The sequence below is a fragment of the Pseudomonas canadensis genome (genome assembly GCF_030980095.1).
In the GTDB taxonomy this organism is placed as follows: domain Bacteria; phylum Pseudomonadota; class Gammaproteobacteria; order Pseudomonadales; family Pseudomonadaceae; genus Aquipseudomonas; species Aquipseudomonas canadensis.
Window position 1 is genome coordinate 4,670,725 of record NZ_CP133298.1, and the last position, 228,485, is coordinate 4,899,209.

General features: G+C 59.2%; 224 protein-coding genes, 5 tRNA genes and 1 riboswitch (1 of these 230 running past the window's edge). Of the genes, 82 read left to right on the top strand and 147 right to left on the bottom strand.

The window, feature by feature from the left end; genetic code table 11:
* The 3 genes in view from xdhB to guaD are tightly spaced (at most 21 nt apart) and all read left to right on the top strand, a layout consistent with a single transcriptional unit that may run on beyond the window.
* A protein-coding gene (xdhB, locus tag RB216_RS21555) for a xanthine dehydrogenase molybdopterin binding subunit (protein WP_122554753.1) crosses the window boundary here: on the top strand, positions 1–1,046 show its 3' end. The gene continues 1,357 nt to the left of window position 1, outside the view; only the last 1,046 of its 2,403 coding nucleotides appear in the window; its start codon lies beyond the left edge, outside the window; it ends in the stop codon at positions 1,044–1,046.
* A 21-nt stretch (positions 1,047–1,067) separates the two neighbouring features.
* On the top strand, positions 1,068–1,907 hold the full coding sequence (gene xdhC, locus RB216_RS21560) for a xanthine dehydrogenase accessory protein XdhC (protein WP_122687266.1): 840 nt from the start codon (positions 1,068–1,070) through the stop codon (positions 1,905–1,907).
* A gap of 12 nt (positions 1,908–1,919) precedes the next feature.
* Positions 1,920–3,224: a guanine deaminase gene (gene guaD, locus RB216_RS21565; RefSeq protein WP_308907855.1), complete on the top strand. Its 1,305-nt coding sequence runs from the start codon at positions 1,920–1,922 to the stop codon at positions 3,222–3,224.
* A 147-nt stretch (positions 3,225–3,371) separates the two neighbouring features.
* On the opposite strand, the gene RB216_RS21570 is transcribed toward guaD, so the two are convergent.
* Positions 3,372–4,136 carry a GntR family transcriptional regulator gene (locus RB216_RS21570; RefSeq protein ID WP_015885332.1) on the bottom strand — a complete coding sequence of 255 codons (765 nt, stop codon included), beginning with the start codon at positions 4,134–4,136 and terminating at the stop codon, positions 3,372–3,374.
* A gap of 226 nt (positions 4,137–4,362) precedes the next feature.
* On the opposite strand from RB216_RS21570, the gene RB216_RS21575 reads away from it, so the two are divergent.
* Positions 4,363–5,553, top strand: a complete 1,191-nt coding sequence (locus tag RB216_RS21575; RefSeq protein ID WP_028617498.1) for a benzoate/H(+) symporter BenE family transporter — start codon at positions 4,363–4,365, stop codon at positions 5,551–5,553.
* Positions 5,554–5,589: 36 nt separating this feature from the next.
* Here the strand turns inward: RB216_RS21575 and RB216_RS21580 are convergent, their stop codons facing one another.
* The gene (locus tag RB216_RS21580) at positions 5,590–5,934 is read right to left on the bottom strand and encodes a YggL family protein (RefSeq protein ID WP_028617499.1); all 345 of its coding nucleotides are present in this window, start codon (positions 5,932–5,934) and stop codon (positions 5,590–5,592) included.
* A 237-nt stretch (positions 5,935–6,171) separates the two neighbouring features.
* On the opposite strand from RB216_RS21580, the gene dacB reads away from it, so the two are divergent.
* On the top strand, positions 6,172–7,632 hold the full coding sequence (gene dacB, locus RB216_RS21585) for a D-alanyl-D-alanine carboxypeptidase/D-alanyl-D-alanine endopeptidase (RefSeq protein WP_028617500.1): 1,461 nt from the start codon (positions 6,172–6,174) through the stop codon (positions 7,630–7,632).
* 1 nt (position 7,633) lies between these two features.
* On the opposite strand, the gene RB216_RS21590 is transcribed toward dacB, so the two are convergent.
* Complete coding sequence (locus RB216_RS21590; RefSeq protein WP_122687265.1) at positions 7,634–10,066, bottom strand: sensor domain-containing diguanylate cyclase; 2,433 nt, start codon at positions 10,064–10,066, stop codon at positions 7,634–7,636.
* Positions 10,067–10,206: 140 nt separating this feature from the next.
* A complete protein-coding gene (gene rlmKL, locus RB216_RS21595; RefSeq protein WP_236320262.1) occupies positions 10,207–12,471 on the bottom strand; it encodes a bifunctional 23S rRNA (guanine(2069)-N(7))-methyltransferase RlmK/23S rRNA (guanine(2445)-N(2))-methyltransferase RlmL in 2,265 nt (754 codons plus the stop codon).
* A 532-nt stretch (positions 12,472–13,003) separates the two neighbouring features.
* On the opposite strand from rlmKL, the gene rmf reads away from it, so the two are divergent.
* Entirely contained in the window at positions 13,004–13,219 is a 216-nt protein-coding gene (rmf, locus tag RB216_RS21600; protein WP_002553055.1) for a ribosome modulation factor, read from the top strand.
* 202 nt (positions 13,220–13,421) lie between these two features.
* Here the strand turns inward: rmf and RB216_RS21605 are convergent, their stop codons facing one another.
* The 5 genes from RB216_RS21605 to sctC all read right to left on the bottom strand — a co-directional run bounded on the left by RB216_RS21605 (position 13,422) and on the right by sctC (position 17,205).
* Positions 13,422–14,447, bottom strand: a complete 1,026-nt coding sequence (locus RB216_RS21605) for a quinone-dependent dihydroorotate dehydrogenase (RefSeq protein WP_028617503.1) — start codon at positions 14,445–14,447, stop codon at positions 13,422–13,424.
* Between the two features lie 85 nt (positions 14,448–14,532).
* Positions 14,533–14,955 carry a transglycosylase SLT domain-containing protein gene (locus RB216_RS21610; protein ID WP_308907856.1) on the bottom strand — a complete coding sequence of 141 codons (423 nt, stop codon included), beginning with the start codon at positions 14,953–14,955 and terminating at the stop codon, positions 14,533–14,535.
* Positions 14,956–14,986: 31 nt separating this feature from the next.
* Complete coding sequence (locus RB216_RS21615) at positions 14,987–15,382, bottom strand: winged helix-turn-helix domain-containing protein (RefSeq protein WP_028617505.1); 396 nt, start codon at positions 15,380–15,382, stop codon at positions 14,987–14,989.
* A 155-nt stretch (positions 15,383–15,537) separates the two neighbouring features.
* On the bottom strand, positions 15,538–15,762 hold the full coding sequence (locus tag RB216_RS21620) for a FliM/FliN family flagellar motor switch protein (protein WP_028617506.1): 225 nt from the start codon (positions 15,760–15,762) through the stop codon (positions 15,538–15,540).
* A gap of 15 nt (positions 15,763–15,777) precedes the next feature.
* A complete protein-coding gene (sctC, locus tag RB216_RS21625; RefSeq protein ID WP_028617507.1) occupies positions 15,778–17,205 on the bottom strand; it encodes a type III secretion system outer membrane ring subunit SctC in 1,428 nt (475 codons plus the stop codon).
* Positions 17,206–17,479: 274 nt separating this feature from the next.
* On the opposite strand from sctC, the gene RB216_RS21630 reads away from it, so the two are divergent.
* The 5 genes from RB216_RS21630 (at position 17,480) to cobA (ending at position 23,101) form a co-directional block, all read left to right on the top strand.
* Positions 17,480–18,706, top strand: a complete 1,227-nt coding sequence (locus RB216_RS21630) for a CmpA/NrtA family ABC transporter substrate-binding protein (RefSeq protein WP_028617508.1) — start codon at positions 17,480–17,482, stop codon at positions 18,704–18,706.
* A 13-nt stretch (positions 18,707–18,719) separates the two neighbouring features.
* The gene (locus RB216_RS21635) at positions 18,720–19,295 is read left to right on the top strand and encodes an ANTAR domain-containing response regulator (RefSeq protein ID WP_028617509.1); all 576 of its coding nucleotides are present in this window, start codon (positions 18,720–18,722) and stop codon (positions 19,293–19,295) included.
* 157 nt (positions 19,296–19,452) lie between these two features.
* Entirely contained in the window at positions 19,453–20,664 is a 1,212-nt protein-coding gene (locus RB216_RS21640; protein ID WP_016979267.1) for a nitrate/nitrite transporter, read from the top strand.
* Entirely contained in the window at positions 20,664–22,334 is a 1,671-nt protein-coding gene (locus tag RB216_RS21645; RefSeq protein WP_068935025.1) for a bifunctional protein-serine/threonine kinase/phosphatase, read from the top strand. Before RB216_RS21640 ends, RB216_RS21645 begins: the two co-directional genes overlap by 1 nt.
* 26 nt (positions 22,335–22,360) lie before the next feature.
* Complete coding sequence (cobA, locus tag RB216_RS21650; RefSeq protein ID WP_028617511.1) at positions 22,361–23,101, top strand: uroporphyrinogen-III C-methyltransferase; 741 nt, start codon at positions 22,361–22,363, stop codon at positions 23,099–23,101.
* Positions 23,102–23,161: 60 nt separating this feature from the next.
* Here the strand turns inward: cobA and RB216_RS21655 are convergent, their stop codons facing one another.
* The 8 genes from RB216_RS21655 to ppsA form a co-directional block, all read right to left on the bottom strand.
* The gene (locus RB216_RS21655; RefSeq protein ID WP_010208496.1) at positions 23,162–24,142 is read right to left on the bottom strand and encodes an OmpA family protein; all 981 of its coding nucleotides are present in this window, start codon (positions 24,140–24,142) and stop codon (positions 23,162–23,164) included.
* Between the two features lie 107 nt (positions 24,143–24,249).
* Complete coding sequence (gene sigX / locus RB216_RS21660; RefSeq protein ID WP_003175518.1) at positions 24,250–24,840, bottom strand: RNA polymerase sigma factor SigX; 591 nt, start codon at positions 24,838–24,840, stop codon at positions 24,250–24,252.
* 87 nt (positions 24,841–24,927) lie between these two features.
* The gene (locus RB216_RS21665) at positions 24,928–25,752 is read right to left on the bottom strand and encodes a mechanosensitive ion channel family protein (RefSeq protein ID WP_003175519.1); all 825 of its coding nucleotides are present in this window, start codon (positions 25,750–25,752) and stop codon (positions 24,928–24,930) included.
* A 2-nt stretch (positions 25,753–25,754) separates the two neighbouring features.
* Positions 25,755–26,000 (bottom strand): hypothetical protein, encoded by a 246-nt coding sequence (locus RB216_RS21670; RefSeq protein WP_005790375.1) that lies wholly within the window; start codon positions 25,998–26,000, stop codon positions 25,755–25,757.
* An 86-nt stretch (positions 26,001–26,086) separates the two neighbouring features.
* Positions 26,087–27,082 (bottom strand): divalent cation transporter CmaX, encoded by a 996-nt coding sequence (gene cmaX / locus RB216_RS21675; protein WP_308907857.1) that lies wholly within the window; start codon positions 27,080–27,082, stop codon positions 26,087–26,089.
* A 13-nt stretch (positions 27,083–27,095) separates the two neighbouring features.
* Entirely contained in the window at positions 27,096–27,587 is a 492-nt protein-coding gene (rraA, locus tag RB216_RS21680) for a ribonuclease E activity regulator RraA (protein ID WP_308907858.1), read from the bottom strand.
* Positions 27,588–27,775: 188 nt separating this feature from the next.
* The gene (locus tag RB216_RS21685; RefSeq protein ID WP_068935367.1) at positions 27,776–28,765 is read right to left on the bottom strand and encodes an alpha/beta fold hydrolase; all 990 of its coding nucleotides are present in this window, start codon (positions 28,763–28,765) and stop codon (positions 27,776–27,778) included.
* Positions 28,766–28,871: 106 nt separating this feature from the next.
* Entirely contained in the window at positions 28,872–31,247 is a 2,376-nt protein-coding gene (gene ppsA / locus RB216_RS21690; protein ID WP_028617515.1) for a phosphoenolpyruvate synthase, read from the bottom strand.
* Between the two features lie 178 nt (positions 31,248–31,425).
* Here ppsA and ppsR point away from each other — a divergent pair, with 178 nt between their 5' ends.
* A complete protein-coding gene (ppsR, locus tag RB216_RS21695) occupies positions 31,426–32,244 on the top strand; it encodes a posphoenolpyruvate synthetase regulatory kinase/phosphorylase PpsR (protein WP_003193298.1) in 819 nt (272 codons plus the stop codon).
* Positions 32,245–32,320: 76 nt separating this feature from the next.
* Here the strand turns inward: ppsR and RB216_RS21700 are convergent, their stop codons facing one another.
* Positions 32,321–33,745, bottom strand: a complete 1,425-nt coding sequence (locus RB216_RS21700) for an aminotransferase-like domain-containing protein (protein ID WP_016979259.1) — start codon at positions 33,743–33,745, stop codon at positions 32,321–32,323.
* A gap of 160 nt (positions 33,746–33,905) precedes the next feature.
* Here RB216_RS21700 and RB216_RS21705 point away from each other — a divergent pair, with 160 nt between their 5' ends.
* The 5 genes from RB216_RS21705 to RB216_RS21725 are packed head-to-tail and all read left to right on the top strand — an operon-like array spanning position 33,906 to position 39,379.
* Positions 33,906–34,799, top strand: a complete 894-nt coding sequence (locus RB216_RS21705; RefSeq protein WP_164673174.1) for a DMT family transporter — start codon at positions 33,906–33,908, stop codon at positions 34,797–34,799.
* A 26-nt stretch (positions 34,800–34,825) separates the two neighbouring features.
* On the top strand, positions 34,826–36,688 hold the full coding sequence (gene moeB, locus RB216_RS21710) for a molybdopterin-synthase adenylyltransferase MoeB (protein ID WP_068935371.1): 1,863 nt from the start codon (positions 34,826–34,828) through the stop codon (positions 36,686–36,688).
* Positions 36,689–36,703: 15 nt separating this feature from the next.
* On the top strand, positions 36,704–37,618 hold the full coding sequence (locus RB216_RS21715; RefSeq protein ID WP_308907859.1) for a PLP-dependent cysteine synthase family protein: 915 nt from the start codon (positions 36,704–36,706) through the stop codon (positions 37,616–37,618).
* Positions 37,619–37,655: 37 nt separating this feature from the next.
* Positions 37,656–38,648, top strand: a complete 993-nt coding sequence (locus RB216_RS21720) for a serine O-acetyltransferase (protein WP_028617518.1) — start codon at positions 37,656–37,658, stop codon at positions 38,646–38,648.
* Positions 38,649–38,650: 2 nt separating this feature from the next.
* On the top strand, positions 38,651–39,379 hold the full coding sequence (locus RB216_RS21725; RefSeq protein WP_308907860.1) for an alanyl-tRNA editing protein: 729 nt from the start codon (positions 38,651–38,653) through the stop codon (positions 39,377–39,379).
* Positions 39,380–39,481: 102 nt separating this feature from the next.
* Here the strand turns inward: RB216_RS21725 and prpD are convergent, their stop codons facing one another.
* From prpD to RB216_RS21755, 6 genes are all read right to left on the bottom strand, one after another.
* Positions 39,482–40,966 (bottom strand): 2-methylcitrate dehydratase, encoded by a 1,485-nt coding sequence (gene prpD / locus RB216_RS21730; RefSeq protein WP_308907861.1) that lies wholly within the window; start codon positions 40,964–40,966, stop codon positions 39,482–39,484.
* Between the two features lie 199 nt (positions 40,967–41,165).
* On the bottom strand, positions 41,166–42,356 hold the full coding sequence (gene prpF, locus RB216_RS21735; RefSeq protein WP_308907862.1) for a 2-methylaconitate cis-trans isomerase PrpF: 1,191 nt from the start codon (positions 42,354–42,356) through the stop codon (positions 41,166–41,168).
* 9 nt (positions 42,357–42,365) lie between these two features.
* Positions 42,366–44,960 (bottom strand): Fe/S-dependent 2-methylisocitrate dehydratase AcnD, encoded by a 2,595-nt coding sequence (acnD, locus tag RB216_RS21740; RefSeq protein WP_028617522.1) that lies wholly within the window; start codon positions 44,958–44,960, stop codon positions 42,366–42,368.
* A gap of 130 nt (positions 44,961–45,090) precedes the next feature.
* Entirely contained in the window at positions 45,091–46,218 is a 1,128-nt protein-coding gene (prpC, locus tag RB216_RS21745) for a bifunctional 2-methylcitrate synthase/citrate synthase (protein WP_068935377.1), read from the bottom strand.
* Between the two features lie 150 nt (positions 46,219–46,368).
* Entirely contained in the window at positions 46,369–47,262 is an 894-nt protein-coding gene (prpB, locus tag RB216_RS21750; protein WP_028617524.1) for a methylisocitrate lyase, read from the bottom strand.
* The gene (locus RB216_RS21755; RefSeq protein ID WP_016979247.1) at positions 47,262–47,972 is read right to left on the bottom strand and encodes a GntR family transcriptional regulator; all 711 of its coding nucleotides are present in this window, start codon (positions 47,970–47,972) and stop codon (positions 47,262–47,264) included. The genes prpB and RB216_RS21755 overlap by 1 nt, the downstream gene beginning before the upstream one ends.
* Positions 47,973–48,244: 272 nt before the next feature.
* On the opposite strand from RB216_RS21755, the gene rloA reads away from it, so the two are divergent.
* From rloA to RB216_RS21785, 6 genes are all read left to right on the top strand, one after another.
* A complete protein-coding gene (gene rloA, locus RB216_RS21760; RefSeq protein ID WP_028617525.1) occupies positions 48,245–48,781 on the top strand; it encodes a retropepsin-like aspartic peptidase RloA in 537 nt (178 codons plus the stop codon).
* A gap of 5 nt (positions 48,782–48,786) precedes the next feature.
* Positions 48,787–50,319 (top strand): osmotic stress tolerance membrane protein RloB, encoded by a 1,533-nt coding sequence (gene rloB, locus RB216_RS21765; RefSeq protein ID WP_122687258.1) that lies wholly within the window; start codon positions 48,787–48,789, stop codon positions 50,317–50,319.
* The gene (locus RB216_RS21770) at positions 50,319–51,305 is read left to right on the top strand and encodes an alpha-L-glutamate ligase-like protein (protein WP_016979244.1); all 987 of its coding nucleotides are present in this window, start codon (positions 50,319–50,321) and stop codon (positions 51,303–51,305) included. The genes rloB and RB216_RS21770 overlap by 1 nt, the downstream gene beginning before the upstream one ends.
* Before the next feature lie 85 nt (positions 51,306–51,390).
* Entirely contained in the window at positions 51,391–52,734 is a 1,344-nt protein-coding gene (pabB, locus tag RB216_RS21775; protein WP_305382355.1) for an aminodeoxychorismate synthase component I, read from the top strand.
* A gap of 229 nt (positions 52,735–52,963) precedes the next feature.
* Positions 52,964–53,266, top strand: a complete 303-nt coding sequence (locus tag RB216_RS21780) for a type II toxin-antitoxin system HigB family toxin (RefSeq protein WP_028617528.1) — start codon at positions 52,964–52,966, stop codon at positions 53,264–53,266.
* The gene (locus RB216_RS21785; RefSeq protein WP_028617529.1) at positions 53,266–53,622 is read left to right on the top strand and encodes a helix-turn-helix domain-containing protein; all 357 of its coding nucleotides are present in this window, start codon (positions 53,266–53,268) and stop codon (positions 53,620–53,622) included. Before RB216_RS21780 ends, RB216_RS21785 begins: the two co-directional genes overlap by 1 nt.
* A gap of 124 nt (positions 53,623–53,746) precedes the next feature.
* Here the strand turns inward: RB216_RS21785 and thrH are convergent, their stop codons facing one another.
* Positions 53,747–54,364, bottom strand: coding sequence for a bifunctional phosphoserine phosphatase/homoserine phosphotransferase ThrH (gene thrH / locus RB216_RS21790; RefSeq protein WP_308907863.1), 618 nt, complete (start codon positions 54,362–54,364; stop codon positions 53,747–53,749).
* Positions 54,365–54,517: 153 nt separating this feature from the next.
* Between thrH and RB216_RS21795 the strand changes: the two genes are divergently transcribed.
* The 3 genes from RB216_RS21795 (at position 54,518) to RB216_RS21805 (ending at position 57,865) form a co-directional block, all read left to right on the top strand.
* Complete coding sequence (locus RB216_RS21795; protein ID WP_003214958.1) at positions 54,518–55,252, top strand: phosphoadenylyl-sulfate reductase; 735 nt, start codon at positions 54,518–54,520, stop codon at positions 55,250–55,252.
* Between the two features lie 344 nt (positions 55,253–55,596).
* Positions 55,597–57,123 (top strand): NCS1 family nucleobase:cation symporter-1, encoded by a 1,527-nt coding sequence (locus RB216_RS21800; protein WP_308907864.1) that lies wholly within the window; start codon positions 55,597–55,599, stop codon positions 57,121–57,123.
* A gap of 13 nt (positions 57,124–57,136) precedes the next feature.
* Positions 57,137–57,865 carry an aspartate/glutamate racemase family protein gene (locus RB216_RS21805; RefSeq protein WP_305382362.1) on the top strand — a complete coding sequence of 243 codons (729 nt, stop codon included), beginning with the start codon at positions 57,137–57,139 and terminating at the stop codon, positions 57,863–57,865.
* A 104-nt stretch (positions 57,866–57,969) separates the two neighbouring features.
* Here RB216_RS21805 and RB216_RS21810 read toward each other — a convergent pair whose 3' ends face one another.
* A complete protein-coding gene (locus tag RB216_RS21810) occupies positions 57,970–58,893 on the bottom strand; it encodes a LysR family transcriptional regulator (protein WP_028617534.1) in 924 nt (307 codons plus the stop codon).
* A gap of 126 nt (positions 58,894–59,019) precedes the next feature.
* Here RB216_RS21810 and RB216_RS21815 point away from each other — a divergent pair, with 126 nt between their 5' ends.
* The gene (locus tag RB216_RS21815; protein ID WP_033901224.1) at positions 59,020–59,766 is read left to right on the top strand and encodes a 3-oxoacyl-ACP reductase family protein; all 747 of its coding nucleotides are present in this window, start codon (positions 59,020–59,022) and stop codon (positions 59,764–59,766) included.
* A gap of 132 nt (positions 59,767–59,898) precedes the next feature.
* Here RB216_RS21815 and RB216_RS21820 read toward each other — a convergent pair whose 3' ends face one another.
* Positions 59,899–60,585 (bottom strand): HAD-IA family hydrolase, encoded by a 687-nt coding sequence (locus RB216_RS21820; protein WP_028617536.1) that lies wholly within the window; start codon positions 60,583–60,585, stop codon positions 59,899–59,901.
* A gap of 109 nt (positions 60,586–60,694) precedes the next feature.
* On the opposite strand from RB216_RS21820, the gene RB216_RS21825 reads away from it, so the two are divergent.
* Together RB216_RS21825 and RB216_RS21830 are read left to right on the top strand one after the other, a co-directional pair.
* Entirely contained in the window at positions 60,695–61,060 is a 366-nt protein-coding gene (locus RB216_RS21825) for a DUF2784 domain-containing protein (RefSeq protein ID WP_308907865.1), read from the top strand.
* A gap of 54 nt (positions 61,061–61,114) precedes the next feature.
* Positions 61,115–61,693 (top strand): DUF4337 domain-containing protein, encoded by a 579-nt coding sequence (locus RB216_RS21830; RefSeq protein ID WP_308907866.1) that lies wholly within the window; start codon positions 61,115–61,117, stop codon positions 61,691–61,693.
* Between the two features lie 153 nt (positions 61,694–61,846).
* On the opposite strand, the gene RB216_RS21835 is transcribed toward RB216_RS21830, so the two are convergent.
* Entirely contained in the window at positions 61,847–62,215 is a 369-nt protein-coding gene (locus tag RB216_RS21835) for a hypothetical protein (RefSeq protein WP_028617538.1), read from the bottom strand.
* 268 nt (positions 62,216–62,483) lie between these two features.
* On the opposite strand from RB216_RS21835, the gene RB216_RS21840 reads away from it, so the two are divergent.
* Complete coding sequence (locus tag RB216_RS21840) at positions 62,484–63,116, top strand: hypothetical protein (protein ID WP_308907867.1); 633 nt, start codon at positions 62,484–62,486, stop codon at positions 63,114–63,116.
* Positions 63,117–63,383: 267 nt separating this feature from the next.
* Here RB216_RS21840 and RB216_RS21845 read toward each other — a convergent pair whose 3' ends face one another.
* Positions 63,384–63,581 carry a hypothetical protein gene (locus RB216_RS21845; RefSeq protein WP_028617540.1) on the bottom strand — a complete coding sequence of 66 codons (198 nt, stop codon included), beginning with the start codon at positions 63,579–63,581 and terminating at the stop codon, positions 63,384–63,386.
* A 1,402-nt stretch (positions 63,582–64,983) separates the two neighbouring features.
* Here RB216_RS21845 and RB216_RS21850 point away from each other — a divergent pair.
* Complete coding sequence (locus RB216_RS21850) at positions 64,984–66,015, top strand: hypothetical protein (RefSeq protein ID WP_308907868.1); 1,032 nt, start codon at positions 64,984–64,986, stop codon at positions 66,013–66,015.
* A gap of 335 nt (positions 66,016–66,350) precedes the next feature.
* Complete coding sequence (locus RB216_RS21855) at positions 66,351–67,229, top strand: alpha/beta fold hydrolase (protein WP_308907869.1); 879 nt, start codon at positions 66,351–66,353, stop codon at positions 67,227–67,229.
* An 8-nt stretch (positions 67,230–67,237) separates the two neighbouring features.
* On the opposite strand, the gene RB216_RS21860 is transcribed toward RB216_RS21855, so the two are convergent.
* The 24 genes from RB216_RS21860 to RB216_RS21975 form a co-directional block, all read right to left on the bottom strand.
* Entirely contained in the window at positions 67,238–68,212 is a 975-nt protein-coding gene (locus RB216_RS21860; RefSeq protein WP_308907870.1) for a hypothetical protein, read from the bottom strand.
* On the bottom strand, positions 68,185–68,889 hold the full coding sequence (locus RB216_RS21865; protein WP_308907871.1) for a hypothetical protein: 705 nt from the start codon (positions 68,887–68,889) through the stop codon (positions 68,185–68,187). Before RB216_RS21865 ends, RB216_RS21860 begins: the two co-directional genes overlap by 28 nt.
* The gene (locus RB216_RS21870; RefSeq protein WP_308907872.1) at positions 68,886–69,428 is read right to left on the bottom strand and encodes a baseplate complex protein; all 543 of its coding nucleotides are present in this window, start codon (positions 69,426–69,428) and stop codon (positions 68,886–68,888) included. The genes RB216_RS21865 and RB216_RS21870 overlap by 4 nt, the downstream gene beginning before the upstream one ends.
* Positions 69,425–70,348 carry a hypothetical protein gene (locus tag RB216_RS21875; RefSeq protein ID WP_308907873.1) on the bottom strand — a complete coding sequence of 308 codons (924 nt, stop codon included), beginning with the start codon at positions 70,346–70,348 and terminating at the stop codon, positions 69,425–69,427. Before RB216_RS21875 ends, RB216_RS21870 begins: the two co-directional genes overlap by 4 nt.
* Positions 70,345–70,764: a phage tail assembly chaperone gene (locus RB216_RS21880; protein WP_308907874.1), complete on the bottom strand. Its 420-nt coding sequence runs from the start codon at positions 70,762–70,764 to the stop codon at positions 70,345–70,347. Before RB216_RS21880 ends, RB216_RS21875 begins: the two co-directional genes overlap by 4 nt.
* A gap of 12 nt (positions 70,765–70,776) precedes the next feature.
* Entirely contained in the window at positions 70,777–72,561 is a 1,785-nt protein-coding gene (locus RB216_RS21885) for a phage tail protein (protein WP_308907875.1), read from the bottom strand.
* Positions 72,562–72,569: 8 nt separating this feature from the next.
* The gene (locus RB216_RS21890; RefSeq protein ID WP_308907876.1) at positions 72,570–73,094 is read right to left on the bottom strand and encodes a phage tail protein; all 525 of its coding nucleotides are present in this window, start codon (positions 73,092–73,094) and stop codon (positions 72,570–72,572) included.
* Complete coding sequence (locus tag RB216_RS21895; protein ID WP_308907877.1) at positions 73,087–74,262, bottom strand: baseplate J/gp47 family protein; 1,176 nt, start codon at positions 74,260–74,262, stop codon at positions 73,087–73,089. The genes RB216_RS21890 and RB216_RS21895 overlap by 8 nt, the downstream gene beginning before the upstream one ends.
* The gene (locus RB216_RS21900) at positions 74,259–74,576 is read right to left on the bottom strand and encodes a DUF2590 family protein (RefSeq protein ID WP_021491335.1); all 318 of its coding nucleotides are present in this window, start codon (positions 74,574–74,576) and stop codon (positions 74,259–74,261) included. Before RB216_RS21900 ends, RB216_RS21895 begins: the two co-directional genes overlap by 4 nt.
* Positions 74,573–76,555 carry a phage tail tape measure protein gene (locus RB216_RS21905; RefSeq protein ID WP_308907878.1) on the bottom strand — a complete coding sequence of 661 codons (1,983 nt, stop codon included), beginning with the start codon at positions 76,553–76,555 and terminating at the stop codon, positions 74,573–74,575. Before RB216_RS21905 ends, RB216_RS21900 begins: the two co-directional genes overlap by 4 nt.
* A gap of 7 nt (positions 76,556–76,562) precedes the next feature.
* Positions 76,563–76,706 (bottom strand): DUF6890 family protein, encoded by a 144-nt coding sequence (locus RB216_RS21910; protein WP_157955048.1) that lies wholly within the window; start codon positions 76,704–76,706, stop codon positions 76,563–76,565.
* Positions 76,707–76,726: 20 nt separating this feature from the next.
* Positions 76,727–77,014, bottom strand: coding sequence for a putative phage tail assembly chaperone (locus RB216_RS21915; protein WP_308907879.1), 288 nt, complete (start codon positions 77,012–77,014; stop codon positions 76,727–76,729).
* 42 nt (positions 77,015–77,056) lie between these two features.
* Positions 77,057–77,509, bottom strand: coding sequence for a lysis system i-spanin subunit Rz (locus RB216_RS21920; protein ID WP_308907880.1), 453 nt, complete (start codon positions 77,507–77,509; stop codon positions 77,057–77,059).
* Positions 77,509–78,042 carry a lysozyme gene (locus tag RB216_RS21925; RefSeq protein ID WP_308907881.1) on the bottom strand — a complete coding sequence of 178 codons (534 nt, stop codon included), beginning with the start codon at positions 78,040–78,042 and terminating at the stop codon, positions 77,509–77,511. Before RB216_RS21925 ends, RB216_RS21920 begins: the two co-directional genes overlap by 1 nt.
* Complete coding sequence (locus RB216_RS21930; RefSeq protein WP_308907882.1) at positions 78,039–78,341, bottom strand: hypothetical protein; 303 nt, start codon at positions 78,339–78,341, stop codon at positions 78,039–78,041. The genes RB216_RS21925 and RB216_RS21930 overlap by 4 nt, the downstream gene beginning before the upstream one ends.
* On the bottom strand, positions 78,341–78,550 hold the full coding sequence (locus RB216_RS21935; RefSeq protein WP_308907883.1) for a TraR/DksA C4-type zinc finger protein: 210 nt from the start codon (positions 78,548–78,550) through the stop codon (positions 78,341–78,343). The genes RB216_RS21930 and RB216_RS21935 overlap by 1 nt, the downstream gene beginning before the upstream one ends.
* The gene (locus RB216_RS21940) at positions 78,550–78,999 is read right to left on the bottom strand and encodes a DUF2597 family protein (RefSeq protein WP_021491344.1); all 450 of its coding nucleotides are present in this window, start codon (positions 78,997–78,999) and stop codon (positions 78,550–78,552) included. The genes RB216_RS21935 and RB216_RS21940 overlap by 1 nt, the downstream gene beginning before the upstream one ends.
* Before the next feature lie 6 nt (positions 79,000–79,005).
* Entirely contained in the window at positions 79,006–80,121 is a 1,116-nt protein-coding gene (locus RB216_RS21945; protein ID WP_308907884.1) for a DUF2586 domain-containing protein, read from the bottom strand.
* 11 nt (positions 80,122–80,132) lie between these two features.
* The gene (locus RB216_RS21950; protein ID WP_308907885.1) at positions 80,133–80,813 is read right to left on the bottom strand and encodes a phage virion morphogenesis protein; all 681 of its coding nucleotides are present in this window, start codon (positions 80,811–80,813) and stop codon (positions 80,133–80,135) included.
* Positions 80,803–81,249 carry a phage tail protein gene (locus tag RB216_RS21955; protein ID WP_308907886.1) on the bottom strand — a complete coding sequence of 149 codons (447 nt, stop codon included), beginning with the start codon at positions 81,247–81,249 and terminating at the stop codon, positions 80,803–80,805. The genes RB216_RS21950 and RB216_RS21955 overlap by 11 nt, the downstream gene beginning before the upstream one ends.
* The gene (locus RB216_RS21960; RefSeq protein WP_308907887.1) at positions 81,246–81,707 is read right to left on the bottom strand and encodes a head completion/stabilization protein; all 462 of its coding nucleotides are present in this window, start codon (positions 81,705–81,707) and stop codon (positions 81,246–81,248) included. Before RB216_RS21960 ends, RB216_RS21955 begins: the two co-directional genes overlap by 4 nt.
* Positions 81,708–81,803: 96 nt before the next feature.
* Positions 81,804–82,529 (bottom strand): phage terminase small subunit, encoded by a 726-nt coding sequence (gene gpM, locus RB216_RS21965; RefSeq protein WP_308907888.1) that lies wholly within the window; start codon positions 82,527–82,529, stop codon positions 81,804–81,806.
* Complete coding sequence (locus tag RB216_RS21970; RefSeq protein WP_078834482.1) at positions 82,526–83,545, bottom strand: phage major capsid protein, P2 family; 1,020 nt, start codon at positions 83,543–83,545, stop codon at positions 82,526–82,528. The genes gpM and RB216_RS21970 overlap by 4 nt, the downstream gene beginning before the upstream one ends.
* Position 83,546: 1 nt before the next feature.
* Complete coding sequence (locus RB216_RS21975; RefSeq protein WP_308907889.1) at positions 83,547–84,467, bottom strand: GPO family capsid scaffolding protein; 921 nt, start codon at positions 84,465–84,467, stop codon at positions 83,547–83,549.
* 161 nt (positions 84,468–84,628) lie between these two features.
* On the opposite strand from RB216_RS21975, the gene RB216_RS21980 reads away from it, so the two are divergent.
* The 12 genes from RB216_RS21980 (at position 84,629) to RB216_RS22045 (ending at position 95,788) form a co-directional block, all read left to right on the top strand.
* Positions 84,629–86,680 (top strand): terminase large subunit domain-containing protein, encoded by a 2,052-nt coding sequence (locus RB216_RS21980; protein WP_308907890.1) that lies wholly within the window; start codon positions 84,629–84,631, stop codon positions 86,678–86,680.
* Complete coding sequence (locus RB216_RS21985; protein WP_308908897.1) at positions 86,592–87,461, top strand: phage portal protein; 870 nt, start codon at positions 86,592–86,594, stop codon at positions 87,459–87,461. Before RB216_RS21980 ends, RB216_RS21985 begins: the two co-directional genes overlap by 89 nt.
* Positions 87,462–87,536: 75 nt before the next feature.
* Positions 87,537–87,794 carry an Ogr/Delta-like zinc finger protein gene (locus RB216_RS21990; RefSeq protein ID WP_083221499.1) on the top strand — a complete coding sequence of 86 codons (258 nt, stop codon included), beginning with the start codon at positions 87,537–87,539 and terminating at the stop codon, positions 87,792–87,794.
* A 734-nt stretch (positions 87,795–88,528) separates the two neighbouring features.
* A complete protein-coding gene (locus RB216_RS22005; protein WP_177060981.1) occupies positions 88,529–88,741 on the top strand; it encodes a DNA-binding protein in 213 nt (70 codons plus the stop codon).
* A 29-nt stretch (positions 88,742–88,770) separates the two neighbouring features.
* Positions 88,771–89,250, top strand: coding sequence for a YmfL family putative regulatory protein (locus RB216_RS22010; protein ID WP_305729410.1), 480 nt, complete (start codon positions 88,771–88,773; stop codon positions 89,248–89,250).
* The gene (locus RB216_RS22015) at positions 89,247–89,612 is read left to right on the top strand and encodes a hypothetical protein (protein ID WP_308907892.1); all 366 of its coding nucleotides are present in this window, start codon (positions 89,247–89,249) and stop codon (positions 89,610–89,612) included. Before RB216_RS22010 ends, RB216_RS22015 begins: the two co-directional genes overlap by 4 nt.
* 74 nt (positions 89,613–89,686) lie before the next feature.
* Positions 89,687–89,920: a hypothetical protein gene (locus RB216_RS22020; protein ID WP_071483127.1), complete on the top strand. Its 234-nt coding sequence runs from the start codon at positions 89,687–89,689 to the stop codon at positions 89,918–89,920.
* 4 nt (positions 89,921–89,924) lie between these two features.
* The gene (locus RB216_RS22025; RefSeq protein ID WP_308907893.1) at positions 89,925–92,723 is read left to right on the top strand and encodes a toprim domain-containing protein; all 2,799 of its coding nucleotides are present in this window, start codon (positions 89,925–89,927) and stop codon (positions 92,721–92,723) included.
* Positions 92,724–92,738: 15 nt separating this feature from the next.
* Entirely contained in the window at positions 92,739–93,032 is a 294-nt protein-coding gene (locus tag RB216_RS22030; protein WP_069078051.1) for a hypothetical protein, read from the top strand.
* 66 nt (positions 93,033–93,098) lie between these two features.
* On the top strand, positions 93,099–93,347 hold the full coding sequence (locus RB216_RS22035) for a hypothetical protein (RefSeq protein WP_308907894.1): 249 nt from the start codon (positions 93,099–93,101) through the stop codon (positions 93,345–93,347).
* Between the two features lie 269 nt (positions 93,348–93,616).
* Complete coding sequence (locus tag RB216_RS22040) at positions 93,617–94,780, top strand: tyrosine-type recombinase/integrase (protein WP_308907895.1); 1,164 nt, start codon at positions 93,617–93,619, stop codon at positions 94,778–94,780.
* A gap of 483 nt (positions 94,781–95,263) precedes the next feature.
* Positions 95,264–95,788, top strand: a complete 525-nt coding sequence (locus tag RB216_RS22045) for a hypothetical protein (protein ID WP_308907896.1) — start codon at positions 95,264–95,266, stop codon at positions 95,786–95,788.
* Between the two features lie 230 nt (positions 95,789–96,018).
* Here the strand turns inward: RB216_RS22045 and RB216_RS22050 are convergent.
* Positions 96,019–96,108 (bottom strand) — tRNA-Ser (locus RB216_RS22050).
* A 336-nt stretch (positions 96,109–96,444) separates the two neighbouring features.
* On the opposite strand from RB216_RS22050, the gene RB216_RS22055 reads away from it, so the two are divergent.
* The 3 genes from RB216_RS22055 to RB216_RS22065 all read left to right on the top strand — a co-directional run bounded on the left by RB216_RS22055 (position 96,445) and on the right by RB216_RS22065 (position 99,174).
* The gene (locus RB216_RS22055; protein WP_122687245.1) at positions 96,445–97,137 is read left to right on the top strand and encodes a crotonase/enoyl-CoA hydratase family protein; all 693 of its coding nucleotides are present in this window, start codon (positions 96,445–96,447) and stop codon (positions 97,135–97,137) included.
* A gap of 212 nt (positions 97,138–97,349) precedes the next feature.
* Entirely contained in the window at positions 97,350–98,072 is a 723-nt protein-coding gene (locus tag RB216_RS22060) for a 1-acylglycerol-3-phosphate O-acyltransferase (protein ID WP_068935394.1), read from the top strand.
* 130 nt (positions 98,073–98,202) lie between these two features.
* Complete coding sequence (locus RB216_RS22065; RefSeq protein WP_028617543.1) at positions 98,203–99,174, top strand: magnesium and cobalt transport protein CorA; 972 nt, start codon at positions 98,203–98,205, stop codon at positions 99,172–99,174.
* On the opposite strand, the gene RB216_RS22070 is transcribed toward RB216_RS22065, so the two are convergent.
* From RB216_RS22070 to RB216_RS22080, 3 genes are all read right to left on the bottom strand, one after another.
* The gene (locus RB216_RS22070; protein WP_308907897.1) at positions 99,171–99,896 is read right to left on the bottom strand and encodes an amidotransferase; all 726 of its coding nucleotides are present in this window, start codon (positions 99,894–99,896) and stop codon (positions 99,171–99,173) included. The genes RB216_RS22065 and RB216_RS22070 overlap by 4 nt on opposite strands.
* A gap of 84 nt (positions 99,897–99,980) precedes the next feature.
* Positions 99,981–102,128, bottom strand: a complete 2,148-nt coding sequence (locus RB216_RS22075) for a 3-hydroxyacyl-CoA dehydrogenase NAD-binding domain-containing protein (RefSeq protein ID WP_308907898.1) — start codon at positions 102,126–102,128, stop codon at positions 99,981–99,983.
* Between the two features lie 16 nt (positions 102,129–102,144).
* Entirely contained in the window at positions 102,145–103,350 is a 1,206-nt protein-coding gene (locus RB216_RS22080) for an acetyl-CoA C-acetyltransferase (protein ID WP_028617546.1), read from the bottom strand.
* 647 nt (positions 103,351–103,997) lie between these two features.
* Here RB216_RS22080 and RB216_RS22085 point away from each other — a divergent pair.
* Positions 103,998–104,804 (top strand): c-type cytochrome, encoded by an 807-nt coding sequence (locus RB216_RS22085; RefSeq protein ID WP_028617547.1) that lies wholly within the window; start codon positions 103,998–104,000, stop codon positions 104,802–104,804.
* 39 nt (positions 104,805–104,843) lie between these two features.
* Here RB216_RS22085 and RB216_RS22090 read toward each other — a convergent pair whose 3' ends face one another.
* The 14 genes from RB216_RS22090 to RB216_RS22155 all read right to left on the bottom strand — a co-directional run bounded on the left by RB216_RS22090 (position 104,844) and on the right by RB216_RS22155 (position 116,425).
* Entirely contained in the window at positions 104,844–105,647 is an 804-nt protein-coding gene (locus RB216_RS22090) for a transglutaminase family protein (RefSeq protein WP_028617548.1), read from the bottom strand.
* Positions 105,644–106,594 (bottom strand): alpha-E domain-containing protein, encoded by a 951-nt coding sequence (locus RB216_RS22095; RefSeq protein ID WP_071493927.1) that lies wholly within the window; start codon positions 106,592–106,594, stop codon positions 105,644–105,646. Before RB216_RS22095 ends, RB216_RS22090 begins: the two co-directional genes overlap by 4 nt.
* A 4-nt stretch (positions 106,595–106,598) precedes the next feature.
* Positions 106,599–108,008, bottom strand: a complete 1,410-nt coding sequence (locus RB216_RS22100; RefSeq protein WP_028617549.1) for a circularly permuted type 2 ATP-grasp protein — start codon at positions 108,006–108,008, stop codon at positions 106,599–106,601.
* Between the two features lie 400 nt (positions 108,009–108,408).
* A complete protein-coding gene (locus RB216_RS22105) occupies positions 108,409–108,750 on the bottom strand; it encodes a ribonuclease E inhibitor RraB (protein WP_010208429.1) in 342 nt (113 codons plus the stop codon).
* A gap of 212 nt (positions 108,751–108,962) precedes the next feature.
* Entirely contained in the window at positions 108,963–109,199 is a 237-nt protein-coding gene (locus tag RB216_RS22110; RefSeq protein ID WP_015885396.1) for a hypothetical protein, read from the bottom strand.
* Between the two features lie 103 nt (positions 109,200–109,302).
* Complete coding sequence (locus RB216_RS22115; RefSeq protein WP_028617550.1) at positions 109,303–109,908, bottom strand: START domain-containing protein; 606 nt, start codon at positions 109,906–109,908, stop codon at positions 109,303–109,305.
* Positions 109,909–109,949: 41 nt separating this feature from the next.
* Positions 109,950–110,204, bottom strand: coding sequence for a YkgJ family cysteine cluster protein (locus RB216_RS22120; protein ID WP_016979374.1), 255 nt, complete (start codon positions 110,202–110,204; stop codon positions 109,950–109,952).
* A gap of 162 nt (positions 110,205–110,366) precedes the next feature.
* Positions 110,367–110,852 carry a translation initiation factor 2 gene (locus RB216_RS22125; RefSeq protein WP_122687238.1) on the bottom strand — a complete coding sequence of 162 codons (486 nt, stop codon included), beginning with the start codon at positions 110,850–110,852 and terminating at the stop codon, positions 110,367–110,369.
* Between the two features lie 104 nt (positions 110,853–110,956).
* On the bottom strand, positions 110,957–112,396 hold the full coding sequence (locus tag RB216_RS22130) for an aminotransferase-like domain-containing protein (protein ID WP_015885400.1): 1,440 nt from the start codon (positions 112,394–112,396) through the stop codon (positions 110,957–110,959).
* A gap of 277 nt (positions 112,397–112,673) precedes the next feature.
* The gene (locus RB216_RS22135) at positions 112,674–113,489 is read right to left on the bottom strand and encodes an OmpA family protein (protein WP_028617552.1); all 816 of its coding nucleotides are present in this window, start codon (positions 113,487–113,489) and stop codon (positions 112,674–112,676) included.
* The gene (locus RB216_RS22140) at positions 113,486–113,848 is read right to left on the bottom strand and encodes a DUF4398 domain-containing protein (RefSeq protein ID WP_016980006.1); all 363 of its coding nucleotides are present in this window, start codon (positions 113,846–113,848) and stop codon (positions 113,486–113,488) included. Before RB216_RS22140 ends, RB216_RS22135 begins: the two co-directional genes overlap by 4 nt.
* A gap of 9 nt (positions 113,849–113,857) precedes the next feature.
* A complete protein-coding gene (locus tag RB216_RS22145) occupies positions 113,858–114,673 on the bottom strand; it encodes a substrate-binding periplasmic protein (RefSeq protein WP_068935399.1) in 816 nt (271 codons plus the stop codon).
* 70 nt (positions 114,674–114,743) lie between these two features.
* Entirely contained in the window at positions 114,744–115,673 is a 930-nt protein-coding gene (locus RB216_RS22150; RefSeq protein WP_028617554.1) for an electron transfer flavoprotein subunit alpha/FixB family protein, read from the bottom strand.
* A 2-nt stretch (positions 115,674–115,675) separates the two neighbouring features.
* The gene (locus tag RB216_RS22155) at positions 115,676–116,425 is read right to left on the bottom strand and encodes an electron transfer flavoprotein subunit beta/FixA family protein (protein WP_028617555.1); all 750 of its coding nucleotides are present in this window, start codon (positions 116,423–116,425) and stop codon (positions 115,676–115,678) included.
* A 506-nt stretch (positions 116,426–116,931) separates the two neighbouring features.
* Here RB216_RS22155 and RB216_RS22160 point away from each other — a divergent pair.
* Positions 116,932–118,596 (top strand): electron transfer flavoprotein-ubiquinone oxidoreductase, encoded by a 1,665-nt coding sequence (locus RB216_RS22160; protein WP_010208416.1) that lies wholly within the window; start codon positions 116,932–116,934, stop codon positions 118,594–118,596.
* A gap of 193 nt (positions 118,597–118,789) precedes the next feature.
* Here the strand turns inward: RB216_RS22160 and RB216_RS22165 are convergent, their stop codons facing one another.
* Positions 118,790–119,683 carry an AraC family transcriptional regulator gene (locus RB216_RS22165; RefSeq protein WP_028617556.1) on the bottom strand — a complete coding sequence of 298 codons (894 nt, stop codon included), beginning with the start codon at positions 119,681–119,683 and terminating at the stop codon, positions 118,790–118,792.
* Between the two features lie 181 nt (positions 119,684–119,864).
* Here RB216_RS22165 and RB216_RS22170 point away from each other — a divergent pair, with 181 nt between their 5' ends.
* Positions 119,865–120,917: an NAD(P)-dependent alcohol dehydrogenase gene (locus RB216_RS22170; RefSeq protein WP_068935401.1), complete on the top strand. Its 1,053-nt coding sequence runs from the start codon at positions 119,865–119,867 to the stop codon at positions 120,915–120,917.
* Here RB216_RS22170 and RB216_RS22175 read toward each other — a convergent pair whose 3' ends face one another.
* The 6 genes from RB216_RS22175 to RB216_RS22200 form a co-directional block, all read right to left on the bottom strand.
* On the bottom strand, positions 120,918–121,721 hold the full coding sequence (locus RB216_RS22175; protein WP_308907899.1) for an IclR family transcriptional regulator: 804 nt from the start codon (positions 121,719–121,721) through the stop codon (positions 120,918–120,920).
* A gap of 183 nt (positions 121,722–121,904) precedes the next feature.
* The gene (gene araH / locus RB216_RS22180) at positions 121,905–122,870 is read right to left on the bottom strand and encodes an L-arabinose ABC transporter permease AraH (RefSeq protein WP_028617559.1); all 966 of its coding nucleotides are present in this window, start codon (positions 122,868–122,870) and stop codon (positions 121,905–121,907) included.
* 17 nt (positions 122,871–122,887) lie between these two features.
* On the bottom strand, positions 122,888–124,387 hold the full coding sequence (araG, locus tag RB216_RS22185) for an L-arabinose ABC transporter ATP-binding protein AraG (protein WP_122687234.1): 1,500 nt from the start codon (positions 124,385–124,387) through the stop codon (positions 122,888–122,890).
* Positions 124,384–125,364: a substrate-binding domain-containing protein gene (locus RB216_RS22190; protein WP_028617561.1), complete on the bottom strand. Its 981-nt coding sequence runs from the start codon at positions 125,362–125,364 to the stop codon at positions 124,384–124,386. Before RB216_RS22190 ends, araG begins: the two co-directional genes overlap by 4 nt.
* 32 nt (positions 125,365–125,396) lie before the next feature.
* Entirely contained in the window at positions 125,397–126,218 is an 822-nt protein-coding gene (locus RB216_RS22195) for an SDR family oxidoreductase (protein WP_028617562.1), read from the bottom strand.
* 256 nt (positions 126,219–126,474) lie between these two features.
* Positions 126,475–126,954 carry a GNAT family N-acetyltransferase gene (locus RB216_RS22200; RefSeq protein ID WP_010208407.1) on the bottom strand — a complete coding sequence of 160 codons (480 nt, stop codon included), beginning with the start codon at positions 126,952–126,954 and terminating at the stop codon, positions 126,475–126,477.
* Between the two features lie 184 nt (positions 126,955–127,138).
* Here RB216_RS22200 and RB216_RS22205 point away from each other — a divergent pair, with 184 nt between their 5' ends.
* The 3 genes from RB216_RS22205 (at position 127,139) to RB216_RS22215 (ending at position 129,062) form a co-directional block, all read left to right on the top strand.
* Positions 127,139–128,329 (top strand): MFS transporter, encoded by a 1,191-nt coding sequence (locus RB216_RS22205; protein ID WP_068935405.1) that lies wholly within the window; start codon positions 127,139–127,141, stop codon positions 128,327–128,329.
* A gap of 85 nt (positions 128,330–128,414) precedes the next feature.
* Positions 128,415–128,747: a hypothetical protein gene (locus tag RB216_RS22210; protein ID WP_028617564.1), complete on the top strand. Its 333-nt coding sequence runs from the start codon at positions 128,415–128,417 to the stop codon at positions 128,745–128,747.
* Between the two features lie 51 nt (positions 128,748–128,798).
* Positions 128,799–129,062, top strand: a complete 264-nt coding sequence (locus RB216_RS22215; RefSeq protein WP_025854162.1) for a hypothetical protein — start codon at positions 128,799–128,801, stop codon at positions 129,060–129,062.
* Positions 129,063–129,187: 125 nt separating this feature from the next.
* Here the strand turns inward: RB216_RS22215 and RB216_RS22220 are convergent, their stop codons facing one another.
* The 20 genes from RB216_RS22220 to RB216_RS22315 all read right to left on the bottom strand — a co-directional run bounded on the left by RB216_RS22220 (position 129,188) and on the right by RB216_RS22315 (position 146,694).
* Positions 129,188–130,105, bottom strand: coding sequence for a PfkB family carbohydrate kinase (locus tag RB216_RS22220; RefSeq protein WP_308907900.1), 918 nt, complete (start codon positions 130,103–130,105; stop codon positions 129,188–129,190).
* Positions 130,098–131,564, bottom strand: a complete 1,467-nt coding sequence (locus tag RB216_RS22225) for a purine-cytosine permease family protein (protein WP_068935409.1) — start codon at positions 131,562–131,564, stop codon at positions 130,098–130,100. Before RB216_RS22225 ends, RB216_RS22220 begins: the two co-directional genes overlap by 8 nt.
* A 78-nt stretch (positions 131,565–131,642) precedes the next feature.
* The gene (locus tag RB216_RS22230; RefSeq protein WP_308907901.1) at positions 131,643–132,644 is read right to left on the bottom strand and encodes an ADP-ribosylglycohydrolase family protein; all 1,002 of its coding nucleotides are present in this window, start codon (positions 132,642–132,644) and stop codon (positions 131,643–131,645) included.
* Positions 132,641–133,354 carry a GntR family transcriptional regulator gene (locus RB216_RS22235; RefSeq protein ID WP_050587884.1) on the bottom strand — a complete coding sequence of 238 codons (714 nt, stop codon included), beginning with the start codon at positions 133,352–133,354 and terminating at the stop codon, positions 132,641–132,643. Before RB216_RS22235 ends, RB216_RS22230 begins: the two co-directional genes overlap by 4 nt.
* A 70-nt stretch (positions 133,355–133,424) precedes the next feature.
* Entirely contained in the window at positions 133,425–133,985 is a 561-nt protein-coding gene (locus tag RB216_RS22240) for a DUF1285 domain-containing protein (RefSeq protein ID WP_028617570.1), read from the bottom strand.
* A 16-nt stretch (positions 133,986–134,001) separates the two neighbouring features.
* Positions 134,002–134,607: a DUF4823 domain-containing protein gene (locus RB216_RS22245; RefSeq protein ID WP_016979738.1), complete on the bottom strand. Its 606-nt coding sequence runs from the start codon at positions 134,605–134,607 to the stop codon at positions 134,002–134,004.
* 95 nt (positions 134,608–134,702) lie between these two features.
* The gene (locus RB216_RS22250; RefSeq protein ID WP_028617571.1) at positions 134,703–135,671 is read right to left on the bottom strand and encodes a GTP 3',8-cyclase MoaA; all 969 of its coding nucleotides are present in this window, start codon (positions 135,669–135,671) and stop codon (positions 134,703–134,705) included.
* Between the two features lie 115 nt (positions 135,672–135,786).
* Positions 135,787–136,440, bottom strand: a complete 654-nt coding sequence (locus RB216_RS22255) for a TetR/AcrR family transcriptional regulator (RefSeq protein ID WP_028617572.1) — start codon at positions 136,438–136,440, stop codon at positions 135,787–135,789.
* Between the two features lie 445 nt (positions 136,441–136,885).
* Positions 136,886–137,671: a TatD family hydrolase gene (locus RB216_RS22260; protein WP_122687230.1), complete on the bottom strand. Its 786-nt coding sequence runs from the start codon at positions 137,669–137,671 to the stop codon at positions 136,886–136,888.
* Positions 137,672–137,734: 63 nt separating this feature from the next.
* A complete protein-coding gene (locus tag RB216_RS22265; protein ID WP_028617574.1) occupies positions 137,735–138,724 on the bottom strand; it encodes a DNA polymerase III subunit delta' in 990 nt (329 codons plus the stop codon).
* A complete protein-coding gene (gene tmk / locus RB216_RS22270) occupies positions 138,717–139,349 on the bottom strand; it encodes a dTMP kinase (protein ID WP_028617575.1) in 633 nt (210 codons plus the stop codon). Before tmk ends, RB216_RS22265 begins: the two co-directional genes overlap by 8 nt.
* A gap of 19 nt (positions 139,350–139,368) precedes the next feature.
* Positions 139,369–140,502 carry an endolytic transglycosylase MltG gene (gene mltG / locus RB216_RS22275; protein WP_236318271.1) on the bottom strand — a complete coding sequence of 378 codons (1,134 nt, stop codon included), beginning with the start codon at positions 140,500–140,502 and terminating at the stop codon, positions 139,369–139,371.
* 1 nt (position 140,503) lies between these two features.
* Positions 140,504–141,319 carry an aminodeoxychorismate lyase gene (gene pabC, locus RB216_RS22280; RefSeq protein ID WP_028617577.1) on the bottom strand — a complete coding sequence of 272 codons (816 nt, stop codon included), beginning with the start codon at positions 141,317–141,319 and terminating at the stop codon, positions 140,504–140,506.
* Complete coding sequence (gene fabF / locus RB216_RS22285; protein ID WP_028617578.1) at positions 141,319–142,563, bottom strand: beta-ketoacyl-ACP synthase II; 1,245 nt, start codon at positions 142,561–142,563, stop codon at positions 141,319–141,321. Before fabF ends, pabC begins: the two co-directional genes overlap by 1 nt.
* A gap of 128 nt (positions 142,564–142,691) precedes the next feature.
* Complete coding sequence (acpP, locus tag RB216_RS22290) at positions 142,692–142,928, bottom strand: acyl carrier protein (RefSeq protein WP_003175607.1); 237 nt, start codon at positions 142,926–142,928, stop codon at positions 142,692–142,694.
* Between the two features lie 191 nt (positions 142,929–143,119).
* Entirely contained in the window at positions 143,120–143,863 is a 744-nt protein-coding gene (fabG, locus tag RB216_RS22295; RefSeq protein WP_005790544.1) for a 3-oxoacyl-ACP reductase FabG, read from the bottom strand.
* A 24-nt stretch (positions 143,864–143,887) separates the two neighbouring features.
* Positions 143,888–144,826, bottom strand: a complete 939-nt coding sequence (gene fabD / locus RB216_RS22300; RefSeq protein WP_122554736.1) for an ACP S-malonyltransferase — start codon at positions 144,824–144,826, stop codon at positions 143,888–143,890.
* Positions 144,827–144,952: 126 nt separating this feature from the next.
* Entirely contained in the window at positions 144,953–145,963 is a 1,011-nt protein-coding gene (gene plsX / locus RB216_RS22305; protein ID WP_073860031.1) for a phosphate acyltransferase PlsX, read from the bottom strand.
* Positions 145,964–145,967: 4 nt separating this feature from the next.
* Entirely contained in the window at positions 145,968–146,150 is a 183-nt protein-coding gene (gene rpmF, locus RB216_RS22310) for a 50S ribosomal protein L32 (protein WP_008152339.1), read from the bottom strand.
* A gap of 13 nt (positions 146,151–146,163) precedes the next feature.
* Entirely contained in the window at positions 146,164–146,694 is a 531-nt protein-coding gene (locus tag RB216_RS22315; RefSeq protein WP_010566563.1) for a YceD family protein, read from the bottom strand.
* 105 nt (positions 146,695–146,799) lie between these two features.
* On the opposite strand from RB216_RS22315, the gene RB216_RS22320 reads away from it, so the two are divergent.
* Complete coding sequence (locus RB216_RS22320; protein ID WP_028617581.1) at positions 146,800–147,378, top strand: Maf family protein; 579 nt, start codon at positions 146,800–146,802, stop codon at positions 147,376–147,378.
* 114 nt (positions 147,379–147,492) lie between these two features.
* Here RB216_RS22320 and RB216_RS22325 read toward each other — a convergent pair whose 3' ends face one another.
* From RB216_RS22325 to rluC, 3 genes are read right to left on the bottom strand one after another with little or no spacing between them, the layout of a single operon-like run.
* Positions 147,493–148,476 carry a S49 family peptidase gene (locus tag RB216_RS22325; protein ID WP_028617582.1) on the bottom strand — a complete coding sequence of 328 codons (984 nt, stop codon included), beginning with the start codon at positions 148,474–148,476 and terminating at the stop codon, positions 147,493–147,495.
* A gap of 21 nt (positions 148,477–148,497) precedes the next feature.
* On the bottom strand, positions 148,498–149,160 hold the full coding sequence (locus tag RB216_RS22330; RefSeq protein ID WP_068937479.1) for an HAD-IA family hydrolase: 663 nt from the start codon (positions 149,158–149,160) through the stop codon (positions 148,498–148,500).
* Positions 149,147–150,106, bottom strand: coding sequence for a 23S rRNA pseudouridine(955/2504/2580) synthase RluC (gene rluC, locus RB216_RS22335; protein WP_028617584.1), 960 nt, complete (start codon positions 150,104–150,106; stop codon positions 149,147–149,149). The genes RB216_RS22330 and rluC overlap by 14 nt, the downstream gene beginning before the upstream one ends.
* Before the next feature lie 768 nt (positions 150,107–150,874).
* On the opposite strand from rluC, the gene rne reads away from it, so the two are divergent.
* The gene (rne, locus tag RB216_RS22340; protein WP_308907902.1) at positions 150,875–154,033 is read left to right on the top strand and encodes a ribonuclease E; all 3,159 of its coding nucleotides are present in this window, start codon (positions 150,875–150,877) and stop codon (positions 154,031–154,033) included.
* Between the two features lie 103 nt (positions 154,034–154,136).
* Here the strand turns inward: rne and RB216_RS22345 are convergent, their stop codons facing one another.
* From RB216_RS22345 to RB216_RS22355, 3 genes are all read right to left on the bottom strand, one after another.
* The gene (locus RB216_RS22345; RefSeq protein WP_236318276.1) at positions 154,137–154,727 is read right to left on the bottom strand and encodes a nucleotidyltransferase family protein; all 591 of its coding nucleotides are present in this window, start codon (positions 154,725–154,727) and stop codon (positions 154,137–154,139) included.
* Positions 154,724–155,710, bottom strand: a complete 987-nt coding sequence (locus RB216_RS22350; protein ID WP_068937475.1) for an XdhC family protein — start codon at positions 155,708–155,710, stop codon at positions 154,724–154,726. The genes RB216_RS22345 and RB216_RS22350 overlap by 4 nt, the downstream gene beginning before the upstream one ends.
* Positions 155,711–155,849: 139 nt before the next feature.
* Positions 155,850–157,181, bottom strand: coding sequence for a dicarboxylate/amino acid:cation symporter (locus tag RB216_RS22355; RefSeq protein WP_028617588.1), 1,332 nt, complete (start codon positions 157,179–157,181; stop codon positions 155,850–155,852).
* Positions 157,182–157,520: 339 nt separating this feature from the next.
* Here RB216_RS22355 and RB216_RS22360 point away from each other — a divergent pair, with 339 nt between their 5' ends.
* Positions 157,521–158,519 carry an AraC family transcriptional regulator gene (locus tag RB216_RS22360; protein WP_028617589.1) on the top strand — a complete coding sequence of 333 codons (999 nt, stop codon included), beginning with the start codon at positions 157,521–157,523 and terminating at the stop codon, positions 158,517–158,519.
* 130 nt (positions 158,520–158,649) lie between these two features.
* On the opposite strand, the gene RB216_RS22365 is transcribed toward RB216_RS22360, so the two are convergent.
* Genes RB216_RS22365 through RB216_RS22375 form a run of 3 tightly spaced genes read right to left on the bottom strand, consistent with a single transcriptional unit; the run spans position 158,650 to position 160,997 of the window.
* On the bottom strand, positions 158,650–159,996 hold the full coding sequence (locus RB216_RS22365) for an ATP-binding protein (protein WP_028617590.1): 1,347 nt from the start codon (positions 159,994–159,996) through the stop codon (positions 158,650–158,652).
* A complete protein-coding gene (locus RB216_RS22370) occupies positions 159,993–160,670 on the bottom strand; it encodes a response regulator (RefSeq protein WP_308907903.1) in 678 nt (225 codons plus the stop codon). The genes RB216_RS22365 and RB216_RS22370 overlap by 4 nt, the downstream gene beginning before the upstream one ends.
* Before the next feature lie 18 nt (positions 160,671–160,688).
* Positions 160,689–160,997, bottom strand: a complete 309-nt coding sequence (locus tag RB216_RS22375; RefSeq protein WP_028617591.1) for a hypothetical protein — start codon at positions 160,995–160,997, stop codon at positions 160,689–160,691.
* A gap of 147 nt (positions 160,998–161,144) precedes the next feature.
* Between RB216_RS22375 and RB216_RS22380 the strand changes: the two genes are divergently transcribed.
* Positions 161,145–161,861: a 4'-phosphopantetheinyl transferase family protein gene (locus RB216_RS22380; protein ID WP_068937473.1), complete on the top strand. Its 717-nt coding sequence runs from the start codon at positions 161,145–161,147 to the stop codon at positions 161,859–161,861.
* 81 nt (positions 161,862–161,942) lie between these two features.
* Here the strand turns inward: RB216_RS22380 and RB216_RS22385 are convergent, their stop codons facing one another.
* Together RB216_RS22385 and RB216_RS22390 are read right to left on the bottom strand one after the other, a co-directional pair.
* Positions 161,943–163,553, bottom strand: coding sequence for an ATP-binding protein (locus RB216_RS22385; RefSeq protein ID WP_028617593.1), 1,611 nt, complete (start codon positions 163,551–163,553; stop codon positions 161,943–161,945).
* Entirely contained in the window at positions 163,550–164,275 is a 726-nt protein-coding gene (locus tag RB216_RS22390) for a response regulator (RefSeq protein WP_068937471.1), read from the bottom strand. The genes RB216_RS22385 and RB216_RS22390 overlap by 4 nt, the downstream gene beginning before the upstream one ends.
* 553 nt (positions 164,276–164,828) lie before the next feature.
* Here RB216_RS22390 and RB216_RS22395 point away from each other — a divergent pair.
* The gene (locus tag RB216_RS22395) at positions 164,829–167,723 is read left to right on the top strand and encodes a ribonucleoside-diphosphate reductase subunit alpha (protein WP_028617595.1); all 2,895 of its coding nucleotides are present in this window, start codon (positions 164,829–164,831) and stop codon (positions 167,721–167,723) included.
* 89 nt (positions 167,724–167,812) lie between these two features.
* On the opposite strand, the gene RB216_RS22400 is transcribed toward RB216_RS22395, so the two are convergent.
* From RB216_RS22400 to RB216_RS22430, 7 genes are all read right to left on the bottom strand, one after another.
* Positions 167,813–168,778 (bottom strand): hypothetical protein, encoded by a 966-nt coding sequence (locus RB216_RS22400; RefSeq protein ID WP_308908898.1) that lies wholly within the window; start codon positions 168,776–168,778, stop codon positions 167,813–167,815.
* A 275-nt stretch (positions 168,779–169,053) separates the two neighbouring features.
* Positions 169,054–170,370 (bottom strand): flagellar hook protein FlgE, encoded by a 1,317-nt coding sequence (gene flgE, locus RB216_RS22405; protein WP_028617597.1) that lies wholly within the window; start codon positions 170,368–170,370, stop codon positions 169,054–169,056.
* Positions 170,371–170,401: 31 nt separating this feature from the next.
* Positions 170,402–171,130, bottom strand: a complete 729-nt coding sequence (gene flgD / locus RB216_RS22410) for a flagellar hook assembly protein FlgD (RefSeq protein ID WP_028617598.1) — start codon at positions 171,128–171,130, stop codon at positions 170,402–170,404.
* A gap of 16 nt (positions 171,131–171,146) precedes the next feature.
* Positions 171,147–171,590 (bottom strand): flagellar basal body rod protein FlgC, encoded by a 444-nt coding sequence (flgC, locus tag RB216_RS22415; protein ID WP_010208347.1) that lies wholly within the window; start codon positions 171,588–171,590, stop codon positions 171,147–171,149.
* 3 nt (positions 171,591–171,593) lie between these two features.
* Positions 171,594–172,001 carry a flagellar basal body rod protein FlgB gene (gene flgB / locus RB216_RS22420; protein WP_010208346.1) on the bottom strand — a complete coding sequence of 136 codons (408 nt, stop codon included), beginning with the start codon at positions 171,999–172,001 and terminating at the stop codon, positions 171,594–171,596.
* A 311-nt stretch (positions 172,002–172,312) separates the two neighbouring features.
* A complete protein-coding gene (gene cheR, locus RB216_RS22425; protein ID WP_025854126.1) occupies positions 172,313–173,140 on the bottom strand; it encodes a protein-glutamate O-methyltransferase CheR in 828 nt (275 codons plus the stop codon).
* 44 nt (positions 173,141–173,184) lie between these two features.
* Positions 173,185–174,117, bottom strand: coding sequence for a chemotaxis protein CheV (locus RB216_RS22430; RefSeq protein ID WP_028617600.1), 933 nt, complete (start codon positions 174,115–174,117; stop codon positions 173,185–173,187).
* Positions 174,118–174,211: 94 nt separating this feature from the next.
* Between RB216_RS22430 and flgA the strand changes: the two genes are divergently transcribed.
* From flgA to RB216_RS22450, 4 genes are all read left to right on the top strand, one after another.
* Complete coding sequence (gene flgA, locus RB216_RS22435) at positions 174,212–174,976, top strand: flagellar basal body P-ring formation chaperone FlgA (protein WP_028617601.1); 765 nt, start codon at positions 174,212–174,214, stop codon at positions 174,974–174,976.
* Positions 174,977–175,117: 141 nt separating this feature from the next.
* Positions 175,118–175,441: a flagellar biosynthesis anti-sigma factor FlgM gene (gene flgM / locus RB216_RS22440; RefSeq protein WP_028617602.1), complete on the top strand. Its 324-nt coding sequence runs from the start codon at positions 175,118–175,120 to the stop codon at positions 175,439–175,441.
* A 48-nt stretch (positions 175,442–175,489) separates the two neighbouring features.
* Complete coding sequence (locus RB216_RS22445; protein WP_028617603.1) at positions 175,490–175,960, top strand: flagella synthesis protein FlgN; 471 nt, start codon at positions 175,490–175,492, stop codon at positions 175,958–175,960.
* A 95-nt stretch (positions 175,961–176,055) separates the two neighbouring features.
* Positions 176,056–176,805: a flagellar brake protein gene (locus tag RB216_RS22450; RefSeq protein ID WP_028617604.1), complete on the top strand. Its 750-nt coding sequence runs from the start codon at positions 176,056–176,058 to the stop codon at positions 176,803–176,805.
* A gap of 60 nt (positions 176,806–176,865) precedes the next feature.
* Here RB216_RS22450 and RB216_RS22455 read toward each other — a convergent pair whose 3' ends face one another.
* Positions 176,866–178,251 carry an MFS transporter gene (locus tag RB216_RS22455; protein ID WP_028617605.1) on the bottom strand — a complete coding sequence of 462 codons (1,386 nt, stop codon included), beginning with the start codon at positions 178,249–178,251 and terminating at the stop codon, positions 176,866–176,868.
* A gap of 440 nt (positions 178,252–178,691) precedes the next feature.
* On the opposite strand from RB216_RS22455, the gene RB216_RS22460 reads away from it, so the two are divergent.
* A complete protein-coding gene (locus RB216_RS22460) occupies positions 178,692–179,903 on the top strand; it encodes a site-specific integrase (protein ID WP_308907904.1) in 1,212 nt (403 codons plus the stop codon).
* Here the strand turns inward: RB216_RS22460 and RB216_RS22465 are convergent.
* On the bottom strand, positions 179,900–180,430 hold the full coding sequence (locus RB216_RS22465; RefSeq protein WP_308907905.1) for a hypothetical protein: 531 nt from the start codon (positions 180,428–180,430) through the stop codon (positions 179,900–179,902). The genes RB216_RS22460 and RB216_RS22465 overlap by 4 nt on opposite strands.
* A gap of 129 nt (positions 180,431–180,559) precedes the next feature.
* Here RB216_RS22465 and RB216_RS22470 point away from each other — a divergent pair, with 129 nt between their 5' ends.
* The 3 genes from RB216_RS22470 (at position 180,560) to RB216_RS22480 (ending at position 182,048) form a co-directional block, all read left to right on the top strand.
* Positions 180,560–180,760, top strand: a complete 201-nt coding sequence (locus tag RB216_RS22470; protein WP_161776283.1) for a helix-turn-helix domain-containing protein — start codon at positions 180,560–180,562, stop codon at positions 180,758–180,760.
* 136 nt (positions 180,761–180,896) lie between these two features.
* Positions 180,897–181,133: a helix-turn-helix domain-containing protein gene (locus RB216_RS22475; protein ID WP_308907906.1), complete on the top strand. Its 237-nt coding sequence runs from the start codon at positions 180,897–180,899 to the stop codon at positions 181,131–181,133.
* Between the two features lie 156 nt (positions 181,134–181,289).
* A complete protein-coding gene (locus RB216_RS22480) occupies positions 181,290–182,048 on the top strand; it encodes a hypothetical protein (protein WP_308907907.1) in 759 nt (252 codons plus the stop codon).
* Positions 182,049–182,153: 105 nt separating this feature from the next.
* Here the strand turns inward: RB216_RS22480 and RB216_RS22485 are convergent, their stop codons facing one another.
* Entirely contained in the window at positions 182,154–182,519 is a 366-nt protein-coding gene (locus RB216_RS22485) for a hypothetical protein (RefSeq protein ID WP_308907908.1), read from the bottom strand.
* 92 nt (positions 182,520–182,611) lie between these two features.
* On the bottom strand, positions 182,612–182,842 hold the full coding sequence (locus RB216_RS22490; RefSeq protein WP_308907909.1) for a hypothetical protein: 231 nt from the start codon (positions 182,840–182,842) through the stop codon (positions 182,612–182,614).
* Positions 182,843–182,995: 153 nt separating this feature from the next.
* On the opposite strand from RB216_RS22490, the gene RB216_RS22495 reads away from it, so the two are divergent.
* The 3 genes from RB216_RS22495 (at position 182,996) to RB216_RS22505 (ending at position 185,627) form a co-directional block, all read left to right on the top strand.
* Positions 182,996–183,658: a DUF4145 domain-containing protein gene (locus tag RB216_RS22495; protein ID WP_308907910.1), complete on the top strand. Its 663-nt coding sequence runs from the start codon at positions 182,996–182,998 to the stop codon at positions 183,656–183,658.
* 54 nt (positions 183,659–183,712) lie between these two features.
* Positions 183,713–184,669 carry a toll/interleukin-1 receptor domain-containing protein gene (locus tag RB216_RS22500; RefSeq protein WP_308907911.1) on the top strand — a complete coding sequence of 319 codons (957 nt, stop codon included), beginning with the start codon at positions 183,713–183,715 and terminating at the stop codon, positions 184,667–184,669.
* A 286-nt stretch (positions 184,670–184,955) separates the two neighbouring features.
* Positions 184,956–185,627, top strand: coding sequence for a hypothetical protein (locus RB216_RS22505; protein WP_308907912.1), 672 nt, complete (start codon positions 184,956–184,958; stop codon positions 185,625–185,627).
* Between the two features lie 400 nt (positions 185,628–186,027).
* On the opposite strand, the gene RB216_RS22510 is transcribed toward RB216_RS22505, so the two are convergent.
* Complete coding sequence (locus RB216_RS22510) at positions 186,028–186,570, bottom strand: hypothetical protein (RefSeq protein WP_308907913.1); 543 nt, start codon at positions 186,568–186,570, stop codon at positions 186,028–186,030.
* Between the two features lie 444 nt (positions 186,571–187,014).
* Positions 187,015–187,872 (bottom strand): pentapeptide repeat-containing protein, encoded by an 858-nt coding sequence (locus RB216_RS22515; protein ID WP_308907914.1) that lies wholly within the window; start codon positions 187,870–187,872, stop codon positions 187,015–187,017.
* A 1,103-nt stretch (positions 187,873–188,975) separates the two neighbouring features.
* On the opposite strand from RB216_RS22515, the gene RB216_RS22520 reads away from it, so the two are divergent.
* From RB216_RS22520 to RB216_RS22545, 6 genes are all read left to right on the top strand, one after another.
* A complete protein-coding gene (locus tag RB216_RS22520; protein WP_308907915.1) occupies positions 188,976–189,392 on the top strand; it encodes a DUF5681 domain-containing protein in 417 nt (138 codons plus the stop codon).
* The gene (locus RB216_RS22525) at positions 189,389–189,820 is read left to right on the top strand and encodes a hypothetical protein (RefSeq protein WP_308907916.1); all 432 of its coding nucleotides are present in this window, start codon (positions 189,389–189,391) and stop codon (positions 189,818–189,820) included. The genes RB216_RS22520 and RB216_RS22525 overlap by 4 nt, the downstream gene beginning before the upstream one ends.
* On the top strand, positions 189,807–190,025 hold the full coding sequence (locus tag RB216_RS22530; RefSeq protein ID WP_308907917.1) for a hypothetical protein: 219 nt from the start codon (positions 189,807–189,809) through the stop codon (positions 190,023–190,025). Before RB216_RS22525 ends, RB216_RS22530 begins: the two co-directional genes overlap by 14 nt.
* A complete protein-coding gene (locus RB216_RS22535; RefSeq protein ID WP_308907918.1) occupies positions 190,022–190,855 on the top strand; it encodes a hypothetical protein in 834 nt (277 codons plus the stop codon). The genes RB216_RS22530 and RB216_RS22535 overlap by 4 nt, the downstream gene beginning before the upstream one ends.
* Before the next feature lie 69 nt (positions 190,856–190,924).
* Complete coding sequence (locus RB216_RS22540) at positions 190,925–191,269, top strand: hypothetical protein (RefSeq protein ID WP_308907919.1); 345 nt, start codon at positions 190,925–190,927, stop codon at positions 191,267–191,269.
* Positions 191,270–191,277: 8 nt separating this feature from the next.
* Complete coding sequence (locus tag RB216_RS22545; protein WP_308907920.1) at positions 191,278–191,874, top strand: tail assembly protein; 597 nt, start codon at positions 191,278–191,280, stop codon at positions 191,872–191,874.
* A gap of 60 nt (positions 191,875–191,934) precedes the next feature.
* On the opposite strand, the gene RB216_RS22550 is transcribed toward RB216_RS22545, so the two are convergent.
* The gene (locus RB216_RS22550; protein ID WP_308907921.1) at positions 191,935–192,744 is read right to left on the bottom strand and encodes a hypothetical protein; all 810 of its coding nucleotides are present in this window, start codon (positions 192,742–192,744) and stop codon (positions 191,935–191,937) included.
* A 244-nt stretch (positions 192,745–192,988) separates the two neighbouring features.
* Between RB216_RS22550 and RB216_RS22555 the strand changes: the two genes are divergently transcribed.
* A complete protein-coding gene (locus RB216_RS22555; protein ID WP_308907922.1) occupies positions 192,989–193,609 on the top strand; it encodes a recombinase family protein in 621 nt (206 codons plus the stop codon).
* 16 nt (positions 193,610–193,625) lie between these two features.
* Here RB216_RS22555 and RB216_RS22560 read toward each other — a convergent pair whose 3' ends face one another.
* Positions 193,626–194,738: an SEC-C domain-containing protein gene (locus tag RB216_RS22560; protein ID WP_308907923.1), complete on the bottom strand. Its 1,113-nt coding sequence runs from the start codon at positions 194,736–194,738 to the stop codon at positions 193,626–193,628.
* A gap of 147 nt (positions 194,739–194,885) precedes the next feature.
* Positions 194,886–194,962 (bottom strand) — tRNA-Arg (locus RB216_RS22565).
* 325 nt (positions 194,963–195,287) lie between these two features.
* Between RB216_RS22565 and RB216_RS22570 the strand changes: the two genes are divergently transcribed.
* From RB216_RS22570 to RB216_RS22580, 3 genes are all read left to right on the top strand, one after another.
* Complete coding sequence (locus RB216_RS22570) at positions 195,288–195,515, top strand: hypothetical protein (RefSeq protein ID WP_028617606.1); 228 nt, start codon at positions 195,288–195,290, stop codon at positions 195,513–195,515.
* A 10-nt stretch (positions 195,516–195,525) separates the two neighbouring features.
* The gene (locus RB216_RS22575; protein ID WP_028617607.1) at positions 195,526–195,705 is read left to right on the top strand and encodes a PA3371 family protein; all 180 of its coding nucleotides are present in this window, start codon (positions 195,526–195,528) and stop codon (positions 195,703–195,705) included.
* A gap of 379 nt (positions 195,706–196,084) precedes the next feature.
* A complete protein-coding gene (locus RB216_RS22580) occupies positions 196,085–196,411 on the top strand; it encodes an Arc family DNA-binding protein (protein WP_003175643.1) in 327 nt (108 codons plus the stop codon).
* Between the two features lie 169 nt (positions 196,412–196,580).
* Here RB216_RS22580 and mgtE read toward each other — a convergent pair whose 3' ends face one another.
* The 8 genes from mgtE to ltaE form a co-directional block, all read right to left on the bottom strand.
* Positions 196,581–198,023: a magnesium transporter gene (mgtE, locus tag RB216_RS22585; protein ID WP_028617608.1), complete on the bottom strand. Its 1,443-nt coding sequence runs from the start codon at positions 198,021–198,023 to the stop codon at positions 196,581–196,583.
* Positions 198,024–198,363: 340 nt separating this feature from the next.
* Positions 198,364–198,440, bottom strand: a tRNA-Arg gene (locus tag RB216_RS22590).
* Between the two features lie 72 nt (positions 198,441–198,512).
* Positions 198,513–198,589, bottom strand: a tRNA-Arg gene (locus RB216_RS22595).
* A 108-nt stretch (positions 198,590–198,697) separates the two neighbouring features.
* Positions 198,698–198,788: transfer RNA gene (locus tag RB216_RS22600), tRNA-Ser, on the bottom strand.
* 62 nt (positions 198,789–198,850) lie between these two features.
* On the bottom strand, positions 198,851–199,039 hold the full coding sequence (csrA, locus tag RB216_RS22605; RefSeq protein WP_003175645.1) for a carbon storage regulator CsrA: 189 nt from the start codon (positions 199,037–199,039) through the stop codon (positions 198,851–198,853).
* Positions 199,040–199,214: 175 nt separating this feature from the next.
* Positions 199,215–200,456, bottom strand: coding sequence for an aspartate kinase (locus tag RB216_RS22610; RefSeq protein ID WP_028617609.1), 1,242 nt, complete (start codon positions 200,454–200,456; stop codon positions 199,215–199,217).
* Between the two features lie 95 nt (positions 200,457–200,551).
* Positions 200,552–203,170, bottom strand: coding sequence for an alanine--tRNA ligase (alaS, locus tag RB216_RS22615; protein WP_028617610.1), 2,619 nt, complete (start codon positions 203,168–203,170; stop codon positions 200,552–200,554).
* Positions 203,171–203,316: 146 nt separating this feature from the next.
* Positions 203,317–204,321 carry a low-specificity L-threonine aldolase gene (ltaE, locus tag RB216_RS22620; protein WP_308907924.1) on the bottom strand — a complete coding sequence of 335 codons (1,005 nt, stop codon included), beginning with the start codon at positions 204,319–204,321 and terminating at the stop codon, positions 203,317–203,319.
* Between the two features lie 191 nt (positions 204,322–204,512).
* Positions 204,513–204,682, top strand: a riboswitch (FMN riboswitch).
* Between the two features lie 96 nt (positions 204,683–204,778).
* Between ltaE and RB216_RS22625 the strand changes: the two genes are divergently transcribed.
* A complete protein-coding gene (locus RB216_RS22625) occupies positions 204,779–205,285 on the top strand; it encodes a 6,7-dimethyl-8-ribityllumazine synthase (protein ID WP_010208324.1) in 507 nt (168 codons plus the stop codon).
* Positions 205,286–205,478: 193 nt separating this feature from the next.
* Here RB216_RS22625 and astE read toward each other — a convergent pair whose 3' ends face one another.
* The 7 genes from astE to RB216_RS22665 form a co-directional block, all read right to left on the bottom strand.
* The gene (gene astE / locus RB216_RS22635) at positions 205,479–206,483 is read right to left on the bottom strand and encodes a succinylglutamate desuccinylase (protein ID WP_028617612.1); all 1,005 of its coding nucleotides are present in this window, start codon (positions 206,481–206,483) and stop codon (positions 205,479–205,481) included.
* Positions 206,484–206,494: 11 nt separating this feature from the next.
* Entirely contained in the window at positions 206,495–206,785 is a 291-nt protein-coding gene (locus RB216_RS22640) for a hypothetical protein (protein ID WP_003214319.1), read from the bottom strand.
* 24 nt (positions 206,786–206,809) lie between these two features.
* Positions 206,810–208,156, bottom strand: coding sequence for an N-succinylarginine dihydrolase (gene astB / locus RB216_RS22645; protein ID WP_028617613.1), 1,347 nt, complete (start codon positions 208,154–208,156; stop codon positions 206,810–206,812).
* Between the two features lie 188 nt (positions 208,157–208,344).
* On the bottom strand, positions 208,345–209,814 hold the full coding sequence (astD, locus tag RB216_RS22650; RefSeq protein ID WP_308908899.1) for a succinylglutamate-semialdehyde dehydrogenase: 1,470 nt from the start codon (positions 209,812–209,814) through the stop codon (positions 208,345–208,347).
* A complete protein-coding gene (gene aruG / locus RB216_RS22655; RefSeq protein ID WP_028617615.1) occupies positions 209,811–210,836 on the bottom strand; it encodes an arginine N-succinyltransferase in 1,026 nt (341 codons plus the stop codon). The genes astD and aruG overlap by 4 nt, the downstream gene beginning before the upstream one ends.
* 51 nt (positions 210,837–210,887) lie before the next feature.
* Positions 210,888–211,907, bottom strand: a complete 1,020-nt coding sequence (aruF, locus tag RB216_RS22660; RefSeq protein WP_003175655.1) for an arginine/ornithine succinyltransferase subunit alpha — start codon at positions 211,905–211,907, stop codon at positions 210,888–210,890.
* A 200-nt stretch (positions 211,908–212,107) separates the two neighbouring features.
* Positions 212,108–213,328, bottom strand: a complete 1,221-nt coding sequence (locus RB216_RS22665) for an aspartate aminotransferase family protein (protein WP_308907925.1) — start codon at positions 213,326–213,328, stop codon at positions 212,108–212,110.
* Between the two features lie 308 nt (positions 213,329–213,636).
* On the opposite strand from RB216_RS22665, the gene RB216_RS22670 reads away from it, so the two are divergent.
* The gene (locus RB216_RS22670) at positions 213,637–219,564 is read left to right on the top strand and encodes a dermonecrotic toxin domain-containing protein (RefSeq protein ID WP_308907926.1); all 5,928 of its coding nucleotides are present in this window, start codon (positions 213,637–213,639) and stop codon (positions 219,562–219,564) included.
* A gap of 14 nt (positions 219,565–219,578) precedes the next feature.
* Here RB216_RS22670 and RB216_RS22675 read toward each other — a convergent pair whose 3' ends face one another.
* The 7 genes from RB216_RS22675 to acs all read right to left on the bottom strand — a co-directional run bounded on the left by RB216_RS22675 (position 219,579) and on the right by acs (position 227,626).
* Positions 219,579–220,559, bottom strand: coding sequence for a GlxA family transcriptional regulator (locus RB216_RS22675; protein WP_016979802.1), 981 nt, complete (start codon positions 220,557–220,559; stop codon positions 219,579–219,581).
* Between the two features lie 259 nt (positions 220,560–220,818).
* Positions 220,819–221,583 carry an ABC transporter ATP-binding protein gene (locus tag RB216_RS22680; RefSeq protein WP_010208310.1) on the bottom strand — a complete coding sequence of 255 codons (765 nt, stop codon included), beginning with the start codon at positions 221,581–221,583 and terminating at the stop codon, positions 220,819–220,821.
* A 27-nt stretch (positions 221,584–221,610) separates the two neighbouring features.
* Positions 221,611–222,723: a succinylglutamate desuccinylase/aspartoacylase family protein gene (locus RB216_RS22685; RefSeq protein ID WP_028617618.1), complete on the bottom strand. Its 1,113-nt coding sequence runs from the start codon at positions 222,721–222,723 to the stop codon at positions 221,611–221,613.
* A gap of 1 nt (position 222,724) precedes the next feature.
* Complete coding sequence (locus tag RB216_RS22690) at positions 222,725–223,423, bottom strand: ABC transporter permease (RefSeq protein WP_028617619.1); 699 nt, start codon at positions 223,421–223,423, stop codon at positions 222,725–222,727.
* Positions 223,420–224,109: an ABC transporter permease gene (locus RB216_RS22695; RefSeq protein WP_010208305.1), complete on the bottom strand. Its 690-nt coding sequence runs from the start codon at positions 224,107–224,109 to the stop codon at positions 223,420–223,422. The genes RB216_RS22690 and RB216_RS22695 overlap by 4 nt, the downstream gene beginning before the upstream one ends.
* 91 nt (positions 224,110–224,200) lie before the next feature.
* Positions 224,201–224,986 (bottom strand): L-arginine-binding protein AotJ, encoded by a 786-nt coding sequence (gene aotJ / locus RB216_RS22700; protein ID WP_028617620.1) that lies wholly within the window; start codon positions 224,984–224,986, stop codon positions 224,201–224,203.
* Between the two features lie 684 nt (positions 224,987–225,670).
* Positions 225,671–227,626, bottom strand: coding sequence for an acetate--CoA ligase (gene acs, locus RB216_RS22705; RefSeq protein WP_028617621.1), 1,956 nt, complete (start codon positions 227,624–227,626; stop codon positions 225,671–225,673).
* Positions 227,627–228,023: 397 nt separating this feature from the next.
* Between acs and RB216_RS22710 the strand changes: the two genes are divergently transcribed.
* A complete protein-coding gene (locus RB216_RS22710; RefSeq protein ID WP_028617622.1) occupies positions 228,024–228,293 on the top strand; it encodes a DUF2790 domain-containing protein in 270 nt (89 codons plus the stop codon).
* Positions 228,294–228,485: the final 192 nt, after the last annotated feature.

Here is a 228,485-nt window from a genome sequence, read left to right on the forward strand (position 1 = left end):
TGGCGCTGACCCCGGTGAAATTCGGCATTTCGTTTACCGCCAGCTTCCTCAACCAGGCCGGTGCGTTGATCCATATCTACACCGACGGCAGCATCCACCTGAACCACGGTGGCACCGAGATGGGCCAAGGCTTGAACACCAAGGTCGCGCAGGTGGTGGCCGAAGTGTTCCAAGTGGACATCGACCGTGTACAGATCACCGCCACCAACACTGACAAGGTGCCCAACACCTCGCCAACGGCGGCCTCCAGCGGTGCCGACTTAAACGGCAAGGCTGCGCAGAACGCCGCCGAAACCATCAAGCAACGCCTGGTGGAATTCGCCGCACGCAAATACGACGTGAGTGAAGCGGATGTGGAATTCCACAACGGTCACGTGCGCGTGCGTGACCAGATCCTCACCTTCGAAGCGTTGATCCAACAGGCGTATTTTGCCCAGGTCTCGCTGTCGAGCACCGGCTTCTACAAGACCCCGAAAATCTTCTATGACCGCAGCCAGTCCCGTGGTCGGCCGTTCTACTACTTCGCGTTCGGTGCGGCGTGCTGCGAAGTGATCGTCGACACCCTGACCGGCGAATACAAGATGCTACGCACCGACATCCTCCACGACGTCGGCGCCTCGCTGAACCCGGCCATCGACATTGGCCAGGTAGAAGGCGGGTTTATCCAGGGAATGGGCTGGCTGACCATGGAAGAGCTGGTGTGGAACAACAAGGGCAAGCTGATGACCAATGGCCCGGCCAGCTACAAGATCCCGGCCGTGGCCGACATGCCGCTGGACCTGCGGGTGAAGCTGGTGGAAAACCGCAAGAACCCGGAAGACACGGTGTTCCATTCCAAGGCCGTGGGCGAACCGCCGTTCATGCTCGGGATTGCTTCGTGGTGCGCGATCAAGGACGCGGTAGCGAGCCTGGGTGACTATCGCCATCAACCCAAGATCGATGCGCCAGCGACGCCGGAACGGGTGTTGTGGGGCTGCGAACAAATGCGGCAGTTGCAAACAACCCCACCCCCTGTAGGAGCTGGCTTGCCAGCGATGACGGCCTGACAGACACCACAAGAGGTGACTATGAACAACTGGATCAGCGCCCTCGCAGACCTGCAAAACCGGGGTGAACCCTGCGTGCTGGTGACCATCATCGAAGAGCTCGGCTCCACGCCGCGCAATGCCGGTTCGAAGATGGTGATCAGCGGCGCGCAGACCTTCGACACCATCGGCGGCGGGCACCTGGAATACAAGGCGATGCAGATCGCCCGCGAGATGCTCGTGCGCGGTCAGCAGAACACCCACCTGGAGCGCTTCAGCCTGGGCGCCAGCCTGGGCCAGTGCTGCGGCGGCGTAACGGTGCTGCTGTTCGAACCCATGGGCCAGGTGCAAGCGCAGATCGCGGTGTTTGGCGCCGGCCATGTCGGCCGTGCGCTGGTGCCATTGCTGGCGAGCCTGCCGTGCCGGGTGCGCTGGATCGATTCGCGGGATCAGGAGTTTCCGGAACATATCCCCCAGGGCGTGCGTAAAATCGTCAGCGAAGAGCCAGTCGACGAAATTGCCGACCTCCCGGTGGGCAGTTACTGCATCGTCATGACCCACAATCACGCGCTGGACCTGGAACTCACCGCCGCGCTGCTCAAACGCAATGACTTTGCCTACTTCGGCCTGATCGGTTCGAAGACCAAACGCGTCAAGTTCGAACACCGCCTGCGTGATCGCGGTTTCGATGCCGCGCAGTTGCAACGCATGCGCTGCCCCATGGGCCTCACCGAGGTGAAGGGCAAGTTGCCGGTGGAAATCGCCATCTCCATCGCAGGCGAAATCATCGCCACCTACAACGCCAATTTCGGCCAGCACACCGCCAGCGCCGAACCTATTGCCAAACTGCTGCCGGCTTCACGTCGCAGCCAAGCCATTTGAATTGAGATCACCATGCCTTTGACTCGCAAAGCCTACCGTGCCGCCCTTCTGCACAGCATCGCCGACCCTGCTGAAGTGGGGATAGAAGCCTCCTACGAATATTTCGAAGACGGCCTGCTGGTGATCGAAAACGGTCAGATCAGTGCCCTTGGCCATGCCAGCGATTTGCTGCCAACCCTGCCTGCCGACATCGAAATCACCCACTACCAGGACGCGCTGATCACGCCCGGCCTGATCGACACCCACATCCACCTGCCGCAAACCGGCATGGTCGGCGCCTATGGCGAGCAGTTGCTCGACTGGCTCAACACCTACACCTTCCCGTGCGAAAGCCAGTTCGCCGACAAGGCCCACGCCGAAGAAGTCGCGGATATTTTCATCAAGGAACTGCTGCGCAATGGCACCACCACCGCGCTGGTGTTTGGCAGCGTGCACCCGCAGTCAGTGAATTCGTTCTTTGAAGCCGCCGAGAAACTCGACCTGCGCATGATCGCCGGCAAGGTGATGATGGACCGCAATGCGCCGGACTACCTGACCGACACCGCCGAATCCGGCTACCAGGAAAGCAAGGCGCTGATCGAACGCTGGCACGGCAAGGGTCGCCTGCACTACGCGGTCACCCCACGTTTTGCACCGACCAGCACACCCGAGCAACTGGCGCTGGCTGGGCAACTGTTGGGGGAATACCCGGACCTGTACATGCAGACTCACATCAGTGAGAACAAGCAGGAAGTCGAGTGGGTGAAGGAGCTGTTTCCGGAGCGCAAGGGCTACATGGATGTGTACGACCACTACAAATTGCTGGGCGAGCGCTCGGTGTTTGCCCATGGCGTGCACCTGTGTGATGACGAATGTGCGCGGTTGGCGGAAACCGGTTCGGCTGTCGCGTTCTGCCCGACCTCGAACTTCTTCCTCGGCAGCGGTTTGTTCAACCTGCCGATGGCTGAGAAGCACAAACTGAATGTGGGCTTGGGCACGGACGTGGGCGGCGGCACCAGTTTCTCGCTGCTGCAAACCCTGAACGAAGCGTACAAGGTCATGCAATTGCAGGGCGCGCGGTTGAACCCGTTCAAATCGCTGTACCTGGCGACGTTGGGTGGTGCGCGTGCATTGCGCTTGGAAGACAAGATCGGCACGTTGCAACCGGGCACCGATGCGGACTTCCTGGTATTGGACTACAACGCCACGCCGCTGCTGAGCTATCGCTTGAAGCAGGCGAAGAATATTGCCGAGACGTTGTTTGTGCTGATGACGCTGGGGGATGACCGGACGGTGTTGCAGACGTATGCGGCCGGGCAACTGGTGCACCAGCGCTAATCCCAAAAAAAATCCCCGGTTATCAACCGGGGATTTTTATATGCACCCTCTCTGTAGGAGCCTGGCTTGCCGGCGATGGCGTTATCAGCTTCGGCGCAGGACTTGAGGGCCTCATCGCCGGCAAGCCGGCTCCTACAAGGAAGAGGGTCAGAGTTTGATCGAGGAGCGACCCGGCTTCTTGGTCTGCAACAAATGCGAGAACACCGCATGCAAATCATCCGACGCGCTCTCTTCATCGAGGTTGAGCTTGCTGTCGATATGGTCCATGTGATGCATCATCAAGTTCACCGCCAGCGCCGCATCCCGCGCTTCGATCGCATCGATCAACTGGGTGTGCTCATCGTAGGAACAGTGCGAGCGGTTGCCGCTTTCGTACTGGGCGATGATCAATGAAGTCTGGGACACCAGGCTGCGCTGGAAGCTGATCAGCGGCGCGTTCTTCGCCGCTTCGGCCAGCTTGAGATGGAATTCGCCGGAGAGACGGATACCGGCGCCACGATCGCCACGGGAGAAGCTGTCGCGCTCGTCGTTGACCATCTGGCGCAGCTCGGCCAGTTGTTCAGCCGTGGCGTGTTGCACGGCCAACTCGGTGATCGCCCGCTCCACCAGACGCCGCGCAAGGAACACTTGACGCGCTTCCTCGACACTCGGGCTGGCCACCACCGCACCGCGATTGGGCCGCAGCAGTACCACGCCTTCATGGGCCAGGCGCGACAGGGCGCGGCGAATGATGGTGCGGCTCACGCCGAAGATTTCGCCCAGTGCCTCTTCACTCAATTTGGTGCCGGGTGCCAGGCGTTGTTCGAGGATCGCCTCGAAGATATGCGCGTAGACGATATCGTCCTGGGTTCCGCTGCGACCGGCCTTGCCGGCACGCGGTTGTTTCTTGAGAGGTTGCAACTGTTCGTTCATGGGCACTCGGGTTTGGAGAACGGCGGCGAATTAACGGTAATACGGCAACAGCGTGTCGCTGGCAAGTATCACCTAAAATCAGGGCACATTGTACACAACCGGATGCGCCAACACACTGTACGGCTGTTTGCGCCGTCGGCTGTATTGCAATGAGTCGTTACGTTTGAGTTTAGGCTTGAATCCGTGCCGACAACGGCAAAAATCCAGGTAAAAGGAACACCTCTCCATGAACGACGCCACCCAAGCGCCTTTGCGCCCGCTGGCCGACACTTCTCCCTCGGCCGTTGTCGCCGGCTTCATCGCCATGATGACCGGCTACACCAGCTCCCTGGTCCTGATGTTTCAGGCCGGGCAAGCCGCCGGTTTGACCACGGCGCAGATTTCTTCATGGATCTGGGCGATTTCCATTGGCATGGCGGTGTGCAGCATCGGCTTGTCCCTGCGCTATCGCACACCGATCACCATTGCCTGGTCGACGCCGGGCGCGGCACTGCTGATCACCAGCCTGGGCGGTGTGAGTTATGGCGAGGCCATCGGTGCCTACATCACCTGCGCCGTCCTTGTGACAATTTGCGGGTTGACCGGCAGCTTTGAAAAACTGGTCAAGCGCATCCCGGCCTCGCTGGCGGCCGCTTTGCTGGCAGGGATTCTGTTCAAGATCGGCAGCGAGATCTTCGTCGCCGCGCAGCATCGCACCGGGCTGGTACTGGGGATGTTCTTCACGTATCTGGTGATCAAGCGCCTGTCGCCGCGTTATGCAGTGCTGGCGGCATTGGTGATCGGCACCGTATTGTCCGGATTGATGGGGCTGCTGGACTTCAGCGGTTTTCACCTGGAAGTGGCGACGCCGGTGTGGACCACGCCGCACTTCTCGCTGGCTGCCACCATCAGCATCGGCATCCCGCTGTTCGTCGTGGCGATGACATCCCAGAACATGCCCGGCGTCGCCGTGCTCAGGGCCGACGGTTACAACGTACCCGCCTCGCCGCTGATCACCGCCACCGGCCTGGCCTCATTGGTGCTGTCGCCCTTCGGCTCCCACGGCATCAACCTGGCGGCGATCAGCGCGGCCATCTGCACCGGGCCCCATGCTCATGAAGACCGTAACAAACGCTACACCGCCGCCGTGTGGTGCGGAGTGTTCTACGGGATTGCCGGGGTGTTCGGCGCGACCTTGGCAGCGTTGTTCGCAGCCTTGCCCAAGGAACTGGTGCTGTCGATTGCGGCATTGGCACTGTTTGGCTCGATCATCAATGGCTTGAGCATCGCCATGAATGAGCCGAAGGAACGGGAAGCGGCGCTGATCACCTTTATGGTCACCGCGTCTGGCTTGACGCTGTTTTCCATCGGGTCGGCGTTCTGGGGAATCGTGGCGGGGGTGTTGACGTTGCTGATTCTGAACTGGCGCAAGGCATAAAAAAACGGCGACCCTGAGGTCGCCGTTTTTTTAGTATCACTTAGCCGCGTTGATCGGCTTTTCCGGATACCACACGTCCAGCAGTGGGCTGACTTCAGCGTTTTTCAGTTCGCTGCGGCCTTTGAGCCAGCTTTCAACAGCTACGCGCTGTTCTTCGTTGACCGAGCCACGCTTCTGCAGGCAAACCAGACCGAAGTCATCGCCGCCAACATAGCCCAGACCGTTGGCTTCCATGGCTTCTTTGATGAATGCTTCGAGGAAAGCGTCGGTAGCTTCTTCACTCAGGTCTTCTTTGAAGTCCAGGTTCAGTTCGAAACCCAGCTCTTGAAATTCATCAACGCACAGTTTTTTGCGCAGACGCTGGGAACGGTTAGTCGCCATTGGAACAATCCTCATAAGTAATAACGGGCGGCACTTTAGCAGTTTAAGGCGGCGATTGCCCGACTCTCTGGGACAGGCGGCACTTTGCGTGTAAAAAAACGCCGAATTCCAGCTATCGTTCAGCTACAAGTGGATCCACCTTGGGGCATAATGCCGACACTTTCATGACCATTGAGGGATTTTTCTTATTTACCCCTCGCCTTTTTCACCCTCCTCAGCAGTAGGGTTTTACTTCTTATGATCAAATCTTTGCGTTCAGTGTTTTTCGCCGGTCTTATTCTGCCACTGGCCTTTTCCGTCTCCGCCGCCCCCGTCAACAACACCCTGCCGCCCAATGTTCAACAGGCGCTGGCCAAAGCCAAGCTGCAAAACACTGCGTTGTCCTTGGTAATGATCCCCCTGAACGGTCCGGGCACGCCGACTGTCTTCAACGCTGACGTCTCCGTGAACCCGGCGTCGACCATGAAGCTGGTCACCACTTATGCGGCCCTGGAAATGCTCGGCCCCAATCACCAGTGGAAAACCGAGTTCTACACCGACGGCACCCTCAGCGGTGGCGTGTTGCACGGCAACCTTTACCTCAAGGGCGGCGGCGATCCCAAGCTGAACATGGAAAAACTCTGGCTGCTGATGCGCGACCTGCGCGCCAACGGCGTGCAGCAAGTCACTGGCGACCTGGTGCTGGACCGTGGTTTCTTCAACCAACCGGTGTTGCCGGAATTCAATGACGATGGCAACGACGAGAACAAACCGTTCCTGGTCAAGCCGGACGCGCTGCTGGTCAACCTCAAAGCCCTGCGTTTTGTGACGCGGAATGATTCCGGCCGCGTGCTGGTGTCGGTCGAGCCGCCGATTGCGAGCATCCGCATCGACAATCAGGTCAAGGTGTCCAACGCCAAGCAGTGCACTGGCGATGTACGCTATAACCCGGTGACCGCCGCCGATGGCAGCGTGACAGTGACGGTCAGCGGCCAGTTGGCCGATGGCTGCAGTTCGCAGACTTATCTGTCCTTGCTCGACCACGCCACCTACACCGCAGGCGCCGTGCGCGCGATCTGGCAGGAACTGGGCGGTACCATCCAGGGCCGTGACATCCAGGCACCCGTGCCCAAAGATGCCAAGGTACTGGCACGGGCGTTCTCACCGGACCTGGCGGAAATCATCCGCGACATCAACAAATACAGTAACAACACCATGGCCCAGCAACTGTTCCTGAGCCTGGGCGCGCAGTTCCGTAACGACGCCGATGGCGACGATGCCAAGGCGGCACAACGTGTGGTGCGCCAGTGGCTGGCGAAGAAAGGCATCACCGCGCCGCACCTGGTAATGGAGAACGGCTCTGGCCTGTCGCGTGCCGAACGCGTCAGCGCCCGCGAAATGGCGGCCATGCTGCAAGCTGCGTGGAAAAGCCCTTACGCCGCCGAATACATCAGCTCGATGCCGATCGCCGGCACCGACGGCACCATGCGCAAACGCCTGAAGACCACTGCCATGCGCGGCGAAGCCCACGTCAAGACAGGTACTTTGAACACCGTACGTGCCATCGCCGGGTTCAGCCGCGACAACAACGGCAATACCTGGGCCGTGGTGGCAATCCTCAACGATCCGAAGCCATGGGGTGCTTCGTCGGTGCTGGATCAGGTGCTGCTGGACTTGTATCGTCAGCCGAAGGCAGTGGCGGCCGCTCCAGTCCTCTGATTTATTGCACGGGACCGCTGCGCGGTCCGACGGGAGCAAGCTCCCTCGCCACAACTTCCACCCGATCCCTGCCCGCCTGCTTGGCCACATACACGGCCGAGTCGGCGCGCAGCAGCAACCCGTCAATGCCCTCATCCACCCGCCAACTGGCCACGCCAAAGCTGGCGGTGACGATGCCTACCGGTTCCATCGGCGCACTGCGCAGCGCCGTCCACAACTCCACCGCCAGGCTGTAGGCCTGTGCACCATCGGTGTGCGGGCACAGCACCATGAACTCCTCGCCGCCCAGGCGGCAGAACACATCGGTGCGGCGCAGGCGCTGGCTGATGCGCTTGCACAGTTCCTGCAGCACCCCATCGCCCACGGCATGCCCGTGCTGGTCGTTGATGCGTTTGAAGTGATCGATATCCAGCATGATCACGGACAAGTTACCCGAGGTGCGATTGAGCCTCACCATTTCGGCCTTGAGACGATCCTGGAAATAGCGGCGGTTATGAATGCCAGTCAAAGCGTCGGTGATGGACAGCGCACGCAGTTCTTCTTCCACCCGCTTCAGATCGGAAATATCCGACACGTACCCATGCCACAACGTACCGCCTGCGGGTAACTCTTCCGGCGTCGCCTCGCCACGAATCCAACGCAGGCCGCGTTGCGGCAACAACACGCGGTATTCCTCGCGCCAATGGCTCAACTGCAATGCTGACAAGCGAATCGAAGCGCGCACCCGCTCCGCATCCAACGGGTGGATGCGCTCGAACACTTTATTCGCATCCTGCTGCAATACCTTGGGTTCGATTTCATAGATGTCACGCATGCCGTCACTGGCGTAGATGAATTTCCAGTTGTCCTGGGGCTCCAGGGTGAACTGGAAGATCCCGCCGGGCACATGGGCGCTGAGCTTCTTGAGCAGGCGATCGCGGGCCGCCAAGGCCTCGTAGGCACGTTTCTGTTCGGTGATGTCCAGGTAAATCGCCAAGTGGCCGATCCACAAACCATGGTCGTCCAGCAACACCGTGGCCAGCATGTTCACGGTCAACTGAGTGCCGTTTTCGCGGATCAAGCTCCATTCGCGGGCTTCGTGCAGGGTGTCCGGGCTTTCCACCAGCATCGCCTGGCTGGCGGGAATACGCTTGCCCAACGCCACACTCAGGCTGGCCGCGCGCGCTTCCAGCTCCGACGCCAGGTGCAGGCTCTCCAATGTGTGCGTGCCTACCACGTGCTCGGCCTTGAAACCCAGCATCTGCTCGGCGCCGGCGTTGAAGGTATTAATGACGCCGCGCAGGTCGGTGGCAATGATCGCCACCTGAGTCGCGGCGTTCAGCACGCTGCGCAATTGGCCATGGGCACCGCGCAGTTCCTGTTCACGCAGGCGCAACTGGGCAGTGCGCTGCTCCACCAGCTTCACGGCGCGCTGACGCTGGCTTACCAGCACATAGAGCAAGGCACTGAGCAGCAGGCTGAGCAGGCAGCCCATGGTCAGGATGGTGTTCAGCGAGGAATGGTTGGCCTGGTCGAACACCTGGCTGGGGCGCAGTTTCAAGGCGTACACATGGTCACCCAGCGTGAGACGACGCGCACCGACCAGGTCGCTGCTGCCGACGTCATTGCTGGATTCGAAGAGCACGCGTTTCTGCAGGTCGGACGTGTCGATGATCTGCATCACCAGGTTGTCCCGCTCGGGCTTGGGCAGACCGTCGGCCACCAGCTGGCGCATGCTGATCACTGCCATCACATAGCCGTAGGGCTCGTTCTGCGACTGATCGGAGGTGGGCAGCTGACTCACCGGCGCGACCAGTAAAACCCCGGTGGCATAGGCCGGCTCCACTCCCACCAACTGCATAGGCTGGGACACCGCCAGCTTGCCGGTCTTTTGCGCACGCTCAAGAGTTGAACGCCGCAAGGGCTGGGCCAAAAGATCAAAGCCAAGGGGCGCGCCCAACAGGCTTTGAGTCTGGCTGTACAGCACCGGCACGTATTCCTCACGCTGGGGCGCAGGGGCCAGCTCACCGGCTGTATTCAGTTCGCGGATCACGAAAGGCAGGCCGCGCTGGCGGGAGACGTCTTGCTCAAACTGGCTGCGCTGCTCGCGGTACACCCGTGGCGCCCATGAGTACGCACGGGCGCGCAACAACAAAGGCTGGGCAAAACCGTCGAATTCTTCGCGGGACACATCATCGGAATTGACGAAGAAGCGCCGCAGGCTGTTCAGCCGTTGCTCCTGGTCTTCGAAACGTTCCTGCAGGCGGGTGTAGCGCTCATTGACCAGCAATTGAAAGCGCTGGCGCACCTGTTGCTGATAGAGGTCGGCGGCCGCCCAGGCGACAACCGCCGTCAAGGCAAACCCTGCCAGTAACACTACCAATGCCACCAGCCAAGCCGACGCCTGCTCACTGATAAAGCCTAGGATTTTCGGGCGTACGGCTTGCAACGGCATAGGCAACACTCACAACGCCAGCGTGCGGGGGGTGTCACTTTGGCTAGGCCTTAAGTTATAGCCATCGGCCCTGTGTTTGACCAGCGTAAAAAAGCCGCAAGCCCGGAATAATCCAGGCTTGCGGCTTTTTGGTGCAGCGATCAGCGTGCGGTGATTTTCCACGCCCGATGGATCTTCGCGTTGCGCGCAAAATCCGGGTCGATGGTCTTGTCGCTGATTTCCTCGACCGCATAACGTTCGCTGAGGTTGTCCTCCAGCGCGAACTTGCGGAAGTTGTTCGAGAAATACAGTACGCCGCCCGGTGCCAGGCGCGCCATGGCCAGGTCGAGCAACTGCACGTGGTCGCGCTGCACGTCGAAGATGCCTTCCATGCGCTTGGAGTTGGAGAAGGTCGGCGGGTCGATGAAGATCAGGTCGAACTCATCGCGGCTGGCCTCCAGCCACGCCATCACATCACCCTGCTCCAGGCGGTTCTTGTCGGAAAAACCGTTGAGGGAGAAGTTGCGACGCGCCCAGTCCAGATAGGTCTTGGACAGATCGACGCTGGTGGTGCTGCGCGCGCCGCCTTTGGCCGCGTGCACACTGGCGGTGGCGGTGTAGCAATACAGGTTGAGGAAGCGCTTGCCGGCGGCTTCTTTCTGGATGCGCAGGCGCATTGGGCGGTGGTCGAGAAACAGGCCGGTGTCCAGGTAGTCGGTGAGGTTGACCAGCAACTTCACGCCGCCTTCGCTGACTTCGGTGAACTTACCCTGGGCGCTCTGGCGCTCGTACTGCTTGGTGCCGCTCTGACGCTCGCGACGCTTGACCACCACGCGGCTCTTGTCGATGTTCAGCGCCTGGGGAATCGCCGCCAGCGCATCGAACATACGCGCGGAGGCTTTTTCCGGGTCGATGGATTTCGGCGCAGCGTACTCCTGCACGTGGACCCAGTCGTGGTACAGGTCGATTGCCATGGAGTATTCCGGCATGTCGGCATCGTACACACGGTAGCAATCCACGCCTTCGCGCTTGGCCCACTTGCCCAGCAACTTGAGGTTCTTCTGCAGGCGGTTGGCGAACATCTGCCCGCCTTCGCTCAGGCGCGCCTGCTCGACCACCGGGGCCGGAGCGGGTTTGATCGGGTTGCCGTTCTTGTTGTACTGGCGCTCTTGCGGCTCAGCCGGGGCTTGATCGTAAGCGGCTTGCTCACGCTCAGCCTGACGCTGTTCCGGGGTACGACGCTCGCCGGTGACGAACTGGTCCGGATTGACTTTGATCAGCAACAGCTTGCACGGCAACGCGCCGTTCCAGAACGAATACTGTTTGTGGCTGCGGATACCCATGCGCTTGCCCAGGTCCGGCGCACCGGTGAACACCGCCGCTTCCCAGCCCATGCAGGCCTGGCGCAGACGCTCGCCGAGGTTCTGGTAGAGGTACAACAGGCTGGCTTCGTCACCCAGACGCTCGCCGTACGGCGGGTTGCAGATGACCAGGCCTTTCTGGTTCTGGTCCGGACGCGGCTCGAAAGTGCCGACTTCGCCCTGGTACACCTTGATCCAATGGCTCAGGCCTGCGCGTTCGATGTTGTTGCGCGCGGGTTGGATCAACCGTGGGTCGGCTTCGTAGCCTCGGATCCACAGTGGCGGCTTGTTCATGCCGATGGCGGCACGTTCAGTAGCTTCTGTGTGCAGCTTCTTCCACAGCGCCGGGACGTGACCCAGCCAGGTGGTGAAGCCCCACAGTTCGCGATTCAGGTTGGGCGCCATGTCGGCAGCGATCATCGCGCCTTCCACCAGGAAGGTGCCCACGCCGCACATCGGGTCGCTCAGCGCGCCGCCTTCAGCCGCAATGCGCGGCCAGCCGGCACGGATCAGGATCGCGGCGGCCAGGTTTTCCTTCAACGGTGCCGCGCCCTGCTGCAGACGGTAACCGCGCTGGTGCAGGCTGTGGCCGGACAGGTCGAGGGACAGGATGGCTTCGCCACGGTCCAGGCGCAGGTGGATGCGCAGGTCCGGGTTGATCTTGTCGATGGACGGGCGTTCGCCAGTCGGGGTGCGCAGCTTGTCGACGATCGCATCCTTGACCTTCAGCGCGCCGAAGTGGGTGTTGTCGATGCCCGATCCGTGACCACTGAACTCAACGGCCAGGGTGCCGTCCGGCACCATGTGGTCGGCCCACTCGATGTCCAGCACGCCGTGGTAAAGGTCTTCGGCGTCCTTCATCGGGAAGCGCTTGAGCACCAGCAGCACGCGGTTGGCCAGGCGCGACCAGAGGCACAGGCGGTAAGCGGTTTCCATGTCGGCCATACCGCGCACGGCCGAGGTGTGCTCGCGGGCTTCCTCAAGGCCAAGCCCGACGGCTTCCTCGATCAGCAGGCCTTCGAGGCCCTTGGGGCAGGTGAGGAAGAGTTCAAAACGGTCCGACATGGGGCATTCCAGGCTTTTCAGCAATAAATGAACGGGCGACGCATCGCCGGCTCGGTTTTCAATCAAGCACTTTTCTTGAAGAGTGCTCGCGGGGCACGAATGTGCCGTCCCACCCCGTCCGACAGGCCCTTGGGCCTTTATTGACGGGGCAGATAAACAATTAGCTGTAACAAAAAGAAATATTCCGACCCTTCGTCGAATAATAACCGACTGCAACGAGCGGACATTCTCACTAAAGGATTAAACCCATCCTCTTTGCAGGGTGCATCATAGCTGGCTTTGCCAGATAAATGGGGCGAAAAGCCATCCCAGCTTATGGCTATAGCATCGTTATCGTTACGTGCTTATGACAAAACGATCATTGAATCCATGTGACCTATTGGTTAGAACTCAACACAGGTTGGCGCCGTAACGACGCCGACACACAGGCTCGCCACGCCGGCAGCGAGCCCACCAACGGCAGAAAAACTCTGCCCGGCCCTACGCGGGGCCGAAGGATATCAAGACAGTCAACAAGTGAGGGAAACACCCTATGAGAAGACTTAAGCGTGATCCGTTGGAAAGAGCATTTTTACGCGGATATCAATATGGCGTTCATGGCAAATCCCGTGAGCTTTGCCCATTTACTCTACCGTCGGTACGCCAAGCCTGGATCAACGGCTGGCGAGAAGGACGCGGCGACAACTGGGACGGTATGACTGGCACTGCGGGAATCCACAGACTCAACGAACTTCACGCCGTCGGCTAATCAAGGGCAACTCATTCCGACATCACCACCGATGAAGATGTAACGACTTAACCACGCACGTCCTATCCGGGCGGCGGGCTTCGGCCCAGGGGGCTCCTTAATGGAGCCCTTTTTAATGGGCCTGTAGGAGCCGGCTTGCGGGCGATGAGGCCTTAGGAATCGACGTTGATCTTGGATACACCATCGCCGGCAAGCCGGACTCCTACTGTTTCGGTAATGCTGCGATCGCGTCCACCGACTGGCGGATCAACGCCGGGCCCTTGTAGATAAACCCAGAGTACAACTGCACCAGGCTGGCACCCGCGGCGATCTTCTCGGCAGCGTGCTTGCCTTCGGTGACGCCTCCTGCGGCGATGATCGGCAAACGTCCAGCCAGCTCGGCGGCCAGCACCTTGACGATATGGGTGCTCTGCTCACGCACCGGCGCGCCCGACAGGCCACCCGCCTCGTCACCATGGGCCAAGCCTTCGACACCTACGCGGCTGAGGGTGGTGTTGGTCGCGATCACCGCGTCCATGCCAGCGTCCACCAGGGCTTGGGCGACCAATACGGTTTCTTCGTCGCTCATGTCCGGGGCAATCTTGATCGCCAGCGGCACGCGCTTGCCATGGCGCACGGCCAGGTCTTCCTGGCGCTGGCGCAGGGCTTCGAGCAATTGCTTGAGGGAATCACCGAACTGCAGGCTGCGCAGGCCCGGGGTGTTGGGCGAACTGACGTTGACCGTGACATAGCTGGCGTGGGCGTAAACCTTGTCCAGGCAGATCAAGTAATCATCGACGGCACGCTCGACCGGCGTATCGAAGTTCTTGCCGATATTGATACCGAGGATGCCCTTGTACTTCGCCGCCTGAACCCGCGACAGCAGATGATCAACGCCCAGGTTGTTGAAGCCCATACGGTTGATGATCGCCTCGGCTTCCGGCAGGCGGAAGATGCGCGGCTTGGGGTTGCCCGGCTGTGGTCGTGGGGTCACGGTGCCGATTTCGACGAAACCGAAACCCAACTGCGCAAAGCCATCGATGGCCGCACCGTTTTTATCCAGACCGGCCGCCAGCCCGACCGGGTTGGGGAAGTCGAGCCCCATCACCGAGACCGGCATTTTCGCCGGTGCCTTGCATACCAGGCCATTGAGCCCCAGGCGTCCACCGGCACCGATCAGGTCCAGGGACAGATCGTGGGAAGTTTCCGGGGAAAGTTTGAACAACAGCTGGCGGGCCAGGGTATACATGGGCGGGCTAGACTCGGTGGCGGCGAAAGGTGGCGGCGATTATAGCCGGGGTGACAGGTAGCGCGCGAGGCGTGAACCTCAATCGTCAGTAACGGTGCGCGACCAACTGCTCGTAATACGCCCATATTTTCTGCGCATACTGCATGCGCAACGCCTCGCGCTCGGGCCCGGTGCCTGTCCCCACGTTGTAGGAACCCACTGCCGTCCAGTTGTAGCCAAAGCGCTGGATGAACTCGGCCAGGATCGAAGCCCCCACCTCAACCGACAGGCAGGGCTCATTGATCAAGCGATCCTCGGTAATGCCCTGCTTGAGCAAGCGTGGCAGATGAATGCTGTTGATCTGCATCAGGCCGATGTCTCGGGTGCCATTACGGTTGGCATGATTCATCGCTTGCGCACGATTACCCGATTCCACGACCGCGATCGCTTGCAGCAACTCCGGCTCGATGTTGTATTGCGTCGCGGCCTCTTTCCAACAGTAGGCCAACGCTTGCTGACTGACCATCATGGCACCCAACACCCAGCCCGTGCTCCACAACCTAACCACGCTTCAACAACCCCTGGCTGACTTGGCCGCAGGCCGAACACACCTGTTGCGCACGCCCCGACACCGTGCTCACCGGACAGGTAAAACGATATCCCCGACCGTAGATCGTCTTGATAAACCCCTTATCGGCACCGAGGTATTTACGCAGCGAGTAGATGCAGCGCGTCAACGACTCCTCGGCAACCTCTCCCTGCGGCCAGCCCAGTTCGAGCAAGCGATCCTTGGTCATCAACGTACCATCAGAGACCAACAGCAGCCGTAATACTTGCCACTCCTTAGGGGGTAACTGGACATCCGACCCCTCGCCCGTCAGGCGACCGTGGTCATGCAGGGTCCAACGCGCAAACACCAGGGAAACCGCCGTCCCTCCATCATCCATGACGGCCATGGTTACCTCGGCATCCAACTGCTGACATTGACGTCCTCATTTCAATCACTGACTCATGTGCCCATGTCACGACTATAAAAAACCGGCTCACGACTCACGCTAGGAAAAAACCCATATATCCAGCGGCTTTTGAAAACATGCTGTAAGACGTTTCGCTATCCCTCTTCGACAGGCAGCCACGCCTGATATACCTCATGCAACTCAACCCCTAGCCGGTCTTCCAATTGCACCAACTCGCCCAACGCCAACAATTGCCCATTCACCCGAACCTCCACGCAATGGATGATCTCCGGCATCAGCGGCAACACCTTTCCGGGCGCAAAGGCAGCCAGCCGCCTGCGGCTGATCAGTTGTTCCTGTAGAAGAATTTCCAGATGCATGAGTTAACACCTTGTTTACGGTGAGACATCGCGCTGCGGTCGCACAAATGCACGCTGGACACGCTCGTATTGCGCCGCAGTCAGGGGTGGTGGCCCTCCTGCCTCTTCCAACCCCTTCAACTCGCTGCCCACCGCCCTGGCCTGGATCACAAACAGGCGTACTTGGGCTGGACGACCTGCCCCCCGCCCTTCAGATTCCCGCTGAAACGCACCCAGCCATAGGCGTCTGCCCTGAGGCACTCGGACCACGCTGTTGATACCCACCCGCCCCACCGCCGCGTTTTTTTCACGCTGCCCCGCCTCACTCATCTGGCGCCCTTCGTCCACCTCAAGGCGCATTTCAATCTGGTTACCCTGCGCAAAACGTGGCAGCACGCTGACCTGGGTGCCATAACGCAGCGGTTTCCAGTCGGCGCGATTGTCTCCGCGGGGCGGCATGTAAAACGTGTGGTTGTCCTGGAACACCGCCGGCACATTCTCCTGGGTGAGAATCACCGGCAACGTCGCCACCTTCGCTCGTCGGCGACGCTCCAATGCAGCGACCTTTGCCATGAGGAGGCTATCGTCCAAGGGGGCCAAGACTCGCGTGGTCGACGCCTTCGGTTCTTCATCCGAGTCCAGGCCCAGTTTCTTCAATTCATCGCGTTCAACATCCACCAGCCACAGCGAGACCTCGATCGCTCGCTTGGGCACGTCGAGTTCCGCCACCAGTTTCTGGATGAAACTCACTTGGGCCGGCTTGCCCTTGATCAACAGGCTGTTGCTGTCCGGGTACGCGATCACGCCCAGGCTCTTGTCCGAGAGCAACCCCTTTTGCTCGCTGGCCAACAGGGTCTCGATCATCGTCGCCATCCCCGGCACGGTGACCGGGTTGTCGCGCGTGCCGTACTGTCGATCCACCACATCGGTATTGAGCACTTGGACGACGGCAAAGGACTGAGCGCCCACTCGCAAGTCAGCCCTTTTGCGGTCCATCAACTGAGCCAGGCGCAGTACCTGGTCGATATAATTCGGTGGGCCGGACACATAGAACGTGCGCGCTCCACTTTCACGCAATGGATAACGTGATTCATCGAGGCCGGAGCGGCGCATCAGGCTACGTAGCCTGTCGACCGAGATATGCCGCAAGGTCACCGCAGAACTTTTTTCTTCGCCTGCGTCATAGACATGCAGCGCTTGCCCGTCGCTGTACCAGATCAACCCTTGCTCAAGTGCAAGCGCCTCCAGGGCCTGTTGTGGCGCATCGAAATCCAGTGCTGCGCTGAGGCGTTTGCGTGCGACTTCGCGACTCACAACGATGGGCAACCCAAGTGGCACCGACAGCGCAGTGAACACGGTATGCAGGCTTTGGTCCTGCGCTTGGTAAAGCTCGCCCCAGGCCCGCGTGTTGATCAAGAGCAGCGCGACAAACAACAGTCGACGGTATAGCCAGAGGCGAGGCATCGTTGCTGGGACTTCGGCGTACACCGTGGGCGTTCCTCGGCGGTCTGGCAGTGGGAGAGTCGCCATACTGAGAGCCCGCCCGCTTTCAATCTTGATGGAAAGTTGATGAGTCTCCAGGTCCACTCGGCCGTGGCATGTGCCTTGCTATGAACTCTGTATCAGAGCACGCACCAAAGGCGGAGCGAGCTTACGGACAAAGGCGTCGTTACCCGCATTGGCTTACATCGCCATCTGAGGGAACGACGCTTTTTTTTGGAAGAAAAGGTAGGTGTAGATGAACGATTCGGTGGGCAACAGCCCGATGAACGACCCGCTGGCCTGGGTCAACGGCAGTGATGCACCGGAAAAAGGCAGCCTCGACCTGGGCTTCATGGCCTTGAGTGACTGCGCCTCGATGGTGGTGGCGGCCACCCAGGGCTTCGCGCAACCCTATGGCCTGACCTTGAACCTCAAGCGCCAATCGTCCTGGGCCAACCTGCGCGACAAACTGGTCAGCGGCGAACTGGACGCCGCCCACAGCCTGTACGGGCTGATCTACGCCGTGCACCTGGGTATCGGTGGTGTCGCGCCCACCGACATGGCCGTGCTGATGGGGCTCAACCAGAACGGCCAAAGCATCAACCTGTCCCACGGTTTGCAACAACAGGGGGTGATCACTCCTGAGGCACTGGATCGCCACGTGCACCAAAGCCGAACAAAACTGACCTTCGCCCAGACATTTCCCACAGGCACCCATGCGATGTGGCTGTATTACTGGCTGGCAAGCCAGGGCATTCATCCATTACAGGATGTGGACAGCGTAGTGGTCCCACCACCGCAAATGGTTGCGCACCTGCAAGCCGGGCGCATCGATGGGTTTTGCGTCGGCGAGCCCTGGTGCGCCAGCGCGGTCAAACAGAACCAAGGGTTTACCCTGGCGACGACCCAGGCTATCTGGCCGGATCATCCGGAAAAGGTGCTCGGCTGCACCCAGGCGTTCGTGGATCAAAACCCGAACACGGCCCGCGTGCTGGTGAGGGCAATCCTGGAAGCCAGTCGGTTTATCGAAGAAAGCCGCGAAAACCGCCGCTCCACCGCACAACTGCTCAGTGGCCGCGAATACCTCGATGCCCCGCTCGACTGCATCGAGCCGCGCCTGCTGGGGATCTATGACGACGGCCTGGGCAATCAGTGGCAGGATCCCCACGCGCTGCGTTTTTTTGCCGACGGCGAGGTCAACCTCCCCTACCTCTCTGACGGCATGTGGTTCATGACCCAGTTCCGGCGCTGGGGTCTGTTGCGCGAAGACCCCGACTACCTCGGTGTTGCGCGCCAGGTGCAGCAACTGGCGCTGTATCGCCAGGCCGCCGATGGACTGGGGATCGCCACGAACGACCAGGACATGCGCAGCAGCCAACTGATCGACGGCAAAATCTGGGACGGTTCCGACCCCGCCGGCTATGCCCGCAGCTTCCGGCTGCATGCGCTGGCCGATCCGACCCACCGCCAAGCCTTGCGCTGACAGGAGGACCTCCATGTTGCGAATCCTGCTGATCAACGACACCCCACGCAAGGTAGGCCGACTCAAGACTGCGCTGATCGAAGCCGGTTTTGACGTGATCGACGAGTCCGGCCTGACCATTGACCTGCCCGCACGCGTCGAAACGGTGCGCCCGGATGTGATCTTGATCGATACCGAGTCACCGGGGCGCGATGTGATGGAGCAAGTGGTGCTGGTCAGCCGTGACCAACCCCGGCCCATCGTGATGTTCACCGACGAACACGACCCGAACGTGATGCGCCAGGCGATCAAGTCCGGCGTCAGCGCCTACATCGTCGAAGGCATCCAGGCCCAGCGCCTGCAGCCGATCCTTGATGTGGCCATGGCCCGCTTCGAAAGCGATCAGGCCTTGCGCGCGCAGCTTCAAGCCCGCGACCAGCAGTTGGCCGAGCGCAAACGTATCGAGTTGGCCAAGGGCATGCTGATGAAAATGAAGGACTGCAACGAGGAAGAGGCCTACACCCTGATGCGCCGCCAGGCCATGAGCCGCCAGCAGAAGCTGATCCAGGTGGCGGAGCAGATTATCGCCATGAGCGAGTTGCTCGGCTGATTTGGCGCAGCTCTTGCTAAGCATTCACCACAGGTAGCCAACGGCGGTTGCCCCTCCCCGACAAAGACGTCGCACACCCGGTTTGCCCTCGCGAACCCGGTGGCGGCGTTTTTTCGTTTTGGCCTTCTTACAAGACTCCCAACCGTTGAGGTGCGTGATGAAATCAAGCTTCTGGAAATCCGGGCACACCCCGACCTTGTTTGCCGCGTTCCTGTATTTCGACCTGAGCTTCATGGTCTGGTACCTGCTGGGCCCCTTGGCGATACAGATTGCCGCCGACCTGCACCTGACCACTCAGCAGCGTGGCCTGATGGTCGCAACGCCGATCCTAGCGGGTGCGATTTTGCGCTTTTTGATGGGTATGCTGGCGGACAAGTTGTCGCCCAAGACGGCAGGCCTGATTGGCCAGGTGATTGTGATTTGCGCCCTGTTCGGCGCCTGGAAACTCGGGATCCATAGCTACGAACAAGCGCTGTTGCTGGGTGTGTTCCTCGGCATGGCCGGTGCATCGTTTGCCGTCGCGCTGCCACTGGCCTCCCAGTGGTACCCGGCTGAACATCAGGGCAAGGCGATGGGTATCGCCGGTGCGGGTAACTCCGGCACAGTGTTCGCCGCGTTGCTGGCACCGGTATTGGCGGCCGCCTTTGGCTGGAGCAACGTGTTCGGCTTCGCGCTGATCCCCCTGGTGCTGACCCTGATCGTCTTTGCCTGGCTGGCACGCAATGCCCCGGAACGCCCGAAGGCCAAGTCCATGGCCGACTACTTCAAGGCCCTGGGTGACCGGGACAGTTGGTGGTTCATGTTTTTCTACAGCGTGACCTTCGGCGGCTTTATCGGCCTGGCAAGCGCCCTGCCCGGCTATTTCAATGACCAATACGGCCTGAGCCCGGTGACAGCCGGCTACTACACCGCCGCCTGCGTGTTCGGCGGCAGCCTGATGCGCCCGCTGGGTGGCGCGTTGGCGGATCGCTTCGGCGGGATTCGAACCTTGCTGGGCATGTACAGCGTGGCGGCGATCTGCATCGCGGCGGTGGGTTTCAACCTGCCGAGTTCCTACGCAGCGCTGGCGCTTTTCGTCTGCACCATGCTGGGTCTCGGCGCAGGAAATGGCGCAGTGTTCCAATTGGTGCCGCAGCGTTTCCGCCGTGAGATCGGCGTGATGACCGGCCTGATCGGCATGGCTGGCGGTATCGGCGGCTTTGCCCTGGCAGCCGGCATGGGCGCGATCAAACAAAGTACCGGCAGCTATCAGATGGCGTTGTGGTTGTTCGCCAGCCTGGGCGTATTGGCCTGGTTCGGCCTGCACGGCGTGAAGCGTCGCTGGAGAACCACCTGGGGCTCGGCTGCCGTGACGGCTGCGCGGGTCTGATGAGCCTGCAACTGAGCGTCGCCCAAGCCAGTGCCATTGGCCCCCGGGCGGAAAACCAGGACGCGTTGCGGGTGGTCACACCCGTGGCCGAACTGGCGGCGAGCAAGGGCTACCTGTGCGCCATCGCCGACGGCGTGAGCCAGTGCGCCGACGGCGGCCTGGCCGCGCGCTCGACCTTGCAGGCCCTCGCCCTGGATTACTACGCCACGCCGCAAACCTGGGGCGTGGCTCAGGCCCTGGAGCGTTTGCTGCTGGCACAGAATCGCTGGTTGCAAGCCAATGGTGGTGGTCAGCCTCTGTTGACCACCCTGAGTGCGCTGGTGTTTCGCGGCCAGCGCTTCACCCTGGCGCATGTCGGCGATTGCCGAGCGTATCGTTGGCTCGACGGCCAATTGCAGCGCATCACCGAGGATCACGTCTGGGAGCAACCGGGCATGCAGCATGTGCTCAAGCGCGCCCTTGGCCTGGATCAACATCTGGTGGTGGATTTTCTCGATGGCCAGTTGCGTGAAGGCGAATGTTTCCTACTGCTCAGTGATGGCGTGTGGGCAACGCTGGGCGATCACAGTATCCAGGCGATTTTGCGCGAACAAACCAACCTGGATGTGGCGGTCAACACCCTAGTCAACGCCGCACACCTTGCGGGTAGCCAGGACAATGCCAGCGCGCTGTTGGTACGTGTCGACGCCCTCGGCGCAGCCACGCTCGGCGATGCGCTGGTACAGTTGCAGCAATGGCCACTGCCACCGCTGTTGAAAGCCGGGCAGCACTTTGAAGGCTGGCAGGTGGAGAGCGTGTTGGCGCAAAGCCGGCAGTCACTGCTTTACCGGGTGCGCGATGCCCAGCAACAACCCTGGCTGTTGAAAACCCTGCCGTTGAGCCGTGACGACGATCACGATGCCGGCCAAGCCTTGCTGTCGGAGGAATGGTTTCTGCGTCGGGTTGCGGGGCGGGCATTCCCTGAAGTCCATGCCGGCAGCGGGCGCCAGCATTTGTACTACGTGATGCGTGAATATTCCGGCCAGACCCTGGCCGAACTGTTCCTACATCAAGGCCCTTTGCCCTTGGCGCAATGGCAGTCGATTGCCGAGCGTCTGCTGCGGGCTGTGGGCATGCTGCATCGGCGGCAGATCCTGCACCGCGATATCAAGCCGGAAAACCTGCTGCTGGGAGACGACGGAGAGTTGCGAGTGCTGGATTTCGGCCTGGCGTATTGCCCAGGCCTGTCGGAAGACGGCGCTCATGCGCTGCCAGGCACGCCCAGCTTTATTGCACCTGAAGCCTTCAACGGCGAGCGTCCTACGGCCCAACAGGATTTATACGGCGTCGGCGTTACCTTGTATTACCTGCTGACCGGACATTACCCCTACGGCGAAATCGAGGCCTTCCAACGGCCCCGGTTTACTCAGCCTGTCAGCGCCAGCCGCTACCGTCCCGACCTGCCGGATTGGCTGCCCCTCAGCCTGGAACGGGCCGTGGCGGCCCAACCCGCCCATCGCTATGAAACCGCCGAAGAGTGGTTGCGCGTACTGGAACAGGCTGACCGCCAGGAAATGAGCATTCGCCCCCGGCCTTTGCTGGAGCGGGAGCCCATGAAGGTCTGGCGCACGCTGGCGCTGCTCTCGTTATTGATCAATCTGGTGCTGTTGTACTCACTCTTTCACCGCTGACGTCATCCCTGGACGAGGAACACCCTATGAATGCAAAAGTCTGGCTGGTAGGCGCGGGTCCGGGTGACCCGGAACTGCTGACCCTCAAGGCGGTACGCGCCCTGCGTGAGGCCGATGTGGTGCTGATCGATGACTTGGTCAACCCGGCAGTGCTGGAACATTGCGCGGACGCGCGCGTGGTCACAGTGGGCAAACGCGGCGGCTGCCGGTCGACCCCGCAGGACTTTATCCACCGCCTGATGCTGCGCTATGCGCGCCAGGGCAAATGCGTGGTGCGGCTCAAAGGCGGCGACCCGTGCATTTTCGGACGCGGCGGCGAAGAGGCGATGTGGCTGCGTGAACAGGGTGTCGAGGTGGAATTGGTCAACGGTATTACCGCAGGCCTGGCGGGCGCGACGAATTGCGCGGTGCCGTTGACGTTGCGTGGGGTGAGTCGTGGCGTGACCTTGGTCACGGCGCATACCCAGGACGACAGCCGCCTGAATTGGCGCGCCCTGGCCGAGGGCGGGACTACGTTGGTGGTGTACATGGGCGTGGCGAAACTGGAGGAAATCCGCCAGCAACTGCTCGACGGCGGAATGGCGGCGGATATGCCGGTGGCGATGATCGAGAATGCATCGCTGCCCCAGCAAAGGGAATGCCGCAGCGAACTATGGCGTATGCATGAAGATGCACAGGCATTTGCCTTGAAGAGCCCGGCAATCCTGGTGATCGGCCGTGTCGCCGGCAGCGAACAGGCCGCATACCTCGCAGCAGCTACTGCCTGAGGCAAATTCCAGGCGAAAAAAAGCCCGGCCTAAGCCGGGCTTTTTTCTACCACTCAGTAATTACTGAGCTTGAGCTTCTACCGACGCTTCTACGCGACGGTTAACAGCACGACCAGCTTCAGTTGCGTTGTCAGCAACTGGGCGGGATTCGCCGTAACCTACCGCGGTGATGCGGCTAGGAGCAACGCCGTCTTTAACCAGGACTTGCTTAACAGCGTCAGCACGACGCTGGGACAGCTTCTGGTTGTAAGCGTCTGGACCGACGGAGTCAGTGTGACCAGCAACTTCTACGTTGGTAGCTGGGTACTGAGCCATGAAGTCGGCCAGGTTTTTAACGTCGCCGTAGCTGTTAGGCTTAACAACCGACTTGTCGAAGTCGAACTTAACGTCCAGCTCAACACGAACAACCTGAGCAACTGGAGCTTCTGGCTCTGGAGTTGGCTCTGGAGCTGGTGCTGGGGTAGGAGCTGGAGCAACTGCGCCAGCGTTACCGCCGAAGTTTACGCCCAGGCCGACCAGTGCGGAGTAGTCCCACTTGCCGTTGTCCAGACCGTAGTCAGCTTCAACACCGGCACGAGCGTACAGGTTGTTGGTGAAGTAGTACTTCACGCCAGTACCAACGGTAGCGAAGGTAGTCTGGTCGCGACCGCTGTGGCCGTCAGCTTGAACGTTAGTACGGCTCTGGTGGCCGAAACCGCCTTCAACGTATGGACGCAGGCTGTCTACGCCAGCTTGACCGAAGTGATACTGGGCAACCAGGCTGCCGGTATCGCCTTTGATCTTCTGGTTACCAGTACCGTCGTTCGAACGGGTGTGGTTGGTCTTGTCGTAGGACAGGTTCAAGGACAGGTCGTCGGTCAGGAAGTAACCGATGCGAGCGCCAGGATTGAAGCCGTCTTCGATGTGCTTGACGCTATCGTTGTACTGCTTCTTGTAGAACAGCTCGCCTTCAACTGCGCCTTGGCCTTGTGCCAGAACGCCGAAAGAAGTAGCGGCAATAAGAGAACCAATGGCCAAGCCCAAGGTGTTTTTCAGTTTCATCCGTTAAATCCCCATCTGGTGATTGTAAAGCAGTCCCACAAACCGGGGGACAACTCGGCGACAAGTCTAACAGAACTTGCCTACACGTAAGAGATATTTGCCACGCACTAAGTTTCAGTCTCGCCCGCAAATTTCTCACGTAATTTATCAAGAGCACGTTTGTAACGCATTTTTGTAGCACTCAAACCCATGTGCATGATGTCAGCGATTTCCTGAAATTCCAGCTCTGCGACAAATCGTAGCACCAGAATTTCCCGGTCAATCGGGTTCACATACACCAACCAGCGATCAAGTCCGCCCTTCTCCTCGGGTGCCGGCGCCTTCTCTTCAGACGCTTCCTCAAGGGGGTCCAGACTCAACGCGTCCATCAAGCGACGCTTTCGCCGTTCCTTCCGATACTGCGTGATGCACTCGTTGTACGTGATGCTGTATAGCCACGTCTTGAACTTCGATTTTCCCTCGAAGTTCTTCAGGCCGTACAGCACCTTGAGCATCACTTCCTGACAGACATCATCCGCATCTCTATCGTTCCCTAAATACCTTGAACAAACGTTGAACAGAGTGCGTTGATATCTGCGCATCAATTCTTCGTACGCGCGAGTTACGTGAAACAGCTCCGTGTGTGCGCGCGCGACCAACTCCTCATCAGAGAGCTCACGGGGGTCATAGCGCGTGGACAGCGTTTGGGCTTTATTCAAAACAAGTCGTGCCGACAGTCAGGTCAATGTCCGCCACAACCCGGTCAGCCGGGCCAGCGGCGGCGTACATTAGCAGGGTTTGCCGGATTAGCGGCTACTGACCTGCTGTTCCAGGAGAATCCGATTGGACAGCGACACCAGGTCGCCGTCATCGGTCAGCACCGTCGTCTTGACTGTGCCGATCTCCTCGATTTGCCCTTCGACCTCGCCCACACGCACCTGTTGCCCCACTTGATACAACTCACGCACGTAGATTCCCGCAAGAATCTGACCGGCAATTTCCCGGCTTCCCAAGCCCATGGCCAGCGCAACGGCCAGACCAACGGTAATCAAAACAATCACAATCACATGGTTGAGCAGGTCAGTCTTGACCTCTAACTGGCTGATCGCGACCGAAATACTGATGATAATCACCAGGCCCTGGGCAATTCTCCCCAGGCCCGCAGCATAGTCCAGCCCCACGCCTTCAGCGGCACCGCGCACCAGCCCATTGGCCAGTTGCGCCAGCAAAACGCCTACCAGCAGCACCAGCGCGCCGCCAAAAACCTTCGGCAAATACAGCGCCAGCATGTCGAGCGTAGCTGAAACTCGCTCAAGTCCAAGGGATTGAGCCGCAGAAACCAGAAAAATCAGCAAAACAAACCAATAAACGATCTTGCCAATCAAGGTAGAGATCGGCACTTGCAGCCCGGCACGCCCCAGCAGCTTGGTCAGTCCGGTGCCCGCCATCAGGCGATCGAGGCCCAGTTTTGCGAGCAGTTTGGACAGCAGGGTGTCGAGCAGCTTGGCCACGACAAAGCCCAGCAATACCAGGACCAGGGCACCAAACAAGTTGGGAATGAAGTTCGCCACCTTGGTCCACAATGCGGTCATCGCGGTGACCAGGCTCTGAGTCCAGAGATCAAGTTCCATATTCAATCAGCCTTATCAGCAGTGCGAGCAAGAGGTTTACGACGGGAAACCGGCGATACATGGGCCGAACCGTTGTTCAGGGCCATCATCAACGCCGGCAGCCAGCGGCCGAGCAGACCGAACAGGTCACCCGCACCGACCTGACGGTTGGCGGTTTTCAACACGCGGCCCAGGCAGGCATCGTCGTCGCGGTTGGACGGCGAGGCATTGAGCATGTCACGCAAAGACTGTTCGAACGGATCGTGCATAAAGACCTCTCGCAAGTGATTTAAAAGACGAGGGTAAAATTCTTGAGGTCACATAGGACCGTACGTACGTTCAGGTCATATTCAGCTCAAACCCAGCGCAATCGTCGAAAAAGCCACCATTGTCCGAGTGCAACCGAGACCATTAACAGGCATGCCACCATGAATCCATAGGGGCTGGCGGAGAACGGAATACCGCCCACATTGATCCCCAGCAGACCAGTCAAAAAACTCATCGGAAGAAAGATTCCGGTGATGATCCCGAAGCGATACATGGTGCGGTTCATACGCACGCTCAAACGCCGGTCTTCGGCCTCCAGCACAAGCCCCACGCGCTCCCGGGTCAATTCGAGTTCTTCCAGGTAGCGGGTCAGGCTGTTGTTCAATTCGTTCCAGTAGTCGGCATCGTCGTCACAGAACCACGGCAATTTGATTCGCGTGAGCTGGGCAAAAATATCCCGCTGCGGCGCCAAAAATCGCTTCAGCCCAGCCGCTCGTCGACGGATCTGCAACACGCTGCCATGTTCCGGCGTATACCGTTCGTCGGTATCGAGTTTTTCTTCCTCGATATCGACGATTTCAGACAGGTCGGAGACCAGATCCTGCACTTTATTGGTCAGGTACTGCGCCATATAAAGGATGAGTTCCGACGCGGTCTTAGGCCCCTTGCCGTCCGCCAGTTGCACCAACAGTTCATCAGTGGCGCGCAACGGGCGCAGGCGTAGGGAAATCACGCGGCTGGCGGCAGCAAAGATGCGTACCGAGACCATGTCTTCCGGCTCCGCACCGGGGTTTAGGTTGACCCCGCGCAGGAACACCAGCAATTCCGAGTCCGGCAGCGGCAACAGGCGCGGACGGGTGTTCTCTTCCAGCAACAAGTCACAGGCAAATTCGCTCAAACCGCTGGATTTGCGCAGCCACGTCTGGGTTTGCGGATGGCTGCGATCCCAATGCAGCCACAGGCTCTCCTGGGGCTGCAGTTGCAAGTCGTCGAGCTCTGTCCGGGCAATCGAACGCGCACCGCCTTTACCGTCCAGCACCAGGGCATGCACCAGGCCCCATTGCGCGTTTTCTTCCTCGAACATCCTTACTCCTGTCTTATTCGGGCATTTTCAGCGGGCTGGGAGAAACGATCACGCCATTGTTATCGGCGTAGATGTATTCACCCGGACGAAAGGTCACACCCGCGAAAGTAACAACCACGTTCAAATCGCCAATACCGCGCTTGTCGGTCTTCATCGGATGGCTGGCCAAGGCCTGTACACCCAGATTGGTCTGGGCAATGACGTCCACATCGCGGATGCAACCGTAGATCACCAGCCCTTCCCAACCGTTTTTCGCCGCTTTCTCGGCGATCATGTCGCCCAGCAGCGCCCGACGCAGGGAGCCGCCACCGTCGACCACCAGCACCTTGCCGGCACCCGGCTGATCGGCTTGTTCCTTGACCAGGGAGTTATCTTCGAAGCATTTGACGGTGACGATCTCGCCGCCGAAGGAATCCCGGCCGCCGAAGTTGCTGAACATCGGTTCGAGCACCTGCACCAGGTCCGGGTAGGCGTCGCACAGATCGGGGGTCACGTAATGGTTCATTGAAAAATTCCTTTCCGTCAAAGAGGTGTCTTTCGAAAGAAGCGCCAGCCAGAGCAGGTGCGAAACATCCCATTCGCCTCGCCGCAACGCAATAGCCACTGCGCGACTGAATATGACCAGAAGCGTTTAACGCGTCATATCTTAGCCGCAACCACACACGAGCGAAACGCCCTTGGCAGAGCGCTGCGTCAAACCGTGGCCAACACCTGCGCCTGCGCACCGGACAATGGTGTGAGCGGATCTTTCAGCCACTGCGCCACCAATGGCCACACTTCGGCCTGGGCGGCTTTGCTCACCAGCATTTCCACATGCCCAAAATCCCCTGTAAAGCCTTGCTGTCGGCCCAGGCACAGGTACTGACGGTGCTCGGAGCCGACTTGCTCGAACAGCTTGCGACAGGCCCAGTCGGGGTCTTGATGATCCCCGGCTGCACTGACCGCCAACAGCGGCACATCGACCTCTGCCAAGCCTTTCCACCAATCGTTTTTACCTTCGCCAAAGCGACCAAACAGGCCATTCCAGCGCATGGCTTCGATCATCACCCCCGCCGGTTCGTCCTCGGGGCCACGTTTCAGGCGCGAGCCGGACACTTCGCCAAAGCGCTTCAACAGCAAGCGGCCGGTCCACTCCACTGGCGGCAGTTTCAACGGCCAATGGGTGCGACTGACCTGACAACCAAACAGCGCCACCGAAGCCACGGCCGGCGTGCCCAGGTGCTGACCGCCTAGCGCCGCTGCCAAGCTGGTGCCACCCAGGGAATGGCCAATCCAGTGAGGAATCTGCTCGCTTTGTTCACGCACGAATGCGCCGATGGCCGGCAAATCGTAACGTGCATAGTCAGCGACGCGGTTGCGGGCGTAGTCATGATTGCGCTTGGACAGGCCATGACCGCGCATTTCCGGGATCCAGACATCAAACCCCTCGCGCGCCAAGTAAGCGCCCAGGCCGATCCCCTTGGGCGAATACCAGAAGCGCCGGTTGGAAAAACTGCCGTGCAATAAAATAACTGGCATGCCCCGGTTTTCCGGGACGTCGGCCAGGCCTAAACGGGTAACCGCCAGCTCGACGGTGCCGTCGGGGCTGTTACCGGGTTTGAGGCGATACACGTCTTCACTCAGGTCGCCACGACGTTCAGCGCTGATCAGGGCGACGGGAAACAGGTTGCTGCTGCTTTGCATAATGCTCTTGCACAAAAAAGGGCGGCGTCCGCGAGGATGCCCGCCCTGTACAGATAAGAATGCCGGTCACCCACGAAGGGTGACCGGCACTTTTGACGTGACGATCTTAGGCGGACGCTTGGCCTTCCGCCAGGAAGAACCAGGTTTCCAGCACGGAATCGGGGTTCAGCGAGACGCTTTCGATGCCCTGTTCCATCAGCCATTTGGCCAGGTCCGGGTGATCGGAAGGGCCTTGGCCGCAGATACCGATGTACTTGCCGGCCTTGTTGCAGGCCTGGATGGCGTTGGCCAGCAGCTTCTTGACCGCAGGATTTCGCTCGTCAAACAGGTGAGCGATGATCCCGGAGTCACGGTCCAGGCCCAGGGTCAGTTGGGTCAGGTCGTTGGAGCCGATGGAGAAACCGTCGAAGAACTCCAGGAATTCTTCGGCCAGGATGGCGTTGGACGGCAGCTCGCACATCATGATCACGCGCAGGCCGTTCTCACCACGGGACAGGCCGTTCTCAGCCAGCAAGTCCACCACCTGGCTCGCTTCGCCCAGGGTGCGCACGAACGGCACCATGATCTCGACGTTGGTCAGGCCCATCTCATTGCGCACGCGCTTGAGGGCGCGGCATTCGAGTTCGAAGCAGTCACGGAACGCTTCGCTGATGTAGCGCGAGGCGCCACGGAAGCCCAGCATCGGGTTTTCTTCTTCCGGCTCGTAAAGCTTGCCGCCGATCAGGTTGGCGTATTCGTTGGACTTGAAGTCCGACAGACGCACGATGACCTTTTTCGGGTAGAACGCCGCCGCCAGGGTGCTGATGCCTTCCACCAGCTTCTCGACGTAGAAGCCCACCGGGTCGTTGTAGCCCGCGATACGCTTGTCGACGCTTTCCTTGATATCCAACGGCAGGCCGTCGTAGTTCAACAGAGCCTTGGGGTGCACGCCGATCATGCGGTTGATGATGAACTCCAGGCGGGCCAGGCCCACGCCGGCGTTCGGCAACTGCGCGAAGTCGAAGGCACGGTCCGGGTTGCCGACGTTCATCATGATCTTGAACGGCAAGTCCGGCATGGCATCGATGGAGTTCTGCTTGATATCGAAGCCCAGCTCGCCTTCAAAGATGAAACCGGTGTCGCCTTCGGCGCAGGACACGGTCACGCCCTGGCCGTCCTTGAGCAGTTGGGTCGCGTTGCCGCAGCCCACCACCGCAGGGATCCCCAGTTCACGGGCGATGATCGCCGCGTGGCAGGTACGCCCGCCACGGTTGGTGACAATGGCGCTGGCGCGTTTCATCACCGGTTCCCAGTCCGGGTCGGTCATGTCGGATACCAGCACGTCGCCTGGCTGGACTTTGTCCATTTCGGACACGTCCTTGATGATCCGCACCTTGCCGGCGCCGATGCGCTGGCCGATGGCACGGCCTTCCACCAGCACGGTGCCGGTTTCTTTGAGCAGGTAGCGTTCCATGACATTGGCCGAGGTGCGGCTTTTCACGGTTTCCGGACGGGCCTGCACGATGTACAGCTTGCCGTCGTCACCGTCCTTGGCCCACTCGATGTCCATCGGGCACTTGTAATGCTTTTCGATGATCATCGCTTGTTTGGCCAGTTCGCTGACTTCAGCGTCGGTCAGGCAGAAACGCGCGCGTTCGGCCTTGTCGACTTCAACGGTTTTCACCGAGCGACCGGCCTTGGCCTCGTCGCCGTAAATCATCTTGATGGCCTTGCTGCCCAGGTTGCGGCGCAGGATGGCCGGGCGGCCGGCTTCAAGGGTGTGTTTATGTACGTAGAATTCGTCGGGGTTGACCGCGCCTTGGACGACGGTTTCGCCCAGGCCGTAGGCGCCGGTGATAAACACCACGTCACGGAAGCCCGATTCGGTATCGAGGGTGAACATCACGCCAGCAGTGCCGGTTTCCGAACGCACCATGCGCTGCACACCGGCAGACAGGGCCACCAGCTTGTGGTCGAAACCTTGGTGCACACGGTAGGAAATGGCGCGGTCGTTGAACAGCGAGGCGAACACTTCCTTGGCCGCGCGGATCACGTTTTCAACGCCGCGGATGTTCAGGAAGGTTTCTTGCTGGCCGGCGAAGGAAGCGTCCGGCAAGTCTTCGGCGGTGGCAGAGGAGCGTACGGCAACGGCGACGTCCGGGTTACCGGCCGACAGCGCGGCGAAGGCGGTGCGGATTTCTTCGTTGAGCTTCTCGGGGAACTCGGCTTCCATGATCCATTGGCGGATCTGGGCGCCTGTCTTGGCCAGGGCATTGACGTCATCGACGTCCAGGGCGTCCAGCGCGGCGTGGATCTGAGCGTTGAGGCCGCTCAGTTCGAGGAAATCGCGGTAAGCCTGGGCCGTGGTGGCGAAACCACCGGGCACCGACACACCAGCGCCTGCAAGATTACTGATCATCTCGCCGAGGGATGCGTTCTTGCCCCCCACGTGCTCTACATCATGGACGCCGAGCTTATCGAGGGAAACTACGTACTCTACCAAGGTGATCTCTCCACTAACTGTGTTGGAAAAGCTCAGGACGCCAGCTGCTCAGTAGGAGCGAGTGCCAGCGCTTGTGGCCTGGACCTGGAAAATAAGTGAGAATGCGGCCCACTGCGGGACGGCAAAATCGCGCCTATCATATCCAAGATTCGCCATCAGCTTAAGGCCCAGGGCTCAAATGAAACGATCTGCTTTCTTTATCTCCGACGGCACCGGCATCACAGCCGAAACATTGGGTCAAAGCCTGCTCGCGCAGTTCGAAAACATTACCTTCGCCAAATTCACGCGACCGTACATCGACAGCGTGGATAAAGCGCGGGCCATGGTACAACAAATCAATCTGGCGGCCGAAAAAGACGGTTTTCGTCCGATCATTTTCGACACCATCGTCAATCAAGACATTCGTGAGATTCTCGCAACGTCGAATGGTTTCATGATCGACATCTTCTCGACGTTCCTCGCGCCACTGGAACAAGAGCTGAGTGAACATTCGTCGTACTCGGTAGGAAAGTCCCATTCCATTGGCCATAACTCCAACTATATGGAGCGTATCGAGGCGGTGAACTTTGCCCTCGACAACGACGACGGCGCCCGCACCCACTACTACGACAAGGCCGACCTGATCCTGGTGGGCGTGTCCCGCTGCGGCAAAACGCCCACCTGTCTGTACATGGCCATGCAATTCGGCATCCGCGCGGCCAACTATCCGCTGACCGAGGACGACATGGAGCATTTGACGCTGCCGGCCGCCCTGCGCGCGCATTCGCACAAGCTGTTCGGGCTGACCATTGATCCGGATCGGCTGACGGCGATCCGCAATGAACGCAAGCCCAACAGCCGCTATTCCAGCTATGCGCAGTGCGAGTTCGAAGTGCGAGAAGTAGAAAATCTGTTCCGTCGCGAGAATATTGCGCACATCAATTCCACGCATTTTTCGGTGGAAGAGATTTCGGCGAAGATTCTGGTGGAGAAGGGCGTGGAGCGGCGCTTCAAATAATGTTGTCTGCCTATTACCTTGTGGTGAGCGAGCTTGCCTCGCGCGGGGCAAGCCCGCTCACCACAAGGATCAAGGCCTACAACTGAAACCTCCCTCCCCCCTGCCCCAACGCCGTCGCCAACGCATCAAACCCCGCCCGCAACAGCTGGTCATCTCCCGACGTATTGCAGATACTCGCCCGAATAAATTGCGGCACCGCCGTCTGCCCGACCGCAAACGCCTCGGCGGTGGCAATCAGGTAATTATTCTGCTTGAGCTCCGCCTCGATTTCCGACGCCCGCCACGGCTCCGGTACTTCAATCCAGAAGTGCGGGCTGTTGAGGTGGGTGCGGTACTCCAGGCCGATCAGTAGGTCACGGACCAGGGCCTTGCGCCGGCTGATTTCGTTGATCTGCTGGCGCAGCAGGTACTCCGCCGTACCGTTTTCGATCCACTGGGTAGCAAGCTCCAAGGTGACGGGCGTAGCCATCCAGCAGGTCGAACGCAGCGCCGCCGAAATACGGCTGACCAACGCCGGTGGCGCGTGCACATAACCCACACGCAGCCCGGCCGATACGGCTTTGCTCAGGCTGCTGATCAAAATCGTACGCTCGGGGGCGAAATGGCTGAGGGGCGGCGGCCGGTCCTCGACCAGTACACCGTGGGCCTCGTCCTCAAGAATCAGCAGGTTGTGCTCGCGACACACTTTGACCAAGGCTTCGCGGCGCGCCACCGAAAGTACCGCCGTGGTCGGATTCTGGATCGTCGGTGTGCAGTACAGCGCTGAAACCCGGTGATTTCGACAGACTTCATCCAGCGCGCCCGGCAGCACGCCTTCTTCATCCATCTCCAGGCCGATCAACCGGATACCCAGCATCCGCGCGGCGGTAATCAGGCCTGGATACGTCAGTTGCTCGGTGACCACCGTATCGCCGGCCCGCAACAGCGCCATCATTGAGCACAGCAAGCCGTGCTGGCCGCCATTGACGCAGATGACCTGCTCGGGGATCGGATGAAAATCACGCTGCACCAGCCATTGCGCGCCCGCTTCACGGTAGCGCGGCAGGCCGGCGTCCGGGGTGTAGGCGCTGATGTCCTGGAGGAATTTGGCGTTGGTCGACAGGGTCTGGAAGCTCTGGGCCAGGAACACGGTTTCCTGACCGGGGATGTGCATATTGCGGCTCATGTCGAAGTACTGGCGCGGTTCTTCGCTGAAGTTGCGAAAACCCTCATCGCGCTGGCGCTCCATCCCACGCTTGCGCACGAAAGTACCGTCACCAACCCGCGCCACCACCAACCCCAGGCGCTCCAGTTCGCCGTAGGCCCGGCTGATGGTGCCGATCGTCACACCCAGATTGTCGGAAAGCACCCGATGGGGCGGCAGTTTTCGTCCTGGTTCAATCAAGCCTTCGAGGATGCCCCGTTCCATGACATCGGACAGGCGCTTGTACTTCACGCCCTGCCCGTTGGACAACCCCTCACGCATAATTGACACCATGTCAATATTTGTTTTGACAGCCATCTTTCGCCCTAATAGTGTGCTTTTACGGGTTCAATCGCCGGATTTTACAACTCATTACAAGCTCAATATAGAGTTCAATTTCGGCTCAGGGAAGCAATAAACGATGCCAATGTCCGCCGTTCTCGAAAATACCGCCAAGACAAAAACCCAAAAACAGTGGTTGGCCGGGCTGATCACCAGCGTGATGTTCCTGATCGTCTGTCTGAGTTGGGGCACCACGTGGCTGGGGATCAAGATTGCCGTGGAGAGCGTGCCGCCACTGACGTCCGCGGGCCTGCGCTTCCTGATCGCTTTCCCGCTGTTCCTGTGTTTTGCCATGGTGCGCCGCGAGCCGATCCTGTTCCCCCGCGAGAGCCGCTGGTTCTTCGTGTTCGTGACCCTGTCCTACTTCAGCGTGCCCTACTACCTGCTCAACTACGGCGAGATGCATGTCTCGTCCGGCCTGACCGCGCTGCTGTTCAGCTGCATGCCGGTGTTCATCCTGATTTTCTCTGCGCTGTTCCTGCGTGAGCGCATCTACTTTTCCCAGGTGGTTGGCATCGGTATCGGCTTCGGCAGCCTCTACATGATCATCAGGAGCCAGGGCCTGCACCTGGACCACGCGGAGTTCTTCGGAGTGCTGGCGATTCTGACCGCCGCGATCATGCATGCCTTGTGCTATGTCATTACCAAGCAGAAAGGCAGCGCCATCAGTGTGATCACCTACAACACCCTGCCCATCGGCATTGCCGGGCTGATGCTGTTCGTCGCCGGGCTGTGGTTTGAAGCGCCGACCTTCGACGCCATCACCCTGCGCTCCTGGGGTGCGCTGTTCTACCTGGGCCTGGTGGCTTCGGTGGGCGGGTTCATCGTGTACTTCATGCTGCTCAAGCGCTTGAGCCCGATCATCCTGTCATTCGTGTTCATCATCTTCCCGGTGTTCGCGGTGATCATCGGCGCCTGGTACGAAGGCGTGTCGATTTCCCGCGACCTGATGCTGTATTCGGCCATCCTGCTGGCCGGCTTTGCGATCACCAAGTTGCCGGTTGAAAAACTCCTGGCCAAGAAAAATTGACCCTTCTACAACCACGCGAGAGAAACATGGACGTCCTCCGCCCCAAAGCCCTGGAACAGATCTACGCCCACGCCAGCCGCAGCTACCCCGAAGAATGCTGTGGTTTTGTCTTCGCCGACGGCAGCGTGTACCTGGGCAGCAATATCCAGAATGAACTGCACCACAAGAACCCCGAGATGTATCCGCGCAGCGCGGCCAACGGCTACACCTTCTCGGTGGCCGACACCCTGTTGATGAACAAGGCGTTTCGCAGCGACAACCCGGTGGTAGTGATCTACCACTCGCACCCGGATGTAGGTGCCTATTTCAGCGACGAAGACCAGGACAAGGCGCTGTTCATGGGCGAACCGATCTACCCCGTCAGCTACCTGGTGGTCGACGTTCGCCAGGGCCAGCCCCTTGGTTCCAAGCTGTTTGCCTGGGATGGCAAGCATTTCGCTCTTCAACCTTTCAACGACCTGCACACGGAGTTGTCCATGAACGCTGTCTCTTTCCCCGACATTCTGGTCCGCGTGGCCAAGCTGCCGGAATCGACCCTCGAGGGCACCGGATCGACATTGCGCGAAGTCATTGAAAACCTCTGCAGCAGTCACCCACAGTTGCGTCCGCACCTGTTTCACGAGAAGAACAACCAGCTCAAGGAGCACTTCCTGTTTACCGCCGAGGAAGAGCTGGTTGGCGCGGATGACCCACTGCCCGAGAAAGCCAGAATCGAGGTGCTGCTGGCCACGTCCGGCGGCATGGACGTCGACGCGCTGAGCAATGAAGAAGTACAACGCTACGTACGCCACATCACCCTGCCCGGTGTGGGTCGCGAAGGTCAGTTGAACCTCAAGAAAGCCAAGGTGCTGATCATCGGCACCGGCGGTCTGGGCTCGCCGATCAGCCTGTATCTGGCGGCTGCCGGGGTCGGCACCCTGGGGCTGGTGGACTTTGATGTGGTGGAAAGCAGCAACCTGCAACGCCAGATCGTCCACGGCAACAGCACCCTCGGCATGCCCAAAGTCGAATCCGCCAAGCAGCGCCTGCAAGACCTCAACCGCCATATCCAGATCAACGCCCACGACACCGCGTTGAATGCCGACAACGCCCTGGAACTGGTAGGCGCCTACGATCTGGTGATCGACGGCACCGACAATTTCGACACCCGCTACCTGGTCAACGACGCTTGCGTGCAACTGGGCAAGCCCTTGGTGTACGGCGCCATCTACCGCTTCGACGGGCAGATCAGCGTGCTCAACTATAAAGGCGGGCCGTGCTACCGCTGCCTGTTTCCGAGCGCGCCGCCCGCCGAGCTGGCGCCCAATTGCAGCGCCGGGGGCGTGATCGGCGTGCTGCCCGGTGTGGTCGGGATGATCCAGGCCACCGAGGCAATCAAGTTGCTGATTGGCATCGGCGAACCGCTGTCAGGCCGCTTGATGCGCTTCGATGCGCTGGCGATGAAGTTCAGCGAGATCCGTTTCAAGCGCCGCGCCGACTGCCCATGCTGCTCCGAGGCTCGCCACAGCGAAACCCTGGCACCGACCGCCTGCGCGGATGCCGTGCCCAGCCAACCGTCGCTGGCCGAAGAACGCTACATCAAGCCGCGCGTACTCAAGCAAGTACTCGAACACCCCAGCAGCGCCGATGTGCTGCTGGATGTGCGCGACGCCAGCGAACTGGAAGTGTGCAAATTGCCGGGCGTGGTGCATATCCCCCTGGCCGAACTGGACGGCCACCTCGACAGCCTCAGCCGGGACAATACCCATTACCTGATCTGCTACGCCGGCACCCGTGCTGAGCAAGCCGCCAGTACCTTGCTGGCGGCTGGTTTCGCCAACACCAAAGTCCTGCAGGGCGGCATGAAACATTGGGTTCGTGACGTCGAACCCGACATGCCGCTGTATTGAGCCGGGGGCTGAATGATGTTGCATAACTCCATCCTCGAGGTGATCGGCCAGACGCCGATCGTGCGTCTGGCGCAGTTCTCCGAAGACCTCGGTATCGAGGTCTACACCAAGCTCGAATCCCTCAACCCAGGCGGCAGCCACAAGGCGCGCATCGCCTTGGGCATGATCCTCGACGCCGAGCGCCGAGGCGTGCTGATCCGCGATTCCGGGCAGACCATCATCGAGCCCAGTGGCGGTAACACCGGCATCGGCTTGGTGATGGCGGGCAATGTATTGGGCTACAAAGTGGTGCTGGTGATTCCCGACAACTACAGCCCGGAAAAACAGAAGCTGCTGCGTTTATACGGGGCCAAGGTGGTGCTGTCGGACAGCCGCCTGGGCAACAACTCTCACGGCGAAAAGTGCATGGAACTGCAGCTGGAAAACCCCAGCTACGTGATGCTCAACCAGCAGCGCAACGGCGCCAACCCACAGACCCATCGCGACACCACCGCACCGGAAATCCTGCGTGCCTTCGGTGAGCTGCGCGCCGACTACTTTGTCAGCGGCATCGGCACCGGGGGGCATATCACTGGCATCGGTGAAACCCTGAAAGCCGCCTGGCCGCAACTACGCGTCATGGGCGTGGAACCGGAGGAGTGCGACCTGCTGAAAAACCAGCACGCACCGCATCACATTCAGGGCCTGTCGATCGGTTTGATCCCGAGCATTCTCAACCTGGACGTGATCGACGGCATGCTCAAGGTCTCGCGCCAGGACTGCATCGACATGATGAAACGCATCATGCGCACCGACGCTATCAGCCTGGGCCTGTCTTCCGCCGCCAACATGGTGGCCATTGCCAAGCTCGCCCCCGAACTGCCGCCCGAAACAGTGGTGCTGACCATGGTCTACGACAATGCCGACAGCTACCTGCCCAGTTTCGAATAAACGGGTTTCCAGCCAACCAGAATGCAGGGGTGCCTCCATGGGCGGTTTTATCGACATGCAACAGTTGCACGATGAGTTGATCACTCACCTCATCAAAACCCTTACGCCCCTACAGATGAAGCAGCTGGAACCGCATCTGGCGCCCCTGATCCAGAATGCTGCCCAGGCAGTAGCCGAAGACCTGATCGCCTACGCCTACCGTGATCCGGCTTCACGCGGGCGCGGTGAGTTGATCCTGGAGTCCTACGCCTCGTTCAAGGCGGTGCTGTATTACCGCCTGGCGCACCTTGTATGGAATTTTCCCGACCAGACCAACGGCGTGTTTTCGCGCATTGCCCTCAAGCTGAGCAACCAGGGCAAGGTGCTTTCCGGCGCCGAGATTCACCCGGCGGCGCGCATCGGCCGACGCTTCGTGCTGGACCACGGCTACGGCACGGTGATCGGCGAAACCTGCGAAATTGGCAACGACTGCTACATCCTCTGCGGCGTGACCCTGGGCGCCCGAGGCATCGCCAACAACCCCGACGGCAAGCGTCACCCACGCCTGGGCAACAACGTCGAGGTCGGCTCCGGTGCCCGCGTGCTGGGTTATGTGCTGATTGGCGACAACGTGTTTATCAGCCCGTCCTGCGTGATCACCCAGGACGTCCCCGCCGGCACTAAAGTGAAGGTGGTGAACCAGATCCAGCTGCAAAAAAACGATGAATCGGACCACAGCAACTACCTCGGAGCCTTCGCCCTGGATGAGCGATTGCATGTGGTGGGCGAAATCAACGCCAGCCATAAGGTGACCGTGCTGGACGCCGATTTCCACCCCCTGCCGGGGCTGATGCTGGAGCCCACGGTCAAGGAGCGCCACCACCTGCAGTTTCGTCTGCACCGTGTCGAGTCGGGCACTCCATTGCCGCGCTTGCCGCTGAACCTGAAAGTCTGCGGGCCGGAATTCGAAATCACCCTGCTCTCCCCCCCTGGCCTGAGTGCAATGGTGCGCTCCCTGCTGCAAGCCAGCCCACTGATCGTCGGAGGTTGAACATGTCCGTGCACACCATGGAAACCCTGGCGCTGTTCGACAGCGCGCCCTACCAGAACGCCTTCAGCGCCCGAGTGATTGCCATCAGCGAACACGGCATCGCCCTGGAGCACACGCTGTTCTACCCCACGGGCGGCGGCCAGCCAGGCGACACGGGCCACCTCACACTGGCCGACGGTACGCGGGTCGAAGTGACCGGCACGGTGCGCGACCCGGTGCTGCGCTCGATCATCTGGCACCAAGTGGAACACTGCCCCGCGCAACTGACCGCCGGGGTACAGGTGGATGCCGGCCTCGATTGGGACCGGCGCTACCAGCACATGAAAATGCACACCTGCCTGCACCTGCTGTGTTCGATCATCGATGCGTCGGTCACCGGATGCAGCATCAGTGCGGACAAGGGCCGGCTGGATTTCGACCTGCCCGAAATGACGCTCGATAAAGACAGCATCACCCGCGACCTCAATGCGCTGATCGAACAGGCTCACGCGGTGAAAACCCTGTCGATGCCGGCTTCCGAATATTCGACCCTGCTACAGATCACGCGTACACAGGCAGTGGCTCCGCCGGTGATTCAGGGGTCGGTACGGGTGATTGAAATCGCCGGCATTGATATCCAGCCGTGTGGGGGTACCCATGTGATCAACACCGAAGAAATCGGCCGGGTGTTTTGCGAGAAGATCGAGAAGAAAAGTAAGCACAACCGCCGGGTGATCCTGCGGTTTGAATAACGCCTGGCCCGGACACGATGGCACTGGTAGTGAAAAAATGTAGGAGCGGGCTTGCTCGCTCCCACATTGATCGGGTTCCGACAGAGGAATACGTGATGCCAATTAGATCACGAACAGGTCCACAAACCGATTGACCGGTGTGGCTTCAAGCCGTGCCTGATCCTTGCACAGCGCAAAAATCTCGGCACTGCGCTGCGCGGTAAACCGTGTGGCCAGATTGGCCTTGAACTTGTCTTCCAGCAACGGAATGCCGTCCACCCGACGCCGGCGATGGCCAATCGGGTACTCCACCGCCACCTGCTCGGTGCTGCTGCCATCCTTGAAGAACACCTGCACCGCATTGGCGATAGAGCGCTTGTCGGCCTCCAGGTATTCGCGGCTGTAACGTGGGTCTTCGACGATGACCATTTTGTCGCGCAACTGATCGATGATCGGGTGGGCAGCGTGGAATTCATCCTCGTACTGCTCGGCCACCAGGTTGCCGAATGCCAACGGCACGGCGGTCATGTATTGCAGGCAGTGATCGCGGTCAGCGGCGTTGGCCAGTTGGCCGACTTTGGAAATGATACGAATCGCCGATTCATGGGTGGTGATCACGATGCGCTCGATTTCCTGTAGGCGGTCTTTCACCAACGGATGTAGCGTCACCGCAGCCTCGCAGGCGGTTTGCGCGTGGAATTCGGCGGGGAAGCTGATCTTGAACAGCACGTTTTCCATCACATAGGTGCCGTAGGGTTGGGCCAGGCTGAACGCGCGTTTGTCCTCCGGCTTGAGCGCCAGGTCCTTGTTGGTGTGGCTGAACAGCACGTCATAGAAACCCCACTGCGGCGCGCTCAAGACACCCGGAATACCCATCTCGCCACGCATGGCGATATCCGCCAGGCGCACGCCCCGACTGGAGGCATCGCCCGCTGCCCAGGATTTGCGCGAGCCGGCATTCGGTGCATGCCGGTACGTACGCAATGCCTGCCCATCGACAAACGCATGGGACAGCGCCGCCAGCAACTGCTCACGGTTGGCGCCCATCAGCTTGGCGGTGACCGCCGTGGAGGCGACTTTCACCAACAGCACATGGTCAAGGCCCACGCGGTTGAAGGAGTTTTCCAGGGCAATCACGCCTTGGATTTCGTGGGCCATGATCATCGCTTCCAGCACTGCGCGCACGGTCAGCGGCGCATCGCCATTGGCCACGCGTTTCTGCGACAGGTGATCGGCCACGGCGAGGATGCCGCCGAGGTTGTCCGAGGGGTGGCCCCATTCGGCGGCGAGCCAGGTGTCGTTGTAATCGAGCCAGCGCACGATGCAGCCGATGTCCCACGCGGCCTTGACCGGGTCCAACCGAAACGACGTGCCCGGCACCCGCGCGCCAAACGGCACCACCGTGCCCTCGACGATCGGCCCCAGGTGCTTGGTGCATTCGGGGAAACGCAGGGCTAGCAGGCCGCAGCCCAAGGTGTCCATCAGGCAGTTGCGGGCGGTGTCCAGTGCATCCCGGGAGTCGATCCGGTAGTTGAGGACATAGTCAGCAATATCCTGCAGGACCTGATCGTAGTCCGGACGGTTGTTCTGGTCGACGTTGGCGCTCATGGCAGTACTCCAAGAAGAGGGTTGGGATCAGTCCTCGGGCTCACGGTTGTCAAAAAGCAGATCTTGGATGCCTGCCTTGGAATAGATATCTCCTGTGGGAGCGAGCTTGCTCGCGAAGGCGGTGTGTCAGGCACTGAAATGTCACTGTTCCACCGCATTCGCGAGCGAGCCCGCTCCCACACGGGTCCAGTATTGAACCTTAGAAGGCGTCACCGGGGACGCGGACGAAACCTTCCATCAGCACTCGCGCGCTGCGGCTCATGATGGCTTTCTTCACCACCCATTCGCCGTTCACCTGAGTGGCTTCAGCGCCCACGCGCAACGTGCCGGACGGATGCCCGAAGCGCACTGCGTTACGCTCGACGCCACCGGCTGCGAGGTTGACCAACGTCCCGGAAATCGACGCCGCCGTGCCAATCGCCACCGCCGCCGTGCCCATCATCGCGTGGTGCAGCTTGCCCATGGACAGCGCACGCACCAGCAGGTCCACATCACTGGCCTTGATCGCCTTGCCACTCGACGCCACGTAGTCCAAAGGCTTGGCCACAAACGCCACCTTCGGCGTGTGCTGGCGCTGGGCGGCTTCGTCCAGGTGCTTGATCAGGCCCATACGCAAGGCGCCATAAGCTCGCACCGTCTCGAACATCGCCAGGGCTTTCGGGTCGCTATTTATCGCGCCTTGCAACTCGGTGCCGGTATAGCCGAGGTCTTCGGCGTTGATGAAGATCGTCGGAATGCCGGCGTTGATCAGCGTGGCCTTGAAGGTGCCGACGCCGGGCACTTCCAGGTCGTCGACCAGGTTGCCGGTGGGGAACATCGAACCACCGCCACCCTCTTCTTCCGCCGCCGGGTCCATGAACTCCAACTGCACTTCGGCGGCTGGGAAGGTCACGCCGTCCAGTTCGAAATCACCGGTTTCCTGCACCGCACCGTCGGTGATTGGCACATGAGCGATGATGGTCTTGCCGATATTGGCCTGCCACACTCGCACCACGGCCACGCCGTTGTGCGGGACGCGGGCCGGGTCGACCAGGCCGGCGCTGATGGCAAAGGAGCCGACAGCGGCCGACAGGTTGCCGCAGTTGCCACTCCAGTCCACGAACGGCTTGTCGATTGAGACCTGGCCGAACAGGTAGTCCACGTCATGCTCGGCGCGGGTACTTTTGGCCAGGATCACCGTCTTGCTGGTGCTGGAGGTGGCGCCACCCATGCCGTCGATTTGTTTGTCGTAGGGATCGGGACTACCGATCACCCGCAACAGCAAGGCATCGCGCGCGGCACCTGGCACCTGCGCCGATTCGGGCAGGTCCTTGAGGCTGAAAAACACGCCTTTGCTGGTGCCGCCACGCATGTAGGTGGCGGGAATCTTGATTTGCGCTACGTGTGCCATGGTGTCCTCTCAGGCCGTCGCCGCCGATTCCAGGAAGTCCTGGGCGAAACGTTGCAACACGCCGCCCGCCTCGTAGATCGACACTTCTTCGGCGGTGTCCAGGCGGCAGGTCACCGGCACTTCGACACGTTCGCCATTCTTGCGGTTGATCACCAGCGTCAACTGCGCACGCGGGGTGCGTGCGCCGACCACGTCATAGGTTTCGCTGCCATCGATCTTCAGGGTGTTGCGGTCGGTGCCCGGCAGGAACTCCAGCGGCAACACGCCCATGCCCACCAGGTTGGTGCGGTGGATGCGCTCGAAACCTTCAGCGGCAATCGCTTCAACACCGGCCAGGCGCACGCCCTTGGCCGCCCAGTCGCGGGACGAGCCCTGGCCGTAGTCGGCACCGGCAATAATGATCAGCGGCTGCTTGCGCTCCATGTAGGTCTCGATGGCTTCCCACATCCGCGTGACCTGGCCTTCAGGCTCGATACGCGCCAGGGAACCCTGCTTGACCTTGCCGTTTTCCACCACCATTTCGTTGAACAGTTTCGGGTTGGCGAAGGTGGCGCGCTGCGCAGTCAAGTGGTCGCCACGGTGAGTCGCGTATGAGTTGAAGTCGACCTCCGGCAAGCCCATTTTCGCCAGGTATTCGCCGGCGGCGCTGTCGAGCATGATTGCGTTGGACGGCGACAGGTGGTCGGTGGTGATGTTGTCGGGCAGCACCGCCAGCGGGCGCATGCCCTTGAGCGGACGAGCACCGGCCAGCGCGCCTTCCCAGTAAGGCGGGCGGCGGATGTAAGTGCTTTGTGGGCGCCAGTCGTACAGCGGCGCGACTTTCGGGCCAGTGTCTTCGTGGATGGCGAACATCGGGATATACACCGCGCGGAACTGCTCTGGCTTGACCGAGGCCTTGACCACCGCGTCGATCTCTTCGTCGCTCGGCCAGATGTCCTGCAGGCGGATTTCCTTGCCGTGGGCGTCCAGGCCAAGCACGTCTTTCTCGATGTCGAAACGGATGGTGCCGGCAATCGCGTAGGCCACTACCAGCGGCGGCGACGCCAGGAAAGCCTGCTTGGCATACGGGTGGATACGCCCGTCGAAGTTGCGGTTGCCCGAAAGCACGGCGGTGGCGTACAGGTCGCGGTCGATGATTTCCTGCTGGATCACTGGGTCGAGCGCGCCGGACATGCCGTTGCAGGTGGTGCAGGCAAACGCCACCACGCCAAACCCGAGTTTTTCCAGCTCGTGGCCCAGACCCGCTTCCTCCAGGTACATGGCCACGGTTTTCGAGCCGGGCGCCAGGGACGATTTGACCCATGGTTTGCGCGTCAGCCCCAGCTTGTTGGCATTGCGCGCCAAGAGGCCTGCAGCAATCACGTTGCGCGGGTTGCTGGTGTTGGTGCAACTGGTGATGGCCGCGATAATCACCGCGCCGTCGGGCATTTGCCCCGGCACTTGGTCCCACTGGCCGGAAATGCCCTTGGACGCCAGGTCGCTGGTGGCAACACGGGCATGCGGGTTGCTCGGGCCAGCCATGTTACGCACGACGCTGGACAGATCGAACGTAAGGCCGCGCTCGTATTGCGCGCCTTTCAGGTCATCCGCCCACAGGCCGGTGTGGCGGGCGTATTGCTCAACCAGGGTGACTTGTTCGTCTTCACGGCCAGTGAGCTTGAGGTAGGCGATGGTCTGCTGGTCGATATAGAACATCGCCGCGGTGGCGCCGTATTCCGGGGCCATGTTGGAGATGGTCGCGCGGTCGCCCAGGGTCAGTGCCGAAGCGCCTTCACCGAAGAACTCCAGCCAGGCGCCGACCACTTTCTGCTTACGCAGGAACTCGGTCAGCGCCAGCACCATGTCGGTGGCGGTGATGCCCGGCAGCAGCTTGCCGGTGAGTTCCACGCCGACGCTTTCCGGCAGGCGCATCCATGAAGCGCGGCCGAGCATCACACTTTCCGCTTCCAGGCCGCCGACGCCAATGGCGATCACGCCCAGCGCGTCAACGTGAGGGGTGTGACTGTCGGTGCCGACGCAGGTGTCCGGGAATGCCACACCGTCACGCACCTGGATCACCGGAGACATTTTCTCCAGGTTGATCTGGTGCATGATGCCGTTGCCGGGCGGGATCACGTCGACGTTCTTGAAAGCCTTTTTGGTCCACTCGATAAAGTGGAAACGGTCTTCATTGCGACGGTCTTCGATGGCCCGGTTTTTCTCGAACGCGTCCGGGTCGAAACCACCGGCTTCGACGGCCAGGGAGTGGTCGACGATCAGTTGGGTCGGCACCACCGGGTTGACCTGGGCCGGGTCGCCGCCTTGCTGGGCGATGGCATCGCGCAGGCCGGCGAGGTCGACCAGCGCGGTCTGGCCGAGAATGTCATGGCACACCACACGCGCCGGGAACCACGGAAAGTCGAGGTCGCGCTTGCGTTCGATCAGTTGGCTGAGGGAAGCGTTGAGGGTGGCCGGATCGCAGCGACGCACCAGGTTTTCCGCGAGTACGCGGGAGGTGTAAGGCAAGGTAGCGTAGGCGCCGGGGGTGATTGCCTCGACCGCCGCACGGGCGTCGAAGTAGTCCAGGCGGCTGCCGGGGAGCGGTTTACGGAATTCAGTGTTCATCGGTCAGGACTCGGTCACGGTAGGTTTCAGGGTTGCCCCTTCCCCTGTAGGAGCCGGCTTGCCGGCGATGAGGCCCCTGAGACCGCCATCGCCGGCAAGCCGGCTCCTACAGGGATCGAGGTGTTCCCATTCAGCGACGTTCGATTGGCACGAACTTGCGCTGCTCTACGCCGGTGTACTCGGCGCTTGGACGGATGATGCGGTTGTTGGCGCGCTGCTCGAACACATGGGCAGCCCAGCCAGTCAGCCGCGAGCACACGAAAATCGGCGTGAACAGCTTGGTCGGGATGCCCATGAAGTGGTACGCCGAGGCATGGTAGAAGTCGGCGTTGGGGAACAGTTTCTTCTGCTCCCACATGGTCTTGTCGATGGCTTCAGAGACCGGGAACAGCACCTTGTCACCTACTTCGTCAGCGAGTTTTTTCGACCAGCCCTTGATCACTTCATTACGCGGGTCGCTGTCTTTGTAGATCGCGTGGCCGAAGCCCATGATCTTGTCCTTGCGCGCCAGCATACCGAGGGTGCCTTCGACCGCTTCTTCAGCGGACGAGAAACGCTCGATCATCTCCATCGCCGCTTCGTTGGCGCCGCCATGCAGCGGGCCACGCAGGGAGCCGATGGCGGCGGTGACGCAGGAATACAGGTCGGACAGGGTTGACGCACACACCCGCGCAGTGAAGGTCGAAGCGTTGAATTCGTGTTCCGCGTAGAGGATCAACGAAACGTTCATGACCTTGACGTGCAACTCGCTCGGTTTCTTGCCGTGCAGCAGGTGCAGGAAGTGGCCGCCAATGGAGGGTTCATCGGTCACGCAATCGATGCGTTTGCCGTCATGGCTGAAGCGATACCAGTAGCACATGATCGCCGGGAAGGCGGCCAGCAGGCGGTCAGTGACGTCGTGCTGCGCGCCAAAATCTTTCTCGGGCTCGATATTGCCCAGGAACGAGCAACCGGTGCGCATCACGTCCATCGGGTGAGCGTCGGCGGGGATGCGTTCCAGCACTTCTTTCAACGCTTGCGGCAGGTCGCGCAGCTTGCTCAGCTTGGCGCTGTAGGCAGCCAGTTCGGCCTTGGTCGGCAGTTCGCCGTACAGCAGCAGGTAAGCGACTTCTTCAAACTGCGCGTCGGCGGCCAGTTCGCGCACGTCGTAGCCGCGATAAGTCAGGCCGGCGCCGGCCTGGCCGACGGTGGACAGTGCAGTCTGCCCGGCCACCTGGCCACGCAGGCCGGCGCCACTCAGTACTTTTGCTTCAGCCATGTTCTTTCTCCAATCTTGTATTTATAAGAAGGCCTTGGTTAATCGCGGCCCTGTAGGAGCCGGCTTGCCGGCGATAGGCCCTTGAGGCTTGCGCCAGGTTCGAAGGCGCAATCGCCAGCAAGCCGGCTCCTACAGTTGTTCGTCAGGCATTTATTTCTTGGCGGCAAACAGCGCGTCGAGCTTCTGCTCGAAGGTGTGGTAGTCGATGCGATCGTAAAGCTCCATGCGGGTCTGCATGGTGTCGATCACGTTCTGTTGGGTGCCATCGCGACGGATCGCGGTATAGACATTCTCGGCGGCCTTGTTCATGGCGCGGAAGGCCGAGAGCGGGTACAGCACGATGGAAACATCGGCAGATTTCAACTGTTCGGTGGTGTACAGCGGCGTGGCGCCGAACTCGGTGATGTTGGCCAGGATCGGGGCCTTCACCTTTGACGCAAAGAGCTTGTACATCTCAAGTTCAGTGATGGCTTCCGGGAACACCATGTCGGCGCCGGCTTCGATGCAAGCGGCGGCGCGCTCCAGCGCAGACTCCAAACCCTCCACCGCCAGGGCATCGGTGCGGGCCATGATCACGAAGCTGTCATCGGTGCGCGCATCCACGGCAGCTTTGATGCGGTCGACCATTTCCTGCTGGGACACGATTTCCTTGTTCGGGCGGTGTCCGCAGCGCTTGGCGCCGACCTGGTCTTCGATATGGATCGCGGCCGCGCCGAACTTGATCATCGACTTGACCGTGCGCGCCACGTTGAACGCCGAGGAGCCGAAACCGGTGTCCACGTCCACCAGCAGCGGCAGGTCGCAGACGTCGGTGATGCGGCGCACGTCAGTCAGCACGTCATCCAGGCCAGTAATCCCCAGATCCGGCACGCCAAGAGAACCGGCAGCCACACCACCACCCGACAGGTAGATCGCCTTGAAACCGGCGCGCTTGGCCAGCAGCGCGTGGTTGGCATTGATCGCACCGACCACCTGCAAAGGATGCTCGCTGGCGACCGCGTCACGGAAACGCTGGCCTGGAGTCGTCTTATTATTGGAACTCATCATTCACCTCGTGATTGGGCAGTGCCGTCCGGGAAGTGACGGGCAATGTTGCGTTTGGATGCGCCGATATGCCGGCGCATCAACAGTTCGGCCAGTTCACCGTCGCGATCGGCAATCGCGTCAAGGATGCGGTGGTGCTCGGCAAAGGCCTGGCGTGGACGATTGGGGGTGGCGGAGAACTGGATGCGGTACATGCGCACCAATTGGTACAGCTCGCCGCAGAGCATTTGGGTCAGGGTGCGGTTGCCGGCACCTTGAATGATCCGGTAATGAAAATCGAAGTCGCCCTCCTGCTGGTAGTAACCAAGGCCGGCCTGGAAGGCTTCATCGCGCTCATGGGTATGCAGCACCTGGCGCAGCTCTTCGATTTCCGCATCGGTCATGCGCTCGGCGGCCAGGCGGCAGGCCATGCCTTCGAGGGATTCGCGGATTTCATAGAGCTCGATCAGCTCGGCATGGCTCAATGAAACTACCCGAGCGCCGACATGCGGCACGCGCACCAGCAGCCGCTGGCCTTCCAGCCGATGGATTGCCTCGCGCAGCGGGCCGCGGCTGATGCCATAGGTGCGCGCCAGTTCCGGCTCGGAGATCTTGCTGCCGGGAGCGATCTCACCCTTGACGATGGCGGCCTGGATACGCCGGAAGACGTTCTCGGACATGGTCTGGGAATCGTCTTGCGCCACCACTGGGGATTCCAGCTGATCCAACATATTGTCGACACCTTCAAAAGCAATGCCGCAAAAACTAGCCAATCAGCCCTGGATAGTCAAAGAATAAATCCATATTGTCGACAATCGTCTAATAACCGCCGATGCACCCTTGCAGGGCATGGCCGCCTGCCAGCGCTGGCGCCAAAAAAGCATCATGTTAGAATGCCCGCCACTTTTGCCTGACATCGCGAGATGAAACGGCGCACGAGGGAGCTTGCGCAGTAATGCCAGTCGCCTTGAATTGAACATCGCACTGCACCGCCTCGGGATTTATGAGACTCAAGCCCTTCCTTCTATTGATTTGCCTCCTGGCTGCACCGGGCCTTGGCGTCGCCGCCGAGAAGACCGTGTACGGCCTCAACGAATACGCCCAGTTGGCCGGGATCGACCTGGAAGTCGCCGCCAAACTGGACACCGGCGCCAAGACCGCCTCCCTCAGTGCCCGTGATATCAAGCGCTTCAAGCGCAACGGTGAATCCTGGGTGCGTTTCTACCTGGCCATCGACACTGCCCATTCCCACCCCATCGAACGCCCCCTGGCCCGCGTCAGCAAGATCAAGCGCCGCGCCGGTGACTATGACCCCGATGAGGACAAGAACTACACCGCCCGTCCGGTGATTGCCCTGGATATCTGCATGGGCACCGCTTTACGCAGCATCGAAGTGAACTTGACTGACCGCAGCGCATTCCAATACCCGCTGCTGATCGGCTCCGAAGCGCTGAAACGCTTTGATGCGCTGGTCGACCCCAGTCTTAAATACGCAGCAGGCAAACCCGCCTGCGCCGCCGACGCTCATACCGCCGAGTAAACCGAATGCGCTCTCTGACCCTGCACCTGAAAATCCTCATCGCCATCTTGGTGGTGTTGGGTATTTCGGTCACCGCCTACCAGATCTTCGTGCTGGGGATCCCCGTCACCGAGGACGCCACCGACGACTTGTGGAACATCGACGCCAAGGTCGAGTTCGTCGCCAACCCGAAAGACCCGGTGAAGATCCAGATGTTCGTGCCGCCCCTGAGCCGCGACTTCGTCAGCCTCAACGAGAGCTTTATCTCGAACAACTACGGCGTGAGCGTCAACCGCACCGACGGCAACCGCAAGGTGACCTGGTCGGCACGCCGCGCCAAGGGCAACCAGACCCTGTATTACCGCCTGGTCCTCACCAAGCGTTACAGCGGTGAAAAGGTCAAGGTCAAGGGCCCGACCTTCCGCGACAGCATTGCCGTGGAAGGCCCGGAAAAAATCGCCGCCGAAGCCCTGCTGGCGCCGATCCGCCAGCACTCGGCCGACGTCGAGACCTTTATCAGCGAAGCCATCAAGCGCACCAACAACCTCAATGACGACAATGTGAAGCTGCTGCTGGCGGGCGACCCCTCCATCCCACACAAGGCCAAGATCGTCGAGTTGCTGCTGTCCATCGCCCACGTACCGGTGGAAAAGGTCCACACCATCCGCCTGGTGGCCGACCAGCCGCAAACCCCTGAACTCTGGCTGCGCAGCTTCAATGGCAATGACTGGCTGTACTTCAACCCGGAAACCGGCGAACAGGGCCTGCCCACCGACCGCCTGCTGTGGTGGACCGGTGATGAAAACCTGATCACCGTCGATGGCGGCAAGAAGGCCATGGTGACCTTCAGCCTGAACAACAGCGAAATGAACGCGATTCGCCTGGCCAAGCTGACGGACGAGAACACCGACGCCAACTTCCTCGAATACTCGCTGTATGGCCTGCCGCTGCAAACCCAGCAGACCTTCATGATCATGGTGATGATCCCGATTGGCGTGCTGGTGATTTTGATCCTGCGCAACTTGATCGGCCTGCAGACCCTGGGCACGTTCACGCCAGTGCTGATCGCCCTGGCGTTCCGCGAGACGCAACTGGGCTTCGGGATTGTGCTGTTTACGATTATCACGGCGCTGGGGCTGTCCCTCAGGTCGTACCTGGAACACCTGAAATTGCAGATGCTGCCGAGGTTGTCGGTGGTGCTGACGTTCGTGGTGGTGCTGATCGCGGCGATCAGCCTGTTCAGCCATAAACTGGGGCTGGAGCGCGGGTTGTCGGTGGCGCTGTTCCCGATGGTGATTTTGACCATGACCATCGAACGCCTGTCGATCACCTGGGAAGAGCGTGGCGCCAACCATGCGCTGAAAGTGGCGATTGGTACGCTGTTCGCCGCATCCCTGGCGCACCTGATCATGAGCGTGCCGGAGTTGGTGTACTTCGTGTTTACCTTCCCGGCAATCCTGCTGATCCTGGTGGGCTTCATGCTGGCCATGGGTCGTTATCGCGGCTACCGCTTGACCGAGCTGGTGCGTTTCAAGGCCTTCCTGAAGGCTGACAAGTAATGTTCGGTTTCTGGAAGACCTGGAAAGCCCTGGAAGCGCGGGGAATCATGGGCATCAATCGGCGTAACGCCGACTACGTGCTCAAGTACAACAAGCGCAGCCTGTACCCGATCGTGGATGACAAGATCATTACCAAGGAGCGCGCCCTGGCCGCCGGCATTCATGTGCCGGAGATGTACGGGGTGATTTCCACCGAGAAGGAGATCGACAAGCTCGACGATATCATCGGCGGGCGCAGCGACTTCGTGATCAAGCCGGCCCAGGGCGCCGGCGGTGACGGCATCCTGGTGGTGGCAGACCGCTTTGAAGGGCGCTATCGCACGGTGTCCGGCAAGATCATCAGCCATGAAGAGATCGAGCACCAGATCTCCAGCATCCTCACCGGCCTGTACTCGCTGGGCGGCCACCGCGACCGTGCGTTGATCGAATACCGCGTGGTGCCTGACCAGATCTTCAAGAGCATCAGCTATGAAGGCGTGCCGGACATCCGCATCATCGTGCTGATGGGCTACCCGGTGATGGCCATGCTGCGCTTGCCGACCCGTCAGTCGGGCGGCAAGGCCAACCTGCACCAAGGGGCGATTGGCGTGGGTGTCGACCTCGCGACCGGCCTGACCCTGCGGGGCACCTGGCTAAACAACATCATCACCAAACACCCCGACACCACCAACGCGGTGGATGGCGTGCAACTGCCCAACTGGGACGGTTTCATGAAGCTTGCGGCGGGCTGCTATGAGCTGTGCGGCTTGGGCTATATCGGCGTGGACATGGTGCTCGACCAGGAAAAAGGCCCGCTGATCCTGGAGCTGAATGCGCGGCCTGGGCTGAATATCCAGATCGCCAACGACTGTGGCCTGACCCTGCGCACCCATGCAGTGGAAGCCCGGCTAGAAGAGCTGAAAGCCGCCGGCGTGACGGAAACCCCGGAAGAACGCGTGAAGTTCGTGCAGGAAATGTTTGGGCATATTCCACCTGTGGAAGGCTGAAGATCGCATCGCCGGCAGGCCGGTTCCTACAGTGGAATGCGGTACAATTGCCGCCCCTTCTATGCCCATAGCTGATTCGCCTCGCATGTCGACCTGCTCTGTATACCCACTGCCTTACCAGGCCAACCCCGCTGCGTATTTTGCGGCGATTCGCAATGCGCCTGGCGCGGTGCTGCTGGACAGCGGCCGACCGGCAGCTGAGCGCGGGCGTTATGACCTGCTGAGCGCCTGGCCACAAGCGACATTGACGGTTTCACCTGACGAAAGCGGTGGTGATTTCCTGCAACGCTTGCGGGAAAACCTTACGCAGTTGGGCGAGGCGGATCTGCCCGCGGGCTATGAGCTGCCGTTTGCGGGCGGGCTGATCGGCTACCTGAGCTATGATTTTGGTCGCCATCTTGAGCACATGCCGCACCTTGCCGCGGACGATTTGCACCTGCCGGACGCGCGCTTCGGGCTATATGCCTGGGCATTGATCAGCGATCATCAGGCGCAGACCAGCCAGCTTGTGTTTCATCCGGCACTGGCCGAGAGCGAGCAACAACGCTTGATCACTCTGTTCAGCCAGCCGGTAGCCAGCAACGCGGTGACCTTCAAGCTTAAAGGCCCCATGGCTCCGGACCTCACCGCCGAGGCCTATCGCCAGGCTATCGTGCGCATCCAGGACTACATCCAGGCGGGCGACTGCTATCAGGTCAACTTTGCCCAGCGCTTCCGAGCGTCGTACGCGGGCGATCCCTGGGTTGCCTACTGCGCCTTACGCGAAGCCTGCCCGACGCCGTTCTCCGGATTCCAGAGCCTGCCGGACGACGGCGCGGTGCTGAGCCTGTCGCCCGAGCGCTTTGTGCATATCAGCGAGCGCCGCGTTGAAACCCGGCCGATCAAAGGCACCCGCCCCCGCGGCCTGACGCCCGAAGACGACGCCGCCAACGCCGCCGAACTGCTGGCCAGCCCCAAGGACCGCGCCGAAAACCTGATGATCGTCGACCTGCTGCGCAACGATCTTGGCCGCACCTGCCGTACCGGCTCGGTGAGCGTGCCGGAGCTGTTCAGCCTGGAGAGCTACCCCAACGTGCACCACTTGGTGAGCAGCGTCATCGGCGAATTGGCCGATGGCAAAGACGCCCTCGACCTGATCGCCGGCAGCTTCCCCGGCGGCTCCATCACTGGCGCGCCGAAGATCCGCGCGATGCAGATCATCGACGAACTTGAGCCGACGCGACGCGGGTTGTACTGCGGGTCGCTGGTGTATCTCGATGTGCGGGGAGAGATGGACAGCTCCATCGCCATTCGCAGTTTGTTGGTCAAGGATGGGCAGGTGTGCTGCTGGGGCGGCGGCGGGATTGTGGCGGATTCGCAGTGGGAGGCGGAGTATCAGGAGTCGCTGACCAAGGTGCGGGTGCTGTTACAAACTTTGGAAAACCTGTAGCCCCCAAGCTCCTCCTGGCTCTGCAACATAGGGCCAGGCAGCAAGAAAGATCCTGATTCAGAACGCGTGTGGACGGTGAGTGAACTGGAAGATAGCGTCCAGATCCGACCGTCCACCCGCCGTTTGTGAGGGATCACATGAAGCGTCTGCTTACTCGTCAGAAATTATTTCCGAGATTGCATCTCGACCCAACCACACCCATTACCTCCCAAATTGGGAGGTGGCAGCGATGCGAATAATCGCTCTCTCTACCTTGCGAATATTCTGGGAAAGCCACTCAGCTTATTCGGACGCCAAAGCGCCTCTTGTCGAGCTGCATCGCCCTATGCAAAAGGCGAATTACCCAACGCCGCAAGCGCTCAAAGCAGAGCTTAGAGCGGCAAGCATTCTTAAAAGTGGCAGGGTTGTCTTCAACGTGGGCGGCAACAAGTATCGAGTGATCATGGCGATCGACTATCAGCGACAGCTTGGGTTCATACGTTTCGTGGGGACTCATGCCCAGTACGATCAGATCAACGCGGAGAGCGTGTGATGAACATCAAACCTATACATTCCCATGAGGATCTAACTGCTGCGCTTGCGCGCGTGGAGCAGATATGGGGAGCGGAAATCGGCTCACCTGAGGGTGACGAGCTGGAAATTCTTGCTGTCCTCATTGAGAAGTACGAGGCAGAGCATTTTCCGATGCCGCCCTCGGACCCTGTGGAAGCGATCAAATTTCGCATGGAGCAACTGGGCATGACCGCCCGGGACCTGGAGCCATTTATCGGCACCAGCGGGCGGGTGTCCGAAGTGCTCAATCACAAGCGCAAGTTGAGCTTGTCGATGATCAAGCGCCTGCATGAAGGCTTGCGTATTCCTTATGAGCGCTTACTGGCTGGCATCTGAGATTTGCGGCGTCTGTGAAGGCCCCATCGCGGGCAAGCCCGGCTCCCACAATTGATCGGGTTCACACCACCCAAAGGTGGGAGCTGGCTTGCCTGCGAAGAGGCCATCCGCCGCACTGAAAAACTTACAGGCTCAACGCCCGATTAGACGCCTTGATGAACTCTTTCTTCAAGTCCTCAAAGGTATGCACCGCCGGGAACTGCGGGAACTCGCGAATCACATTTTCCGGCGCATGGAACAGAATCCCACGGTCGGCTTCGCCCAGCATGGTGGTGTCGTTGTAGGAATCACCCGCGGCAATCACGCGGTAGTACAGGCTCTTGAAGGCCAATACCGATTGGCGCTTGGGGTCTTTCTGGCGCAGTTGGTAACTCACCACGCGATCGGTTTCGTCGGTAATGAGGCGATGGCACAGAAGGGTCGGGAAACCCAGTTGACGCATCAGCGGCTGGGAGAACTCATAGAAGGTGTCCGACAGGATCACCACCTGGAAGCGCTCGCGCAGCCAGTTGACGAACTCGACAGCGCCGTCCAGCGGCTTGAGGGTAGCGATCACTGCCTGGATATCCGCGAGCTTGAGCCCGTGTTCATCGAGGATCCGCAGGCGCTGCTTCATCAGCACGTCGTAGTCGGGAATGTCCCGAGTGGTGGCCCGCAGGGATTCAATACCGGTTTTTTCGGCGAAGGCGATCCAGATTTCCGGAACCAGCACCCCTTCCAGGTCGAGACAGGCAATTTCCACAAGACACTCCCATTGTTGATGTTATCGGTTGAGCGAGCAAAAGGACTGCCGAACTCTAGCGATTCAAGCTCGCCGCCGCAACGCAGAGCGGATTTTGATACCATCGCTCCCCTATAGAGCGCTCAGCGCCACTGACCTGTAGGAACCGTCCTGATGAACCAAGCCTTCGACGTCGCTGAACTCGCCGCGACTTACGCCAACAAATCTGCCCAGGACATTCTCAAACTGGCGTTCAGCCAGTTCGGTGATGACCTGTGGATTTCCTTCAGCGGCGCCGAAGACGTGGTGCTGGTGGACATGGCCTGGAAGCTGAACAAGAACGTCAAGGTGTTCAGCCTCGACACCGGCCGCCTGCATCCGGAGACCTACCGGTTTATCGAGCAGGTGCGTGAGTTCTATAAAATCGACATCGAACTGATCTCGCCGGACCAGAGCAAACTGGAACCCTTCGTCAAAGAAAAGGGCCTGTTCAGCTTCTACAAGGACGGCCATGGCGAATGCTGCGGCGTACGCAAGATCGAGCCGCTGCGCCGCAAACTTTCCGGCGTCAGTGCCTGGGCCACCGGCCAGCGCCGTGACCAGAGCCCGGGCACCCGCAGCCAGGTGGCGGCGCTGGAAATCGACACAGCCTTCTCCACCCCGGAGCGCACCCTTTACAAGTTCAACCCGCTGGCGCAGATGACCAGTGAGGAAGTCTGGGGTTACATCCGTATGCTGGAGTTGCCCTACAACAGCCTGCATGAGCGCGGCTTTATCAGCATCGGCTGCGAACCCTGCACCCGCCCGGTGCTGCCGAACCAGCACGAACGCGAAGGCCGCTGGTGGTGGGAAGAAGCCACGCAGAAGGAATGCGGGCTGCATGCGGGGAATATCATCAGCAAGGCATGACCCTCGATCTGTACACAAGAATGTCACCATTAGTGCCATTCTTGTGTGCACTTATAAAATTACGCACCGAAAAGTTACATTCTTCCCCGCCTCAACACCCTCGCTGTTTTGCACACACTTCACCCAACAAAATAAATAGCTGTTCAAACGGTCAATTTATATCGCTTTGAATTCAGCTAGTTATTTCCTTCGCCTATAAAAACGAAATTACCCACAGTTTTCATAGATCAAAAACTGGCACGCAAGTGGCTTAAGGTGAAATGCGCTTTGTATACAATAAATACAAAACCTACATACACTTTGCCATCTGCGGCTTGGCTGCCGATGCGCTGGAGCCTGCCGGAATGCGTACAAGCCTCTCGAATAACATCGCACTGGATCTGCCCTCCTCTCTGAAGCCCGAAGCCATCGAGCCAGGCCCGCTGGTGCTCAGCCCACGCCTGCATAACAAGGACTTGGCACCCACCAAAGTCGAAGGCCGGCGCTGGGGGCGCTACAGCATCTTTGCGCTGTGGACCAATGACGTGCACAACATCGCCAACTATTCCTTCGCCATTGGCTTGTATGCCTTGGGCTTGGGTGGCTGGCAGATTCTGTTGTCACTCGGTATCGGCGCGGCGCTGGTGTACTTCTTCATGAACCTGTCGGGATACATGGGGCAGAAGACCGGCGTGCCCTTTCCGGTGATCAGCCGTATCAGCTTCGGCATTCATGGCGCGCAGATTCCGGCGTTGATTCGCGCGGTGATTGCGATTGCCTGGTTCGGTATCCAGACCTACCTGGCTTCGGTAGTTTTCCGAGTGCTTTTAACGGCAATTCATCCGGGTTTTGCCGACTACGACCACAACTCGATCCTGGGCCTGTCGTCGCTCGGCTGGGCCTGTTTCGTGGTGATCTGGTTGGTGCAATTGGTGATCCTGGCCTACGGCATGGAGATGGTCCGCCGCTACGAAGGCTTCGCTGGGCCGGTGATTCTGCTGACGGTAGCGTCGTTGGCCGGTTGGATGTATTTCCAGACCGGCGGTAACATCGCCTGGTCGATCCGCGAACCGCTGCGCGGCGGCGAGATGTGGCGCAATATCTTTGCCGGTGGCGCACTGTGGCTGGCGATCTACGGCACGCTGATCCTCAATTTCTGCGACTTCGCCCGCTCTTCGCCGTGCCGCAAGACCATCCAGGTCGGCAACTTCTGGGGCCTGCCGGTGAATATCCTGGTGTTTGCCGTGATCACTGTGCTGCTGTGTGGCGGGCAATTCCAGCTCAATGGCCGGGTGATCGAAAGCCCCACTGAAATCATCGCGGCGATTCCCAGCACCTTTTTCCTGGTGCTCGGTTGCCTGGCGTTCCTGATCGTCACCGTGGCAGTGAACATCATGGCCAACTTCGTCGCACCGGCCTTTGTGCTGAGCAACCTGGCGCCCAAGTACCTGAACTTCCGTCGCGCCGGGTTGATCAGCGCCACCGTGGCGGTGCTGATTCTGCCGTGGAACCTCTACAACAGCCCGTTGGTGATCGTCTATTTCCTTTCCGGCCTGGGCGCCCTGCTGGGGCCGCTGTATGGGGTGATCATGGTGGATTACTGGTTGATCCGTAAAAGCCGGGTGGACGTATTGCAGCTGTATAGCGAAGACCCGAATGGCGTTTATTACTACAGCCGTGGGGTCAATTTACGCGCAGTAGCGGCCTTCATTCCCGCAGCCGTGATTGCCATTCTCCTGGCGCTGCTGCCCGGTTTCGCCAGCGTGTCTCCGTTTTCCTGGATGTTTGGCGCCGGTATTGCAGGGGTGCTGTACCTGCTGATCGCCAAGCGTCAGCCGTTCTACGCCGATGTCAGCGGCGAAAGCATTGCAGTCGATAACGTCAGTCATTAATCAAGGACATTCCATGCGTATCCTCGTGGTCAACGTCAACACCACCGAATCCATCACTGAAACCATCGCCCAGCAGGCACGGGCGGTGGCTGCGCCCGGCACTGAGATTGTCGGGCTCACGCCCTACTTCGGCGCGGAGTCGGTGGAAGGCAACTTTGAAAGCTACCTGGCGGCCATCGCGGTGATGGACCGGGTGATGGCCTACGACCAGCCGTTCGACGCGGTGATCCAGGCCGGCTACGGCGAGCACGGCCGCGAAGGCTTGCAGGAACTGCTGAACGTGCCGGTGGTGGACATTACCGAAGCGGCCGCCAGCACGGCGATGTTCCTCGGTCACGCCTACTCGGTGGTGACCACCCTGGACCGCACCGTCCCGCTGATCGAAGACCGTCTGAAACTGGCCGGCCTGTACCAACGCTGTGCCTCGGTGCGGGCCAGTGGGATGGCGGTGCTGGAGTTGGAAGAGGATCCACTGGCGGCGATGGAGGCCATCGTGCGTCAGGCGGAATTGGCCATCAGCGAAGACAAGGCTGAGGTGATCTGCCTGGGCTGTGGTGGCATGGCCGGGCTGGATGAGCAGATTCGCCAGCGCACCGGTGTGCCGGTGGTGGACGGTGTGACCGCTGCGGTGACTATCGCAGAGTCACTGGTGCGGTTGGGGTTGTCGACGTCGAAGATCAGGACTTATGCGACGCCGAGGGCGAAAAAAGTCATCGGTTGGCCGGGCCAGTTCGGACGGTAGACCGAGGAGTGGCCATCGCAGGCAAGCCAGCTCCCACAGGGGAATGCATTCCAAGGTGGGAGCTGGCTTGCCTGCGATGGCCGCGATGCGGTGTGAGCGTGCAATCAAATGGCACTGAATCGCTGCCCCAACTGCTGCTCGGCAAACTGCTCAATGATGAAATCCACAAATGCGCGGGTCTTGCCGGGCAGCAGTTTGTGTTCGGCGTAGTAAATGGAGATGTTACCGTCGTCGACGTACCAGTCGGGCAGCACCCGCACCACCGCGCCGCTGTCCAGGAACGGCACGGCCATGGGCATGCTTACCAAAGCGATGCCCAGGCCCTGGGCGCTGGCGCAGCAGGCCGCTTCGGAGTCGCTCATGGTCATGCCTGGTTTGAGCACCAGCGGGCGGTGTTCACGCTCGGTGCTGGTCAATTGCCAGGAGCGGATGCGGCCGGTTTGCGGTGAGCGGATGAGAATCCCGGTGCAACGCGCCAAGTCCTCTGGGGTTGATACCGAAGCGCGTTGCGCCAAGTAGCCCGGTGACGCCACCAGCACACGATGAGCCGGCGTCAACTTGCGCGCCACCACGCCCTGGGGCAGCTCGAAACCACCACCAATGGCGGCATCGAAGCCCTGCCCGATCAAGTCGACCTGGCGGTTATCGAAATGCCAGTCCGGGCTGATATCCGGAAACCGCTGCATGAACGTCCCCAGCAGCGGCACCACATACCGATTACCAAACACCGTACCCATGCTGACCTTGAGCGTGCCCACTGGTCGTCCTTCGGCACTAGCCAGGTTGGCCACGGCGTTCTGGATGGTGGTGAGGCTACCACTGACTTCGTCGAGAAACAGTTTGCCAGCCTCGGTCAGCGTCAGGCGCCGAGTGCTGCGCTGGAACAAGCGCACACCCAGGCGCGCCTCCAGCTTGGCAACACTTTTGCCGACGGCTGCAGGGGTCAAGCTCAGGTGCCGGGCCGCCTCGGCAAAGCTGCCACCTTCGGCGCTGCGCACAAAGCATTCGATACTGCCAAAGCTTTCCATATCGCCCCACTCTAAACTTTTGGTTTACACAGACTATAGCAATCACGGTCTACCGGGAGGGGCTGGCGAGGTCGATACTCGGTTCCAACAACAAGGCATCCCGCCTTGAACAGCTAGGAGATCGACATGACCACACAGAACCTCAGCGGCAAAGTCGCCTTGATTCAAGGCGGCTCTCGCGGCATCGGCGCCGCTATCGTCAAACGCCTCGCGGCGCAGGGTGCAGCAGTCGCTTTTACCTATGTCAGCTCGGCTGCCAAGGCTGAAGAATTGCAGAACAGCGTGATCAGCGAAGGCGGCAAAGCCCTGGCGATCCACGCCGACAGTGCCGATGCCGGCGCCATCCGCAACGCGGTCAACGCCACGGTCGAAGCCTTTGGCCGCCTGGACATTCTGGTGAACAACGCCGGTGTGCTGGCCATCGCGCCGCTGGAAGACTTCAAGCTGGAAGATTTTGACCAGACCCTGGCGATCAACGTACGCAGCGTGTTTATCGCCACCCAGGAAGCGGCCAAGCATATGGGTGAAGGGGGTCGGGTGATCAATATCGGCAGCACCAATGCCGAGCGCATGCCGTTTGGTGGCGGTGGCCCGTATGCAATGAGCAAGGCAGCGCTGGTGGGGTTGACCAAGGGTCTGGCGCGAGATCTGGGGCCACGGGGTATCACCATCAACAATGTGCAGCCTGGGCCGGTGGATACCGATATGAACCCGGCGAACAGCGATTTTGCCGAAAGCCTGATCGGGTTGATGGCGGTGGGTCGGTATGGGCATGTCGAGGAAATTGCCAGCTTTGTGGCTTACCTCGCAGGGCCGGAAGCAGGCTACATCACCGGTGCAAGCCTGACCATTGATGGTGGCTTCAGCGCCTAGGGCTTCCTGAACACCGCAAATCAAATGTGGGAGGGGGCTTGCCCCCGATGGCGGTGTAACAGTCAGCTGATTCGTGGCTGCCCCACCGCAATCGGAGGCAAGCCCCCCTCCCACATTTTTAACCGCGATCAGTCAAGGTCGAGGTGGCAGGCCGTAGGCCGCCAGGTCAAAGTCCGCGAGCTTGCGGATGATCTGGTCGGCATGGTGGTATTTGCTGTCGGCCATGGCTTCATCCGGTACGGCGATGGCAGTCATATGGGCAGCTTTGGCAGCAGTGACGCCGAAGGGTGAGTCTTCGAATACCAGGCAATCCTCCGGTGCAACGCCCAGGCGGCGGGCGGCGGTGAGGAAGATGTCCGGCGCGGGCTTGGCGGCGCCGACTTCCGGGTCGTCAGCGGTCACGATGGTGTCGAACAGGCCAAACCATTCGCGGTGCAAGGTGGTCTTGTGGCCAAACGAATTGCGCGACGAACTGGTGCCCACGGCAATCGGGATGTTATGTGCCTTCAAGTGCCGCACCAAGGCTTCAGCACCGGGCATGCCCAAGGCTTTTGGGAAGCGCTCGCTCATCAGCGGTTCACGGATCGTCAGGAATTCGGCGGGCGTGATCGGAAGATCCAGCGCCTTCACCACGTAGTCAGCCAAATCCTGGGCGCCGCGCCCGATGATGTGCTGCTTGATGCTCCAATCGTAGGTGCGGCCGTAGCGTTCGGCGATGATCTGTGTGACTTCGGTGTAGATGCCTTCAGTGTCCAGCAACAGCCCGTCCATATCGAATATCACAGCCTTGATTGGGCCGACTCTACGCGGTGCGTTCATCAAAACAGATCCTTGGGGGGAAGGACTAAAAGGATTCAGCACAATAACGGTCACACTTGTCAGCAAGCAACCCTTTAGACTATGAACCTCACCTTTCAAAGTACCCGCAATGCTTTACCGTCTAGCTGCCGACAGCCTCGTGCTATTTCACTTGAGCTTCATCCTCTTTGTCCTGTTCGGCGGGTTGCTTGCGCTGAAATGGCGCCCGGCGATCTGGCTGCACCTGCCCGCCGCGGCATGGGGCGTGGCGGTCGAAGTGTTCCACCTGCCCTGCCCACTGACCCGCTGGGAGAATCTGTTTCGTCACTTCGCCGGGCAGGACGGCTATGGCGGTGGATTTATCGAGCATTACATTCTCACGCTGATCTACCCCGCCGGCCTGACTCCGCAGATCCAGTTGGGCCTGGGCGCGTTGGTGCTGATGATCAACATCGCCGTATACGGATGGTTGATCCGGCGTTATGTACAGGCTTGAGACAGCTTCACTGGTCAACAATCAGACTCCCTCATTCCCTTCACAGACGCCCCCATGTCCGAAGCTTTCGAAGTCCCCAGCCCTCACGAAAAACACATCGAACACACCACCGAGCATGCCCACGGCCGCGGCGATAATTTCGCCAGCCGTATCGCCGTGATGACCGCCCTCATGGCCACCCTCGGCGCGATGCTCAGCTACCAGGCCGGCTCGACCGAAAGCGAAGCGGCGATGGACAAGAACAACGCCGCCATCTTCAAGACCGAAGCGGCCAACCAATGGAACTACTACCAGGCCAAGTCCAGCCGGCAAAACCTCGCGGAACTGGCCACTCACGTTCCCGGTGTGGACGCGGTGCATTACAAGGAAGAAATCGAGCGCTACAAGAACCAGAAGGAAGATGTGCGCAAGCAGGCCGAGAAGCTTGAAGCCACATCAAAGGAATGGGATGAAAAATCGGAACAGGCGCTGCATCAGCATCATCGCTGGGCCCAGGCAATGACCGCGATCCAGGTCGCGATCTCGTTGGCAGCGATTACCTTGCTGACGCGGCGGGAGTGGTTGAAGCGGATGTCGTACACCGCAGGCGGCGCAGCAGTGATACTAGGGAGCCTCGCCTGGCTGCATATCTGACCACTTCCAAACACACAGTACCTGTGGCGAGGGAGCTTGCTCCCGCTGGACTGCGCAGCAGTCCCATCTTCATGGCCGCTTCGCGGCCCAACGGGACGCTGCGACGGTTCGACAAGCTCCAGCGCCACAGCCTATGCACTACGCAGCATCGAATCAGGCTCGGTTCGCCGCACGGCTATGGTGGAAGTACAGATACGCCAGCCCGATAGGCGCAATGAAAATCGCCATGGTCCAGCAGATCGCCATGGTGAACACCTTGACGGTCAGCATCAGAATGGCATTCACAAAGAACACGTTGTTGCCAAAAATGTAATCCATGATGCTTTCGTAAACGAAACGCGCGTAGGGATAAAGCAGGCTGTTGACCACGCAATAGAACAGCGCGCCCAGTGTGAACACACCGGTTTTCGAATGGGTCAGCGCGGTATAGATCAGCACGGGAAAAATCAGCCCGAACAGGAAGTTGCGGATGTAGTACTGAGCAGAAAGCCCGCCAAATGTCTTGCGAAGTACCGGGTGCATTTAGATCCCTCTGAATGGCTTTATTGGAAAGGCGGCGACCTTAACAAAGCTTGGAAATCTTCTCCAGCGTTGTTGTAAGCCCTTTGCCATTACAGCGCTGCAGAGTAAATGGAATGGCGAACAACTCACTTCAAGCCGGGGGAAAACCGGGTCCGCATAACCCAAAGAAACCGTGGCTTCGGGGTCGACAACTTGGGTGTACGCGCAGGCCGGAAGCGCGGGGTGGTAGTCTTGCCACCTCGAAAAAGTCGACTACAGGGAAGTACTGATGCGGATTCTGTTTTTAGCGCTGGGCTGTTTATTGATCACCGCCTGTTCAAGCAACCCGAAAATACTGTTTGAAGAACACGTCAAAAATAGCACCACGCCGTTAGCACTAACTCCCTCCGAGGCCATGCACAATACGCAGGCGGTGCCCATGCCGATCGACCCGGGATGGCGGCCGCCTCAGTGGAAAATCACTGCCGCGGAACCGCGTATCCTGATCAACGGAGTGCCGTCGAACTACCGATTGTTCAGCGTCGCCTTGATAAAGGACAAACCTTTCCATATCGACGTTAACTCTTGGTGCGTCAACTCGTGCCTGGGGTTCAGCAAGTACGCCTTGAACCCTTATTTGATCTTGATGGACGCCCAAGGCAATGTGCAGGCTGAAGGCTTTGGCAAGGCGACGGGCATCGTGGGGGTTATCAGCCAAGTCTTGAAGGGCACGGTGAAAAGCAGCGGGACTTACTACCTTATCGTAGCAGCCGATAACCGAAAGCCAGGGGAAACCATTGTCATAGACAATGTACTGCTGATGGGTGTAGCAGCGAGCCCGATAACGCCATTGCGGATTGGAATGGGCAGCTATCCCTTTGGGTCGGTGGGGCCCTTGTTGAATACGGAAGAGGCGCCTTAAGGCTGTGGCCTTTGAATTGGGCCGATTCCTACGGCCTATTGAGAAGCACCACACACCCGATCCAAATTCACTCCGCCTATAGTCCAGCGGTCGCTCATATGGCGACCGAGTTTGGCGACTCGATGACAAGATGGAATGTAAACAACATTATTTCGGACGACCGCCCCAGTTGATTGCGGCCTATGAAAGCTTCGTCGTTTTTATCTTTGTATTAATGGAGTCAGTCATGAATCAATACATGGCCCACCAGCAACGACAGCATCATTCCTAACCTTTTTCGTCGACACAACCGTCCCGCTTGAAATCTTCCTCGACGCCGCGACCTATCGACTTCGTGCCGTGACGCAGGTGCTTGAGAACCTTGCGCTTCGCAGTGAAATAAGTAGCGATGCGGTTGTACTCCAGAGACTTTGCCTTGCTGTGCTCGATCCCGCTGCGCGGTGGGTGCGATTTGCTGGATGTCATAGGGCGACGCATAGATATGCCAAGCGCGTGATTCGATAAAGGTAAGATTTTCGAAACCCAGAAACTACAAAACCCCTGGTTTCTCTCGAAACCAGGGGTTTTGTTTACATCGAATTTGGCGGTGAAGGAGAGATTCGAAACTACCCGTTCGCGGTTTTCAAAACCAAAGCCCCCGGTTTACAAGGGCTGCAGCCCGATGGTGCGCGCAGGATCTGTCCCATGTCAGTCCCATGGCTTAAATGCACCAGGTTGCAGAAAACGGTCACAACAGGCGTTTTGAACGATTTATGTTGAGGCATGGGAAAAAGGTAATTTTGGTAATGAGCTGTGGAAAATCGGATAAATCCTAATAAAATCAGGTAGTTGATATGATTTTATAGAGGTAATAATAAGGTAAGTAATAGGTTAGAAAATTACTTTCAGTGCTAGTAATGCCAGTGAGCCGCCAACCCCAGTAAAATGGGGGGTTGAACAAAATATTACCTCTCTCGTTACCTTATATTACCCTCAAGGGTAATGGCTGAAAGCCACGATCTATAAGGGTTCCAGCCCGTTCTGACCTGCCAATTACTAAAATTACCCTTTTCCCGCCCCTCGCCTGAAAAAAAGCCATCCGCCCATCGTTTCGGCGTTTTTCTCCAAACGCTCTGGATTGGTATCAACAGCCGGAAATTGATGGCGATGCTGTGCAATGCCTCAGAACTCTTGAAACCCATACAGGCTGGGCCTCTCAGTCGTTTTTGCGTAGAGTTTGACCGTGGTTGATTGATCCAAGATGTGAACGGCTCCGAAAAAGAAAACGCCGCCTGCTGCAGGTTTTCACAGCCATAGTCCCCGGAAACCGGGCACCTCCTCTGCGTGGCCACTCCCCTGCCGTCCTGTAACGCATGTGCAAGGCCACTGCACTTTTTTGCAAAGCCTTGCACTCTGTGCAATTACGAAACATCCCCCAGACCCCGCAGCGGGCTTGGGCGGGAGCCGCGTTTGCACCCCACTCCCCGTTTGCACAAAAAAGGGACACAAAGCCCGTCGGCGGGAGGGGGATAAGTGATTTATTACAAGAATTTTTATTCAACCTGCAGGTTTCACAAGGCACGTTACAGCTCTGACCTGCCTGGGCTTCACGAAACCAATGGTAGGTTGCCTAGCAGGAAGGGCCAGATGACGGCTCATACCTAACCAAAGCCCAGTTTAGAGGCCACAAACAGGTCTTTCGTCTAACTTAATGTAGATTCGTGTGCATTCGTGTTGTGTAGATCGATTCGCATAGGTCAGAATGCCATCAACGAGCGACGGAGCGCCAAGCTAGCCATCCAGGATGCAGGATCCTCAGCCAAACGCCCTCGACTTCACATGAAAAATGAAAACTCAGATGGTTTTCAACTAGCAGGAGTGACATGGAGTGCTGAGCGAGGCTGACAAGAAAACATCAATTGTCATTTTTGACCTACTAAAAAAGGCAACTAGCCAGCAAGTCGTGAAAGACTTCCTAAAAAGTAAAGGCGTCGCAACTTCGGGAAATTGGGACGAGCTTTATGAAAAACGGATAGAGCCTGCTTTAAACCAGCTGAAATTCACTATCACAGATTTACGGGCACTTCTTCAAACTGTAGAAGAACATGGACGCCAGCACATCTTTCTTTTTCAATGCGCGCCTGATCGGGCTCAAGGTCTGATTAATCCCGCTCGAATAAATGCCATTGCAAAAGAAGAAAATCTGGAAAAGCTCCTACAGACACCGTTGGACGTTGACTTTCCTGACAGCCCAACTATTGTAGACATTCGCTTACTTCATCCCGACGCAGAGAAGATCCCAGTCAGCCTCACAATAAAAATTGTGGAAAAGCGGATAACCAAAACTTTTGACTCTGAAATTATAGATCGTGACGCCGGTACCATTACGAAAAAATACAACTTCACTGAAAAAAGGGCTGTCAATCTAGCAGTTCTCAATCATGAAGGTTTGCTGGAACTACGCATTGCATCCCAGGATAACTCTACTAGGTACACCGAACTAGTTAGAGAATTACTTCTCAAAGTCAGAAAATTTATACCTCACGATGGATTTGCACAGATCTCTTTGAGTGTAGCAAAAGACAAAATATTGAAAGAGCGCGCAAAGCTTTCAACTGAGTTTCGCTATAGCAACTCTACAGCCGTGAATGACTTCGGCGCGGTCATGCAAATTTCTTCATCTTCACAAGAAGATAACCTTTCGTCTGATAACGGCTCAATGGCCGCAATTGATAGCTTCCTAGCCGGCGACGGGCATGTGACTGGAGCCAATGTTTACGCTAAAATACCAGATACGGCTCCACAACGAGAGGTTCATTTACTTCTAAGTGGCGACGTAAATGAATTTGCTATTCCAGTCGCATGCTCCGCAGGAGAATATTCTTATGTACGCGGAAAAGTTATCTCCCTTAATACATAGGTTTCCGCAGGATGCGGAAGCTCTACGTAGGATGGAGAGGTTCCTGGGTGATTTTGAAACCCGGAGAGCTGACGACTTGCCGTTGATTAGACTTAATCCGTCCAGGATGTTTGACATCCTGCAGGCAGGGAGTAACTCCCGCTTATCCAGAGTTATTTCCATATTGATTGAGGGGCGAGTTTTTCGTCGTCAAATCATTGTGCGCTTCCCTTCTGGAAGCGGCATAACGTTTTCCTCGTACTCAGAACTTCCAGATACTGTTCGCGACCCTGTTAAAGATATAGATGTGCTGGTTACCGAAGAGATCATTGAGCCGTCTTATATTTTGGTGACTAATGAGACCGGCTGAAGTTTTCGAGCTATTCAATGAGACCTGGGAAAATACCCTTCCTGAAAAACGGCTCCGCCAAATTCAATTGGTGAAGGGTAGAATCCCGGCTGAACACGCCGAACTTTTCGATAGCATGCTTGACGCGAAGTTATCCGGAGTCCAGGACAACTCAGCAGCTACTGTAGTTCTGCTTATCCATGGAATCCAAACGGATGGTGCTTGGCATAAATTAGTGGAGAAGGAACTTAGCAGTCTTCCCAACACTAACGTACATGGCCTAGGTTATAATTTCGTCTCCGCCTTACAGCTTGCATCTCCAATACGGGGAACGCCGATTAAAAAGGTGACCCAAGATATTAGAGACGCTAGATCCATGGAGCCAAACGCTCAATTCATGGTGATCGCCCACAGCTTCGGAAGCTATATTTTAAGCCGAATACTGGCAACTGCGCCCGACATCAACTTCGCTCGAATCGTATTGTGCGGATGCATCATTCCGGCAGATTACCCGTGGGGCCTATACACCAAGGGAATGGAAAAAAACTCAGTATTAAACGACGTGGGAACTAGAGACTTTTATCCTGTTTTAGCAACCTTCTCTAGTTTCGGATATGGAAGTTCTGGGCGCAAAGGATTTCAAGCCCCACATGTTAAAGATAGATTCTTTGATTATGGCCACAGTGACTTTTTTGAGCCAAAGAACAATCATATTTCGACTTACTGGAAGCCATTTATAGCCAATGGTGAAGTTATCGACTCTAGCTGGGACCAAGAAAGACCAAAACTTACCAATCGAGTAAATTTATTAACTCATCCTTTTATAGGGCGCTCGTTATTTTATGGGGCAATTGTGATCGGAGTTACGATTAGCTACTTTTGGTAGAGACTAACTCATTGAAAAGTAACAGATTTCAACGCCACCAACATGACTTTAGTAAACTTGACGTTTTCGGTAAAAACATCTGCGTTACTTGGTGGCGGTGTCGGCCCATGATTGTGGCTTGCCAGTTGAGCGTTCATTTGCTGTACCAAGTCCAGCAAACTACATAGCACCTGTAGCACGTTTACTTCTTCGGAGCCCAACCAGGTTTTGGGCGCCACCCACCGTTGACTGACCGCCGCCACGCTCTCACGCATGCCCTGAATCCTTTCCTCCATGTCCCCACCCACCGTGGCGTTGTGCTTCTGCCCCACTACCAGGTTCAAATCCCGCCCGGTCGCCTGGTGCAAATCATCCACCGCCGCCAGACTCGCAGACCCGCCCGACAACAGCTTGAGCGCGCCCAGCGCCTCGATCGACTTGATTCCACCCACCGATTCGGTTGAATGATCGTCCACCGTCCTGGTGTGGCTCTGGAAGCTCTCGGTGTTCTGCATCGCCTCCACTTCCCGCTCTATCGCCTTATCCTGAATCTTGCCATCCGTCTGGCGCAGCCAGTTGCCGTCGGCGTCGACACGTTGCTGGCAGGCCTCGCTGTGCTGCCACACCTGGTCGCCCTTCGGCACCCGGGGCAGGCTCAGGCCGTGAGGCAGAATCTGCGTGATGAAGGGTTTGTGCGGCAAGCCATACGCGAAACTGACCACCACGGTGGTGCCCTCCTCCGGGAAGCCAAACATGCCCGCCTCTTGCCCGCCCATCGGCGCCGGCAGCGGCAGGCCGGTCAGGATCGGCAGGTTGGGATCTGGCTCGCCATCGGGCAGCAACACTTCCACGTCGACGCCAAAGCGCGGCCGGAAGTCGTCGCACAAACCAGGTGCGGCCGGCGCATCGGGCACGGCGACCACGCGGCCAAAGCGTGGCAGGTGATAGCCGCCGGTCAGTTCTGGGAATTGCCGCTCTACGCTGCGACGGATTGCGTCGTCCATTTGATCGCCATTTGATTGCCGGCAAGGGTCACGCTTGTGATCCTCTCGCCCTGGTTGATGGTTGCACCTGGTCGTAGTCCTGGTAGGACCGCGATCATCGCGCTTTGATTTCCTTGGTAGCCGTCGAACAGTTCGACGGGTAGCTGCAGCGGCGAGCGGATGCCAAAGAAGCTGTCGGCCCAACTGCCCACGAACACTTCGCCGTCACCCTGCTGTTGCCAGATAAAGTCGGGGATGCTGAACACGCTGGCCAGGCTGTCCATGGCCAGGTAACCGGCAGCCAAGCTGTAGAAAAATGGCGTCTTTACCTTGGCGTAGGCCTTGTCCGGCACGCGAAAGCGCAGGCCGGTCTTGTCGCTGACCTCCGCCAGGACGCCCTGCAGGTCAACATGGCGCAGATTCAGTGGCATAGGCTGTGACAGGATCGCCGCCAGTTCGCGACAAACCAGGATCTGCTGCACGCTGTTGATCGCCGTGGAGCGCTCAACAAAGCCGATGAAGTGGCGCTGCAGCGGGTTGTCGTTGTAGCCGACATCAAGCGTCACCAGACCTTTAACCGGCCCGTCTGCCTGGATGGTGAAGGTCGCCCGGCCGGGGCTTTTGATCTCCAGCCGTACTTCGTCTTTGATCAACGGGTAAGGCGTGCCGCTGATGGTCAGTACCTTGTGAAGTTTCATGGCGTCGGGGCCAGCCAGTCATCCACCTTTTTCAAGGTACGTTCGAAGCCGCTTAGCTCCCCGGGTGTACCGCTGCCATCGCCACCATTCGCGCCGCCCACGGCCGAGCCCGGGCCAGATTGCGACGTCACACCATTGGCAGCACGGCGACTCTCCACCCGCTCAGGGTTGGAGAGTTTTTCAGACAGGGTGAACTGCACAAGCCACTGGTTAAGGATGTCGTCCTCCCTGGCGCTCACACCGTCGGAGAATTGCACCTCGCGTATCCCGAACGCGGCGGCGGTGTCGTTGACGATGCGGTACATGTGGAGCTGCCCACCGCCGGCGGTGGCCTCGGCCAAACGCATCAGGCTACGAAGTTGCACCTGGTCAACAAACGGGATTGCCAACGAGACTGTAAGAGTTTTGGGTTTGAAACCCTTGTGCGCGGTCTGGCTGTTGCTGGTCTGCCCCGACAGATCGTCGCTTTCAATACGCAAGTTCGCGGTGATTTTCAGGCGTTTGCCCAGGACCTGCTGACCATCGAGAAGTAGCGTCATAGGCCGACCAGCTCCCGAACAAAGCTCAAACCGTCCTGCGATCCCACCAACAGCACGCCGGCGCACAACACCCACTCATGACCAGGTGCATCGCCTTCCAGCAAGGCGCGGCGTAATTCGTTGGTATCACCAGGGCCAAGGATCCGCGCACGCATGCTGTGATCGGCGTTGCCGCCGGCCAGCAGGGCTTTCAGGTCATTCAGCTGTTTGTCGCGGCCCTGCTGCTGGGCAGCTTTGCGGCCAGCCAGCGCGGCCAAGTCGCCCATGGGCGAGCTGTCGGCCGCGTAGCTCTCCAGGACGGCGATCTGGCCGGCCATGGATTGCTTGGCCGCCTTGACCACGGTGCATCGCTCCAGGGGCAGCGCGGACCAACGCGGCAACGGCCCAGCGCAGGGGATCTCCCACTTGTCGGTCTCCAGGCGCGACAGGTTCCGCGCACGACGTTCAGCCCGCACCAGGTCAGGAATCGGCAACAGTGCATTGAAGCGCGCCAGGGTCTCGGCAAACTGGTCCAGGCGCGTGCCCAGGAACATCAGCGACAGCGCGTATTGAGGGCCAGCCGGTCGGCCGTTGTCGCTGGCGTCGACCAGTTTGGCGGCCAGCTGCTGCAGCAAGTTGGGCGCAGACAGAAAGCGCTGGTGACCACGGCCCTGGCCGACTCCACTTTGAAAGGGCGTCACGGCCAGGCACGCGGGCGCTTCGCCCATCTGCCCAGCCAGTGCGGCGCGGCCGGCCTCGATCGCGCCTTTGGCGGCGTCACCCACCGGCCCGGGGTTGGTGCTGGTCATGCCGTCCAGCCCTGCCAGACGCTTAGCGGTGCTAATCAGCTCGCCGCCGGCCAGATCCTTGGCCGCTGACAGCTCGCCCATCCACTGCGTGGCCTGCTCGGGCCAGCGCATGGTCACCGGTGCCCAGCTCATTCGTCCGCCATCCAGGCCGGCACCGAGGGACGCCCAGTGTGCGGAAAGCCTGATGATTGCGGCCAGTCGCGCAGTGTTTGCATGTACTGCAGCAACTCTTTGAATTGCTCGTCGCTCAGTGTCATCGGCGCGTCGATCTCCAGTTGGTCGCGATGACGATCGCGCAGCCCGATAGCAACCGACAATGCCTGGTCGCGCCATGCACGCTCAGTGATTGCCAACTGTTCATCAGTTGGACCTGGTGCGGCCACGGCAACCGGCACGCCATCAGCGTTTAGTTGAATCAACTGGCCACTGTTTTGAGCAATCAGAAGTTCCGCATAGACCTGATCGGTGATTTTCACCGCGTCGGCCGGGATGTTCTTGCCGTGAATTTTTGACGATAGAAAACCGTCGGTAGCAGAGAAATAGAACATGGCTTCAAGCTCCTAATAGCCGATGGCGATCCAGAAAAGACTGTTGGTTGGGCTACCGTTGACGTAGTCACCGCCCAGGCCCATCAGGTACTTGGAGCGATCCGGCACAATCACCCAGGTACTGGCGCTATGGGCAAAGTTCGCCATGGCGACCATGGCCACGGCCGTCGTTGGGAACGCCATCGGGAAGAATCGAAAACCAGTGTCGCTGTGCGTTTCGGTCCCGTAACCCCACTGCAAAACCAGCCCACCCAGCCAGCTTGGGAAGGCGATAAAACCCGTAATCCCCAAGGAAAAAGACACGCCCATGCGCAGTTTCTTGGGGGTGATAAAGGTTGTGTCGTCGGTGCCGGCATTGACCTGGGCGGCCGTCGCGACTCGGGCAATACCGTGGACCGCCTCAGTGGCCTGGGTATTGTTCGCTTTACTGTCTGGGTTGAAATTCGCCTCGGTCCAGAAGCGATAACGCCTGTCACCCGCTGACCAGCCGCCGAAGGCAAATTGGTTGTCCGTATCAAGGCCAAAAAACGTTCCGTATGAACCTCCACGGTGGAAGGAAATAACCGCTGGTGCGCCTTGGGCGCCTGCGTTGATGACGCCAAGCGGGGCGTAGGCCTGGTCATGATTACCAGCAGCCGAAAGTGTGGGCAAAGCGCCCGAGGAAAAGTAGGTCGTGGGGTTCCATTGCCCACCCAGTTGGACAAAGCGTTGATCACTTTCAGGCTTGGTGAATACGTCGGTTTTACTGACTTTCTTGCCAATTTCCGTATTCAACTGCTGCTTTACTGCCGCCACCATCTTGGTGCTGGCCAACACGCTGCTGCTGTCGCTCGCTGGGTCATCCGTTATCGCATTGGGCACATTGCTTAGGCCCACGTCGTCCTTGGTGGTGGCACGGGCACGCAGGTTTGCGTAGTCCCCTGTCCGGGCGGCGAAGTGCTGCACCAGTGAGCCCGCGATGGGCTCGGCCGGGCGGCGATCGGTAATGGCGTTGGCGTTGAGCAGGTCCGCCAGGGGGATGCAGTAGTGCTTCACGCCAGCACTGTCGGTGTAGTCCGGGCGAGCGGCACCGAACACCACCTGCCAGCTGGCCACCACATCGCTCAACTGCCGCTGCAGCGCAATATCCAACCAAGCCGTGGTCGGCAGTGCCGGCGGCACGATCTGCAGCGCGGTCGCCCGCTCCAGGCGAACGCCCTCGACATAGGCGGTGCCCGGTTTCACCTGGTACGCGCCGCCGACCTTTTCCACCTGCAGCGCACTGCCAAAGAAACACGCACGGCCAAACACGTCGCGATTGCTCAGGCGCTCGCGCTCATCAATGCCGGTCAGGCGCACGGTGAAGTCGTGCTGCCAGGTCTTGGCGTCAATGGTGATACCGGTCAGCCCCTGGGCGCCGTCGAACGCCAATAACATGTTGCGGGTCAGGTTGTTGCCGATTTGCTGCGGCGGGATGTTGCGGCGCTTTTGCTGGGTGGGCACATAGGCCACCGCGAACAATACGCCGTCGACGGTCTCCAGCCCGATCCAGTTGAAATCCCAGTCGCCAACGTCGGAGCCGATTTGCGCGCTGTACACCACCTGGTTAGGGTTCACATATCCCGAATGTGCAGCCGGGATCTCGTGCACATAGACAATTTGCGCCGCCACCGGTTTTGGCGCTGCGCGGTCCACCGGGGAGTTGGGGTTCAACCCGGGCACGTTGGCAAAGATGAACCGGCTGACTTTCAGCCCAGTGCCGGCGGCTTGTCGCTGGGCGATCAGGCTTTCACCTGCAAGGGTAATACTGGCTCCCATGAGGGCTCCTAAAGGCTGGCGACCAGCGTTTGCTGATCGTCGTGGAAGTGAACAAGGGCGATCTGCACCGGGACCGGTGTGATGGTGGAAAAGTCATAGCGCCGGCAGGTGCGGCCGTATTGCTGGATCAGCACACGCAACAGCTCGGGGTTTTGCGACAGTTGCGAGTCGGTGAAACGCAGCAGCACCACGTCCCAGTCACGACCGGCCTGGCGTTCCTCGATCTCGACGTAACCGACACCCAGGCGCTCCAGGATGCGTTTCATGCCGGCGGTGCTGCCGGCGTCCACGGCGTTGATAAAGGCGAACTTGACCCGCAGGCGATACAAGCTCTCGGGCTCGCCCTTAAAGCGGGTGATGTCTCGCTGCCAGGCCAGCAGGTCCAGCACGGTGATATGGCAGGTGTCCGCGTCCATCTGCAGCAGCGGCCAGCGCAGCCAGCCCTCGACGCGCTCCCACCAGGACTGGGCGGCCGCTTTGAGCTTGGCCAGCTCGCTGCCATCGAGCCAGAACGGCAGATCGATCTTAATCATGCAGCACCACCTCCAGGCTCTGGATCCGGGGAATGTTCAGCTCGCTGATGATGTCGGCCGTAGCAAAGCGCAGTGACTCAATGCCGGCGAACTGCTGGTGAAGCTCTTCACCGAGGCGGCTAAAGGAGAAACGCGACTGGGGATAGGTCAGCGTCGGTTGGAAGTCCGTAGCGGTGCTGTCGCGGAATGCAGCACGCACAAACAGCGCGGCGTTGCCTTTGAGGGTTTCGCGCTGTTCGGTGGTCAGGGTCGAACGAGGCCAGATCTCCAACCTCACGGCATGCTGGGTTTCAGGCATGACCATCACCAACAGATCATCACCGTGGCCATGGTTGCCCTGGTCGCGAATATGCGCGTTGATTTGTGCCAGGTACGTCGCCGCCGGCACGTCCGCGTCGAACAGCACAAAGGCATTGGCACTGCCAGGGCCACGCGGCGCGCCGTGCTGAAAATACACGCCATCCGGGCGCACACCTGGGAACGCCGAAATCAGGGCGCGATACACCGCGTCGGTGTGCCACTGGTTGACCGCCGAAAACTGGTTGCGTGTGCGCAACCGCAGCTCGTCGTTGGGTTCAGGATCTGCACCAGGTGTAGTCAACCAGCCGTCGCTGTTCACCACCTGGGCAATGCCCGGGACCGGCACCGGCAGGATCGCGTAGTAGCCCGGGGCCAAGTTGAAGCCGGCGCCGGTGTCGACTGCCTCGACCGGGATCTGCAACTGCATTAGCCCATCCGCAAACACACCCACGGCGGTGGTCACTACCTGGTAGATATGGCCGTTGATGGATGCGGACTGCACCAGCGTCCCGGCCGGCACTTCCAGGGCGCCGCCGGCAGCTTCGCGGGTGAACAGCAAAAAGCCCTTGGCCTTGGTCGCGCCCTTGCGTTCAACGTTGACCGCCCAAGCCAGCATATCGAGCCAGGCGTCGGCAGCGGTCTTGACGAAAAAGTTCGGCAGCACCGTGGCCACGAAAAAGTCCAGGATCCACAGCACCGGCTTGGTCACCAGGGCACGCACCACGCGCCAGAACGGTGAATAGGCGCTGGTGTTGCTTAGCTTGCTGCCTTGGGCGGCTACTTCGTTTTCCCAAGCCTGCAGGAGCCCCGCCTCGGTGGTGGGAATGCCGGCGTCGGACAGCGCCTGCTTGAAATCTACGTCACTCACAAAGTCACCTCGATATTGCCGAATTTCAGGGTCGTCGCCGTGACCAGGTACTGGCCAGGCTGCAGCTGGGTGATCTGCGCGGTGCCCGGTACCAGGCGTTCGTCAGCCTCCACCAGCAGTTCCAGTTGCTGGATGCAGTCGCGTTGCTTGAGCCGGTCGCGCTCGGCTACCAGCGTGACCAGCAAGCCGCTGTCGCGGATCATGTGGGCGATGTCCTGGGCGATGCTGGCCCGGTCATCGATCAGCAGCGGCTGACGCGACGGGTCCAACACCAGGTCGTTGCCGGCGATCAACAAGTCGATGTATTCGCTCATCCACCCACCGACATGGCGACCATGTTTTCCATTTCCAGGGAGGTCATAGGTTTGCTGTTGTGGATCTCGACTTTCTCCACGTGCATGCCTCTGTTCTGAGTTTGGGTGTTCTGGATGCTGGTCAGCAGCCCGCCCTGGGGCACCGCGTTGGGTCGCACCGGCGACAGGCTTGGAATCGCTGCATTGATGGTCTGCTGGGCTTTCTGCGCCGCTGCAGTGGCATCCACGGTGTTAACGCCGATGTCAGTACCGGGCACCTCGGGCATGGCGCCAAAGCGGGTTTCAATGTCGACGCCGGGGATCTTGTTCAGCATCTCGATTAGGTTGTTGATCGCCGTATGAAAGATCGCGACGATGCCGTCCCATGCGGCCTTGGCCATCCCGGACCAGCCGCCCATCGAGGCGAACCAGTCCGACAGCGCGGTGAGCTGGTCACTGACCCAGTTGAACGCCTCGCTGTTCATCAGCGCGGCGGTCCATTCGTCCCAGTACACAGCCGCAGCAATCACCGCCGCGACCAGGGCCAGCACGCCGATCACGATCCAGGCGACTGGGTTGGCCAACAGCGCCGCATTGACCAGCCAGATCGCGCCCTGCCACATCAGCATCACGCCACGCACCACGCCCAGGGCGGCCGTCAGGCCATACACCACAGTGATGTAGGTCAGCATGATCAGCTTCTGCAGCACGAACCCGGCAGCAGTACGCAAGCTCATCAGTTGCACCACTTTCCAAATCGTGACCATGGACAGCCAGACCATACGGCTGGCGCCGATGGCAAAGGTCAGCAGGGACATTGCCGCAATCAACGCCAAGATCGTCAGCGTAACGATGCCGATCACCCGGGTGATATTCGGGAACATCTGCGTCCAGCGCGTCATGGTGCCGGCGATGCCGGACAGCCTGGCCATCAATGGGGTCAGGATCGGGATCAGCGCCTGACCAAAGGCAATACGCAGTGCCTCGACCGCTGCCGCGAACTGTTGCCACGGGTCGACCATGGCCATGGCCATGTTTTGTGCGTCCTCCAGGCCGCGCACCTTGCCCAGCTTGTCCAAGCCATTGCGCAGGCGGTCGGTGTCCTTGGCCAGGGAGCCGATGACCTGGGCGCCCTCCCCGCCAAACGCGTCCATCAGCTTGGCGCTGGCCGACGCGCTGGTCAGGTCACCCAGCTTGCCCTGCAGCTTGTCCATGATCTGCAGCATGGGCAGCGCTTTACCGTTGGAGTCGGTGAACTTCAGACCCATTTTTTCCGAGGCGGCGCCCAGGTTTTCAAAGAACGCCTTGTAGCGCCCGCCGGCGTCGCCGCCTTCCATGGTGCTGCTCAGCGAGCCAATCACCGCGAACTGTTCCGCGATATCAACGCCGGCAGCGGTGGCGATCGAGCCCACTTCCTTGAAGGCGTCCTTGAGCTGAGCGCCGTCGGTGCGGAACAGCTGCACCGCCAAGGCGGTTTGCCCACCTAGTTTTTCAACCCATTCGCCCTTGCCCATGGCGTCGGCCTGGCCTTTGAACAGGTTGTACATGGTGCCCACGTAGGCGCCCATGGTATCGGCGTCGGATTTGGTGGCCTTGGCCAGCAGGTTGCTGGTGTTGGTGAAGGTGGCCAACTGGCTGCCCGTCAGGCCCTTGATAGCGCCCTCAATGTGGTAGGCCGACGCGACAAAATCCCTGGCGTTCTCGCCGTAGTTCACCGAGAACTCCAGGGCCTTTTGATTCAGTGCAGTCAGCGCGTCTTCGGCCACGCCCAGGGACTTGACCTCGCCCAGGGCGCGGTTCATCTCCAGGGCCGGCTGCAGCGACTGATTGATGCCGACGAATGCGCCCGTCACACCGGCCAGGCCCATCCCCATGGTCTTGATGTTCTTTTCGCTTTGCTCGGTCAGCTCGGAAAAGCCCATCTTCACCTTGCCCAGGGGCGCGGTGACCTTGTCGGTCAGGGCCAGGATGAAGTCCAGGCGGGCGCTACGATCGGCCATGTGGTTCCTATCCGTTCAACGCACGGGCAATGCCGCTGGCTACGGCAAATTCCATGCGTTTCCAATATTCATCATCCAGCCACTTGGCCGTACCCATGTTTTCAATGCTGGGTTCGGCACCAGGTAGCCAACGGTTGGTCAGAGCCAGCAACTGGCCCAAACCGTCCTCGGTCAGGCGGTCAGCGTGCTCAAGGGCTTTTTTACGATGATCTCGACGTCGGGCGCGTACTCCTCGAGGAGCGCGCCGGCGACTTGCATGGTCATCACTGGGTTAGCCAGCAGCTCGCGCAGACTGGCTTTTTCAGCCGGCAGAACCGTGCTGCTCAGCAGGTTGAAAGACGGCGCCACCTTGTTGTTGGCAGTCATGGCGTTGAAGTACTTGGTCACGTCCTGGGGTGTCAGGGTGAAAGTGAATTCCTTGACGCCGATTTCCAGGGTGATTTCGCGGGCTTGGGTCATGTTCGTATCCGTTGTGGTGGTGGGTTTAAAGGATGTTTCAGGTCAGCGCAGGCACACCTGGTGTACGTAGTCCTGCAGGCCCAGGATCATTTGCTTACTGAGGGCGAGCTGATCTCTGAGGGTGAAATAATCCGGTCTAGCGTTTGCTGCGAGTTCGGCGGTGGCTGCATCAGCCACGCCGCCGGCGCTGGCTTTTTCGGTGCCGGCAGCGCTGCAGGTGGCGTTGACGCGCAGCCGCTGACGGCGATCGTCAACAGCACGGCGCAGCTCAAGGTTTGAAGCGCGTTCATTGGCAAGCTCCAGGGTTCGTTTAAGATCGATCGCGTCACGGTCGGCCAACATTTCGCCGCTGATGCGCGCCGCTTCGCGCAGGCCTGCCGCTTCAAACAGGGCGCTGTCGCGCTCACGGCGGGCGGTATCGCGCTGGCCTTGCAAGATGTCGAAGACCACAAATGCGATCAGGCACAGCACCAGGGGAAACAGGACTTCCCGCATCACAAACCCGCCTCGCACAGCGCCACTTCCGCCAAACGGCGGGCGTGCAGCCCTGGAATAAATACCTTCTTGCCCTGGGCGGTGGTCACAAATGCCCAGACCGGGGTTTTGCCGTCAGCGGCCCAGGCCAGCGCTTTGCAGCCGTCCTTGATACGGCCGGCATTGATCAGGCCGACGGCGCGACTGGCGCAGGTGCTGGCGCTGCCGAAGTTGTGGCCATGGCTGCTCAAAGCGTCGAAGGTGTTCTGGCCGACCTGCTGATTGGTGATGCAATCAGCGAGCTGCAGTTGCCCCTTACGGATCACCAACTGCTCCACCTCATTGCAGCGAGCGTCCGACCAGTAGTCACCAACGACCACCGGGTACGGGCTGGTGTGGCGGGTGATCCCTTTGCACACGGTCGGCAGGCCCTGGGCCAACTTGTCCGCATAGACGGTGTTCTGGCCGTTGCCTTCCCAGGTGCCCAGGAACACCACCAGCGTGGAGCTGCAAAGCGCAATGGCACCGGCGGCGATCTTGCCGCGCAGGCTCATGGGAACAGGATCCGCAACAAGGTAGGACCGACCATCTGCAGGACCGCCCAAAGGGTGCTGGCAATGGCCAGCGCCCAGGTGATCTTCTTGCCGATGTCGGACACGACAACGGTCAGCTTCTGCTGGCCTTCGTTGAGTTCCGACAGTTGGCCAGACATGTGTTCGAACTGTTGCTCCAGCTTGGTGACGCGGGTCGGGACCGATTCCTGACGCTTTTCCAGGCTGACCAGGCGGTGCTTGAACACCGCCATATCGCGCTCCATCAGGCGCACCGGATCATTGGCTGCGGACTCAGTCATCAGCACTTTCCTTGCTCAAAAAGGGTTTGGCATGGCACGCAGCGGGTCATGCCGCCCAGCGCCTGGCGTTTTTCCGGAATGGGCTTATCGCAGTCTTTGCAGTGGGTCAGGCTTGGCCCGCTCGGCCGTGCGACGGCAAGCGCGGCCGCGATCGCAGCGTCACGCTGACGTTGTTCCAGAGCCTGGGCACGATCGAACGGGCACACCATCAGCGCAGGCCCTCGATCTCTGCAGCAGCCAGATAAGGCACGCCGTTGACGCGGATAAAGTCCGGACTGGTGACCTCGAAAGGCACCTTATGCTTGGACTTCTCGCCGCCCTTGGGGTCGACACTCAGCAGGCTGGATACCTTCAACTTGCAGCCGAAGGCCTCAATGCGCAGCTCTTCTTCGCCGGCCTTGGCAAAGAACACCGAGTCGAACGGCTCCAACTGGCGGAAGCTGCCGGCAGTGCGGGCGGCCTCGATCAGCAGGTTGAAGTTGCTGGTGTCGAACTCGAATTCACCACTGGCCGCCACGTCGCCGTCGACATGCCCGTTGGGTACGCCCCGGGTTTGCGCCACGGCAGTGTTGTCGGTGATATCCAGGGTGCAGCTTTCGACATGCACCTGCAGGTCGCCCAGGTTGATGTCGAAGTTTTTACCGCCAATACGGGACATACGGGATTACTCCGAATCGTCGTTGGAAAGGTCCAGGGCGATGTTCGCCGTCAGGTCCTTGGGGCAATTGAGGGGTTTGATCTTGATGTACACCTCCACCTTGGTTTTGGTGTGCCAGACCAGGACGATGTCGCCGTCTTTCGGGGACTCGATCTCGCCCGGGAACACCTGGCCGGCAAAGGTTGCGGACTTGGCCATGGCACGCAGCGGCTTCATAAACGCGCTGACGGCAGCGGCCATGCTGTTGGCCGTGTTGTTCAGGCGCCGATCGGCAACGCGCAGGATCAGCAGCGGGCGCACCTGGCGAGCGGCTTTGTCGGCCAGCCGCAGGTACTCGACCACCTGGAAGTCGCTCGCCGGCGCATCGAGCATGTTGCCGTCGCCCCAGAACACGCCCGGGTAGTCGGGGTAGGTTTGCGAGACCGAAAAGCGCGCCTTGTCGAGTTCCGCCCGGATCGCGGATGGCAGGGGCACGCCGTCTTTGTCGCTGGGCACTTTGCCCAGGGCCAACACCGGGCCACTGGCCACACGCATAGGGCTGTCGGCAATGCTCACGGCCGCGTTGGCCAAACGCCCGCCCAGCACGCCCAGGTCATTACCGTGCAACTGCGGCACGACCAGGACACGCGGTGCTGCCAGGTCGTGGGTGATTTTCTTTTGCTCGACCAGGTAGTCCGCCCAAGTCTGCTCTGCAGAGATGCCGGCGGTGCTGGCCATCACGAACATACGGCGACCGTAGGTGTTGCTGACGGCGATCGCGGCGTCATGCATGGCTGACAGTTCCGCTGCAGCGGTCACCGGCGCGGTGACTACCACGGCTTCCACAGAAAAGCCCTGCTGCTGGGCCTTTTCCAGGGCAACCCGCCAATCGCCATCGGCAGCGATCGGCGCAGCCAAACAGGCCCAACGGTCTCCACCATTGGCCTTGGCTGCCGCGACCTGGGTTTTCAGATCGCTGATAGGAAGGCCCAGCGTTACGTCCAGGTCGCTGTCGGTGTTAAGGGCGATCAGGCTGCCGACGCTTTTAACGCCGGGGCCGATGAACAGGAAATAGCGTTCGATCTCGGTCACGGCACCCTGGCCGAGGTTGAGATTGTTAACGCTGACGTTGCCAAGTGCCATGCAGTGCCTCGTTATTTGCGGGAGTTGAGGATTTGTTCAAGCACCTGGTTAACCAGCAGGCTGGTATCGCGGTCGGTGCTGACGCCGAGGAACTGGCGCTTTGGCAGGGTGATTTCCCAGCTTTGCGCACCGGTGCCTTCGGCTTTTTCGTCGGACAGGATGCGTATCAGCAGGCCCGCCTTGGCGTAGTTCACGTGTTCCTGAATCCATGCCACTGATGGCCGGGAAAGGCTTTTCCTGCCTTTCTGGCGCACCTTGAAACCCAGGCGGCGCAGGCGCTTGGCCTGCTTGTCGGTCGCGGCCAGGCCCTCGGGCACCTTGTTCCAGCGGCGCATCTGCGCGGCGGTACGGCGCTCGGTCGCGCCATGGTGTTGCTGCGCAGCAACCCAACCCGTCAGAGCGTTACGCCAGCCCAGGGTTGCGGCGTCCGGGCTCACGTTGGTGACCTGGAGCAACTTGCCCAGGCCGGCTTCCATCTTCTTTTTGCCCTTGCCATCGCCCTTGCGCGCTTCGAAGGCCGAGCCGTCCAGGTTGCGCTGCTCGCGGATCCGCTTACGGCTCATGGTCCGCACGCGCTTGGTAACGTTGTTGAGCAAACGCCGGCGCAGTTGCGGCGGCAGACTCAGCAGGGCCAACTGCTCGCGAATGCCGAGCTGGCCCCGAACGTCCAATTCAAACGTGCTACGCGCCACCGCCGCGGACCTCGCCGTGTTCAGCCGTCCACAGGTCAAAGGCGATCAGGCCCCACTTCTTGCCGAACGCCTCGATCAAGCCGGTGGGGTCTTCGGACAGGTGTTGCGCCTCCACGAACTCCAGGGTCAGTTCCAGATCCGCTTCGTCGGGGGTCACCTGGTCGACGGCGAACGTCGGCGCCGGCAGATCGTCGTCCCGGCCGGGATCCTGGGTTTCCAACCAGCCGCCCAGGAGCGCCATCAACAACGCCGGGTTGCCGGCGAATCGCTCAATCACCACCACGGCGCGGTAACGCATATCGCCCATGTGCAGGCCTTGGGTGGTGTCCTTCCAGATCAAATCCAGGTTGACCTGCTCGGCCCAACTGTCGATCTGCTCAGGCAGCACCAGGTTCAGGCCGATCAGGTAGGTGGTCAGGGCGCGCAGCTTGTTCATAGCAACGCCGCCGTAATGCGGCCACGGCCCTGCAGCGAGCGCACAGCTTGTTGGCTGAATGCCAGGAAGGTTTCCGGGCGATCGGGCAATTCCTTGCCCAGGTTCTCGGCGCTGTCGCGGCGGATGATGGTCACGAACTGAGTCAGCAACGTAGCCTTGGCCCGGCAATACACGGCGCGTTTATACGTCGCTGCTTGAAATGTGCGCTCGGGCAGCACCATAGGGTCAGCAGATTCCAAGCTGGTGACGCCTTGGTTCTGCCAACGCGCTTTGCACGTGGCCAAGTCGCGATTGACCTCGGTCATGGCCGTGGTCAGTTCTTCGGTCAGCAGCTCCACCAGGTATTCCGCCGGCAGGCGATAGCCCTTCTGGAACTCGGCCACATCGAGGTTCGGCCAGAAGCCGTCATTCTCGATCGCCAGTTCCACAAGGGTGGTGGGTTTACCTGAAAAGCTCATGCTGACCGCTCAAATAGGGCGGGGAGCCTGTTTTCAGTGGGACGGTCCATAAATGGGCGGCTCACTTCCACAGGTCCCCGCTGGGGGGGTAGTCGGTTATTCGGAAGCCGGGTTAGCGGCCGCTTGTTTTGCCAGGGCCTTGCGGACCTTTTCGATACGGGTGTCGTTGCCGGCCTGGGCGTACAGCTCGGTCGAACGCTCTAAGTGCTTGAGCGCGGTTTCCAGCTGCCCAGCCTCCAAGGCACGAATCCCAATCAACTTGTGGTACTTGCTCGGGATCTGCTCCGTCAGCTGCCACTTACCGTCAACCAGCGGCAGCAAGTCGGAGAGGTAAGGCTCCGGGCTGCGATTGGCTTTGTATTCGGCGTAGGCCCACTCACACACGGCGTCAGCGACAAAGGTCTGGATGTCGCGGCGCTTGAAGCGCTCCGGCATCTGCTGGCCCTGCTCGATCAGGACGTCGGCCAGCTCCAGGGCGTCTTCGAACTGGGCGGTGTCGAACAGCCAGACCATCACCTGCACAGCAACGCGGTTTGGAAAGTTCAGGCCCGATTCGCAATAGCGCTGGACGTACTCTTGGTATTTGGGCAGCAGCTCTTCGCGCTTGAGTGCCTGGCGTCCTGCCAGGCCGTTGATTGCGCTGATACGTGCCAGGTCCTGGTCCAAGGCCGCTTCCTGCAGCAGCAGATGCTTGCGTGCATTGGCGGGGCTACTCAGGGCTTCCGCCGGCGAGTAAGGAAGCGCTGCGGAGACGGCAGCCGCCGTAATGGCGGCGCCTCCCAGCGCGATAGTGCGGCGCTTGTGCGCAAGGGCCAGACTCACGCCACAAGCTCCACGTTTTCGGTCATGGCGAACTTTTCCAGCTGCTCGATCACATAACCTTCATTGCGGCTGTTGTAGTCCTCGACGCGGGAGCGCTTTGGATTGTCGACGGTCTGCTTGCGCCAGCTGGAGTCCTGGAAGTAGATCGACAGGTTGTCCCAACTGGTGACGACCACGCCGTTGACCGGGAAGAACGGCACGCTAAAGCTCGGCAGGCCGCCGTAGGTGGCGATTACCTGGGCTTCTTCGATGCGCTCTTTTTCGGTCGGGGTGTCGCCCTGCTTCGAATACAGCTTGGCCTTGTCGGCGGCCAGCAGGTCAGTACCGATGATTGCGATCAGGTCGCCGGCATCGCGCAGACGTTCGTCCACCAGTTGTTTGGTGTCGTGCACCAGGGCATCGAGGTTGGCATAGTCGCCACCGGCGCCGAGGGTGACTTTGCCAGCGACCTTGCCTTCCTTGAGGACCTGGGCCGGGATCTGTTCACGTGCCTGTTGCAGCCAGCCTTTGTTGACGTCCTGCAGCATCGGGTATTTTTCGATGTCGGTCTGCACGGCAGCATGGGTGCCATGGAAACCGACCATGATGCGGTCCAGCGCGATCTGTTTCTGCACAGCTGCGGAGTAACGCTGATGGAAGTCCGGGAACTTGGCCCAGGCATCGATCTTGGCGTAAGGCAGGCCAACATCAGACTCGGTCGACGACAGCTCGTAGGTGTCCTGATCCAGCGACGACGCATCTTTGGCTTCGCGATCGGTGGTCTTGGTGTTCGTGCGACCAGTGACCGGACCCGACACGCCAATGAAGACCTTCTGGCCTTTGATCTCGGTCACCGGAATGACGTTGATCCGCTCCAGGAAGTCCGACTTAGCCGTGATGGCGTCGTTCAGCTCCTGGGCAATGGTCGGGTCGACGCTAAAGTGCTTGCTGGCCAACTCCACGCCGTAGCTTTCAGCGATGGCCAGCTGCAGTTCGGCGTACATCTTGGCGCCGTAGGCGCTCAGTGAATAAGCCATGTCAGAGCACCCGCTTTTTGACGGTGGTTACCGGGCCGGGATTGCGCGGCAACTGGCGTCCGGTTGAGTTGTTCTGCAGGGCGCTGAACTGCTTCTGCAGTGCATCCAGCTTGGCAAGTACGGACTGGTTGCCCTTGCTCTTGCGGCGGAATTCGCGCTCTTCCTCGGCGGTGGCCACGATGTCATCCACGGCCGTGCTGACGTCGTCGATCAAGTCCTGGTCGGGCTCAGGTGCATCTGCGGCGGCCGGCTCAATGACGGCTTGAAGGCCGGCAGCGACAACCAGCAGCTGCGCCACCAGGGCCGTCAAAGCCGTTGCTGTAGCTTCATCCATTGGGGGTTTGCTCTCTGTTTGGGGTTGGGTGGTTTCGGCGGGCAGCACATCGGAGGCGAAACGCTTGAAAAAGCCGGTCAGGGCATTGATCAGTCCGGTTTCGGCGCTGGCCTGGCTGTCGTCCTGCAGGCGGCCGAGTTCGACCGAGGCGGCGTAATACGAAGCGCGGGTGTTCTTGTGGGAAAAGTAGAGTTCCTGGGTGCCCACACTGGCCGGTTGGTCGGTGACGCCCAAACCAGTCAGGTAGGCTTTGCCCTTGCCACGGAAGTCCGGGGTAATTTCGATGCTGCTGAATAGCTTCTGGCCCTGGTCATTCAGGTACAGCAGGCGATCGTTGGGCTTCAACTGCGCTTCCAGCGCCAATTCACCTGGCTCCAGGTCTTCGGCTTCTTCCACCAGGCGCACCGCGTATACAGTGCCGTGGGAGCCTGGCCAGCGTTCGTGATCGCACCAGATCACAGCCGTGTAAAAAGACGGCTTGTAGGTTTCAGCGATATCGCGCAGTTCCTGGGGAAGGATCACGCGCCCATCAACGGTGGCTCCGCTGGTGGCGACACGTTTCCAGAACGAAACAAGGGAACGGGGCATGGATTTGACTGCGCTCAATCACTGAATGAGCCGCCACGATAGGGAGCCGCCAAGCCCCAAACAAACGGTTCAAATGCGCGTTTCTCCTATATTCGCGATATAGGTGGATCACGGAATTTAACCCCGCGTTTCCAGCGTTTTCGCCGCATAGACTGCGGTCCATGTACTACTCGACCGAAGTTAAAGAAGCCGCCAAACGCCTGTTCCTGCGCCGCTGTAAAGCCAAGGAAATTCAGGCGCAGCTCAATCTGCCCAACATCCGGATCGTCTACTACTGGATCCGCCAGGGCGGGTGGGAAGACATGCTGTCGGACGAAGAACCGCTGACCGCCGTCGGCCGACGAATTACCCTGCTCCTGGACAAGGTCGGCAGCCTGTCGAAAGACGATCTGAACGAGCTGGACAGGCTGACCGTCGTTCGCGAACGGCTGCTGAAACAAGCGGCCAAACCGGCGCCGGCATCGGCTGGGGAATCTGCCAGCGAGCCACAGGAACGTCGCCAGGGCGCGCGTGGCGAACGTCCTGGTCGTGGCGAGGGTGGCGGCAAGAAAAAGGAAAAGAAGGCCAAGAACGACATCAGCGGGCTGACCGAAGTCGACTTCCTGGATAAGTTCATCAGCAAGATGTACCGCTATCAGCAGGAGTTGTTCGCGGCCAAACAAAACCCGCTGACAAGCCGGATCCGCAACATCCTCAAAAGCCGCCAGGTGGGTCTGACCTACTACTTCGCCGGCGAAGCGTTCATGGATGCGGTGCTGACTGGCGACAACCAGGTGTTCCTGTCGGCCAGCCGCTCACAATCGGAGATCTTCCGCAGCTACATCATCCAGTTTGCCAAACAGTGGTTTGACATCGAGCTGACCGGCAACCCGATCACGCTCAGCAACGGCGCCGAACTGCGCTTCCTGTCGACCAACAGCAGCACCGCCCAGGGCTACCATGGCCATGTGTACGTGGATGAGTATTTCTGGATCCGCGACTTCGAAAAACTCAGCACCGTGGCCAGCGCCATGGGCACCCACAAGAAGTGGCGTAAAACCTACTTCTCGACGCCCAGCGCAGTGTCGCACCAGGCGTACCCGTTCTGGTCGGGGGAAGAGTTCCGCAACAGCAAACGCGGCAAGAAAGCCGGCGGCACCTGGCCCACCGAGGCGTCTTACACGCAGGGCGCACTGTGCCCCGATGGCCAATGGCGCAAGACCATCACCATCCAGGACGCGATCGATGGCGGCTGCAATCTGTTCGACCTGGAGCAGTTGCAGCTGGAATACGACGAAGACAAATTCCAGCAGCTGTTCTACTGCAAATTCATCGACAGCAGCCAAAGCGCGTTCGGCCTCAAGGATCTGGAACGCTGCTACTCCGACTTGTCGCTGTGGGAAGACTACGACCCGGAACTGGATCGGCCGTTCGGCAACAGTCCTGTCTGGCTGGGCTACGACCCAAGCCGCACCCGCGACGACGCCACCTGCGTGGTGGTCGCCCCGCCGCTGGAACCCGGGGCGAAATTCCGCATCCTGGAAAAGCACAGCTGGCGGGGGCATTCGTTCAACTACCAGGCCGCCCAGGTCAAAAAGCTTACCGAGCGCTTCAACGTGCAACACATCGGCATCGACATCACCGGTGTGGGCTACGGCGTGTTCGACCTGGTGCGCGACTTCTACCCCAAAGCCACGCCGATCCATTACAGCCTTGAGACCAAGAACCTGCTGGTCCTCAAGGCCCAGGACACGATCCAGGGCAGCCGCATCGAGTGGGACGCCGGCTGGACCGACATCGCCCAGGCGTTCCTGACCATCAAGCGCGGCACCACCACCAGCGGCCAAGTCACCTACAGCGCTTCGCGCACCGACGCCACCGGTCACGCCGATATCGCCTGGTCGATCATGCACGCCCTGTTCAATGAACCCCTCAACACCAACAAGCGGCGCCGTAGCCGCTACGTAACGAGCGGAACCGATGCCCAAGCCACGACACAAAAAGCCCCAAACCAGCCAACCAGCGCGACAGCCGCAGCCCATGCGGGCGTTCACCTTCGGGGAGCCCGAACAAGTGCTGTCCGGCAACATCGGCGAGTACCTGGGGGTGTTTCTCAGCGACGACGGAGAGATCTACAAACCGCCAGTGTCGCGGGCGGGCCTGGCCAAACTGCTGCGCGCCAACGCGCACCACGGCGCCATTCCCAAGTTCAAGCGCAACCTGCTGCTGCGTGAGTTCATCCCCTCCGAGGGCTGCAGCACGCAGACCATGGGCCGGGCCAGCCTCGACTACATGGTTTTTGGCGAAGCGTATTTCTATCGCGACACCAACGCCTTTGGCGAAGTGCTGGAGATGCAACACCTGCCGGCCATCAACATGCGCGTGAAGGTCGACGGCGGTTTCCGGATGCTACTGCCCGACAGCAAGTACATGGACTTCGACCAGGACGAAATCGAACACGTCCTGGACTACGACGTGGAACAGAACATCTACGGCGTGCCTGACTACCTGGGCGGCCTGCAGGCGCTATTGCTCAACGAAGCGGCAACCCTGTTCCGCCGGCGCTACTACAGCAACGGCGCGCACGCGGGCTACATCTTCTACACCAACGACCCGGACCTGACCGAGGAAGACGAAGACAACCTGCGCGCACAGATCAGCGCCAGCAAGGGCGTGGGCAACTTTCGTTCGATGTTCGTCAACATCCCCAACGGCAAGGAGAACGCGATTCAGATCATCCCCGTGGGGGACTTCCAGGCCAAGGACGAGCTGGAGAAGGTGAAGAACATCACGCGCAACGACGTGATCGCGGCATGGCGGATGAACCCGGCCCTGGCGGGGATCATCCCGGAAAACAGCGGCGGGTTTGGGGATATCGAGAAGATCGATCGTGTGTACACCAGCAACGAGATCAGACCGATCTGTCAGCTATTCAATCAGTTGAACGACACCCTTCGACGCGACAGGTGTATCGACTGGAGAAAGCTCGATACCTCAGGTGAAACCGCTACCTAATGTTTCAAAGATAGAGAAATATCCTGCATCACATGCGAACATAGTGGCAATTAGCTGCACCCTGGGGAGGGAACCATGAGAGTGACTTGTAAGTGTGGGCACAAGGGCCGTATTGCATCACGTGAGGTGCTATCTGCCGACTTCGCGAAACTGTACTGCCAGTGCCTCGACGCAAAATGTGGGCACAGTTGGGTAGCAAATCTCACGTTTTCCCACACGCTAAGCCCGTCCGCACAAACGTTCGACAGGCTGCTGATTGATCGGCTTAGAGACATGCCCAGGGCGCAACAGCGGGAGCTTTTTGAAAAACTTGGATCGCAGGCGGTTGCATGACGCAAACCGCCGACAACGACATGCCGGCGGCTCAGGAATCAATCGTCGTCGGACTGATCCGGGTTGCTTATCAGCGCTTCGGTCAGCCTACGCAATTGCTCCTGGTCACGCTGGCTCAACTGGCGATAGAAGCCAATCAGGCGGCGCTCAATGTGCGAAAGCTCATACCGCGCAGATGCAGCTATTTCAACGTAACCGGCATCGGCGTTTGTGCGATCCAACATGCTTACCACTCCATAAATTCCATTGCTGTCGCAGTGATATGGGGGCGAGCCAGTGTGATGGCAGAAACACCTTGTTCAATTCGATCCTTTGACAGCGTCGTCGGCCATTGCTTTTACGAAGCGTCGAATGGCTCGCTGATCATCCGCCGGGATGCTGCGGTATTGCTGAACAATGCTGTCCTCAGCCTCGGACAACGCATCAGTTTTCAACGTGGTACGAGTTCCGCTCACGATGTAAAGCACGTCAAAACCCAGGGTTTCGCCTGCAATGCTCAGATAGGACGCCGGAGGATCGCTAGCCCCAGACTCGTAATTTCCTTGAGTTCGTTTCGAGACACCAAGATGTTCCGCAAGTTGATCTTGCGTCAGCCCAGCCTGGGCGCGTTGTTGGCGCAGCCTTGCGCCAATCTCTTCGGAGAGTGTCAATATTTTTCCATCCGCATATTTACATTGGCAGGTTTTTGCCACATCCTGCGCTCGTCATCACACGAAAACGCAAGGAATTGCACTATGCCCAACTCAACCATCACCGAGCAAGCCCGCCAGCAGGCGCGTGCGTCATTAGAGAAGCGTGGTCAGACAGCGAAAAATTTTGCTGCTATGCACAACCTCAACCCCAGCACCGTCTACGCGGTGCTGAATGGCCAAAGCCAGTGTCGCCGTGGGGAGGCACATCGCGCAGCCGTCCTACTGGGGATCAAAGACGGCGTGATTGCACAGTAATGGCCAGGTCTCTGAGGGAACAGCAGAAGATGAAAAGTCAGGTTCTAAGAACGCGCCGGGAAGTCGTCAGTGCAATTATTTGCACCTTTGAGGGCGGCCGCGAACGCGCCGCCGATCAGATCGGCCTATCGCTCAAGAAGTTTGACAATCACGCCTACGAAAACAACAACTGCCGCCCGCTGACGGACGTGCAAATCTTCCAGTTGGAACAAGTGACAGGCACCCAGCACTTGGCCAACTACGTAGCATCAATGTATGGCGGCATGTTCGTGCCAGTGGTCCACCCGGAGAACCTGGACAACGTAGAGATGTACGCACGGGCCATGCAGACCTCAGCCAAGCAGGGCACGGTCGACCAGATCATTGCCCAGGCCCTTGATGACGGCGTAATCACTGAGAGTGAAGCCGAGCTAATCCTGAACGCCCATATCTTGCACATGGCCGCCCGGACCGCCGAAGTCTATGCCGCCATCGATCTTTATCGTGCCAAAGCGGGGAACGCGAAATGAACGCTCAAACCAATAACCTGGACTATCAGGACTGCATCCAGAACGCCGCGCTGGCTTTCCTTGAGCGTCATCACGCTGAACACCTGGGCGATCTATCAGCGCTTCTCAACCGCACCATCACCCACCTGGTGGCCAGCTTCAACGTGGCAGAACCGATGGCAACCAAACTGACGTCTCTTGCCCACATCGAACTGATGGAAATCGCTTTCCGCCAGCGCCTCATCTTGGACCACAGCACCGACACCGTCGTGGTGATCCGCGATCCTGTGAAGGGCCATTGCTGGTCCGTGCCTGTCAGCCTGATCTATCAGCGCGTCTTGAACACCCCGGACAACGTGCGTCTGCGCTCCGCGCACTCGTAACTCCCAACCCAACCAAACGCCGGCCCCACGTCCCGTGGGTTTGGGTGAGCTGCGCCCGAAATCGAGGTTTAACGATGGTAAACGCCGTAATTGTCACCACTCAACTGCCCCCGGCCGAGGCCGAAGCGTTGCTGGCCGCGCTGCGTGAACAGTATCGCTTGAGCCTCAATGAACATTGGTACGACGACCAATTCCGCTTTGTTGCGGACGGTCTACGCCATGGCGCAATCCTCGCCCACATCCCGGTCATGGCTGCACAAAAACGCCTTATGGCAGCCCTGTCCCACAGCCTCAAAGCAGTGAAGTAACCCCATGAAAGAAGATCTTCGCCAAGACGTGTTGCAACGCCTCCAGTCCGACTTCGGGCTCAAGCACCGCACGGGCACCGACTACATGCGCGGCGGCACGTGCCCGAAGTGCAAAAAGAAAGAGCTGTACTCCCGTTTTGACACGCCATGGATGGTGATCTGTGGCCGCCCTGAAAAGTGTGGCCACACCCTGCACGTGAAAGAACTGTACGACGATCTGTTTGAAGACTGGAGCAAACGTGCGCCGGCGACAGACCAACATCCCAACGCTACAGCACGCGCTTACCTGGAGTACGCCCGAGGCTTTCGCTTTGAGCTGATCCAGGGGTGGTTTACCCAAGAAACGTTCTATTCCGTTGAACACAACGCAGGCAGCGCCACTGTGCGGTTCGCCCTGGAGAAAGGCGGCTGGTGGGAACGCCTGATCGATCAGCCGCACCGCTTCGGCAAGATGAAAGCCCGCTTCAAATCCAAGGACAGCTATCGCGGCGTCTGGTGGTGCCCGCCCTGCGTCGACCTGCTGGAAGCCAAGGAAATCTGGATTGTCGAAGGGATCTTTGACGCCATCGCCCTGGTGCATAACGACATCGCGGCCGTGTCTGCAATGTCATCCAACGCGTTCCCCGGCGACTCCCTCAAGGAACTGGTTAAAACCCGGGAAGGCGGGAAGCTTCCCAAACTGGTTTGGGCTCTGGACAACGAACCGAGCGCAAACGCCTACACCCGTCGCTGGGTGCGCGAAGCCCGTGCCCTGGGCTTCGTCTGCGAGTCAGCACAGATCCCGCAGCGCGACGGTCGCAAGTCCGACTGGAACGATCTTCACCAACGCTGGAGCTTCATCCAGGACGACACCAAACGCGCCGACCAGATCGCGACCGACCTCAAGCAAGCCCGCCACCAGGGCGCCCTGCTGCTGGCCGAGAGCGCAGCGGAAAAGGCATTGCTCATGTACGACTGGAACAAGCGCGGGGAATTTCACCTGGGCTTTGGGAGCCGCCTGTACTGGTTCAAATTGGACATGGAGAAATTCAACCGCGCCATGTCCGACATCGAGGACAGCGAGAACCACGACGACCAACTGCTCAACCAGGCGCAACAACGCGAAAAAGCGCTGCAGCAGTCCGGCAGCGTCGTGGAGATTGCCAACTGCTACCCCCAGGCGCTGTATTTCCAACGTAATGAGGTGACAGACGAGTCCTGGTACTACATGCGCGTGGACTTCCCCCACGACTCCGAAAGCGTGAAAAACACTTTCACCAGCGGCCAGCTGTCGGCCGCAAGCGAGTTCAAAAAGCGGCTGCTCGGCATGGCGGCTGGGGCAATGTTTACCGGCAGTGGCCAGCAACTCGACAAGCTCATGAAAGATCAGCTGTTCGGCATCAAAACGGTTTCGACCATCGACTACGTGGGCTACAGCAAGGAATACGCCTGCTACGTCTACGGCGATATCGCGATCAAGGACGGCACCACCTACAAGGTCAACAGTGAAGACTATTTCGAATTCGGCAAGCTACGCCTGAAAACTCTGCAGAAAGGTGTCCCGATCAAGCTGCAGCGTGAAGCCAAGGACTTCAACGAAAAGTGGGTGCAGTTGTTGTGGACCTGCTTCGGCGCCCAGGGCTTTGTCGCCTTGGTGTTCTTCTTTGGTTCGCTGTACTGCGAACAGATCCGCGCCCGCTACCAGTCTTTCCCCTTCCTAGAAGCCACCGGTGAAGCCGGCGCCGGCAAAACCACCCTGCTGAACCTCCTTTGGAAACTGCTCGGCCGGGAAGGCTATGAAGGATTTGACCCAATGAAATCTACCAAGGCCGGCCGCTCTCGACTAATGGGCCAGGTCTCTGGCATGCCAGTTGTATTCCTGGAAGCCGATCGCCACGGCGACGATCGAGCGCACGCTAGGACCTTTGAATGGGATGAGCTGAAAGACTTCTACGGCGGGGGCACCCTGGCCACGAAAGGCGTCAAGACGGCCGGCAACGAGACGTACGAGCCGCCATTCCGAGGAACGATCGCCATCAGCCAGAACGCGGCTGTGGTCGCTCACGAAGCAATCATGACGCGGATTGTGAAGCTGCACTTCGTGCGCCCGATCGTCACACCTGAAAGCCGTGCTGCAGCGGATCAACTCAACGCCCTGGACGGCGGCACCCTGAGCCACTTCCTGTTAAGGGCCGTGGGCAAGGAGTCCGCGGTGCTTGAGCTGTTCGCCCAGCGTATGCCCGAACACGAATCGAAGCTGCGCCGTTTGCACACCCATTGTTTCGCCTGCAGCACGGCCTATGTCAGTGACCAGGGCAATTGCACCAGCTGCGGCTATGACCTGCGCGGCTACATCCGCGTGGAGCGCATCAGCAAAAACCACGCGCAAATGCTCTCGCTGCTGGATGGCATTCGCCTGGTACTGAAATTGAGCGACCCCCAGGTCGCTGCTACGCAGCGCCAGATCGTGCGGATGGCCATCGAGCGCCAGGCCTCGATCAGCTCCGACCATGCGGCCGTAGCCGAGTTTTGGGAGGTTTACGACTACCTCGAATCCTTGAGCGAAGACCCAGTGGTCGACCACAGCAGCGACCCCAGCGTGATCGCTATCAACCTCAACGAGTTTTGCGAACGAGCCGCCGAACACAAACAGAAGCTGGCCGACGTGGCCACGTTGCGCGACCTGCTCAAAGAGTCCCGTTCACGCAAGTTCCTGGATAGCAACAAGGCCGTACACAGCGCCGTACGTGCTGCGTTCAACGGCCGCAACCCGTGTTCCCAACCCCGGCCGACCACAGTGAAGTGCTGGACATTCAAGGCGTAAAGGAGAGCAAGACCGATGCAGATCCAAGTGTTTATGGGCAATGCCGGCGACGGCAAAACAAGCAAGCTGCAGTCCGTGCAAGACCGCCTGGAGTTCACTGGCGAGAGCGCGCCGATCATCCAGGCCGGTGCATATGGGGAAGATGGCTTGTTGGAGATCCTGGAAGTCCGGGCAGCCGGTGGCCAGCGCGAGATCCTGGTGGACGACTGCAGCAGGCAACAGATTTTGAGGGTGTTGGAGTGGCAATCATGCGTTGAGCATGAGCCGGATTTTGACGGCCTGGTGATCCACCTAGCCCGTAAGGACTGACCTTAAAAGAAACAGTGCCGAGGAGTTGCAGCTCCCCGACACCTAACCGCAACAGAGGGCTATACCATGCAAGCACAGAACCTAAGCAACAGCGGCGCGAAGGCTACCACACCGGCAAGGCACCTGGTGGCCACCGCGATCATCGGCGCGGCCGTCATTGGTTACCTGGTACACAAAACCCCTGAATCACGAACCCGCCTCGAAAGCCTCAGCCAGATGGCCAGCACCCTGGGCGAACTGAGCGAAACGGATGCCGCCGTCGTCGCCCAGCTGCTCGCCAACCCGGCAACCCGGGGCGTATCACGCAATGTCTGACAGTCCTGCAGCAACACCTGCGCGGCGCTTCCCCTGGAACATTGACTACACCAGTCTTTGCGATCAGTGCGGTAGATGGCGCGCCCAAGGTAACCATGACAAGTGCAGCCAGCGGCGCCAGCTGCAGAACGCACATCTACGCAACCACAAGCCCAAAGGGTAAGCCGCGTCCACCAGAAGATGCGCTACCAGATACTTGGCCCGGAAACGGGCCTTTTTGTTTCCGATCGTCAGACTGTCGATACACAAGCACAGCGTTAGGGGTTTACATGAGTGGGGTCGAAGCTCGCGGGAAGTCCGTGAGAATCTATTTTCAATACAACGGGGAGAAATGCAGGGAAACAATCCCAGGTGGCAACACGCCCGCAATCGTGGCCCAGGCACGGCGCCTGGCCGACATCATTGAATACGAAATCCAGACCGGCACGTTCGATTACGCACGCCACTTCCCCAACTCGGTCAAGCTGGTGGAAAACACGTTCGGTCACTACCTGGACTTGTGGTTGAAGATCAAAGCCAACAGCGTTGCCGCGTCGAGCTATCGAGGCTACGCCAACAAGGCGGAGGTCCACGTAAGACCGCGCTGGGGAAAAATACAGATCAACAACATCGACCACCTGGACCTGCAGGAATGGATACAAGGAAGCCTGTCGAAAACGCTCAAAAACAAGACCATCCGCGACATCATCAGCAACGTGCGCCAGGTGTTTAGGCTGTATCGCACTAGGATGAAAGTGGCGCACGACCCGACCGAGGGTTTGATGGTACGGCTACCAGATCCCGAGGCACCCGACCCGTTCACCAGGGCCGAAATCAAACAGATCCTGGAAACCCACACTAACCGTACGCAAGAGCTGTTGATGATTCAGTTCATGATATGGGCTGGCCCCCGGGTATCCGAAACCATCGCCTTGGCTTGGGAGGATATCGATCTGGAGCAAGGCACGGTTACGTTCCGTCGATCCAAGGTACGCGGGGCTTACCGGGTGACGAAAACCCGACGATCGACGCGCAAGGTCCGCCTACTCGCCCCCGCTTGGGATGCACTGCAGAAGATCGACGCACTGAATAGGAAGAGGAAAGCGGAAACCGTTGATATTGTCGAACGGGACAACAAGACGATACGGCAGCACAAGTTGCACTTTGTCTTCTTGAATACGAAAAGTGGTTTGCCGCACGTCAGCGACTTCGTGGTGCGGGACAGATTTTTCAGGGCTCACTTGCTCGCGGCGGGGGTTCGATATCGTGGACCTGGTCAGTGCCGGCACACGTACGCCAGTCAACTGCTGACCACAGGGATAGCGTCAATCGACTGGATCGCCGAACAGATGGGACATACTAACGGGAACATGATCCGTCAGCATTATGGGACGTGGATCAATGAGGACGGGCCGGATGTCGTCGGAATGTTGCAATTGGCACTGAAACTCTAGCGAATTCTCGGTTTATGCAAACCAAGCCATTGAACTCGGCCCCCAATCCACAGAGCAATGATTTTCGTCCATAAATGAAAAAGCCCACATACGTGGGCTTTTTTACATTGCGAGCGTCGTAGGTATTAGCGACTTGCCCGACCTAGCGCCTCAATAGCGGTCACGTGGACTGCTGACCCGTTGCTGGCAGATTTCGCCACGCTAATAAGGTACTCCTGAGCGGCATCACCACCGGCCTCTCCCAGCGCTCTCAATGCCTGCAAGTGTCCGTTGCTCCCATTGCTTGCCGATTTAGCGACACTGATTAAATACTGGACGCCAGCGTTGCCGGTACTCATTACGACTCTCCTTGTGACTGAATAATCCGCTCTTGTTAGCACAGTAGTTGCCAGGCTGGCAAATTGGCATCAGTTAGATATGCATGCTTGAATGCGAACGTCGCAACGAAGATGCGTTGCGACCACCAATCGAAGGAAAAATGGAATGTGGTTATGCGAAGGATCAAAAATCGACTGGACTGCCGTCGCTGCGTGCCTAGCACTTGCAATCTGGTTTTTTGACAAGGTTCAAAGAAAACGAGAACGTGCAGCAAGCGCAAAGCTTTTAGCTCAAGTCATGATTTCTCATATCGCAACCACTCAAGGCGAGATAACTAAATTTAGAGCTCATGTGGTGCCAGCAAACGGGGACCAATCTTTTTTGATTGATGTCCGTGAGACTCAAGAGGCGCGTAAAGCTCTCGCGTCAAAAGCTTCATTAATCTCTGTTGATTTGCCATCACAGTTTCTAGACAAAGCAGACTTCTTTTCCGAGTCTCTCAGCAAGACACTCGCCAACGCCTACTTTCAAGTTAACCATTTGAGAAATTTCAGCAATTTGCTGGGCGATATTTCTGATTCATCCTCAGAAGAAGAAATCGATGCGCACCTGATGGCGGTACTCAAACAGATTCAAGAGGCGGAGAAAGCAATCGCTGATGCTTTCACAGTTCTTCGCCAAGCAGGTTGATCCTCCGCTCATGCCCTCATCTCGCCTACGGTGAGCGAGCCTACCTACTGAATCAGGGGACATGCCGGGTACCGTGAAGTGCTGTCTTCACGGTGCAATGCATTGCAAACGCAGAGGGCAAAAAACACTCCCCAGTCCCATATCAGTCCCATATGGCCATTTTTCAGATACCAAAAACCACAAACCCCCGACTTTCTCTAGGAAAATCAGGGGTTTGCGTTTTCAGAATTTGGCGGTGAAGGAGAGATTCGAACTCTCGATACAATTTCTTGTATACACACTTTCCAGGCGTGCTCCTTAAGCCACTCGGACACTTCACCGTATCTCGTCAAACCAGTTCAGTCTGTCGAGGCGCGCTAATGTAGTCGAAAGCCTTTCTGATGGCAAAGGTTTTTTTCAGAATTTTCATGCGGTTAGCCGGTTATGCCGATCCGCTCCCGGCAAGGGGCGGTGATTGTGCCATTCTCAGGCATCGGCAGGATGCGTCTGGGGCGGCGATTGCGCCCTGCCCTAGGCTTTCCAAACGCCTGTGTGCGGGAAAAGTCTGACTGGGCAGTCAGTCACAGCGCTTTACCGGGGCAGGCGTGGTGGGTAACGTCTGCGCATGCACTGCTATTTAAAAGCCTTCTATAACAATTCCTACAAGGAACCGCGTCATGAGTGAGTTGATTGCCTACCACCTCGAAGACGGTATCGCGACCCTGACCTTGAGCAACGGCAAGGTCAATGCCATTTCTCCGGCGGTGGTCAGTGCCTTTAATGAAGCGCTGGATCAGGCGGAGAAGGACCGGGCGGTGGTGGTGATCACCGGCACGCCGGGGATTCTGTCGGGTGGTTATGATTTGAAGGTGATGACCGCCGGTCCTAAAGAGGCGATCGGCCTGGTGACGTCCGGTTCGACCTTGGCGCGTCGTCTGTTGTCGCACCCGTTCCCGGTGATTGTGGCGTGCCCTGGGCATGCGGTGGCCAAGGGTGCGTTTCTACTGTTGTCGGCGGATTATCGGATTGGGGTGGAAGGCCCGTTCAGCATTGGCCTGAACGAGGTGGCAATCGGCATGACCATGCACTACGCCGGTATCGAGCTGGCGCGGGATCGTTTGCGGAAGTCGGCCTTCCATCGTTCGGTGATCAATGCCGAGATGTTTGACCCGCAGGGCGCGTTACAAGCCGGTTTCCTCGACAAGGTGGTGGCACCGGAAGAGTTGCACGCCGCAGCGCTGGAAGCGGCGCGTCAGTTGAAGAAGCTCAATATGAACGCTCACAAGCACACTAAATTGAAGGTGCGTAAGGCGCTGCTGGAAGCGTTGGACGACGCCATCATCCAGGACCAAGGGCATATCCTGAGTTAAGCCCTACACCTGATACGCCAGAGCCCGACCTTGAGTCGGGCTTTTTCTTACAAAGAATTCTGATTCTTCTACAGCCGCTCTAGCGTGCCCATGTCGGTAGATGTTGAAACATGCTCTTAAACATCGCCTATCTCCGAGCTGTACTGGGGTAATTGCCGAATACAGTGCACAACCGTACACTGCGCCACCTTTTTTCCCGATGGGCCGTGTCGATGCTTTTTCTGCTGCGTATGTTGTTGATGGGCCTGCACTTTATGCTCGCCGGTGTGCTGGGCGTGCTCGTCGGTGTGTGTCGACCGTTCAATCCGGACAACAGTCGCCTATGTGCTCGTCTCTATGCGCTACCGGCCATGTGGATTCTGCACCTGAACGTGAAAGCCGATGTGGACTCGCTGCGCAACAAGCCTGGTACCTGCGTGATCATCGCCAACCACCAGTCCAATTATGACCTGTTTGTGTTCGGCAACGTGGTGCCCTACCGCACCGTGTGCATCGCCAAGAAAAGCCTGAAGTGGGTGCCGCTGTTCGGTCAGTTGTTCTGGCTGGCGGGCAATGTGCTGATCGACCGAAGCAATGCGCACAAGGCTCGCCGCGCGATGCTCACCACGACTCACACTTTGCAGCATGAAGACACGTCGATCTGGGTGTTTCCGGAGGGCACGCGCAACCTGGGCAAGGGCTTGCTGCCGTTCAAGAAAGGCGCGTTCCATATGGCGATTGCGGCCGGTGTGCCGATCGTGCAGGTGTGTGTCAGTAATTACGTGACACACATGCAGCTCAATCGCTGGAACAGTGGGGATGTGCTCATACGGTCGTTGCCGCCGATTCCTACGACTGGCCTGACTTCGGATGACATCCCGGCGTTGATGCAGGCGTGTCATGTGCAGATGGATGAATGCATCGCGCAGATGGACCGCGAGTTGCGAGCTGTCTGAACATTCTGGGGACGCTTCGCACCCAGCGCGAGCAAGCTCGCTCACCACAAAAAAGCTTGCCGCTACGACGGAACGCCATTCAGGCTAAGCTGCCCAACACCTGTCCTCCCAATAAGAAGCGATCAGCACCATGGGTAGAGTTGTTGCGGCCGCCGTCTACAGCGCCGGTAAGAAAGTCACGGATATCACCCTCGATGAAGGCGCGGCCTGGGCCGCCAAACCCGACCACTTTGTGTGGATCGGCCTGGAAGAACCCGATGCCCAAGAGCTGGCCAACCTGCAACGCCAGTTCAACCTGCATGAATTGGCCATTGAAGACGCCCTGGAAAAACACAGCCGCCCCAAACTGGAAACCTTCGGCGACGCACTGTTTATCGTCACTTACTCACCGGTGCGCGAGAACGGCAAGCTGGAGTTCATCGAAACCCATATCTTTGCCGGCAACGGCTACATCATTACCGCCCGCAACGGTCACTCGGCGTCCTACGGTTTTGTGCGCCAGCGCTGTGAGGCGCGGCCGCTGTTGCTGGAGCATGGGGAAGATTTCGTACTTTATGCGCTGCTGGATTTCGTCACCGAGAACTACCAGCCGGTGAGCGAAGCGATCCATGCCGAGATCGATGAGCTGGAGCGCAATGTGCTGTGCAGTTCGTTGAGCGAGCGTGATATCCAGAAGATCCACGGCCTGCGCCGCGACGTGCTGCGGCTCAAGCGCTACGTAGCGCCGATGGTGGAGATCAGCCAGGAGCTGCAGAAACTCAGCTTTCCGTTTATCGACAAGAACATGCGCCCGTATTTCCGCGACGTGCAGATTCACGTGACGCGGCAGATGGAAGACCTCACTACCCTGCGCGATATCGCCAGCCAGACCATCGAGATCGGTGTGTTACTGGAGGCTTCGCGCCAGAGCGTAGTCCAGCGCAAGTTCGCCGCGTGGGCAGCGATACTCGCCTTCCCCACCGCGGTGGCGGGGATCTACGGGATGAACTTCCAGAACATGCCCGAGCTGCAATGGCACTACGGCTATTTTGCGGTGCTCGGGTTTATTGCGGCAGGCTGCACGGGTTTGTGGGCGAGCTTCAAACGTTCGGGTTGGCTTTAAACCCGGGCCTCGGGCTTGTGTGCCACAAAACGCATCATCCATTCCGCCACGGTTGCACCGTGGTGGTCACGCTCCAGGCTGGCGACGCCGTTGGTGTAGACCTTTTCGCCCAAGGTTGTCTGAAGGATCTCCAGCAACTCGCGGGAATAGTCGTGGATAAATTCCGGGTGGCCCTGGAAGCACAGCACCTGGTCGCCGATGTGGTACGCCGCAAACGGGCAGAACGCGCTGGATGCAATCACCGTGGCGTTCTCCGGCAGCGTGGTCACCTGGTCCTGGTGGCTGATCAACAGCGTCAGCTCTTCCACTTCCGGGCTCATCCACGGCGTCTTGGCATCCAGCTTATAGTCGTGGATGCCCATGCCCCAGCCCTGGCCGGCGCGTTCAGTCTTGCCGCCGAGCAACAGTGCCAGCAGTTGGTGACCGAAGCAGATGCCGAGCAGCTTGTCGCCGCGCTCATAACGTTCGAGCAGGTAGGTCTTGAGGGTCTGGATCCAAGGGTCCGTTCCAAAGGAATCGGCCTTGCTGCCGGTCACCAGGTAGGCATCGAACACTTCATCGTCAGACGGGTATTCGCCATTCACCACGTTATAGACAACAAACTCGGCGGGAATCGGTTGCTTGGAGAACAGGCGCTTGAACATCTGCCCGTAGCCTTGGTATTGATCGATCAAGCCTGGACGCAGGATATCGGTTTCCAGGATACAGACGCGTAGCGACATAAAAAATACCTGACACGGTGATGGGAATAATGCACACCCCAGAGCCTGCCTTGAAATACCCCTTCAAGGCAAGCCCCTCCTGCTTCACCGGAACACGTCACCTTGCGCCGCTTTCTCCAGCAACAATGCCGGTGGCGTGAAACGTTCGCCATATTGCTCGGCCAGGTAACGAGCGCGGGCGATGAAGTCGTTCAAACCGTACTGGTTGATGAACTGCAACGCACCGCCGCTCCAGGCCGCGAAACCAATGCCAAAGATCGAGCCCACGTTGGCGTCCGCCGTGGACATCAACACCCCCTCCTCCACACAGCGTACGGTCTCGATGGCCTGGATAAACAGCAAGCGGTCGCGCACATCCTGTGGCGAGATGCGTTGGTCGGGCCGTTCAAAGCGGCTTTTCAGCTCTGGCCAAAGGTATTTCTGTCCACCGTTGGGATATTCATAAAAACCGCCCCCCGCCGCCTTGCCCATGCGCTTGTATTCGTTGACCAACAGATCGATCACCGCCGTTGCCGGATGCGTCGGCACAGCCTTGCCTTCTGCCTGCAGATCCTTGGCCGTCTGCTGCCTTATATGACTCATCAGGCTGAGGGAAACTTCATCCGACACCGCCAGCGGCCCCACCGGCATGCCGGCTTTGCGCGCTTCGGTCTCGATCATCGGCGCTGCAACGCCTTCGCCAAGCATGGCGATGCCTTCGTTGGTGAAAGTGCCAAACACCCGCGAAGTGAAGAAGCCACGGCTGTCGTTGACCACGATCGGGGTTTTCTTGATTTGCAGCACGAAGTCGAAACCACGGGCCAGGGTTTCGTCGCTGGTGTGGGAACCCTTGATGATTTCCACCAGAGGCATCTTGTCCACCGGGCTGAAAAAATGCAGGCCGATGAACTTGGCTTGATCCGGCACCGCCGTGGCCAGCCCACTGATGGGCAAGGTGGAGGTGTTGGAGGCGATCACGGCGTCGGTGCCGACCACGTGTTGCGCGGCGGCTGAGACCTTGGCCTTGAGTGCGCGATCTTCGAACACCGCTTCGATGATCAGGTCGCAACCGGCCAGGTCGTCATCGCTGGCCGTAGGAAGAATCCGCGCCAAGGTGGTTTCCCGCTGTTCGGCGGTCAGTTGCCCACGGCTGACTTTCTTGTCCAGCAACGCCGCCGAATGCGCCTTGCCCTTCTCGGCGGCCGCAAGATTGATGTCCTTGAGCACCACCTCAATTCCCGCGCTGGCGCTGACGTAAGCGATGCCTGCGCCCATCATCCCGGCACCGAGCACGCCGACTTTGCGTGTAACGTTGGGCGCAAAACCTTGCGGCCGAGAACTGCCTGCGTTGATCTCATTGAGCTGGAACCAGAACGTGCCGATCATGTTCTTCGCCACTTGCCCCGTCACCAGCTCGGTGAAATAGCGCGTTTCGATCAGGTGTGCGGTGTCGAAATCCACTTGGGCGCCTTCGACGGCGGCGCAGAGGATTTTCTCCGGAGCGGGGAAACAGCCCTGGGTTTTACTGCGCAAAATCGAAGGCGCAATCGCCAGCATCTGCGCAACTTTCGGGCTCGATGGTGTACCACCGGGAATCTGGTAGGCCTTGTTGTCCCACGGTTGCTTGGCGTCCGGATTGGCCAGGATCCAGGCGCGGGACTTGGCCAGCAGTTCATCGCGATCCGCCGCCAGCTCATGCACCAGCCCGGCTTGCAGCGCCTGTTGCGGCCGGACCTTCTTGCCTTCGAGCAGATACGGCAAGGCCTTTTCCAACCCGAGCATGCGCACCATGCGCACCACCCCGCCGCCGCCCGGCAGCAGGCCCAAAGTGACTTCCGGCAAGCCAAGCTGCACCGATTTGTCGTCCAGCGCCACGCGGTAATGGCATGCCAGGCAAATCTCCCAGCCGCCCCCCAAAGCCGCGCCATTGATGGCGGCCACTACCGGTTTGCCGAGGGTTTCCAGCCGGCGTAGTTGCGCTTTCAGTACTTGCACGCCGTCGTAGAAATCCTTGGCATGGGCCTTGTCGACCGCGATCAGTTCATTGAGGTCGCCGCCGGCAAAAAATGTCTTTTTGGCCGAGGTAATCACCACCCCGGCAAAGCTGTCTTTTTCCGCCTCCAGGCGCTCCACCGTAGCCGCCATGGCCTCACGGTACGCGCCGTTCATGGTGTTGGCGCTCTGGCCGGGCATATCGAGGGTCAGCACCACGACGCCGTCCTGGCCTTTTTCGTAACGAATAGCTTGGGTCATGACAAATTCCTTGGGCTCAGAGGCGTTCGATAATGGTGGCGATGCCCATGCCACCGCCGACACACAGGGTGGCCAGGCCGTAGCGCTGCTGGCGCACTTCCAGCTCGTCGAGCAAGGTGCCGAGGATGGCGCAACCGGTGGCACCCAGTGGGTGGCCCATGGCGATGGAGCCACCATTCACGTTGACCCGCGCCGCGTCGATGCGCATGTCCTTGATGAACTTGAGTACCACCGAAGCAAAGGCTTCGTTGACCTCGAACAGGTCGATGTCTTCGACGCGCAACCCGGCCTTGACCAGAGCCTTGCGCGTAGCGGGCGCGGGGCCGGTGAGCATAATGGTCGGATCGGTACTGGTGACCGCCGTGGCGACGATACGCGCGCGGGGTTGCAGGCCCAGTTCGCGGCCCTTGGCCTCGGAGCCGATCAGCATCAACGCGGCGCCATCGACGATGCCGGAGCTGTTGCCCGGCGTGTGCACATGGTGGATGCGCTCCACATGGCTGTAGACCCGCAACGCGGTGGCGTCGAAGCCCATCTGCCCCATCATTTCAAAGCTGGGCTTGAGCTTGCCCAGGCCTTCCAGGGTCGAATCGCCCCGGATGAATTCGTCATGGTCCAGCAGCACAATACCGTTCTGGTCCTGCACCGCGATCAACGATTTATTGAAGGAACCTTCCGCACGCGCCCTAGCCGCTTTCTGTTGGGAATGTAGGGCGAAAGTGTCGACGTCTTCACGGGTAAAACCTTCCAGGGTCGCAATCAGGTCCGCGCCGATGCCCTGAGGAGTGAAGTGGCTGTGCATATTGGTCTGCGGGTCGAGCACCCAGGCGCCGCCGTCACTGCCCATGGGCACGCGCGACATGGACTCGACGCCACCAACCACCACCAGGTCTTCGAAGCCGGAGCGCACTTTCATTGCGCCCAGGTTGACGGCTTCCAGGCCCGACGCGCAAAAGCGGTTGATCTGCACACCGGCGACGCTGATGTCCCAGTCCGCAGCCAGGGCGGCAGTCTTGGCGATGTCGGCGCCCTGATCGCCGATCGGGGTCACACAGCCGAGCACGATGTCGTCCACCTGGTGGGTGTCGAGGTCGCTGCGTCGGGCCAGCGCGGTGAGCAGGCCGGCCACCAGGTTCACCGGCTTGACGCTGTGCAAGGCACCGTCGGCCTTGCCTTTGCCACGGGGCGTGCGTATCGCATCAAAGATCAAAGCTTGGGTCATGACGTCCTCGAACCGCTGTGCATGTGTGCCTCTACCTTAGGCCCGATTGACACGGTTTCAATGACGGATGCGCTCATTGCTTTTGACCCCCTCGCTCGGACGAACGGTAGTGTCCTAAGTTAATTGCCGGGTTAATCGTTTTAGCTGTCTAGCCAAGGCATTGGCGCCAAGATGGCGATATGCCTCATGCCTTTTTAAGCTGAATTGCTTATTAGTTGATATGAAATGAGTCTAAGCCAAGAAGAACGAGGGCTCTAAGGTTGAATCAGTAGGAAGTCGCTGCCGGGTTTTGCTGGAGCGGCTGTAAGAAAAGCGACACGTCATCTCGCCATACTGAAATAAAACCGGCACGCATTTGACGCTCAGGAATAACAACAAAAGGCAGTCAGCCATGTTCAAACATTCGAAAGTACGTCAGGCGGGACTCATTCTGTTCGCCACCACACTGATTCTGATCTTGCCCAATTTGACCAAGGTCATTGGGTGATCCCTCAACGCCCACATTCCGTGCCTTCACAGCACCGGGTTTGCAGCTTTTGGCAGCACCTGCCGGGACATTGCGCATAGCGGTCCTGCAGGGGCTGCCTTTTTGCGCGCCGATTTCCGGTATCGTGAGCGTCATTGCCACTTTCCACCGGGCCTCCCTCTTGAAACCGATCTTCGCCCTCCTCGCCTTGCTGATCGCGCTTCCCGTTTCGGCAGCACAATTGACCATCGAACTCGACCACACCCGCAAGACGTGGCAGACCGCTGACCTGCTCAAGCATCCACAGGCGCAAACGGTGCAGATCGTCGATGACGTTTCCTACAAACGCACCATGAGTTATCGCGCAGTGCCCTTGGCCGCACTCCTAACGGGACTGAAACCTGAAAGCCATCTGCAAGCCGTTGCGTTGGATGGTTTCGCCGCCGAACTCACGGCTGCGCCGCTGCTGGAGACCCACGGTGCACGCGCCTGGCTGGCGGTGGAAGATCCTGCCCAGCCATGGCCTGCACTGGCGGAAGGCAAACCCAGTGCCGGGCCGTTCTACCTGGTGTGGACTGACCCGCAAGCCGGGCGCATCAGCCCGGAGCAGTGGCCGTTCCAGATCTCCGGGATCAAACAGTTGAAGACGGTCGCGGAGCGCTTTCCGGCTTTGTTGCCCGATCCAAAACTGGCAGCCAATGACCCGATCAACCAGGGCTTTGTGCTGTTCCAGAAAAACTGCCTGGCTTGCCATCGCCTAAATGGCGCCGGCGATGCGCAGGTGGGGCCGGATTTGAACATTCCGTATAACCCCACTGAGTATTTTGGCGGTGATTTCCTCAAGCGCTATATTCGCGACCCGCAGAGCTTGCGGCATTGGCCGCAGGCGAAGATGCCGGCGTTTGCTGCCAGTGTGTTGCCGGACGGTGAGCTGGATTTGTTGGTGGGGTATTTGAAGCATATGGCCGGGCGCAAGCAACAACCCTGAGCCTGACGCAGCCGGCTCCTACAGTTGATCAGTGGTGAATTATTGCTGCTGGACGGAAATCACCGGCGTCGGCGCCACGAACACCTTGGCATGCATCTGCTCATGCCCGCCGCCACGGCGCATGCCGCGTACTGGGCAGGCGTCGAGGTAATCCAGCCCCACCGCCAACTTCAAATGCCGCTCCGGGCGGGCCAGTTGGTTGGTCACATCAAAGCTGTACCAGGCGTCCTCCAGCCAGGCCTCGGCCCAGGCGTGGCTGGCCAGGTGCGTGCTGTCCTCCGAGTACAAATACCCCGACACATACCGCGCCGGAATCCCCAGGCTGCGTGCACACGCCAGGAACGCATGCGTGTGGTCCTGGCAAACGCCTGCGCGGCCAGCGAAGGCCTGGGCGGCGCAGGTGTCGACTTCGGTGGCGCCAGGCGTGTAGACCATCGCCTGGTTGAGTGCGTGCATCAGGTCGATCAACGCGGTGCGATCACGACGTTGATGGCACTGCTGGTCGGCAAAGCTGCGCAAGGCTTCATCGGGTTCGGTCAGGCGGGTGCAACGCAGAAACGGGAATGCGGATTGGTGCTCATGTTCGGCCTCGCGTAACTCGTCGATATCCACCTGACCACGGGCGCCGATGATGATGGCATCGTGGGGTTCGTCCAGAGTCAGCACATGCAGGATGTTGCCGAATGGGTCCACCTGCGCCCGCACCGGGCGCGGCAGGTCGAGCTGCCAGCTAAGTACGTGCTGGCGTTCGCTGTCGTGGGGCGTCAGGCGCAGGTACTGGATGCTGGCGCGCACTTGGTCTTCGTAGTGGTAGGTAGTTTCGTGGCTGATGGAGAGTCTCATGCCGCCTCCAGGTAGGAACTGTAGATGGCGTCGCCCAACTGGCGGACCAAGGGGATAAAGTCGGTCAGCCAGGCGTGCAGGCCTTCCTCCAGGATTTCATCGATGGCGGTGAAGCGCAGGCGCGCGTCCATCTCGGCGGCCAGGCGCTGGGCCGGGCGGCCATTGATGCCAGGCAGGCTGGCGAGGATCTGGTCGATCTCTTCGCTGCAGGCACGCAGCGAGCGCGGCACATCGGCACGCAGCAGCAACAATTCCGCCACTTGCCGGGCACCGGGGGCATCGCGGTAGATCTCGGTGTAGGCCTCGAACGACGACAACGCGCGCAACAAGGCGCTCCATTGATAGTAGGCGTGGGCCGTGCCATCGGTGACGGCTTCGGCGCGGTCGCCCGCCATCTCATAGCGGGCGTCCAGCAGGCGCAGGGTGTTGTCGGCACGTTCGATAAAGGTGCCCAGGCGAATGAAGCGAAACGCATCGTTACGCATGATGGTGCCGTAGGTGGCGCCGCGAAACAGATGGGAACGCTCTTTTACCCACTCGCAGAAACGGCTCATGCCATAGCGGCTCAAGCCCTGCTGGGCGATGTCGCGAATATCCAGCCAGGTCGCGTTGATGTTTTCCCACATGTCGGCGGTAATTCGCCCACGCACCGCATGGGCGCTGGCCCGCGCCGCGCCCAGACAGCTGTAGATGCTGGCCGGGTTGGCCGCATCCAGGGCAAAAAAGTGCAACAGGCGCTCGGCGTGCAGTTCGCCGTGGCGTTCGTGGTAATCCTCCAGGGTGCCGGTGATCAACAGCGGCATGGCCAGTTCATGCAGGCCATCACCGCGCCCGTCCTGCGGCATCAGCGACAGCGAATAGCTGACATCGAGCATGCGTGCGAGGTTTTCCGCACGTTCCAGGTAGCGCGACATCCAGTACAAATCCGAGGCAGTTCTACTCAACATGGCATCAGTCCTCGACCACCCAGGTGTCTTTGGTGCCGCCACCCTGGGACGAGTTGACCACCAGCGAGCCTTCGCGCAATGCCACACGGGTCAGGCCACCGGGGACCACACGGGTTTCCTTGCCGGACAACACGAACGGGCGCAGGTCGATATGACGTGGCGCAATGCCGTTTTCGACAAAGGTCGGGCAGGTGGATAAACACAGGGTTGGCTGGGCGATATAGGCGTGGGGCTTGGCCTTGATACGCGCACGGAAGGCTTCGATTTCCGCCGCTGTGGACGCGGGGCCGACCAGCATGCCGTAGCCGCCCGAACCCTGGGTTTCCTTCACCACCAGGTCGGGCAGATTGGCCAGCACGTGGGACAGTTCGTCGGGCTTACGGCACTGGAAGGTCGGAACATTCTTCAGGATAGGTTCTTCATCCAGGTAAAAACGGATCATCTCGGTGACGAAGGGGTACACCGACTTGTCATCCGCCACGCCGGTGCCGATGGCATTGGCCAGCACCACATTGCCGGAGCGATAGGCTGCGAGCAGGCCGGGCACGCCGAGCATGGAGTCCGGGTTGAAGGCCAACGGATCGAGGAACGCGTCATCCAGGCGACGGTAGATCACATCCACGGCCTTGGGCCCGTCGGTGGTGCGCATGAAGACGCGGTCATCACGCACGAACAGATCGGCGCCTTCCACCAGTTCCACGCCCATTTCTCGAGCGAGAAAGGCATGTTCGAAGAACGCGCTGTTGAAGCGCCCGGGGGTCAGCACGACCACGCTGGGGTTATCCAGGGGGCTTGAGCTTTTCAGCGTGTCGAGCAGCAAATTGGGGTAATGGTCGATAGGCGCGATGCGCTGGGCAGCGAACAGTTCGGGGAACAGGCGCATCATCATCTTGCGGTCTTCGAGCATGTAGCTGACGCCGCTCGGTGTACGCAGGTTGTCCTCCAGCACGTAGTAAGTGCCGTCACCGTCGCGTACGAGGTCGACGCCGGAGATGTGGGAGTACAAGTCACGGTGCAAGTCCAGGCCCTGCATCGCCAACTGGTATTGCTCGTTCGCCAGCACCTGTTCGGCGGGAATGATTCCGGCCTTGATGATGCGCTGTTCGTGATACAGGTCAGCGAGAAACATGTTCAGCGCCTTGACCCGTTGGATACAGCCGCGCTCGACAATCCGCCATTCGCTGGCGGGGATGCTGCGCGGGATGGTATCGAAGGGAATCAACCGTTCGGTGCCTTGCTCGTCCCCGTAGAGCGTGAAGGTGATCCCGGCACGGTGAAACAGCAAATCGGCTTCGCGCCGGCGCTGGGCCAGCAGATCATCTGGGGTGTCGGCCAACCAGCGGGCGAACTCGCGGTAATGAGGCCGGACCTGGCCTGCCCCATCGTACATTTCATCGTAATAAGTGCGGATCATGCCGAACTCCTTGTCACCCGGGCGCTAGAACCATCGCAAGGCCCGTGCCAGCGGCATAAACACTTAAGAATCAGTGAGTTGAATTACAACCAGAATCCAGCCGCACCGTCCTGGTGCGCAGAATGCCCGGTGCACCGCCCGACGCTTCATCGCAATGCGGGCTTTGACTATCAACAGCATAGTCAGAGTTGATTTCACTGCCCGGCCCAAGCTACGGATAATCGCCCCATCTGCTGAACTGCCTTCAGCGAACCGCTCTTCCCTTTAAGCCACCCTCTTGGGTGGTTTTTTTTTGGTGCGTAAAAATAGCGCGCAAGTTCCGAGAATTTTCCTACGGCACAAACAAAATCGGCCGACCCAAAGGTCAGCCGATACGCTGCGTTTCTCATACTTCAAGCTGCTACATGGGTAACCCACGCACCTCCTGCTTCACGCCCCATCCCTCGATGATCCCGCCCAGCGGCTCGACCACCGCCCCGAAGTCTTGCTCAAAGTCTCCAATGCCATCGTAGGTGGCGGACATGATTTTGCTCAGCTCCAGGTACCAGGCGCCATCGTCGCGCGCACTGACCTGGGCATTCAGGGATTCCCCACGAAACTCACCCGCCGCCCTGCGCGCACGTTCCTCATCCGGGAAAATGGCGTAGAACTCGATGGGGTGGAAACGCGAGAAGTCGAAGCCGCCCTCTTTCATGCGGCGCAGAACGTTGGTGCTGATGTCTTCTTGATAGGCTGTGCTCATGAAAAGTGCTCCTCGAATTGATGGATAGACTTTCCGTGCTTCCCGAAGCCCACGCCCTACTGGCGTGGGGACTACGGCAACAACATCACCGCTGGAAAACAAGCATGTAGCTGACAAGACCAGAACTAGCGATTCATTCGCTGATCTCACTTGCAGAGTAGCGCGAAGCTATCACCTCCACCAGAGGTGCTTTAAGGGTGTACAGGGAATGTTCAGGCGGCGGGAGAGATGTCGAGGATCTGGATACTGTTCTGGTCTTTGAGGATCTTGACCGTAGGTTCGGGCTTGCGGCCCTCAAGGTCATTGAGGTCCAACTCGGCGGCGACGGGCACCAGCTTGTTGCGAATCATGTGTGCCGCATCTTCGAGGCTGGGCTTCTGATCGCAGGTGAACTGCTCGACGGACTGCACGCCGTGATCATCAACGAAGGTAATCTGCCACTTTTGCATCGGTGCCTCCTCGATAAAACCCATGTGTGGGCTTACCTCTATCTGGACCTTGGGGGCTCGGAAAACGTTCCACCCAAGGTAGGAGACACCTGATCAGTTGCGCTTACTTTTCAGCGTGTTCTTTCAAGGCTTTCAAGGTGTTGAACGGCGCATCCACCACGAACTTGTTGGCCAGCCACGAGGGCACGCTGCCGCCTGGCTCGGTGTGCACCTGGTAGGTAACTTCGGTTTGGTTGTCGCCCTTAGGCACCAGTTTCCAGAAGCCGTCGACCTGGGCGACACGTACGTAGCCTTTTTCTTCGGGCTTGTAAGTCGGCACGCCTTCCAGCTTACGGGTCAGCGTGCCGTCGGCCGCCTTGGTGGTGGTGATATGCAGGTAGGAATCACGATCCGTCACGGGGAACGGGGCCTTGAATTGGGTGTAGGTCCAACTCTCGTCGCCTTTCTTGTCGACCAGCTTCTGGGATTTGCACTCGTGGATCCAGGCACAGGCACCGGCTACGTCTTCCTGGAGGGCGACGATTTTTGCCAACGGCGCCTTGATCACGGTCACACCGCGATACGCCTTGTATTTGGAGCCGGCAATCTCGCTCAGGGACACTTTGATACCGTCTTCGTCCTTGGCGACTTGCCAATCTTCAGCCTGGGCAGTGGCAGCAAACAACACCGTAAAACCGCACAACACAGCCATTCGTTTCAGCGAACCCATTGTTGTATTCCTTATTGTTGAAGTTCCGATAGTAAAGCCCATCAAGCCGCCGTCATCTGCTCCCACCAGCCGATCAAACGGATTGCATCGGCCTGGTCGGTGCCGCAGACCTCGAGATCCGCCTTGAAATCACTGCACACTGCCGGTCGCTCCGGCTGACCGAAAATCTGACATAACAGTTCGACCGATAGGTGCACACAGCGAACGCCTGCCGGTTTGCCCTGTGGCATTCCGGGTAAAGGCGAACTGATGGAGGGGGCGATGCAGCACGCGCCACAGCCTTCACGGCAATTCATGACCAGCAGGTCCTCGACGACTCAATGTGGATGGCCGGGCTAGAGTACGCCCTAAAACAGCCGTTTTAAAATGGTCTAACAGGGGTTTTTCGCAGAAAACAAAAGTGACTGACCAGTCTCCGACACATGGTCGGCGGTCCACGTCACCTTTGTGGGAAAAGTTTACTGCTTGAACTCGAAATCCAACGCTGCACCTTCCACCTCACGCCGTTCTTCGTTGCGCAATTGCAGCTTCATTTCATTGCTGAGCAGGCGGCCGTTGATCTGGAAGGCACTGTTGTCGGTGGGTTTCTCGCCAAACATCGGCGGCAGCAGGGGCACACTCTTGGGCTTGGGCATGGTGCCGATGGGCTGCAGGTGCCTGACCATGTCTGACGGCAACGACAGGTCCAACTGCGCCGGTGGCAATTGTGTCTGCGTCACTTCGCGCGACGCCTTGGACTTACTGGCCGCACGTTTTTTGGCGGCAGCAGTGGGTTTCTTCACCGCTGGCGCTTTTTTTACGGGGGCCGGTTTTTTTGCGGGGGTAGTCTGCTCGGTACCAGCGACCGGCTTGGTTTCGCTCACAGGTGCCGCCGCCAGCGCTGTGCCGACGTTGCACAGGCTTAACAGGCCAATCACCAAAACCGCACGAAAAATCGAAGTCATATTGCCTACAGCTTTAACGGCAGAGGGCCATATGCTCGCTTGTTGTGCGCGGCATGACAAGCGCGGTGATTAGCTTGCTATAGGATTTGTCCCCTATCTGAGCGTCACAGTCCGGCGGCGGTTTCCTGGCAGAGCTGGCTCGCCAGCATCCCCAACGTCATCAGCGCCCGCTCTGCCTCGCGGTTCCACGGCGTGCCGCAGTTGAGGCGAATACAGTGGTTGAACTGCTCGGTGTTACTGAAGATCAGCCCCGGCGCGATGCTGATGCCCTGTTGCAGTGCACGTACGTGCAGTTCCTGGGTATTGACCCGGCCGGGCAAACTGACCCACAGGATGAAGCCGCCGGTCGGACGCGTCATCTGGGTGCCTTCCGGGAAATATTGCTGCACGGCCAGTTGGAAGGCGCTGAGGTTCTTGCGGTACTCCTGGCGGATGTAACGCAGGTGCCGGTCGTAACCGCCGTTTTCCAGGTACGCAGCGACGCCCATCTGCGTGACGCTGCACGCGGAGTGGGTGCTGAACATCTGCAAGCGCTGGATCTCCTGCTGGTACTTGCCGGCAATCATCCAACCGATGCGCACGCCGGGAGACAGTGTCTTGGAAAAGCTGGAGCAATAGATCACCCGATCCAGACGATCATAGGCCTTCAGGGCCTTGGTGCGGCCCAGTTCGAACATCAGCTCGCCGTAGATATCGTCCTCGACAATCTGGATATCGAAGTCCGACGCCAGGCGCAGCAACTGTTTCTGCCGTTCTTCGGGCATGGTACCGCCCAGCGGGTTACTCAACCGCGTGGTCAGCACCAGCGCCTTGATCGACCATTGGTTGGCCGCCAGTTGCAGGGCTTCCAGGCTCATGCCGGTGGACGGGTCGCTGGGGATCTCAATGACTTTGAGGCCCAACAGGTCGGCCAATTGCAGCAAGCCGTAATAGGTCGGTGATTCAGCGGCAATCAGGTCGCCAGGCCGCGTCAGTACGCGCAGCGACATTTGCAAGGCATCGACGCAACCGTGGGTGATCACCACTTCGGAAGGGTCCACCACCACGCCTGCATCACGCATGCGGATCGCCACCTGGCGACGCAGCGGTTCGAAACCGGGGCTGAACATGTAGCTGAATGCCCGTGGGCTCTGGAAGCGCGTGACCTTGGCCAACTGCTGGTGCAGCGCGCGTACCGGCAGGTAATCCACGCTCGGCACGGCGGCGCCCAGCGGGAACACCCCTTCGCGGCGCGACTCGCCCAACACCTGCTGGATGATACTGCTGCGGGTGACCAGGCCCGGGCGTTCGACCCGGGCGATGTCCGGCGTCGGTGCGGTGAGTGCTGGCGTCTGGTGCACGTAATAGCCGGACTGCGGCCGCGCCCGAATCAGCCCCTGGTCTTCCAGGTTGGCGTAAGCCTGCAACACCGTGGCGTGGCTCACGTTCAACTGCGAGCTCATCTTGCGCACCGAAGGCACGCGCTCGCCCGGTTGATAGACACCGCGCCGGATATCCTCAGCCAGTTGCTGGGCGATACGTTGGTAAAGCAACAGATTGGTCATGACGCAGCACTCGATTTCACGGGTATTTTATTTTTGTGTGAAACATACCGGCACAGTTTAGAAGTGTACGGGGACAGTTGCCACAATAGTCGAGCGCGGGCGGGAGTGACAGTAAAAACTGTAATGCTAAGGCGCATAAAAAAACCGATCATTGACCGGCTTACGCCACCTGTAGGAGCTGGCTTGCCAGCGATGCAGGCAACTCGGTCTATCAGGTAAACCGAGGCGATGCTATCGCCGGCAAGCCAGCGCCTACAGGTTGATCTGTGTCAGTTGCCTAACGAGCGGCGCCCAATTGGCCTTTTTCGTCGGAGAACACAATTTCCACGCGTCGGTTCTGCGCCCTGCCCCGCTCGGACGCATTGGCCTCCACCGGGTACTGGTCGCCATACCCCTCGACCTGGATGCGTTTTTCGTCGATGCCCAGGTCAACCAGCACATCCGCCACCGACTGTGCGCGGTCACGCGACAGTTTGAGGTTTTCGCGCTCGCCGCCGGTATTGTCGGCATACCCCTCGATGCGCACCACGCGCTTGGGGTTGAGTTGCAGGAACTGTACGATTTTCAGCACCGTGCGGTTGGCCGAGTTTTTCAGCTCTGCTTCACCGGTATCGAACAGCACATCGCCCAGGGTCATCACCAGGCCACGGTCGGTTTGGGTAGTAGCCAGGCTGGCGATCTGTTCTTCAAGCCATTTGCCCTGCTGCTGCACGCTGATCAGCTTGTTTTCACGCAGGGCCAATTGCAGGCGCTGGCGCTCCAGTTCGAGCTTTACACCCCGCTCTTGGTTGAGCGCCTGTTCGGTATGTTCGCGGGCGATGGCGCTGTAGCGTTGGCTCAGGTAGGCGTAATGCACTACATCGGCACCGCTGCCCCAGTAGCTGGACAAGCGATCGGCGCGCGCCAGGGATTCACCGGCGCGGATCACGTCCTTGGGCGCAAAACGCAGCACGTTGGCGTCTTCCTTGACTTGCTGGAAGTCGTTACTTGCCTGCTGCAAAGCCTGCTCGCTGTCGGGATGGGTGGCGCAACCGCCCAACACGGCGGTGCCCAACAGTACCGCACAGCTCAAACCGCGGATCATCGGGCTCATTGGGCTTCTCCCAACTGCAACTGCTTGCGCAGACGGGTGATGCGGGCGTTGAGCACGTTCAACTGTTCCTGGCTCTTGCGGGTCAGCACTTGGGCTTCGGCCAGGCGTGCATCCAGTTCGGCTTGCTCGAAACGCATACGTGCGTTTTTGTAGGATTGGTCGGCCATGCTCGACTTGGCCCGGGCGAACTTGGCTTCAGCCAGTTTCAATTCAGGCGATTCATCCGCGTTGGCCCCCACGGCACTGGCTTGCTCCAAGGCTTGCTGGGTGAGGCGCATTTGTTCATTCGGCGCAGGATCGGCTGCACATCCCGCCAGAGCGACAACGGCGAGGGCCGCGAAAAGAGGTCGAAGAGTCACTGAAAATCCCTACTTTGTTGGGGTGCCGACGGGTTGCTGCAATTGCGCTTTCCAGCGCTCCAGATTGCTCTGCAACGCAGCTTGCGCCACACCGGACGCGGGCAATTCTGTCATCTTTTTGGCCAGCTGTCCGCGCAGCCACGGATCATTGCAGGCCGAGTTGTGGGAAATCGCCAGGTACAGGCCCGGCTGGTCGATGGGAATATCACGGGCAACCAAGTCGTTGCTCATGCCCAAGGTCTGCGCCATGGCCATACCGGAATAACGCCCGGCGAGCACGTAGTCCACTTCACCCAGCAGCAGTTTCTGGAACGCTGGCGTCAGTGACGGCAGGCGTTGCAGGCTCAGTTGCTCACCGGCGAAGGTTTCGAAGGCCGCGCTCAAACGCGCACGTTCCGACACTGCGCCTTTGTGCCCGTGCAGGTCGGCGGGCGTGGCATAGGCCAGCGCCGAGTCCTTGCGCGTCCACACCAGATAGTCGAGCTGCACCAGCGCCGGATGGATGTAGTCGAGAGTTTCCAGCTCGCCCAGGTTCAGCGGCGCGTCGGCGAGGATATCCATGCGCCCGCTGCGCACTTCCTCCAGGGCCAGGGAGCGTTTGCCACCGTAGAGCAGGTCGACTTTCAAGCCGAGGTCCTTGCCCACTTGTTGCAATACATCGGCGGTGGCGCCGATCAGGTGCGTGGGGTCTTGCGGGTCGCGCCAGAGCAACGGCGGTGCGTCCGGGCTGCCGGTGATCACCAGGCGATCGCATTTGCCGGCTGCCAGCGACAGCGTCGGCAGCAATGTGAGGCCCAGCAGTACCGCCCAAGGGCGCAATTCCATGGCGTGTGTCTCCAAGTCAAAAAAAAGCCCGGTCACAAGGACCGGGCTCTTTATAAGTGAAGCGACTGGATTAGACCAGCTTCTCCAACTCAGGGACGGCTTCGAACAAGTCCGCCACCAGGCCGTAATCAGCCACCTGGAAGATCGGCGCTTCTTCGTCCTTGTTGATCGCAACGATCACTTTGGAGTCTTTCATACCGGCCAAGTGCTGGATCGCGCCGGAGATACCGACGGCGATGTACAGCTGTGGCGCAACGATCTTGCCGGTCTGGCCGACCTGCATGTCGTTGGGTACGAAACCTGCGTCAACGGCCGCGCGGGAAGCGCCGACCGCAGCGCCCAGCTTGTCGGCCAGGGCGTACAGGTGCTTGAAGTTGTCACCGTTCTGCATGCCACGGCCGCCGGAAACGACGATCTTGGCAGCGGTCAGCTCAGGACGATCCGACTTGGCCAGCTCTTCGCCTACGAAGCTGGAAGTGCCAGCGTCGTGGGCAGCCGCAACGGCTTCAACGGCAGCCGAACCACCTTCGGCGGCAACCGGGTCGAAACCGGTAGCACGCACGGTGATGACTTTGACCGAAGCGTTGGACTGTACGGTAGCGATGGCGTTACCGGCGTAGATTGGGCGCTTGAAGGTGTCGGCGCTTTCAACCGAAATGATCTCGGAGATCTGGTCAACGTCCAGCTGCGCGGCAACGCGTGGCAGGATGTTTTTGCCGTTGGAGGTAGCAGCAGCCAGGATGTGGCTGTAGCCAGCGCCCAACTCAGCTACCAGCGGCGCAACGTTTTCTGGCAACTGATGCGCGTAGGCGGCATTGTCAGCGTTCAGGACTTTGCTCACGCCCGCGATTTTCGCAGCGGCTTCAGCCACGGCGCCAGCGCCCTGGCCGGCAACCAGTACGTGAATGTCGCCACCGATTTTAGCGGCGGCAGCCACGGTGTTCAGGGTGGCCGGGGCCAGCACCTTGTTATCGTGTTCGGCGATTACGAGGATAGTCATGATCAGATCACCTTCGCTTCGTTTTTCAGTTTCTCGACCAGTTCGGCCACCGACTTGACCTTGATGCCCGCGCTGCGTGCAGCCGGTGCTTCAACCTTGACGGTCTTGTTGGTGGAGGCGGTGGAAACGCCCAAAGCTTCAGGAGTAACCGACTCAAGCGGCTTCTTCTTGGCTTTCATGATGTTTGGCAGGGACGCGTAGCGCGGCTCGTTCAAACGCAGGTCGGTGGTGACGATGGCCGGCAGCTTCAGGGAAACGGTCTGCGCGCCGCCGTCGATTTCACGGGTTACAGCTACGCTGTCGCCGCTCACTTCGACTTTGGAAGCGAAGGTGCCCTGGCCGTAACCGGTCAGTGCAGCCAGCATTTGGCCGGTCTGGTTGTTGTCGCTGTCGATGGCCTGTTTGCCGAGGATCACCAGCTGAGGCTGTTCCTTGTCGACAACGGCTTTGAGCAGCTTGGCCACGGCCAGGGAGGTCAGCTCTTCAGCGGACTCGACCAGGATGGCGCGGTCGGCACCCAGTGCCAGGGCGGTACGCAGCTGCTCTTGAGCAGTGGTAGGGCCGATGGAAACCACGACGATTTCAGTTGCCACGCCTTTCTCTTTCAGGCGGACGGCTTCTTCCACAGCGATTTCGCAGAAAGGGTTCATCGACATCTTGACGTTAGCAAGGTCGACGCCGGAATTGTCCGCCTTGACGCGAACTTTCACGTTGTAATCGACAACGCGTTTGACAGCTACAAGAACCTTCATGGATTCCTCGTTACTCTCCGGTGAAAAGAAAGTCGCCTAGGCGAACCTGGCGGTTGATGCTCATCGGCACACAAGGGCACCTCCAAAAACGCAGGCGGCGACCTTGCTCACGGGAAATGATGACCGTTCGTCAGGGGTGACTGAGAGGTCATTCTTTATCGCAGCGTGTAAACTGCGCGCCATTGTCTGGACGCGCGCCACCTGTCTCGCTTTTGGACGTGCTCTTGAAACCTGCAGTCTGCCTACGGTTAGCGCAAAACCGACCGTATATTGACCGGAACACCTATTCTGGTCAATACGGCAAAATAGCCAGTCATAAGCCGCACCACTTTGATTTACCTAGCCTGCGGGCAATTCAAACAAACGTTTGTATTGGACGCTAGCAGTGGTGTAGATATAATGCGCCACCTAGAGAGAAAGGTGGGTCTTGCCGTTGCCGCAAGACAACACCGAACCTCCACCCATTAGAAAAAAAAGCCTGTTGAGCCTTGAGTAGGAGATAGCCTGTGGAACGCGAATACATGGAATTCGACGTGGTCATCGTCGGCGCTGGCCCGGCGGGACTGTCTGCCGCCTGCCGACTGAAGCAGAAGGCCGCCGAAGCCGGTAAGGAAATCAGCGTCTGCGTGGTCGAGAAAGGCTCCGAAGTCGGCGCGCATATCCTCTCCGGTGCCGTGTTCGAACCACGCGCCCTGAACGAACTGTTCCCGGACTGGAAAGAACTCGGCGCCCCGCTCAACACTCCGGTGGTGCGCGATGACATCTATGTACTGCGCAGCCCCGAAGCCTCCACCAAGGTGCCTGACTTCTTTGTGCCCAAGACCATGCACAACGAAGGCAACTACATCATCTCCCTGGGCAACCTGTGCCGCTGGCTGGCCCAGCAGGCCGAGAACCTGGGCGTGGAAGTCTACCCAGGCTTCGCCGCACAGGAAGCGTTGTTCGACGAAAACGGCGTGGTGCGCGGGATCATCACCGGCGACCTCGGCGTCGACCGTGAAGGCAACCCGAAAGAAGGCGTCTACACCCCCGGCATGGAACTGCGCGGTAAGTACACGCTGTTCGCCGAAGGTTGCCGTGGCCACATCGGCAAGCAACTGATCCAGCGTTTCAACCTGGACAGCGACGCCGACGCCCAGCATTACGGCATCGGCCTGAAGGAAATCTGGGAAATCGACCCAGCCAAGCACCAACCTGGCCTAGTGGTGCACACCGCTGGTTGGCCGCTGGACATCATGAGCGCCGAAAACACCGGCGGCTCGTTCCTCTATCACCTGGAAAACAACCAGGTGGTGGTCGGCTTGATCGTCGACCTGTCCTACAGCAACACCTTCCTGTCGCCGTTCGATGAGTTCCAGCGCCTCAAGCACCACCCGGTGCTGGCCCAATACCTAGAAGGCGGCAAGCGCATCAGCTACGGCGCACGCGCCATCTGCAAAGGCGGCCTGAACTCGCTGCCGAAGATGGTCTTCAAGGGCGGCGCGCTGATCGGTTGCGACCTCGGCACCCTGAACTTCGCCAAAATCAAGGGCAGCCATACCGCGATGAAGTCCGGCATGCTCGCCGCCGACGCCGTGGCCGACCGCCTGTTCGCCGAATCCGAAGGCGGTGATGAACTGACCGCTTACGTCGACAGCTTCAAGTCCAGTTGGCTCTACGAAGAACTGTTCGCCAGCCGCAACTTCGGCCCGGCGATGCACAAGTTCGGCCCGATCATCGGCGCCGGCTTCAACTGGTTCGACCAGAACATCCTGGGCGGCAAAATGCCGTTCACCCTGCACGACACCAAGCCGGACTACGCCTGCCTCAAGCTGGCCAAGGACAGCAAGAAAATCGACTACCCGAAACCCGACGGCAAGCTGAGCTTCGACAAGTTGAGCTCGGTGTTCATCTCCGGTACCAACCACGAAGAAGAGCAACCGTGCCACTTGAAGCTCAAGGACCCGAGCATCCCGATCGGCACCAACCTGCCGCTCTACGATGAACCGGCGCAGCGCTACTGCCCGGCCGGCGTGTATGAAGTGATCACCAAAGAAGACGGCGAGAAGCGCTTCCAGATCAACGCCCAGAACTGCGTGCACTGCAAGACCTGTGACATCAAGGACCCTTCGCAGAACATCACCTGGGTCACACCGGAAGGCGCGGGCGGGCCGACTTACCCGAATATGTAAGCCCGCTGCTTGAATAAAAAAAGGCTCCCAAATGGGAGCCTTTTTTGTGGCCCGAAAAAAGCCAGTCACCTCGGTCAAATGTGGGAGCGGGCTTGCTCGCGAAGGCGGCCTGTCAGTTGAGGAATGTGTTAGCTGACCCACCGTATTCGCGAGCAAGCCCGCTCCCACATTTACGGTGTTGTGCCTGGTGGAATTATGCGGCGCGTTCTTCACCGGGATTGCGCAGGAAATAGCGCTTATATTCCCGACTGAACTGCGACGTACTCTGATAACCCACGTTATGCGCCGCCTGCGCTACGCCCATGCCCTCCACCAGCAGCAGTTGCTGGGCCTTGAGCAAGCGCAGCCGCTTCAGGTACTGCACCGGCGACAACAACGTGCAGCGTTTGAAATGCTCATGAAACGTCGACGCACTCATGTGCGCATACCCCGCCAGCGTCTCGATATTCAGCGGCTCGGCGTAATGGGCATGCAGGTGATTCAGCGACGTGGCGATCCGCGAAAACTGCCCCTGTTGTTCCACCAGCGCCCGCAACACATCCGCCTGCGGGCCACGCAACGCGGTGAACAACACTTCCCTGACCCGCGCCGGGCCCATGATCCGGCTTTCCAGCGGATCGTGCAGGCATTGCAATAGTCGCTCGACAGCGCCGCGCATTGCGTCATCGAGCATCACCGAGCTCATCGACTCCAGCGTCTGTGCGGTCGGTGGCGGTCCGGCCTGAATGCCCATGGCCATGACCAGTTCACCCAGCACCACGCGGTCAATGCCCACCGTGACGCCGTACAACGGCGCATCGGACGCCATGGCAAACGTCTCGCACTCGAACGGCACCGGCATCGCCTGGATCAGGTAATGCCCGGCGCCATACTCCAGCGTACGCGGGCCGAGGTAGGCAACTTTGCTGCCCTGGGCCACGAACATCAGGCTTGGCTCGTAGATCTGCGGCCCACGCGCCACGTCGCAACTGGCGCGCAGTACCTGCACGCCAGGCAAGTTCGTCGGCGAGAAACCGTCGCAGGGCGTGAGCCCTTCAATCAAGGCAACCAGCGTGGCGTTGGCATCGAGATGGCGGGTGAGCAACATGGCAAAAAACTTCGCGAAAAGGGGATGAGAGCATCATCGCAGGTCTCGCGTCACAAGGATCCAAACACGGGGCACTCCCGGACGAATAGGCATGAGACTCGGAGCAATCGCCATGGCCGCATCAGGACCCGGCGCGGAGAATGCGCCACCTCACCTGTCATTGCTTTTGCGAGGTCTCCCCATGTACACCGCCATCGGTTACGCCGCCCAGTCGGCCACCACTCCCCTCGCCCCCATGTCGTTCCAGCGCCGCAGCCCACGCGCCGATGACGTGGCGATCGAGATCCTGTACTGCGGCGTGTGCCACTCCGACATCCACCAGGCACGCAACGAGTGGGGCATCGCCGTGTACCCGCTGATGCCCGGCCACGAGATCGTCGGCAAAGTCACCGCCGTTGGCGCCAACGTCACCGCGCACAAAATCGGTGATCTGGTCGGCGTGGGCTGCATGGTCGATTCGTGCCGTCACTGCGACGCCTGCCAATCGAACCTGGAGCAATACTGCCTCGAAGGCCCGACCATGACCTACGCCACCCCGGACCGCGTTGACGGCAGCAACACCATGGGCGGTTACTCCGACAGCATCGTGGTCAGCGAACATTTCGTGGTGAAGATCCCGGCCAAGCTCGACCTGGCCAGCGCCGCGCCGATCCTGTGTGCCGGCATCACCACCTACTCGCCGCTCAAGCACTACGGCGTGAAGGCCGGCGATAAAGTCGGCGTGCTCGGCATGGGCGGCCTGGGCCATATGGGCATCAAGTTTGCCAAGGCCATGGGCGCGGAAGTGACCTTGTTCACGCGCTCGGCAAGCAAGGCCGAAGAAGGCCGTCGCCAGGGCGCCGATCATGTGATCGTGTCCACCGACGAAGCCCAGATGAAAGCCGCCGCCGGGCACTTTGACTTCCTGCTGGACACCATTCCGGTGCAACACGACCTGAACCCCTACCTCGACGTGCTGCGCTTTGACGGCGTGCACATCCTGGTCGGCCTGATCGAGCCGGTGGACCCGCCCGTCAACGCCGCCAAGCTGGTGCTGGGCCGTAAGGTACTGGCCGGTTCCCTGATCGGTGGCATTGCCGAAACCCAGGAAGTCCTGGATTTCTGCGCCGAGCACGGCATCACCTGCGACATCGAAATGCTCGACATCCGCAATATCAACGAAGCCTATAGCCGCATGATCGCCGGCGACGTGAAGTACCGCTTTGTCATCGACATGGCGACCCTGAAGGCCTGATCAGGCCTTCGCGCCCAACTCCGCCGACAGCCGGGCTGCGACCTGTTTGACCACAGGAATCAGCTCGGCCATTTTCTCCAGCGGCATGTACGGCACGGTACTGGCGATGCTGATACCGGCGACAATGCGCCGGCTGGCATCGCGAACCGGTGCCGCCACGCAACGGATCGATGGTTCGTTGTCTTCCAGGTCGAACGCATAACCGCCCACCACGTATTCATGCATGCGCTGCTCGAACTGCGCCCAGGATTGCTCCTGGTGCTGCGGCCACTGCAGGCTTTTCCCACCGGCTGGCAGGCTGGCTTCGTACAGTCGTTGCCACTCTGCGACCGTGTCATCCAGCAGCAATGCCTTGCCGATCCCGGTGCGTGCCAGCGGCATGCGATGGCCGACCCGTGAGCGCATTTCCGGGCCATTGCGGCCGGGGTTCTTGTGCAGGTACAGCACGTCGTCGTATTCACGGATGGCCAGGTGGATGGTGTCGCCGGTCAGCGCCGACAACTCATCCAGATACGGAATGGCCAAGGTCACCAGCGGCAGCTCTTCGCGTGCCTGAAAACCCAGCTCGATCAACTTCGGCCCCAACAGGTAACCGACCTGCGGCACCACGCGCAGGTAACGCTCTTCCACCAAGCAACTGGCCAGACGGTGGGTGGTGCTGCGGGTGGTACCGATGCGCTTGGCGATCTCTTTCAGATCCCGCGCACCGGCCGCCACCGCCTGCACCACGCCCAGGCCACGCAGCAGGGTCTGGGTGCCGGTGGGGGCGGCGTCTTTGACGGGAGTGTGGGCGTTTTCCTGCATATCGGGCCTATTGGGAAGTACGAAAACGGCGCCATTATGGCAAATCACGGACCTCAATACAGTGGAGATCCAAATGTGGGAGCGGGCTTGCTCGCGAATGCTGTGTGTCAGTCAAAGATGTTCTTACTGAACCACCGCCTTCGCGAGCAAGCCCGCTCCCACAGGGGTTAGGCGATGTTCTTGCTAGCGTTGTTTCATGCGGTCGATGATGACCGCAAGGAGCAGGATCGAACCCCGGATCACATACTGGTAGAAGGTGTCGATGTTCTTCAGGTTCATCGCATTCTCGATGATCGCCAAAATCAGCACCCCGGCAATCACGTGACGGATCATGCCGATGCCGCCGCTCAACGACACCCCGCCCAGCACGCACGCCGAGATCACGGTCAGCTCAAACCCCTGGCCAATCATCGGCTGGCCCGAGGTCATGCGCGACGCCAGAATCACCCCGGCCAACGCTCCAATCAGGCCGTGCACGGCAAAGATGATGATCTTGGTGCGATCAACATTCACCCCGGCCAGCAACGCCGCTTCCTGGTTACCGCCGATGGCCATGGTGTTGCGCCCGTAGGTGGTGTAGTTAAGCAGCCAGCCAAAGAACACAAAGCACAGCACGGTGATGATAATCGGCACCGGCACGCCCATCAGTTGGCCGTTGCCGAACACGAAGAAACCTTCGTCCATCACGCCGACGGCCTTGCCGTTGGAAAAGATGTACGCCAGTCCACGCACGATCTGCATGGTCGCCAAGGTCGCGATCAATGCGTTGATACGCAGCTTGGCGATGACAATGCCGTTGATCAGCCCCACCACCAGGCCCATGGCCAACGCAGCGGACACGCCGAGTACCACGCTGTCGGTGTCGCGGATCACAATGCCCGCGACCACACCGGCACAGGCAATCACCGAGCCCACCGACAAGTCGAAGTGCCCCGACGCCAGGCAGAACAGCATGGTGCACGCCGCAATACCCACGGTAGAAATCGCCAAACCCAACCCGCGCATGTTCAGCGGCGAAAGGAAGTTATCGATAAACAACGCACTGAGCACAAAGATGCTCAACGCGGCGAGCAACATCACCCAGTCATCGAGGAACTTGCGCTGGTTGAAACCCGGCCAGAAGCCCTTTGCAGTTTTTACCTCAGACATCATTCACCTCGAATTCTTCAAGCCCGCGAACGCGGGAGAGCCAGTTGCAACAGCCGTGCTTCGTCCGCCTGGTCGCGGGTGAGTTCGCCGGTCAGGGCGCCTTCGCTCATCACCAGGATGCGGTCGCTGATGCCCATCACTTCCATCAGATCGCTGGACACCACGATCACCGCAATACCGCTGGCGGCGAGGTTGTGGATGATCTGGTAGATCTCCGACTTGGCGCCGATGTCGATACCACGGGTCGGCTCGTCCAACAGCAGCACCTTCATCGGCATCGACAACCAGCGGCCGAGAATGGCCTTCTGCTGGTTGCCGCCGGAGAGGTACATGATTTTCTGTTCGGCGTTGGGCGTCTTGACCTTCATCGCCTTGATCTGCCGGTCGGCGTTGGTGGTTTCCCAGCCGTTGCGCAACAGCCAGCCAAAGGTTGAGTGGGCACCGCGCGCGCTGATATTGATGTTCTCGGCCACACTGGACAGCGGAATGATCCCCTCCTTCTTGCGGTCTTCCGGGCACAGCAAGACGCCGGCAGCAATCGCGTCGCGGGGTGAACGCAATTGCAATGTTTGCCCGCAGAGTTCAAGGCTACCGGCGGTGCAGCGAGTCAAACCGCTCAGCAGCCGAAACAGCTCCGTGCGCCCTGCCCCGACCAATCCGAACAGGCCAAGAATCTCGCCCTTGTGCACCTGCAGACTGACCGGCTCACGCAGGCCTGGTCCGAGCAAACCCTCGACCTTAAGCGCCACGTCGCCCTGTTCCCGTGGCCGGTAATCGTAGATGTCCTGGATATCGCGACCGACCATGCACGTCACCAACTGGTCGTGGGTCAGCGCGTTCATATCGTCGAAAGTGCGCACATAACGGCCGTCCTTGAACACAGTCACCGCGTTGCAGATGCGGAACACCTCTTCCATACGGTGCGACACATAGAGCACGACTTTGCCCTCATCGCGCAGGCGGGTGATGATCGCCATCAAGCGGTCGATCTCCCGCGCCGACAAGCTGCTGGTGGGTTCGTCAAAGGCAATCACATGGGCGCCACGGGACAACGCCTTGGCGATTTCCACCAGTTGGCGCTGGCCGAGGGACAGGCGTCCGAGCTTTTCGTCCGGATCGATTTCATCGGCCAGGCCTTTGAGACACGCCAACGCTTGCTTGCGCAATTGACTGCGGTTGACCACCCCGAAGCGCGTCGGCAAATGCCCGAGGAACAGGTTTTCGGCGACGGTCATTTCCGGCACCAGGTGCAGCTCCTGGTGGATCACCGCCACGCCGCTGGCAATGCTGTCGGCGGCGGACTTGAAGTCCATGGTCTGCTCGCCGATCTGCAGTGTTCCGCTGCTCGGCAGGTAGGCGCCGCCGAGAATCTTCAGCAGCGTCGACTTGCCCGCGCCGTTTTCACCCATCAACGCATGCACCTCGCGCGGCCGCGCTTCAAAGCTGATTTGCGCCAGGGCTTTCACACCGGGAAACTCCTTGCCGATGCCATTGAATCGCAGGGCCGCGCCGGTCATTTCCACAGCCCGATTTTGCTCAGCTCTTCCTTGAAGTTGGCGCGGGTGATCAGGGTCACGTTGTCCAACGCGGTGAACTTGGCAGGCTCGGTGCCTTTGGTGACCCATTCGAACATGGCGCTGGCGGTTTTGTAGCCGGAGGCGTCAGGGCTTAGCAGCATCGAGCCGTAAAAACCGGTGTCGGTTTTCTTCAGTTCTTCAATCGCATCGGTACCGTTGATGCCGACGCCGATCACGTTGGCCGCCTTGAAACCGGCGCTTTCGGTGGCGCGCACGCCGCCCAGTACGGTGCTGTCGTTCATGCCGCCGATGATCAGGTTTTTCGCAGCGCTGGGCAGTTTCACCAGGGCCGAGTTGGTGGCGTCCATGCTGCCGGGCACGTCGAGGGTTTTCTGCGCACTGAACAGGATATGGTCTGCTGGCAGGCCGGCAGCCTTGAGCCCTTCTACCGAACCGTCGGTGCGCTTCTTGCCGGTTTCAAGTTCGTCGAAGGTGTTGATGACGGCGTAGGTTTCCTTCCAATCCCAGTTGCGATGCTTGGCTTCGGCGGCCATGGCTTCGCCTTGTTTCTGGCCGATCTTGTAGGCATCCAGGCCGACGTAAGGCACGTCTTCCATGGGCTTGCCCTTGGCGTCGACAAAACGGTCGTCCACCGCCAGCACCTTAAGGTTATTGAGCTTGGCCTTGGCCATGATTGCCGGGCCGAGGGACACATCCGGCGGGCAGATGACGAAGCCCTTGGCGCCGTTGGCGGCCAGGGTGTCGATGGCCGACAGGGTTTTCTCACCATCGGGCACAGCGATCTTGATCACGGTGAAGCCCTGCTCCTTGCCGGCTTTTTCAGCGAAGGCCCATTCGGTCTGGAACCAGGGCTCTTCGGCCTGCTTGACCAGGAAGCCGATTTTCACTTCTTCGGCGGATACAACACCGCTGAACGCGACCGCGAGGGCCAGGGTGCCGAGTGTCTTCTTGAGCATGAACCACCTCGTTCTTGTTATTGGAAAACGGTTTAGTCGTGGTACATCACAGACCGCCCGCCATCGATCATCAGGCAGGTTGCATTGATAAAGGGCGCCTCGTCGGTCGCCAGGAACAGTGCCGTCATCGCTACCTCGACCGGCTGGCCAATGCGCTTGGGCGGGTGCAGGTCGAAGGCGCGCTGGCGCTCGGCGTGGGGGTCGGGAAAACCGTTCCAGTAGTCGACGTTGAGCTGGGTTTCGATGTAACCCGGCGCGATGGCATTCACGCGGATGCCTTTGGGCGCGTATTCGATGCCGAGGGCGCGGGTCAGTCCGAGCAGGCCGTGCTTGGCCACGGGATACGGGAAGCAGCCGGGAATGATGTGGCTGGAATGGGTGGAGGCAATATTGATGATGTTGCCAATGCCCTGCTCGATCATGTGCGGCAACACCGTGCGGCAGCCGAACCAGGCGCCGTCGAGGTCGATGGCGAAGCAGCGGCGCCAGTCTTCGTCGGTCATCTCCAGCGGGTCGCGGAACACGTTGACGCCGGCGCAGTTGACCAGCACATCCACGCGGCCAAAGCGCTCGATAGCCAGGTTGACCAGCGCCTGCCATTGATCTTTGGACGTGATGTCGACGGCTTGTGCATAGATGTCGGCGCCGCGTTCGCGCCAGTGGGCGGCGACCTTCTCGACTTTTTCGCCCTGGACATCCGCAATGATCAAGCGCGCCTGCTGGGCCTGAAAACACGCGACGATTGCCTCGCCAATGCCTTGGGCGGCACCGGTGATGATCACCACTTTGCCTTTGAGCCGCTCGCCATAGGTTGGCTCGGGCACGGCGGGGAGTGACAACGGTTGTGCCTGCATCGCTTCACCTGTTTTATTTTTGGTAGTGAGTGCCGATGCAGCCGACTATAAACCTATCATTTGAAATATCTCAATATATAAATTTGCATCCCATATAGTGAGCAAAGCATGGTCTTCAAGGCGAACAAAATCGAATGTGGGAGCGGGCTTGCTCGCGAATACGGTGTGTCAGCCATATATGAGTTGACTGATCCACCGCATTCGCGAGCAAGCCCGCTCCCACATTTTGATCTTCAGTGTTTTTGAAAGGAGCGCTTCAGCCCAGGGCGAAATCGCGCAGCGCATCGCCTTCCATGCGATAGCGCACCCACTCTTCCTGCGGCTGGGCGCCAATGGATTTGTAGAAGGCAATCGCCGGTTCGTTCCAGTCCAGCACGCTCCACTCAAAGCGCCCGCAACCGTTGTCAAAGGCGATCTTCGCCAGGTGGCGCAGCAGCTTCTTGCCCGCCCCGCCGCCGCGTTGTTCCGGGTTGATGTAGAGGTCTTCCAGGTACAGGCAATTGCTGCCCAGCCAGGTGGAATAGCTGAAAAAGAACACCGCAAAGCCAATCGGCAAGCCGTCGCGCAGGCAGATCAGGCCATGGGCGGTGGCGCCTTCGCTGAACAGGCTACGCTCGATGTCCACCACACTGGCGATCACTTCGTGCCGGGCCTTCTCGTACTCGGCCAGCTCGGTAATAAACGTCAGGATCTGCGCAGCATCGCTGGGCACGGCGGGGCGAATCTCGATGGTCATGGGCGAGCCTTGGCAATTTCAAAGCACACATACTAAGACGCTTTCGTGACGGATTGCAGTGCAATTTCACTGCATCCCCTTACTCCGTCCACGGCTAACGCTGGCACCACCAACCACACAACAATCGGCAAAGCGGTGCATGGTAAAAAGTCCGGCATAACTCCAATGACTTCCAGGCCATCTTATGCATTCCAAGTCTGCGGTGAGCACGCCGTTGTTCGCCCTGTTTTGCCTTGCCAGTTTTCTGTTGTCGCTGTCTTACGGCTCGACCTTTCTGTTGTCGTTGCTGATTCATACGCGCGGCGGTAACGAGCACGATGCAGGCAGTGTGATCTCCATGGCGATGCTCAGCACCTTTGTGGCGGTGTTGGTCTCCGGGCATTTGGCTGATGTGCTGGGCGCGGCGCGGGCGATTGCGGGATTGGGCCTGCTGTTGGTGGTGGCATGCCTGGGTTTTGCCCTGATGCCAGGTTTCGGCCTGGGCTTGATGGGGTTTGGCCTGGCCCTGGGGCTCGGTTGGGGGGTGTTCTATACCTTGGGACCGATCATCGTGGCCATGCTGGTAGAACCGCAGCAGCGGGCCAAGTACTTTGCGTTATTGTCCGGCAGCATGATGAGCGGGATCGGGGCCGGCCCCTTGCTCGGGCGTGCGGCGAGCGCATTGGAGCTGCCGCTGACCAGCGCGTTTTACATCGCCGCCTTCGCCAGCCTGGTGGGCGTGGTGATGTTCTGGCGACTGGGTGCCCATCTCAAACAAGACGCGGTTGTGGCAAAAATTTCCTGGCGTGCCACCCGCCAGGTGCTGTCATCGAGGGCCGTGTTCGCGATCATCATGGTCGGCCTGGGCGGTTGTGTGTTCGGCGGGTTGTCCTCATTCCAGACCAGCTACGCAGCGGCGCATTCCCTGGACTATTCGCTGTTTTTCGTGGGTTTCCTGAGCGCGGCGATTACCAGCCGCTTGTTGATTGCCGGGCTTGTCGTCAAGCGTGATGCCTATCGCTCGGCGTGCGTACTGTCGGGGCTGATGCTGGTGTCGGTGTTGATGTTTGGCTTCACGGTATCGGGGACCTTCAGCTACCTGCTCGCCGCCATCACCCTGGGCGTGGGTTATGGGCTGACGTACTCGGTGATCAACGGGCTGGTGGCGAATGAAGCCCCCGCTGGCACCACGTCCCAAGCGTTGCTGCTGTTCAGCCTCGGGTACTTCGTCGGGGTGTTCGGGTTCCCGATGCTGGCGGGGCGGATCATCGTCGAGTATGGCCTGCAATCGCTGCTGCTGAGTGTGACCGCAGTGGCGTTGCTCAATTGGTTGATCAGCCTCGCGAGACTGATCTGGCGGCGGGCCTCGGCACACAAAATCTTACAGGTGAGCTAAGACCGTTCGTCGCCATCAAGGCACGAACGCCAAAGCCGGGCTGACCAATAGAGGGTAAGGACATTAATCATATGGAGACACCCTCATGAAAAATTCCAAGTTTGCTGCCCTCGCCCTCACAGGCCTGTTGTCTGCTGCGTCGCTGAGCGCCTTTGCCGCCAGCTCGACCACCGGGCCAACCGATCCAACGCCGGATGCCACCACCGAGTCGCAGAAATCCATGGGTACTGGCATGGACACCAATGGTGGCGCGGTCATTGAGCCCGGCGCTGACCCGCGCACCCAAGGCAACGATACCCAGCGTCAAGCGCCTGCTGCCGTCGGTAACGGCAAAATGGGCCCGGCGATCAACCAGCCCAACATCAACAAGGGCGATGACTCCAACGTCCCAGGTGCGCCGAAACAACCTGCGCCTTGACCCATCGAACGCAAGACGAACACCCGATCATTTCCCAGTGAAGAGGTACGCATGAACGTCGATAGAAACCTTGAAAAAGAAGTCCTCACCCGCCTGCTGCACGCCCATCCGCAAGGCCTGGGCAAGGAGGTGCTGGATAACTACCGCGGCGAAAAAGAGGTGGCCAGTGTCTTGGCGTTCCTGCAGGACCGTGGGTTGATCAAGGATGGGCATGTGACCACTGACGCTGCCGGCGAGTATGCGTTGAATTTGCCAATCAAGCTGACGGCGTCGGGTGTGGATGAGGCGCGTAAGTTGGAATCTGAGACTAACTAGCAGCCTAAATGCAAAACCCAACAATGTGGGAGCGGGCTTGTTCGCGAAGGCGGAGTATCAGTGCCAGATTTTTACCTGACACTGCGCTTTCGCGAGCAAGCCCGCTCCCACAGTTTTGTCCGCGTTCAGCCAGCTAATAAAGCATCCACTTCGGCGGTGCCTGGGGAGGTCGCCGGGCCCCAGCGCGTTACGGCGAACGCAGCTGCCGCATTTGCACGACGTGCCGCTTGAGACGGTGTCAGGCCGTTCGCCAACCCAGCCATAAACACCCCCGCATGGGCATCCCCCGCTCCATTGCTGTCCACCGCTTTTACCTTGAAACCCGGCACATGCTCCGCTTGGCCATTGCGGCTGACCCAGCAACCATTCGGTCCATCCCGCACCACTAGCAAGGCATCAACGGGCAGGTGACGATTGAGATCGACCAGCGCATCCGCCAACGTACCCGCTCCGGTAAATGCCAGGGCTTCCGGGCCATTACTGGTCCAGATATCGATGCGCGGCAACAACGCCATCATCAGCGCCGAATCCGGCGCCTTGACCAACGGGCCCGGATCGAACACCACGGTGATCGCTCGCGGCAGCGCCAGCAGCCAATCGAGCAACGCCTGCGCCTTGCCTTCCAATAAAAGGCTGTAGCCGCTGACATACACGTAATCGTCCGCTTGCGGGACCATTCGCGCCAAGTCATCGGCACTCAAGTCACCTTCAGCGCCGATATGGGAAATGAAGGTGCGCTCAGTAGTAGCCTCGGTCAGCGATACACACAAACCGGTGTCTTTATCGGTGCTGGCCGTCTGGGCCATTTCCACCCCTTCGGCCTGCATCGCCGCGCGCGCCAGGTCACCAAAGCGCCCATTGCCATGACGGCCGAGGTAAACCACCGGCAACCCATTGCGCCGCGCGGCCGCCATCACATTGAAGCCTCCTCCGGCCTCAAAGCTGGCCGATTGCGCCAGCACGTCGCCGCCGGTGGCGGGCAAGGTATCGAGGGCCATCACCAGGTCGACGATGACCTGGCCGGTGTGCAGCAATCTAGACATTAGGACGCTCTACCAAAGCCGGGCGACGGTCAGCCGCACCACCCAGGACTGCATAAATCCCGCCGGCCACCAGGAAGGTGACGATCCAGCCCAGGCCGTTGTGGCCCAGCCAGGAGTCGGACAAAGGCCCGGCGAACCAGATGTTTTCGGCGGTGGTGCCGATGGTGGTGAAGCTGAAGCCCAGCGCAATCGCCACCGCCCAGGCGCCGAACGCACGCCACTCCACACCGCTGCGATACCAGTAGGCGCTGCTTGGGCTCACGTCCAGCAGGTCCTTGGGGCTGTAGTAGTGACGGTGGATCAGGTCAACCACGAAGATGCCGACCCACGCCGTGATCGGCACGGCCAGCAACGAGATGAAGGTGATGAACGGGCCGTAGAAGCTGTCGGCGATCAACATGAAGTAGATCGAGCCGGCAAAGATCGCCACGATGTCGACGATCACCGCATGCACGCGCTTGACCTTCAAGCCAAGGGTCAGGGTGGTGAGGCCCGCCGAGTACACCGACAGATTGTTGGACAGTAGCAGCCCGCCAAACGCGGTGATCAGGTACGGCACCGCCATCCAGGTCGGCAGCATGTCGCGGATCGCGACGATCGGGTCAGTGGCCGAGGCCAGGTCGTTGTTGCCCACCGACAACAAGCCACCAAGGGTGATCAGCAACACCAGCGGAATACCCGCGCCAAACGCGGCCGATGCCACCAGGCGCACGGCGGTGACGCTGCGGTGCTGATAGCGCGACATGTCGGCACCGGCATTCGCCCAGCCAATACCGGTACCGGCAGCCATGGTGCCGACGCCGATGATCATCGCGCTCAGCGGCGCCGGGGTGGCGTTGAACACCGCGCTCCAATCGATGGTCGCGCAGAGGAAGCCGCCGACCAGAATGTTCAGGGCGCCAAACACATACGTGGCCCACTTCTGGATCACCAGCAACGTGGCATGGCCCAGGCCGGAAACCGACAGGGTCAGCAAGACGAAGATGGCGATGAAGATCAGGGTCAGCACCGGCGCGCTTTTCGCTTCGACCGGCGAACCAAAGAGGATCGAGCATAACGACAGCAGCACAAAGGCGGCCGTGGTGGTGTTGACGGTCTCCCAACCCAGGCGTGACATCAATGACACCAGCGTCGGCCCGATATTGCCGCGCACACCGAAGATGGCGCGGGACAGCGTCAGGCTCGGCGCACGCCCACGACGGCCGGCGATGGAGATGATGCCCACCACCGCGAACGAACCGGCAGCGCCGAGGATCGCCACGATAATCGCCTGCCAGATCGCCAGGCCGCGAAACGCCACCAACGTGGCGCCGAGCGGCAAACCGAGGATGCTGATGTTGGCGGCGAACCACACCCAGAACAGTTGCAGCGGGTGCCCGTTGCACTCGCCTTCAGGGACCGGTTCGATGCCGCGTGTTTCCAATTGCCCGGCACTTTGGCCGGAAGAGGTGCTGCTCATGAGGGGGTGCTCCTGGTGCCTGTATTGTTGTGGTTGTGGCAGGGGTACAAAGCGAATCGTGTTTCCGGTCGTCCTGACTCAGCGCATTTTCAACAGCTCTTGAACCAGCGGCTGCAACTCCAGGCCATTGACCTCTTTGACCTGTTCGATCATCCCGTCAGGCCAGCACTGCATGCCCAGGCACGCACCCAGCATGGCGCCGAGAATGGCGGCAATCGTGTCTGTGTCACCGCCAAGGCTGGCGGCCAGGCACAAGGCCTCCAACGCACTCATCTCACCCACCGCCACTTGCTGGGCCAGGGCAAACGACACCACCACCGACTCCTGGGACGCGACGGAAGTACCGATCAATTCATACAGCAGGTCGGCGAACAGGGCCTTGTCGCCACTGCCGACGCTCAAAGTGCGTGCCCAACTGATGCGCGTGGAAATACGCCCGCCGGCAATCCAATGACCATGGCCTTCAGCCTGCTGGGCAATCTGGGTGCCTATGTTCAGTGCTTCGCCCAGGTCCACACCGTTGATGCCGGCCGACACCACCGCAGCCACCGCCGCCGCACTGGAAATCCCCAGGGTGGTGTTATGGGTGACCTGACAGGCCTGGATCACCGCCTGGATAAACCGCGCCGGGTCGCTGACGTCGGCGGCGATCCCCACCGGGGTGATGCGCATCGCAGCGCCGTTGGTGGTGCCGTAGCGGCCGGACTCTTCCGGCGTGTGACCGGCGAGGATCATGTCGATCGCGCGCTTGGTGGAGGGGCCGAGCAAATCCTGCGAGCCCTTGGCGCGCATCACTGCTTCCCAATCAATCAAACGCTGGGCGAGCACCGTCGGTTCGATGACGCCCTGCCCTTCCACCAGCAACTCGCCCACCAGGATCGCCTGCTCGGTGTCATCGGTGATGGAACCGGCAGGCATGTTCGGCGCGATCGGCTGGTCGGCGTCGGCATCTTCCAGGCCAGTGATGGCACCGAAACGCGCCCGGACCTGCTCGCGGCTCAAGGACTGGGTCGGCATACCCAGGGCATCGCCCAAGGCCAAGCCGTAGAAGGCGCCGAGGGCGCGGTTGTGCGGGGTCATTTCGAGTTTCCAAACTGGAGGTGCAAGCGAAAGTGCAGTGGATCGAGCAAGCTTTCGACGTACTCCATGAAGCGCTCGCGACGGTCATAGGTGGTACGCGACGCCTTGAGGAACACCGTGCCTGCGGGGCGACCGAGCAATTCTGCATCTTCATCGCTGAGGGGTTCGGCGCCGATCCATTGGTCCCCTTCGGCGCCGACGTAACCGTAGGCGGCCAGGGTGATGGTCAGGGAGTCATCGATCAGGCCGACTTTAGGCAGGCTCTCCAGGCCGCCAGACGCAGGCATCAGCGAACGTTCCAGGGACACCGCCGTGCCATCGGTGGTGCGGCGGCGGCGATCAAGGGCGATGAACTGATCGGTGCCGAAACGGCTGAACAGGTCCGGGCGGGTGACCGCTTCCAGGCGCAGGATGTCGGTGTTCACCCGCGCGCCTGTGTCGGCCAGGGCCTGAGCCCAACCACTGCGTTGGTCGAGCACCATACCGTCAAACGTGACGATGGAGCCGACGCCGCTCTGGGTCGCGATGTAGTTGCGTCGCTTGAGTTCGGCGAGGGCTTCGCGCAGGGTGCCGCGGCTGACCGCGAACTCTTCGGCCAGTTGGTGCTCGCCCGGCAGCAGGAAACCGTCGGCCATCACTCCACCCTCGATACGGCGGATGAGCTCGTCGACGACGCGTTTTTTCTTATCAAATCGAACATGTCTAATCATGTACAAATTGATAACCGAAAGCGGCTGTTTGCAGCAAGCGAATTATTTCAGGGAGATGAAAAAACCGGCCTCAAGGCTCCAGGCCGATACGGAAAAACTCCCCGCCGCTCCAGACGCCCAGCCAGTTCTGACCGTTGATCGGACGGCTCACCGCCAACTCCACCAATTGGTAGAACGCGTTGCGGTGCACCAGGGCTTCGAGGTTGGTGCGCACCCGCAGATAGGGGGCAGGTTCCTGGGTGACCGGGTCGATCACCACCCGCAAGGGGTGTTCAAGGCCCGCTTCGACCTGATCGTCCACGTTGGTGGTAAAGCGCAGAACCTGGCCTTCGCCCTGCCCTTCGACCTCCAGCGTTACCGCCACGAACGGCGCATCATCGACGCTGATGCCGACCTTTTCCACGGGAGTGACCAGGAAGTAGTCATCGCCATCGCGGCGGATGATGTTGGAGAACAGCTTGACCATTGGCTTGCGCCCGATCGGCGTACCCTGATAGAACCAGGTGCCGTCGCGGGCGATGCGCATGTCGATGTTGCCGCAGAAGTCCGGGTTCCACAGGTGTACCGGCGCCGGTCCCTTGCCCTTGGGCAGTTGGGCCAACAGATCGTTAGCCTTGGCGGAATCGGTCATGGGGCTCTCCTGGTGCTTATTGATCACTCATGCCCAGCAGGCTGCGGGCGTACTGGCGCAGTGGACGGGCAATCAGATCTTGTGGCTTGTTGTCGTGGAACGTCAGTAAACCACCACGACTGCGAATACGTGCAGTATCGATCAAATACTGGGTGCTGGTCTCGATCAACATGATCTGGATGACCCCGCTGTCCAACCCGACGCGGTCGAGGGCTTCCTGGTCGGCCCACTCATCGGCGTTGCCGATACGGTCATCCGCCTTGGCGAAACGACAGTACAGCAGGTAGTGAGCGCCGGCCGCACGGGCTTCGGACATTGCCTGCTCCAGACCTTCCGGCTGACGGGCGCGACGCACCATGGGGAAATATTCGATGAAACCGTTGAAGGCTTCCTCGGCCACCACGTTTGGACGCGGATAAGCGCTGCCCGGCGGCACAAAGGCACCTTGGGCGATAAACACGAAAGAGTCCGGCTGTATGCGAACCGAGGCGGTGCGACGGGTATCGCTGTGGTCCAGCAAACCGGCATCGCTCATCTGATAGCGGGTGCCTTCGGCCATATCGCTGACGGTCATGCAACCACTCAGCGTCAACGACGCCAGCAACAAAACCAGACTACGCATCCTAATCCTCCAGAAGCCGGTGACGGAAAACCGGCGAATGGGCGTGAGATGCAGGTTCTGGGCCAGGGGAGCAGCTACAAGCTTCAAGCTCGGCGTCAGCCGCCAATAATCTTCATGATGGTCGCGCCGCCGGAGAAGGCAACTTCCTGCTTGTCGCCCAAGGCCTTCATCAACAGGCCCTGCAGCGCTGGCAGCGCTTGATGGCGGGGTTTGTCCAGCAGGTCACCGACATAGTGACGGTTGCTCGACGACAGGCAACCATGCAACCAGCCGGTGGACGACAACCGCAACCGCGAACAGGTCCGGCAGAACGGCACGCTTTCGTTGGCAATCACACCAAAGAAACCTTTACCGGGGATTTCGTAGCGTACGGCAGTGGCATCCACAGGCGCATTGGCTTGCAGGTATTCATGCTGCTCACCAATCAAACCCAGCAGCTGTTGCAGGCTGACAAACTGCTGCAGGAACGCGTTGGAGTCTTTGGCCAGATGGCCCATGCGCATCAGCTCGATAAAGCGCAGTTCATAACCACGCTCCAGGCAGTAATCGAGCAGCGGCATCACTTGGTCGAGGTTCTGGCCGCGCAACGGCACCATGTTGACCTTGATCTTGATTCCGGCAGCGCGGGCCTGGTCCATGCCGTCGAGCACGGTGGCCAAGTCGCCGCCACGCGCGATGCTGCGGAAGGCATCCGCATCCAGGGTATCGAGGGAGACGTTGATGCGCTTGATCCCGGCGTCCACCAGCAGCGGCAGTTTGCGCGCCAGCAGTTGGCCATTGGTGGTCAGGCTGATGTCACTGAGGCCCATCTGCCCGACGGCGCCCATGAAGGCTTCCAGCTTGGGGCTGACCAGCGGTTCGCCGCCGGTGATGCGCAGGCGGTCGATGCCCGCCGCTTCGATCAGGTATTCCACACCACGGGCCATGGCCTCGGCCGAGAGCTCGTCCTGGGCAGCCACCAGCCGCTTGCCATTCGGCACGCAGTAGGTACACGCGTAATTGCAGGCTGAGGTCAGGCTGATCCGCAAATTGCGAAAACGCCTGCCTTGACGATCAACGATCATGGATCACTCCGGCAGAGGATGATTCGGGCGCGCTAAAAGCTGACTGATAAATCAGCTTTTAGCAAGAGTCCTTGCCTGAGTATATTCCTGGGGTACTACGCGTGGCAGCAAATCATTACGTGGAAGGCGATTCCAGCGGTGGATGCTCGGTACTGTGCTTGCGCTTGTTGCCCATGCGCACGCCGATGTCCATCAGGAACTGGAAGAAACCTTCCTGGTCTTCCAGCACATTGCTCCAGAACGGCGAGTGGTACAGCGCCACGGCGCCGTGCACCAAGGCCCAGGCGGCGCAGTAGTGGAAGTACGGCGGCACATCTTCCAGCTTGCCTTCACTGATGCGGCCCTTGATCAGCAGGGTCAGGCGTTCGAAGTTGGAAGCACGGATCTTGTGCAGCTCCTCGACCATCTCCGGCACCTGATGGCCCTTGACCACCTTCTCTTCCAGGCGGTCGAACAGGCGGTAGCGCTGCGGGTCGCGCATACGGAACTCGAAGTAGGCGCGGGACAGGGCTTCCTTGTCCTTGTCGACGTCGGCCGAATGCAGCAACTCGTTCAAGTCGCGCTCGTAGTCGAGCATCAGGCGCAGGTAGATTTCCGCCTTGGACTTGAAGTGCTTGTAGATCGTGCCTTTGCCGATACCCACGGCATCCGCGATCATCTCGACGGTGACGCTGTCTTCACCCTGTTCGAGGAACAGCTTGAGGGCGGTGTCGAGAATTTCCTGCTCACGGCGGCGAAACTCACGGACCTTACGGGGTTCTTTGTGCATGAGGAAGAGGTCTGCAAAGGTCAAAATAGGGAGGGTTACGCACGGCCACGGATACGCGGCGATACGATTTACCCGGTGCGAGGGATTATCCCGACTGAACGGTCGCTGGGCAATGCCTATGTGAACCGCAAACGCACTTTACTTTCAGCGCGCCAACGTTTTCATGGATCTCAGTCAGAAATAATACGCAACAACCGCCGCCGTGCACCTGCCCAATGAGAACTCAAGCGAAGCGCTCGTATTCCAAATCTGTTTAAAAAACGACCAGTCGCGACTGGACTGAATCGGATACTGATCAATACTTGAACTGTCGGCGTGACATCTCCCCCAAGTGAAGCGCCGACCTGGGTACCAACGGACCGTGTGCCCTTGTTTTACTCCTAATGGTCTTAGCCCGGATTCACCCCCCAGAACCCGGGTTTTTTTTGCCTGCGATTTGGCCGCGTCAGCCGGCGACGTGAGCCAGCGGGAACAGGCGCTTGAAGTTCTCGGTGGTCTGCTCGGCAAAACGCTCGTAGGACTCGCCACGCAGCATTGCCAGGTAATCCGCCACATCACGCACGTATTCCGGCAGGTTCGGCTTGCCGCGATGAGGAATGGGCGCCAGGTACGGTGAGTCGGTTTCCACCAGCAAGCGGTCGGCCGGCACTTGGCGCGCAACGTCGCGCAGGGCGTCGGCGTTGCGGAAGGTGACGATGCCCGACAGGGAAATGTAGAACCCCAGGTCCAGGGCCGCCCTGGCCATGTCCCAGTCCTCGGTGAAGCAATGCAACACGCCGGCTTGGGGCAGCGCGGCTTCGCGCAGCAGGGTCAGGGTGTCGGCACGGGCGCCACGGGTGTGGACGATCACCGGTTTGCCGGTCTGCTGGGCGGCTTGCAGGTGCAGGCGAAACGAAGCCTGCTGCAACTCGGCGGCTTCGGGCTCGTAGTGGTAATCCAGGCCGGTTTCGCCGATGGCCACTACGCGCGGGTGATTGAGCTCATTCAGCAGCCAGTCGAGGGCAGGTGCTTCGCCAGGCTTCAGGTCCAGCGGGTGAATGCCCACCGAGCAATCCACATCGGCATAACGCTCGGCCAGGGCTTTGACGTCGGCCGCGTTTTCCGCGCTGACGCCGATGCACAGGAAGTGCCCTACTCCGCGCTGGCGCGCGGCTTCGAGGGCAGCATCAAGGGAACCGCCGTGCTGGGTCAGGTCAAGGCGATCGAGGTGGCAATGGGAATCTACGAGCATAGGGATCTACAACTTCAGTCACGAAAAGTGTCTGGCCGACGATACACCTGTCGGCCACAGAATTTAACGGCGGCCGAGCAAGCCAACCCACTGCACCAGCAGCGCCTCAAGCAACAGCACGCGGTTAAGGTTGGCCTTGCCGAGTACCTTCTGGCGCTGCGCGAGGATCCAGTCCTGGATCGTCAGCACCTTGTCCTGGGCACTTTTCTGCGCCAGGTACTGCACCACTTTGCGCATGTCCGGCAGGCCCAGGCCGTTTTCATCCTGGGTCAGTTGGTAGCGCAGGATCAGGCTCGACCAGTCGCAGAACCAGTCAAACAGCAGCAGCAGGGGAATGTCCTTCCAGGCGCTTTCGGCCAGTTGAGTGGCGGACACTTCCTGCTTGATGAGTTTCTTCACGCCTTCCACCACCAGCGCGCGTTGCTCACGCACGCCCTGGGCTTGCAGCTTGACCGCCGCCAATGGCGAACCGGCCGCCAGGGTCAGTAGTTCGACCCGCTCGTCCTGACCGCAGTCCGGCAACGCCTGCGCGAGCCATTCGAGGCTCATGGCCTCGCTCGGCAGCGGGCATGCCTGCTGCACACAGCGGCTGCGGATGGTCGGCAACAGACGGCTGGACTGGTGGCTCACCAGCAGCAACACGGTATCGCCGGACGGCTCCTCCAGGCTCTTGAGCAAGGCGTTGGCGGCGTTGATGTTCATCGCCTCCACCGGCTCGATCAGCACCACCTTGCGCCCACCCATCTGCGCGGTCTGCACCACGAAGCTGACGAGGTCACGCACCTGGTCGACCTTGATCGCCTTGTCGGCTTCCTCGGGCTCCAGCAGGTAGTTGTCCGGGTGACTGCCGGCCTTGAGCAACAGGCACGACTTGCACTCGCCGCAGGCTTCCAGGTTGACCGGGCGCTGGCACAGCAGGCTGGCCATGAGGCGCTCGGCCAGGTCACGCTTGCCGATCCCGACCGGCCCATGCAACAGGTAGGCGTGGGCGTGCTGCGCGCGGCCGGCCAGTTGTTGCCACAGGCTGTCCTGCCACGGATAGGCTTCAGCCACGGGCGCGCTCCAGCAGTGTCGGCAACAGCGCGTCGATGGCGTGCTGCACCTGGGCCAGCGGTTGGGCGGCGTCCAGCAGGTAGTAGCGTGCAGGTTCGGCCGCGGCACGCTTGAGGAACGCGGTGCGTACGGCGTCAAAGAAGGCCTGGCCTTCCAGCTCGAAGCGATCCAGGCGACCCCGGGCGCTGGCGCGAGCCAGGCCCACTTCCACCGGCAGGTCGAAGACCAGGGTCAGGTCAGGGCGCAGGTTGCCTTGAACGAAGGTTTCCAGGGTGGCGATGCGTTCCAGGGACAGGCCCCGACCACCGCCCTGGTAGGCATAGGTGGAATCGGTGAACCGGTCGCAGATCACCACGGCACCGCGTGCCAGGGCCGGACGAATCACTTCGGCCAGGTGCTGGGCACGGGCGGCGAACACCAACAGCAGCTCGGTGTCCGGGTTCATCTGCTCTTCACCCGGCGCCAGCAGCACTTCGCGGATACGCTCGGCCAGTGGCGTGCCGCCGGGCTCGCGGGTCAACACCACCTCAATGCCTTCGCTGCGCAGACGCTCAGCCAGGTAATCACGGTTGGTGCTTTTGCCGGCGCCTTCGGGGCCTTCCAGGGTTATAAACAAGCCAGTCACAGGCAGTCCTTAGTCAGAATTATTGCGGGTTTTGCGGCGCTTCAACATCTGGCGCAGACTCGGCCGGCTTTTCAACGGGCACATCGGCCGGCGGCGTTGCATCTTCCGCAGGCTTCACCACTGGCGCCGGGCTGGAGCGATAATCAGCGCGGCGCTTGAGCTGGAACTCCCGCACGGCGGCATTATGCGCATCCAGATCATCAGAGAAAATATGGCTGCCATCACCTCGGGCAACGAAATACAGGCTGCTGCCCGGCACCGGGTTCAGCGCGGCATGAATCGCCTCGCGGCCGACCATGGCGATGGGCGTCGGCGGCAGGCCGGCGACCATATAGGTGTTGTAAGGGTTGGCTTCCTTGAGGTGGGCGCGGGTCAACTTGCCGTTGTAGCGCTCGCCCAGGCCGTAGATCACTGTTGGGTCGGTCTGCAACAGCATGCCGATCTTCAGGCGACGCACAAATACCCCGGCGATCTGCCCACGTTCTTCGGGTACGCCAGTCTCTTTTTCCACCAGGGAGGCCATGATCAGCGCTTGATAAGGGTCGGTGTACGGCGCATCGGGAGCGCGCTTGCTCCACTCCTGGGCGAGGACATCATCCAGGCGGTTGTAGGCTTTTTTCAGGAGTTCGACGTCGGTCATGCCACGCACAAAGCGATAGGTATCGGGGAAGAACCGCCCTTCGGGAAACACGCCGGGGTGGCCGAGCTTGTCCATGACTTCGCTGTCACTAAGGCCTGCGAGGGTCTGCACGATCTTTTCATGCTTGGCCAACGCCGAGCGCACCTGACGGAAGTTCCAGCCTTCCACTAGCGTCAGGCTGTATTGCACCACTTCGCCACGCTGCCACAGGCCGATCAGGCCTTGCGCCGTCATGCCAGGGGTCATGCGGTATTCGCCGCTGTGCAGAGGCTGGCCGTCAAGGTTGAAGCGCCAGTACAGGCGCAACCAGAAGGCGCCATCCAGCACACCCTCGGCTTCCAGGCGATTGAAGGTGCCGGTGGGGGTCGCCCCGGCCGGTACGTCGAGCAATTGCTCCTGAGTCACGTTCAAGGGCTGCTTCAGGGCCGCGTCGTATTTCCAGGCGCCATAGCCCAACAGCAAAGCCGCTGAGAACAGACCGATCAGCAGCAGTACAACCAGTTTTCGTATCAACTCAAATTTCCAATAGCGCGCGAACAATGCCTTGCAGTTTACGGGTGAGCGGCCCAACCGGCCAGCTCATCCCAGCACAACCGCGCACCGGCCAAATGCCATAAACGCTGTTGCACACGAAGACTTCGTCGGCCTGCTGCAACTGCTCAAGATCGATGTGGGCCACGGCCACCGGGAGGCCCAGTCGATCTGCCTGGGCCAGAATCTCGGCACGCATCACGCCGGCAACGCCGCAACGGGTCAGATCAGCGGTTAGTAACAAGCCGTTGCGCACGAGGAACAGGTTGCTGAACACGCCCTCGATGACACGCCCGGACACATCCAGCATCAAGCCTTCAGCGTGCTCGGCGTCTTGCCACTCGGCACGGGCGATTACCTGTTCGAGGCGATTGAGGTGCTTGAGACCGGCCAGCAACGGCTGCTCGGCCAAGCGGGTCGCACACGCAAATAGACGGATGCCGTCGACTGCATGGGCGTGAGGATAGGTAGCGGGCGGACTGCCCTGCAAAATACGGCGCACCGGCGCGCCAGGGTTGATGCCATAACCGCGCAGGCTGTCGCCACGGGTGAGGATCAACTTGAGGACACCGTCGCCGAGTGCGGCGGCATAGGCCAGCACTTCGCTGCGAATCAACCCATGATCCGCAACCAAGGCGAGGCGCCTGCAACCCTCAGCGAGGCGTTGCAGGTGACGGTCGAGCAGCACCGGCTGCCCGGCTCTGACGGCGATGGTCTCGAACAGCCCATCGCCATACGCCAGGCCACGATCTTTCAGGGGCACGCTGTCCGCTGGCTGACCGTCGACCCAGCTGTGCATCACTCGGCGAACCGGCGGAACACCAGGGAACCGTTGGTGCCGCCAAAACCGAACGAGTTGGAGATCACCACGTCGATCGGCATCGGTTGCGCTTCGTGGGGCACGAAGTTCAAGTCGCAGCCTTCGTCCGGCTCATCCAGGTTGATGGTCGGCGGAGCGACCTGGTCCTTGATGGCCATGACGCTGAAGATCGCTTCGACCGCGCCCGCCGCACCCAGCAAGTGGCCGGTCATGGACTTGGTGGAGCTGACCGCCAGCTTGTAGGCATGCTCGCCGAACACCGACTTGATGGCTTCGGCTTCCGCCAAGTCGCCAGTCGGAGTCGACGTGCCGTGGGCGTTGATGTACTGCACCTTGTCCGCATTGACCTTCGCGTCACGCAAGGCGTTGGTGATGCAACGCGCAGCACCGGCACCGTCGGACGGTGGCGAAGTCATGTGGTAAGCATCGCCGCTCATGCCGAAGCCGATCAGCTCGGCGTAGATGGTGGCGCCACGCGCCTTGGCGTGTTCCAACTCTTCCAGCACCAGGGCACCGGCACCGTCTGACAGGACGAAACCGTCACGGCCTTTGTCCCATGGACGGCTGGCGCGGGTCGGCTCGTCGTTGCGGGTCGACAGCGCACGGGACGCGCCGAAGCCGCCCATGCCGAGACCGCAGGCCGCCATCTCGGCGCCACCAGCGATCATCACGTCGGCTTCGTCATAAGCGATGTTGCGTGCAGCCATGCCGATGCAGTGCGTGCCGGTGGTGCACGCCGTGGCGATAGCGTAGTTAGGCCCCTGTGCGCCCAAGTGGATCGACAGGAAACCGGAAATCATGTTGATGATCGAGCCCGGAACGAAGAACGGTGAAATTCGACGGGGGCCGGAATCGTGCAACGTGCGGCTGGTTTCTTCGATATTGGTCAAACCGCCAATACCCGAACCCATGGCCACGCCGATGCGATCACGGTTGGCGTCGGTGACTTCCAGGCCAGCGTTACGCACTGCCTGAAAACCGGCTGCCAAGCCGTATTGAATGAACAGGTCGAGTTTGCGGGATTCTTTGACCGAGAGATATTCCTCGACATTGAAACCCTTTACCGAGCCGCCAAAACGGGTGGAATAGGCAGAAAGGTCCGTGTGTTCGATCAGACCAATACCACTGTGGCCAGCCAGAATGCCCTGCCAACTGCTCGGCACATCCGTGCCCAGTGGCGACAACATACCCATACCGGTGACTACGACGCGTCTACGCGACACAGCACTCTCCTTTTTCTAATGACGACACTTTTGCTTCAGCGCTTGTTTTTCATCAGGGCTAAAGAAAAAACCGCACGCCGTTACAGCAGTGCGGTTTTTCCCTGACAGCAAGCGACGACTACAAACTATTACGCCTGGTGGCTAGTAACGTAGTCGATAGCAGCTTGAACAGTAGTGATTTTTTCAGCTTCTTCGTCCGGGATTTCGGTCTCGAATTCCTCTTCCAGAGCCATCACCAGCTCAACGGTGTCAAGGGAATCGGCACCCAGGTCTTCTACGAAGGAAGCAGTGTTGACCACTTCTTCTTCTTTAACGCCCAGTTGCTCGGCGACGATTTTCTTGACGCGCTCTTCGATGGTGCTCATACCTTGTTTAACTCCTAATGGACAAATTCAGGCAGCTGGCCAGTGGGTAAGTGTATAGAAAGCCATTTCAGCTTTTCAACTGAAAGCTTCACCCTGTACCCGGTCGGCCACCTGCCTATAAATTAAGTTGCAGCTTTATAACGGATTTTAGACAGCTCGTATGACATTTTTTTGAAGCGATCCGTCACAATTTAACTCATGTACATCCCGCCGTTCACCGGGATTGTAGCCCCAGTCACGTATGCCGCACCGTCGGATGCCAGGAAAGTGACCACATTCGCGATCTCTTGAGCCTGGCCCAGACGGCCCAGCGGAATCTGCGTCAGCAAGGCTTCACGCTGTGCTTCCGGCAGTTCGCGGGTCATATCGGTGTCGATGAACCCTGGGGCCACCGAGTTGACCGTAATCGACCGCGAGCCGACTTCACGTGCCAAGGCACGGCTGAAACCTTCCAGACCGGCTTTGGCGGAGGCGTAGTTTACTTGGCCTGCGTTGCCCATGGCACCCACTACGGAGCCAATATTGATAATTCGGCCCCAACGCGCCTTGGTCATGCCGCGCAAAACGCCCTTGGACAGGCGAAACAGACTGTTCAAGTTGGTGTCGACCACGTCGTACCACTCGTCGTCTTTCATGCGCATCATCAGGTTATCGCGGGTGATACCGGCGTTGTTCACCAGAATCGCCGGCGCACCGAATTGCGCGGTGATCTCGGCCAATACGGCAGCCACGGACTCATCGCTGGTCACGTTCAGCTCAAGGCCAGTGCCTTGCACGCCATTTTCCTTCAGGGTCGCGGCGATACGCTCGGCGCCCGAAGCGGATGTGGCGGTGCCGATCACAACGGCGCCCTGACGGCCCAGTTCCAGGGCGATCGCCTGGCCAATGCCACGGCTTGCGCCGGTAACCAGTGCAACTTTACCTTGCAGACTCATGCAGGCTTCTCCTTAGTTCGGGGATTAGGCCAGTGCCGCGCGAGCGGCAGCGAAGGCATCCGGGGTATTGAGGTTGGCAGTCGACACGCCGTCGGCGCAGCGCTTGTTCAGGCCGGCCAGGACTTTGCCCGGACCGCACTCGACCAGCTCGGTGGCGCCGTTGGCCGCCAGGGTCTGGACCGATTCAACCCAGCGTACGGGCTTGTAGAGTTGCTCCAGCAGGTCGCGCTTGAGGGTGTCGAGGTCGGCAGCCACGGCTGCGCTGACGTTCTGCACCAACGGGATCTGCGGCGCCTGCCAGTTGATGGCGGCGATGGACTCGGCAAAGCGCTCGGCCGCCGGGCGCATCAGCTCGCAGTGCGACGGCACGCTCACCGGCAGCGGCAACGCACGCTTGGCGCCACGGGCCTTGCAGCCTTCGATGGCACGCTCAACGGCCGCCTTGGCACCGGCGATCACCACCTGGCCAGGCGAGTTGAAGTTCACGGCGCTGACCACTTCGCCTTGGGCCGCCTCAGCACAAACTTCGATCACCACGGCGTCGTCCAGACCCAGGATCGCGGCCATGCCGCCCTGCCCGGCCGGAACGGCTTCTTGCATCAGTTGGCCACGGCGCTCGACCAGTTTGACCGCCTCAGCAAGGGTCAGGCTGCCCGCAGCCACCAGGGCGCTGTATTCGCCCAGGCTGTGACCGGCAACGAATGCCGGACGCGCGCCGCCTTCCGCCAGCCACAAGCGCCACAGGGCGATCGAAGCGGTCAGGATGGCCGGCTGGGTTTTATCGGTTTGATTGAGTTGCTCTTCCGGCCCTTGCTGGGTCAGTGCCCACAGGTCGTAACCGAGGGCGTCGGAAGCCTCTTTAAAGGTGTCCAGGATCAGCGGGTACTGCGCGCCCAGCTCGGCCAACATGCCGAGGGACTGTGAACCCTGCCCTGGAAAGACGAATGCGAGGGATGTAGACATGTAACAAGCCCCTAATGATCTGGTCGTCAAAAATGCGCACTCCTACGGTGGGAGCGCACGAAACTGACAGATTGGATGGACAATTGAACTGGCCGGTCACATTTAAGCACTCTCGGGCCGATTCGCCTAAGGCAACAGGTCCTCAAGACGGCCGTGCAAGCGTTGCGGCAAGTTTTCCTGGATCTCGATCAGGGCCCGCGCAATCGCGCTTTGAAAGCCTTCCACACCCGCCGATCCATGGCTTTTCACCACAATGCCCTGCAAGCCCAGGAAACTCGCGCCATTATGCCGCGCCGGGGCCAGGTCGGCCTGCAGGCGGCGCATCAACGGCAGCGCCAGGGCACCGACGAGACGCGACGCCAGGTTCCGCCTGAACAAAGCCTCGATACGCGTGGCAATCATGGTAGCCAGGCCTTCGCTGGACTTGAGCAGGATATTGCCGACGAACCCGTCGCACACCACTACATCCGCCTCACCGCGATACAAGCCGTCCCCCTCGACAAAGCCGATGTAGTTCAAGCCACGCGCGCCTTGCAGCAAAGTGGCGGCCAGCTTGACCTGCTGGTTACCCTTGATGTCTTCGGTACCGATATTCAGCAACGCCACCCGCGGGCGGGCCACGCCCAGCGCCTCGGCGGCCACCGAGCCCATCACCGCAAACTGGAACAGGTGCTCGGCACTGCAATCGACGTTCGCCCCCAGGTCCAGCAGTTGGCAATAGCCTTTCTGCGTTGGAATTGCCGCCACCATCGCCGGCCGGTCAATGCCGGGCAAGGTCTTGAGTACAAACCGAGACAACGCCATCAACGCCCCGGTATTGCCGGCGCTGACACAGGCTTGCACCTTGCCATCACGCAGCAACTCCAGCGCCACCCGCATCGAAGAGTCGGGCTTGCCACGCAGGGCAGAGGCCGGCTTTTCATCCATGGTGATGGTTTCGCTGGCCGGAGTAATCGTCAGGCGCGCGCGATCCACCGCCGGATGGCTGGCAATCAGTTCTTCAAGTAGGGAGGGTTGACCGACTAGGGTCAGGTGCAGCGAGGGTGTTGCAGTCAGGCTGGCAATGCAGGCCTGAACAATGCTGCGGGGACCGAAGTCCCCGCCCATTGCGTCTATCGCGATGACTAGAGCAGACAAGTGATTACTCGTCAGCGCCCTTGTCGATCACTTTACGACCACGGTATACGCCTTCTGGCGATACGTGGTGACGCAGGTGAATTTCACCTGTGGTTTTTTCTACAGACAGAGTGCTCGCCGTCAGGGCATCGTGCGAACGACGCATGTCACGGGCAGAGCGGGATTTTTTGTTCTGCTGAACAGCCATAATTGATTAACTCCTAAACGTTTGGGTCACGCTTTAACTGCGCCAATACACTGAACGGGTTGGACCGCGTTACCTCGTCCTCGCTCGGTTCGGGCTCGTCATCGAGACCCGCCGGCTGCTGGCATTCTTCCGGATGATGAGCAGGCACAATGGGCAAGGCGAGCAGAAGCTCCTCCTCGATCAGTGCATGCAGATCCAAAGGATCTTCGCCCAGTTCCAGCACGTCATAACCTTTCGGCAACGACTGGGTATTCGCACCCTCCTTCACCACAGCATAACTGCACTCGCTGTGGATCGGCAGGGTGACCAGCTCAAGACAACGCTGGCAAACCATTTTGACCTCGGTGTCGATAAAGCTGTGGATTACCACAGACTTACGTTCATCTCGTTCAAAAACGAATTTGGCCTGCACCGTACCGACAGTGTCGGAAAGCGGGTCGCAGAGTCTCTCCAAATCGGCCAGCAGCAACTCACCTTGAAGGGAAGTGCCACGATCAGCCAATTTGCGCGGGTCAACGTGAGGTGGAATCGGGTCATTCAACATAGGCGCAGCATTATAGGGATGCACCCAGCCATGTCAAAGGAAATTCAGCCCTGTGCGTCAGCCGGTCGCCCCGCTAGAATCCCCGACTGCCCTGAGGAGACGCCCATGCTGCCTTTATTACTCGCATCCAGCTCGGTTTATCGCCGGGAATTGCTGAGCCGCCTGCACCTGCCGTTCATCTGCAGCTCGCCGGATATCGACGAGAGCCACCGCGAAAATGAATCCGCCATTGAACTGGTCAAGCGCCTGGCCGAACAGAAAGCCCGTGCACTCGCCGCCAGCCATCCAGGGCATCTGATTATAGGCTCCGACCAGGTCGCGGCACTCGACGGCCGGATCATCGGCAAGCCCCACACCTTCGAGAACGCCCGCCAACAATTGCTGGCGGCCAGCGGCAAGCGCGTCAGCTTCCTCACCGGACTGGCACTGCTGAACAGCGAGACGGGGCACTGCCAGGTCGACTGCGTACCCTTTAGCGTGCACATGCGCGAACTGGATGCTGAACGCATCGAGCGCTATCTGCGGATTGAGCAGCCGTATGACTGCGCAGGTAGCTTCAAGGCAGAAGGATTGGGTGTGAGCCTGTTCCAGAGCACCGAAGGGCCGGACGCGACCAGCTTAGTGGGCCTACCACTGATACGACTGGTCGACATGCTGCTCGCCGAAGGTGTGCAAATCCCCTGAGAACACCACAAAACCACTGTAGGAGCTGGCTTGCCAGCGATAACGGTGGATCAGCCACCGCCAATGCCGGCTGACCCATCGCTATCGCTGGCAAGCCGACTCCTACAGGGTATTTCAGCGTAGGGATGGGCCTTGGAAGCCCATATAGAAGGCCAGCTTCTCCGCCACGCTGGCACCGAGCCGCTTGGAAAAACGATCAAACGGCGATTCCTCAACCGTGAAGTCCACCAGCTCCTTCTCGCCAATCACATCCCGCGCCACCGAACTTGCACTGCCCAGGCCATCGATCAGACCCAGCGGCAACGCCTGCTCGCCCGACCACACCAGGCCGGAGAACAACTCCGGATGATCCTTATCCTTCAGACGATCGCCGCGCCCCTGCTTCACGCTGGCGATGAACTGGCGATGGGTGGTGTCGAGCACGCCCTGCCAGAACTGGGTCTCGTCAGCCTTCTGCGGCTGGAACGGATCAAGGAACGACTTGTGCTCGCCCGACGTGTAGGTGCGACGCTCCACCCCCAGTTTCTCCATGGCGCCGACAAACCCGTAACCGGCCGCCGTCACACCAATGGACCCCACCAGGCTAGCCTTATCGGCGTAAATCTGATCAGCAGCACTGGCGATGTAATAAGCACCCGAAGCCCCCAGGTCGGAAATCACCGCATACAGCTTGATATCAGGGTGCAAGCCACGCAGACGGCGAATTTCGTCATACACATAGCCGGACTGCACAGGACTGCCACCCGGGCTGTTGATGCGCAGGATCACGCCCTTGACCTTGGGGTCTTCAAACGCAGCACGCAGGCTGCTGACGATGTTGTCGGCACTGGCGGACTCCTTGTCGGCAATCACCCCGCGCACTTCGATCAACGCGGTGTAATTGGCGCCACGGGTTGCGCTTTTTTCCATGTCCATCAGCGGGCTGAACAAGGCGAGCATGGCGATAAGCCAGACGAACGTCAGCAGCTTGAAGAAGATCCCCCAACGCCGTGCACGACGCTGCTCCTGAACGCTGGCCAGGAGGGTTTTCTCCAGCAGCTTCCAGCTTTTGTCATCACTGCTTTCAGCCTTTTCGGGCGCTTTCCACTCGTCACTCATGCCATCAACCCCAGCAAAGACTTATCGGACCCGGCCGAGCCAGGCCTGCAATTCGGAAAAATGATCGATCGTCAGACGCGGCTCGTATTGCTGCAAGGCCTCGGCAGCCTGGGCGCCATAACTGACCGCCACGCTGTCCATGCCCGCATTGCGCGCCATCATCAAGTCGAAGGAAGCATCACCCACCATCAAGGCCTGGCGTGGCGACACGCCGCAATGGGCCAGGATCTGCTCCAGCATCAGAGGGTGAGGCTTGCTGGCAGTTTCATCGGCGGCACGGGTGATATCGAAATAATCTTCCCAACCGTGAGCCTTGAGCACACGGTCCAGCCCGCGACGCGCCTTGCCGGTGGCGACGGCCAAGTGATAACCCTCGGCGCGGAACGCCTCCAGAGACTGCACCACACCGTCGAACAAGGGCGAAGGCGTGGCCTCCAGGGCGATGTAGTGATCGGCATAGTGATCACGGAAGGTGACCAGCTCGGCGTCACTGATCTCGGGGTACAAGGTACGAATGGCCTCAGGCAGGCCCAGGCCGATAATGCCCTTGACCGCATGATCGGTGCACAGCGCGTAGCCCGAGCGGGTCGACGCTGCATGCATCGACTCGACAATCCGGCCAATGGAGTTGGCCAGAGTGCCGTCCCAATCGAAAATCAGCAGTTTGTAATCAAGGTGCGACACTCAAGCGCTCCACGGTCTTGGCCCACATTTCATCGACCGGCGCCTGCAGCTTCAACTCGCCACCATCGGGCAGCGGCACGGTGAGCATGTAAGCGTGCAGGAACAGGCGCTTGCCGCCCAGATCGCGAATCTCCTTGGAGAAATCCTCGTCGCCGTACTTGGTATCGCCAGCGATGCAATGACCAGCGTGCAGGGTGTGCACGCGGATCTGGTGGGTACGCCCGGTCACCGGCTTGGCCTCGACCAGGGTGGCGAAGTCACCGAAGCGGCGCAGCACCTTGAACAGGGTCAGGGCCTCTTTGCCCTCCTCGTCCACTTCCACCATGCGCTCGCCGGAACGCAGGTTGCTCTTCTGCAACGGCGCACGGACGCTCTTGATGGAACTGGCCCAGTTACCGCGCACCAGCGCCATGTAGCGCTTGTCCACACCATCGCCACGCAGGGCGGTGTGCAGGTGGCGCAACATGCTGCGCTTCTTGGCGATCATCAGCAGGCCAGAGGTGTCACGGTCCAGGCGATGGACCAACTCCAGCTCCTTGGCGTCCGGGCGCAACTGACGAAAGGCTTCGATCACGCCGAAATTCAGTCCACTGCCGCCGTGAACCGCAATGCCGCAAGGCTTGTTGATCACGATCAGCTTGTTGTCTTCGAAGACAATCGAGGCTTCCAGGCGTTGCAGCAACCCCTGCGCCAATGGCACAGGCTCGTCACGCTCCGGCACGCGAACCGGCGGCACACGGACGATATCGCCCGCCTGCAACTTGTACTCGGGCTTGATCCGGCCCTTGTTCACCCGCACTTCACCTTTACGCAAGATGCGGTAAATCAAGGTCTTGGGCACGCCTTTGAGCCTGGCCAGGAGAAAATTGTCGATGCGTTGGCCGGCATATTCCGGCGAGACCTCAAGCAGCTGGACGCTGGGGGTCTGGGGGGCGGTAGTCGTCATGGCGGCGATGATAACAATTTTTTATGGAATTGAAGCACTTAATCATTGCTGCTATAGTCGCGAACGCCGCCAAAAGCGGCCTGGACAGAGGACTTGCGGCAAACTGCCGGCCCTGACCATCGCAATTCATCAGGACGCGAGGCCGTCCTACGGGGCTTTCGCCACCCTGGAAGGCTCAAGATTGTAACAAGCGCAGGTGACATGAGGCCTGAAGCGAGTGCAGAAAGCAGAGTAAATACTCGCGTTCTGCGCCGATATTTACGGCCAGTTCACAAAGTGCAGTCAGTCTTGGACCAGACCACGGCGAATACTTCGGAAACAACGCCTGTTAAGAGCTGAGTGAGAGCGCAACCGCCCACACCTAGTCTTGTTTAGCCATGAGCGTGGACTCCCCATTGGAGAACACGGTAAATGCCAACCCGCTGCGGATTCTGCGCGCGGCAGCACCCGAATTATCAGGGATACGTGTAGGGTGGAGATGCACAACCGTCGGACTGTGTAGCACTAGGCTTATATTTAGACGCTTCATCTCGTCCACAGTCGCCGGTTGATTCCTCCTCCTGACCTTAGCTTTTGTTGAAGTGGTGCCTTTGTCACCACCGCTAACAAGCAGGACGCGTCCGTCGCGATACCGGCCCAATTGGCTGGTTTTTGCTGGACACTGGAGTGGCCAACCACTCTTGACGCACCTGACACCGACCGTGAGAAGTCGTGTGTGCCGAACGCCGTTTCCGGCAGCCCGGAAACCGACGGTACAACATGAAAAGAATGCTGATTAACGCAACTCAACCCGAAGAGTTGCGTGTTGCACTGGTAGATGGCCAACGCCTCTACGACCTGGACATCGAATCCGGTGCACGCGAGCAAAAGAAGGCCAACATCTATAAAGGCCGTATTACTCGCATCGAACCAAGCCTTGAGGCTGCCTTTGTCGATTTCGGCTCCGAGCGCCACGGCTTCCTGCCACTCAAAGAAATCTCCCGCGAATACTTCAAGAAAGCTCCTGAAGGCCGCGTGAACATCAAGGACGTCCTGAGCGAAGGCCAGGAAGTCATCGTCCAGGTAGAAAAAGAAGAACGTGGCAACAAGGGCGCAGCCCTGACCACCTTCATCAGCCTGGCCGGCCGTTACCTGGTCCTGATGCCAAACAACCCACGTGCCGGCGGCATTTCCCGTCGCATCGAAGGCGAAGAGCGCAACGAACTGCGTGAAGCGCTGAACGGCCTGATCGCACCGGCCGACATGGGCCTGATCGTTCGCACTGCAGGCCTGGGCCGCAGCAGCGAAGAAATGCAGTGGGACCTCGACTACCTGCTGCAACTATGGACCGCTATCAAAGAAGCGTCCCTGGATCGTTCCGCGCCGTTCCTGATCTATCAGGAAAGCAACGTGATCATCCGCGCCATCCGCGATTACCTGCGCCAGGACATCGGCGAAGTGCTGATCGACAGCGTTGAAGCCCAGGACGAAGCCCTGACCTTCATCCGCCAGGTGATGCCGCAGTACGCCAGCAAGATCAAGCTGTACGAAGACAGCGTTCCGCTGTTCAACCGTTTCCAGATCGAAAGCCAGATCGAGACCGCCTTCCAGCGCGTGGTCGAACTGCCTTCCGGTGGCTCCATCGTGATCGACCCGACCGAAGCCCTGGTGTCCATCGACATCAACTCGGCGCGTGCGACCAAAGGCAGCGACATCGAAGAAACCGCCCTGCAGACCAACCTGGAAGCGGCTGAAGAAATCGCCCGCCAGCTGCGCCTGCGTGACATCGGCGGCCTGATCGTGATCGACTTCATCGACATGACCCCGGCCAAGAACCAACGCGCCGTGGAAGAAAAAGTCCGCGAATGCCTGGAAGCTGACCGTGCCCGCGTACAGGTCGGCCGCATTTCGCGCTTCGGCCTGCTGGAAATGTCCCGTCAGCGCCTGCGTCCGTCCCTGGGCGAGAGCAGCGGCATCGTCTGCCCGCGTTGCAACGGCACCGGCATCATCCGTGACGTTGAATCGCTGTCGCTGGCGATCCTGCGCTTGATCGAAGAAGAAGCCCTGAAAGACCGCACCGCCGAAGTCCGCGCGCAAGTGCCGATCCCGGTTGCAGCGTTCCTGCTCAACGAAAAACGCAACTCGATCACCAAGATCGAACTGCGCACCCGTGCCCGTATCGTCATCCTGCCGAACGATCACCTCGAAACCCCGCACTTCGAAGTGCAGCGCCTGCGTGACGACAGCCCGGAAGCCCACAGCGGCCAGTCCAGCTACGAAATCGCCGCTGCCGCTGCCGAAGTGGAAGAAGTCCAGCCTGCTGCCGCGACCCGCACCCTGGTTCGCCAGGAAGCCGCAGTCAAGACCGCGCCGGCCCGCGCCAACGCACCGGTTCCGACCGAAGTCGCCGCGCCAGTTGCCGCACCGGCCGCCCTGCCTGAGCCAAGCCTGTTCAAAGGCCTGGTGAAGTCGCTGGTCAGCCTGTTCGCCACCAAGGAAGAGCCAGCTGCTCCGGTTGTGGTTGAGAAACCTGCCGCCGAGCGCCCTGCGCGCAACGAAGAACGTCGCAACGGTCGCCAGCAGAGCCGTAACCGCAATGGTCGTCGTGACGAAGAGCGCAAGCCGCGCGAAGAACGTGCACCGCGTGAAGAACGCGCTCCACGCGAAGAACGTGCCCCTCGCGAAGCCCGTGAAGAAACCCCGACTGTAGAACGCGCACCACGCGAAGAGCGTGCACCGCGCACTCCACGTGCCCCACGTGAAGACCGCAAGCCACGTGGCGAGCGTGAAGAACGTGTGCGCGAACTGCGTGAGCCGCTGGACGCAGCCCCTGCTGTAGCCGGCGCCGCCGCTGCTGCTACCGAAGAGCGTCCAGCTCGCCAGCCGCGTGAAGAGCGTGCGCCACGTGAAGAACGCCAACCTCGCGCCCCGCGTGAAGAGCGTCAACCGCGTGCCGAACAAGCCGCTGCCGCCAGCGAAGAAGAAGTGCTGACCGGCGAAGAGCAACTGCAGGAAGACGGTCAGGAAGGCGCCGAAGGCGATCGTCCACGCCGCCGCTCCCGTGGCCAGCGTCGTCGCAGCAACCGTCGTGAGCGTCAACGTGATGCCAACGGCAACGTGATCGAAGGCTCGGAAGAGACCGGCGAGAACGCAGAAGCCGCTACCAGCGAACCGACTGGCGCCGAACTGGCTGCCGGCCTGGCCGTTACCGCTGCGGTTGCCAGCTCGGTCATCAGCGCACCGGCTGAAGCCAAGGCTCACGAACAGGCTGAACGTGCCACTGCTGCTGTTGAAGAAACCGTAGCGGTTGAAGCACCTGCTGCCGAGACCCCAGTGGTTGAAGCGCCGGTTGTTGAAGCGCCTGCAGTTGAAGCGCCAGTCGTAGAGGCTCCGGTTGTAGAAGCCACCACCCCAATCGAAGCGCCGGTTGTTCCGGAAGTGGAAGTTGCCCCGGTTCAAGAAGCCCAGCCAGAAGTTGAAGTGGCAGCGGTTGAGCCCGCCCCAGTGATTGAGCCTCAGCCAGTGGTTGAAGCGGTGGTTGAAGCACCGGTTGTCGAAGCAGCGCCAGAAGTACGTGAAGTTCGCGAAGTTCGTGAAGAACAGACCGCCTTCCAATGGACTGCCGAGCCTGCCGCGCCGGTTGAAGCGCCACAACCTGCCACTGTGGTAGAAGAAGCCCCAGCACCGGTTGCCGAAGTCGTGGTTGCCGAGCCAGCCCCAGTGGTTGAGCCTGCTCCGGTCGTTGAACCTGCGCCAGTGGTTGAAGCGCCGATGGTTGCCGAAGTTGCCGCCCCCGTGGTTGAAGCAGCACCGGTCAGCGCGCTGACCGAAAACGGCCGTGCCCCGAACGACCCACGTGAAGTGCGTCGTCGTCGCAAGGAAGCCGAAGCCGCCGCAGCTGCTGCCGCAGCACAGGAAGCAGAGCACGAGAGCAAACCTCTCGCCTGATTCGCGCAGCGACTAAAAAGCCCCGCCTGAGTGATCAGGCGGGGCTTTTTATTGACTACGGATACACATTCAACCGTAGGAGCCGGCTTGCCGGCGCCTACAATTAGGGTGGGGAGTAATGTAAAGACTGTGGCAGGTCGACATCCCAGAGCACGCCCGGATCATCAACAGACACTTCACATACCTTCGCCTGCGCAAACAACGGCCTGGCACCACGATCACCTTTCAACGCCATCAGCCCTGGCCCAGATGCCCGGCTAAACGCCACAGGGTGCCCATACTGCCCATCCTGCACCGGCACACTGATGTCACCCTCCTCCAGCCCATCAATCACCCGTTCAACGCTGGACGACCAGATAAACGGCATATCTCCCAGCACCACCAGCCAGCCGTCCGCCGCCGCACTGGCTGCAACCGCCGCCGCAATACTGTCACCCATGCCTGCTGAGCGCAGCAGCAAGACCTTGCAACCGTAGGCCTCTGCCAAGCGAATCACTTCACGCCGGTCCGGTGAAGTCACCACCCAGCGCTCAACCACAGCTGCCGGCAGACTCATCAGCACCTGCTCGATCACCGGCCGTGTTACGCCATCCAGCCCCACACAATCAGCCAACAACTTATCCTGGTCTACCCCCGCCACGGCACGAAAGCGACTGCCCTGCCCCGCCGCGAGCACAATTGCTGTGACAGTCACTCAGCCACCACCGGCAATGGTTTCTTCTGCATCGGCGCCACACCGTTTTTGATCGCGACAATTTCCGCCATCAGCGACAACGCGATCTCCGACGGAGTGTGGCTGCCGATATGCAAGCCAATCGGCCCATGCAGGCGTGCGATCGCCTCGGAGGACAGCCCCAGCGCAGCGAGGTTTTCCCGGCGTTTTTGGCTATTGACCCGCGAACCCAGTGCGCCGATATAGAACGCCGATGAATTCAGCGCTGTCAGCAAGGCCATATCATCCAGGCGCGGGTCATGGGTGAGGCAGACGATGGCCGTGCGCTCATCGGTCTGGATGTTCAGCACCGCTTCATCGGGCATGCCAGGTACAAAGCGGCCATGCTGCTCTTCCCAGCCGTAGACGAATTCGTCGCGCGGGTCGCAGATCAGCACTTCGAAATCCAGCAAGCGCGCCATTTCCGCCACATAACGCGACAACTGGCCGGCGCCGATCAACAGCAGGCGCCAGCGCGGACCATAGATGGCGCGCAAGCGTTCGCCATCGAAAGTCACGACATCCGTCTTGCTCGCGCCGCCCAAGGTGACCTTGCCGGTGGCCAGGTCAAGCTCGCGTGCGACGATCTGGTGATCTTCACACCGCGCCAGCAGCTCAGACACCCACTCCCACTCGTCCACGCGCTCCTCGGTCAGGCGCAGGGTGCCACCGCATGGCAGACCAAAACGCGCAGCTTCATCGCGGGTCACACCGTAGGTCACCAATTGCACCGGCGGCCCGTCTTCAGGCAAGCGACCATCCTGCAGGCGCGCAATCAAGTCATCCTCGATGCAACCACCCGACACCGAGCCGATCACCACACCATCGCCACGCAACGCCAGCATCGCCCCTGGCGGGCGTGGTGCGCTGCCCCAGGTCTGAACCACGCTGTACAACACTACTCGCTGCCCGGCGCGGCGCCATTCGAGCACGCTGCGCAGGACATTCAAATCAACACTGTCCACAAAACCTCCTGCAAGCGTCACAACCGATTCACTTACTGTAAAACAAAAGCAGCCAAAGTAATGCGCCAGAAACGCAAACGCCCCGAACCAGTCGGGGCGTTTGTGGGTTGCTGTGGCGTCAGGTCACGCCAGCAGCGGCTTACTTGACGACAGGTGCAGGGCCTTCGGCCACGCCCAGGTCATCCAGCTCGCGGGTTTCCGAGATACCGGTACCGCCGGACGCCAGCTCGCTTTGCAGCTTGTCGGTGTCCAGTTCCTTGACCCACTTGGCCACAACGATGGTGGCAACCGCGTTACCCACCAGGTTGGTCAGCGCGCGGGCTTCGGACATGAAGCGGTCGATACCCAGGATCAGCGCGAGGCCGGCAACCGGCAGGTGGCCTACGGCCGACAGGGTGGCAGCCAGTACGATGAAGCCCGAACCGGTCACACCTGCAGCGCCTTTGGAGGACAGCAGCAGCACCAGCAGCAGGGTGATCTGGTGGGTGATGTCCATGTGGGTGTCAGTCGCCTGGGCGATGAACACGGCAGCCATGGTCAGGTAGATCGAAGTACCGTCGAGGTTGAAGGAGTAGCCGGTTGGAATCACCAGGCCTACTACGGATTTCTTCGCACCCAGACGCTCCATCTTGATCAGCATGCGTGGCAGTGCGGATTCGGAAGACGAAGTACCCAGAACGATCAGCAGCTCTTCACGGATGTAGCGGATCAATTTGATCACACTGAAACCGTGGGCGCGGCAGATACCACCCAGCACCACCAGCACGAACAGGATGCAGGTGATGTAGAAGCAAATCATCAGCTGACCCAACTGCACCAGGGAACCCACACCGTAGGCGCCGATGGTGAACGCCATGGCACCCAGGGCACCGATTGGCGCGAGCTTCATGATCATGTTGATGATGTTGAACATCACGTGGGCGAAGCGATCGATGAAGTCCAGCACCGGCTTGCCGTAGGCACCCAGGCGGTGCAGGGCGAAACCGAAGATCACCGAGAACATCAGCACTTGCAGGATATCGCCGTTGGCGAAGGCGCCGACGATGGTGTTAGGGATCACATTGAGGATAAAGCCGACGATGCTCTGGTCTTTACCGGCAGTGACGTAGGCCGCCACTTTGGACGCGTCCAGGGTCGCTACGTCGATGTGCATGCCGGCGCCCGGTTGCACGACGTTTACCACGATCAAGCCGATCAGCAGCGCGATGGTCGAAACGATCTCGAAGTAGAGCAGCGCATAGCCGCCGGTCTTGCCGACCGATTTCATGCTTTGCATGCCAGCGATGCCGCTGACAACGGTGCAGAAGATGATCGGGGCGATGACCATTTTGATCAGTTTGATGAACCCGTCACCCAGCGGCTTGAGGGCCACACCGGTCTGCGGGTAGAAGTGACCGAGCAAAATACCGATAACGATTGCAACGATCACCTGGAAGTACAGGGATTTGTAGATTGGCTGACGAGTCGTCATTGCAAAGTTCCTCAATCGTCCCGTGTGGCAAAGATCCGCCATTGCCCACGACACTTGAATTGCGAACCCTCCTGCACTGGAGGGATTTGTTGTTTGCGAGCCCTGTAGGAACAAGCCTGCGCTGTAATCCCTATCGCAAACGCCGTGCCACTTCGCTGAAAAACCCTGAAGGCCTTTAGACATCAGGGCTTGGGGTTCTGAGGTGCCCCTCCACGCGGCAAAACAGGTGGCGGATTTCCGCCCACTCGTCCAATCCCGTCCTACAATTTGGCGGATATCCGCCTTGTGACCGCATTCGGGGCTGACTACCATCAGCCCCTCCATGGACGAGGCCTTCGCATGCGTGAACGTACCATCGCCAGTCATTACGCCAGGGCGGCCCTCGGCGGGGCGCGTCGGGCCGGCTATGACTACTCGGGCTTGCTGCAGCAGGTGGGCATCACCCCCGAACTGCTTACCGAACCTCGCGCCCGCATCGCGCCGGAGCAGTTCACCCGCCTGCTGCAAATGCTGTGGCTGGCACTGGACGACGAATACCTGGGGTTCGCCGACGGCCCGAGTAAACGCGGCACCTTCGCCATGATGTGCCACGCATTGATCCACTGCCGCACCTTGGAGAAGGCTCTGGAGCGCGGTTTATTATTTTATAGCCTATTCCCACAAGGCCCGCGCTGGCAGCTGACACGCGAAGGCGAAATGGCCCGCTTGAGCCTGGACGACTCGCAGTTGTGGGACCCGGATCATTTCTTGAGTGAGTGCCTGCTGGTGATCTGGCATCGACTGGGCAGTTGGCTGATCGGCCAACGTATCCGGCTGCATCAGGCCACTTTCAGCTACCCAATGCCGGCGCACGCCGGTGAATATGACCTGCTGTTTCCCTGTGTCCAGGTATTCGGTGCACCGAACAGCAGCCTGGTGTTTCCCGCACGCTATTTGAACCTGCCGTTGTTGCAGGACGAACGCACCCTCAAGCACTTCCTCGAGCGCTCACCCGCCGACTTGCTCTCTCGGCCGGATGAAGGCGACAGCTTGAGTAGCCAGATACGCCGCTTGCTCAGCCGCGACCGCACGCCCTGGCCGGACCTGGAAGCCGTCGCCCAGCACCTGCATATCAGCCCGCAGACCCTGCGCAGGCATTTGCGTGAAGAAGGCAGCAGCTTTCAGGCGCTCAAGGATGAGTTGCGGCGGGACATCGCCATCTATCATTTGGGCCGGGCGGATTTGTCGCTGCAGGAGATTGCCGAACAGCTCGGGTTTTCGGAACCGTCGGCGTTTCATCGGGCGTTCAAGAAGTGGACGGGGCTGACGCCGGGGGCTTACCGGGCCCAAGAGAGTTAGAGGAAAAAGTTATCTCTGTGGTGAGCGGGCTTGCCCCGCGCTGGGCTGCGAAACAGTCCCATATCAGACATCGCTATTAGGGCCGCTTCGCGCCCCAGCGCGGGGCAAGCCCGCTCACCACAAAAACCGATCAAACGGCGGGGAAGTGAATCTTGAACGCGGCGCCGCCCAGAGGCGAATCACCCAAGGTCAGCCGAGCGCCATAACTTTCAATGATGTCCTTGACCACCGCCAAGCCGATACCCTGCCCCGGATGTTGGCGGTCCAGCCGTTCACCTCGCTGCAGAATCCTTGCACGCTGATCCGGCGGCACACCAGGGCCATCATCTTCAATACACAGCTCACTGCCTTCGAGGTTTTCCACGAAGCTGATGCGCACTTCGCTCAGACACAGGCGGTAGGCGTTTTCCAGCAGGTTACCGAGCAACTCCAGCAAGGCGCCCTTCTCGATCGGCACGTCGCATGCTTGCGGCAGTTCAAAGGACACTGTGACGCCTTTGTCGCGGTAGACCTTGTCCAGCGTGTCGCACAAGCTTTGCAGCACCGGTTCCAGCCGCACCTGGTGACGCACCAGGCCGCTTTTACGCAGGCTGGCGCGCTGCAACTGGTAGCTGATCTGCTGGCTCATGCGCTCGATCTGCGATTGCAGCACCCAGGCCTGGTCGCGGTCTTCCGGGCGCTGGGCCATGTCTTCGCTCACACCTTGCAGTACGGCGAGCGGGGTTTTCAGGCTGTGGGCCAGGTCGTCGAGGGAATCACGGTAACGCGCCCGTTGCTCACGCTCGCTGTGCAGCAAACGGTTGAGGGAGCCGGTAAGGCGCAGCAGTTCGCGAGGGTGTTGTTCGGACAGGCTCTCGCGGGTGCCGCCTTCGATCTGGTCAAGTTCCTGGCTCAGCCGCCGCAGGGCTTGCAACCCCCAGGTCAGGCCCAGCCAGAGCAAGGTCAGCAGCACCAGCAACGCGGCGCCAAAGCCCAGGTAGAGATTTTCGCGCAGGCCCTCGAGGGTCAGTTGGTATTCGCGCACCGGTTGCAGGGCAACGATACTGAACGCTGCACTCTTACCGCCCAGCAACCTGACCTCGACGTCGTAGACGAAGAATTCCTGGCCGTTGGCCTCACGGATCCGCGCAAATTCATTGCCGCGCCCGTCGTAGCGCGGCTTGTAGTTGATGTTTTCTTCCTTGGTCGCCCGAGAACGCCACACCAAGTGACCTTCACGGTCATAGATGTAGCCGAGCAAGCGGCTGTCGGTGAGGTTGAAGCGCTCATCCGGCAACTGCGCCGGCATCAACAGGCGGTTATTTTCCACCCGCGCGGCCGAGATCAGCGTCGTGACGTCCGATGCCAGGCGTTGCTCGATGGAGTCCTGCAACGCCAGGCTGAACGCCCCTTGCATCGCCGGCAACAAACCCAGCATGAACAGCACGGCCAGGGTGGCGGCCGCCAGCATCAAGCGCACGCGTAGCGAGCGAATCAACGGCAGCGCTCATTGAACAGGTAACCCAGGCCACGCACGGTGTCGATCGGCTTGAACCCGGACGGGCCTTCCAGCTTGCGGCGCAGGCGACCGACCAGCACTTCAATCACGTTCGGATCACGCTCGTCATCATCGGGGTAGAGTTGTTCCATCAAACGGTCCTTGGCCACCACTTGCTGGTGATGGCGCATCAGGTACTCAAGGATTCGGTATTCGTAGGCCGTCAGCGCCAAAGGCTGTTCGTCGAGGGACGCCTGCTTGCGGTTGAGGTCCAGCAGCAGCGGGCCCGCGACAATCGTCGACTGGGTAAACCCGCTGGAGCGGCGCAGCAAGGCGTTCATCCGCGCCTCCAGCTCCTCAAACTGGAACGGCTTGACCACGTAGTCGTCGGCACCGGCCGCCAGGCCTTCGACCTTGTCCTGCCAATTGCCACGGGCGGTGAGGATCAGGATCGGGAAGGTCTTGGCCTGGGTGCGAAGTTGGCGGATCAGGTCCAGGCCGCCCATGCCGGGCAGGCCCAGGTCGATGATCGCCAGGTCATGGTTGAACTGGCCGGTCTGGTACAGGGCCTCTTCGGCATTGGCCACCGCCTCCACCACGTGCCCGCTGTCGGTCAGGCGGGTCAACAGGTGATGACGCAGCAGCGCCTCATCTTCTACCACCAGCAATTTCATAAGGCTCTCCAAAGCAAATCAACTGTCCGACAGAGGGATATCATAGCGGCCCTGCAGGTCTTGCGGGCGCAATTGAATGCCATTGAACTGGCCGGTCAGGTGTTCATAGCCGGCGCGATAGGCCGGCTGTGGGGTTGCCAGGCCCAGGGACTGGCCCCAGGGCGTGGGCTGGCTGGCAGATTCTTCGAAACTGACACGCTGGATCAAAGTGCTGGATTTCTTGGTTTTCTCACCGCCGAATGCGGCGAAGGCACCGTCTGCGGCCTGGGCCCCCGTGGCGGCACTGAGCATGGTCAACGCCAACATCAGCTGTTTGATCGCAGTCATGGTGTTACCTCTATGCGTTTGGCTGTTGCCCTTGGGTATGAATCCAGACTACGCAGGCGCCCCTGAACTCCCCCTGAACGAGCTCTGAACCTCGCCTGAACCGCAGCGGGCTATCCTGTTTTGCATCAACTCGGCAAAATACCGCCCATGAACTCCCTACCCGCTTGCTGCACCCCACTCGACGCCCATTGGCCGCTGCCCGAATCCTTGCCCGGCACGGTGTTTCTCAGCACGCGCTTTGACCCCGCCTTATTAACGGCCGGCGATTTCCAGCGCAGCGCCGTCCCGCCCCCGGCCAGCATCCAGCGCTCAGTAGCCAAGCGCCAGGCCGAATTCCTGGCCGGCCGACTGTGCGCCCGCGCCGCGCTGCACCAACTCGATCACCTCAACTACATCCCCGCCATCGGTGAAGACCGCGCGCCGGTGTGGCCTGCGCATATCTGTGGTTCCATCACCCACAGCACCGGGCATGCGGCCGCGATTGTCGCGCACAAGGCGCAATGGCGTGGGCTGGGGATGGACCTGGAGACTGTGCTGAGCCTGGAGCGGGCGGAGCGATTGGCGGGAGAAATTCTTACTGCCGATGAACTGCAGCGTCTGGCCGCCTTGCCGAGGGAGCAGATTGCACAATTGGTGACATTGACGTTTTCGGCCAAGGAGAGCCTGTTCAAGGCGCTCTACCCGATTGTGCAGAAGCGCTTCTACTTTGAGCATGCCGAGGTGATGGAGTGGACTGAGGCCGGGTATATAAGGCTGCGACTGCTGACGGACTTGTCCGAGGAGTGGTGCCATGGCAAGGAATTGGCAGGGCAGTTTGCAGTGGATGATGGGCAGCTGTTGAGCCTGGTGGCTGTCGGCGCCTGATAGGGCGCTAGTGCCGGCAAGCCGGCTTCTGCATTTGGAATGCATTTTCCTGTAGGAGCCGGCTTGCCGGCGATAGCAGTATTAGGGTTTCTCCTGATCCCTCGGCCAACTCAGGCTAAAGCACGCCCCACCCAAATTGTTGCTCTTGCCAATCAATGCCCGCCCGCCGTGCCAGTAGATAATCCGCCGCACGATCGACAACCCCAACCCGTGCCCGCCAGACGCACGAGTTCGGCTGTCGTCCAAGCGCAGGAACGGCGTGAAGATCCGCTCCCAGGCACTCTCAGGCACACCGGGACCATCATCTTCGACATCGATGCGGCAGCGCACCTGGCCCACCTGGTAACTGATCAACACCTGGCCCTGGGCATGGCGCATGGCATTGCTGACCAGATTCTGCAGCGCACGGTGCAGGTAACGCGGCTCGGCGTCGACCCAGGCATCGTCCAAGTGCGCCGACGACAGGCAAATACCCCTGCTCACGTTGACTTGCGGACGCAGTGGCGATAATTCGCCTATCACCTGATCGAGCAGCGCATCGAGGTCGACCCGCTGGAAATTCAGCTCCGGCGAGCCTTGTTCCAGGCGCGCATACGTGAGCATTTCATCGACCAGGCCATCGAGGTCCTGGATATCGCTGTCCATGCCCTCCAGATATTTACGCCGCGCCTCGGCCGTGGTGGCATCGCCGACCATTTCCAGGCCGAAACGCAAGCGCGCCACCGGCGTGCGCAGTTCGTGGGACACCGCGCGCACCAGCTCACGCTGGATCGCCAGCAACTGCTGCAAGTGCTCAGCCATGCCATTGAAGGCTGCGGCCAGACGCCCCACCGAGTCAGCGCCACGGGCCGGCACACGTACTTCCAGGTTGCCCTTGGCGATGCGGGTGGCGGCGGCTTCCAGGCCGCGCAGCCGCCGTTCAAGCTGACGCACCAATAGATAGACGATCAAACCGATCAGGGTCAGGCCGATCAAAGCGATCAGGATCAGCCATTGCGGCGGGTAAGGGTTCATCTGATACAGCGGCCCGAGTTCCAGCACCCACGGCGTACCGACCATGCCGGCAAACACGCGGATCGAGTCGCCGCCCTTGCCCAGGGCCATCACCGTGTCGCCTTCCGAGACACGACGGCGCTGGTCTTCGTCCATGTCGGCCTGGTCGAGGGTCATGAGGTGCATGTCGAAGCCAAACCCCTTGGCTTCTTTTATATCCGCCAGGCGCTGCGGCTGTTCAGCCACCGGAAAGCGCACCAGTTCGTCGGCAAGCAGGTAGATAGTCGCACGCGCCAGCTGTTCGCTGATCTGCTGCACTTCGCCCGTAAGCACCAACTGCGACTGATCACTGACCAAGCGCAGCACCCGTGCGGCATGAGGCCCGGTCTGCTCCACCAGCACCTGGCCGCGTTGCAGGCGATTGCGCTGGCTCAAGTCCAGTTGCGCCTCGGCCAGGGGGCGCAGGTCCAAGGGAATGCCGAGCAAGCGCTCCCACACGGCCAGGGCGCGCTGGCGTTCGATGGGGCTCATGGGTTGGAGGTTGTCGCCCATCAAGGCGAAGGTGCCGTGGGCCAGGCGCTCGCGGTATTGGCCGCTACGCACCTCGTTGAGCAGGTGCAGGGCCAGCACGCCGAGCAACGCCACCAGAATCAGCGCTGCGCACATGCCGCCGTAGATGCGCAGGAAGATCGAGTTCACAGCGGCATGTCGGCGGCGGCTTCGGGGACGAACAGGTAGCCCTTGCTGCGAATGGTCTTGATCAGGCGCGGATGAATCGGATCGTCACCTATCTTGGGGCGGATACGTGAGATACGCACATCGATGGAGCGGTCCTGGCCGTCGTAGCCGATGCCGCGCAGGGCGATGAAAATTTCTTCGCGGGACAAGATCCGCCCGGCATTGGCCACCAGCAGCCATAAAAGGTCGAACTCGGCGCTCGTCAGCTCGATACCGGCATTGTTCAGCCAGGCTTCGCGCAGGGCGTTGTCCACCACCAAAGGACCGAATTGCAGGCGACGCTGGTTCTCCACGACAGCCGGTTCCGCCGGTTCGCTGCGCCGCAGCAAGGCCTGGATGCGTGCCAGCAACAGGCGCGGACGCACAGGCTTGCACACGTAGTCGTCCGCGCCCATGTCCAGGCCCAGCACCTGGTCCATGTCATCGGTCCGCGCGGTGAGCATCAGGATCACGCCGTCATAGCGCTCGCGCACCTTGCGGCAGATGCTCAAGCCGTCTTCGCCGGGCAGCATCAGGTCGAGGATCACCAGGTCCGGCTGCTCGTCGATGATGCGCCCCACTGCCAGGGCGCCATCGCCTTCCACGGACACCTGCAGGCCATTGCTCTCCAGATACTCACGGGTCAATTCGGCCAATCGCTGGTCGTCTTCGACTATCAATACCTGCCAGGCTTCTTGCTCCACGGGTGACCTCAATGTCTGTCATAAAAGGCGGGCATGATCTGGGTAACTTCGTAGCCCGATACGGCCGATTGTAGCCACGGGCCAACCCTCAAACACAAGCCGGGAAATCCATTCGGTGATCACGTTTTTTTGTGATAGGGTTCGCGCCCTTCGAAAATGGGCAGGTTGTTTTAAGCCCGAAACATTTAATGACAAACGGCGTAATCCAGCAGCAGTGCGGCCTACACACCCATTCAACCTTTCTTACACATTTTACCCACAGCGTTATCCACAGGTTACTGCGTTGCTAACCCCTCGAAAACGCATTATCTTGTACCTCGGCACTGGAGAAGACCCTACATGTGGGGTTTTTGAAGAAAGCGCCCAACCACACAAGTGGCAAGAAATTCAAGCGTTTTATTGCTAGCGCAGCATGGAACCAACCGATTTTCAGTAGACCAAACCGCTCACGCGGATGGCAGCTGTTTCCCATCCCCGATATGGAAAACGGTACGGGTGTTGCAGGAAGAGCCTGGCACTCGCAATCAAATATAGAACGTGGAGACAACCCCCCATGCAAACCGACACAACTCGCGAGAACCCGCAAGGCTCCGTGCCGCAGGCCGCCGATTCGAACCTGGATCTGTCCGCCACCGCACCTGGCCAATTGCGCGTGATCAAGCGTAACGGCACTGTCGTTCCTTACACCGATGACAAAATCACCGTCGCCATCACCAAAGCGTTTCTTGCAGTTGAAGGCGGCACCGCTGCTGCCTCGTCGCGCATCCACGACACCGTTGCCCGCCTGACCGAACAAGTCACCGCGACCTTCAAGCGTCGCATGCCTTCGGGCGGCACCATCCACATCGAAGAAATCCAGGACCAGGTCGAACTGGCCCTGATGCGTGCCGGCGAGCAGAAAGTTGCCCGCGACTACGTGATCTACCGCGACTCGCGCGCCAAGGAACGTGCCGTACGTTCCCCGGCCGAAGAAGCCGCCGTACAGGCTCACCCGTCGATCCGCATCACCCTGGCCGACGGTAGCTTTGCACCGCTGGACCTGGGCCGCCTGAACACCATCATCACCGAGGCCTGCGAAGGCCTGGAAGAAGTCGATGGTGACCTGATCCAGCGCGAAACTCTGAAAAACCTGTACGACGGCGTGGCCCTGACCGACGTCAACACCGCCCTGGTGATGACCGCCCGTACCCTGGTTGAACGTGAGCCGAACTACTCGTTCGTGACCGCGCGCCTGCTGATGGACACCCTGCGTGCCGAAGGCCTGGGCTTCCTGAAAGTCGCCGACAGCGCCACCCACCACGAAATGGCCGACCTGTACGCCAAGGCCCTGCCGGCCTACATCGCCAAGGGTATCGAATTCGAATTGCTGAACCCGGTCCTGGCCACCTTCGACCTGGAAAAACTCGGCAAGGCGATCAACCACGAGCGCGACCAGCAGTTCACGTACCTGGGCCTGCAAACCCTGTACGACCGTTACTTCATCCACAAGGACGGTATCCGCTTCGAACTGCCGCAAGTGTTCTTCATGCGCGTGGCCATGGGCCTGGCGATCGAAGAGAAGCAGAAAGAAGACCGTGCCATCGAGTTCTACAACCTGTTGTCGTCCTTTGACTACATGTCGTCGACCCCGACCCTGTTCAACGCCGGCACCCTGCGTCCACAGCTGTCCAGCTGCTACCTGACCACCGTGCCGGATGACCTGTCGGGCATCTACCACGCGATCCATGACAACGCCATGTTGTCCAAATTCGCTGGCGGCCTGGGTAACGACTGGACCCCGGTGCGCGCACTGGGTTCGTACATCAAGGGCACCAACGGCAAGTCCCAGGGCGTTGTTCCGTTCCTGAAAGTCGTGAACGACACCGCCGTTGCGGTCAACCAGGGCGGCAAGCGCAAAGGCGCTGTCTGTGCCTACCTGGAAACCTGGCACATGGACATCGAAGAGTTCATCGAGCTGCGTAAGAACACCGGTGATGACCGTCGTCGTACCCACGACATGAACACCGCCAACTGGATCCCTGACCTGTTCATGAAGCGTGTCTTCGATGACGGCAAGTGGACTCTGTTCTCGCCATCCGAAGTGCCGGACCTGCACGACCTGACCGGTAAAGCCTTCGAAGAGCGCTACGAGTACTACGAAGCCCTCACCGAGTACCCAGGCAAGGTCAAGCTGTTCAAGACCATCCAGGCCAAAGACCTGTGGCGCAAAATGCTGTCCATGCTGTTTGAAACCGGCCACCCATGGCTGACCTTCAAAGACCCGTGCAACCTGCGCAGCCCGCAGCAGCACGTGGGCGTGGTCCACAGCTCGAACCTGTGCACCGAGATCACCTTGAACACCAACAAGGACGAGATCGCCGTTTGCAACCTGGGCTCGATCAACCTGCCGAACCACATCGTCAACGGCAAGCTGGACACCGCCAAGCTGGAACGTACCGTCAACACCGCCGTGCGCATGCTCGATAACGTGATCGACATCAACTACTACTCGGTGCCACAGGCGCAGAACTCCAACTTCAAGCACCGTCCCGTGGGCCTGGGCATCATGGGCTTCCAGGACGCGCTGTACCTGCAGCACATTCCATACGGTTCGGACGCGGCGGTCGAGTTCGCCGACAAGTCCATGGAAGCGGTCAGCTATTACGCGATCCAGGCTTCCTGCGACCTGGCCGACGAGCGCGGTGCCTACGAGACGTTCCAGGGCTCGCTGTGGTCCAAAGGCATCCTGCCGCTGGATTCGCAACAGATCCTGATCGAGCAACGTGGCCAGAAGTACATTGATGTTGACCTGGAAGAATCCCTGGACTGGGCACCAGTACGTGCCCGTGTGCAGAAAGGTATTCGTAACTCCAACATCATGGCCATCGCACCGACCGCGACCATCGCCAACATCACCGGCGTATCGCAGTCGATCGAACCGACTTACCAGAACCTGTATGTGAAATCGAACCTGTCGGGCGAATTCACCGTGATCAACCCGTACCTGGTCCGCGACCTGAAAGCCCGCGGCCTGTGGGACTCGGTCATGATCAACGACCTGAAGTACTACGACGGCTCCGTGCAGCAGATCGAGCGCATCCCGCAAGAACTCAAAGAGCTCTACGCGACGGCCTTCGAAGTGGACACCAAGTGGATCGTTGACGCCGCCAGCCGTCGTCAGAAGTGGATCGACCAGGCTCAGTCGCTGAACCTGTACATCGCCGGCGCTTCGGGCAAGAAGCTCGACGTGACCTACCGCATGGCGTGGTACCGTGGCCTGAAAACCACTTACTACCTCCGTGCCCTGGCCGCGACCAGCACCGAGAAGTCGACCATCAACACCGGTAAGCTGAACGCGGTTTCCAGCGGCAACCACGGTGATGATTCGGTATTGGCTGCTCCAGCCGGCCCGGCCCCAGTGCCAAAGGCTTGCGCGATCGATGAGCCGGATTGCGAAGCTTGCCAATAAGCTGAGCCGGTCCCGGGCCTAACTGCCCGGGATCGAGTAAAACCGATAAGGCCTGTACTCACAGGGCTTATCGGTTTTTTTATGAGCGATCATTTAAACGTGTACGCATTACCCGGCCGTGGCGCGCCACCCCGCCGTCCCCAAAGCTCTATGCTGCCCTCTATCACAGCCATCGAATGGCCACCGTAATCCACGACGCCTAACTTACCGCTTGCGAGTTCAGCGCTCGAAGAGCTCCGGTAAAGACCGTTCAACCCAAGCCTATTCAGCGCCTCCCAGCCCATTTCGCCATTGTTCAAACTCTGCATCGCATGGGCAAAGCTCTGTTTTGCAGTATTGGTATTGTCGTCGAACCCATTGCCCTCTTTCTGCGCTCGCTTGGCACTTGCCGCGTACATGAAGTTAGCATCGGTCATCATGGCCGGATCATCTCCTTGGAACTGCGCATACCTTGCAGCCTGCTTCAATTCGTCCTTAGACAGATGCAGCTCGAACCCATCTCGCATCTTCACGTCATAACCGTCGCCCGCTTGCCGCACGTCCTTGAAGACATCGGTGGGTTTCTGACCAAACTTCATCATGGCGGCCTTTATGGCTGAAACGGTGACACAGTTCCCATCCGGCCCCTGCTTGAAACCACTCCAGATGTTGCCATCTCCCTTGCCGACACCCGGCCTCTTGCCGGGATTACTGTGATCAGGTTTGTAGTCAAAGTGGCGCGCCCCTTCACTGAAGGGCTTGTTGGTCATGGGCTCACTGCCGCCAAAATCACGCGGGTTGACCCTGCGACCGCTGCCTCCACCTCCCGGTGATGGCAGAGGTGGCGCTACGTCGTCGTTGTCCTCCGGAAACAACGCTCTCAGCAGCCGTTTGAGAAACTCAAGAAACGGCTGATTCGCCTCTTCGATCAGCGTGTTCAGGATTGTCTTGAATTTTTCATCACCCAGTTGCTCACGCAGCCTGTTCAATTTATCGCGCGTGTCTTGAACCGTTTGATTCTTGCCGGTTTGCTGCGCATCAAACAGTTCGTTAAGAAGCTGCTTCGCCGCAATCATTTGCGCAACGGGCGTGACGGGCGCTGACTCCCCTCGGGCTACGATGCCTATCGGAACAGCACGCCCGCCACCTGCCCCGTAAATACCTGCAGCACTCCACATACGCTCCCCCATTGATTGGTGAACCTCTTGGGCTCTGCTCCGATCAGTGGCAAGACAGGGACTGGGCGTTCCTCATCAAGCAATTCAACGCGAAAACTCAGTGGTTGCAGGCTCTTTTCTCACGCCCACAAAAAACCCCTCTTACGAGGGGTTTCTTGTGGAGCGCTACCGCATCACGTCATCTGAATGATGGTCTGCATGATGGTGCTCTGGGTGGAGATGGTCTTGGCGTTCGCCTGATAGTTGCTCTGCGCTTTGATCAGGTCCACCAGCTCGTTGGTCAGGTTGACGTTGGAGTTCTCCAGGGAGTTGGCCACGATCGAGCCCAGGGTGCCGGCTTGCGGGGTGTCATAACCTGGCTGGCCCGAAGCGAAGGTCTCTCTCCAGGTGGTTCCGCCAGCCGGCTGCAGGCCTTGTTCGTTGTTGAAGCTGGCCAGGGAGATCTGGCCGATGGCCTTACTCTGCTGGTTGCTGAACGTTGCGAACAGTACGCCGCTGCCGTCGATTTTCAGGCCGGTGATCTGGCCGGTGGCGTAGCCATCGGTGACCGGTGGGTTACGGTAAGTGGCCGAGTTGTACTGGGTGATGTTGGCCATGTTGACGGCGATGCCGGCCGGGTTCGCATCAGCACCATTTTTCTTCCACACACCATCGGTCACGGTGCCAGGGACCCAACCGGTGATGGTCAAGGTCTTGTTGGAAACAGTACCCGTCACGACGCTGGTGAGTTTGCCGGCACCGTCAAAGCTCAATGTCGACGGTACTGGCGCCTTCACATCGGCACCGGTGCCGAAAGGAGGTGAACCGTCCGGGTTGCGGCCGTCAATCAGCGTATAGGCATTCCACTTGTTGCCGTCGGTTTTCACCAGGTATTGCACCATTGGGTGTGCATTGCCCTGGGAGTCGTACAAGGTGGTGCTGTACTGGGTGGTAAAGGTGCTGGTGTCGTTCGGGTTGAACGGCTTGGCCGCCTGGTCGATCACCGGCTCCGAAGAGTTCAGGTTACTGGTGGAGTCCACTTTGGTGGACGCCTTGGGCGGCAGGTTCGACAGGTTCAGTTGCAGGTCGGTCAGGCCGCCCTTGATGATCTTGCCATCCGCATCCGCCGCATAACCTTGCAGGCGCGAGGTGCCAGTGTTGTTGGTGATGTAGCCGTCTTTGTCGGCACGGAAGGCACCGCTACGGGTGTATTCCAGCGAACCGTCACTGCCCTTCTGCACGAAGAAGCCGCCGCCCTGGATCGCCATGTCCAGGATGCCGCCGCTACCGTTCACGTCACCTTGGGTGAACTGCTGGGATACCGCCGCCAGGTTCACACCGTTACCGATGCTGTTCTGGCCGGTGCCCAGCTTGGAGGCCGCGTAGATGTCGGCGAATTCCGCACGGGACGACTTGAAGCCAGTGGTCGCGACGTTGGCGATGTTGTTGCCAGTCACGTCCAGTTGTTTGTTGGCCGCATAGAGGCCGCTAAGGCCGATGTTAAAAGACATGTTTCTCTCCCTCTGCCGTATTTAGCCGGCTCTATGTACCGATAGTCTGAATTTGCGACAGCTTGACGCTGCCCATGCCGCCAGCCAGGTTCAACAGCATTTCGCCGCCGGTCTTGCTCAAGGTCACGCTCGTTACCGTTGCTGGCAGCGAAGTGGTCAGGGCAACGGCGTCGCCCTTGTCATTCTTGGTGGTGGCATTGAAGGTGTAGGTGCCCGCAGGAGCGACCTCGCCCTTCTCGTTCTTGCCATCCCAGATAAAGCTCTGACTGCCGACAGCCTGGGCGCCCATTTCGATGGTGCGCACCAGGTTGCCGTCTTTGTCGGTGACCTTGACGGTGACGTTGCCCGTCGCCGTTTTCACATCCACCGAACCGGTCATGCTCTTGCTGGTATCCACCATGGCCTTGTCGGTCTGGATGATGATCGAGCGGCCTACCAGCGACGATGCCTGCAGCGCTTGCGACGAGCTGAAGTTGCTGGAGATCGCATTCACCGAGTCATTCAGCGTATTGATGCCCTCCAGGCTGCTGAACTGCGCCAACTGAGCCACGAACGCGCCGTTGTCTTGCGGCGACAGAGGGTTCTGGTTCTTCAGCTGGGTAACCAACAGTTGCAGGAACGCATCCTTGCCCAGCGACTGTTTGCCGGTCGCGGCCTTGGAAGCGTCGCCCAAGCTGCTGGCGTTGTCTGTGGCGGTCTTGACCTTGGAATTGAAAAGGTCCTGGACTGGCGTGTTGTTACTCGTATCAACAATGGCCATTATTTGGCGCCCCTTATCACTGACCCAGGGTCAGGACCTTCTGCATCATGGTTTTGGCGGTGTTCATCATTTCCGCGTTGGTCTGGAACGAGCGGCTGGCGGAAATCATGTCGGCCATTTCCTCGACCACGTTGACGTTGGGGTAATAGACATAACCCTTTTCGTTCGCGGCGGGATGGTTGGGTTCGTAACGGGCTTCAAGGTTGCTCTGGTCTTCGACCACACCGAGCACTTGCACGCCGGAGCCTGCTGCACCCTGGTCCTGGAACAACGAATCGCTGCCGCCCGCCTGGCCACCCTGGAACATGGTGGCGAACACTGGGTGGCGGGCGCGGTAGGTTTGGTCAATGCTCGAAGACACGGTCTCGGCGTTGGCGATGTTACTGGCGACAGTGTTCAAACGCGTGGTCTGCGCGCTCATGCCACTGCCGGCAATATTGAAAACACTGGACAGGGACATGGCTTACTCTCCACGCAGGGCTGACATCAGCCCTTTGAATTTGCTGTTAAGCAGGGTGAAGCTGGCTTGGAAGTTCACCGAGTTCTCGGCGTAGGCCGATTGCTCCAGCTGCGCGTCGACGGTGTTCTGGTCGATCGAGGGCTGCATCGGCGTGCGATACAGCAACGACTCGTCACCATTGCTCAGGCCTTGGGCTTCGATATGACGGCTGTTGGTCATGTTCAAGGCGAAGGTGCCGTTCTTGGTCTTGTCCTGCTGTGCAGCGAGCACGGCGGAAAAGTCCAGGTCCCGAGCCTTGTAGTTCGGGGTGTCGGCGTTGGCAATGTTGTTGGCCAGGACTTCGGCACGCTGGGCGCGGAAGCCCAGGGCTTGTTCGTGGATACCGAGCGCTTTATCGAAGCTGATGCTCATGGTGGAAACCTTTAAGGGCTGACCTGCTTTTCGTTAACTGGGTTATAGCAAGGTGTGTGCCAGTTTGTGGGAAGCCCGTATTTAAAGGGCTTGGGGGCGGATTGCCGGGCGGCAATGCCAGAAAAGCGGCAACGGGTTTCCGCGTGGTGCCAGTAAAGCGGCAATCCGGGTTGCCGCTATTGAAAGGTTTGCCGCAAAAACAAATGTGGGAGCGGGCTTGCTCGCGAATGCAGTCTGTCAGTTGATACATGCATCGACTGACACTGCGCTTTCGCGAGCAAGCCCGCTCCCACATTTTTACCGCGTACGACTTACTTAGCCTGGTAAATGATCCCCGGGCTGCACTGCACCATCTGGTAATGATCCGGCAGACCGTTCAGTGCTTCGGAAGCACCCAGGAAAAGGTAGCCGCCACGCTTGAGCGTGCCATGGATGCGCAGCAGGATGTCTTTCTTCACTTCGGCCGAGAAGTAGATCAGCACGTTGCGGCAGAACACCATGTCGAACTTGCCCAGGCTGGCGTAGCTGTCGAGCAGGTTGAACGAGCGGAACTCCACACGATTCTTGATCGGCGCCTTGACCGCCCAGCGCCCCGCCCCTTTCGGATCGAAGTAACGTTGCAGGCGCTCCTGCGACAAGCCACGGCCCAGGGCCAGGCTGTCGTACTCGCCAGTCTTGCAGTTGGTGAGCATGGTGCCGGACAGGTCAGTGGCCACGATTTGCGCCCCAGCCTTCAACTGGCCCATGTTCGTCCGCTCGAACTCATCGATCGACATCGAAATCGAGTACGGTTCCTGCCCCGAGGAACAGGCGGCCGACCAGATGCGCAGGCGCTGGCCCGGGCTGGCCTTGATGGCTTCCGGGAGCACTTTGCTCTTGAGCACTTCAAACGGATAGGTGTCGCGAAACCACAGGGTTTCGTTGGTGGTCATGGCATCGACCACCATTTCCTTGAGCCCGCTGCGCGGCTGCCCCTGGATGCGTTGGACCAGCTCACCCAACGACTTGATGCCCTGCTGCTCCATCAGTTTGTTGAGACGGCTGGATACCAGGTACTGCTTGTTTTCACCGAGCAATATGCCACAGGCTTTTTCCAGGAAGACCCGGAACTGTTCGAAATCCAAATTACCCGTAGACAATGATACCGCCTCTTAAATCGTGTGACCGCCAGGGGGAAATCCCCCTAGCCGTGATCTGCTGCCTTGATCCGGTCGACAACCCGGGATGCCAGGTCATCAGGACGGAATTTGGCCAGGAAGTCATCGGCACCGACTTTCTTGACCATCGCCTGGTTGAATACACCCGACAACGAAGTATGCAGGATGATATGCAGTTTTTGCATGCGTGGATCGTTACGTATCTCGGCCGTGAGGGTGTAGCCGTCCATTTCCGGCATCTCGATGTCGGAGATCATCATCAAGAATTCTTCCTCCGGTTTCTTGCCGTCATCCACCAGCTTACGCAGGTAATCCAACGCCTGGCGACCATCATTGAGGGCCACCACTTCCACGCCGACGGTTTGCAGGCAACGGGTCACCTGTTTACGCGCCACCGAGGAGTCGTCCACTGTCAATACACGCAGGGAGATCGCCTTGTGCGCGGTTTCGGCGTCCACCACCCCCACGGAAATCGATTCCGAGGTAGGTGCCACTTCGGCGAGGATCTTCTCCACGTCGATAATTTCCACCAACTGGTTATCCACCCGCGTCACCGCCGTGAGGTAGTGATCGCGACCGGTGCCCTTGGGCGGCGGATGGATCTCTTCCCAGTTCATGTTGACGATGCGCTCCACCGAGCGCACCAGGAAACCCTGAGTCTTGGTGTTGTACTCGGTAATGATGACGAACGGGTTCTCACGGTCCTGCAAACCCGCAGAACCCGTGGCCAGGGACAGGTCAAGAATCGGGATGGTCGCGCCACGGATATTGGCGACGCCACACACCACCGGGCTCGACTTGGGCATGATCGTCAGCTTGGGGCATTGCAGCACTTCCCGCACCTTGAACACGTTGATGCCATACAACTGCTTGCCATCCAGGCGAAAAAGCAACAACTCCAGGCGATTCTGCCCTACCAGCTGTGTGCGCTGGTTTACTGAATCCATTACTCCTGCCATGCCTTGACTCCCACGCTAAAACCTTTGGCCATACCTATAAGGACAGTGACGCGCACCCAACTCTAAACGGCACGGCCTTTGCTATTTATTGGTCATGGATATTAAAACGACAGTTTCCCGACGCCCCATCCTGACACGGTACCGCACATTGCTTTGCGCACCGCTGGTGCTGCTTGCCTTCGGCCTGGGCACCGCGGCCCGCGCAGACAACGTCACCTTGCCTGATCTACTTATCGGCGTCACCCAAGGCTTTCTTGAGTTCACTGTAGAAGATTATCTGGCAACTACCCAGACACCAGGGCGTTATGAAATCCAGGTCAACCAGTTGGACCCACGCCTGCGCATGCCCATGTGCGACAAGGAATTGACAGCCACCCTGGAAAGCCCCGCCCAGCCCATCGGCCGTGTGACGGTCAAGGTGCGCTGCGACGGCGCCTCGCCCTGGACCGTCTTCGTACCGGCGCAGGTCAAGCTCTTCCGTGATGTGGTGGTGGTTGCCCGCCCGCTCAAACGTACCGGGATCATCGGTTTCGAGGACGTGGTACTACGCGAACGCGACATCAGCATGATCAGCCAGGGCTACTTGACCTCCCTCGACCAGGCGGTCGGGCAGAAATTGACCCGACCAGTGGTCACCGACCAGGTCATCACGTTGGTGCATCTGGAGCAGGCAGAGGTGATTCGCAAGGGCGACCAAGTGGTGATTTCCGCCAGCAGCGGTGCGCTGCAGGTAAAGATGCCGGGGGAAGCCCTGTCCAATGGCGGCATGAGCGAACAGATTCGCGTGAAGAACCTCAACTCCAACCGAGTGATCAAGGCACGGGTCACCGCACCGGGTCAGGTGGAGGTGGCTTTATAGACTACTGGTATCGGGCGCGCGCTTTTCCTACACTGTCGGTTGGATGCCGGCCTGCAGGTTTTATTGTCAATCGAGCCTAAAGTTTGTCCGGGTATGGCCGAAAACATGGCAAGCGTCCAAATACCCAGAGGTTTTTTGATCATGGTCATCGATTTCAGTCGTTTAAATAACACCCCGACAACGTCGGCCCCTACGCGAGCTACTGGCACTAAAGACAGCGTAGAAGCCAAGGCCCAGCCAACGCCCGCCAAGGCAGAACAGGCCAGCGTCAGCCAGAGCGGGGAATCCGTACACCTGAGCAATGAGGCTCAACAGTTGCAGAAGGTCACTGACTCGCTGCGCGATCAACCGGTGGTCAATAAAGCCCGTGTGGCCGAATTGAAACAGGCAATCGCCGATGGCAGCTATAAAGTCGACAGCAACCGTGTAGCCAGCAAGCTGCTTAATTTCGAAGCCGAGCGCTAGGCACAGGCCTGCGCAGGGCTTTTGGACGCTTAAACCCCAAGGCCAGCCATGCATCACGACGAAAATCTGCTTCAACTGATCATTGATGATCTAGCGCCGACGCAACAGCTGCTCGAGCTGCTCAGGGAAGAATCCCTGGCCCTCTACGGCCGGGACATGCCCCTGCTGGAAGAAATCCTGGCGCGCAAGCAGTCGCTGATTGTCCTGCTGGAACAGCACGGCAAAAAACGCAGCCAGATCCTCGTCAGCCTGGGCCTGCCCGCAGACCATGATGGCCTGACGCAGCTGGCTAGCCACTCTTCGGTTGGCGATCAACTACTGGCCCAGAGCAAAGAACTCAATCAATTGCTCACCCAGTGCCAGGAAGCTAACCTGCTCAACGGTCAGTCGATCCAGCTTCAGCAAGCCACGACCGCCAACCAGTTGCGTATACTTCACGGCGGAGAGCCTCCGGCGCTTTACAATGCCCAGGGTTCCACCTCGCGCCTGGTCAAGCCAAGCACCCGCAGCCAAGCCTGACGCCGGTTTACAGCGCACCTATCCAAGGCGCGCCACATACTGGCAGAATGCCTGCTCTTGCGTGTAGTCGTATTTTGTCTGGAGATGGAAGAACCGTGTTCAACGCCCTTAATGCGGAAGATGCCCCGCAGCCACCCAAGGTCCTCACCACGCCTCTGGAAATCGCCAGCACCTTGCGGATGCTGCAAGACAGCCATGACCCGCTGATCATCACCTTTCATGAGCGCAGCCAGCGCTTCCAGAGCTACCTGGTCGACGTGGACCGGGACAGCAAGACCCTGGCACTGGACGAAATGATTCCGCGTGACGGTGAGCGCTTCCTCGAAAGCGGCGAGCCGTTTCGTATCGAAGGTTTTCATGAAGGCGTGCGCGTCGCATGGGAAAGTAACGGTACTTACACCATCAGTGAAAAAGACGGCCACCGCATCTACACCGGCGGCATGCCCGACGAAGTGGTCTACCACCAGCGCCGCAATGCCTTCCGCGCCGCCTTGAAACTGGCCCAACTGGTCAACATCGAACTGGGCGGCGAGAAGCTCAAGGCACCGATCAGCGGCAAGCTGCTGGATATTTCCGCCACCGGCTGCAAGCTGCGCTTTGAAGGGGATATCTCCGAGCGCTTGCAACTGGGCCAGGTCTACGACCGCTTTATCGCCGCCCTGCCCTTTGGCAGCATGACCACCTCGGTCGAACTGCGTTACCTGCACTTCGAAGAGAAGATCAATACCACCTTCGCCGGTGTGCGCTTCCACAATATGAGTGGCTTGGTGCAGCGCCAAGTCGAGCGTTTTGTGTATCAGCTGCAACGCGAAGCACGGCGCTTCGACAAAGACGATGATTTTTAAAACTTAAAGATCGCGGCAAAAAAACGGGCAGATCCTGATGGGATCTGCCCGTTTTTGCTTTCAGGGACGCGCCCGGCTCAAGTCGTGAGGGTGCTCGTCTGGTCCCACGGGTTCAGGCGGCCCTTCAAAGAGCGGCTCATCCGGCTCTGGGTTCGGATCCGTTTGCGGCTCAGCGTCCGGGACGGCGGTTTGCATTTGCTCCTGCACCACCTGTTCATCCACACGCGGGTCCAATGCGGCCACCAGCGGCGAGCTGGACATGCTGTCGGGCATCGCGACGTGATGCAACGGTGCATCGTCCACCTGATGCAGGTTGGTCACAGCTTTTGGCCGGATACGCCACACCAGGATCAACGCGCACAGGCTGAAAAACGCATACAGCATGTGGCTACCGAACATCTTCATCACCACACCCGCCAGCAACGGCCCGACACTCGCGCCGACGCCATAGGTCACCAGCAGCATCGCCGTTAGCGACACGCGGCGGTCACCTTCCACATGGTCGTTGGAGAACGCCACCGCCAGTGGATACAGGCAGAACTGCACCAGCGAACACAGGAAGCCCGCCACGAACAACACTTCAAGCGGCACCTGAGTCATTATCGCCAGCGGTAATGCAGCCACCGCCAGGCACAGGGCAAAACAACGGATCAGCAGCGCACGGTCATAACGGTCCGACAACCAGCCCAACGGCCACTGCACCAACAGGCCGGCGAAAATGCAGCTACCCATGAACAGACCCACCTGCTCGGTGGTCAAGCCTTGCTGAGAGGCATAGAGCGGCGCCAGGCCGTAGAACGAGCCCACGATTACACCCGCCCCAAGTACTGTACTCAACGACTGCGGCACGCGCTTGATAAAGAAGCGCGGCTCCATCGGCGCAGGATGCAGCGGCGCCGGGTGAATCCGCCGGGTCATGGCCACCGGCACCAGGCACAGGGCGAAACACAGCGCCACCAGCATCAGCAATTCAAGGCCAAGCTGAGGGTGCATGACCAGGATCAGTTGACCGAGGACCAAGCCCAGGTAGGAAGCGATCATGTAACCGCTGAACACCACGCCACGCTGCTTGGCGTCCGCCTGCTCATTGAGCCAGCTCTCGATAACCATGTACTGGCACATCATGCCCAGGCCCACGATCATCCGCAGCACGATCCACGCCGGCAGCCAGTCGACCAGGCCATGGCCCAGCACGGCCGCACCGACAATCCCGGCGCAGGTTGCATAGGCGCGGATATGCCCGACCCGGGCAATCAGGCGGTGCCCGATCTTGCCACCCAGTACCAGGCCAAAATAGTTGGCCGCCATCAACGCACCCACCCACAGGCTGTCGACATGATCAGCCGCCAGGCGCAGGGCAAGGTAAGTACTGAGCAGGCCGGAGCCGATCAGCATCATCAAGGAGGCGAAATAAAGGGCTCGAAAAGATTTCCAGATCTGGCGCATCGGCGTTCCGAGCGGCTCCTTGCGGTGAGAGACAGGGCTATCGGCATGATAGTCCGGGGTGGCCGGGTCCGGACAGGCGGTATGCGCTGTTTCCGGGGATTATTTTGCTTTAAGGCTCAGACGCTGTCTGGCTGCTCGCGGGATACACGGATTGCGATAAATACACGACGCAAGGGGTGTGAACCCAGAACCCTGGCAAGGTTCGACGCATCTTCAGAAAATGCCCACAAAAAAGCCCCGCCAGACGGATCTGTGCGGGGCTTTGGATCTGGTGTCCCAGGGCCGGTTCGAACGGCCAACCTTCCCCTTAGGAGGGTCAATTCAGACCCAACAGGCACAACCATAAGCCCAGGATTACTGGGCCTTTTAGTCCCATTGAGTCCGTGAACATCGAGCGGTATAGTGCTTTTTGCTGCCACCCTGCTGTCACGGTCGAACCCTTGAAAACCAAAATCACTCAGAAGCTAATTGGCAGCCTAGCCGTCGAGGCGAAAGCATACCGCGTGCATGACACCGTGCAACCCGGTTTCTTCATTCGCGTACTGCCCAGCGGTCACAAGTCTTACATGGTCACGTGGGGCCGAAACAAGAACGCCACCCTCGGGCGTGTCGGGGTGCTTACTCTTGACCAAGCCCGAACACAAGCCGCCCAGTACTTAGCCGATGCGCACGCCCATGGCGAGCCTCTGGCAATCGCCCAGGGTCGCAAGGGGTCAGCCCTGCCCTCGCTGCGCGACTTTATCGACGACACCTATATACCGTGGTTCAAAGCCCATCACAAAGGCCATGAGAAGACACAGCACACCCTCAGCAATAACTTCGACCCAATCATGGCCCAGCGCCTGGACGCGATCACCGGACGAGACCTGGAGCAGATCCGCACAGGATGGATGCAGGCCGGCAACAAGGCCTCGACGGTGAATCGAAAAATGGGCTCGATCAGTGGTGTTTTCAGTCGTGCCGTTGAGTGGGAGTACATCGACACACACCCGCTGGCCAAGCTGAAACAGCTTAAAGTCGATTCAAAGGGGGTGATTCGCTACCTGGCTGCCGACGAGACCAAGCGTCTACGCGATGCCCTGGGCGCTCGACAGGATGAAATGAGGGCCGAGCGAGAGAGTGCAAACGCCTGGCGGACGGACCGCCACAGAGAGCCGATGCCAAGCCTCCTGGGACTGCCCTTCACCGATCACCTGAAGCCAATGGTGTTGGTATCGCTGAATACCGGCATGAGGCGCGGAGAGTTGTTCGACCTGAAATGGACAGCGGTGAACTTCGAGACGAAGACAATCACAGTCGCCGGGGCCACCACCAAGACAAGCGATACGCGCCACATCCCGATGAACAAGGAGACTATTGGTGTGCTGGAAGCTTGGAAGAAGCAGGTGAGCAAGTCGCCGTATGTCTTCCCAGGTCAGGGCGGCGGTCGCTTTGAGGACGTCAAAAGCGCCTGGCTCAAGTTGCTTGAGCGGGCGCAGATCGACGGGTTCCGCTGGCACGATATGCGCCACGACTTCGCTTCACGCCTGGTAATGGCCGGCGTACCGCTCAACACGGTACGGGATCTGCTGGGGCACGCCGATATCAAGATGACTTTGCGCTACGCACATCTGGCGCCAGGAACAAAGGCCGCTGCTGTGGAGCTGATTTAGAACGGCGGCTCAAAGGGGACAATGGTCCGGCTTTCTTTATTTTCCTCTACGTGCTCAAGAAGGTAATTCCATAAATTCCGAATATTTCCGCGATCAAGATAGCCCACACCTTCGATCTGCCAGTGAGTGCCAATCTTTGCGGCCCCCTTATCCAGGAAGACCGGAGACGCCTTGATCGTCTCCCAAATGCGCTGCTCCTCAAATGTGAGGAGATTAGGCAAGTGATAGCAGAGATTGATAAAGCGCTCGCTTTCATCAGTTGACCACACCTCACTTACGGCACTGGCTACCGACCAATGCTCCGTATTTCCTCCATCATGGAATGGCACGTCAAGATCAAAAACCAATGCTTCAACTGCAGCCTCTACGACCCCAGTAATTGACTGCCGCTTTACTCGAGAAATGACATCGATCGTGAATTTGACCTTTGGGTCTAACCGGAGGGTCAGTGTTTCTGTCTTCCGCGATCCTTGGTTAGGTCTGTTCTTGGCCATCTCAAAATCTCCGAGCCATAAATCGAGCGACAATCCTAATCCGTACGTCCGAGCGAGTCCATACGTTCATACAAATCATATAGCATCAGTTGACGTACAGTATTCTCAGGGAATAGGATTGATCCACGGCCACTTAATTCTAATGGCCGATGGAGAACCAAAATGCTTGCAGCAGAACAACCAGCAGCCTTGTCCGTCAGCGTCGAAGACGCAGCTCGGATCGTCGGATATTCGCGATCGGGCGTGTATGAGTTGATAGCAAAGGGAGAGATCAAAACCTTCAAGCTTGGTAGGCGTCGTTTGATTCTGATGACTGAACTTAAAGTCTGGATCGAACGAGCAGCGAAGGAAGGTGCCCGGTGATTAGCGCGATGCCCCTGGAAAGAGGACCGGAAGGGATTGAATCAAGAGAACTGAGTGATAGAGAGAGCGTTAAGGCGGTGTTCGAGCACCGCCCTAACGAAAACACACTGGATAGCACCAACGTGAAGGCCAAACTATGACACGCCATTCTTCAACAGAGCAAGACAGCAAGATGATGGAGGCCCTGCGAAACGGGCCGGTATCGACCATCGAAGCCGCAAAAGAATTGGATATTGTCCAGCCGCCAAACACCATTCGTCGACTTAGGAAGAAAGGTCACGAAATCCGCACCTACTGGACGCATCAGTCCACTGAGCCAGGAAGACCGCCACACCGCGTGGCCAAGTACATCCTGATGCGCGAAGCGTCGTAATCCGGAGACCGCAGGGGACGCCGCGAAATTGCGGCGCCCCTTGCGCCTGCCTGCGAGCTGCTGGCGGGCTTCAGCCCGTTGTTTATCCAGCCGAACTACGCTGAGGTCGATTCAGTGGAATGCCTAGCCACAAAACTACTTAGCCGCGGCGACACGGTGAGCATTGAGCGTGGGCAGCTCGTCATTCAGCCGGTGAGCGGCAAGCCCGTGCCGCCTGAGTGGATCAACACCAACCGGGCCAGGCTTTGCCGTGAAGCGCTTATATCATTAGGCCTGGATGCTTTCGAGTACACGGATTATTCAACTGGTCACTATGGCAAAACCCGGAGTGCCGGTATCACGTTGCGGTTCGTCTCGCTAGTGAATGGGGAGTCTGTATACGCCGTTTTTAATGCAGACCTGACCCGTCAGCGGAACACAGCCGCAGCTAAGGCTGGCACGCTGCTTCCCAGGGGACAATTCCGTATAGGTAAGCGCAGCCACTTCTACAAATTCTGGATGGGCACGGGCTTGCCATTCCCTCGGCGCCTTTCAGCTATGCACGATTACATGGGGAAACTGCGTTGCGTCATGCTTACCGGAATGCTGACTGACGACCGTATTAACGCCGGCAGTCTGGCGCCTATCAGCCTGACTGCCGAGCAATTCAGAAAGGCAATTTTGCCGGACAAGTTCCGGACAATATCCGGACAACTGCCGGACAACTTCCGGACAAGAGCCCCGGACAAGGAAAACGCTCCAGCCCATGTATTGCAAGGGTTACAGCCGATTCCAACTACGTGCGTTTCAAACCACGAAAACAAGTTAATAAGAAAGGACGAATACAAGACAGCTTCCATAACTGATTTACCTATCCCTAAGCCTCCTCAGGATCAGAGTGTTGACGAGTGGTTGGAGGCATACAGTTCGACCTGATCTGCTTTGCTGAGAAGGCACCAACCGCAAGCAAATGAAAAAAGGGCACCACCCTGTTTCGGGGTAGTGCCCTTGATGCTGCGAAGGTTTGGTAGTTTACCTGCCCTACTCCAGCACCACCGCGCGGTATTGCTGATCGCCGCCCAGGTCATCCGAGCCGAACAGAGCCTGATTGACGGCCTTCCTGCTCTCAAGCAGCAGGTCATGCTCATCATGCGTGCCAATGTCCGCCGCAACCCACTCAGGGAGCTCCTTACGCCGCCGCATCTCGCTCAGGTGCGTCCACCACCGGGTAGCGTAACGCCGCTCTGCGAGAATGAGCTCAACCACTAAGGTTCGTTGGTTGTCGGTGAAGAAAGGCAGGTGTAAAGCGCTAGAGTCGCCCGCCTCCAGACCTACAGACCCCTCCCCTTCAAATTCGGACCTATCTTGGCCTTTCAGGGCGTTACTGATATTTTGGTAAAGTTGCATGACGTTGGCCTCTAAGCGTCGTCGTGTGATCGCCAGGCCGCTGTTAGCGCAGCGGCTTGGCACCTCTTTTGATCGGCTGAATACTCAGCCGATTACTGCTTGCCCTTCTCGTTCAACCATCCGATTGCCCAGCTCACAGGGTCTTTGCTCCCTTGGGGTTTCAGTGGCTTGCCGTCTAGCGCCGCTTGCCGACCCTCTTCCTTCGTTTCGTCGTGAATCCATACCGTGGTTTGTCTGAATCCCGCCTCACGCTGACGCTCTTTGTAGAGCCTCTGACGGTCTGCTGTAGTGAGCGGCTTCTTATCCTGCTCTCGATCAATCATTTTTATCCTCGCTCGTTAGCAGTAACAACAACCCATAATCACACACCGTTAGCAGTCACGCAACAATAATATGCAAAATAATTGCAGACCAGGTGTCTTGTCGTATTGCCGCGCGCAGGTGAAGATCCGGTATCTCTCACGGAAGAAAAACAAATGACGGCACTGATAGGTAAGCGCTTCACCGAGCTCGAGCAACAACTAGCGGCCCTGTTGAATAGCGCTACCCTCAAGCGAGACGAGTACAACGGGACCACGGAGCTTTACATACCACCCGACTTGATCCTCAACTGGAATGTCAAAGCTAAAGCGCTAATGGAGCGCGTCTGTGGCACTGATTCGACGCATCTCAAGATGTACGCCGAAGCAGATGTACAAGGGATGTACGAGTCGTATGTGGATCGCCTGAATCGACTCAAAGCAATCTTTCTGGCAGCAAAAGAGGACTTTGATGGTGGCCACCTCAACACTGTCCGTAATCTCGTTCAGGCAGAGGTATTCACCAGCGAACTAGTGCAGGCGGAAGAGCTCCTCAAGTCGGGCTATGCAACAGCAGCGGCAGTAATCGCTGGCGTTGTGCTCGAGACGACTCTGCGCGATCTGTGTTCTACCCATGAGCTAGAGCACGGTAGCCTCAACAAAATGAACGATGACCTGGCTAAGACCGGCGCGTACAACGCCAGTCAGAAAAAGCGGATCACCGCTTTGGCTGCAATCCGCAACAGTGCCGCGCATGGTAAACCAGAGGAGTTCACGGCCGGAGACGTGAAGGGCATGATTGATGACGTGGAGCGTTTCCTTACGATGACTCTCCAATGATACGCATTGACAATTTATAAAATTCCATGTGATTTTGATTTACGGAAAACTTCAATGAAAACGGAAGGCAATATCTTCATCTCTTATGCGTGGGGCGGCGCAATAGAAAAAAAGGAATGGATGAGAAACAATATAATTTCTTATCTAACTTGGCAGTACGAAGTATTCTGGGATAGAGATAGTATCCCCTACGGAAAAACAATTGACAGCACGATATCTAAAGCACTTAGCAAAAGGCCAATAACAATATTTTGCATTTGCGACAATGAATATCTAGCCTCATCACAAAAAGTTAACTCTGGTCTATACCGAGAGCTTTCTATGATGGATAACCTTGCAGATGATGACGAAGTAAATATAGTTCCAATCATAATCGACGCCGAGTGCAAAAAAAGCCTACCTAAACTACTCAGCAGCAGGACTTACTTAGACCTATCTGACCACCACCGAAGAGGCCTCACACTTGGCCCTGTCATACTTCAGGTGGCGAATGGTGCTACTCAATCTGATATTACACTTTGTCTGGCAGAGCAAATCAGAGTTGAAAACATCCGCGAAAGAGCAAAGTCATATTTTTGTGTTTTTCCTATGACACTAATCGGTAACGCCAGCTCCCACGAAGTGCTTGACCCGTTAAGAAAAGCGCTCGTCCCCCCGCAGTGGATGTGGGATAGCAAAGAATGGGGGTATATGCTGGGCGACGAAAATAAAAACGAAACGTACTGCCCTTCTAAAGGGGTCTGGCATTGGGATCATTGGTCACCATCTAAAGGGATGCGCGCGCTGGGAACCGCAGCTTTATCGGCATTCTTCCCCCACCGCACAAGCGTTGATCATATTGAGGCAATTGAACAAGGTGGAGCAATACTAGCGAGGAGCTTCTTCGCAATGACAAAAAAAACGGAATCCTTTATCTTTGACGCGAACGATATTATGGTTTCATTATTCGCGAACGAATATGGCGTTAAAGTGCTAGACACATTACTTCCGCCTAAAGAACAGGTGGACTAAATGCAATCAGAACTCTGACCAGGAAGGTGGACTGGCCTAATGCCCTAGCTTAGGGTCGGATCTGAAATCTGCCCTATCTGGATTTCGAATTCGAGGAGAGAAAGGTCCAAATCTGGGTCAATTGCGGAGTGTTAAAACCTGAGCACGCCTAGCGCTTACGCTAGATCACACGGAAGCCTGAATTCCCGCCCTAAAACCTAACAGAACGAGATTGCGAAAAGCCTCAACTCTGACTAACATGATAGCCATAAGCCACCAAAAAAGCGAATTCAGGTAGAGATACTCAATGCGACACTTATCAAAAATTAATATATTTTTAGCGCTTCTCTTATCTTTTTTAATCGGCTCACTATTTGGGCTCTCAGTTAATTTAGGGTGGGGGCTACCACTTGGCACAACCCTGACATTGGTAGTGGCTGTTTTGGGTTTTGGGGTCGCATTCTATCAATCCTACGCAACTAGGAAACACAACCGACTTTTGGTGAGGCCGCACCTAACTGTAAGCCAAAATTTTTCAAGCACTGAACTAGAAGGCTTCTACACACTCTCACTAAAAGTTAAAAACTCTGGATTGGGGCCTGCTTTACTTGAGAAGTTCTCAATCGCTATTGGTCAAGACGGTATTATTCGACGCGGCTCTTTGCTTGAAGCCATTCAAAAACACGCCAGCGATCAATTAAAAGCCAAAGGACCAACTCGCTGCGGTGCAAATTATTTAAAAAAAGGTGACGCTTTAGATAAAGGAGAGGAAAAACTTCTAATACAAATCCGTTTTCGCGGACCCGCTCTTACTGAAGCTAGAGATCTAGCAAAACTCTACTTATCCACCATCTCCGTTAAGATCGAATATCAATGCCATTATGGTCACAACTTCAGCTCAGAAAAACTTGCACGACAAAAAAAACAAACTAAGTCTGATCTACATACTATCGCCCCTCCCGATCTAAAAGCCGTATAAAGCGCACGAGACTTGTAGCATTCTGCAACCTAACCGGCTGGACTTAACACAGACTTTCGTTAGTAATGATCCCATAGAAAGTTTCTTTTTGATCTCACTGAGCGTGCTGAAAAGTCTCAGAGTTTGGAAAGCAACACACTGCGTAGGAATCAACGCGATGGAGCCCCCCTCATATCCGAGGGATTTCCTGACACCAGACCAAACTACCAATTCTGATAATTTCGAGTATTGCGAGACAGGCCAGATGAGCCGAATCGGGCCATATGGTCTGCTTGGCTCCCGCTCCTCCTGACAGCAGACCGGAACAGGTGTTGCCGCGACAGCAACACCCTCACTCAAATGTGAGCACATCTGCTCACATTGCCAGTGCTCGATATTTAAAGGCCGGCGGCCCTTACTCCTAGTTGGATGCTATTGCTCGCTCTACGAACGCTCTTAGGCAGAGGCCGGATGTGAGGAACTGATCCAGGAACACAACTTGACCGCCCTGCTGATAAGCGGTGTTCAGCGGCCCCTTCTTAGCGTCCAAAGTGAGAACAACCGATTCGAAGGATCGGGAAGCCAATGCTACATCTGCTTCGTTAGGATAAAGCCTTGATTTAGCTTTCATGCGCGCACCGATGGTACTCCGCTGCTGCGCCATAAACGCCAACTCCGCCTCGCTTGCGAAGCAACCCTGATCGAACCCCCCATATCGTTGTTCATCCACCGGCACAGACTCGTCGTAGAAACCGAATAGCGGAACTGTCTTGACGGCCCGCTGGACCGTTGTGTTGATGAAGGTCTTCAGCTCAGCCTTCTCCTCGGGGATTGGTGGTATCTCAAACTCCGCTTCCCGGGTCATGCAAAGACAGTACTGGTTAGCTGGAAACTCTGCGGTTAGATCTATTTGATGGTCGAACAGTAGATTCCAGACATTTGCGTCAATATAAACGCTGATCATTTGCGCGCTCCTTGCGGTCGTTAGGTCGCTGTCTTGTCAAAACATTTGGAAAGGACAATGCCCAGCCTAGCCTTAGAATCTTACCGTGCCGAGTGAGACGTTTCGGTCTAAGTGGGATGGTTTGGTCTCACTGAGACGTTTTGGTCTATCTGGCCGATCGGTAATCGCTCTCACATCGACGAGACAGACCTAGTGAGCCGACTCATCAGGTCTGCTTGCCTCAACCTCACGACAGAGAACAGATAAGGGCCGCCAACGTAGCTCGTCATCCCGATAAAAATTCCTGCTCTGCCCATTCCCCATTAGTCGAGCTACCTGAACTGCCTGCGGCTATTACGCGCGGGCGTATTCTGCTGGCTTGACGAAAATGTAGTGCTGACGTATTGTCAACGCTCGTGGCCAGATGCGGGTCAGCTAGTTTACTAGTGAGAGGGTTCAATTCCCTCAAGGCCGACGATTACTCCGCTGATACTTCATATCTGGCCGAATCGCTATCAACTCCTTCAACAACTCTGTTGAAATTGATATGTAATCTAAATTATCAGCTTTAGCCAGTTGAGCAATGTCAATATCCTGTGCACCCAAGAAGCTGCATCGACCCAAATTCGCGCCATCGAACTTCACACCGGCTAAGCTCACCTTTTTGAAAACCGTATTAGTCATTATACAATTGACAAACTCTGCCTTTCTTATATCCACACCTTCAAACCTAACATCAATCAAGGTGGCGCCTTGAAAATTACACTTATACATGCTTCCAGATATAAAAAGTGTGCTCTTAATTTTGCAATCGACGAAATTTGAAGATCTCATCTCAACGCTTTCAAAGGTGGTCGAAGTTACTTTACCCCCTGTCAATTTCATACCAATTACGCTGCAACCCTTCAGCTTCAAGCTTTTTAAATCCCTGCCCACCAAATGCAAATCTCTTACAACAAAATTTGTATTACCGGCAATACTTAATCTTTTTAAAGCCCCCATCTTCCTCAAGTGAGCCTCCGGAAAGTCAAGCTCCGCATAATCAATAAGTTCCTCCTTGCTCTGCAATACAGAACTTGCATGCTCTCGTCGCCCATCCAACCACAACAAAAGCACACCGACAACGGCAAGCTCTATAAGCATCCCATGCAGCTCAACAAGCACATTTTCCCAAAACCCTCTATTATATACGCCTATAGTCGTATCTGGAAAAACAGTAGTGCTTATAAAATCCCAAGCCGAGCTAATTGTAACAATAATTATAAAAGCAACTAGCACAACAAGAAGTGCAGTCCCTATAGGACTATTTATAATTTTACGCAATTCTACGCCCTCTCCCTAATCACTATTCCTACAATTCGAAGCATCATTCTCAGCGTAGTGCTTCCCTGCTGAAATTGGACTGGCGCTTAGTGTGACGCGTTGCGCCCTCTGAGACAATTTCATCTCACTGAGCGTGGTGGAAGCTCCACAGAGTGTGGAAAGCAACACGTTAGAGAATCCCTCAGATCCGAGGGATTCCCCAACACCTGGCCAACCTACCAATTCTATTGATTTCGTTGGTTGCGAGACAGACCGAATGAGCCGAATCGGACCGTATCGCCTGACTGCAGGACGATCCAAAAACAGCGACTCCTGAAAAGCCAGGAGACAGAAGTTCCGGATATTCCGACACATCCCGCTAACGCTGCGAACGTCCTTCCCCGTTACCGAACGCGCGTCGGGCCTGACAGCAGGCTGGAACAGGCGATGCTGTGACAGCAACACCCTCACCCAAATGTGGTCCTTGCTCACCTTTAAACCATCCTGGCCGAATTGGAGTTCTCTCACCCCGCCTGGGCTGCCAACTGCCGAGGATTTCTCTGTGGTTCGTAAATCCCACCGATCAGGGGTATTTCCCCATTTTAGGAAGATGTGAGCAAACTTGCTCATATCCGATACGCGCCACGTTTTCACATCTCGCAAAACGTGGCGCATAAACCTGACATACCGAAACGGTAGGTCAGCCCTCCCCTCTCAGTCCTCAATCTGAGGACGGAGTGAGCCGAAAACCCGGCCGTGTATCACTTTGCCTACCCTCGACTTAATGCAACAAAAACGCCCTCTTCAATCACGCCAAAACTAACTATTTCAGTCCCGTTTAATCCGGTTATGTGTATCACCTAGAGTGCACCTAAAAAGCACTGGATAAATGATCAGATCATGCCTAATGTGAGTTTTTGAGCCACTCAAAACCCATTCGAGGCAGCATCTATGAACACAGCTAAGCCCGCCCGAGGACGCCAGCACAAACCAACTCGATCCGAAGTTGCCGCCGCCTGGGGCCGCCTTCGCGAAGCCGCAGCCGACGGAAGCGTTCAAGCATCCGCCCTTCTGATAGCTCTCGCTGAAAACAAACCGGTCATAGCCATGGAATCGCCCAGCGCATGACTGATCGCGATAAAGCCGGCAAATGGAAGCCCGGGCAGTCGGGTAATCCCGGTGGTCGTTCCGGCCAGACGCAAGAGTTGCGCGCCCGCCTCGCGGAAGGTGCAGACGCCGTGACAAAGAAGGTTCTGACAGCGGCCAAGAAGGGCGATATGCAGGCTTGCCGTCTGATCCTTGAACGCCTGGTACCGCCAATCAAGCCAACTGCCGAGACAGTGTGCTTCGACCTCGACGATACCGACCTACCCAGCGCAGCCAAATCAATCCTTCGCGCAGTTGCCGCCGGCGAGCTACCGCCCGACCAAGGCAAAGCATTGATCGAAGGGCTGGGCGCTGTTGCCCGGGTTATCGAAGTTGCCGAGCTACAGAAGGCCGTCGAAGAACTCCGCGAACAGATGGAGGGAATACGGCAATGAGCATTAAGTGGATGCGGGCCGAGCTCAAGCGAATTGCAGAGAAGATCGGCACCGGAGACGAAGAGACAGTGCTCGTTATGTTGACGGTGGTGGACTGCAGGGTCGACGCGGTTGAGGGGGAGATGGATTACCCCGAGACAGTGGGCCATTCGTTCAACTATCCCGTCCAGGGCGTACAGACGGTCATGCACTTCCCACTGCGCACCATGAACAGCTATGACGCGGCCAATCTAGCAGAGGCGTTCATTCTCCACGTCCGCGCAACTGAAAGCCTCCGCCGTCCTGCCCCGGTAGGTGTGATGGATATGCGGCCATTCCCAAGTCCTGGTGCCCGGATCTTCCCGCCCTTGGCTGACGGGAAAGACATCAAAAATCACGTCGCAGAACAGTACCAACTGATCATCGAGGCCCGCCATGAACATCCGTAGCCAGGTGGCCAAGCTGCGCCAGCAATCCGGGCTCACTCAGTTCAATCGTGACGTGCGAGAGATCAGCGCCCTTATGGACGAGTTGCACGAAGCAGCAGCCGGCGGTGGCGCCCGAGAAAACTTGTCCCTACTCCAAATCCTGAGCGAATCCTCAGACCAAGAACCGGCCGCCCAACGGCCAGACAATCAAAAGGTAACTCCATGAAAATCGGCAAACGATCCGTCCTCAAAGTTGGCTTGGCCAACCTCCATTACTCCGAATACGAGCACTCCCAGGTAGAGGCAAGAACATTCAACATTCAACGACCCGATGGCACCAAAGGCACTTGGCAGGCCGGTGGCTTGCTGAAGTCTGTCCGCCATTTGCAGGGATTGTCCCTGGAGGCGTTCAAGGACCTCGGAGAAGAAATCCTCTCGATTCGCGAGAACAAGGACCTCAACGCCGCAGCCATCGAGCGCAAGGGCAAGGAGCAGATTGATGGAATCATCCCCGCCCTGATGCCGGCGATGGAGAAGGCAGCAAAAGATATGCTCACGTTGGCCCAAACAGTGGCCAGCGGCTTTGCCGCGGTCACGCCGCGCGCAAGCTCGGACGTTGTTGGTTTCCTGGCCGATCAGGAGCTACGAGCCATCATGCGTAGCCTCAAGCCGGAAGAGCGCCAGCGACTGGTCGCTGAGGCGCGTGCAGGTAGTCATCCCGACGTTGTAGAGGCGGTGCTCAGGGCAAACCCAATGCTTTCCGGGCTATCGCCAGAGGCGGCTGACAGCCTTTCGCGTGCAGGTATTGCAGCGTCCCGCGCCGAGGACATCGAAGGGCTCAAGCAGATGCTAGCGATCTACGACGACGTGCTGGCCACAGCCTCCAATGCCGGTGTCGCACTGAGCGGTATGGTCGCCAATTCGAATGGGTACACCGGCCGGTTTGAGAAGTGGAGATCGGGCTGCGAAGGCTCCGAAGCGCTTCGCGAATGGCTGGCAAAAATGCCCTCTCGCACCTCCGCAAAAGCGTCTCCTGATCAATCCGAAGCGGCCTAACTGTCGCGCCCGTGCGCTACGCAAGTATTGGTGGCGCCGATCAACGGCAGACTCTGTGAGTGTGAAGACATGACCTTTCAAGAGCGTTTCACCGAAGCGTGCAAAACGCAGAAATTCAAACCCTACGAACTGACCCAGGGGCCGTACGCCGGCTACACGGTGTGGGAGGTCCAGCACGTCAGTGGTGGCCAACAAGTGACAGTCGACGGCCCCTTCTTCACTGAGGAAGAGGCCAGGGTTTCCGCCGACATGCTGAGGGGCACATTCCGAGGCGCCCGGGCCAGCGATTCGATCTACAACCGGGTGTGGAACTACGACCCGCGCCAGGAGCAACTGACCATCGACCAGGCGCATATGTCGCGCGCTGTACTCGCCATTCGCCTTGGGCTTCCAGCCCCTTCTACCAATCTATAGGAGGCCCCATGGCCGCCACAGCAATTGAATATGCCCCACTCACCACCATCAAGCTGTGCGGGCAACTACGGCAGTTCGGTAAGTCCTACCAGTTCTCCGTCCGCACGCCGGCCGAGGCGATCAAAGCATTGTCAGTGCAGATCCCAGGGTTTGAACGGTTTCTGTCTAACGCAAAGTCTCGCGGGCTCGTGTTCGCAGTCTTTCGAGGCAAGAAAAATATCGGTGAGGGTGAGCTTGGATTTCAAGGCAAAGGCGACATCATCATTGCCCCTGTGATCGTAGGCAGCAAACGCTCTGGAGTTCTGCAAACCGTCATCGGCGCCGTGCTGATCGCAGCCTCATTCTTCACGTTCTGGGCGCCCCCGGTATCAGCCGGGCTGTTTGCATCAGGAGTGGGTATGGTCGCCGGCGGCGTAATCCAAATGCTCAGCCCCCAGGCTGGCGGCCTCAAGACGAGCGCAGCGCCAGAAAACACGCCGGGATATGCGTTTGGCTCCGCTCGGAATACCACAGCCTCCGGCAACCCGGTACCGCTTTGCATCGGCGAGCGCCGCTGGGGTGGCGCGATCATCAGCGCTGCTATTTACGCTGAGGATCGAATGTAAGCGGCATAAACTTGGTAAAAAGCCACTAATAGAAAGAATAAAAAACCGCGCTATAAAAGCCTAAATCAACAGACCTTTCAGCATCAGATCGACCTGTTCATATATCCTATTGACTCGTCGATCTGAAGACATAACTCCATCGAAAAATGTTCCGTATGCCACAAAATACATATCTATTAAATCATTGCGAATGCTTTCTGGCTTAATGTTTGAAGGAAAGCCTACAACAGCTCGATCCAAGGCCAGCAAATATGTACAAAATACCAATCTAAAAATGAAAGTATAAGGTAGCTCTTCAAAACTAGGCCAATAGCGAACAGAAGGGTGCTGATGGAGCACCATAGCTGAAATTGACAGAACCTCATCCATTATTTTATTAACTATATCTGAGCTATATAAATCACCTCCCTTAATCCTCGCCCGCTCCTCCTTTGAATAATTTTCCAGGAGCTTTGGAAAGGCCAACCCCATGGTGGCGGCATCATCCAAGACCCTCAGCATCTGGGCTGCTGAACTGTTTTTATGCGCCTCAACCTGCTTGATTTTTTTCTCATCACCAGCCCGAGCTTCTTCTAGTGCTGATACAAAACCACGAAAGATGTTCGTATGTTTTTTATCAATTAGACGACGCTGAAGCCCTGCCCTACGGCCTCGCTGCGCGCAAACTGACATCGTATCCTTCAATACAATTACTTGATCACTGAATCGCCCAAGAATTTCCATCTGCTCGAGAATCGCTTCTATTCCGCCGGCCTTGTACATCTCCATCGCGGAATAGTCGAAGAGCACTACTCGATTTTTCGCGGACTTCGAAAGAAAAGCATTTAGTCTTGGTGATTTAAATTGATTCGTATCCAACACTAGCTGCATATTCCGCCTTCCAGAAGACCTCTGATGTATAACTTTGCGTAACGACCCTTTCTGAAAACCAGGCCGATGGCTCAAGGAACTAATCTTATATCACAAAGCTAAACGGTGATCTGAAGAGATGTCGCATAGGGTATGCCTATCCAGATACAGGCTTATTTTGCCTTTCTCGGGCTTTTCGCTTGATAAGTGACACCCAAAGTGCAACAGTATTAGTAGAACGCCCTAACTGATACAGGCACCCATAATGTTCATCCGCGCATACCTCCGAGCCTCCACCGAAGAACAAGACGCCGGCCGTGCCCGGGCCTCGCTCGAGCAGTTCGCCAGCGATCACAACAAGGTCATTGCGAGCGTGTACCTCGAGAACGCCAGCGGAGCCAAAGCCGACCGGCCTGAGTTGCTGCGCCTGCTCAAGGATGCCCGCAAGGGTGACGTGCTGCTGGTGGAATCGATAGACCGTCTCTCCCGTCTACCGGTTGAGGACTGGCAAAAGCTCAAGACCGCTATCGACTCCAAGGGCCTGCGCATCGTTGCGCTCGACCTGCCAACCAGCCACCAGGGAATGCAGGACACCAAGGGCGACGAGTTCACCGGCCGGATGTTGGGTGCAATCAACTCAATGCTGGTGGAGATGATGGCCGCGATCGCGCGCAAGGATTACGAGCAGCGCCGCGATAGACAGGCCCAGGGCATAGAGAAGGCTAAGGCCGCTGGTAAGTACCAGGGGCGGCCAGTGGATGCCGACTTGCATAAGCGGGTGAAGGAGTTGCTCAAGGCTGGTTTAGGTATTCGGGCGACAGCCAGGCACGCGGATTGCTCGACTACTACGGTACTTCGAATCAAAGAAATGTCTGAGCAAGGGTGAGCGCCAGTCGTAGCACTCAGCACCCGACGCGGTAACGATTTATAACGTTCCACGAAGGTATCTGGCATTTCGCATGCCTCAAGCGCGGCGCACCAAACATAGTAGGCATATCACCCATCATTCGCTGTATCAGCGCATTTTGAGTAGCTTTTTCGAGCGATTCCCACCAATTGGGTGATATATGCAGGTTCTCAAAGTGTTCGAATAGAAAGCAAACGATCCTTGAGGAGAGATCCTCATCGCTAATCTTCTCGAGGGTTTGAATCACCGGAAGGCAGACAGGATCGTCTTCTGGTAGCCACGTAAAGACAACATGACCGTTTTCACCTCCATAGAAAGACGTCACGCTAAGCAGGTGAGGCGTAGCAGTGATATCCACCAGATCTTGATGCCGCTTTCCTTCGAAATCTCTTTCAGGAGGGTAGGTGCCACTACACATGACTGGTGGAGGCCCCTCTAAATCGATGATGTACGATCGAACGACGGAATAATCATCGCTGAGAAGTGGCACCTCAAACCGCGGTTTGTGATGCTCGATATCCCTCAATGCTGCGTCTAGGCCGAGCCCCTGGGTGAAATTAAACATCTGCATAGACATTTGGGTGTCTAGTGATCGGCCCCGATCAAGATCTTTCTGCAGCTTTGCTGTCTCCGCAGCCGCCCTCTTCGTATATATCTCCCTTGCATATGCCCGGTAGGCCAACAGAAAGCACTGCTGCTGGCTCCCGCCAAAAACCTCTTTCTCAACTGGTGCGAACAGTTCGTCGTCGTGCCTCGAGCAGAAACCGGAAAATGTCGAAGCTTTACGAATTCCAACCAGTTCGGGATGAAGGAGCCCCTTGTGCTTTGTGAGATTTTCAAAAGAGGGCACAAAGGTCAAAACATGACCATCTCTTGCGATCTCGCTCAGGCTTCCTGAGCGTTGCACGGTATGAGCAGCAATGATTTTGCCAGAGCATTTTTCATGCATCACATCAGGCGCAGAACAAAGTTTTACGGAGAATTCCTTTCTCACAGCAGCACTTATGTCCCAAGGGTTCACACGCGGTTCTTGCTCGCGTCCCAAGTGGCAATGCTTATATTTTTTTCCTGACCCACAGAAACACTGCTCGTTTCTACCGTACTTCATAAAGCCTCCTTGCCAGCAGCTAGCATTCCTACGAAAAAAGCCCCGCAGGATGATTTCCTAGCGGGGCTTTCTGTGCCTGATGCTGTCACCCTGCTGTCACGAAGCAAATGACAATTTCGGCTGACGGCCTAAAAGGCTTGATTTATATGGTGTCCCAGGGCCGGTTCGAACGGCCAACCTTCCCCTTAGGAGGGGGATGCTCTATCCAATTGAGCTACTGGGACAAATGACAGCCGCTGCGCTGAAGGCGCGGCGACGGACGGCGTGCATGTTAACGGCCGAGGTGGGTTTTGTCATGTCGTCCGTAGGCTTTTTGAGTGTAGGCCGATACCGACCTCATTTATCCCGCCCTGACCCCGAAAATACAGGCCCGCGAGCCCATCGTGCAAAATGCACTCCCCCAAAAAGCCATCATTGCAAATTGCAACCTTTCAATCGTTTAAAGTAGACTCAAGCCTTTGATTTTATTGAACTAATAGATTGGCACGACACCTGCAATACTTCTCCTACAAACCCAATAAGCCACGGCGTTAAGCGGAGAACATGACCATGAACAGTGCCCTTCTGTTAGCCCTCAACACCGTAGCCCTGGCTGCATTGCTGATGTTTCACTTTCAATCGACCGGCAGCAACGATCCTGCGCAGATCAGCCAGGCCGTGCCACATCACCTGCAGCAACGCCCGCAACTGGCGGTGATGACCCCCAATGCGCAATCGCCTGTACGCCTTACCCAAGACACTCAGTCCGCACCCGCCTCTGGGCACTGGGTTTTCTGAGGAACCTCTGATGAACAAATTTGCCTGGCTGTTTTTATGCATGACCGCATCAACAGGGATTCTCGGCCTGGGGGCTGAATCCCAAGACGGCCAAACGACCGCATTCGTCGCCAGTGGCGTGTTTGCCAGCCTGTTGTTGCTCACCTTGATCGTGGGTCGACGCATCAAATTCGACCCAGTCTTGCGCTAACCCACCTCCCTACCTTATGTCGCCTTCCCCTCGCTAATCGGCAAATTGCCACTAGTCTTAAACTTAAGGGCAAAAGGCCACTTTGCTATAGGATGTGCGGCCTCAAACCCTGTGGCGGCATGGGCTGACGGCAAGTTCCATCGCGGATTCACGCGTTGAAAATTTTTCCAACCAGTCCGCAAAAATGCAAATCAGTGCTGGCATAAAGCCTTTAGCCAGTTCAATATTTGTCACAGAATTGACGCCAAGGAAATGTCAAATCTGAGGCATGATGCGGCCTCTTTGCAATTCAGGTTGAACTTTGGTCGTGAGCCTTGTCTTAACACTCATCTTGCGGCCAATTCCAAAAACCGCTCCCCTGAACTAACCGGTTAAATATATGCGCCCATTGAAACAGGCAATTTATTCCAGCCGTACGGCTGACAAGTTCGTCGTACGTCTGCCAGACGGAATGCGGGAACGCATTGCCGAGGTGGCTCGCAATCATCACCGCAGCATGAACTCCGAAATCATCGCGCGCCTGGAACAAAGCCTCATTCAGGAAGGTGCGCTGGGCGACGAGTTGAGCATGCGCCTGGACAGCCCCGAGCTGTCGCTGCACGAACGCGAACTGCTGCAGCGTTTTCGTCAGCTCTCCCACCGCCAGCAAAATGCTCTCGTCTCGCTTATCGCGCATGACGTTGAGGCGGCCGCAGAAGCCAATTGATCTGCAACTGAAAGCCGAAGCCAGCCCTGTGCTGGCTTTTTTTTGCGTGGGATTTTTTGTAGGAGCCGGCTTGCCGGCGATCCGAGCGATACGGTCTATCAGTTAAACCGAGGGGATGCGATCGCAGGCAAGCCAGCTCCTGCAGAGGAAGCCGGCGCGCCATGCAAGATCAGAGCAGGAAGATCGTTGCCAAACCCAGGAATATGAAGAAGCCACCACTGTCGGTCATGGCCGTGATCATTACGCTGGCACCCATTGCCGGGTCGCGCCCAAGGCGGGCCAGGGTCATCGGGATCAGTACCCCCATCAGCGCCGCCAGCAGCAGGTTGAGCGTCATAGCTGCGGTCATCACCACACCGAGCGACCAACTGCCATACAGCAAGTAGGCCACCACACCGATCACCCCACCCCACACCAGGCCATTGATCAGGCCAACCGCCAACTCTTTGCGCAGCAGACGCGACGAGTTCGCTGTACTCACCTGATCCAGCGCCATGGCGCGCACGATCATGGTAATCGTCTGGTTACCGGAGTTACCGCCGATACCAGCCACAATCGGCATCAGTGCTGCGAGCGCCACCAGCTTCTCGATCGAACCCTCGAACAATCCGATAACCCGCGACGCGATAAAAGCGGTGATCAGGTTAATGGCCAGCCACGCCCAGCGGTTATGCAGTGAGCGCCAGACCGAGGCAAAGATATCTTCCTCTTCACGCAAACCTGCCATGTTGAGGACTTCAGTCTCACTCTCTTCACGAATCAGGTCGACCATTTCATCGATGGTCAAACGGCCGATCAGCTTGCCGTTCTTGTCGACCACCGGCGCCGAGATCAAGTCATAACGCTCAAACGCCTGTGCGGCCTCGTACGCGTCTTCATCCGGGTGGAAACTCACCGTGTCGCTGGCCATCAGGTCTGCGACTTTCTTGTCTGGATCATTCACCAGCAGCCGCTTGATTGGCAAAACACCCTTGAGAATGCCTTCATAGTCGACCACAAACAGCTTGTCGGTATGGCCCGGCAACTCTTTGAGACGACGCAGGTAACGCAAGACCACTTCCAGACTGACGTCTTCGCGGATGGTGACCATCTCGAAGTCCATCAGCGCGCCGACTTGATCCTCGTCGTAGGACAGCGCGGAGCGCACACGCTCACGTTGCTGGCCATCGAGGGCTTCCATCAGCTCATGGACAACATCACGGGGCAGTTCAGGGGCCAGGTCGGCCAGTTCGTCGGCATCCATCTCCTTGGCCGCAGCCAGGAGTTCGTGATCGTCCATGTCGGCGATCAGGGTTTCACGAACCGAGTCGGATACTTCGAGCAGGATGTCGCCATCTCGCTCAGCCTTGACCAACTGCCAGAGGGTCAGTCGATCGTCCAGCGGCAAGGCTTCGAGAATGTAGGCGACGTCGGCAGAGTGAAGGTCGTCGAGCTTGCGTTGCAACTCAACGAGGTTTTGCCGGTGAACCAGGTTTTCGACCAGATTGTTGTTCGGGCCATCCTGGCGGTGCGTGAGGTCTTCGACCACGCGTTGGCGCTGCAGCAGCTCGATGACTTGAGCCAGACGGTCCTGCAGGCTTTCTTGTGTTTTCTTTACTTCTACTTCGGTCATAGGCGAACTCCACTCCCAGCAGCGGGGCACGCCGGAAGGATCAATCAGTCAATTCATGATTGGTAAAACGGGGTACTGAGCAACTACTGGGTAAGTCCATGGAGGTATTCCACAAGCCCCGGCGGGGCTGACGGGCGCAATCATACACCGCCCGGCCACTTTAAACGTCAAAAAACTGGGAAGAACAAGCGCTTGCGAGCCAAAGCTGAGTATTGGCTGCATCTATGAACTGCGACGACGCAGTGAAGCAGGAAAACACATGGCCGCGAGAGAAAAACAAAAAATCCTACATAAACCCCAGACGGCAAAAAGCCCGCACTAGGCGGGCTTTTTGTTTGTATGGTGCACTCGACAGGATTCGAACCTGTGACCGCTCGGTTCGTAGCCGAGTACTCTATCCAGCTGAGCTACGAGTGCAGATTGTGTTTTTAGACCAGATCACAACTGGTTGTAACCGAATCACTTGCATTGCTGCAACTGACTCTTAAATGGTGCACTCGACAGGATTCGAACCTGTGACCGCTCGGTTCGTAGCCGAGTACTCTATCCAGCTGAGCTACGAGTGCATTTGTTGCCGCGCATTATAGGCCGTTCAATCTCTATGTAAAGCTATTTTTTCGTTAATTTTCAACAACTTAGCGAAAAAACCAGATTGCAACGTACTAAGCAAATAATGGCGGAGAACGGGGGATTCGAACCCCCGACACCCTTTTGAGGTGTACTCCCTTAGCAGGGGAGCGCCTTCGGCCACTCGGCCAGCTCTCCGCAACACGGGGCGTATATTAACCACGTTCATCCCCGTTTGCAAACATAAAAAACGATAAAAATTAAAGGCTTGGTTCTTCGTCCTTCTCTTTCTTGATCCGCAGGTAGATTTCCTCGCGGTGTACCGCCACCTCTTTCGGAGCGTTAACCCCGATACGCACTTGATTGCCTTTGACGCCGAGCACGGTCACGGTGATTTCGCCATCACCGATAATCAGGCTTTCTGCGCAACGACGAGTCAGAATCAGCATACCTTTCTCCTCACGCATTTCAGTTCAGGAACAACAGTCTGCAAAAAAAAGGCCTTCGACCTACAACCCAAAGGCCATAGCCCTACCCGCCTAAGTATTGTCGAGCGCACGCAAAAGAACATGCGCCCTACAAAAAAAGGAAAGGCGCGGTAAACCGCGCCTTCCTGGCACTTCGTCACTCGCCCTGTCGGGCCGGAGCGTCCAGCTCAAAAGCGGTATGCAGTGCGCGTACAGCCAATTCCAGGTACTTCTCTTCGATGACCACCGAGACCTTGATTTCCGAGGTGGAGATCATCTGGATGTTGATGCTTTCCTTGGCCAGTGCCTCGAACATGCGGCTGGCAACGCCGGCATGGGAACGCATGCCCACACCCACGATCGACACCTTGGCAATCTTGGTATCGCCGACCACTTCACGGGCGCCAATCTCGCTCGCGGTGTTCTGCAGGATCTTCTCCGCCGCATCGTACTCGTTGCGGTGCACGGTGAAGGTGAAATCGGTGGTGTTATCGTGCGAAACGTTCTGCACGATCATGTCGACTTCGATGTTCGCGCCGCTGATAGGGCCCAGGATCTTGAAAGCCACACCCGGGGTATCCGGCACGCCACGGATAGTCAGCTTGGCTTCATCACGGTTGAAAGCGATACCGGAAATGATCGGCTGTTCCATGGATTCCTCTTCATCAATAGTAATGAGGGTGCCCGGACCCTCTTTGAAGCTGTGCAATACGCGCAGCGGAACGTTGTACTTGCCGGCGAATTCCACCGCACGGATTTGCAACACCTTGGAACCGAGGCTGGCCATTTCCAGCATCTCTTCAAAGGTGATCTTGTCCAGGCGCTGGGCCACGGAGACAACGCGCGGATCCGTGGTGTAAACGCCATCCACATCGGTGTAGATCTGGCATTCATCGGCCTTCAGAGCCGCGGCCAGTGCCACGCCGGTAGTGTCTGAACCGCCACGCCCCAGGGTGGTGATATTGCCGTGCTCATCCACACCCTGGAACCCTGCTACAACTACCACGCGCCCGGCTTTCAGATCCGTACGGATTTTCTGATCGTCGATCTGCAGGATCCGCGCCTTGGTATGCGCGCTGTCAGTGAGGATGCGCACCTGACTGCCAGTGTAGGACACCGCCGGCACACCGCGTTTGTTCAACGCCATGGCCAGCAACGCGATGGTCACCTGCTCGCCGGTGGACACGATCACATCCAGCTCACGTGGCAGCGGCTGTTGATCACCACTGATTGCCTTGGCCAGGTCGATCAGGCGATTGGTCTCGCCGCTCATGGCCGACAGCACCACCACCAGGTCGTCGCCGGCATCGCGGAATTTCTTAACCTTGTCGGCCACCTGCTCGATTCTTTCGACAGAACCGACCGAGGTGCCTCCAAATTTCTGTACGATCAAAGCCATTTCTAAGCCGCCTCAGCCCGTAAAGGGGCGCCCAATAAACAAATTCAAGCAACCGAGCGAGCCCATGACTAGACCATGGGCTCATTAACAGCGCCTTAAATACCTGCCTCGACAAACGGCACGGTCAGGGCCAGTGCCGCGTCCAGGGCACCGGCGTCTACACCACCGCCTTGCGCCATGTCCGGACGACCACCGCCCTTCCCGCCCACTGCCGCGGCGGCTTGTTTCATCAAATCACCGGCCTTGAGTTGGCCAGTCAGGTCTTTGGTTACACCGGCAACCAGAACGACCTTTTCCTCATGGACACCGCCGAGCAGGATCACTGCGCGGCCGAGCTTGTTCTTCAACTGATCGACCAAGGCCAACAGCGCCTTGCCATCCTGACCGTCCAGGCGCACGGCCAGGACTTTCACACCCTTGACGTCCAGCGCGCTGGCCGACAGATCATCGCCCGCCGCACTGGCTGCCTTGGCCTGCAACTGCTCCAGCTGTTTCTCCAGCGCACGGTTGCGCTCCAGAACGGCGGACAACTTGTCGATCAGGTTGTCACGGCTGCCCTTGACCAGGCCCGCCGCTTCCTTGAGTTGTTCTTCAGCCGCATTGAGGTAAGCCAGCGCCGCAGCGCCGGTCACCGCTTCAATACGACGCACGCCGGACGCCACACCGCCTTCGCTGATGATTTTCAGCAGGCCGATGTCGCCGGTACGGTTGGCGTGGATACCGCCACACAGCTCCACCGAAAAGCTGCCGCCCATGCTCAGCACGCGCACTTCATCGCCGTACTTCTCGCCAAACAGCGCCATGGCGCCTTTCTTTTTAGCGGTTTCGATATCGGTTTCTTCGGTTTCCACCGCTGTGTTCTTGCGAATCTCGGCGTTGACGATGTCTTCCAGGGCCTTGATCTGCTCCGGCTTGATCGCTTCAAAGTGGCTGAAGTCGAAGCGCAGGCGCTGACTGTCGACCAACGAACCCTTCTGCTGAACGTGATCACCCAGTACCTGACGCAACGCGGCGTGCAGCAGGTGAGTGGCGGAGTGATTCAAAGCGGTTGCATGCCGTACGTCGGCATCGACCTGGGTGTCTACCGGCGCACCGACCGTCAGGTTGCCCAGCACCAGCACACCGTGATGCAGGAACGCGCCGCCGGTCTTGGTGGTGTCGCGCACCTCAAAACGACCGGAGGTCGAGCTGAGGAAACCACAGTCACCAATCTGGCCGCCGGACTCGGCGTAGAACGGCGTCTGGTCCAGGACCACAACGGCCTCATCGCCTTCGTTCAACACGTCGACCGATTTACCGTCTTTATAGATAGCAACAATTTTGGCCGAGCCAACGGTCGCCTGGTAACCAATGAACTCGGTAGGCACATCAACCTTGACCAAGGTGTTGTAGTCCAGGCCAAAGGAGCTGGCAGAGCGAGCGCGCACGCGCTGGGCTTCCATCTCACGCTCAAAACCGGCCTCATCGACGGTCAGCTCGCGCTCACGGGCAATGTCGGCGGTCAGGTCCATGGGGAATCCGTAGGTGTCGTAAAGCTTGAACACCACGTCGCCCGGCACCACGGTGCCTTTGAGCCCGGCCAGGTCCTGCTCCAGGATCTTCAGGCCGTGTTCCAGGGTCTTGGAGAACTGCTCTTCTTCAGCCTTGAGCACACGCTCGATGTTGTCTTGCTGCTGCTTGAGTTCCGGGAAGGCTTCGCCCATCTCGGCAACCAGCGCGGCGACGATTTTGTAGAAGAAGCTGCCGGTGGCGCCCAGCTTGTTGCCGTGACGGCAGGCGCGACGGATGATGCGACGCAGCACATAACCACGGCCTTCGTTCGACGGCAGCACGCCATCGGCGATCAGGAAACCGCAGGAACGGATGTGGTCCGACACTACTTTGAGCGACGACTGGTTTTCGTTGGCGCAGCCAATCGCGGCAGCCGAGGCGCTCAGCAGGTTGGTGAACAGGTCGATTTCGTAGTTGGAGTGAACGTGCTGCATCACCGCACTGATCCGCTCCAGGCCCATGCCGGTGTCTACCGACGGCGCAGGCAGCGGATGCAACACGCCATCGGCGGTGCGGTTGAACTGCATGAACACGTTGTTCCAGATCTCGATGTAACGGTCGCCGTCTTCTTCCGGCGAGCCCGGTGGGCCGCCCCAGATGTCGGCGCCGTGATCGTAGAAGATCTCGGTGCAAGGGCCGCACGGGCCGGTATCGCCCATGGTCCAGAAGTTGTCGGAGGCGTACGGCGCGCCCTTGTTGTCGCCGATGCGGATCATGCGCTCCACCGGTACACCGATTTCATTGGTCCAGATGTCATACGCTTCGTCGTCGGTCGCGTAGACGGTGACCCAGAGTTTTTCCTTCGGCAGCTTCAGCACGCCGGTCAGGAAGGTCCAGGCAAAGGTGATCGCGTCTTTCTTGAAATAGTCGCCGAAACTGAAGTTGCCGAGCATTTCGAAGAAGGTGTGGTGGCGCGCGGTGTAACCGACGTTTTCCAGGTCACTGTTCTTGCCGCCGGCGCGTACGCACTTCTGGCTGCTGGTGGCGCGGGTGTAGGCGCGCTTTTCCTGGCCCAGGAAGCAGTCCTTGAACTGGTTCATCCCCGCGTTAGTGAACAGCAGGGTGGGGTCATTGCCTGGGATCAAGGAGCTGGAGGCTACACGGGTGTGGCCTTGCTCTTCGAAGAAGCGAAGGAAGGCTTCACGGATTTCTGCGCTTTTCATTAGGTTCTTCCACGGAGGCTGCGGCCAAAGGCCAGTGCGCAACATCATCAGACGGAGCGAGGGCAAAGGGCCGCATTATATCGGCCCTTTGCCGGTGGTACAGCGTGTTTATACGATTGAAACGTTCAATTAGACGGTCTGCACGGTCATTTCCGCGAAAATTCGACGAATGTCTGCGCGACCTGCTCGATCTGCGCCCGGCTGACATCCAAATGCGTGACCATGCGCAGGCGCGGCGCGGCGCTCAATGTGATCCCGCGTTCGGCGGCAAACGCCTTCAAGGCTTGAGCCTGGCCACCGATCTGCACGTAGACCATGTTGGTCTGCACCGGCTCCACCTCATAACCGGCCTGGCGCAACGCATCGCCCAGCCATTGGGCATTGGCGTGGTCGTCAGCCAGGCGCTGCACCTGGTGATCCAGGGCATACAGCCCCGCCGCCGCCAGTGAACCGGCCTGGCGCATGCCGCCGCCGACCATCTTGCGCAGGCGCCGGGCCTTGGCGATCAGCGCCGTGGAACCGCACAGCACCGAGCCAATCGGCGCGCCAAGGCCTTTAGACAGGCACACCGACACCGAATCGAAATGCTGGGCAATCTCGCGCGCATCCACGCCGAGCTTGACCGCTGCGTTGTAGAGCCGCGCGCCATCCAGATGCAGGGCCAGGTCGTGTTCACGGGTGAACGCCCGTGCCTTTGCCAGGTAATCCAGCGGCAGTACCTTGCCTTGCATGGTGTTTTCCAGCGCCAGCAAACGGGTGCGGGCGAAGTGGAAGTCGTCGGGCTTGATCGCCGCCAGCACCTGGTCCAGGTCCAGGGAACCATCGGCTTGCACTTCCAGGGGTTGCGGCTGGATCGAACCGAGCACCGCCGCGCCACCGCCTTCGTATTTGTAGGTATGGGCCTGCTGGCCGACGATGTATTCCTCGCCGCGTTCACAGTGGGCCATCAACGCCAACAGGTTGCTCATGGTGCCGGTCGGCACAAACAACGCGGTGGCAAAACCCAGGCGCTTGGCCAGTTCGGCTTCGAGGCGATTGACGCTGGGGTCCTCGCCATATACGTCATCGCCGCTGACGGCAGCGGCCATCGCGTCCCGCATGCCGGGGGTGGGTTGGGTCACGGTGTCGCTGCGCAGGTCGATCACAGACATGAAACAAGCCTCTGAAGGGTTGAGTAAGTTCCTTTTGTGAGTGATTACTGCGGGCAACGCCACGGAATATCAAGCCCCCAATGCATTCAATCGAATACCAACCAAACAAAGCGATATAGCTTATCGATACAGCGGTCGTGCAGTTTTCGAAAAAGCGTGTTAAAAACTCTCCGCCGCCAGGGTTCTGGTGGCAACGTTCTCAGGGCGGGGTGCAATTCCCCACCGGCGGTAATTACACGCAATGTGTATAGCCCGCGAGCGCTTGGCGCCTCGAACTGCTCCGGCAGGACGGCGACAAGGTCAGCAGACCCGGTGTGATCCCGGGGCCGACGGTCATAGTCCGGATGAAGAGAGAACGGGATTGGCACCTAAGGGCCGCGCACGAATTGTGCTTGCGTACCCTTAAATCCCATTCGATTCATAACGCCCTGTTTTATTCTTAAACAGGAGTCAGAACATGCAACCCACCGCAATCGACAGCAAAAGCAAAAACCACCACGGCGAGCGCGTCGCGTTTATCCAGGCCTGCTGGCACAAGGATATTGTCGACCAATCGCGCAAAGGTTTCCTCGCCGAAATGATCGCCCAGGGCTACCAGGAGTCGGACATCGATTTCTTCGAAGTCGGCGGCGCATTTGAAATGCCCCTGCACGCCAAGCTGCTGGCCAAGACCGGCCGCTACGCCGGTATCGTCGCCGCCGCGCTGGTGGTGGACGGTGGTATCTACCGTCACGAATTCGTCGCCCAGTCGGTGGTCAGCGGCCTGATGCAGGTGCAGCTGGAAACCGAAGTGCCGGTGTTCTCGGTGTCCCTGACCCCGCATCACTTCCACGCCGGCAGCGAACACCAGACCTTCTTCTACGAGCACTTCGTACACAAAGGCCAGGAAGCTGCGCGCACCTGCGCCGACACCTTGCATAAAGTGCGGGCGATCCGCCGCAGTGAGCAAAAACTGGCGGTCTGACACAGACTGAGCCCATAAAAAACGCCCCGACAAGCTCGCTTGCCGGGGCGTTTTTTATGGGGGCGCTGCTGCATGATAACGACCCAAGCACCGAACCCACTACGACCAACCCCGAACCTTTCAGCGAGAACGGTTTGCGCAAAGAGTTGGGGCTGCCGCCGCGTACTGCATCCAGGTCGACACAGACACGTGCTTAAACCAGTGCTGCGTCGGTGGTGGGCACAATCAGAATCCCGGCCCGCAAGCCATTCTTCACCTTCGGGTTAGGGAAGATGATGCGCGCACCCTCCTCCTCGATCACCCAGCGGGTCTTGGCCACGTCTTCGGCCAGCAGGTAGCCCTGCGCCAACGGCGAGAAGTTCTCCACGTCAGCGGGCAAGTGCATCAGGAAGGCATCGCTGTGTTTGATGACTTCGCGCGATACGGCAAACAATTGCAGGCCGTCCAGGCTGTCGGTGGGCGGCTCGGTGCCTTCGATGATCTGCTTCAGGCGGGTTTCCAGGCGAGATACATCCACGCCCTGGTTCTGCCCGAACGGCCGCGCCTTGCCCAGCTCCAGGGTGAAAGCCTCGGCGTCGAGTTGCTCGTAGGTAAACGCGGTGAAGGTGATCGAGGTCTTGTTCTGTAACAGCACCGCTTGCATGCCGGCAGCGTTCAGGCGTGCCAGCTCATGGCGCGAATGCTGGCGACCTTCCTTCCAGGGATACAGCGCAAACTGCTCGATCTTCGAGCCGCGAATGGCCGTGTGCAGGTCGTAATGCAGGCGCGAGCGGCCAGGCAGGCTGAAGAAGCTGCGGGCCAGTTGCTCAAGCTCGGCGGCGCGCATGGCCTCCGGACCGATATTTTGTTCGTGACGGCCGTTGAACAGCCGGTTGACGTCCAGTTCCAGGTAACGCTCGCCGCGGCGCATGGCCTCGGGGTTGCCGAACAGGAACAGAATACGGGTGCGGGGCTTGATCTCCCCACGGGCGATGCCATGCAACAGGCGGTCGAGCAATTCGATCGGCGCGGTTTCGTTGCCATGGATGCCGGACGACAGCAGCAGGTCGCCGCCGCTGTCCTTCGCTTCAGGTGGGCGCACTTCAAGCGCGCCCTCGCTGAGCCAGCGCATCTGCACGCCGTCGACAGTCAGTTGAATTTTTTGCGCCGGTTCACGACCGGCGAGGGTCAGTTCAAGCAGTTTGCCGAGGGCGAGCATACGCAGCTTCCTTAGTGGTTGCAGCCTGGGCCGTGGACGTGATCGTCGTCATCACCTTCAACGTCGGCCGGTTCCATTTCCAGTTGCAGGCTCATCAGGTTGGTGGCCAGTGGGCGCATCAGCAGATTGGCGTATTCCGCATCGCCTTCTTCCACGTCAACGCCGATCAGCAGTTGGCCACGGCCGTCGTGCTGGATCCAGATTTCCTTGCCCTGCCAGACCACGGCGACGCGGGTGCAGGAAGTTTCCAGCTGGGTGCCGTCGGTGTCTTCAAGAATCAGTTTCAGGGTGTCGGTGGTCATAAATAGCTCTCAGCCATGCGGCGTTTAATTGATCTGGAAAGGATAAACCGAGCCCAGTTTAAGGATTTGCGTCAGTTCATCCAGTGCCGTCCGGCATTCAAGCAGCAACTGCGGGTCAGCCAGGTCGCTTTCGCGCAAGCTGTCGCGGTAGTGCCTGCCTACCCACTGGGTCAGTGTTTCGTACAACGGCGCGGTCATGATAACGCCTGGATTCACCGCCGCCAGTTCCGTTTCGTTCAACGCCACACGTAAACGCAGGCACGCCGGGCCACCGCCGTTCTGCATACTTTGCTTGAGGTCGAACACCTTCACTTCGCGGATCAGGCCACCGGCAGCGGTCAGGCCTTGCAGGTACTGCCAGACGCGCTCATTGGCACGGCACTCTTCCGGCACGATCAGCAGCATCGAGCCGTCAGCGCGGCTCAGCAACTGGCTGTTGAACAGGTAGGAACGTACCGCGTCTTCGACACTGACTTGCGCGCGCGGCACGCAGACGGACTGGAAGTGACCGCCCAACTTACCCAGTTTGCCTTGCAGTTCCGCGAGCATCTGTTCGGTATTGAGGAAGGCATCTTCGTGATAGAACAGCACTTCGCCGTTGCCGACCGCGATCACGTCGTTGTGGAACACCCCGGCATCGATCACTGCCGGGTTCTGCTGGGCGTAGACCACGCCGTCATCCTTCAAGCCGTGCAGCCGTGCGACCGCCTGGGACGCTTCCAGGGTCTGGCGCGCCGGATATTTCTGCGGCGCCGGATAACGGGGATCGAAAGCGCTGCGACCAAACACGAAAAATTCGACGCCCGCCTCGCCATATTCACGGCAGAAGCGCGTGTGGTTGGCCGCGCCTTCATCACCGAACTGCGCCACGGCCGGCAAGGCGGCGTGGTGGGCGAAGTGTTTATCATCGGCAAACATCGCGCCCAACACACGGCTGGTGGTCGGGTGTTCGATGCTGCGGTGATATTTGCAGTTGAGGTTGGCGGCGGTGAAATGCACGCGGCCGTCAAAGGTGTCGGCACTTGGGCTGACGGTGGCGGCGTTGGCCACCCACATGCTCGACGCGGAGCAGCTCGCGACCAGCAACGGCATCGCATCCTTGGCCGCTTGCTGGATCACTTGAGCGTCGGTGCCGCTGAAACCCAGGTTGCGCAAGGCAGCCACATCAGGACGTTCCTGGGGCGCCAACACACCTTGTACAAAGCCCATGTCCATCAGGGCTTTCATTTTCTGCAGGCCCTGCAGCGCCGCTTCCTTGGGATTGGAATGCTGCTGGCTGTTGCTCTGGGACGCGACGTTGCCGAAAGACAAACCGCCGTAGTTATGGGTCGGCCCCACTAGACCGTCAAAATTGACTTCATAGGATTTCATCGGCGAGGCTCCACGAACATCTGTATTTTTATAGGCATCAAATTACTTGAACACACCACCGACCTAATGTGGGAGCGGGCTTGCTGTGGTGAGGGGGCTTGCCCCCCGACGGGTACACCGCCGAATTCTGGGGCTGCTTCGCAGCCCAGCGCGGGACAAGCCCGCTCACCACAAAACCGGCTCCTGCATTAGATCAGCGTAATGCCGGGGGTCAGGGTTGCTGGCACCACCAAGGCCGGGGTTTCCAGCGAGGCCACCGGGTACGCGCAATAATCCGCCGCGTAATACGCACTGGCGCGATGGTTGCCCGAGGCACCTACCCCACCAAACGGCGCGGTACTGGCGGCGCCGGTCAGCTGTTTGTTCCAGTTGACGATGCCCGCGCGGCTTTCCAGCCAGAACTGCTGGTAGCGCGCTTCGGAGTCCGACAACAGACCAGCGGCCAAACCGTATTGGGTGTTGTTGGCCTCGGCAATCGCCGCTTCAAAATCAGCGTAGCGGATCACCTGCAACAGTGGGCCGAACAGTTCCTCGTCTTCACGCTCGGTCACGCCGGTCACGTCGATGATGCCGGGGGTCAGCAAGGCGGCCTGGTCCTGAGGCTGAGTCATTTCCAGCAGCGCCACAGCGCCATTGGCGAGCATCAGTTCCTGGGCGTCCATCAACGCTTTGGCGGCGGCGAGGGAGATTACCGAGCCCATGAACGGCGCGGGTTGCTGATCAAATGCGCCCACCTCAATGGTCGAGCTGACCGCCACCAGGCGGGCCAGCAACGCGTCGCCCCAAGCACCTTGCGGCACCAGCAGGCGGCGCGCACAGGTGCAGCGCTGGCCGGCGGAAATAAACGCCGACTGGATAATGGTGTAGACCGCCGCATCCACATCGGCCACTTCATCGACCACCAGCGGGTTGTTGCCACCCATTTCCAGGGCGAGGATCTTGTCCGGGCGCCCGGAGAATTGCTGGTGCAGATGATTGCCGGTACGGCTGGAGCCGGTGAAGAACAATCCATCGATACCTGGGTTGGCCGCCAACGCGATGCCGGTTTCCCGCGCGCCTTGCAGCAGGTTCAACACACCCGCCGGCAACCCGGCTTCGATCCAGCATTGCACGGTCAGCTCGGCAACCTTAGGGGTCAGTTCGCTCGGTTTGAACAGCACGGTGTTACCCGCCAGCAACGCCGGCACGATATGCCCGTTCGGCAAGTGGCCAGGGAAGTTGTACGGGCCAAACACCGCCACCACACCGTGGGGCTTGTGGCGCAACACGGCGGTGGCGTCGCCCAGCGGGCCGCTCTTCTCACCGGTGCGCTCGCGGTAGCTTTGCACAGAGATCGCGATCTTGTTGGCCATGCTGGTCACTTCGGTGGCCGATTCCCACAGCGGCTTGCCGGTTTCCTCACCGATGCAACGGGCGATTTCGTCGGCACGGCTTTTCAGGGTGGCGGCGAAAGTTTCCAGCACGCTGATGCGTTCCTCCAGCGGGCGCCTGGCCCAGGCTGGGAACGCCTGGCGCGCAGCCTGCACGGCGGACTCGACCTGCTCGGCCGTGGCGCCATTACCGGCCCACAGCACCTGCTGGGTCACCGGGTTGCGCGATTCAAACAGTTCACCCTGACCAGTCAGCCACTGACCTGCGATATACAACGAATTCATTATTTCGACTCCCGAGCAGCGGACAACGGAACAGCGCGCACTTGATCACCCACCACCAGTTGCAGGCGCTTGGCGGTCTGTGGATCGACCACCAGCGTGCCTGCCGCCAGTCGAGCCGGGGCGGCGGTGATGCGGCATTCTTCGCGCTTGCGGTTATGGATCAGGAACGGCGTGGCATCGTCCCCCGGCGTACCAATCGCCAGCACCAGCGACTGGCTGTCGCGCACAGCGCGGATCTTGGTGGTCTCACATTCCACCGCAGGGCCGGCATCGAAGATGTCGACATAGCCTTGGTAGCTGAAGCCTTCGCTCTTGAGCATGCTCAGCGCCGGCTCGGTGTCCGGGTGGACCTTGCCGATCACGTTGCGCGCATCCTCGGACAGGAAGCAGCTGTACAGCGGAAACTTCGGCATCAGCTCGGCGATAAACGCCTTGTTGCCCACGCCGGTGAGGTAGTCAGCCTGGCTGAATTCCATCTTGAAGAAGTGGCGGCCCAGGCTTTCCCAGAACGGCGAACGGCCGGCGTCGTTGGACACGCCGCGCATCTCGGCAATGATCTTATTGCCAAACAACTGCGGGAATTCGGCGATAAACAACATGCGCGCCTTGGCCAACATGCGGCCGTTGAGGCCGGTGCGGTAATCGGCGTGCAGGAACAGCGAGCACAGCTCGGAGTTACCAGTGAGATCGTTGGCCAGGAACAGCGTCGGGATCTCGCGGTAGATGTTCAGCTCCTGGGAGGCACTGACCGTCAGGCCGACCCGGAAGTTGTACCAGGGCTCACGCAGGCCAACAGCGCCGGCAATCGCGGAAATGCCCACCACACGGCCTTCGTCGTTTTCCAGCACGAACAGGTAGTCGGCATCGCCACGCCCGGCTTCGCCGCGAAAGGTTTTCTCGGCCCAGCCCACGCGGTGGGTCAGGCGCTCTTCGTTGGCCGGCAAGGTGGTGAGGCCGGTGCCGGTGCTGCGCGCCAGATCAATCAGGGCCGGTAAATCGCTGCTGCGTACGGGACGAACGATCATGCTATCTCCTCGAACGGGCCGCTGTTGTCAGCCACCCGCGAAACTCTCTTTTTAAACCGCTACCAGGCGCACGCTCGCGCCTTCACCAACACCCAGGGCTTCGGCCGCTGCAAGGTCCAACGTCACCGGTTTACCCGGCGCATAGTCCAGCTCCAGCATCACCGCGCGGTAATCCTGCAACTGCGCGTTGCTCACCAGGTACTGGCGACCGACACCCTTGACCATCTCACCGATCTTCACCGGCACCACGCGGCTCTGGGCGATCGAGCGAATGCCCGACACCCGTGCATGCAGCGTCGGGCCACCGTCGAAGATGTCGATGTAATGGTCAGTCTCGAAGCCTTCGCGCATCAGGATGTCGAAGGTGATCTGCGCACGCGGGTGCACCTGGCCCATGGCTTCCTGGGCTTCGTCCGGTAGCAGCGGCACGTAGATCGGGTAGTGCGGCATCAGCTCGGCGAGGAAGGTACGGCTTTTCAGCCCGCACAAGCGCTCGGCGGCGGCATAGTTGAGGTCGAAGAAGTTGCGCCCGATGGCGTCCCAGAACGGCGAGTCGCCGTTCTCGTCGCTGTAGCCGACGATCTCGGTCACCACCGAGTCGGCAAAGCGCTCGGGGTGGCTGGCAACGAACAGCAGGCGGCCACGGGAATTGAGTTCCGACCACGGCGAACCGACCAGCTCGGGCACCACATAAAAACTGGTGAGCAGGCTGTTGCCGGTGAGGTCGTGGCACTGGGAAAGCACGTGGATCTTGTTGTGAATCTTCAGCTCGCGGGAGGCGTGCACGAAGGTCTCGTTACGGAAACTGTAGAAAGGTTCCGAGTAGCCCGCCGACGCGACAATGGCCGAGCAACCGGCGAGCTTGCCGGTCTCGGTGTCTTCAAGCACGAAGAAATAACTCTCTTCGCCGTTGAAACTGACCTCGGCCGCGAAGGACGCTTCGCTGGCGGCGATCTTGTCGCTCAGGCGTTCCACATCGTCCGGCAAGGAGGTGACACCAATCGGGCTGTCCGCAGCCAGACGCTGTACCTCGCCCAGATCAGCCATTTGCGCGGGGCGCATCACCAGCATGGTGTCACTCCTTAACTCGAAAAACTCACAGAGGGAAAAATGCCGGACACGGAATTTTGATTCACACAGATCCAATGTGGGAGCAGGCTTGCTCGCGAATGCAATCTGTCAGTCAATACATCTAGCGACTGAACCACCGCTTTCGCGAGCAAGCCCGCTCCCACATTTGGAAACGGTCCGACCAGCAAAATATGTCGCTATCAGGCTTGCGTCAGTGTTTTTACGGCACGCTCAAACCGGTCCAGGCCTTCCTTGATATCCGCCTCTTCCACCACCAGGCTCGGTGCGAAACGCACCACGTCCGGGCCGGCTTGCAGGATCATCAGGTTTTCTTTCTCGGCCGCGTTGAACACGTCCTTGGCCTTGCCCTTGAATGCGTCGCTTAGTACGCAACCCATCAACAGGCCCATGCCGCGTACTTCGGTGAAGATGCCGTACTGTTTGCCAATCTGCTCCAGGCGCGCCTTGAACAGGTCGTGCTTGGCGTTGACGCCGGCCAGCACCTCTGGGGTGTTGATCACGTCGATCACCGCCTCGGCCACCGCGCACGCCAGCGGATTGCCGCCGTAGGTGGTGCCGTGAGTGCCGACGACCAGGTGCTTGGCCAGCGCTTCAGTGGTGAGCATCGCCGCGATCGGGAAACCGCCGCCCAGGCTCTTGGCGCTGGTAAGGATGTCCGGGGTCACGCCGTAATGCTGGTAAGCGAACAGATGGCCGCTGCGGCCCATGCCGGTCTGCACTTCGTCGAACACCAGCAGCGCGTTGTTCGCGTCGCACAGCTCACGGGCGCCTTGCAGGTAAGCCAGCTCAGCCGGCAGTACGCCGCCTTCGCCCTGGATCGGCTCGAGTACCACAGCGCAAGTCTTGTCCGACACGGCGGCTTTCAGCGCGGCCAGGTCGTTATAAGGCACGTGCGTGATACCGGTGATTTTAGGACCGAAACCATCGGAGTACTTGGACTGGCCACCAACGTTGACGGTGAACAGGGTACGACCGTGGAAGCTGTTCAGCGCGGCGATGATCTCGTATTTCTCGCTGCCGAAACGGTCGAACGCAACGCGACGGGCCAGTTTGAATGCGGCCTCGTTGGCCTCGGCGCCGGAGTTGCAGAAGAACACGCGCTCGGCAAAGGTGGCGTCGATCAGCTTGTGGGCCAGGCGCAGGGCCGGCTCATTGGTGAAAACGTTGGAGACGTGCCACAGCTTGTTGGCCTGTTCGGTCAGTGCACCGACCAGCGCCGGGTGGGCGTGGCCCAATACGTTGACCGCGATGCCGCCGGCAAAGTCGATCAGCTCGCGACCCGCCTGGTCCCACACGCGCGAACCTTCGCCACGTACAGGAATGAATGCGGCCGGTGCGTAGTTAGGCACCATGACCTGGTCGAAATCGGCACGTTGCACCGGGGCTTGCTCAACGGACATCGGAGTCTCCTGAAGAGGAACGCCTGCCTGGAACTGGCGGGCGATGCAGGGATTGTAAGGACAGTTTTCAGCGCGGCCTTGCCGCCAAGCGACAACTTCTTATAGCGCCAACCCGCGATTTTGGCGGGTTTACGCCAATGCGACAAATAGCGTCGCAATGGCGCAGTTTAAACACTGTGGTGTCGCAGCGGCAGGTGTTCAGCAAGATAGATGCAACGCAAGGGGTGGTCGGCTATCTATCTACCTCTGGTCGGTCGGAAGAAATTGGTCTGCTCTCACGCCTATTCATCACACAAAGGCGTTCTCTCGTGACCCCACCTACTCCTTCCATCCCGCTCCCGGACCTGTCGACTTATCGCGACTTGCATCTGAAGATCCTCACGCAGGCGGTTCCCGACTGGCTGCCCAAGCTCTCTCCTGACAAGCGCGCAGCGTTTCGCACGGTAAAGCCAGACTTTGCGCAGTGGTACAAAACGGCCTCCCCGGAAGATCATGACCGCCTCAAAAACCGCATGAATACCGCCTGGGAGGCACAACTGCAACTCGACCAGACCCTGGCCGAGCTGAAGTCGGCGCAAGACTTCGGCGCGCCGCTGCTACAACAGTTACTCAAGCAACGCTTCGGTATCGAAACTGACGTCAAAACCACTTACCTGCAGCTCTACATTCCCCAAACGATACCTTGGTTCCCCGTTCGATCAGGCGGCGCAAGAACCTGGACGGTGTCATTGATCGACGCCGCCCTGCACAACTTTGAAGACGGCGAGGCATTCGAAGCGCTATCAGCCTTCATCACCCACCCCACCAGCACCGGGCAATTCGACAAGCTGCCCGCGCTCCACACGCGAATCACCGTGGCGCAATTCACTGCCTTGTGCCGGGAACTGGACATCGGCGCCAAGTACCAGCGCTATCTTGAACAATTCTTTGATTTCAAAAACCCAGTGGCCATGGCGAGCCTGAAATTGAAGGTCAGGCAAAGCCAGGCAGCGAACCTGCACGTCGCGCTGCAAATGGCCTGGATGAAAGACGATCTGCACGATGATCAGTCATTCATACTCCTGCAACGCCTGATCAACAGCGACGGCAGCCTGAGTACCTGCTTCCCGCTGCGGTGTTACAACCTGAGCATCATGTCCACCCCACTCACCGGCATCGTGCTGTTTGCCGAGAACATTGGCAGCCGTCGCCCGGTGGGTGTTATCGCCTATATCCCGGATGACCCTTACGCGCCGCTCAAGCAATACCCCACACTCGTCGACTTCATGACCGCACTGGGCAACAACCTGCGCACCGCTGAGTATCAACAGTTCTTCAGCCGCTTCGTCAATCACGAAGAGCGCGGCCTCTTCTTTGCCGACCTCAACCGCAGGCTGTCCAAGGTCACTTGGCACGAGCACACACGTGGCGATCCACTGCCCTCCTGGCGCGAGACACCCATCGATAAGCCACACCTGACGTTCAGCGCCTCCAGCATCAGCGGCAACCTGTTCGAGCATCTGTTTGAGACAAAATTCAGCAAGGTGTTCAACGATGCCCGCATCATCGCGGTGTCCACCGCCAGCGTCGATCAGCGAGTACGCTGGGAGCGCTGGGCCATCGTGCAGAAAGTGGCCGCGGCCATCCTGCAAATCGCAGCGCTGGTTGTCGCCCCATTTGCCCCCCCGGTGGGCCTGTTGATGCTCGGCTACGCCGCCTATCAAATGCTTGATGACGCTTTTGAATGGATCATCGACCTGGCTGTGGGCGACGCGACCGTAGCTTGGGGGCATTTTCTGTCATTCGTGGAGCAAGGATTAGAATTGGGCCTGTTCATCGCGGGCGCGCCGCTGGCCGCTGGCGCCTTGCGTGCTGCGCTGCCTGCCGAAGTCATCACGTTTTTCAATGGTCTCAAGCCCGTCACATTGCCCAACGGCAAGGCACGACTCTGGAAGCCAGACCTTGCACCCTACGCCCACGCTATCAAACTGGCCGACCACGCCTATCCAAACGCCGAGGGCCTGCACGCCCACAACGGTAAAAATATCCTGCTGCTCCCGGACAAACCGTTTGTTGTACAGAAGGACCCTGTCACCCAGCAGCCTTACCTTCAACATCCCACCCGGGCCAACGCCTACCGCCCGCCCCTGCTGACCAACGGCAAAGGCGCTTGGGTGAGCGAACTGGACACCCCCCTGAGCTGGGACAGCGCCACCCTCATGAAACGCCAAGGCCCTAAAACCGCCGGGCTCAGCGATGAACAATTGGTCACCGCTCGGCGCATCAGCGCCACGGACGACGGCGCGTTGCGCAAGATGTACGTCAACCAGCACCAGCCGCCTCCCTTGCTGACCGATACCGTCGACCGCGTCCAGATCGACCAGACGCTGCAGGACTTCATTGATCAAATGAACAGCGATGATCCCGCGCTTTTCAAGCGGGCCGATGCGCAGTCCCAACTGCACCTGCTGGCCAACCTGGACCTTTGGCCAAAAGCCAAGACCCTTCGGTTTGTAGATGCCGAAGGCAGAACCGCCTGGGAGTTGCCCGGCGAAACAAACGCCAGCGTGGTGCAAATACACGAAGCCCAGTTGAAAAACGGTGACTTGCTGAAAACCCTGCTGGAAGCGCTGGATGAACCCCAACGCAAAACCTTGCTGGGAGAAGCATTCGGCGACCCGCCAACCTCCCTGGACAATCGCGCGCTTAAACTCAGGAAAAAACTGGCCGGGCTGGCTCAATCGCATCGAGCTGAATTGTTCAACACCCGCTACCAACAGCTGGATCGCCCTGTCACCCCTCGCCAACAGGCCATGATCGACAACACACCCGGATTGCCGCTCACCGCAGCCGACGCCCTGCTGGACACCGCCAACAGCCAGGAACTCAAGGCCGTTGACGAAGGAACAGTTCCCGCGCGCTTGACCGAGCTGGCGCAAGCGTTGCGAGACGAAGCCGGGGTGAACCATGCCTACGACGGTTTATACCTCGACTCTACGGACAACCTGGACACCCACCGACTGGCCTTGCACTCCCTGGAGCAATTGCCCGGCTGGGCAGGAAAAAGGGTGCGCATTGAGATCAGAAGCTCCACACCCGAGACCACCCTCCTGGATGCCATCGGCAAACCCAAGGCACGCATCAAAAGAGTCCTGGTGCGCTCGGCCGATGGGCGTTACACCCCGCAAGACGACAGCGGCGAACTGTCCGGCGCAACCGACCTGTACAACGCGGTGCTCCAGGCCCTGCCCGATGCCGAGCGCAACGCCCTGGGCCTGCGCATCGGCCAAGGCCCCGATCTGCGGCTGGCCCTGCGCACCCATGCACTGAAACGCGCCCCCTTGCGCAAGCTGATCACCGCCGAGCCCGCCCGCGCGCCTACCGACACCCGCACCCATCTGCGCCTGCTGGGCATGGACAACTACCCACCGGCTGCACCGGCTGAACAGCCCAACGCGCAGGCGTTGGCACGAGAGCTGTATCCAGCCCACACCGATGAACAAATCGGCGAGATGATCCAGGCACTGGAACGCCGTCCGGGTGGAGCCTTTCCGGCACTAACCGCCCTACGCCAGGAGTATCTGCAACTTAATCGTCTCCTGGCCGACTGGGCAGCCCGCACCCCGCGCCGCTACCCGGGCACCGAGGTGAACATGGGCCGTGAGGAATACAGTGACATGCGGCAAAACCGCGTGCTTTTCTGGCGTGAACTCTTGAGCGCCTGGCGCCGGGAAACCGAGACAGATACCTACTTCGAGCATCCCAGCCAAAACGGTCAGAAACTCAAATCGCACGCCATTCTGTCTGGAGAGCTACCGGCGCTGCAGGCTAATTTCGAGCATATTTCCTACCTTGAATTCAATGGCAACCAGACCGCACTGAATAATGTCGATGGTTTTTTGCGTAGCTTTCCCAACATTCGCCACCTCAGCATCGCCAATACCCAACTGGGTCAACTGCCACCCTCTCTCAGCGCAATGCCACGCCTCAACACATTGGTCCTCAGCGACTGCGGTATCACCCTGACACCCGACAGCCTGAATGCGCTGACGGCCATGAATAGACTTCGAACCCTGGACCTGTACAACAACCCGCTGGGGTTCACCCCCAACGTTGAACGCATGATTGATCTGCTCAACCTGGACCTGTCCGAGACTGGCATTCGCGCCGTACCTACCGGTCTGCTCAGCCGAGCATCGCTGGAGCTGGCAGTGCTGTCCCGAAACCAGATTACACAGCTGCCTTCCGCGCTTTTCGATCTGCCCGCCGACACCCCAACCACCTTCGACTTCTCGGGAAATCCGCTGTCGCGAGCGACCTTGGAGCAGGTAAAAAGCTATTACCAGCGAACAGGCCTCTATTGGAGCACAGACGCATTGGCAATCGATATTCAGCGCGTCAATACGCTCTTCCCGGACTTCAGCGTGAACGAAGTCAACCGCTTTCTCTTTGGTCTGACTGGCAATATTGAAATGGGTCAGATCGAACTGGCGCGACTGGAAGTTGAATATGCTGACCTGTCCGACGTGCTTGATACGTGGGCACAGCAAGCCCCCGCACCGGAGGAGCAAGCCTGGCGAGAGGAATTCAAAGAGGAACTCCAAGCCTGCTGGCGCCGAGAAGGTGCATTGGATGCGAGCAACCCTCAGGTCATTCCCACGTTCGCCGTGGAAAGCCCACAGCCTGTGACTGGCACATTCCCGTCACTTGACAGCGGCGTGTTCAAGCACGTGTCTTCATTGCGCTTGAAGGGTGCGCAAGGTCCATTCCCCCTGCAGTCGCCGCTTTTTTTTAGAGGATTCCCGTCGCTTAACCACTTATTTATCGAGGGTTATGTGATGGGCGATATTCCCGCATCGCTATGGGACCTGCAGCAACTGTCATCATTGCGCCTACCCCGATGCGCGCTCACATTATCAACCGACGGTGCCGCATCACTGGCCACGCTGAGCGAGCTGGGGACACTGGACTTGAGCCATAACCCTCTGGGGCAACTGCCGGATTTCAGCGCGATGCCCAGGCTTTCCAGCATCGACCTTGAAGACATCGGCTTGACGGCCATCCCCGACAGCCTGCTGACAGCCGTGGAGCGCCAACACGTCAAACTGAGCAATAACCTGATCACCCAGGTTCCCGACAGCATGTTCAGGCTGCCCGACGCAGTCACCGCCGTCTTCGAACTCTCCCGCAACCCACTGAACCGCTCGGCACTGATGCAGATCAAACGCCATTGCCAGCGCACTGGCGAGCATTGGCGCGTCGATGCGCCGACGTCGTTGCGAGAAAGGATCGAAGCGCTGTACCCCACCTTCACCGAAAACGAAGCCAGCCGCTTCTTTTTTGAGCTACCCGGTGACCTGGACGCGGCAGAGCCTGCCATCGAACAGCTTGAAGCCGAATACGCCCAACTGCGCACCGACCTTGAAGAATGGGTGGTGGATGTGCCAGAACGGCACCCCGTCGTGGACACGCTTTTGGATGAACAAACGCGGGCACAGGATCAGCTCAATCGCCGGGCATTCAAAGCGCTGCTTGAAGAAGCCTGGCGCCGCGAAAGCGAAGTGGACGACAACGACGACAGGTTTGAGCCGAGCCATAAGCTGACCTTTGACGCGCCGATCCTAGGGGAGCTACCCGAACTGAGCGCCCGGTTTGAGCATGTGACAACACTCGACCTTGAAGGCAATGGCACCACCACCCGTATCGACGGACTGCTCAAATGCTTCCCCAAACTCAGGAGCCTGGTCATCTCACGATTCAGCCTGGGCGATATTCCCCTCACCGCGTTCAGCCTGGCTGAGCTCAACGCCCTCAGCCTGACTGAATCTGCTATCCGTTTGACACCCACAAGTGCCGACGCCTTGTCGGGGATGAGAACCCTGCAGTACCTGGACCTGGGCGGCAACCGGCTGGGCCTCACGCCTGACGTCAGTCAACTGACCGAACTGGAAACGCTGTACCTGCCAGACACCGACATTACTCAAATCCCACAAGGGCTATTCGCCTTGCGCGAGTTGCGCACCTTGGACTTGAGCGACAATTTGATCGAAGAGGTGCCTGCGGACTTTTTACAACTGGCCACGCAGCTCGACACCGCATCAGACCTGAGCGGCAACCCATTGTCGGCAGCGAGTCTGGATATCCTCAGGCAGTACTACACGCAAACCGGTGACGATTTGGAGGTGGCGGCAGCGGGCCTGGATGCAAACGGCAATCCACTGGTGAGGTCCAGCTCCCCAGAGCCCACGGAGGAATAACGACTCGCCAGCGGTCAACCGCGCTCGGACGGCACCGACGACAACTCGAACGGGCTGCTGCTACGGCGTTGGTTGCGGTCTTCACGCGGGGTGGCGCCGAAGAAATTGCGATAGGCACTGGAGAAATGCGGGCCCGAGGAGAAGCCGCACGACAGGCCGATCTGGATGATCGACTTGCTGGTTTGCATGAGCATCTGGCGGGCCTTGTTCAGGCGCAGTTCCAGGTAGTACTGGCTGGGGACGCGGTTGAGGTACTGCTTGAAGATCCGTTCGAGCTGTCGTCGCGACACGCATACATGTTGGGCGATTTCGTCGGTGGTCAGCGGTTCTTCGATATTCGCCTCCATCAACAGAACAGCCTGGGTCAGCTTTGGATGGCTGGAACCCAGGCGGTTTTGCAGCGGAATGCGTTGACGCTCACCGCCTTCACGGATGCGTTCCACCACCAGTTCTTCGGACACCGCACCCGCCAGTTCGGCGCCATGATCACGGGCCAACACTGCCAAGAGCAGGTCGAGTACCGACATCCCACCGCAGGCAGTGAGACGGTCGCGGTCCCAGTCGAACAGATGGCTGGTGGCGATAACCTTGGGGAAACGCTCGGCGAAATCGTCCTGCCAGCGCCAGTGCACGGCGGCGCGGTAGCCGTCGAGCAGGCCGAGTTGGGCCAGCGGGTACACACCGGCCGACAAGCCGCCGATCACACAGCCGGCGCGGACCAGTTGCTTGAGCGCGGTGCTCAGTTGGGAAGCGATGACCGTCGGCGGTTCATCCGCCAGCAGGAACAGTTTCTGAAAGCCTTCCAGTTTGCCAGCCCACGGCTCGCCCGGCAGTTGCCAGGCGCCTTCGGTTGCCGGCTCGGCTTGCAGGAACGACAGCTCGTAGACCACATCCGGATGCACCCGCTGGGCAACGCGCAAGGCCTCCTCAGCCAGCGCAAGCGTCAGGGCTTTTGTGCTGGGCCAAATCAGGAAACCAATTTTGTGGGCGGTCATGGAGTGCTATCCGGAGCCAGTAACAGTAATGAAGACAAGGGCTAATGCTAGCCCGTAAACCAACACAAATCTCAAAACAAACAGCGAGCTACGCAAACCCGATAACGATCAACTGACGATCTACTGTAGGAGCCGGCTTGCCGGCGATCGCGGTGGGCCAGGTAGATCGCTATCGCTGGCAAGCCAGCTCCTACAGGGATTGGGGCCAGTTTCAAGACTGTGGAGCATGCACTACTTCAGTGCACAACGGCAGTCTTGATTATTTCAAGCTGCCGGACAAGAACTGCTGCAAACGCTCGGACTGCGGGTTCACCAGCACTTCACGCGGGTTACCGCGCTCTTCGACGATGCCTTTGTGCAAAAACACAAGTTGGTTCGACACTTCACGGGCAAAGCCCATTTCATGGGTCACCACCACCATGGTGCGGCCTTCCTGGGCCAGGTCCTGCATCACCTTGAGCACTTCACCGACCAGTTCCGGGTCGAGCGCCGAGGTGGGCTCGTCGAACAACATCACTTCCGGTTCCATTGCCAAGGCACGGGCGATGGCTACGCGCTGCTGCTCGCCGCCGGACATGTGACCGGGGAACGCATCTTTACGATGACCCACACCGACCTTGGCCAGGTAGTGCTCGGCCTTTTCACGGGCTTCTTTCTTCGACACGCCCAGCACGTGCACCGGGGCTTCCATCACGTTTTCAATCGCGGTCATGTGTGACCACAGGTTGAAATGCTGGAACACCATGGACAGCCGCGAACGCATGCGTTGCAGTTGCTTAGGGTCGGCAGCCTTCATGGCGCCGTCCTTGTTGGCCACCAGTTTCAGCTCTTCGTTGTTCAGCAGAATCTTGCCGGCGTGGGGTTGCTCCAGCAGGTTGATGCAGCGCAAAAAGGTACTTTTGCCCGAACCACTGGAACCGATGATGCTGATCACATCACCGGCTGCGGCGGCCAGGGACACGCCTTTGAGCACTTCATGACTGCCATAGCGTTTATGCAGGTCTTGGACTTCAAGTTTGTACATGCGGTCGGTTCTCACAAAAACAGGTGGTCAGTCGTTGAGCAAGCGCCCGTGACGCAGCGCTTCGCGCCCCGCCACCTTGGCCAGCCAGAAACCCGCTTGGGCATAACGTAGCCGTTCAACGGCAAACAACACCCCCGAAGTACCTGCGCAGATGGTGCTGACGCGGTCTTCCAGGGGATCAATCACTTCAAAAATCGGCTCGCCTTTTTCGATCCATTCACCGGCTTTGCGCAGGTAACTGATCACCCCGGCGTGGGGCGCGAACAGCAATTCAGTGCCCTCGAAAGGCACGCCTTCGCAAGGTTCGAATTGCGGCGCAGGCCATTCGCCCTTGATCAAGCCCTGCTCAGCGAGGAACGCGAGAATACCTTCGGCGTGAAAAATCGCCTCGTCACGCCCGGTATCGGCCTGACCGCCCAGCTCCAGCGTAGTCGCCAGGCAAGCCAACGGGATTTGCGACTCAGGAAACGCCTGAGACAAACGCAACCACGGCAGCGAACAGGCCTCATCGAACGAACTGCCGCCGGAGTCTTCCGCCAGCAGGCCGACCTTCACATTCAAATGCGCCGACAGCGAACGCCACTGCGGCCAGTGCTGCGGCAGCGCGTACATGTGCAGTGCGGCTTCGGCGTCGCAATGCAGGTCGAGCACCACATCGGCGGTGCAGGCGTGGCTCAGCAAGATGCGCTGCATGCCTTGCAACTGGCTGCTTGGCTCGGGCAACGCGCTGAGTACATCGCTCATCGCCTGACGGATCAAACGCACATTGGCGTGGGGGTCATCACCCAACTTGCCGCTGAGCAACTCGGCAACCGGCTCGCTCAACTCGACGAAATCACGGTTGAAGTTCTTGCCGCTGCCCACCTCGAAACGGCCCTGGTGGCTGCCTTGCAGCAGTTGGCCCAGGCCCATTGGGTTGGCCACCGGCACCAGCTCGATCACGCCGTTGAGCGCGCCTTGCTGTTCCAGTTCGGCGAGGCGCTTTTTCAGCTCCCACGCGGCGCGCATGCCGGGCAATTCATCGGCGTGCAGGCTTGCCTGGATATACGCCTTGCGCTCGCCCTGGCCGAAACGGAATACGCTCAGTTGACGCTCGCAGCCCAGGTGGCCCCAAGGCAACAGGTGATCGATACGTTCCATATCAATGCTTCCGTGGAGCCAGGTAGCTCAGCCAGCGGCGCTCGGCCAACTTGAACAGGCGCACCAGAATGAAGGTCAGGCACAGGTAGAACACGCCAGCGGTGATGTAGGCTTCGAACGGCAGGTAGAACTGGGCGTTCACCGTGCGCGCGGCGCCGGTGATGTCGATCAGGGTGACGATGGAGGCCAGGCTGGTGGTCTGCAGCATCATGATCACTTCGTTGCTGTACTGCGGCAGCGCACGGCGCAAGGCCGATGGCAACAGGATGCGGCGATACAGTTTGTAGCGCGACATGCCCATGGCCTTGGCCGCTTCGATTTCGCCATTGGGGGTGGCCTTGAGGCTACCGGCGATGATCTCGGCGGTGTAGGCGCTGGTGTTGATCGCAAACGCCAGGCACGCACAGAACGTGGCACTGGACAGCAGCGGCCAGAGGAAACTTTCGCGCACCACTTCAAATTGGGCCAGGCCGTAGTAGATCAGGAACAGCTGCACCAACATCGGCGTGCCACGGATCACGTAGGTGTATAGCCAGGCCGCGCCGTTGATGATCGGCTGCTTGGACACGCGCATCAAGCCCAAAGGCAAAGCTGCGAGCAGGCCGAAGAACAGCGAGATGGCGAGCAGTTTCAGGGTGGTCAGCAGGCCGCCAAGGTACAGCGGCATGGCCTCCCAGATGACGTTGTAGTCGAAGATCATAGATCAGCCGCCCTTACGCCTACCGAGTAGCGCTTCTCAAGATGACGCAAGGCCAGCAACGACACACTGGTGATCACCAGGTACATCGCCGCCACTGCGAGGAAGAAGGTAAAAGGCTCGCGGGTAGCGTCTGCCGCCTGCTTGGCCTTGAACATCATGTCTTGCAGGCCCACCACCGAAATCAGCGCGGTGGCTTTGGTGAGGACCAGCCAGTTGTTGGTAAACCCGGGGATCGCCAGCCGGATCATCTGCGGCACCATCACCCGGAAAAACACCTGGAAACTGCTCATGCCATACGCAAGGCCGGCTTCGGCCTGGCCCTTGGGAATGGCCATGAAGGCGCCACGGAAGGTTTCCGACAGGTAGGCGCCAAAGATGAAACCCAGGGTACCGATACCGGCGGCCAAGGGGTTCAAGTCGATATAGTCGTCGTAGCCCAGCATCGGCGCGACGCGGTTGAGCAGGTCCTGACCGCCGTAGAAAATCAGCAGGATCAGCACCAGGTCGGGGATCCCGCGGATCACCGTGGAGTACAAGTCACCCAGCCAAGCCAACCAGCGCACCGGCGACAGGCGTAACGCGACCCCGATCAGACCCAGAACAATGGCCAAGGCCATGGACGACAAGGCGAGCTGAAGCGTCAACCATGCGCCATCGAGGATGACGGCCCCGTAGCCTTTCAACATGATTCAGGTCCTCGAAAAGGGGGATGAAAAAATGGCGCAAACCTCAGGAATTCTGTTGCTTGCGCCATTTTGGACAGACAGCTGCGACGATTTACTTGGCGTCAGCGCCGTAGATATCGAAGTCGAAGTACTTGTCCTGGATTTTCTTGTACTCACCGTTGGCACGGATCGCGGCAATGGCTGCGTTGATACGGTCGAGGTTTTCCTTGTCGCCTTTGCGTACGGCGATGCCGATGCCGTCACCGAAGTACTTGGCGTCGGTGAACTGTGGGCCCACAAACGCGTAGCCTTTACCGGCCGGCGTCTTCAGGAAGCCGTCTTGCAGCAGGGTGGCGTCGGCCACGGTGCCGTCGAGGCGACCGGCTTCAACGTCCAGGTAGATTTCGTTCTGCGAGCTGTAAGGCACAACCGTGGCGCCTTTAGGAGCCAGGACTTCCTTGGCGAAACGATCGTGGATCGAACCGCGTTGTACGCCGATTTTCTTACCCTTCAATTCATCCAGGCTGTCGCTGACGGTGGTGCCTTCCTTCATCACCAGTTGTGCTGGGCTCAGGTAATAGCGGTTGGTGAAGTCCACGGACTTCTTGCGGTCTTCCGTGATGGACATGGACGACAGGATCGCATCGATCTTGCGCACTTTCAGCGCCGGGATCAGGCCGTCGAATTCCTGCTCGACCCAGGTGCACTTGACCTTCATCTCTGCGCACAGGGCGTTGCCGATGTCGTAGTCAAAACCGACGATGCTGCCATCGGGCGCTTTGGAGGCAAACGGAGGGTAAGCCGCTTCGATACCAATTTTCAGGGGCTTGCCTTCAGCGAAAGCCTGCATGGACAGCACGGACAGCGCCAGGGCGCCCAACAGCACGAGTTTCTTCATCTTGGGACTCCATCGGTATAGGGCAAAACAGCAGTATGAGCCATGGCCCACGATGCGACTTAAGGGAAACCGAATTGCGGTGCTGCGTCCCACACCAGTTACACACTGGAGACGACGAGCGAGTGATCGGCATTCTAACGACAGGCCGGAAGCCGATATTTCCTCAATGCGACAACAATTTACAGAAGCACCGAGAAAGCGGTTCCAGCTCATTGACAGCCTCTGTATTTTATGCAGAGACAAAAGACATTAAACCTGTAGACGCTGCAAATTGCGGGCCTATTATTCGCAAACCCTTCTAGCACGGCAAGTCTGGCGTTTAATCTTATTTGCTGGGGTGTCTAAAACGCGGTTTTTCGGGGCATTGGCGTAGCGCTTTGCCTCATGTTTGGGCGGCGGGTTACACATTTGCGCTCGACGGTAACATTCAGACATATCCCACAACACAATCCGATATTTATTGACCTTATGAAGTCGTCCCACCAATGAGCAGCCTTGGAATGCAATCAAACTGTGGGAGCGGGCTTGCTCGCGAAGGCGGTGTGTCAGTCAGCATATCAGCCAACTGATACACCGCCTTCGCGAGCAAGCCCGCTCCCACAGTTGATCTTCAGTGTTTTTGAGAGCGCATAAAAAAGCCCCACCCGGCCTACGCCGAATGGGGCTCCATCGCTCAAACCTGCTTTAAGCGACGTTCATGGTCTTGTGCGTCTCAATCAAATGCGCCACCACGCCCGGGTCCGCCAGAGTGGAGATATCGCCCAAACCGTCATACTCGGCCGTGGCAATCTTGCGCAGGATACGGCGCATGATTTTCCCCGACCGCGTCTTCGGCAAGCCCGGTGCCCACTGGATCACGTCTGGCGAAGCAATCGGCCCGATTTCCTTGCGCACCCAGTTTTTCAACTCCAGGCGCAGCGCTTCGTTCGGTTCTTCGCCATTTTTGAGCGTGACATACACATAGATGCCCTGCCCCTTGATGTCGTGTGGCACACCCACCACCGCTGCTTCAGCGACTTTAGGGTGGGCAACCATGGCACTTTCGATCTCGGCAGTGCCCATACGGTGGCCGGACACGTTCAACACGTCGTCCACGCGACCGGTGATCCAGTAGTAACCATCCTCGTCACGACGCGCACCGTCACCGGTGAAGTACATGCCACGGAAGGTCTTGAAGTAGGTGTCGACGAAGCGGTCATGGTCGCCGTACAGCGTACGCGCCTGGCCTGGCCACGAATCGAGGATCACCAGGTTGCCCTCGGCAGCGCCCTCAATCAGGTTGCCCAGGTTATCCACCAGCGCCGGCACCACGCCAAAGAATGGCCGTGCTGCCGAACCCGGCTTGAGCGCATGGGCGCCCGGCAGCGGGCTCATCATGTTGCCACCTGTTTCGGTCTGCCACCAGGTGTCGACAATCGGGCAACGGGATTGGCCGACGTTCTTGTAGTACCAGTCCCACGCCTCTGGGTTAATCGGCTCACCCACCGAACCGAGCAGGCGCAGGCTGGAGCCGTCTGCGCCTTCGCACGCAGCGGTGCCGGATGCCATCATGGCGCGGATTGCAGTCGGTGCCGTGTAGAGGATATTGACCTTGTGCTTGTCGACGATCTTCGCCACCCGGGTGATATCCGGGTAGTTCGGCACACCTTCGAACAGCAGCGTGGTCGCGCCATTGGCCAGCGGGCCATAGACGATATAGGTGTGGCCAGTGACCCAGCCGACGTCGGCGGTGCACCAGTAGATTTCGCCCGGGCGATAGTCGAACACACGTTCGTGGGTCAGGGACGCATACAGCAGGTAGCCGCCGGTGGTGTGCTGCACGCCCTTGGGCTTGCCGGTGGAACCCGAGGTGTAGAGGATGAACAGCGCTTCTTCGGCGCCCATCTCTTTTGGCGCGCAGACGGTGCCCGCCACTTTCATCAGGTCTTCGTACCAGATGTCGCGATGCTGGTTCCACTTGATGTTGCCATTGGTACGCTTGCACACAATGACCTTCTGGATGCTGCTGGTTTCCGGGTTGGTCAGGGCGTCGTCGACGTTGGCCTTCAGCGGAATCTTCTTACCGGCGCGGATGCCTTCGTCGGCGGTAATCACCACCTTCGACTTACAGTCGATGATGCGACCGGCCAGGGCCTCCGGCGAGAAACCGCCAAACACCACAGAGTGAATCGCACCAATGCGGGTACAGGCCAGCATGGCGACCACGGCTTCGGGGATCATCGGCATATAGATAGTCACCACGTCGCCGCGGTGCACATCCTGGCCGCGCAGGGCGTTGGCGAACTTGCAGACTTCTTCATGCAGCTCGCGGTAGGTGATGGTGCGGCTTTCGGAAGGGTCGTCGCCCTCCCAGATGATGGCCGCCTGGTCACCGCGCTCGGCGAGGTGACGGTCCAGGCAGTTATAGGAAACGTTCAGGGTGCCATCGGCGAACCATTTGATATCGACATGGTGATCGTCGAACGAGGTCTGCTTCACCGTGGTGAAAGGCTTGATCCAGTCAAGGCGCTTGGCTTGCTCGCGCCAGAAGCCATCGGGGTTGACCACCGACTGCTGGTACATGGCCTTGTAGGTCGCCTCGTCGGTCAGCGTGTTGGCTGCTACTTCGGGGCGAACGGGGTACAGGGAAGCCGCACTCATCTTTCTTACCTCGGTGACATAGTTGTTTTTGTATGGCCCTGTTGTAGCCGGGGCTGACCTATAGAACCATTCGACGATGGTAGTAACAAGCCCCTACAAATTGCCCTGATATCCCCGTTTGCACCTCTAGCCCGCGGGCTGCGGCGTTTCGCAGCTATGTGAAAAAAGCTTTACCACGGGATTGTTACAAAAACCGCCAATAGTGTTTATCAAAAGTACGGGTATATGAATATAACCTGGGGGCCTAAAATCAACTCCGCCAACAAGGCACTGTGATTAACAACGCAACAGCCCCCACGAAGGCAACGTTAATCCGAACTTCCCAACTCTTAAGTTACACACGTGGCCTCACAAGGGCCCCGTGACCCCATTCGACCTAAATAAGGTAAATAGAGAAATGAAAGCTTTAGTAGTTATGGCCCTCAGCAGCTTGTGCGCAACCGCCGCCCTGGCCGACGAAGCCCCGACTGACGTAGCTGGCCGCAACACCCCGATCGTTGAAGACTACACTTACAGCACCCACTTGGATGTTGCCAAAGTATTGTCCATGAGCAGTATTCCGGAAGTGTGCGAAGTTGTACCGGTGAAGATGGAATATGAAGACTCACAAGGTCAGCGCCATATTCTTAATTACCATGTGATGGGCAACGGTTGCTCTAACGGGTAATAACTTGATGCGTTCGATCTGAACCTGATCTTATTCGCCGCAAGAAATCGTTCTTGCGGCAAAGAACCGGCCCCCTCCGCCCCTCGCTGCGCCCCCTCGAAAAAAATCCTGCCGCTCGTCCCTCCGACCAACCCCAGCAAACCCGCGTCTTGGCTTGAAAAGTAGGCTTTTTGTCTGCGATCCGTGAGCATC

Bases quoted from the DNA above. Each gene is read 5' to 3' on its own strand.
- rpmF (WP_008152339.1), bottom strand. From the start codon at position 146,150: ATGGCTGTTCAGCAGAACAAAAAATCCCGCTCTGCCCGTGACATGCGT.
- RB216_RS22500 (WP_308907911.1), top strand. From the start codon at position 183,713: ATGAAAACGGAAGGCAATATCTTCATCTCTTATGCGTGGGGCGGCGCA.
- acs (WP_028617621.1), bottom strand. From the start codon at position 227,626: ATGAGTGCGGCTTCCCTGTACCCCGTTCGCCCCGAAGTAGCAGCCAAC.
- RB216_RS22165 (WP_028617556.1), bottom strand. From the start codon at position 119,683: ATGTTGCTCACCCGCCATCTCGATGCCAACGCCACGCTGGTTGCCTTG.
- RB216_RS22490 (WP_308907909.1), bottom strand. From the start codon at position 182,842: ATGATTGATCGAGAGCAGGATAAGAAGCCGCTCACTACAGCAGACCGT.
- RB216_RS21980 (WP_308907890.1), top strand. From the start codon at position 84,629: ATGTACTACTCGACCGAAGTTAAAGAAGCCGCCAAACGCCTGTTCCTG.
- RB216_RS21975 (WP_308907889.1), bottom strand. From the start codon at position 84,467: ATGCCCCGTTCCCTTGTTTCGTTCTGGAAACGTGTCGCCACCAGCGGA.
- RB216_RS22235 (WP_050587884.1), bottom strand. From the start codon at position 133,354: ATGATTAGACATGTTCGATTTGATAAGAAAAAACGCGTCGTCGACGAG.
- cmaX (WP_308907857.1), bottom strand. From the start codon at position 27,082: ATGTTCGAGGAAGAAAACGCGCAATGGGGCCTGGTGCATGCCCTGGTG.
- RB216_RS21955 (WP_308907886.1), bottom strand. From the start codon at position 81,249: ATGAACAAGCTGCGCGCCCTGACCACCTACCTGATCGGCCTGAACCTG.
- RB216_RS21770 (WP_016979244.1), top strand. From the start codon at position 50,319: ATGTTCGGTTTCTGGAAGACCTGGAAAGCCCTGGAAGCGCGGGGAATC.
- guaD (WP_308907855.1), top strand. From the start codon at position 1,920: ATGCCTTTGACTCGCAAAGCCTACCGTGCCGCCCTTCTGCACAGCATC.
- RB216_RS21900 (WP_021491335.1), bottom strand. From the start codon at position 74,576: ATGAGCGAATACATCGACTTGTTGATCGCCGGCAACGACCTGGTGTTG.
- RB216_RS22495 (WP_308907910.1), top strand. From the start codon at position 182,996: ATGACGGCACTGATAGGTAAGCGCTTCACCGAGCTCGAGCAACAACTA.
- RB216_RS22550 (WP_308907921.1), bottom strand. From the start codon at position 192,744: ATGCAGCTAGTGTTGGATACGAATCAATTTAAATCACCAAGACTAAAT.
- aruF (WP_003175655.1), bottom strand. From the start codon at position 211,907: ATGCTGGTGATGCGCCCCGCGCAAATGGCTGATCTGGGCGAGGTACAG.
- RB216_RS22060 (WP_068935394.1), top strand. From the start codon at position 97,350: ATGCTTTTTCTGCTGCGTATGTTGTTGATGGGCCTGCACTTTATGCTC.
- flgA (WP_028617601.1), top strand. From the start codon at position 174,212: ATGGATATTAAAACGACAGTTTCCCGACGCCCCATCCTGACACGGTAC.
- RB216_RS22570 (WP_028617606.1), top strand. From the start codon at position 195,288: ATGAACAGTGCCCTTCTGTTAGCCCTCAACACCGTAGCCCTGGCTGCA.
- flgB (WP_010208346.1), bottom strand. From the start codon at position 172,001: ATGAGCATCAGCTTCGATAAAGCGCTCGGTATCCACGAACAAGCCCTG.
- RB216_RS22525 (WP_308907916.1), top strand. From the start codon at position 189,389: ATGAGCATTAAGTGGATGCGGGCCGAGCTCAAGCGAATTGCAGAGAAG.
- aotJ (WP_028617620.1), bottom strand. From the start codon at position 224,986: ATGAAGAAACTCGTGCTGTTGGGCGCCCTGGCGCTGTCCGTGCTGTCC.
- RB216_RS22580 (WP_003175643.1), top strand. From the start codon at position 196,085: ATGCGCCCATTGAAACAGGCAATTTATTCCAGCCGTACGGCTGACAAG.
- RB216_RS21880 (WP_308907874.1), bottom strand. From the start codon at position 70,764: ATGTTCTATTTCTCTGCTACCGACGGTTTTCTATCGTCAAAAATTCAC.
- RB216_RS21755 (WP_016979247.1), bottom strand. From the start codon at position 47,972: ATGTTGGATCAGCTGGAATCCCCAGTGGTGGCGCAAGACGATTCCCAG.
- RB216_RS22555 (WP_308907922.1), top strand. From the start codon at position 192,989: ATGTTCATCCGCGCATACCTCCGAGCCTCCACCGAAGAACAAGACGCC.
- RB216_RS22195 (WP_028617562.1), bottom strand. From the start codon at position 126,218: ATGCAGGCACAACCGTTGTCACTCCCCGCCGTGCCCGAGCCAACCTAT.
- rne (WP_308907902.1), top strand. From the start codon at position 150,875: ATGCTGATTAACGCAACTCAACCCGAAGAGTTGCGTGTTGCACTGGTA.
- RB216_RS21815 (WP_033901224.1), top strand. From the start codon at position 59,020: ATGACCACACAGAACCTCAGCGGCAAAGTCGCCTTGATTCAAGGCGGC.
- RB216_RS21605 (WP_028617503.1), bottom strand. From the start codon at position 14,447: ATGTATACCCTGGCCCGCCAGCTGTTGTTCAAACTTTCCCCGGAAACT.
- rluC (WP_028617584.1), bottom strand. From the start codon at position 150,106: ATGACGACTACCGCCCCCCAGACCCCCAGCGTCCAGCTGCTTGAGGTC.
- RB216_RS21860 (WP_308907870.1), bottom strand. From the start codon at position 68,212: ATGGACGACGCAATCCGTCGCAGCGTAGAGCGGCAATTCCCAGAACTG.
- RB216_RS21830 (WP_308907866.1), top strand. From the start codon at position 61,115: ATGTCCGAAGCTTTCGAAGTCCCCAGCCCTCACGAAAAACACATCGAA.
- RB216_RS21725 (WP_308907860.1), top strand. From the start codon at position 38,651: ATGTCCGTGCACACCATGGAAACCCTGGCGCTGTTCGACAGCGCGCCC.
- RB216_RS22175 (WP_308907899.1), bottom strand. From the start codon at position 121,721: ATGCAGGAAAACGCCCACACTCCCGTCAAAGACGCCGCCCCCACCGGC.
- RB216_RS21785 (WP_028617529.1), top strand. From the start codon at position 53,266: ATGAACATCAAACCTATACATTCCCATGAGGATCTAACTGCTGCGCTT.
- RB216_RS21820 (WP_028617536.1), bottom strand. From the start codon at position 60,585: ATGAACGCACCGCGTAGAGTCGGCCCAATCAAGGCTGTGATATTCGAT.
- RB216_RS21870 (WP_308907872.1), bottom strand. From the start codon at position 69,428: ATGACGCTACTTCTCGATGGTCAGCAGGTCCTGGGCAAACGCCTGAAA.
- RB216_RS22130 (WP_015885400.1), bottom strand. From the start codon at position 112,396: ATGACCAATCTGTTGCTTTACCAACGTATCGCCCAGCAACTGGCTGAG.
- pabC (WP_028617577.1), bottom strand. From the start codon at position 141,319: ATGCACAGCTGGGTCGACGGTCAGCCAGCGGACAGCGTGCCCCTGAAA.
- RB216_RS22540 (WP_308907919.1), top strand. From the start codon at position 190,925: ATGACCTTTCAAGAGCGTTTCACCGAAGCGTGCAAAACGCAGAAATTC.
- RB216_RS22240 (WP_028617570.1), bottom strand. From the start codon at position 133,985: ATGACCGATTCCGCCAAGGCTAACGATCTGTTGGCCCAACTGCCCAAG.
- RB216_RS21630 (WP_028617508.1), top strand. From the start codon at position 17,480: ATGAACGATTCGGTGGGCAACAGCCCGATGAACGACCCGCTGGCCTGG.
- rlmKL (WP_236320262.1), bottom strand. From the start codon at position 12,471: ATGTCGGACCGTTTTGAACTCTTCCTCACCTGCCCCAAGGGCCTCGAA.
- dacB (WP_028617500.1), top strand. From the start codon at position 6,172: ATGATCAAATCTTTGCGTTCAGTGTTTTTCGCCGGTCTTATTCTGCCA.
- RB216_RS21935 (WP_308907883.1), bottom strand. From the start codon at position 78,550: ATGGTGTGCCCGTTCGATCGTGCCCAGGCTCTGGAACAACGTCAGCGT.
- RB216_RS22575 (WP_028617607.1), top strand. From the start codon at position 195,526: ATGAACAAATTTGCCTGGCTGTTTTTATGCATGACCGCATCAACAGGG.
- aruG (WP_028617615.1), bottom strand. From the start codon at position 210,836: ATGATCGTTCGTCCCGTACGCAGCAGCGATTTACCGGCCCTGATTGAT.
- RB216_RS22255 (WP_028617572.1), bottom strand. From the start codon at position 136,440: ATGCACAAAGAACCCCGTAAGGTCCGTGAGTTTCGCCGCCGTGAGCAG.
- csrA (WP_003175645.1), bottom strand. From the start codon at position 199,039: ATGCTGATTCTGACTCGTCGTTGCGCAGAAAGCCTGATTATCGGTGAT.
- RB216_RS22215 (WP_025854162.1), top strand. From the start codon at position 128,799: ATGAACGTCGATAGAAACCTTGAAAAAGAAGTCCTCACCCGCCTGCTG.
- RB216_RS21835 (WP_028617538.1), bottom strand. From the start codon at position 62,215: ATGCACCCGGTACTTCGCAAGACATTTGGCGGGCTTTCTGCTCAGTAC.
- RB216_RS21580 (WP_028617499.1), bottom strand. From the start codon at position 5,934: ATGGCGACTAACCGTTCCCAGCGTCTGCGCAAAAAACTGTGCGTTGAT.
- RB216_RS22090 (WP_028617548.1), bottom strand. From the start codon at position 105,647: ATGAGACTCTCCATCAGCCACGAAACTACCTACCACTACGAAGACCAA.
- RB216_RS21885 (WP_308907875.1), bottom strand. From the start codon at position 72,561: ATGGGAGCCAGTATTACCCTTGCAGGTGAAAGCCTGATCGCCCAGCGA.
- RB216_RS22205 (WP_068935405.1), top strand. From the start codon at position 127,139: ATGCATTCCAAGTCTGCGGTGAGCACGCCGTTGTTCGCCCTGTTTTGC.
- RB216_RS21610 (WP_308907856.1), bottom strand. From the start codon at position 14,955: ATGATGGTCAGTCAGCAAGCGTTGGCCTACTGTTGGAAAGAGGCCGCG.
- RB216_RS22375 (WP_028617591.1), bottom strand. From the start codon at position 160,997: ATGACTGCGATCAAACAGCTGATGTTGGCGTTGACCATGCTCAGTGCC.
- RB216_RS21615 (WP_028617505.1), bottom strand. From the start codon at position 15,382: ATGGCCGTCATGGATGATGGAGGGACGGCGGTTTCCCTGGTGTTTGCG.
- RB216_RS22520 (WP_308907915.1), top strand. From the start codon at position 188,976: ATGACTGATCGCGATAAAGCCGGCAAATGGAAGCCCGGGCAGTCGGGT.
- RB216_RS22030 (WP_069078051.1), top strand. From the start codon at position 92,739: ATGCAGATCCAAGTGTTTATGGGCAATGCCGGCGACGGCAAAACAAGC.
- pabB (WP_305382355.1), top strand. From the start codon at position 51,391: ATGTCGACCTGCTCTGTATACCCACTGCCTTACCAGGCCAACCCCGCT.
- RB216_RS22035 (WP_308907894.1), top strand. From the start codon at position 93,099: ATGCAAGCACAGAACCTAAGCAACAGCGGCGCGAAGGCTACCACACCG.
- RB216_RS21940 (WP_021491344.1), bottom strand. From the start codon at position 78,999: ATGTCCCGTATTGGCGGTAAAAACTTCGACATCAACCTGGGCGACCTG.
- RB216_RS22150 (WP_028617554.1), bottom strand. From the start codon at position 115,673: ATGACTATCCTCGTAATCGCCGAACACGATAACAAGGTGCTGGCCCCG.
- prpD (WP_308907861.1), bottom strand. From the start codon at position 40,966: ATGAGCGCCAACGTCGACCAGAACAACCGTCCGGACTACGATCAGGTC.
- RB216_RS21920 (WP_308907880.1), bottom strand. From the start codon at position 77,509: ATGCGGGAAGTCCTGTTTCCCCTGGTGCTGTGCCTGATCGCATTTGTG.
- rloB (WP_122687258.1), top strand. From the start codon at position 48,787: ATGCGCTCTCTGACCCTGCACCTGAAAATCCTCATCGCCATCTTGGTG.
- RB216_RS21620 (WP_028617506.1), bottom strand. From the start codon at position 15,762: ATGCATCTGGAAATTCTTCTACAGGAACAACTGATCAGCCGCAGGCGG.
- prpB (WP_028617524.1), bottom strand. From the start codon at position 47,262: ATGAGTTCCAATAATAAGACGACTCCAGGCCAGCGTTTCCGTGACGCG.
- RB216_RS22225 (WP_068935409.1), bottom strand. From the start codon at position 131,564: ATGAGCAGCACCTCTTCCGGCCAAAGTGCCGGGCAATTGGAAACACGC.
- RB216_RS22125 (WP_122687238.1), bottom strand. From the start codon at position 110,852: ATGACTTCGATTTTTCGTGCGGTTTTGGTGATTGGCCTGTTAAGCCTG.
- RB216_RS22210 (WP_028617564.1), top strand. From the start codon at position 128,415: ATGAAAAATTCCAAGTTTGCTGCCCTCGCCCTCACAGGCCTGTTGTCT.
- flgD (WP_028617598.1), bottom strand. From the start codon at position 171,130: ATGGCCATTGTTGATACGAGTAACAACACGCCAGTCCAGGACCTTTTC.
- RB216_RS21700 (WP_016979259.1), bottom strand. From the start codon at position 33,745: ATGGCTGTCAAAACAAATATTGACATGGTGTCAATTATGCGTGAGGGG.
- RB216_RS22505 (WP_308907912.1), top strand. From the start codon at position 184,956: ATGCGACACTTATCAAAAATTAATATATTTTTAGCGCTTCTCTTATCT.
- RB216_RS22535 (WP_308907918.1), top strand. From the start codon at position 190,022: ATGAAAATCGGCAAACGATCCGTCCTCAAAGTTGGCTTGGCCAACCTC.
- alaS (WP_028617610.1), bottom strand. From the start codon at position 203,170: ATGAAAAGCGCAGAAATCCGTGAAGCCTTCCTTCGCTTCTTCGAAGAG.
- RB216_RS22190 (WP_028617561.1), bottom strand. From the start codon at position 125,364: ATGCTCAAGAAGACACTCGGCACCCTGGCCCTCGCGGTCGCGTTCAGC.
- RB216_RS22470 (WP_161776283.1), top strand. From the start codon at position 180,560: ATGCTTGCAGCAGAACAACCAGCAGCCTTGTCCGTCAGCGTCGAAGAC.
- RB216_RS21795 (WP_003214958.1), top strand. From the start codon at position 54,518: ATGAACCAAGCCTTCGACGTCGCTGAACTCGCCGCGACTTACGCCAAC.
- RB216_RS22325 (WP_028617582.1), bottom strand. From the start codon at position 148,476: ATGAGTGACGAGTGGAAAGCGCCCGAAAAGGCTGAAAGCAGTGATGAC.
- RB216_RS21800 (WP_308907864.1), top strand. From the start codon at position 55,597: ATGCGTACAAGCCTCTCGAATAACATCGCACTGGATCTGCCCTCCTCT.
- RB216_RS22145 (WP_068935399.1), bottom strand. From the start codon at position 114,673: ATGGAATTGCGCCCTTGGGCGGTACTGCTGGGCCTCACATTGCTGCCG.
- cobA (WP_028617511.1), top strand. From the start codon at position 22,361: ATGAATGCAAAAGTCTGGCTGGTAGGCGCGGGTCCGGGTGACCCGGAA.
- RB216_RS21665 (WP_003175519.1), bottom strand. From the start codon at position 25,752: ATGGAACTTGATCTCTGGACTCAGAGCCTGGTCACCGCGATGACCGCA.
- RB216_RS22680 (WP_010208310.1), bottom strand. From the start codon at position 221,583: ATGTACAAACTTGAAGTCCAAGACCTGCATAAACGCTATGGCAGTCAT.
- RB216_RS22080 (WP_028617546.1), bottom strand. From the start codon at position 103,350: ATGACCCAAGCTTTGATCTTTGATGCGATACGCACGCCCCGTGGCAAA.
- RB216_RS22610 (WP_028617609.1), bottom strand. From the start codon at position 200,456: ATGGCTTTGATCGTACAGAAATTTGGAGGCACCTCGGTCGGTTCTGTC.
- RB216_RS22430 (WP_028617600.1), bottom strand. From the start codon at position 174,117: ATGGCAGGAGTAATGGATTCAGTAAACCAGCGCACACAGCTGGTAGGG.
- RB216_RS22315 (WP_010566563.1), bottom strand. From the start codon at position 146,694: ATGTTGAATGACCCGATTCCACCTCACGTTGACCCGCGCAAATTGGCT.
- astB (WP_028617613.1), bottom strand. From the start codon at position 208,156: ATGAAATCCTATGAAGTCAATTTTGACGGTCTAGTGGGGCCGACCCAT.
- rloA (WP_028617525.1), top strand. From the start codon at position 48,245: ATGAGACTCAAGCCCTTCCTTCTATTGATTTGCCTCCTGGCTGCACCG.
- flgC (WP_010208347.1), bottom strand. From the start codon at position 171,590: ATGTCCCTGTCCAGTGTTTTCAATATTGCCGGCAGTGGCATGAGCGCG.
- RB216_RS22120 (WP_016979374.1), bottom strand. From the start codon at position 110,204: ATGAATTGCCGTGAAGGCTGTGGCGCGTGCTGCATCGCCCCCTCCATC.
- RB216_RS21720 (WP_028617518.1), top strand. From the start codon at position 37,656: ATGGGCGGTTTTATCGACATGCAACAGTTGCACGATGAGTTGATCACT.
- RB216_RS22155 (WP_028617555.1), bottom strand. From the start codon at position 116,425: ATGAAGGTTCTTGTAGCTGTCAAACGCGTTGTCGATTACAACGTGAAA.
- RB216_RS21930 (WP_308907882.1), bottom strand. From the start codon at position 78,341: ATGACTGAGTCCGCAGCCAATGATCCGGTGCGCCTGATGGAGCGCGAT.
- RB216_RS22690 (WP_028617619.1), bottom strand. From the start codon at position 223,423: ATGATCTTCGACTACAACGTCATCTGGGAGGCCATGCCGCTGTACCTT.
- xdhC (WP_122687266.1), top strand. From the start codon at position 1,068: ATGAACAACTGGATCAGCGCCCTCGCAGACCTGCAAAACCGGGGTGAA.
- mgtE (WP_028617608.1), bottom strand. From the start codon at position 198,023: ATGACCGAAGTAGAAGTAAAGAAAACACAAGAAAGCCTGCAGGACCGT.
- flgE (WP_028617597.1), bottom strand. From the start codon at position 170,370: ATGTCTTTTAACATCGGCCTTAGCGGCCTCTATGCGGCCAACAAACAA.
- RB216_RS21925 (WP_308907881.1), bottom strand. From the start codon at position 78,042: ATGAGCCTGCGCGGCAAGATCGCCGCCGGTGCCATTGCGCTTTGCAGC.
- RB216_RS21715 (WP_308907859.1), top strand. From the start codon at position 36,704: ATGTTGCATAACTCCATCCTCGAGGTGATCGGCCAGACGCCGATCGTG.
- RB216_RS22045 (WP_308907896.1), top strand. From the start codon at position 95,264: ATGTGGTTATGCGAAGGATCAAAAATCGACTGGACTGCCGTCGCTGCG.
- RB216_RS22475 (WP_308907906.1), top strand. From the start codon at position 180,897: ATGACACGCCATTCTTCAACAGAGCAAGACAGCAAGATGATGGAGGCC.
- RB216_RS21840 (WP_308907867.1), top strand. From the start codon at position 62,484: ATGCGGATTCTGTTTTTAGCGCTGGGCTGTTTATTGATCACCGCCTGT.
- RB216_RS22040 (WP_308907895.1), top strand. From the start codon at position 93,617: ATGAGTGGGGTCGAAGCTCGCGGGAAGTCCGTGAGAATCTATTTTCAA.
- RB216_RS22640 (WP_003214319.1), bottom strand. From the start codon at position 206,785: ATGACCACCGACACCCTGAAACTGATTCTTGAAGACACCGACGGCACC.
- RB216_RS22245 (WP_016979738.1), bottom strand. From the start codon at position 134,607: ATGCGTAGTCTGGTTTTGTTGCTGGCGTCGTTGACGCTGAGTGGTTGC.
- RB216_RS21635 (WP_028617509.1), top strand. From the start codon at position 18,720: ATGTTGCGAATCCTGCTGATCAACGACACCCCACGCAAGGTAGGCCGA.
- RB216_RS22665 (WP_308907925.1), bottom strand. From the start codon at position 213,328: ATGTCCGTTGAGCAAGCCCCGGTGCAACGTGCCGATTTCGACCAGGTC.
- acnD (WP_028617522.1), bottom strand. From the start codon at position 44,960: ATGAACACTGAATTCCGTAAACCGCTCCCCGGCAGCCGCCTGGACTAC.
- RB216_RS21875 (WP_308907873.1), bottom strand. From the start codon at position 70,348: ATGAGCTGGGCACCGGTGACCATGCGCTGGCCCGAGCAGGCCACGCAG.
- ltaE (WP_308907924.1), bottom strand. From the start codon at position 204,321: ATGTCTGTGATCGACCTGCGCAGCGACACCGTGACCCAACCCACCCCC.
- RB216_RS22445 (WP_028617603.1), top strand. From the start codon at position 175,490: ATGCATCACGACGAAAATCTGCTTCAACTGATCATTGATGATCTAGCG.
- RB216_RS22110 (WP_015885396.1), bottom strand. From the start codon at position 109,199: ATGCAAAAGTGGCAGATTACCTTCGTTGATGATCACGGCGTGCAGTCC.
- RB216_RS21945 (WP_308907884.1), bottom strand. From the start codon at position 80,121: ATGGCACTTGGCAACGTCAGCGTTAACAATCTCAACCTCGGCCAGGGT.
- RB216_RS21960 (WP_308907887.1), bottom strand. From the start codon at position 81,707: ATGAGCTTTTCAGGTAAACCCACCACCCTTGTGGAACTGGCGATCGAG.
- sctC (WP_028617507.1), bottom strand. From the start codon at position 17,205: ATGCCTCGCCTCTGGCTATACCGTCGACTGTTGTTTGTCGCGCTGCTC.
- RB216_RS22115 (WP_028617550.1), bottom strand. From the start codon at position 109,908: ATGGGTTCGCTGAAACGAATGGCTGTGTTGTGCGGTTTTACGGTGTTG.
- araH (WP_028617559.1), bottom strand. From the start codon at position 122,870: ATGTCTGAGGTAAAAACTGCAAAGGGCTTCTGGCCGGGTTTCAACCAG.
- RB216_RS22200 (WP_010208407.1), bottom strand. From the start codon at position 126,954: ATGACCATCGAGATTCGCCCCGCCGTGCCCAGCGATGCTGCGCAGATC.
- flgM (WP_028617602.1), top strand. From the start codon at position 175,118: ATGGTCATCGATTTCAGTCGTTTAAATAACACCCCGACAACGTCGGCC.
- RB216_RS22695 (WP_010208305.1), bottom strand. From the start codon at position 224,109: ATGTTGAAAGGCTACGGGGCCGTCATCCTCGATGGCGCATGGTTGACG.
- RB216_RS21865 (WP_308907871.1), bottom strand. From the start codon at position 68,889: ATGAAACTTCACAAGGTACTGACCATCAGCGGCACGCCTTACCCGTTG.
- RB216_RS22020 (WP_071483127.1), top strand. From the start codon at position 89,687: ATGGTAAACGCCGTAATTGTCACCACTCAACTGCCCCCGGCCGAGGCC.
- RB216_RS21915 (WP_308907879.1), bottom strand. From the start codon at position 77,014: ATGACCCAAGCCCGCGAAATCACCCTGGAAATCGGCGTCAAGGAATTC.
- RB216_RS21845 (WP_028617540.1), bottom strand. From the start codon at position 63,581: ATGACATCCAGCAAATCGCACCCACCGCGCAGCGGGATCGAGCACAGC.
- RB216_RS21655 (WP_010208496.1), bottom strand. From the start codon at position 24,142: ATGAAACTGAAAAACACCTTGGGCTTGGCCATTGGTTCTCTTATTGCC.
- RB216_RS22250 (WP_028617571.1), bottom strand. From the start codon at position 135,671: ATGATCGTTGATCGTCAAGGCAGGCGTTTTCGCAATTTGCGGATCAGC.
- RB216_RS21645 (WP_068935025.1), top strand. From the start codon at position 20,664: ATGAGCCTGCAACTGAGCGTCGCCCAAGCCAGTGCCATTGGCCCCCGG.
- RB216_RS22625 (WP_010208324.1), top strand. From the start codon at position 204,779: ATGCAACCCACCGCAATCGACAGCAAAAGCAAAAACCACCACGGCGAG.
- RB216_RS21590 (WP_122687265.1), bottom strand. From the start codon at position 10,066: ATGCCGTTGCAAGCCGTACGCCCGAAAATCCTAGGCTTTATCAGTGAG.
- RB216_RS21670 (WP_005790375.1), bottom strand. From the start codon at position 26,000: ATGCACGATCCGTTCGAACAGTCTTTGCGTGACATGCTCAATGCCTCG.
- RB216_RS22065 (WP_028617543.1), top strand. From the start codon at position 98,203: ATGGGTAGAGTTGTTGCGGCCGCCGTCTACAGCGCCGGTAAGAAAGTC.
- RB216_RS22370 (WP_308907903.1), bottom strand. From the start codon at position 160,670: ATGAAATTGCTGGTGGTAGAAGATGAGGCGCTGCTGCGTCATCACCTG.
- RB216_RS21825 (WP_308907865.1), top strand. From the start codon at position 60,695: ATGCTTTACCGTCTAGCTGCCGACAGCCTCGTGCTATTTCACTTGAGC.
- RB216_RS21905 (WP_308907878.1), bottom strand. From the start codon at position 76,555: ATGGCCGATCGTAGCGCCCGCCTGGACTTCATCCTGGCCCTGACCGAC.
- RB216_RS22230 (WP_308907901.1), bottom strand. From the start codon at position 132,644: ATGACCCCGCACAACCGCGCCCTCGGCGCCTTCTACGGCTTGGCCTTG.
- fabG (WP_005790544.1), bottom strand. From the start codon at position 143,863: ATGAGTCTGCAAGGTAAAGTTGCACTGGTTACCGGCGCAAGCCGTGGC.
- RB216_RS22010 (WP_305729410.1), top strand. From the start codon at position 88,771: ATGAAAAGTCAGGTTCTAAGAACGCGCCGGGAAGTCGTCAGTGCAATT.
- prpF (WP_308907862.1), bottom strand. From the start codon at position 42,356: ATGGCACACGTAGCGCAAATCAAGATTCCCGCCACCTACATGCGTGGC.
- RB216_RS21890 (WP_308907876.1), bottom strand. From the start codon at position 73,094: ATGATTAAGATCGATCTGCCGTTCTGGCTCGATGGCAGCGAGCTGGCC.
- RB216_RS21780 (WP_028617528.1), top strand. From the start codon at position 52,964: ATGCGAATAATCGCTCTCTCTACCTTGCGAATATTCTGGGAAAGCCAC.
- RB216_RS21575 (WP_028617498.1), top strand. From the start codon at position 4,363: ATGAACGACGCCACCCAAGCGCCTTTGCGCCCGCTGGCCGACACTTCT.
- RB216_RS22685 (WP_028617618.1), bottom strand. From the start codon at position 222,723: ATGGAACGTATCGATCACCTGTTGCCTTGGGGCCACCTGGGCTGCGAG.
- ppsR (WP_003193298.1), top strand. From the start codon at position 31,426: ATGAAACGATCTGCTTTCTTTATCTCCGACGGCACCGGCATCACAGCC.
- RB216_RS22530 (WP_308907917.1), top strand. From the start codon at position 189,807: ATGAACATCCGTAGCCAGGTGGCCAAGCTGCGCCAGCAATCCGGGCTC.
- RB216_RS21855 (WP_308907869.1), top strand. From the start codon at position 66,351: ATGAGACCGGCTGAAGTTTTCGAGCTATTCAATGAGACCTGGGAAAAT.
- RB216_RS22170 (WP_068935401.1), top strand. From the start codon at position 119,865: ATGTACACCGCCATCGGTTACGCCGCCCAGTCGGCCACCACTCCCCTC.
- RB216_RS22455 (WP_028617605.1), bottom strand. From the start codon at position 178,251: ATGCGCCAGATCTGGAAATCTTTTCGAGCCCTTTATTTCGCCTCCTTG.
- astE (WP_028617612.1), bottom strand. From the start codon at position 206,483: ATGCTCGCCCTCGGCAAACTGCTTGAACTGACCCTCGCCGGTCGTGAA.
- RB216_RS22105 (WP_010208429.1), bottom strand. From the start codon at position 108,750: ATGAGCACAGCCTATCAAGAAGACATCAGCACCAACGTTCTGCGCCGC.
- RB216_RS21570 (WP_015885332.1), bottom strand. From the start codon at position 4,136: ATGAACGAACAGTTGCAACCTCTCAAGAAACAACCGCGTGCCGGCAAG.
- RB216_RS22395 (WP_028617595.1), top strand. From the start codon at position 164,829: ATGCAAACCGACACAACTCGCGAGAACCCGCAAGGCTCCGTGCCGCAG.
- RB216_RS22025 (WP_308907893.1), top strand. From the start codon at position 89,925: ATGAAAGAAGATCTTCGCCAAGACGTGTTGCAACGCCTCCAGTCCGAC.
- RB216_RS21805 (WP_305382362.1), top strand. From the start codon at position 57,137: ATGCGTATCCTCGTGGTCAACGTCAACACCACCGAATCCATCACTGAA.
- rraA (WP_308907858.1), bottom strand. From the start codon at position 27,587: ATGAACCATTACGTGACCCCCGATCTGTGCGACGCCTACCCGGACCTG.
- RB216_RS22135 (WP_028617552.1), bottom strand. From the start codon at position 113,489: ATGAGCCCGATGATCCGCGGTTTGAGCTGTGCGGTACTGTTGGGCACC.
- RB216_RS22510 (WP_308907913.1), bottom strand. From the start codon at position 186,570: ATGATCAGCGTTTATATTGACGCAAATGTCTGGAATCTACTGTTCGAC.
- moeB (WP_068935371.1), top strand. From the start codon at position 34,826: ATGGACGTCCTCCGCCCCAAAGCCCTGGAACAGATCTACGCCCACGCC.
- RB216_RS22560 (WP_308907923.1), bottom strand. From the start codon at position 194,738: ATGAAGTACGGTAGAAACGAGCAGTGTTTCTGTGGGTCAGGAAAAAAA.
- RB216_RS21685 (WP_068935367.1), bottom strand. From the start codon at position 28,765: ATGCAAAGCAGCAGCAACCTGTTTCCCGTCGCCCTGATCAGCGCTGAA.
- RB216_RS22485 (WP_308907908.1), bottom strand. From the start codon at position 182,519: ATGCAACTTTACCAAAATATCAGTAACGCCCTGAAAGGCCAAGATAGG.
- RB216_RS22360 (WP_028617589.1), top strand. From the start codon at position 157,521: ATGCGTGAACGTACCATCGCCAGTCATTACGCCAGGGCGGCCCTCGGC.
- RB216_RS22400 (WP_308908898.1), bottom strand. From the start codon at position 168,778: ATGATTGCGGCGAAGCAGCTTCTTAACGAACTGTTTGATGCGCAGCAA.
- RB216_RS21640 (WP_016979267.1), top strand. From the start codon at position 19,453: ATGAAATCAAGCTTCTGGAAATCCGGGCACACCCCGACCTTGTTTGCC.
- fabD (WP_122554736.1), bottom strand. From the start codon at position 144,826: ATGTCTACATCCCTCGCATTCGTCTTTCCAGGGCAGGGTTCACAGTCC.
- RB216_RS22015 (WP_308907892.1), top strand. From the start codon at position 89,247: ATGAACGCTCAAACCAATAACCTGGACTATCAGGACTGCATCCAGAAC.
- rmf (WP_002553055.1), top strand. From the start codon at position 13,004: ATGAGAAGACTTAAGCGTGATCCGTTGGAAAGAGCATTTTTACGCGGA.
- acpP (WP_003175607.1), bottom strand. From the start codon at position 142,928: ATGAGCACCATCGAAGAGCGCGTCAAGAAAATCGTCGCCGAGCAACTG.
- RB216_RS22545 (WP_308907920.1), top strand. From the start codon at position 191,278: ATGGCCGCCACAGCAATTGAATATGCCCCACTCACCACCATCAAGCTG.
- RB216_RS22055 (WP_122687245.1), top strand. From the start codon at position 96,445: ATGAGTGAGTTGATTGCCTACCACCTCGAAGACGGTATCGCGACCCTG.
- RB216_RS21970 (WP_078834482.1), bottom strand. From the start codon at position 83,545: ATGGCTTATTCACTGAGCGCCTACGGCGCCAAGATGTACGCCGAACTG.
- RB216_RS22320 (WP_028617581.1), top strand. From the start codon at position 146,800: ATGCTGCCTTTATTACTCGCATCCAGCTCGGTTTATCGCCGGGAATTG.
- prpC (WP_068935377.1), bottom strand. From the start codon at position 46,218: ATGGCTGAAGCAAAAGTACTGAGTGGCGCCGGCCTGCGTGGCCAGGTG.
- RB216_RS22100 (WP_028617549.1), bottom strand. From the start codon at position 108,008: ATGATCCGCACTTATTACGATGAAATGTACGATGGGGCAGGCCAGGTC.
- RB216_RS22355 (WP_028617588.1), bottom strand. From the start codon at position 157,181: ATGACGACTCGTCAGCCAATCTACAAATCCCTGTACTTCCAGGTGATC.
- RB216_RS22005 (WP_177060981.1), top strand. From the start codon at position 88,529: ATGCCCAACTCAACCATCACCGAGCAAGCCCGCCAGCAGGCGCGTGCG.
- RB216_RS22675 (WP_016979802.1), bottom strand. From the start codon at position 220,559: ATGACCGCCCACAAAATTGGTTTCCTGATTTGGCCCAGCACAAAAGCC.
- RB216_RS22260 (WP_122687230.1), bottom strand. From the start codon at position 137,671: ATGCTCGTAGATTCCCATTGCCACCTCGATCGCCTTGACCTGACCCAG.
- araG (WP_122687234.1), bottom strand. From the start codon at position 124,387: ATGACCGGCGCGGCCCTGCGATTCAATGGCATCGGCAAGGAGTTTCCC.
- RB216_RS22220 (WP_308907900.1), bottom strand. From the start codon at position 130,105: ATGTCTAGATTGCTGCACACCGGCCAGGTCATCGTCGACCTGGTGATG.
- RB216_RS22070 (WP_308907897.1), bottom strand. From the start codon at position 99,896: ATGTCGCTACGCGTCTGTATCCTGGAAACCGATATCCTGCGTCCAGGC.
- RB216_RS21810 (WP_028617534.1), bottom strand. From the start codon at position 58,893: ATGGAAAGCTTTGGCAGTATCGAATGCTTTGTGCGCAGCGCCGAAGGT.
- RB216_RS21990 (WP_083221499.1), top strand. From the start codon at position 87,537: ATGAGAGTGACTTGTAAGTGTGGGCACAAGGGCCGTATTGCATCACGT.
- RB216_RS22710 (WP_028617622.1), top strand. From the start codon at position 228,024: ATGAAAGCTTTAGTAGTTATGGCCCTCAGCAGCTTGTGCGCAACCGCC.
- RB216_RS22075 (WP_308907898.1), bottom strand. From the start codon at position 102,128: ATGACCCAAGCTATTCGTTACGAAAAAGGCCAGGACGGCGTCGTGGTG.
- RB216_RS22380 (WP_068937473.1), top strand. From the start codon at position 161,145: ATGAACTCCCTACCCGCTTGCTGCACCCCACTCGACGCCCATTGGCCG.
- RB216_RS22095 (WP_071493927.1), bottom strand. From the start codon at position 106,594: ATGTTGAGTAGAACTGCCTCGGATTTGTACTGGATGTCGCGCTACCTG.